The sequence below is a fragment of the Polaromonas sp. P1_F2 genome, assembly GCF_056405735.1.
The window spans coordinates 1-225,939 of record NZ_JBFUBN010000004.1 but is presented as its reverse complement, the minus strand read 5'-3'; the positions used below and the strand labels follow the sequence as shown (position 1 = coordinate 225,939).

Here is a 225,939-nt window from a genome sequence, read left to right as displayed (position 1 = left end):
AACTGCAACGCATTGCAGCGGCGCACGGCATCGTGGGCCCCAACAGCTCACTGATCGTGCTGGAGCTGGCATCCGACTATGCGCGCTACAGCCTGCCCGCCCCGCCCGAGCTGGCTGATGAAGTGGCACGGCTCGACCAGCAGCAACTCGCGCAGGCTACGCAAACGCGGCAGGCGCACATCGAAGCCATGGTGACCCAATTTGACGAAGCGCAGCGTTGGTGGGACAGAGACTTTCCAAAGGACACGCCCAAACGTGCCGAGCCCAAGGCAAAGATGCAGATCAGCCAGGGTGAGATCAGCCAGGGCGGGGTGAGAGCCTTGGGCAGCGTGGCCGGCTCGGCGCGCTTACGCGAGCAAGCCCCGGCTGCGCCGGCGGCAGCGGCCCGCGAGTTCTTGGTGCCCGCCGCTCCTGTGGCAGCGCCAGCGCAGGCCATGGCCGCCGAGGCGCGCTCCGACGCCATGGAAAAGCGCAGCGCCAAAGCCATGCCCGCGGCCGCGCCCGCTCCCACTATCGCGCTGCAAGCCTGGGTGCCGGACGCACCCTATATGAAGCGCCTGCAGAACGCGGGCAAAGACGAGCTCTACCGCGTCTACCTCGACGAACGCGCCGCCTACCTCGCCAGCAGCTCGTTCTACATGGATGCGGCCGGCGTGTTCTTTGACCGCGGCCTGCCCGAGCTGGGACTGCGCGTGCTCTCCAACCTGGCCGAGATGAACCTGGAAAACCGCCAGTTGCTGCGCCTTTACGCCTACCGCCTGGTGCAGGCGCGCCGCAACGACCTGGCCGTGCCGGTGTTTGAACGCATCAGCGAACTGGCGCCCAACGAGCCGCAATCCTGGCGCGACCTGGGCCTGGCGCTGGCCGAGAGCGGCCAGCCGCAGCGCGCGGTCAATGCCCTGTGGGAAGTCGTGTCGCAGCCCTGGAACGGCCGCTTTGCCGGCATCAACATGATCGCGCTGGCCGAGCTCAATGCGATTGCCGCCCAGGCGGCTTCCAGCGGCCAGCCGGCGCTGGACCTGGGCCGTGTGGACACACGCCTGCGTCGCAATCTGCCGCTGGCCCTGCGTGTGGTCATGGCCTGGGACAGCGACGACACCGACATCGACATGTGGGTGAGCGACCCCAACGGCGAAAGGGCCAGCTACGCCAACCGCCTGACCTACCAGGGCGGCGCCATGAGCCCAGACGCCAGGGGCGGCTACGGCCCCGAGACGTTTTCACTCAAGGCGGCCAAGCCCGGCAAGTACGGCGTAGAGGCGCAGTTCTACGGCCACCGCCAGCAGGTATTGTCGGCCGGCACTACGGTGATGGTGCGGGTGACCACCGGTTTCGGCACACCGCAGGCGCGCGATGAGTGGACCACCTTGCGGCTCGCGCGCGGCCAGGAGACCGTGCGCGTGGCCGAGGTCGAGGTGCGCTGACGTCTCGCCTCAAAAACAAGATGCCACTATGCGTATAAAGGCTATACCGCTTTGGCGGGTGCCGCCGGCATGAGAGGCGCATAGAATCAATCACCGGGCCCAAGCAATTGCGCCCGGTTTTTTGTTTCAGCCTTGCTTTATTGCAGGCGTCTGTACAAAACCGGTCCAGTCCAAGCGCCTTCTGTTCTTCAACAGTTTTTTCTAAGGCTTGGGAATCATGGAAATCTTCGACTACGACAACATCCTGCTGCTGCCGCGCAAATGCCGCGTGGAGAGCCGTTCAGAATGCGACGCCAGCGCCACGCTGGGCGGGCGCAGCTTCCGCATCCCGGTGGTGCCGGCCAACATGAAAACGGTGGTCAACGAGGAGATCTGCGCCTGGATGGCGAAGAACGGCTACTTCTACGTGATGCACCGCTTCGACCTGGACAACGTCCAGTTCGTCAAGGACATGAGGGCCCGCGGCGCCTACGCGTCCATCTCGCTGGGCGTGAAGAAACCCGACTACGACACGGTGGACCGCCTGGCGGCCGAGGGCCTGGTGCCCGAGTACATCACCATCGACATCGCGCACGGCCATGCCGACACGGTGCAGAAAATGATCGCCTACCTCAAGCAGAAGCTGCCGGCATCCTTCGTGATCGCCGGCAACGTGGGCACGCCTGAAGCAGTGATCGACCTCGAGAACTGGGGCGCCGACGCGACCAAGGTCGGCATAGGCCCGGGCAAGGTCTGCATCACCAAGATGAAAACCGGCTTCGGCACGGGCGGCTGGCAGCTGTCGGCGCTCAAGTGGTGCGCGCGCGTGGCGACCAAGCCCATCATTGCCGACGGCGGCATACGCGAGCACGGCGACATCGCGAAATCAGTGCGCTTCGGCGCAACCATGGTGATGATCGGCTCCATGCTCGCCGGCCTGGAAGAAAGCCCCGGCAAGACCGTCGAGGTCGACGGCAAGCTCTTCAAGGAGTACTACGGCAGCGCCTCGGACTTCAACAAGGGCGAGTACAAGCACGTCGAAGGCAAGCGCATCCTGGAGCCCGTCAAGGGCACGCTGGCCGACACGCTGCGCGAGATGGAGGAAGACATCCAGAGCTCCATCAGCTACGCCGGCGGTACCAAGCTGCTGGACATCCGCAAGGTCAACTATGTCACGCTCGGCGGCGATAACGCCGGTGAGCACTTATTGATGTAAGTCCCGCCTAGCTGCGGGCAGCGCCCAGTCCCAACAAATCCAGCGCCAGGCCGTGCAGCCGATGCCCGGTCTCGGCCAGCGCATCCAGCGCGCTGAAATGGTTTCGCCGCAAATGCGATTCGCAGACCGGCACGACACCCTCGCCCCAGGCCTGCTGGATCAACAGGTTCTGGCGCAGGAACTCCGCACTTTCATCGGCCCCCGCCACGCTGTAGAGCGTGCCGCGGCGCGGGGCCGGCAGCAGGGCCGGGCTGGCCTTGGCCACCTGCTCGGGCGTGAGCTTGAGCGAGTCCTTGACGAAGGGCGCATGGCGCATCGGCTCCAGGTCGTAAATGCCTGAAATCGACAGCGCATTCTTCACCAGGTCCATCGGCAAATCGCCTGCATAAGCTTTCCAGTCGCAGAGCAGCAGCATGGCCGCCAGGTGGCCGCCGGCCGAGTGCCCTGCCACCGTGATGCGGCTGGGGTCGCCACCGTAGCGCGCAATGTGGCGCCAGGTCCAGGCCAGCGCCTTGACCATCTGCATCGTGATGTCGGGAATCGTCACTGCGGGGCACAGGGCGTAATTGGGCACGACCACGCAGGCGCCAGCCTCAGTGAAAGGCGGCACGATGTAGGAGTGGTCGGACTTGTCGAGCGAGCGCCAATAGCCGCCGTGGATGAACACCAGCACCGGGGCGCCCTTGCCCAGCTTGGTGCCTTGCGTGCCGAAGTTGCCGGCCGGAAACACATCCAGCATTTCACCCGCATGGTTGCCGTAAGGCACGTCCACCTGGCAGGGCAGGCGTTTGCGGACAGCCTGTGAATCCTCGGCCCAGCGCGTGAAATAGGCCGGATGGTCGGGCACCAGCGCCCGGTTGTTGTACATGCGGTCCAGCCAGGCGGGATCAAATGGGTTCATTGTTGTTCTCCTGAGAAGTGGCAAATGGCAGTCAGCGGCCGCCATCTTGGCACAGCCGAGGCTGTCCGCCTTCGGGTGCGGGTAAACCCGGAATTTCTTATCCGCTTGATCGGCGTATTCTGTATACAGAGTACAGATATGACATCCCAACTGATCAAAATCGAATCCACCCCAGACCTGGTCGACCAGGTCTACCGCAGCCTGCTGGACGCCATCAGCGAGGGCTCGCTGGCGCCAGGCGCACGCATCACGCAGGAAGAAATTGCCGCGCAGCTCGCCGTGTCGCGCCAGCCGGTGCTGCAGGCCTTGCGCCTACTCAAGAAAGACGGCTTTGTGCTGGACGCGCCCGGCCGCGGCGTGCTGGTCGCACCGCTGGACGTGGCCTCGCTGGTGCAGATTTACCAGGTGCGCAGCGCGCTCGACGCGCTGGCCGCCCGGCTGGCGGCGCAGGCCAGCGCCCGGCTGGACCCGCAACTGATCAGCCTGGGCCGCAAGGCCGCGCGCGGCAGCGACGTCAAGGCCATGATGGCGGCCGACGCGCGCTTTCACGCGGCGATTTATGAAGCCTCGGGCAACCCGCTGATCGCCCAGAGCGCCCAATTGCACTGGCACCACATACGCCGCGCCATGGGCGCCGTGTTGCAGGTGTCGACCATGCGCGAATCGATCTGGGACGAGCACGAGGCGATCGCCGAAGCTATCGCTGCCGGCGACGCGGGCAAAGCCGAAACACTGATACGCGAGCACGACGAGGAAGCCGGCCACAACCTGGCGGCGCTGCTGTCCAGCGCCCTCGCCCGGCCCGCCGCTTCCACCGCCCCCTGAGGCACCGAACAAACACCGAAGGAGACATGCGATGAGACTCAGTCCAGAACAACTTGCGCAATTCGACCGCGACGGCTACCTGTTTTTCCCCGGCCTGTTCACGCCGGAAGAAACCCGCACGCTCAACGATGCCGTGCCCGAGCTCTACGAGCGGCGCGAGGACTACAACATCCGCGAAAAAGGCAAGGACGCGGTGCGCACCAACTTCGCGGCGCACATGTACAGCGAACCCTTTGCCAGGCTCGCGCGGCACCCGCGCATGATCGAGCCGGTACAGGACCTGCTGGGCGAGCAGCTCTACATGCACCAGTTCAAGATCAACGGCAAGATGGCCTTTGAAGGTGACGTCTGGCAGTGGCACCAGGACTACGGCACCTGGCTCAACGACGACATGATGCCGACCGAACGCGCGATGAACGTGGCCATCTTCCTGGACGAGGTGACCGAGCACAACGGCCCGCTGATGTTCATCCCCGGCAGCCACAAAAAAGGCGTGGTCGATGCCAAGCACGACCTCACCACCACCAGCTACCCGCTCTGGACAGTGGACAACGACCTGATACGCCAGCTGGTGCAGCGCGCCGGCGGCAAACAAGGCGGCATCGTCAGCCCCAAAGGCCCGGCCGGCTCGATGATCCTGTTCCATTCCTGCCTGATCCACGCCTCGGGCAGCAACCTCTCGCCCTTCAACCGGGTCAGCGTCTACCTGAGCCTGTGCGCCATCAGCAACCACATCCGCCGCCACAAGCGCCCCGAGTACATCGCCCACCGCGACTTCAGGCCCATCAGTTGCCTGCCCGACGACTGCCTGCTGAAAGACTACCCGGTGGACTTGCCGTGGAAGGACGGGGTGCCGGCTTCGGCGCTGCAAACTTCGATGGAAGAGATCGCGCCAGAACGCAAGGCAGCCTGATCCCATGAACCTCTACACAAAACTCCAGCAACGTGCGGCCGACGGAAAACCGGTTCGTATAGGTCTGATAGGCGCGGGAAAATTCGGCTCCATGTACCTCGCTCAGGTCCCGCGCACCCCGGGTGTGCACCTGGTCGCGATTGCCGACCTCTCGCCCGACGCGGCACGCAGCAACCTCGCGCGCGTGGGATGGAAACCCGAGATGGCCCAGGCCGCCTCGGCGCAGGCGGCGATCAAGGCCGGCACGACCTGGATCACCGACGACTGGCAGGCGGTGGTCACGCACCCGCAGATCGACATCGTCGTGGAATGCACCGGCAACCCGATCGCCGCGGTGGAGCATTGCCTGCAGGCCTTCGCGCACGGCAAGCACGTGGTCAACGTCACGGTGGAGGCCGACGCTTTTTGCGGCCCGCTGCTGGCGCACAAGGCAGCACAAGCCGGCGTAGTGTATTCACTGGCTTTTGGCGACCAGCCGGCGCTGATCTGCGACCTGGTGGACTGGGCACGCACCTGCGGTTTCCCGGTGGTGGCGGCAGGCCGCGGCCACAAATGGCTGCCGCATTTTTGCGAATCCACGCCAGAAACGGTCTGGGGCAACTACGGCCTCACACCCGAGCAGGCCGCGCGCGGCGGGTTGAACCCGAAGATGTTCAACAGCTTTCTGGACGGCTCCAAGCCCTCCATCGAATCGACCGCAGTCGCCAACGCCACGGGCCTCACGGTGCCCAGCAACGGCCTGCTCTACCCGCCCGCCAGCGTGGAAGACATTCCCTATGTCACACGCCCCATTAGCGAGGGCGGCGTGCTGGAACGCAAAGGCATGGTGGAGGTCATCTCCTCGCTGGAAGCCAACGGACGCAAGATTCCCTACGACATCCGCATGGGCGTCTGGGTCACGGTCGAGGCCGAGACCGACTACATCAAGAACTGCTTTGAGGAATACAACGCCCATACCGACCCCAGCGGGCGCTACTTCACGCTGTACAAACGCTGGCACCTGATAGGCCTGGAGGTCGGCGTCTCGGTCGCGAATGTCGCGCTGCGCGGTGAACCGACCGGCGTGGCGACCTGCTGGAACGCCGACGTGGTGGCCACGGCCAAGCGCGACCTGCAGCCCGGCGACATGCTGGACGGCGAAGGCGGCTACACCGTCTGGGGCAAGCTGCTGCCCGCCGATACCTCCATGAAGATGGGAGGCCTGCCGCTGGGCCTGGCGCACCAGGTCAAGGTGGTGCGCGCGGTCAAAAAAGGCCAGAGCCTGAGCTGGAACGACGTGGCCATGGACACCGCCACTCCCGCCTACACGGTGCGCCGGGAAATGGAAGCCATGTTCGCGCCGGCCCTGAAAAAAGCCGCGTAAAAAGCACCCGGAAACGCCGCCTAGAAAGCTCGCTGACAGCCTTCTCGCGCCGCCTGCTTCATGATGGCTGGAAGCCATTTTGAGGACACGAATGACCATCGCCAGCGACACGCCCCTTCCCCGCATTGCCTTTCTGGGCACGGGCATCATGGGGCTTCCCATGGCCAGGCGCCTCGGCGAAGCCGGCTATGCGCCGCAGGTGTGGAACCGCACGCAGGCCAAGGCCGGGCCGCTGGCCGCGCTGGGCGCGGTGGTCCATGCGCGGGCCGAGGCCGCGGTGGCCGGGGCCGACATCGTCATCAGTATGCTGGAAAGCGGCCCGGTGGTCGAAGCCGTGCTGTTCACGCAAGGCGTGGCCGCCGCGATGAAGCCCGGCGCGCTGTTTCTCGACATGGCGTCCATCCAGCCGCGCGAAGCACGTGACCATGCGGCGCGCCTGGGCGCGCTGGGCATTTCCCACCTCGACGCGCCTGTGTCGGGCGGCCCCGGCGGCGCGGAAAGCGGCACGCTGGCCATCATGGCCGGCGGTCGGGCGGAAGACTTCGCGAGAGCCCTGCCGGTGCTCAAACACTTCGGGCACGCGATCCACGTGGGCCCGCACGGCAGCGGCCAGCTCACCAAGCTGGCCAACCAGATGATTGTGGGCATCACCATAGGGGCGGTGGCCGAGGCGCTGCTCTTCACCTCGCGCGGCGGGGCCGACATGGCGAAGGTCAGGGAGGCCATCACCGGCGGCTTTGCCGACAGCCGCGTGCTGCAACTGCACGGCCAGCGCATGCTGGAGCGCGACTTCGCGCCGCGCGCCCGCATGGACATCCAGCTCAAGGACATGCGCAACGCGCTGGCGACCGCCCAGGAGATTGGTTTTGAGGCGCCTATCACCGAGCTGTTCGAGCGGCTTTACGCCGAGGGCGTGGAGAACGGCCTGACGGACCTGGACCAGTCCGCGCTATTTGTCGAACTGGCCAGCCGCAACGGCATGAGCTGAAGCGCTCAGCGCATCAACAAGGCGCGCAACAGGTAGCCCGCGATGCGCGGATTTTCCTTGATGCGCCGCATGCTGTAACCGTACCAGTCCTTGCCGCAGGGCACGTAGATGCGGACCGCATAGCCTTCGGCCAGCAGGCGATCCCGCAGGCCTTCGCACACGCCGAGCAGCATCTGGAACTCAAACGCGGTGGGGGCCACGCACCGGCCACGTGCCAGCGCGATCACCTGGTCCACGAGTTCCTCGTCGTGCGTCGCGACGCCGACAAAGGAACCGCTGTCAAAGCAACGAGCGACCTGGCGCAGGAAGTGCGGGTTGATCGCGCGCCGGTCGTGCCAGGCGCCTTCCACAAGATGCTCGCGCGCCTCGACATAGATGCCTTTGCAGATGCGCAGGTTTTCACCCGCGCCAAGCAGCGGGCCGATATCGTCGTCAGTTCGCTTGAGGTAGGCCTGCAGCACCAGGCCGACATTGGTATATCCGCGCTTTTTCAGGCGCAGCAACAAGTCAATCTCGCGCTGTGTGCAGCTCGCGTCCTCCATGTCGATGCGCACAAACGTTGAGCTCGCCTTCGCTGCGTCGAGCAGGCGTTCCAGGTTGCGCTCGCAATGGGCGGCGTCGAGCAGCAGGCCCAGCGCGGTCGGCTTCACCGAGATGTTCGCGCGCAGACCGTCACGCGCGATCGCTTCGAGCACCTTGAGGTATTCACGCGTTGTGTCGTCGGCTTGAGACAGTGATTCGACGGTTTCGCCCAGGACGTCGACAGTTGCGGAGAAACCCGCGGCATTGAGCGCTGCGATGCGGTTGATCGCATCGGCCACGGTGTCACCGGCGATATAACGACGCGAGACCTTGCGGATCAGCGCACGCGGCGCCAGCGGGATGGCCGAGGCCACCAGGGTATTGAACAGGGACATGACGGTTTCCAAAAAATGAGTTGAACGTGACCGTGCGAACGATGCGGGATCGTCGCGAATGAAAAAAGGCGGTCGGAATCAGGCACCCGGCCTGGGTCGGTCCGGCGGATGCGGGCAGTGCTTCAGCCTTGCGTCAGGACGGGTGTCCGGGCGCGCGGAAGCAAAAAATCAGTTTTTTGAAAGAGGAGGCCAGGCGGCTGCGTGCATGTCGATGTGTTTTTTTCGAGAGGCGCCGGACCGCCGGCGCCGCCATCGCATCATAGCTTCAGCGGCTGCGCTAGTGGCCGCGCTAGTGGCCGCGCTAGTGGCCGAGCATATTGGTGCGCACATGCACCAGGTGCGCTACGCAGAGTTCGCGCGCACGCTGCGCGTCTCGCTGCTGCAGCGCCTCCACCAGGCTGCGGTGCTCGCGCTGGTAATCCAGCCGGCGCTCTGGCGTGGCGCTGCGGCGCTTGAGCATGCCCCACTCGGCGTCGGAGCGCGCCTGGTTCATCATGCGAAAGACGCCGGAGATAAAGCTGTTGTGCGCGGAATCGGCGATGACCTCATGCAGCAGGCTGTCCCAGCGCTCGAAGTCTTCCAGCGTGGTGGCCGCTTCGGCCTTGGTGCAGCATTCGTGCATGCGCTCGAAGTCGGCTGAGTTGGCATTGCCTATGACCATCTCGATGATCGCCGGCTCAAGCGCCAACCGGGCGCTCATGAGTTCGGCCGGGCTGGCCGAGCGCGCCGGCCCGCCTTCAGCCATGGCGGCCAGCGATTCGGCGATGTGCGCGCTGACGTAGGTGCCGCTGCCTACCGTCTGGGTGATCAGGCCCCGCTCCTTCAAACCTGCCAGCACGCGGCGGACGGCCGCGCGGCTCAGGCCGCTTTGCTCGCTGAAGCTGCGCTCGGTCGGAATGCGGTGGCCCGCGCGCCATTTACGCGACTTCAGGTTGTCGAGGATGGCTTCCTGCAGGGCTGTTGCGCTGTTCATGGGCTGGGTCGAGGTGGTGTGAACAGGGAAATGGAGGATCGGTCCCGATGATAGTGGCCTGTGATTGAAGACCGCATGATTCGTCAAATTGGTTTCAATTGGTTTATCTACATTTTCTTGCAAATTACGCACGATTAATAGGAGTATTTTCTCGAAAAACCACGTTGAACTTGCACTGCGTGGTTGCACATTGGTAGCTCTTGGTTCTACGATGGCCCAGATGAAAAGGCCGCAAAGAGGCCTCACCAAAGGCCGACATGGCCCACAACAGGAGACAAGATTGCGCATCGCGACTTTCCAGTACCAGGGCCGGCGGCGCGTCGGCCTCGTGTCAAATGACGGCCAGGGCGTCACGCCGTTTGACCTGACGCCCGAGCAGGCGCGCACAGGCGCATTGCCGCTCATCACGGCCGGCGGCGACGTCTCGCAAGCCGCCTTGCAAGGCAGCGGAACCATCGCCATCAGCGCTGTCAGGCTGGAAGCACCTCTGCCGCTGCCGCGCCGCAATATCTTTTGCGTGGGCCGCAACTACCACGCCCATGCCAAGGAACTGTCGGCCTCGGTTTTCAAAGACAACAACGCCAACCCTGAATCCTGGCCCATCGTCTTCACCAAGGTGCCGGAATGCGTGGTCGGGCCGCATGACGACGTGGTGCTGCCGATCGGCGTATCGGAGCAGATCGACTATGAATCGGAGCTCGCCGTCGTCATCGGCAAGGGCGGCCGCAACATCTCTCGCGCGGAGGCCATGGAGCATGTGTTCGGCTATACCATCGTCAACGACGTGACCGCGCGCGACGTGCAGATGCGCCACCAGCAATGGGACCTCGGCAAGTCCTTCGACACCTTTTGCCCCATGGGCCCGTGGATCGTCACGGCCGACGAGCTCGACGGCACGCGCACCCGCGTGCGCGGCTGGGTCAACGGCGAACTGCGCCAGGACGGGCAGACCACGGACCTGATCTTCGACATTCCGACGCTGATCGAAACCTGCTCGCGCGGCATCACCCTTTACCCGGGTGACGTGATCGCCACCGGCACACCGGCCGGCGTGGGCATGGGCATGACACCGCCGCGCTACCTCAAGGCGGGCGACGTGGTGCGCGTCGAAATCGACGGCATTGGCGCGATTGAAAACCGTTTTGTGTGAATGGGGTTTTGAGCGCGCGCTGGTCGTGAAGGAGACAGGTACCAAGGGCGGATAAGCCCCAGGTCGCGACGCAGGCCATTGCCGCCCATAAAAAAAGCCGCTGCAGACTCGAAGTCTGCGGCGGCTTTTTGCTTCGCCGTTGCGGCGCGATGCTTATCTAAGCATCAATCGCGGAAGGGCTTGGAGAACTTGCCGGGTTTCTTGGCCGCGTCACGGGGCACAAACACCTTGCCTGCAGGCTTGGCGAAACCAGGCTTGCGGTTGGCGAAGTCGGGGCGCGGCGCGAAACCTTCATTGCGGGAAGCAAAGCCCTCGTTGCGGGGGGGGAAGTTGCGGTCGTCACGCTGGGCGAAGCCGGCGTTGTTGTTGCCGCCGCCGAAGCCGCGGTCATCCTGGCGGCGCGGGCCGCGGTCATTGAAGCCCGAACGGTCCGCGTAGTTGTTGCCGCCTTGCGGTGCGGGAGGACGGCCCTGGAAGGCGCCGCGGTCACCGCCGCGATCGCCACCACGGTCATCGCGGTTGTTGCCAAAACCGGCAAAGCCGCCGTTGCCGAAACCACCTGCTGGCTTGCGGCCGGCATAGCCGCCACGGTCACCACCGCCGCCGCCGAAGCTGCGGCCGCCGCGGTCACCGCCGAAATTGCCGCGTGGGCGATCGGACGTGGGGGCGAAACGCTGCTGCGGCTCCAGGCCGGCGATCACGCTGGGCTTGAGGTTTTGCTGCATGTAGTGCTCGATGTCCTGGATCTTGCGGCGGTCGCGGAACTCGGCGATCGTCACAGCCACGCCTTCGCGGCCGGCACGGCCGGTGCGGCCGATGCGGTGCACATAATCTTCGGCTTTCATGGGCAGGCCGTAGTTGATCACGTGGGTGATGGTGGGCACGTCGAGGCCGCGGGCGGCCACGTCGGTTGCCACCAGGACTTGCACGCGGCCGTCACGGAAAGCCATCAGGCGGCGGTTGCGCAGGCCTTGGCCCAGCGCGCCGTGCAGCGCCACGGCGCTGAAGCCTTCTTGCACCAGGTCGTTGGCCAGGCCGTCGCATTCAACCTGGGTGCTCGCAAACACGATGGCCTGGTTGATGGTGGTGTCGCGCAGCAGGTGATCCAGCAGCTTGCGCTTGTGGGTCATGTTGTCGGCCCACAGCAAAGACTGCGTAATGGACGCATGCTTTTCGTGCGGCGAGTCGATTTCGACGCGCTGCGGCGTGCGCATGACGCGGGTGGCCAGTTGCATGATGCGGGGCGCGAAGGTTGCGCTGAACATCATGGTCTGCTTGCGCTCGATCGTGAGCTGGTTGACTTCGGTCAGGTCGTCGGCAAAACCGAGGTCCAGCATGCGGTCGGCTTCGTCGACGACGAGGAACTGCACCTGGTCCAGCTTGATTTGCATGCTGCGCTGCAAATCGAGCAGGCGGCCGGGCGTTGCAACCACGAGGTTGGCGTTCTGCAGCTTGGCGATTTGCAATTGGTAAGGAATGCCGCCAACAACGTTGGCAACGCGCAGGCCGCGGCAATGGCGAACCAGGTCGATGGCGTCGGCGCAAACCTGCTGGGCCAGCTCGCGCGTGGGGCACAGGATCAGCGCGCCGGGCGTGGCGGCCTTGAAGTTGCGGGGGCTGGTCGGGTCTTTGCGCTTGGGCTTTTTCAGCGGGGTTTCGCCGCGGGCGACGGCTTCTGCGCTCAGGCGCTCAAACTCGGAGCGCTCAAAGCGCTCGGCTTCTTCCTGTTGCTTTAGCAGGGTGTGCAACACGGGCAACAGGAAAGCGGCGGTCTTGCCGCTACCGGTCTGGCTGGAAACCAGCAGGTCGGTGAACTTGGTGGCCTTGGGGTCAGCGTCCAAGGCTTGCATGGCCTTGGGGATGGTGGCCATCTGCACGGCGGTGGGCTTGGTGAAACCCATGTCGGCGACAGCCTGGAGCAGTTCCTTGGCCAGGCCAAGCGCTACAAAACCGTTGGGCTCGGCCACGATGGCGTCGAGCGAAGTTGGAGTTGCTTCAAGCGCATCGGAAAAATCCGGAGCGGCGTTGAAACCGGTGTCGATGTTGTCGGCGGCAATGGCTTCGGGCAAAAAGTCGCCACGTGCCTCAAAAGAGTCAGTCATGTGTTTCTCACTAATCACCTGTCCGCAGCGCTTTTGGCGAAGGAACAGGAAACTTCACCTCCCGCGATGCGGAAGGCTTCGTTCATGGTTAATAAAACATCAACCATCAAACGAATATGCAGCTTGGGTAGCGAGCGATCAACAAGGATGTTGGTGCTGTACCCGAAGCGGTGACTCCGTTGTGGAGTCCAAAAGTGTGAGGTAGATGTACAAATGCAGCGCACCCAGTGCAACTGCAAGCCCACGATTATAGCGCGCTTTACGGGTTTCTACCAGTCTCATCTTGTTTCTGTGGCATTTGCGCTTGCACGTGCTCTCGTTTCAGGAGCATCGCGGGCAATCCCAGCCTCAAGAAAACGCAAACCCCCGGGGAAATCACTTCAGGAAGTGTTCCCGATAATGCTCTAGTTCGTCGATGGATTCGTGCACGTCGGCCAGCGCCGTATGGCTTTGGCGCTTCTTGAAAGCGCTGTAGACCTCCGGCCGCCAGCGTTTGGCCAATTCCTTGAAGGTGCTGACGTCAACGTTGCGGTAATGCAGAAAGGCCTCCAGCTTGGGCATGTACTTGACCAGGAAGCGCCTGTCCTGGCTGATGGTGTTGCCGCACAGGGGCGAGACTCCCTTGGGCACATATTGCGCCAGAAAGGCCAGCAGTTGCGCCTCGGCATCCGCCTCGCTCACCGTGCTGGCCTTGACCTTGTCGATCAGGCCGCTGCGCCCGTGCGTGCCCTTGTTCCAGCTGTCCATCTGGTCCAGCAATTCGTCGGTCTGGTGGATCGCCAGGACCGGGCCCTCAATGCGCGGCGTGAGCTGCGGGCCGGTGACGATCACGGCGATTTCAATAATGCGTTCTTTTTCCGGGTCCAGCCCGGTCATTTCGCAGTCCAGCCAGACGAGGTTCTGGTCTGATTTTTTGAGTGTGGTTTCAATTTCGGGCATGCTCCGATTCTCGCTGATCGCCTAAACTGCCCGCTATGACCGACTATTCGCTTGTTTTCACCGGGGTGTTCTCGGCCGTGCTGGTGCTGGGCCTGCTGGCCAAGTTCTACCTGGCTTCGCGGCAGATCCGCCACGTGGCGCGCCACCGCGGCGCCGTGCCCGCGGCATTTGCCGGCACCATCTCGCTTGAAGCGCACCAGAAGGCAGCCGACTACACCATCGCCAAGGCCCGCTTCGGCATGCTGGAGATGGCGTTTGGCGCCGCCGTACTGCTGGGCTGGACCCTGTTGGGCGGTATAGACGCGCTGAACCAGGCGCTGGCGGGCTCCAGCCTGGGCGCTTACGGCACCCTGCTTCCCCAACTGGCCCTGCTGGGCGCCTTCGGCCTGATCAGCGGTGTGCTGGATTTGCCCTTCACGCTGTACAGCACCTTCCGCATCGAGGAGCGTTTCGGCTTCAACAAGATGACGTTCAAGCTCTGGCTGGCCGACCTCGTGAAATCCACGCTGGTGGGCCTGGTCATAGGCCTGCCCATCGTGGCGCTGATCCTGTGGCTGATGGGCAGCGCGGGCCGCCTCTGGTGGCTCTGGGCCTGGGGTGCCTGGATGGGCTTCAACCTGCTGGTGCTGGTGCTCTATCCCACCGTCATCGCGCCCATGTTCAACAAGTTCAAGCCGCTCGAAGATGAAGCGCTGAAGGCGCGCGTGACGGCCCTGATGCAGCGCTGCGGCTTCGCGGCCAAAGGACTGTTCGTCATGGACGGCAGCAAGCGCTCCGCGCATGCCAACGCTTACTTCACCGGTTTCGGCGCGGCCAAGCGCGTGGTGTTTTACGACACCCTGCTCAAGCAGCTGAACCCCGGCGAGGTCGATGCCGTATTGGCCCATGAGCTAGGGCACTTCAAGCACAAACACATCATCAAGCGCATCGTCTCCATGTTCGCCATGAGCCTGGCAGGCTTCGCGCTGCTGGGCTGGCTGTCGTCGCAGGTGTGGTTTTACACGGGCCTGGGCGTGCGGCCCAACCTGAATGGCGCCAACGACGCGCTGGCCCTGCTGCTGTTTTTGCTGGTGGTGCCGCTCTTCAGCTTTTTTATCTCGCCGCTATTCGCCCAGTTCTCGCGCAAGCACGAGTTCGAGGCCGACGCCTATGCCGTCGCCCAGACCGACGGCAAGGACTTGCAGAGCGCGCTGCTCAAGCTCTACCAGGACAATGCCAGCACATTGACGCCCGACCCGGTGTTCGTGAAGTTCTATTACTCACACCCGCCAGCTTCCGAGCGGCTGGGCCGCATGACCCCCTCCCTTGAAAGCGCCGCGACATGAGCAACCCCATTCACCAGAACCGCCGGGCCCTGAGCGCCACCGAAATCGTCACGCAGCTGAGCAAACTCAACGGCGAGCAAGCCCTGGGCTGGCGCCTGATCGACGGCTCCCTGGAAAAAACCTATAGCTTCAAAAACTATTACGAGACCATCGCCTTCGTGAACGCGCTGGCCTTCATCGCCAATGCCGAGGACCACCATCCAGACCTCGCGGTGAGCTACGGCAAATGCACGGTGCGCTTCAACACGCATGATGTGGACGGCGTTTCCGTCAGCGACTTCTTCTGCGCGTCGAAGGTAGACGCCCTGCTGGCTTGAGCAAACCGTCGCGCCCCGCCGCTGCCCCCATGGCGGGCACGCAGCCGGGGCTGGTGGTTGCCGGCTTCGGCCGTCACGTGCTGGTAGAAACCGAGGCCGGCGAGCGCCTGATCTGCCACCCGCGCGGCAAAAAAAGCCAGGCCGTGGTCGGCGACCGCATCTGCTGGCTGCCTTCGGAAGACGAGGGCACCATCGAAAAAATCGAGGAGCGCCGCAACCTGTTTTATCGGCAGGACGAGATGCGGACCAAGTCCTTCGCGGCCAACCTGGACCAGGTTCTCATCCTGATCGCCGCCGAGCCCGAATTCTCGGAAAGCCAGTTGACCCGCGCCCTGATCGCCGCCGAGGCCGAAGGCATCACGCCCGTCATCGCGCTGAACAAAAGCGACCTGGGTGAGCCCTTCACGCGCGCATGGGCCAAGCTGGCCCCCTACCGGACCATGGGCTACCGCATGCTCTCGCTCGCGATCAAGCCCAAAGCGGAAGGCTGCAGGCCGGCGAACACCCAGGCCGCGGAATTGCAGGAGCTGGTCGAACTGCTGCGCGGCAAAAAAACCCTGGTGCTGGGGCCCTCGGGCGCCGGCAAAAGCAGCCTGACCAACCTGCTGGTGCCCGGGGCACGCGTGCTGACCGCCGAAATCTCGCAGGCCCTCAACTCAGGCAAGCACACCACCACCAGCACCACGCTGTATTGGGTGGACACCGGCGACGGAAACACGCGGGCCACGGCACTGATCGATTCGCCGGGCTTCCAGGAATTCGGCCTGCACCACATCGAGCCCATGCGCCTGGCCGGCTACATGCCGGACCTGAAGATCCACGCCCAGGACTGCAAGTTCTACAACTGCACGCACCTGCATGAACCGGGCTGCGGCGTGATTGCCGAGGTCAATGCGACCGACCACATGAGCAGTATCAGCGCCAACCGCTATCGACTGTACAGCGAGCTGTTCGCGGAGCTCTCGCAGAGCCGTTATTGAGGGAAGCGTTGGGGCGGCGTGCCGCTCAACCGAGCAGGCGGGCCAAGGTGAGCAAGGCCAGCAGCACCATCCAGAGCACCACGGAGCGCCACACCAACCCCACGATGCTGCGCAGGTGCGCGACTTCAGGCTCGCGGCCCGGCGTGGCCTCAGTGGCGATGCCGTCTTCCGCATCAAGCCCGCCGGCCTGGAAGCCTTGGGAGCTGTCCGGTGAGAAGGTGGTCTTGAGCGCCTCACCGCCCAGGCGCACGTTGACGGCGCCGGAGGTGGCGGCCAGGATGATGCCGTCATTGCGGTTCTCGGAAGCCGAAGGCACATTCGCCGGGAGGCGCTGCGTATAGGTGCGCCAGGCGTCGATGGCGTCCTCAAAACTGCCGACGACCGCGAACCCCAACGAGGTCACACGCGCCGGCACATAGTCGATCACGCCCCAGGCGCGGCTGGCGGCCAGCTGCAGCGCCATGCTGGCGCCCTCGCCCGCCGCGGCGGCGGTTTTGCGTTTGTAGGCCCAGTAGCGCGAGACGAATTCGCTCATGCGATACAGCACCGCGCCCGCCGGCCCCAGGCCCAGCGCGGCCAGAACCGAGAACCAGCCCAACACGCCGAAGACGTGCCGATGCGCGGCCAGCACCGAATACTCGATAACGTGGCGAACGATTTCACTGCGTGGCAGTTCGCTGGCATCCACCTGGCGCCATTGGGCCAGCAGTTCGCGCGCCGTGGCCTCATCGCCGTCGTCCAGCGCGTCGCGGATGTCGGTGAAGTAGTGGCTGAACTGCCGAAAGCCCAGCGTGACGTACAGGATCGCCACGCTCCAGGCAAAAGCCAGCACGATGTTGATATTCCAGAGCAGCCAGTGGATCAGCATGGTGACCAGCGCCGGCACCATGACGGCGACCGTCCAGGCGATCCAGCCGTGGTGGGGTTTGCCGGCGTCCAGGCTGCGGTTGGTCCAGCGCGCCCAGCCGCGAAAGCCTGCATGGATCCAGTTGCCACGGGCCAGTGGCCGGGCCTGTTCGATGATGAGTGCAAACAAAACGGCAAAAAAGCTCATGCTGGAATCATAACTTGGCCCCCACGCTCCCCCACTGCGTGTGGGTCGCTGCCCCCCGAGGGGGCCGCTGCGCCTGCGGTCTGGCGAAGCCAGTCCCGCGGCCCCTGCTGGCCTAAAACCCGCCCCCAGCAACGCTCAAGCAATCAGAAAACGATACAGATTGCGCAGCATGCCGGCCGTCGCGCCCCAGATATAGCGCTCGCGGGCTTCGCTGATGTCGCTCTCGCCGGAAGGATCGGAGTAAGGCATGGACAGCCACTGCCGGATGACGCCGTCGAATTCGAACTCGTGGCGGCGATGGTGGGCGGGGTTCATCAGGTAGCCTAACGGCACCTCGAACACGTCGGCGACTTCACCCGGATTGGGTTGCAGCGCGAAGCCGGGTTTCACCAGTGCCACCACGGGCGTGATGATGAAGGCCGTGCCGGTGACGTAGGTGGGCAAGGTTCCCAGCACCTCCACGTGATCGCGCGGCAGGCCGATTTCCTCGTGGGCTTCGCGCAAGGCGGTGTCCACCGCGTCGCGGTCGGTGTCGTCGGTGCGGCCGCCCGGCAGGGCCACCTGGCCGGAATGCGTGGAGAGGTTGGTGGTGCGCTCGGTCAGCAACAGCGTCAACTCGTCGCGCATGACCAGCGGCACCAGCACGGCCGCCAGCGCCGGCGTGCGGTCGGTGAATTTTTTCTCAACGCTGTGTTCGGGCGTCCAGACCGGTGGATGCCGGAAGCGCTCGCGCAAGGCCTGCGCCGACAGCCGCTCCAGCGGCACGCCGGCCAGGTGGTCGTCAATGCCCAGCACCGGGATGCTGCGGGGGTCAAACTTGGGCAGCGGCTTGGAGGAGTTCATGAGAAGAGGAAGAGGAGCACAGCGTAACAGGCACAAAAAAGCCGCTCATTGAGAGCGGCTTTTTCAGGGGCCACGCTGCTTTTACGCAGCCTTGGCGCCCAGCTTTTCCTTGATACGTGCGGATTTGCCGCTGCGGCTGCGCAGGTAGTACAGCTTGGCACGGCGCACATCACCGCGGCGCTTGACTTCAATCTTGGCGATCAGCGGGCTGTACACCTGGAAGGTGCGTTCGACGCCTTCGCCATTGGAGATCTTGCGGACGATGAAGCTGGAATTGAGGCCGCGATTGCGCTTGGCAATCACCACGCCTTCAAAAGCCTGCACACGCTTGCGGGTGCCTTCAACCACGTTCACACTGACAATGACGGTGTCGCCAGGTGCGTAAGCGGGAATGGTTTTGTTGAGGCGGGAAATTTCTTCCTGCTCGAGGGTCTGGATCAGATTCATGATTTTTCCATCTAACTTTTTCGTTCATGCACGCGCTACGCTAAAGACCGCAAATCCATGGATTCATCCGAAGATGGTTCAGATGGTTGCAGTGGCCGCCAGAGGATCGAAAAGCCTTTGATTATAGCAAGCCAGGGCTTTGCTCAAGCGTCCTTGTCCGGGTTTTCGACCAGATCGGCCAGAAAAGCCTCGTCGCTTTCGCTCAAATGGCCACGTTCCCGCGCTTTTTGCACCAATTCGGGGCGTTCGTGTTGCGTCAAAGCCAGCCGCCGCTCGCGCCGCCAGCGCTCGATGTGGGCGTGGTTTCCGGACATCAGCGTGGCCGGCACCGGCTGGCCGCGCCAGCTTTCGGGCCGCGTGTAGTGCGGGCAATCCAGCAGTCCGTCGAGCGCCGGGTTGAAACTGTCGAACTGGTGGCTACCCTCATCGTTGAGTACGCCGGGCTGCAGCCGGGCCACCGCGTCCAGCAAGGCCATGGCGGCGATCTCGCCGCCCGACAGCACGAAGTCGCCCAGGCTGATCTGCAGGTCGACGTGGGTCTGGATGAAACGTTGGTCCAGCCCCTCGTAACGGCCGCAAACCAGCACCGCACCGGCGCCGGCCGACCAGCTTTCAACACTGGCATGGTCGAGCACCTTGCCTATGGGCGAAAACAGCACCGTGGGCACCTTGGGCGCACCGCCGGCGGCGCGGTCGGCGTGGATGGCTTGCAGGCACAGCGCGAGCGGCTCGGCCATCATCACCATGCCGGGGCCGCCGCCAAATGGCCGGTCGTCCACCCGGCGGTAATTGCCGTCGGCATATTCGCGGGGGTTCCAGAGCTTGACTTCGACCAGGCCCGATTCATAAGCACGGCGGGTGACGCCGCTGGCCAGGAAAGGCGCGAAGAGTTCGGGAAACAGGGTGATGACGTCAAAGCGCATGGAAAGGCTATTTTGCGCGAGCCGGGCGCTGAGGGGAAATGGGACGGGAAAGGCCCCGAAAGAGACCCCGGAAAGCGGCAGGCCTCAGTAGTCGGGCTGCCAGTCCACGGTGATGAGCTTCCCGGCGATGTCGACGGCGTCGACGTAGACCGAGACAAAGGGAATCATGCGTTCGGCGGTGGCGCTGCTGCCGTCTTCCTGCTGGGCGGTGTATTCCACGCAGAGCACGGAATGCGGGCCGGTGGCCATCAGATCGCGTACCAGCCCCAGGTCAACACCTTCGCGGTTAACCACTTTCAGGCCGATCAGGTCGACCCAGTAATACTCGTCCTTGGAGGCGGCGGGAAAGCTGCTGCGCGGCAAAAAGATGCGGGCGCCGCGCAAGGCCTCGGCGGCATTGCGGTCGTCCAGGCCGGTGAATTTGGCGACAACAGAATCGGAATGGACTTTGGCCTCGTCCACGCTGAGCGTGACGGTGCCGGAAAACAAGGTGAAACCCGGGCGGAATTTGGCGTCAGGCGCCTGCAAAAACCAGGATTTGGCCGCGAAAAGCGCTTCTGGATCGGTGCTGTGCGGCAGGATTTTCACCCAGCCCTTGACGCCCCAGGCATCCAGGATGCGCCCGACTTCGATGGCGTCGTCCGGCAGGCTTGAGGGTGTCAAGCCCGCGGACGGCGAGAGGCCGGGCTGCATCGAAACTTGAATAAGTTTCTGGAGATCAGGCGGCCTTGGCGGCGCCTTGCTTGACCAGGCGTTCCACGGTCGGGGACGGCTGTGCGCCGACACCGATCCAGTGGGTCAGGCGGTCTTGCGCAATGCGCAGGCTCTCTTCGCCACCTTTGGCGATCGGGTTGTAAAAACCGATGCGCTCGATGAAACGGCCGTCGCGGCGAACGCGTTTGTCAGCCACAACGATATTGAAAAAAGGACGGTGCTTGGAACCGCCGCGTGCAAGTCGAATGACGACCATGATTTATCCTTCGGGTGGTGGGGCTTACCGGTAAAGTAGATACCCCAATGTTCTGCAGCGCTTGAGACACACGACATGGCCACCCGGCCAGCGAATTGCTGCAAAGCCTGAGATTATAGCCTGCCGGACGGTTTTCCCGGAAATTCGCTCTTCTTCCCTGCCTTTCGCAGCCTCCAACCGCCCTGCGCGCCCTCCTCCATGCCCCTCATACGCCCCAGCCGCGACGAAGACATTCCCGCCATTACCGCCATTTACGGCCACCACGTGCTGCACGGCACGGGAACCTTTGAAACCGAACCGCCCAGCGTCGCCGATATGGCCACCCGCCGTGCCGACGTGCTGTCCAAAGGCCTGCCCTACCTGGTCGCCGAGCAGGACGGCCAGGTCGCCGGTTTCGCCTACGGCAACTGGTTCAAGCCGCGCCCGGCCTACCGGTTCTCGGTGGAAGACTCCATTTACCTGGCCCCCGACCAGCACCGCAAGGGCCTGGGCCGCGCCCTGCTGGCCGAACTACTGGCGCGCTTTGAAGCTGCGGGCATACGCAAGGCCATGGCGGTGATAGGCGACTCGGCCAATGCCGGCTCGGTCGGCGTACACCGCTCGCTCGGCTTCACCGAAGTCGGCACGGTCCGCTCCTGCGGCTGGAAATTCGGCGCCTGGCGCGACATCGTCATCATGGAAAAGACCCTGGGCGCAGGCGACACGCAGCCGCCGCCCGAGCAGCCCGCCGCATAATCGCCGCATGCAGACCGTCTCTTCCTCTCCCAAAGCCCCCAAAAACAAAACCCTGGCCGCCTGGCTGGCCTTCATCGCCGGCCAGCTCGGCGTGCACCGCCTTTACCTGTTCGGCCTGGGCGACGTCTGGGCCTGGTTGCACCCCATCGCCGCCGCGCTGGGCTGGTGGGGCGTGGAGCGCGTGCGGCAATACGGCCAGGACGACCACCTCGCCTGGGTGCTGATTCCCCTGCTGGGCTTCACCCTGGCCGGCACGGCCCTGACCGCGATTTACTACGGCCTGATGCCGACGGAAAAGTGGAATGCGCTGCACAACGCCGGCACACCGGCCACCCAGGCAGGCAACACCAACTGGCTGACCATAGGCGCGGTGGTGTTCGCACTGCTGTTCGGCACGATTTCACTGATGTCCAGCATCGTGTTCAGCTTCCAGCGCTACTTCGAATATCAAGTTGAAGAAGCGAAGAAAATATCCCAGTGATCAGAACACCTGCAGGCTGACCCAGTAGGCGATCGCCGCCACGAAGGCCGAGGCGGGGATGGTGAAAATCCAGGCCCAGACGATGTTGCCGGCCACGCCCCAGCGCACCGCCGAGGCGCGCTGCGTGGAGCCCACGCCGACGATGGCGCCGGTAATGGTGTGCGTGGTGGAAACGGGAATGCCCAGCGCGGTTGCCAGGAACAGCGTCAGCGCGCCGCCGGTTTCGGCGCAAAAGCCGCCAACGGGCTTGAGCTTGGTGATCTTCTGGCCCATGGTTTTCACGATGCGCCAGCCGCCGAACATGGTGCCGAAACCGATGGCGATGTAGCAGACGATGACCACCCAGATCGGCAGGTGCTCGGTGGTTGCCATCATCCAGACCGGCAAGCCCTGCACGTTGCTGGTGGTCGCGGCGATCAGCAGCAGCCAGATGATGCCGGCGGTTTTCTGCGCGTCATTGCCGCCATGGCCCAGGCTGTAGGCGCCCGCGGACACCAGTTGCAGCCGGCGGAACCAGCGGTCGGCCCGCGACGGCGTCGAGCGGCGGAACAGCCAGGCCACTGCCACCATCATCAGCGAACCCAGCAAAAAGCCCAGCAAGGGCGACACGAAAATAAAGGCCACCACTTTGAACACGCCCGATGCGATCAGCGCACTGGCACCTGCCTTGGCGATCACGGCCCCCACGATGCCGCCTATCAGCGCATGCGAGGAACTGCTGGGAATGCCGTAGAACCAGGTGACGATGTTCCAGGTGATGGCGCCCATCAGCGCGCCGAACACCACGTGGGTGTCGACCACGCCCGGCATCACGATGCCCTTGCCTATGGTCGCCGCCACGCTCAGGTGAAAGATGAAATACGCGAGGAAGTTGAAGAAGGCGGCGAACAGCACCGCCTGCCCCGGCTTGAGCACGCCCGTCGACACCACCGTGGCGATGGAATTGGCGGCATCATGAAAGCCGTTCATGAAGTCGAAGGCGATGGCCAGGAAGACCAGCAGGAACACCACCCACAGGGCGGCCTGTACGGTTTGCATGATTCAGGCGCCCGGGTTCAGGAGTTCTCGAGGACGATGCCCTCGATCAGGTTGGCCACGTCCTCGCACTTGTCGGTGATGGTTTCGAGCAGTTCGTACACCGCCTTGAGCTTGATGACTTCGCGCACGTCGGGCTCTTCGCGGAACAGCCGGCTCATGGCCGAGCGCATCACGCGGTCGGCGTCGGATTCGAGCTTGTCGATTTCCTCGCAGGTCTTGAGCGCGGCCTCGGCCGTCGCGGCGTCGCTGACTTTTTCGATCAGCGCCACGGCGTCCTGCAGGCGTTCGCAGCATTTGACGCTGAGGTCGGTCAGCCGCACGATGTCCTCTGTCATGTGGCGCACGTCATACAGCGCCATGGTTTCGGCCGAATCCTGGATCAGGTCGGCGACATCGTCCATGGTGTTGATGAGCTTGTGGATCTGCTCGCGGTCGATGGGCGTGATGAAAGTCTTGTGCAGTGCGCGGTTGACTTCATGCGTGATGCGGTCGGCGGCGCGTTCGGCGTGGTCGACTTCACGGTTGAAGGCTTCGCGCTTTTCCACGTCGCTGTAATTGGCGACCAGCTTCGAAAAAGCGTGGGCCGCCTCCACGATGCGTTCTGCATGCTGGTTGAACATCTCGAAAAAATTGCCTTCACGCGGCAGCAATTTGCCAAACAGCATGTTGTTTCCTCAGGAAATATGTCAAAAGTATGACGTTTTTGTGACTGCCGGGAGTTTAACCGTCTCGGATTTCGGGGCGGTTTGGGGGCTGGCGGTGGGTTTTCTGCTTGGGCTTGCTGGCCGGGGTTGCCCGGCGGCAAGTAACTTTCTTTTGCTTCGCCAAAAGAAAGTCACCAAAGAAAAGGCGACCCTGGTTGCTGCGTCCCTACGCTTCGCTACGGGCAACCTGCGGTGCTCGGTCCAGACGGGGTCTCGCTAAACTCGCCTTCGGCTCAAACAACGCGATCCCTGATCCGTCTGGACCTGCGCTCCTCGGCGCATCCACAAGGGGTAGGGACGGAATACCAAACAGCCGAAGACAAAACCGAATTTCAGGCGGAGCGGAAGATAAAGTAGACCGCACCCACCATGCACAGCGCCGCCCACAGGTAATCAAGCTTGAGCGGCTCGTTCAGGTAGAACACCGCGAAGGGCACGAACACGCTCAGCGTGATGACCTCCTGCATGATCTTGAGCTGGCCCACGCTGAACTGGGTGAAGCCTATGCGGTTGCCGGGCACCTGCAGCAGGTATTCAAACAAGGCGATGCCCCAGCTGATCAGCGCGGCGACGTACCAGGGCGAGGTCGCGAGGTTCTTCAGGTGGCCGTACCAGGCGAAGGTCATAAACACGTTGGACAGCAGCAGCAGGCCTATGGTCTGCGCCGACACCGGCAATGACTGGAGGAATTGCATCAAAAGGACTCCGGATTAGGCGTCAGCCGAAATGGCCGACCAGGATCAGCACCACGGTCAGCGTCACCAGGGCCAGCGCGGTGGAGACCACCACGCTGGCGGTGATCAGCTCTTCAGCGACCTTGTAGCGCTGGGAAAACAAAAACACGTTGGCGCCGATCGGCAGGGCCGAAGCCACCACCATCACCGCCATCGGCACGCCGCTCACGCCCAGCAGCCGGCAAAGGCCGAACACCAGCAGCGGGTGCAGCAAATTCTTCACCCCGGCCAGGGCCAGCGCCTGGCGCCAGTGCTCACCCACACGCGTGTTGGCCAGCGTCACGCCGACCAGCACCAGCGCCAGCGGGCCGAAGGCGGTGGCCAGCAGTTCCAGGGGTTTGTCGACGACGGCGGGAATCGTGAAACCGGTCTGCGCGAACAGCAGGCCGGCGATGATGGGCAGCGGCACCGGGTGCAGCAGCGCGTTTTTCACGGCCATCATCACGGTGGCCACCGGGTGCCGCGGCGCGCTCGTCACTTCATCGGTGGTGCCGAGTTTTTGTTCATGCGCCACCGCAAGCTCCAGCACCACGGTGGCGCTGGTCAGCAGCACCAGCGAATGCACCGAGACCAGCGTGAACAGCGTCACCAGGCCCTGGGGCCCGTACATCAAGCCTATCAGCGCGATGCCGATCATGACGGTGTTGGAAAAGGTGTTGGCTAGCGCCAGCACGGCGGCGCGGCGGTTGAAACCCTGCACCAGCAGGGTGCCGCCAAAGAGCACGATGACCGCCAGGAAGTAGGCCAGCACCGGCTTGAAATCAAGCTGCTCGATGCGCACCCGGCTCATGGTGCGAAACAGCAGGGCCGGCGTGAGTAGCAGGAAGATCAGGTTCGAAAGGTCCTTGATGGCATTCGCCCTGATCCACTGTGCCCGGCCGGCGAAAAAACCCGCGGCAATCAACAGCACAACCGGGAACAGGGACTCAAAGACAAGCTGGTTCATTGGCGCAATCTTAGCTTGCGAACCACTGCGCCATAGCTAGCCCCCTGCTCCCGGTGGCGGCCTAGAACGCCAGCTGCATTCCCACTTTCAGGCTGCGCCCCGGCAGCGGCGCCTTGGGGAATGCGGTGGTCGTCAGCACCGAGGCCGCGCTGTAGGCCAGCTGGTTGGTCAGGTTGTCCACCCTGGCGTACCAGAGGATGTTGCTGACGCCGGCTTTCATGCGGTAGGTGGCCGCCAGGTTCCACAGCGTATAAGCTGAAGTGGCGCGCTGGCCGGCGGCCACGCGGTTCTGCGCCATCGAATGGTCAAAGCCTAGGCTGCTGCCCCAGGGCCCGCTGGCCCAGATCAGGCTGGCGCCCAGGCGCGCCGGCGCGATGCGCGGCAGCGGCTGGCCGTTGCCGAGGTTGGTGGCGCGAACGACGTCGCCGCGCAGCGCCAGGTCCAGGCTGGACGCGCCTTCCACCAGGCGTATGTTGCCGCTGGCTTCCAGGCCCACGAATCGCGCGCGCACGCCGGTGTAGGCGAACTCCGGCAGCAGACCGTTGTCCGGGTTGCTGTCGTCCACGCCATCGCCATCCAGGTCGGCCGGGTTCAGCGCACCGTCTTCCTGGCCGTATTGGTTACCCGTGGCCAGCAGCCCGATGTAGTTCTTGAAGCGGTGCACATAGGCGTTGGCGCTAAAACTGTTGGCGCCCGACTTCCAGTTGGCGCCGAGGTCCAGGCTGGTCGACTTTTCCTTGCCCAGGGTCGGGTCGCCTGTTTCCCAGGCCTTGGTCGCCACGTGGGGGCCCTGGGCGAACAGCTCATAGTCCTTGGGCGCGCGTTCGGTGTACGCCAGGTTGCTGGTCAGTTGCCAGCCCGGCGCCGCATTCCACAGGGCGCCCAGCGCATAGCTGTGTGGCGTGAAGTCGCGCGTCAGCGGTGCGAAACGCGCCACCTGCGGATTGCCCAGCGACTCCACCTTGACCGACTCCAGCCGCCCGCCAAAACTGAGTTTGCCCCAGCCCGTGGCGTACTCTTCATAAGCGAACATGGCGTTCTGCGAAGTCTTGCTGTAGGGTGCGAAAGCCTCCGCGCCGTCGGCCGAGAAACGGTTGTTCTCGGCCTGGAAGCCGACCAGGCCCTCCAGGTTGCCGATGCGCGCATGCCGCGCCTCCAGCCGCACATCGCTGCCCTTGTTCTTGAACACGGTGCCGGGATTCGGGCCCTCAAACTCGGTGTGCTGGTAGTCGGTCTGGCTCAGCTGGCCCTTCACGCTGCGGATAAAGCCGCCCAAGTCGCGCACCTCGCCTTCCAGCGCCACGCGATTCGACTTCATGTCGATCGTCACGTCGTCTTCGGCCACCGTGCCGTAGTTGCTGCGATAGGTGCTGACCGACGCGCCCAGGTAGCCGTGGTCAAAAAACACCGAACCGCCGGCCGCGCCGCCGCGCACCTTGCTGTCCGAGTTGCAGATGCGGTTGGTGATGGTATTGATGCCGCCCTTGCCGCAGGCCAGGTCCGTCGGCACCTTCACGTCGCCGGTTTCGCGGTTGAACACGTCCACATGGAGGGCATAACGATTGTTGCCGCCTTCGAGCAGCACGCCGCTGCTTTTCTCGCGGTTGCCGCTGGCCAGGCCCAGGTCGACCTTGCCGCCCACGCCGCCCTTTTCATCGAACAGCGCCTCGCGCGGGATGCGGTTGTCGATGACGTTGACCACACCGCCCACAGCGCTGCCGCCGTAGAGCAAGGCGCCAGGGCCGCGCAGCACCTCGACGCGCTCGATGCTGATGGGATCGGCCGTCACCGCGTGGTCATAGCTCAGGCTGGAAGCATCCAGCGTCGCGCCGCCATTGCCCAGGATGCGGATGCGGTCGCCGTCCAGGCCGCGGATGATGGGGCGGCTCGCGTTGGGGCCGAAGTAGGTGCTGCTCACACCGGGCACCCCGTCCAGGGTTTCGCCCAGCGTGGTTTTGGCGCGCAACAGCAGCCCGGCACCCGAGTACTGCGCCGCGGGCACGATCAAATCGGTGGAACCGAGCGGGTTGCCGGTGACGGTGATTTCTTTCAGACTGGGCGCGGGCGCCGGCGAGGCGGTCTGGGCACTCGCCAGGCCGCAAGAGAGCGTTGCCGCGACGCAGAGCGCGTGGCTGATAAAAGGTGGTTTCATGATGACTCGCTGAATCGGGAAAAACAAAAAGAGCAAAGCTGCGCCTGGCCTGGCGGCCGGCACTAAACAAGCAGGGGAGAATTCAGCGAGTGAAAGGCGGGCCGCGCGCGTCGAACAGCGCCGCCCATCGGGCGAGTGCTTCGCCGCGGGAGATGTCAAAAGCCACGCTGGAAAGCACCAGCGGCAAACTCAGCAGGGGAAACGCAGGCGCCGCCTGGCCGTGGCTGGCCTGGTCGAACAGGCGGCAGTCCGAATCGCCGTCATGCGAGGAAAACAGCGAGGCCAGCCAGCCGCCCTCACCTTCTTCTTCGGCATGCGCAAGCGCGGAGTGTTCCTGCTGATGCTGATGGCCGTCGTGATGCACATTCGAATGCAAATGGATGTGCGCCTGCGGGCCATGCACCACCCCATGCATCACCCCCAGCAACTGCGCAAGCAGAAGCGCGGCGGCCAGCAACCAAACCAGGGTCCCGGCGCGACTCAACCCCCGGCGCTCACTTGACGCTGGTGGCATCAGTAATGCGGTAATAGAGGCCGTAGGAATCGTCATTGAGGACGAGGAAGCGCCCCTCCACAACCACCGGTTCCATGCTGTATTTCACCGGCGTCTTGGTCTTGACCTCGACCATGCTCTCCGGTCCGCCGGGCAGGCAGAAGGCGCAGGTCAGCGGCACCGACGACAACAGGAAATGTTTTTGTTTTTCGCCCGGGTCCAGCGGCATCATGAAACCCTGGATGCGCTGGGTCTTCTGGTTCAGCGCCATCTGGTCCAGGGTAAAAACCGGCAGGATGCGGTTCTTCTCGTTTTTGGTTTTCACCGCCGTCAGCACCGACCAGGGCACCACGTCGGTGCGGGCCGCCAGCGGCGGGAACGGGCTGTTGGCGCCATGCACGCCCGCACCTTGGCCCACCGGCAGGTCAAAACCCGGCGCCGCAGCAGCAGCCGGCTTGGCGCCGCCCGCTACCGGCGAAGACAAAGTCTGCGCCTGCAGGCCCGCAGCCGTGACGGACAGGCCGCAGGCCAGCGCAGCAGCGTGGCTCAGGCAATGGCGAAGGATGTGATGCATGCGGGACTCCTGGAGGTGTGGCGCCGGTTCAGGCCTGGATGATGCGCCAGGCTCAGTGAACGTGCTTCATGCCGCAGTATTTGCCGACGGCCAGCCCTTTGCAAGCGGCCTGCAGTTCTTTTTCGCAGACCTCGTCCTTTTTACCCGATTCCAGGCATTTGGCCGCGTTTTCATGCGCAGCGGCCATGGCGCGGTGGCGCTGGATGTCTTCCTTGGTTTCCTTGTCGCTGTGCTGCGCATGGGCCAGCGAAAAAGTGGCGCTCAGGGCCAGCGCGGCCACACCGCCCAGGACGGGCGAGAATTTGAGGAATTGCTGGGCGAAACGAAGGCTTGGCATAAAAGTTACCTTGATTGGAGAAGTTCAAACACACTGACCCGGTAGGCCTCCCAGGCGGGCAGCAGCGCGGACGCCAGCGCCACCCCCAGGGCCAATACCGGCACGCTTACCAGTTCGACCGGCCACGACATCGCGCCGATCAACACGGATTTTTCGAGCTGCAGCGCCCAGCCCAGCAGCGCCGTCAGGCCCTGCCCCGCCAGCACGCCCAGCAGGGTGGCGAGCAGCGCCAGCCACAGCGCCTCGCACAGCAGCAGGCCGGCCACCTTGCGCGGCGGCGCGCCCAGCATGCGCAGCAGCGCCAGGTCGGCCCGGCGCTCGCGCACCGCGCCCCACAGCGCAATGAACACGCTCAGGCCGGCCGTGAGCAGCAGCACGCCGGCCAGCGCGCGCAGCACGTCGGTGCCCACGCCCACCATGCTGAGCAGGCGCGTGATCTCCAGCGCCGGCGCGGCGGCCTGCATCTCGGTGCTGCTGTTGATGTAGCGCGGGAAGGTCACCGCCGCCAGCGGCGTTTTGTACTGGATCAGCGCCAGCGTGATTTCGCGGTCTTCTTCCAGCACCTTGCGGTCGTCGTCGTCCAGTGCGGTGTCCGTCTCGTGCACCTGCCAGACCGATTCGGTGGCCGTCAGCACCAGGCGGTCCAGCACCGTGCGGCTTGGCGCCAGCACGCCGGACACCACATAGGGGCTCAGCTTGTGCTCTTCACCGCCGCCGCCCAGGCCGTGCGTGCCGGTGAAGCTGTCGCCCACCTTGAGGCCGGTCTGCCGCGCGACCTGCGCGCCTATCACCGCCTGCATGGGCTTGGCCCACAGCGTGCCCTGCGTCAGTTGCGCCTCGTAGTGGCTGATGTAGTCGGGCGTGGTGCCCACGATGCGAAAGCCGCGAAAGCTGTCGCCCAGGCTGATCGGAATGATCTTGGCGACCTGCGGGTGTTTTTCGAGTTCTTTCACTGCGGCCAGGGGCACATTGCCGGTCGGCACGTCGAGGTGGAACACGCCCGAAAGGATCAGCTGCATGGGGCTGCCCTTGGCGCCCACCACCACGTCGATGCCGGCCAGGTCGCGGTCAAAGGCCTGGTTGATCTGGTGGCCCACCAGCAGCAAAAATGTGATGGACGCCAGGCCCAGTGTCAGCAGCAGCAGGTTGAGTGCCGCGGCCAGTGGACGCGACCACAGGTAGCGCCAGGCGAAAACAATCGTCTTCATGGCTGGCGGCGCCCCAGTTGCAAGGCCTTGAGGCCTTTTTCGTCCCTGAAAAACTCCGCCACGCGCGCATCGTGCGTGGCGATCACCAGCGTCGCGCCCTGCTGCCGCGCCGTGGCCCGCAGCAAGTCCAGCGAAGCCGCCGCGGCCTCGTCGTCCAGGCTGGCCGTGGGCTCGTCGGCCAGGATTACCCGCGGCTTGAGCAGCACCGCGCGCGCCAGCGCCACGCGCTGCGCCTGGCCGCCCGAGAGCTGCGCCGGCTTGCGCTGCGCCAGCGCCTGGACATCCAACGCGGCCAGCGCTTCGCTGATGCGGCTTTCATCGGCCGGCTGGCCCGCGGCCCACTGCGCCATGGCCAGGTTGCCATGCACGGTGAGCGCCGCGCTCAAATGCAATTTCTGCGGAAGAAAGCCGACAGTAGCAGCACGCCAGGCATCGCTGGCGGCCTTGCCCAAGGCTTTCAGGGATTGCCCCGCCACCGTGATGTCACCCTCAGTGGGCGCCAGCAAACCGGCGGCCAGCGCCAGCCAGGTCGACTTGCCCGAGCCCGAAGCGCCGCGCAGCAGCAGCACGCCGCCCTGGGCCACGTCCACGTCCTCGAAGCGCAGTTCGGGGCCACCGCCCGCGTAGCGGTAAACAAGCTGGCGCGTGCTGATCATGAAGAAGCCGTGGCCGGCGCCGCCGTCGCGCAGTCGGCACAGACGCCTCGCACCGCGAAGTCCATGCTCGTGCCCTGGTAACCCAGGGCCTTGAGCGCTTCCAGCGCGGTCTGCGCGGCCCGCTCCAGGTCATTGGCATTGGCTTTCAGGGCCCCCGAGAACGCGCCGTCCAGCGGGCTGTCGCGGTGGCAGCTCTGGCATTCAAAGTGCGGGATCGCGTGCACGCTGCTGGGCATGGCCTGGTAGCGTCGCACGCGTTTGGCATCGACGCGGCACAGCAAAAGCCCCACCTGCGTGAGCCGGTCTATCAAGCGGTACAGCGTGACGCGGTCCAGCGCCAGCTCGGCATCGTCCGCCAGCGCCGCCTGCAGCTGCGCATGGGTGTAGCTGGTGTCGGGGTGCGCCAGCAGCCAGCCCAGCACCAGCCGCGCCGCTGCCGTGCGGCGCAGTCCGTGGGCGGAAAGCAGGGTGTCTATCGGGTCGGCCGGGCGGTCAGTCATGGGAGGAAAGTTGGGCGCAGCGCTGAAGGGCTACGGATTTTCAATTAACGCAATCGAGTTGCATTATTACCGCAATTGCGCCTGTTTCCAGCCCGGCTTTGTAAAGTCAGTCCCGGTAGGGCTTGTCGCTCCGGGGGGCCTGCGGCAATTGTTCGTCGAGCGACTGGCGGTAGCGCAGGCAGCCCTGCAAAAATTGCGGCCAGTCGGGCACCACTGGAAGCGGGTCCGACTTCTCCGGCAGCAGCGACCACAGCGCGGGATGGTGCCAGCACAGCTCGTGCCCGGTGCTGTCGCGGTGTTCGCGAATGCCCTGCCGCAATCTTTTCACTTCAGCGATGAGCTGTTCGCGCGACAAGCTTTCAAGGTCAGCGTCCATGATGCCTCCGTCTTTGCAAGCGACGCATCCATCATAGGCAAGAAGGCCGAAACATGCCCTCAGGTTTCAGGGCGCGTGTCCGGCCATGCGGCAGGCCGTTTCGGCGCAGTCTTGCTGTTGCCGCTGACCGTGGCCAGCCCGCCAAACAGCAGGATCAGCGCCAGCCAGGCCAGCATCACATCCCAGAAATGCTTGACCAGGAAATAAGGCGCCAGCAGGGTGGTGAACCAGTAGCTAAGCGGACCGAAGCGTTCGCTGATGGCGCCACCACCGCCGTAGCCGCAGCGTATGGCCGGTGTGTCAAAGCCGGCCGATACACAGCCTACCCATTCCAGCACTTTGGCCGAGGTGAACATGCTCAGCACGGGTGTGCCGAAGGCAATGGCAAAAAGCACCAGGCTGATGAGCAGCGCCAGGAAAAGGGTTTTGCAGGCAGCGTGCATACGGGATTTTTGTTGGGAGGGGCTTGCGCTGGTCTTTGTGCCGCATCGCGGGCTTGACCACGATTGAGGCTAATGTATACCGTCGATCAGCGGCGCCAACCCGGCCCTGCGCTATAACGTCATATGAACGCGGCATGGCCCGGCATCAGGCCGGAAGATCCGCCCTCCTCATACTCATTTCACGGTAATACCCCATGTCCCCCAAACACCCCACCCACCTGCGCGCCCACACCTACCACGGCCTGGCCCCGGGCCCGCGCCTGCTGGTCACCGGCGCCGTGCACGGCAACGAGACCTGCGGCACGCGGGCCATCACGCAGCTGCTCGAAGAAATCGACGGCGGTGCGCTCAGCATTGAACGCGGGACCGTGACCTTTGTGCCGGTGACCAACCCGCTGGCCTACCGCCTCAAGCAGCGCATGGGCGAGCGCAACCTGAATCGCAACATGGCGCCCAGCGCGATCCCGCAGGATTTTGAAGACCGCATCGCCAACGTGCTGTGCCCGCTGCTCGATGCGCACGACGTGCTGCTGGATTTGCATTCCTTCCACACCGGCGGCGCGCCCTTCGTGATGATCGGCCCGCAGAACAACCAGGGCGCGCTCGAGCCATTTGCCCATGCGCCCGAAGAGATGCAGCTGGCCCTGCATACCGGCCCGCACCGCATCGTCGAAGGCTGGCTGGAGACTTATGCGCGCGGCGTGAAGCGGCGCACGGCGGTGGCCGAAGCCAGCGGCGGCACGCGCGCGCAAAGCCTGGTGACGGACCCGAACTACGGTGTGGGCACAACGGAATACATGCGTTCACGCGGCGGCTACGGCGTGACACTTGAATGCGGCCAGCATGAAGACCCGCAGGCGGTGCAGGTGGCGCGTTATGCGATCTTGCAGACGCTGGGTTTGCTGGGCCTTGTGGCGCAGCCCGCCGCGCCGGTCCCCATGGAGCGCGAAATCCTGCGCCTGGTCGACGTCATAGACCGCGAGCATGCGGGCGACAGCTTCACCCGCGAATGGCGCAGCTTTGACGCGGTCAAGGCCGGCGAAGCGATAGGCACGCGGCACGGCGGCGAAGCCATTACCGCGCCGGCCGACGGCTTTGTGGTGTTTCCCAACCCGCGCGGCGAGGTCGGCCAGGAGTGGTTTTACTTCGCTCAGCGGCGCGTGTGAACGCCGGACCGGCGCCCTGAGCGCCGGGTTGACAGCGCCGTGTAGCCGCCTTAATATAGCCAAACAGCTATATAACTAAGCAGGAACATGACACCCTCCGCCGACACCCTGAACAAGGCCTTCGCCGCGCTCGCCGACCCGACCCGCCGCGCCATCGTCGCGCGGCTTGCCGCGGGCGAGGCCACGGTCAATGAATTGGCCGCCCCCTTTGACATGAGCCAGCCTTCCATCTCCAAGCACCTGAAAGTGCTGGAACGCGCCGGCCTGATTTCACGCGGGCGCGCGGCCCAGACCCGGCCCTGCCGCCTGGAAGCCGCGCCGCTGCAGGAAGTCGCGAGCTGGATGGCGCTGTACCGCCATGTCTGGGAAGACAGCTTCGAACGGCTGGACGCGTTTTTGCAATCGACAGCCCCCACACCAGCCAGTGCACCCCATCCATCCAATCCATCGAAAGGAAAGAAAAATGCCTCCAAATGACGACACCAAGGCCGGTAGCCCGGCCTTCCTGATAGACCGCGTGTTCAAGGCGCCGCGCGAGCGCGTCTGGCAAGCCTGGAGCGAAGCTGCCCAGATCGGCCACTGGTGGGGCCCCAAGGGCTGCGCCATCGAGGTCTTTCGTTTTGAGTTCAGGCCGGGCGGCTTTTTCCACTACGCCATGAAGTTCCCGAATGCGCCCACGATGTGGGGGCGCTTCAACTACCGCGAAATCGCCGCGCAGGAACGCCTGGTCTGGCTCAACTCGTTCTCGAATGAAAACTGCGGCATGGCGCGGGCGCCCTTCAGCGAGGACTGCCCACTGGAAATCGAAAACTCGGTGAGCTTCACGGAGCGCGATGGCAGCACCATCGTGTCATTGCGCGCCCGGCCCTTCGGCGAAAGCGCCGCGGAACGCCGGTATTTTGAGGACTTGCATCCGTCCATGGCCCAGGGTTATGGCGGCACCTTTGACCAGTTGGCAGCCCATCTAGGCGCCTGAACCGGGCAGCCCCCATCCCAACCTTCCCCCAGCGGGGGAAGGAGCCAATCAGTCCTTCACGCGCGAGGCAAAGGTCTTGCGGAATTTCTCGACCTTGGGGCCGACCACAAAGGCACAGTAACCCTGGTTGGGGTTGTTCTCGAAGTAGTCCTGGTGATAGGCCTCGGCCGGCCAGTAATTCTCGACCGGCAGCACTTCGGTGACGATGGGCTTGCCGAAGGTTTTGTCCTGGCTGACTTCGCGGATGAAACCGTCGATCACTTCTTTTTGCTCAGGCGTTGAGTAATAGATTCCGCTGCGGTATTGCGTGCCGGCGTCATTGCCCTGGCGGTTCAGGCTGGTCGGGTCGTGGATCACAAAAAAGATCTCGAGGATTTCCTTGAGCGTGATCTCTGCCGGGTCGTAGGTGAGCTTGACCACCTCGTTGCTGCCGGTGCGGCCGGTGCAGACTTCTTCATAGCTGGGCCGCGCGGCCTGGCCGTTGCTGTAGCCGGACTCAACGTCGGTCACGCCGCGCACCTTGACGTACACCGCCTCGGTGCACCAGAAGCAGCCGCCGCCCAGGGTGATGGTTTGAAGGGATGAGGACATGGCAATCTCCGCTGAAAAACGTTGGTCGTGAAACGAGCGGAAATCTTACGCTGCGGGCCGCGCACCTGCCCTGCTCGCCCCGCTTGCCCTTGCCGGGCAGGGGCTCAATCGCGGCGGCGCGCGGCCTTGCTGCGCTGCATGGGGCCGACGGCGCGCTGCATCAGCCGCAGCAGGGCCAGTGCGACGAGAGCACCGCCGACAGCCAGGCCGAGTGAACCCATGCTGAACACCGTATCGTTGGTCTTGCCACGGCTGAGTATGGCGGCCACAAAGTCACCGCCTATGTAGGCGCCAAACACGCCGACACCGAGGTTTTCGAGGATGAGGATTTTTTCGCGGGTGCCTGCGAACAGGCAGGCGGCGCCGCCGAGGAGAGCACCCACCACACACCAGATATACGGGTTGATGCCGTTCTCCTGAAGACTGAAGACTATGAACTGCCCGATGGTGGCAGCTTTGAATCCCCAGTGGTGGACATACTTTTCCCAAGGTCTTTCGCCGGACGCCGGATGCGGGGGCTTCAGTCCTTTGCCGCCGGCGCCATCGCGCGCACTGCCTGCACAAACGCCGACAGCGCCGCATGGCCGCCACGCGCGGTCTTCCACAGGCAATGCGTGTCGTAAGGCGTGGTGGCCGCATCCAGCGGCACAAAGGCCGCGCCGGCCATGGCCGACTGCCGTAGCGCGGCCGGCACCAGCGCCACGCCCATGCCTTGCGACACCAGCGAGACCACGCTGAGCCAATGCCGCAGTTCATAACGCATCTCGGGGTAAAACCCGGCTTCGGTGCAGATCGCCAGGATGCGTTCGTGGTAGTCGGGTGAGACCGCGCGCGACACCACGGCAAAGGGATCACCCTGCAGGGCCGAAAGAGACAGCGAGCGCTTGCGGGCCAGCGCATGGCCGGCCGGCAGGCAGCAGATGAAGGCCTGGCTGGATACCAGGATTTGCGACAGCTCGGGCGGCACACGCGTGGTGTGCACAAAACCCAGGTCCAGCCTGTCGTGCGCCAGTTCTATGAGTTGTTCACTGGAGCTGAGCTCCTTCAGCGTCAGGCGCAGCAGCGGGTGTTCAGCCTGGAAACGTTCCAGGATACGGGGCAGGCCGCTGTACAGCATGGTGCCCGAGAAACCGATGGCCAGGCTGCCGGCCATGCCCTGGCCCACGTCGCGCGCATGGCCGGCCGCCTGCGCGGCCTGGTCCAGCAGGGCGCGCGCCGCCGGCACAAAGGCCTGGCCTGCGGCCGTCAGCTGCACGGACTTGCTGCTGCGCGTGAACAGCTTCGCGCCTATGGAGGCTTCCAACTGCTGGATGTTCAGCGACAGCGGCGGCTGCGAGATCGACAGGCGCCGGGCCGCGCGGCCGAAGTGCAGCTCTTCGGCCAGGACCAGGAAATAGCGGAGGTGGCGGAATTCCATGAATATGTTTTTTATATCGTTGAATCAATAATTGATATTAGACAACTATTCATGCTTGTCAAACAATCACCCATGGCCGCCGGCACCGCAGGCCGCGCCCCTACACTGCAAACCAAGCCCCCTTCCCTTTTCCGGAGACACAGACCATGAAAACCACCTTCAACTGGCAGGACCCGTTTTTCTTCATGGAGCAACTGAGCGACGACGAGCGCGCCATCGCCGACGCCGCCCACGCCTTTTGCCAGGAGAAGCTGCAGCCGCGCGTACTGATGGCGGCGCGCCACGAGAAGTTCGACCGCGAGATCATGAATGAGGCGGGCGCCATGGGCTTCCTGGGCTCGACGATTGAAGGCTACGGCTGCGCCGGCCTCAACTACGTGAGTTACGGCCTGGTGGCACGCGAAGTCGAGCGCGTGGACAGCGGCTACCGCAGCGCCATCAGCGTGCAGAGCTCGCTGGTCATGCACCCCATCAACGCCTACGGCAGCGAAGCGCAAAAACAGAAATACCTGCCCAAGCTGGCCACCGGCGAATGGGTGGGCTGCTTCGGCCTGACCGAACCCAACCACGGCTCCGACCCGGCCAGCATGCTGACGCGCGCCAAGCCCGTCGACGGCGGCTTCATCCTCAAGGGCGCCAAGATGTGGATCACCAACAGCCCCATCGCCGACGTCTTCGTCGTCTGGGCCAAGCTGGAAGATCCCGACGGCAAGGTCGGCGGCCAGGAAAGCATTCGCGGCTTTGTGCTCGAAAAAGGCATGAAGGGCCTCTCGGCACCCAAGATCGAAGGCAAGATGAGCTTGCGCGCCTCCATCACCGGCGAAATCGTGATGGACGACGTGTTCGTGCCCGAAGCCAACCTGCTACCCAACGTCAGCGGCCTCAAGGGCCCTTTCGGCTGCCTCAACAAGGCGCGCTACGGCATCGCCTGGGGTGCTTTGGGCGCGGCCGAAGATTGTTGGTTCCGCGCGCGCCAGTACACCCTGGACCGCCAGCAGTTCGGCCGCCCGCTGGCGCAGAACCAGCTGATCCAGAAAAAACTCGCCGACATGCAGACCGAGATCACGCTGGGCCTGCAGGCCTGCCTGCGTGTGGGCCGGCTGATGGATGAAGACAAGGCCGTGCCGGAAATGATTTCGCTGATCAAGCGCAACAGTTGCGGCAAGTCACTGGACATCGCCCGCATGGCGCGCGACATGCACGGCGGCAACGGCATCCATGACGAATACCATGTGATCCGCCACATGATCAACCTGGAAACCGTCAACACCTATGAAGGCACGCACGATGTGCATGCCTTGATCCTGGGCCGTGCACAGACCGGGCTGCAGGCCTTCTATTAAGAAGCGCTTTTTCTTTTTGTCGCCAGGCAGGCCTTGCGGGGGCTGTCCGGTGGCCACCGGGCGCCGCCGGCCTGCGTGAGCCTGCGCCCAGGGGCCCATGTAGCCGCAAAGTCGCACCCGCAACGGCTTTACCGCGGGTTTACTTTGAAGGGCGAGGTCCTCCAGCGACCCCGGTGTAGCCTAGGCGGTTTGGGTTGACGGTCGGAAAGTAAGCAGATATATTACTAACCAGTCAGTCAGTAACTATGTCACTTTCCAAACTCTTCAGCGACACCACGGCCGTCGCCGCCAAACGCGAGCGCCGCAAGGAAGCACGCCCAGGCGAGCTGCTGGAGGCCGCGCTGGACCTTTTTGTCGAAAAAGGCTTTGCCGCGACCCGCGCCGAGGAAGTCGCCGCCCGCGCTGGCGTCTCCAAGGGCACGCTGTTCCTCTACTTCCAGAGCAAGGAAGAGCTGTTCAAGGCCGTGGTGCGTGAAAACATCTCGGGCCGCTTCACCGAATGGCGCGCCGAGCTGGACGCCTTTGAAGGCACCACGCCCGAATTGCTGGCCTACTGCATGAACAGCTGGTGGGAGCGCGTGGGCCTGACACGCGCCTCGGGCCTGACCAAGCTCATGATGAGCGAAGCCAAGAACTTCCCCGACATCGCGGCCTTTTACCAGCAGGAAGTCATCATGCCCGGCCAGGCCTTGATTCGCGCCGTCCTGCAGCGCGGCATGGACCGCGGCGAGTTCCGTCCCATGGACCTGGACTACGCCGTCTACCTGGTGATCGCGCCCATGATTTTCCTGATCCTGTCCAGGCACTCCGCCGGCGTGTGTTTGAGCAGCGACACGGAGCTGGACCCCCAAAAATACATCGCCTTCCAGGTGGAAACCATCCTGAACGGCATCTCCGCACCGGCCGGCATCGCCGTCCGGGCCCACAGGAAAGCCGCAGCATGAAGCGCTGGCTCAAGTGGGCGATCGCCGGGCTCATCGTGCTGCTCATCGCGGGTGGGGTGCTGCGCGCGCTGGCCGCGCGCAAGGCCCAGCAGCAGGCGCTGGCCGTCAGCAGCACGACCAGGGACATGGGCCTGGTAGAACTCGCCGGCACCGATGTAGTCAAGGTCCAGGTGCGCGAAGTCGTGCAGGGCCTGCCCGTCTCGGGCTCGCTCAAGGCCGTCAACTCCGCCGTCATCAAGGCCAGGGTTGCCGGCGAGCTGCAGGGGCTGGCCGTGCGCGAGGGCGACGTGGTCAAGGCCGGCCAGGTGATCGCGCGCATCGACGCCGCCGAATACCAGTCGCGCGTGCGCCAGGCCCGTGAACAGGCCGAGTCCGCCAAGGCCCAGGTCGACGTGGTGCAGCGCCAGTACGACAACAACAAGGCGCTGGTCGACCAGGGTTTCATTTCCAAGACCGCGCTGGACACTTCGCTGGCCAACCTCAACGCCGCGCAATCCACCTACAAGGCCGCGCTGGCCGCCACCGACGTGGCCACTAAATCGCTGGACGACACGGTGCTGAAGGCGCCGATCGCCGGCCAGGTCTCGCAACGCCTGGCGCAGCCCGGTGAGCGCGTGGGCATTGACACCAAAATCGTGGAGATCGTGGACCTGAGCCGGCTCGAGCTTGAGGCCACGCTGAGCGCCACCGACTCCATGGAAGTACGCGTGGGCCAGAGCGCCCAGTTGCAGGTGGAAGGCAGCCGCCAGCCCGTGACGGCCGTGGTCGCGCGCATCAACCCCAGCGCGCAGGCCGGCAGCCGCAGCGTGCTGGCCTACCTGACCATAGACAATCCCGGCGCCTCCGGCGAAGGCAGCGCCCCGCCGCTGCGCCAGGGCCTGTTCGCCCAGGGCACCCTGGGCACGGCGCGCGCCTCGCTGCTGTCGCTGCCCGTCAGCGCCGTGCGCACCGACAAGCCCGCGCCCTATGCGCAGGCCGTTGAAAACGGCGTGGTGGTGCACAAGCCCGTCGAACTGGGCACACGCGGCGCCGCCGGCGGCGATGCCGTGGTGGCGGTGAAGGGCCTGGAAGACGGCGCGCTCGTCGTTCGCGGCGAGATAGGCGCGCTGCGCGAAGGCACCAAAGTGCGCTTCACGCAGCTGTCCGCGGCCGGCTCCGCGCAGCCTCCCGCCAGCACGCCCGCCAAACCGGCGCCCTGAGGCTTCACGCGCATGTGGTTCACGCAGGTCAGCCTCAAGAATCCCGTGTTCGCCACCATGGTCATGCTGGCCATCGTGGTGCTGGGCCTGTTCTCCTACCAGCGCATGCAGGTCGACCAGTTCCCCAACATCGACTTCCCGGTGGTCGTGATCACCGCCGAATACCCCGGCGCCTCGCCCGAAATCGTCGAGAGCGAAGTCACCAAAAAGATCGAGGAAGGCGTCAACTCGATCGCCGGCATCAATGCGCTGACCTCGCGCAGCTATGAAGGCCAGTCCGTCGTCATCATGGAGTTCCAGCTCTATATCGACGGACGCCGCGCGGCCGAAGACGTGCGCGAAAAAATCGCGGCCATCAGGCCCAACTTCCGCGATGAGGTCAAGGAACCGCGCGTGCTGCGCTTCGACCCGGCCAGCCGCGCGATCTGGTCTGTGGCCGTCCTGCCCCAGACCCAGGCAGGCAGCGGCAAGGCCATGGATGCGGTCGAACTGACCAACTGGGCTGACCAGGTCTTGAAAAAGCGCCTGGAAAACGTGCGCGGCGCCGGCTCCGTCACGCTGGTGGGCGGCACCAAACGCGAGATCAACGTCTACCTGAATCCGCAGGCCATGGAATCGCTGGGCATCAGCGCCGACCAGGTGGTCAACGCCGTGCGCAACGAGAACCAGGACCTGCCGGTAGGCGCCATCCGTTCGCTGCAGCAGGAGCGCGTCGTCAAGATCGACGCGCGCATGAAGCGGCCCGAAGACTTCGGCAAGATCATCGTGGCGCGCAAGGGTGCGGCCGGCGGCACGGCCGCGGCGGTCACCGTCGACCAGGTGGCCCGCATCGCCGACGGCGCGCAGGAACTCGACAGCATGGCGCTGTACAACGGCCAGCGCACCCTGCTGCTCACGGTGCAAAAAGCCCAGGACGAAAACACCATTGCCGTGGTCGACGGCCTGAACAAGGCCGTGGCCGAGCTGCAACCACTGCTGCCGCCCGGCGCGCGGCTGGAACTCATCGGCGACGGATCGCGCCCGATACGCGTGGCGGTCGAGAACGTGCGCCGCACGCTGATCGAAGGCGCGCTGCTCACCGTGCTCATCGTCTTCCTGTTCCTGAACTCCTGGCGCTCCACTGTGATCACCGGGCTGACGCTGCCGATCTCCATCATCGGCACCTTTTTATTCATGAACCTGTTCGGCTTCACCATCAACATGATCACGCTGATGGCGCTGTCGCTGTGCGTGGGCCTGCTGATCGACGACGCCATCGTGGTGCGCGAGAACATCGTGCGCCACGTGCAGATGGGCAAGGACCCCTACCGCGCCTCGATGGACGGAACCCAGGAAATCGGCCTGGCCGTGCTGGCCACCACCTTCTCCATCGTGGCCGTGTTCCTGCCCATCGGTTTCATGGGCGGCATCATCGGCAAGTTCTTCCACGAATTCGGCGTGACCATCGTGGCGGCGGTGCTGATCTCGATGTTCGTGAGCTTCACGCTGGACCCCATGCTCTCCAGCATCTGGCACGACCCGGCCATCGCGTCACACGGCCGGCGCGGCGCGCCCGTCACCTTCTACGACAAGACCATAGGCCGCGTCACCGGCTGGTTTGACCGCGCCACCGAATCCCTGAGCGGCAGCTACCAGGGCATCCTGCGCTGGTCGCTGGGCCACAAGCTGGCGACGCTGGTGATGGCCGTGGCGATCTTTGTCACCAGCATCTTCATGGTGCCGCTGCTGGGCACCGAGTTCGTGCCCAAGGCCGACTTCTCGGAAACCACCCTGAACTTCTACACGCCGGTCGGCTCATCGCTGGAAAACACCGAGGCCAAGGCGCGCCAGGTCGAGGCCATCGTGCGCGAGTTTCCGGAGGTGAAATTCACGCTGGCCACCCTCAACACCGGCAATGCCCAGGGCAAGATGTACGCCAGCCTCTATGTGCGCCTCATCGATCGCAAGGCGCGCACGCGCAGCGTCGACGAGATGTCGGGCGCGCTGCGCGAGCGGCTCAAGCAGGTGCCCGGCATCACGGTGACGCACGTCGGCCTGCTCGACTCGGTGGGCGGCAACAAGCAGGTGGAGTTTTCCCTGCAAGGCACCGACCTCAAGGAACTCGAACGGCTCACCCGCGCGGTCAGCGACAAAATCAGGGGCATCCCCGGCCTGGTCGACCTGGACTCCAGCGTCAAGGCCGACAAGCCGGTGATCGAGGTCGACGTGCGGCGCGACGCCGCTTCCGACCTGGGCCTGTCGGTCTCGCAGATCGCCGCCTCCCTGCGCACCCTGGTGGCCGGCCAGACGGTGGGCAACTGGCGCGCGCCCGACGACCAGACCTACGACGTCAACGTGCGCCTGGCGCCAGGCGCCCGCACCGCCCCGCAAGACCTGGAGCGTCTGCCCTTCATGAGCAGCGCCATGGGCAGCAATGCCGACGGCTCCTCTCGCGTCATACGGCTCAACCAGGTGGCGACCGTGAAGGAATCCACCGGGCCCAACCAGATCAACCGGCGCGACATGGCGCGCGAGGTCTCCATCAACGCCAACGTCTACCAGCGATCGGCCGGCGAGGTCTCCAACGACATCAAGGCCGTGCTCGACAACTTCAGCTTCCCGCCCGGCTACCGCTACCAGTTCAGCGGCTCCACCAAGAACATGGCCGAGTCCTTCGGCTACGCGGTGTCCGCCCTGGTGATGGCCATCCTGTTCATCTACATGATCCTGGCCAGCCAGTTCAAGAGCTTTCTGCAGCCCATGGCGCTGATGACCTCGCTGCCGCTGACCCTGATCGGCGTGGTGCTGGCGCTGCTGCTGTTCCGCTCCACGCTGTCGATGTTCTCCATCATCGGCGTGGTGATGCTGATGGGCCTGGTCACCAAGAACGCCATCCTGCTGGTCGATTTCGCCATCCGCATGCGTGCCGACCGGCTCGACGTGGACGGCCACCGCGTGCCCGGCATGGAGCGCGGCGAAGCCCTGCTGCATGCCGCCAAGGTCCGGCTGCGCCCCATCCTGATGACCACGCTGGCGATGATCTTCGGCATGGTGCCGCTGGCCTTTGCCCTGACCGAGGGTTCGGAGCAGCGCGCCCCCATGGGCCAGGCCGTCATCGGCGGCGTGATCACCTCCTCGCTGCTGACGCTGGTGGTGGTGCCCGTGACCTACTGCTACCTGGACGACCTGGGCCAATGGTTCAAGCGCAAGTTCGGCCGCAAAACCCGGGCCGCTGACCCCTCTGAAACACCGCCGGCCCCTCCCGTACCTGTCATGGCCGGCCGCTAAAATCAAAGGTTTATCTCGTGAACACCCGTTCTTCCCCTCTTTCCCCCCAAAATTCGCCAAACCACAGGCCCGCCATGAACTACGAACAAGCCCGATTCAACATGATTGAACAGCAGATCCGCCCCTGGGAAGTGCTGGACAACCAGATCCTCTCCCTGCTCGCCGTGGTCAAGCGCGAAGACTTCGTGCCGGCGGCCCACAAGGCGCTGGCCTTTGTCGATATGGAAATCCCGCTGCCGCCCCAGGCCAACCCCAGCCAGTGCATGCTGGCCCCCAAGGTCGAAGCCCGCATCCTGCAGGAGCTGGCCGTGCAGAAGCACGAAAAAGTGCTCGAGATCGGCGCCGGCTCCGGTTACATGGCCGCCCTGCTGGCGCACCGCGCCCAGCAGGTGATCACGCTTGAAATCGACCCCGTGCTGGCGCAAACCGCGCGCGACAACCTGCAGCGCGCCGGCCTCTACAACGCCGAAGTGCGCACCGGCGACGGCGCCGCCAAGCTGGCGCAGGCTGTCGCCGGCAACGACCCGCTGCGCGGCCCTTTTGACGTGATCGTGCTGAGCGGTTCCGTCGCCGAGGTGCCGGCTTCGCTGCTGTCCCTGCTCAAGGTCGGCGGCCGCCTGAGCGCCATCGTCGGTTTCGAACCCATGATGCGCGCCACCCTGGTCACGCGCGTGGCCGAAGACGCCTGGCGCACCACCCAGGCCTGGGACACCGTCGCGCCGCGCCTGCTGAACTTCCCCGAACCCTCGGTCTTCAGCTTCTGAAACAACGCCCGAAAGCACCGTTCATGATTCCCCAGCTCAACCCCGCCGATTTCAGTGCCTGGCGCGACAACGCCGGCGCCGGCGCGCCCGCCCTGCCCGTGGTGCTCGACGTGCGCGAGCCCTGGGAGCTGCAGACGGCCTCGGTCAAGGAAGACGGTTTCAGGCTGGTCCACATCCCGATGCGCGAAATACCGCAGCGCCTGGCCGAGCTGCAGGAAGCCGGCGCCGGCCAGCCGATTGCCTGCCTGTGCCACCACGGCATGCGCAGCCTGCAGGTGGCCAACTATCTGATGCAAAGCGGCTTCACCGAAGTCGTCAACCTGCAGGGCGGCATCAATGCCTGGTCGCAGCAGGTGGACCGCTCCGTGCCGCTTTACTGAGCCCCGCCGTTTTTTTCATCCGCCGATTCATCCATTTCTTCAGGACCCTTATGACCACGCCCAAGAAACCGCCGGCCCGCCCGGCGATGTTGCCCTTGTCGATTGCGGCCGCCGTGGCACTGCTGGCCATGGCGCCCCTGGCGCACGCCCAGAGTCTCGTCGAGCTGTATGAGTCGGCCCGCGCCTTCGACGCCTCTTACCAGTCGGCCAAGCTGCAATACGACGCCAACCTCGCCAGGGCCGACCAGGCCAAGGCCGGCATCCTGCCGACGGCGGGCATTTCGGCCGGCGCGTCGCGCACCTCGTTTGAAAACACCGCCCCGGTGATAGACCGCAGCTTCAACACGCAAAACGCCGCGCTCAACCTGTCCCAGCCGCTGTACCGCCCGGCCAACTGGGCCACCTACCAGCAGGCCTCCCGTCAGGTGGAACTGGCCCAGGCCCAGTTGCAGGGCGCCGACCAGGACCTGATCGTGCGCACCAGCCAGGCCTACTTCGACGTGCTGGCCGCGCAGGACACCCTGACCTTTGTGCGCGCCCAGAAAGCCGCGGTGGCCGAGCAGCTGGCGTCGGCCAAGCGCAACTTCGAGGTCGGCACCTCCACCATCACCGACACGCGTGAAGCGCAGGCCCGCTACGACCTGGTGATCGCCCAGGAGCTCGCCGCCGAGAACGACCTGCGCGTCAAAAAAATCGCGCTCGACACCCTGGTCGGCAAGACCGAAACCCAGCCCAAGCCCCTGGCCACCCCCGTCGGCCTGCCGGTCGTGACGCCCGCCGACGTCAACACCTGGGTCGAGCAATCCGAGCTGGTGCATCCCAGCATCCGCCAGGCGCAAAGCAATGTCGAGATCGCCGAACTGGAAGTGAACAAGGCCGAAGCCGGCCACAAGCCTACGCTGGACGCGCAGGCCAGCTACAACGTCACGCGCAACCCCTCGGGCACGGCGACCACCATCCCGCCTTTTGCCTTCCGCACCAACACCACTACCGTCGGCGTGGTGCTCAACGTGCCGCTGTTCGCCGGCTTCGCCACGCAAAACCGCGTGCGCGAAACCCTGTCGCTGCGCGACAAGGCCAAGAGCGACCTCGAAGGCGCGCGGCGCACCGTGGCCCAGGCCACGCGCACCGCCTACTTCGGCGTGCAGTCCGGCCAGGGCCAGGTCAAGGCACTGGAAGCGGCCGAGCTGTCCAGCCAGAGCGCGCTCGACGCCAACCGGCTGGGCTACCAGGTCGGCGTGCGCATCAACATCGACGTGCTCAATTCGCAAAGCCAGCTGTTCCAGACCAAACGCGACCTGGCCAAGGCGCGCTACGACGTGCTGCTCGGCGACCTGAAACTGCGCCAGGCCAACGGCACGCTGACACCCGACGACCTGCTCAAGATCAACGCGCTGCTCGCCCCCTGAATTCGCGGCCCGCTTCACAACACTCCAACAAAGGCCGGTCCGCCGGCCAGAATTTCCATGTTGATGCCCGCACACAATCCCCTGCCCCTGCCGATAGAGGCCGAACGCGTGACCGATGCGCCGGTACATGCTCTAAAAGGCCCCAGCTTCGAGCGGATCGAGGAAACCACCTGGGAAGAACTCAAGCGCGCTGGCCGCACGCAACCGTTCGACAAACCCGTGCTCGTCAAGGGCGGCATCCACCACTGGCCGGCCTGGAAAAAATGGTCGTTTGAATTCCTCGCCGACGTCTGCGCCGGCAAGGGCGCCGAGGTGCCGGTCAAGTTCACCGACGGCCTGGTCGAACAGGGCGTGACCAAGGGCCGCCCCTTTCTTCCGGTCGCGCCCTACCTGCGGGAACTCGGCAAGGCGGCGCAGCGCACGCCGGACCCCATGGCCGGCCTGCTGCCCAAACCGGTGCGGGACGGCTACAAACCCGGCGAGCGCTTTCACCTGAACTGGGCCCACATGCAGTCGTTCAAGCCGACGACCCTGTACCTGGCGCAGTGGGACATCCTCGAGAAATACCCCGAGTTGCGCGAAGACCTGCTCATCAAGAGCCTGTGGCCCGGCCGCATGACCTGGGAATACGTGTTCATGGGCCCGGCCAATACCGTGACCGGCCTGCACAATGATTTCCCGCACAACTGGTTTGTGCAGCTCCAGGGCGTCAAGGAATTCATCCTTTTTTCACCCGACCAGCGCCAGCACATGTGCCCGGCCGCCAAATACGACTGGGGCGCCACGCTCAGCGACATCAACGTCTCGCGCCTGCCCGAGCAAGTCCGCGAACTCGCGTCCTTCGAAAAAGCCCACGGCTACCATGCCCGCGTTGAAGCCGGCGATGCCCTGTTCATTCCCAGGCGCACCTGGCATTCCGTGGTGTCGGTGGAACCGTCGATCAGCCTGGGCATGTTCGGCCTCACGCCCTGGGAAGTCGCCACCGGCGGCGCCTGGGCCACACTGCGCGACTGGGCGCATCACCTGGGCCTCTACGCCCGGGACAACTGCACCTGCCATCAGAAGAGATAGCCCCCACGGTCGCTCACTTCGTGTAGCTTCCTGCCCCCCGAGGGGGCCGCTGCGCCTGCGGCCCGGCAAAGCCGGTTCCGCGGCCCCTGCTGGTGAAGACAAGAACCCCACGGTCGCTCACTTCGTGTAGCTTCCTGCCCCCCGAGGGGGCCGCTGCGCCTGCGGCCCGGCAAAGTCGGTTCCGCGGCCCCTGCTGGATTGGAGCTGCCACTTCAGAACCCGTGTCATGCGGACGCCACATTTGAACGTCCGCCACTTGCCAGGGGATGAAAAAACGGCCCCCCGGTGTTATTGTTGCTGTTGCCACCCAATCTGGCCGTATGCGCGCGGATGCTTCAAGCCGAAGCAGCCGCCGCCAGTTCAGGCGCCTAGCGCGCAGGAGTGCCGACATGACAATCCACTTGAGAGCGCTGTTCTTCTTTTTCGCCGCCGCCTTGCTTTGCGGTTCCCCGGCGAAGGCACAGACCGATTCCACGGAAGTTCCCCGGCACCTGGCTATCGCCCGCGAGCTGGTTGAGAACATAAAGCCCGAAGACAATCAATACGCGCTCAGGGAACGATCCATCAGCTTCCCGGGAGATTTCCTGTCGAACAGGTATGCGATGAGGGCCGACTGCTCCGGTTTCTTGCTGGCGGTTTTTGAGCGGGCCAAATACTCGACGCAATCGAAGATGTCGTTTCTGGAGTGGACACCCAACAGGAAAAAACACACGGCGGAAGATTTCGTTCTCTCCATCGAAAAAGAGGGGGCATTTACGCGCATCACAAAAGTCCAGGATTTAAAGCCCGGAGACGTTCTGGCGCACGCCATGCTGAATGTTGAAGACAAAAAGAAAACCGGGTCGACAGGCCATGTATTTTTAATCAACGGCCACCCGAAACAAGTCGCCCCCAGAAAACCTGTTGTTGAAGAAACCAGGCAATTCGAAGTTTCCATCATCGACTCGAATGAGGCGTATACCGGCGATGACGACAGCAGGTTGAGCGATCCGTCAAACAAGGTCAAAGGGCTGGGCAAAGGAACCATCCGTCTTTACGCCGATACCAATGGCGAACTCGTGGGATGGGCCACCACTTTCAAAACTTCGACCAGGTTCTTTTCTTACAACCCGAGGTTTCCGTCGGAGACCAAGGCCCGAAAAGCGGCCATGGGAAGACCGGTCACGGGAAGCTGACATTCCTGGAACGTCCACGCAAGCTCACTCGCCTGAGGCCTGCGTCGCGGCCCTATCTCGCAGGCGCCGCCAAAAAACCTTCCAGCGCATCCACCGTCTTCGCGGTAGCACCCCGGTTATGGTCGGCAAAAGCCAGCCCCGCCGCCACGGCCGCGGCGCGCGCGTCTGGCCTGTCCATCCACTTGCGAGCGGCGCGCACGCCCTGCTCCATGTCCACCACGCGCTTCGCCGCGCCGGCTTCCACAGCGAGTTCGGCGGCTTCGGTGAAATTGAAGGTGTGGGGGCCCATCACCACCGGGCAGCCGCAGGCGGCCGCCTCGATCAGGTTCTGCCCGCCCAGCGGCGCGAAGCTGCCGCCCAGCAAGGCGACGTCGCTCATCGAAAAATACAGCGCCATCTCGCCGAGCGAGTCACCGAGCCAGACATCGGCTTGCTGCGCAGCATCGGCCGCCGGGCCGCCGGCGGCATCGTCCCAGCCGGAGCGGCGCGATACGCGCAGGCCGTGCTGCAACACCAGTGCCTCGACCTCATTGAAGCGCTGCGGGTGGCGCGGCACCAGCAGCACCTTGAAACGGCTTCCTGTTCCTTCAACCTCCGCGTGCGGCGCCTCCGCCTGGACCTGTGCGCGTTCGGACTGGGCCACGGCACTTATTTCCTTCAAGAAAAGCGCCTCTTCGCCTTCACGCGAGCTGGCGAACATCAGCACCGGCTGCGCCAGCGCGCGGCGCCAGGTCTTGCCCTTTTCCTGTTGGGCATCGTCAGCGGCGGCATCGAACTTCAGGTTGCCAAACACGCCGGCCACCGCCGCGCCGGCCCGGCGAAAGCGGCGCGCGTCCTCGTCCGTCTGCGCATACACCGCCGAGAGAGCGGCATAGGCCGGCAGCGACAGCAGCGACATCCTCAGCGCTTTTTGCAGGGATTTTTCGGACAGCCTGCCGTTGGCCAGCACCAGGGGAATCGCACGCGCTTTCGCGGCCGCCACGAGATTGGGCCAGACCTCGGTTTCCATCAACAGCCCCAGCCGCGGCTTGAAGTGCTCAAGGAAGCGGGCCACCGCGCCCGGGCTGTCCCAGGGCTGCCAGACCTGCACGTCGCCCGGCTGCAGCAGGGCCACGCCCTCGGCGCGCCCGGTGGCGGTGCCGTGCGTGAGCAATATGCGCAGGCCTGGGTGGCGCGCGCGCAGCGCTTTGAGCAGCATGGCGGCGGTACGGGTTTCGCCCAGCGACACGGCATGCACCCAGATGAGCTCGGAGCTGGTTTCAGCCGGCTGAGCATAGCGGCCAAAGCGCTCTTCGATCCCCTCCAGGTAGCCGGGCTCCTGCTTGCCACGGCGTGCCAGCTTGCGGCGCAGCAGCGGCTGCCCGCACCACATCAGCAGCGAATAAAGCGTCAGGGCCAGGGCGCTCATGCGGCGGCCCCGGCCGCGCTGCAGGCCAGCCAGGCCTGCCAGACGTCCTCGACGCCGGGTGCCGGCTGCGCGAACACGCTGAGCTGCCGGCCGCCCCGGGTATCGGGCCCGGTGCGCCAGGCCGTGTCGAAGTTGTAGATCTGCACATGCGGCAGGTCCAGCGCGACGGCGATGTGGCTCACGCCACTGTCCACGCCGATCACGCCTGTGCAGTGCGCGAGCTCTTCGGTCAGTGCATCGAGCGGCAACAGACGCAGCACCACTGCCGAGTCCGGCGAGGTACTGTTGAGCGCCTCGGCAATCGCCAGGCTGGTGCCCTGCTCGGCGGCATTGCCGTGCGGCAATATGACCTGGTAACCCGCCGTGTTCAGGCGCTGGCCCAATGCGACCCAGTGGCTGAGCGGCCATTCCTTGTCGGCGCGCGAGGTGCCGTGGACAAAAGCGATGCGGCCCTTGGGAAATTCGTGGCTGGTTTTTGCGGGCGCCGCGGGCAGCTTCAGGCCAAAGTGCGTGGCGGCCGCAAAGCTGTAGCCCAAGGCGCGCGCCGCCAGTTCGCGCGAACGCCGCACCGCATGGATGTGCGGCTCGACGGCAACCGCCACATCGGCCACCCAGCGCGTGGGCGCCTCGTAACCCGAGCCGTCGGTCTGGTTAGCCAGCGCATAACGTTTGCCGCCGGGCGCCAGCCGGGCCAGCCGCGCCACCAGCGCGGACTTGGTCAGGCCCTGCAGGTCGATGACGGCGTCATACGCCTCCCGCTGCAGCTCGGCCCTGAAAGCGCGCCATTCCTGCCGCGTGGCGGCCGTCCAGAAGGATTTGCGCCAGCGCCGTATCTCGCAGGGAATCACGCGCTGCAGGCCCTCGCAACGCGCCAGCAAGGGGGCAAACGCCTTTTCCACCACCCAGTCAATCTGCGCTTCGGGGAATGCGGCGCGTATGTCCTGCACCACGGGCAGGGTGTGCACCACATCGCCCAGGGACGAGAGCTTGACCAGGAGAATTTTCATTAAAGCGGCGAAAGGCAAAAACGCTGATTTTCACCGCAGAACGCCCCTTGGACGGGGAAAGCCGAAAAAAGGCTAAATGACCGCCCTCAATCCCTCAATGCGCGGCTGCCGCGAGGCTGGCGTCCGGCTTCACGCTGCGCAATAAAGTCAGCATGTCGGCCTCGATGCGCTCCATCGCCGCCTGGGTGTGGCCTTCAAAGCGCAGCACCAGCACCGGCGTGGTGTTGGAGGCGCGTATAAGGCCAAAGCCGTCGGGCCAGTCAACGCGCACGCCATCAATCGTCGAGATTTTTGCGGGCGCCGGAAATTTCGCGAACTTGATCAAGGCTTCCACCACCGTATGCGGCTCGCCTTCCTTGCAGGCCACATTGAGTTCAGGCGTGCTGAAGCTGGTCGGCAAGGCGTTCAGCACAATGCCGGCATCCGGCACGCGGCTCAGGATTTCCAGCAGGCGCGCACCGGCATAGGTGCCGTCGTCAAAACCGTACCAGCGCTCCTTGAAGAAGATATGGCCGCTCATCTCGCCGCCCAGCGGCGAATCGACTTCTTTCATCCTGGCCTTGATCAGCGAATGGCCCGTCTTGTACATCATGGGCACGCCGCCGGCGGCCTCGATCTCGGGCGCCAGGCGCTGCGAGCATTTGACGTCGAACAAAATCGTCGCACCCGGCACGCGCGACAGCACGTCGCGCGCGAACAGCATCATCTGCCGGTCGGGGTAGATGTTCTGGCCGTCCTTGGTGACGATACCCAGGCGATCGCCGTCGCCGTCAAAGGCCAGGCCCAGTTCGGCGTCGCCGCTTTGCAAGGCCTTGATCAGGTCCTGTAGGTTTTCGGGCTTGCTCGGGTCGGGATGGTGGTTGGGAAAGTTGCCGTCCACTTCGCTGAACAGCTCGGTGACTTCGCAGCCCAGCGCGCGAAAGATGGCGGGCGCCGACGCGCCGGCAATGCCGTTGCCGGAATCGACGACGATCTTCATCGGGCGTTCCAGCTTGATGCCCGAGACGATGCGGTCGCGGTAGGCCGTGCCCACGTCGACCTGGCGGATGGTCCCGCCCTGCGCGGGCAGCACCCACTTGTCGCCCTCGATGACGCGGCGCAGCGCCTGAATCTCCTCGCCGTAGATCGCGCGCCCGGCCAGCACCATCTTGAAGCCGTTGTAGTCCTTGGGGTTGTGGCTGCCCGTGACCTGTATGCCGGATCCGGCCAGCGTGCTGGCTGCAAAGTACAGCATGGGCGTGGTCACCATGCCCACGTCGATCACCTCGATGCCCGTGGCGGCCAGGCCGCGCATCAGCGCCGCGCTGAGCGAAGGCCCGCTGAGCCGGCCGTCGCGGCCCACGGCCACGGCTTTTTCGCCCTCCGCCAGCGCCGCCATGCCAAAGGCCTTGCCCAGGGCCTCGGCCATCGCTTCATGGATGGTGGACGGCACGACGCCGCGTATGTCATAGGCCTTGAAGATGGACGGATTGATTTGCATCGGCTGCGGTTCCTGGTTCCTGGATGTACGGGAATGGGCTCAACGATGGATGACGATGGCCCGGAGAAGCGAGTTTCATTGTAGGTGGCGGCCCTGCCGCTTCCTGTAGGCGGCAGCCGTTTCCGGCCAGTCCGTTCAGACTATTGCGGACTTCCCTGGAAGCCGGAAACCCGCCAAAAAGAGGGTCCGCGGCGGGCTCAGGGACATGTCCGAAAACGGCCAGTCGAAACCGGCCAGCGGCGTATCATTTCTTCCATGGACCGCGAAAACACCCCTCTTGTCGACAACGACTGCTACCTCGCCCTGAAGGCGCGGGACGCGCGTTTCGACGGCAGCTTTTTCACCGGCGTGACCTCCACCGGCATCTACTGCCGCCCGGTCTGCAGCGTGAAAACGCCCAAGCGCGAGAACTGCCGTTTCTTCCATCATGCGGCGCAGGCCGAGAACGCCGGCTTCCGCCCCTGCCTGCGCTGCCGGCCCGAGCTGGCGCCGCACTCGGTGGTGTGGTCCATCCAGGACGCTTCCTACATCCTGGCGCACCAGGCGGCCCGGCTGCTCGACGAGCCCGAGGTCTGGGCCGGCGAAGCGCCCTCTGTCGAAAAACTCGCCGCCCGGCTGGGCGTGAGCGACCGCCATGTGCGGCGCATCTTCGAGGCGCAGTTCGGCGTCTCGCCCATGCAGTATTTGCAGACGCACAGGCTGCACACCGCCAAGCAGCTGCTGGCCGACACCAACCTGCCGATCACGCAGATCGCGCTGATCAGCGGCTTTGCCAGTGTGCGCCGCTTCAACGCCGCTTTTGTCGAGCATTACAAGCTCAACCCCACGCAGCTGCGGCGCCAGGGGGCCGCGCGCAGCGGCGAGGTCGGCGAAGGCGCGACCATACGGCTGGGCTACCGCCCGCCCTACGACGTGCAGGCCATGCTGGCCTTCTTCAGCAAGCGCTGCATCAGCGCCATCGAGTTCATCGATACCGAGGCGGACCTGCCCTGCCTGGGCCGGACCCTGGGCATTGAATCCGGCGGCAAGCTGTACACCGGCTGGTTGCTGGCTGGTTTTGAAGAGGATCGTTCGCGCCTGGTGCTGCGCGTGAGCGACTCGCTGCGCGAGGTGCTGCCGCTGGTGATACGCCGCGCGCGCACCACCTTCGATCTGGACGCCGACCCGACCGCCATCAACAGCGTGCTGCACGACGCCTTCCCCGAAGGCGACGGCCTGCGCGTGCCGGGCGCACTCGACGGCTACGAACTCGCGGTGCGCGCCGTGCTGGGCCAGCAGATTACCGTGGCCGCCGCGCGCACCCTGGCGCAGCGCATGGTGGATCGTTTCGGCGAGCCCATCGAAACGCCGTGGCCCAAGCTGACACGCCTCTTCCCCGCGCCGGCCGTGCTGGCCGCCGCCAGCGGCGACGCGCTGGGGCAACTGGGCATCGTCAAACAACGGCAAGCCGCGATCGTGGGCATCGCGCAGGCCGTGGCCGACAAGCGCCTGCAGCTGCACAGCGGCGCCGACGTCAGCGCCACGCTGGCCACGCTGAAAGAATTGCCCGGCATAGGCGACTGGACCGCGCAGTACATCGCCATGCGCGCGCTGCGCTGGCCCGACGCCTTTCCGGCGGGCGACGTGGCGTTGCACAAGGCCCTGGGCGTGCAGGGCCTGAAGAACCCGGCACGGGAAGCCGAACTCGCCTCGGCGGCCTGGAAACCCTGGCGCAGTTACGCGGTGATACGCGCCTGGAGCGGAACGCTGGAGCGCCCCGGCTGACGGCGCGACAGTCATTCATGCGCGGGCGGAATGAATGCGGCGCCTCGATTTCATTGGACGGTACAGCGCCCAGGCGCGAACATCGCCGCTGAATGATCGAGCCAGCCTTTGCCCGCGAAGAGACAAGGACAGCCAAAGCAGCCTGATCAGGACTGGAAAAGACCTGATAAGGCAGACACTCGAAACCATTCAAAAGGTGACCCAGATGAAATTCGACAACTCCATCGTTCAGACAACCTTCCACAGCCCCCTGGGCGAAATGATCATTGCCGCCACCGACAAGGGCCTGGCCGGCACCTGGTTCGCAGGCCAGCGCCACCTGCCGCCGCAGCTCGTGAAACCCTATGTGTGGCGCGAAGACCCGGAGCATCCGGTGCTTAAAAAAACCATCCAGCAACTCACCGAATACTATGCCGGCACGCGCACCGAGTTCGACCTGCCGCTGGACCTGGGCCATGGCACGGCCTTCCAGCAGTCGGTGTGGCAGGCCTTGCTGGCCATCCCGCAAGGCGGCACCCTGAGCTACGGCCAGGTCAGCCAGAACATCGGGAAACCCGCAGCGGTGCGCGCCGTCGGCGCGGCGGTCGGGCGCAACCCGGTCAGCGTCATCGTGCCCTGCCACCGCGTGCTGGGCTCCGATGGTTCGCTCACCGGCTACGCCGGCGGCCTGCACCGCAAGACCGCTTTGCTTAAACTCGAAGGCGCACTACAGGAGAGCATGCTGTGAGTTCCAGTCCTTCCGGTATCGCCGCGCCCCTGGGCGCGGCCGCCACTCAACCCAAAAGCTGGGCCGCCGATTTTGTGATGCTGGCCGCCATCTGGGGCTCGTCCTTTCTGTTCATGCGTATCAGCACGGTGGAGTTCGGCCCACTGCCGACCGCCGCCGTGCGCGTGGGCATCGCCGCGCTGTTCTTGCTGCCCATCGTGTGGCTGCGCGGGCTGCTGCCCGAACTGAAGAAAAGCTGGAAGAAAATTTTCCTCATCGGCATCCTCAACTCGGGCATTCCTTTTGCCTGCTTTTCCTTCGCGCTGCTGTCCATCACCACCGGCCTGTCGGCGATTCTCAACGCCACCGTGCCCATGTTCGGCGCGCTGATCGCCTGGCTGTGGCTCAAGGACAAACCCAATGCCTCGCGCATCCTGGGCCTCATCGTCGGTTTTGCCGGCGTCGCCATGCTGGCCTGGGACAAGGCCACCTTCAAGCCCGACGCCTCGGGCGTGGCGCCCGGCTGGGCCGTGCTGGCCTGCCTGTTTGCCTGCATCTGCTACGGCATCTCGGCCAGCTATACCAAACGCTACCTGACGGGCATGCCGCCGCTGGTGACGGCCGCCGGCAGCCAGATAGGCGCGACCCTGGGCCTGGCCCTGCCCGCCGCCTGGCTGTGGCCCGCGCAGATGCCGGGCGCGCATGCCTGGCTGGCGCTGCTGGCCGTCGGCGTGGTCTGCACCGGGCTGGCCTATATTTTGTTCTTCCGCCTGATCGAAAACGCCGGCCCGCCGCGCGCGCTGTCGGTCACCTTCCTGGTGCCCGTGTTTGCCGTGATCTACGGCGTGCTCTTCCTCGGAGAGCACGTGACGGCCTGGATGGTGATCTGCGCCGTGGTGATTGTGATCGGCACCGCGCTGTCGACCGGGCTGCTCAAGCTGGGCCGCAAAGCTGAACAGCAGAAGGCATGACCTCAGCCCGCAAGACCAAACTCAAGCTGACCGCGCCCAAGCCGCGCAACCCGCTGGTGGCGCCCGCGGCGCAGCGCAAGGCCGGCTCGCACCGCAAGTCTGAAGCGAGCCTGCGCAAGAAGGAAAAGATGGCGCTCAAGAAGCAGCTGGTTCAGCTGTAAATGCAGCGTGACGGCACTGCTGCATTGCAGTGCCGCTGCCGGTCCATTTCGGGGATATATTGGCGGGATTCGATACCCACACACCACGGAGGAAGGCATGAGCGACACCATCTGGGTCCGCAGAAAGTCCAGGGTCGGCACCGATGATTCAGGCGACGACTACGACCATTCGCTTTTTTGCAAGGCCTCTGAAGCACTCGATGAACTCGCCAAAAGCCTGGGCGTGCGTGTGCTGTCGGACTTCATCGACACCACCGACATGCAGTACAACTTTTCCGAGGAAAAGCTCCCCGAGTCGTGGATCGCCGAGAACGAAAAGTGGTTTGCACCTGCGGATGCCTTGCCTTCGCTCACAAAGATCGTCGAGCGTTTGAAATCGGGCGAAGTCAAAGGCATCAAGGAAAAGCTGCGCCCCGGGCTCATTGAGGAGCTTGAAGACTGCCTGGCCAAAGTATCCGAGGCAGAGAAAGAGGCGGACCAGTTCCACTTTTGTCTCGTGATGTGAGGCCTGCTCAGGAGAACCCATGTTTGACCACGTCAAATTCGGCGTCAGCGACTATGCAGTGAGCAAAGCCTTCTTCCTCAAGGCACTTGAGCCGCTTGGCGTGACTGTTGCCTCGGAGGGGACGCCGGCCTACGGCGTCGAGCTGAGTAGCCCAAAGGCCAAGGCTTCTTTATGCCTGTTCCAGACCGGGGAGAAGCCGGCGCATCTTCACCTGGCATTCATGGCCGAGAATCGCCGGCAAGTCGACGCTTTCTATCGCGCGGCCCTGGAGGCGGGCGGCAAAGACAATGGCGCGCCCGGCCTGCGCCCGCATTACCACGCGAACTACTATGCGGCTTTTGTCATTGGTCCGGACGGGCACAACATCGAGGTGGTCTGCCACGAACCTGAGGCCTGAACACCGGGCACATGCTACTTGCATATCCAACAAGCACTTGCGAGCACACGTAGAGAAACCAGAGCCCTAGAAATGCAGCGACAGCGATTACGAAGAGGCACCCGGTGGCCTCTGAAGCGGAAAAACTCTGCTTGTTGAGTTTCACGTCAAAGTGACCCGCTTTTTTCACAGCAGCCTGACCCTATCTCAACCCCGAAATGTGAATGTCCTGCCTTGTGCAAAGGGGCTTCACCAATGGCTCAGCGTTCGATGGAAAAACGGATCAAACAAGCGCGGAAATCCACAGCCTGCCCTGAAGCGTCTGTGATCTTGGTGAGCTCACCTGTCGCCGCCGGTATCGGGGTGGTGCCGCCGTCGTATTCAAAGACGCTGTCAGTGCCGGTGGCGTAGTGGGCGCGGGTCAGGCGGTCGATGTTGTCGTAGGTGTACTGGGTGAGCTTTCCCCTGGCATCGGTTTTGGTGAGGACGTTGCCTTTGGCGTCGTAGGTGTACTGGCTGGCGCCTGTGTCGGGGCTGGTCTGGGCGGCGACATCACCCAGGCCATTGGGGCTGTAAGTGGTATTGAGGTTGCGCGGGTCGGTGATCTGGGTCAGGCCGTCGGCGGCGTTGTAGGCAAAGCTGGTGGTCGTGGGCGTGGCACTGCCGGTGTTGGCCGGCTGCTGGGTCTGGATGGGCCGGCCCAGGCTGTCGTAGTAGGTGTAGCTGGCCAGGCCATTGGGATCCAGCACCGTGGTGGGCCTGCCCATGGCGTCGTAGCTCCAGCGGCACGCTGAGCGCAGGCACGCAGGAGGTCAATGCCAATAAGCGCCATCCCTACGCCGAAGCTGGCCACTTGGCTAATCGGAAACAATGACGCACTTTAAGGAAAACCGACACGACTACTCATCGAGACTTTTTGTTTCCCCATTAATTTCCGCATAGTAGCCTCTCTCGATATCAACCTGCGTCTTTCCGGCTTCATCAATTGAGACCCAAAGTCTCGCGTCTCCCACGCGCAGCCACCACTGCCGCTCTTCCATATGTTCTATGTGAAACCAATCATCTAAAACAAGTTCGTCAAAGACCCCCTTGTTTTCGATCTCGACTGCATCCGAACCACTGCTGGAAAGAATTCGCCAGCGTGTACCTGCGCCGTTATTGGAAGGGGATCTGATATCGCTCATCGACTTCTCCTATTTCAAAGCTTCAGCTAGTATGCGCGCAACGGATGTCGCGCTCGTGCCAACGCGTCCAGAAACGTTGATAGCGAGTTGACCAAATCCTTCCCCAATTTGCCGTCCGCGATCAGCGGTCAGAACTCGAGCGCCAACGCTTTCAGCAAACTGACGAATGACGGGGTCCTTAATTCCGCTTTGGCCGAATATTTCTACTACCGTTCTTACGTTGTAGCCTTGAGCGCGCAACGCTTCAGCCAACCCCTTTGCTGACAAGTTCTCGTCAAGGATGATTGGCACACCTTTACTGGCGAACCCTGCCTTCTGCAAAGAAAGTCGCGACAACGTGCTTGCTAGGTTGCTAGCAGCCGTTGTCTTTGCAACATTTACTTCGCATTGTTGCACTGCCATTCCTGTCGCACGACTCAATCCAAAGCTCATGGCGGTCACTACTTGCTCACCCAGCATGGTACCTAGACCCACGGCGGCCGCACCATAATTGCCATTTTCAATCGCAGTTATCGCGTTGTCGTAAGCAACTTGGCCGGGTACCACGGCCCTGAGTAACCAGTGACTTTCATAGAGACCACTTGGATCGCTTGCCCCCAACGGGTTACCCGAAACATAGCTGAAGGTATTGATGCCACCAGTCAATCCGATGGGATCGGACTGCATATACCGCCCAATGCGCGGGTTGTACTCGCGGTTCCAATTCTGGAACAGCCCGCTCTCGACATCAAACACCTGACCGGGCAGGCGCTGGTTAAAGCTAAAGATCCCCAGACCGCTTGGATTTTGGTCCGGCGCCGTGGCCCCAAAAGCTTCGGCCGAATCCCAGCGCCAGGCGACGGCTTCATCACTCTGGCGGGTAATGATGCGCGGCGCACCGAGCTGGTCCGTTGAGACGTTGTACAGGTTGATCGTGATGTCGCTCGCCGCTGCCGTTCCCGTCTGCTTGATCACCCCAACCGGAAGACCCATATAAATGGTTTCGTAAACAGGAACTCCGTTGGCGTCGTATTCACCAAGCAGCTTTCCCGATTCGTCATAGACGTAGTAGCTTGCGCCTGTTGACACCAAGACCGTTGGGCCAGTCTTGCTAACCCGCATCTCCAACGCGTTATAGCTGTAGGTAACCGTGCCTCCGGCATTCGTCATGGTTGCCAATCGGCCTCGATCGCTATAGGTATAGGTATTGGTCCCATCACTCGTGATATTGCCCGCCGCGTCATGCACCACCGTCGCCGTGCCCCCCACATCCTGGGTCTGGGTCAGCTTGTTGCTGGTGGCCGAGATGGTGTTGGGGTAGCTGGTTCCGCTAACGACCTTGGCCGTTCGGTTGCCCGTGGCGTCGTAGCTGTACTGGATCGCGGTGCTACCCAGGGTAGCGCTGATCAGGCGATTCAGGTTGTCGTAGCCAAAATTCTGGTCCAGCGCGGGAACGGCAACGCCGCTGCTCACATGCGTGTAGCCCGTGATACGCCCCGCGCTATCGCGAACGATAGTGCGGCGAACGCCGGTGCTCGTGGAGTCGCCCAGGTTGTAAGCGCTGATCTGGCCATTGGCGTCGTAGCTAATCGCCTGAGTCTTGGTACTGGCCCAGGTCCAGCCCGTGATTTTGCTTTCGGCATTGCGGGTGATGGTGCCCAGCATTGGCAGAGTACTGCCGGTGTTGGTACCCACGCCATTGGCGTTCGGCGGGTTGACGGTGATACCTGAAACATCGCCATAGACGTCATAGCTGTAATTAACCCGGGTTCCACTCGGATAGGTGATGGCCGTCAGCTTACCCAGCGCGCCCCCACTTCCGCTGCGACCCCAGGCATAGCCGACGGTGAAGGCTTTGCCGTTGGTGGTCTGGGTTTTGGAGATCCTGCGGCCCAGGCTGTCGTAGCTGTAAACGGCCTGCCCTGAAGCGTCTGTGATCTTGGTGAGCTCACCTGTCGCCGCCGGTATCGGGGTGGTGCCGCCGTCGTATTCAAAGACGCTGTCAGTGCCGGTGGCGTAGTGGGCGCGGGTCAGGCGGTCGATGTTGTCGTAGGTGTACTGGGTGAGCTTGCCCCTGGCATCGGTTTTGGTGAGGACGTTGCCTTTGGCGTCGTAGGTGTACTGGCTGGCCCCGGTGTCCGGGCTGGTCTGCGCGGTGACGTCGCCCAGGCCGTTGGGACTGTAAGTGGTATTGAGGTTGCGCGGGTCGGTGATCTGGGTCAGGCCGTCGGCGGCGTTGTAGGCAAAGCTGGTGGTCGTGGGCGTGGCACTGCCGGTGTTGGCCGGCTGCTGGGTCTGGATGGGCCGGCCCAGGCTGTCGTAGTAGGTGTAGCTGGCCAGGCCATTGGGATCCAGCACGGTGGTGGGCCTGCCCATGGCGTCGTAGCCGAATTGCCAGGTCATAGGGCCAGGCGAGGCGGCGTTGATGACGACGCTGATGCCGGTCGAGGTTGACGGGTCGTTGTTCGTGTCGCCTGCGTAGTCGGCGCTCAGGGTATGGCTGCCCAGGGCCAGGGCGCTGGTGCTCAGGCTGGCGACATCGGCTGTCACGGCGCTGCTGCCAATGGTGGCGCCGCCATCCTTGAAGGTGACGGTGCCGGTCGGGCTGGCGCCTGTGATGGTGGCCGTCAGCGTGATGCTCTGGCCGACCGGGGCTGTGCCGGCGCTGCTGCCCAGCGTTGTGGTGCTAGGCGTGGCCGCAATGGCCGTTGCCATGGTCGCCAGCAGGACCAGGCCGGCCAGCCAGGCGGTGAAGGTTTTGCTGGCGCGCTTTGTTTGGGGTGTTTTCAATTGCTCGCTCCCGTGACTTGTTGCACGCGGTTCAGGGCGTCGTAGACGCGCGTGATGTTTCTCTGCAGGTTGCCTGAGGGGTCCTTGACCTGCTCGCCGGTCTTGTTGCCGGTGTTGTCCAGGGTGTAGGTCACCGAGTTGCCCTTGGCGTCTGTCACGCTGGTCAAGCGGTGCGCGGCGTCATAGCCATAGCCCAGCGTTGTTCCGTCAGGCAGGCTCGCCGCGGTGAGCTGGCCTGCGCTGTCATAGGTGTAGCTTGTGGTGGTGCCTGTGTCATCGGGTGGCGTCACTGTCACGCTGCTGATCCAGCCGCGTGGGGTGTAGGCCGTGTCGGTGACCACGCCCTTGGGATCGACCATCTGGAGTACGCGCCCCATTGCGTCGTACTGGGTGAACTGGGTCACGTGGCCTGCTGCGTTAGTGATACTTTGCAGGTCGCCCGCGGTATGGCCGACCGAATTTGGGTCAATGATCAGACCGCTACCTGGAAATGCCTGTGCTGGCGGCGTGAAGTTGGCCGTGTAGCGGGCCACGCCTTTGGTGACGCGCACCTCATCGACGTAGCCGTTGAATCCCGTATCAGGCCCCGTGCCTTGGCCGCCAATCACATGTGTGTATCCGCCGTCATAAAGAGCCGTGGTGCCCAAGGCGCTTGTCATCACTGTCCCAATACCATCGGCATACAGGGTCACTGTGCCGCCCGACCTGACAACTGCCACGTGCGTCCACGCACCGACCGGTATGGGAATACCCGTAGAAAATGCCCAGGCATCCCAACTTGTGCCGGTTGACGTCCCGTAACTCCACAGGTTTCCATTTGCAGCAAGCCCAAGATGCACATCTGATATTTGATGGCCATCCGGATTCCAAAACCGCGATGTGTTGGGATTGCTTGAGAGTTTGTAAATCCACATCTCAATGGTGAAGTCTGCTGCCCCCATGGAAAGCGACGGGTGGGATGGCACGTACACATAGTCCCGCACGCCATCAAAGTGCAGCGAAGAGCCACCAAACCTGCTTTGTGCGACCGCAATGGTCGTATCACCTACAACCATCACCGGTTTTGAAAGAAAACTGCTATCTGCGACAGCTGTCGACCCATTGGCGCCATCTCCGTGCAGCAGCAAACTGACCTTGTCAAAACTCGGGTCCCCACTGAAGGTGAAATTGGTGCCGGGATAGTAGGCATAGCTGGTAGTGCGATTGTTCGCATCGGTGTTGCTGAGGATGCGGCCGGAGGCATCGTAGGTGAATGTTGTGGTATGTGCCGGGACCGCTGGGTCAATAGCTCCACTGCTTAAGGTAGCTTGCTCGACCTGCTTGCACACCAGAGGCATGGCCTTGCCATTAGGCAAGGCGGGTGCCGTCGTGCAGTTAGCCACGATGTTGCTGTTGAATGGATCGGGCTGGCCGTGGTAGACCCTGCTGGTACTCAACAGGGGTTGGCTCACTTTAATGGGCAGGCGCCAGTCCGGGTGCCAGGTCGTTTCAGTCTTGCGGCTTCCGGCCGGCAGCGTGGAGCCGCCGGGCAAGACACTGGCGCAGGTCACGGTGGTGGCCAAGCCCTCGACCCGCACGGTCTCCCGATTGCTGCCGTCATAGGCGTAGCAGCTGCGCTGGCCGCTGAAGTCGTCGGTAGAGGTCAAGTTGCCGCTGGCATCAAAGGTGGAGGCATTGTTGGAAGCCCCGTTACCGGAGCCTGCCGGTTGCGAGAAACCCGTCGGCAGCGGATAGCCCAGCACGTTGCTGCTGCTGGCGTTGATGGTTTCCCCATTCGGCCGGGTCAGTTGTACGCCCGCAGGAGCCTGCCATTCATGTGTTCGGGTGGTGAGCTGGGTCGCTGGATCGTAAGTTTGCGTCGCGATCACCTGCGGCGGTGTGCCATAGCTCACAGAGAATTTATCAACACCGCCGGCATGCTCGGTCGACAAGGCTCGGCCGGCAGCGTCATAGGTAAATGTTGAATAGCGTATGCCGCGCTCGTCAACCACACCGGTGAGCGCCCAAGGCAAGGAAGGATTTTCATAAACGAACTGCCGGACCTTGGTGTCCGGCCACGTCAGCTGCGCTAGGTTGCCGTTGCTGTCAAAGTCGGTTCGCGTCGTGCGTCCCGTGGAATCGATCACGCTGGAAATCACACCTTCGGTGGCGGCTACCCCGCCGGCAGGCAAGGCATAGGTAAAACTCAGACTGCGGCCATTGTTGTCGGTAACTTTCTGCAGATAGCCGGCCGCAGGTGCCGTTGTGCTCACTGCGCTGCTATAGCTGAAGCTCAGCGTGTTGCCGGTCGTATCCGTCCAACTGGTGAGCTGGCCCGCGGCGTTGTAGGTCTCAATAGTGCGCGACTTGGCATCGACATAACGATAGCCGCCGGAGATGGCCGTGAACGTTCCATTGACATCCGCATCGGCGACGTAGGCACCGCCTGAATAACGAAAGCTGACCGTATGGCCGTTTCCGCGGTACAAGATCGCTCCCATGCCGCCGGTTCCCAGCACCAGGTTGCGGTGCAGGCTGCTTTCCCACAGGCCACCAAGCGCTGGCATGTTGCCGAAAGTCTTGGCGGTCTTGCCCGCGGCGATCGCCGCCGCCTGCTTGGCGCTGTCATAGGTAAAGACCAGCGGCTGGCCTCCCACGCTCATGCCGGTGACGACGGGCTCCACCTTGCCGCCAACCAGGGGGTAGATGGGATTGCCTTCACACCAGGGGCAGCTTGAAGCTTTGGTAGCATGAAGAATGTCGACGGTCGTGCCGCCCACGCCTCCTGGAGTGCATCCATTGCCATAGGCGTTTTGCAGGTAATCGGCGTGGCAGGTGCAGGTAGAGCCGGTCAGCGTCGTATGGGCGGGATCTGGACAACTATAGACAGGAGCCGACGGAGCAACGCCGGTCTGTGTGCCAGCCCCGCGATGATTGGTCATAAAGAAGACACCTTGAGCGTCATAGCCGTCATCAAGACAGTCATCACCAACAAGACGCGGGTTACGCTGTGTATACCCCTGAACAAACGGCGAATGTGAATTACCGATGGTGTACATAGCGGCAGCGGCCACACACGCAGCTAGCCTCGTGGACTGTTCGCCTGTCGTCAAGAACGTATTGTCATAAGCGCTGTAGTCATACCTGTACGTAAAGCATGGAGCCACGGTGCAGACCTTGGGATCAGCCGTTGCCGGAAAAGAAGCAAAGGCATTTGTGCCGGACAGGCAACCGAACAGCACGATGGCACGGACAGCGGCCAGGCACAACAGCGCGAGAGGTTTCATGATTGCCTTTGTATTTTTTGACGCCTCGCATGGGAGGCATTGAAGAGACAGCCTGGCGCTGTCATCCATGGAGGGTGGCGGCTGAAGATTTGCCGCCGTGAACGAACGCAGTCGCCCCACCCGCGCCAAGTCCGGCGCAAGCCATTGAAACAAGCTCATAGATCCCTCGTTGATTCTTCTTGTTGCGCTTTATGCGTTTTCGCCAAGCGAATGTGCACGCAGTCTAGAGAGAGGGCCCAGGCTTGTCATCCTCCATCTGCAGTAAAAATCCCTAAGTGTGCGTATAGACAACAAAATCTCTGCTTCGAGATTTTCGTCTTAGTCATCTCACATACTTTTAGTAGAAGTCATCCAGCGCAAGATCGCGCGCGATGTAATCCAAATGGCGTACTTATCTGAACCCGAGATCCTTTGTGGATCACCTCGACGAATGGTCAACCGGGTTTACTGCAACGCCCCCGCCACCACATTGATGCTGAGCGCCAGGATCAGCATATTGAAGCCGAAGGACAGCACGCTGTGTACCAGCGTAAGCCGGCGCATCTCGCGCGAGGTGACCTGCACGTCGGAGACCTGCGAGGTCATGCCGACCACGTGGGCGTAGTACAGAAAGTCGAAATAGTCCGGGTCCAGCCCGCCGGGGAAACACAGGCCGGGGCCGTCGGGTTCGTTGAGTTTTTCTTCGTGGTAATAGCGGTGCGCGTACCGGAAGGCATAAATCGTCTGCATGAACAGCCAGGAGGCCGCCAGTGCCGCGACGGCGAGCACGATGTGCAGCGTGCGCTCCATGCCCGAGAGGTTTTTGGCCTGCTGCATCATCAGCGTGATGGCCGCGACGCAGGCCATGGTGGCCAGCAGCATCAGCAAAAACAGCACCACACTGGGTTCGTCCTGGGCCTGCGCGCGTTCGCGTGTGCGTTTGGCGTCAAAGCGCACGCACAGCCACCAGGCCAACCCGAGGTAAACGCCGACGCCGGCGCACCAGCCCAGCAGGCCGCAGAACTGCCAGCCCAGGGGCAGCGGCAAGGCGGCCACAATCAATCCCGTGACCAGGCCCAGGGTGAGCCGCTGCGGGCCTGTGGTTTCGGAGAAGTGTTTGCGCATGGCGCATTGTGGGGCCGGTGGCACCCCGGCTTCAAGCCCGCCTTTCTTTCAAGGCGGGCTTGAAGCACCCATGGTGCGCCGGTACCACTCGTGGAAATGCTGCATGCCGTCTTCCAGCGGCGACTGGTAGGGCCCGGTGTCTGAGGTGCCGCGCGCCAGCAGCGCGCGCCGGCCCGCGTCCATGCGTTCGCCGATCTCATCGTCTTCTCTGGCGGTTTCCATGTAGGCGGCGCGGTGCGCTTCAATGAACTCACGCTCGAAGGCGGCGATCTCTTCGGGGTAATAAAACTCCACCACGTTGACCGTGTCCTGTGGCCCTTTGGGGTAGAGCGTGGACAGCACCAGCACGTGCGGATAAAGCTCGATCATGTGGGTGGGAAAGTAGGTGACCCAGACCGCGCCGAAATCGGGCGGCGTGCCGGTGCGATATTGCAGCAGGCGGTCGTGCCAGGCGCTGTAGATGTCGGAGCCCGGCGCGTTGAGCGCTTCGTGCACACCGACGCGCTGCATGCTGTACCAGTCGGCGAAGTCCCAGCTCAGGTCGTCGCAGCTCACGAAGCTGCCCAGGCCAGGGTGGAAAGGCGCGACGTGGTAGTCCTCGAGGTAAACCTCGATGAAGGTCTTCCAGTTGTAGTTGCACTGGTGCACTTCCACGTGGTCTAGCACGTAGTCCGAAAAATCGAACTCCGGCCTTTCGAACAAGGGCGCCATGTCGCGCGCCGGGTCGCGCGGGCCTTCGAACAGCAAGCCGTGGCAGTTCTGTAGGGGGAAGCGCTGCAGGTTCTTGCAGGGCTTTTGCTCGAACTGCGGCGCGCCCAGCAGCTCGCCGCTGCTGTTGTAGGTCCAGCGGTGCAAGGGGCAGACGATGTTCCCACCGGCCGCCGCCAGGTTGCCCTTGGGGTTGGCCGGCCCGCTGACGTTGCCGGTCTCGCCGCCCAGGATCAGCGCCTGCCGGTGCCGGCAGACGTTGGACAGCAGCTCCACGCCCTGGGGGTTGCGCACCAGCACGCGCCCTCCCCCTTCCTGCGCGAGCCGGTGCCAGTCGCCGACCTGGGGCACGGCTTTTTCATGGCCGAGGTAGCGGGCGGACTGCTTGAAGATCAAGGCCTGTTCACGCGCGAACAAGGCCTCGTCGAAGTAGGCGCTGACGGGCAGTTGCGGGTCGGCCGGCATGAGATGCACCAGGCGTGCGATATCGTTCATGGAACTCTCCAGGGCGTGGCGAGGCACACCGGCCTTGACAAAGGCAGGTCCGCATCGCGGAATCAATGGCCCGGACTACGAAGGATCGGCCAGCAATCGGGCGATGCGCTTGTCGAGCGGGAGCTTGGGACAGGTGCTGCATTTTTCGCCGTCATGGCGGCGAAAGTAGTGGCAGCACACTTTGCGATCCAGGGCGAGCGCGGGCGTCCCGTCACGGGCCCGGTAGGCAAAGAAGCCGCAGCCGCCGGGGATGCCGAGCTGGGCCAGCCATTCCTCTCCCAGCGCGGGGACCTCGGCATCGGCCAGAAGGCCGGGCCTGCTGCGGTGCACCAGCAGCAGTGCACCCAGCACACACTCGGCCTGCAGCCGGTCGGCGGCACGGGCATGCAGGGCCACCATAGGCATGAGCGCCGCTCGCGTGGACTGGCACAAGCCGCGCAGCTCGCCGGCCGCATTGCGTAGGCGCGAAGCCAGCGCCGCGGCCTTGATGGGCGCATGCGACGGCAACTGAAAGCCGCTGGGAAATCCGTCCACCACGGGCTGCGCCAGGCCGGCGAGCCGCGGGACGTGGGTGTCCAGGTGCGCGGCGATCACGCAGAGGTAGACCGGTTGCCAGATTGCCAGCCCCCAGCAGCGCAGCGCCACATAAAGCGCGCCGGCTTCGGGATAGGCTTGTTCCCAGTGGCGGCACAGCGCCCGCAAGGGGACTGTTGCCGCGCCCTCCTCTTCGCCGTAGCGCAGCGCGGCAGGCAACGGCGCATCTCCCTGCTTTCCGCGCAGCGCGGGCGCGATGGAGGCGGCCAGTTGAAACACGCGGGCAAGGTCGGCGTCGGGCGCGCAGGCCCAGGCCGGCACCGGTGCGCTGTCGTGCACCGAATCCCCTGACCGCATGTCAAAGCTCATGCGACGCTTTCCACCGCGGTTTCCGCAGCGGGCCGCCTGGCCGCGCGGCGGCGCATGCCGGCAATCGGGTTCACCAGGTTGCCGGCCATTTTGAGGCTGGACGCGGGATCGGCCAGGTTGACCATCTGCACGTTGTTGCCGAGCTGCAGGCGGTTCAGGCAGGAATGCAGAAACTCGGGCACAAACATGTCGTAGTGCGCGAACTTCGCGGCCATCTCGGGATGGGCGTCCTGGTAGTCGGAGACGCAGTCGGCCACGGCGCGCCAGAAGTCGTCCTCGGTGCAGCAGGCGTTTTCGACCAAGACCTGGTTGATGTGGCGCAGCACGCCGTCAAACACGTCGATGAAGATGCCGAGCAGCTTGAAGTGGTCGGGCACGTCGACCGCCAGGCGGTCCACACGCTCGGGCAGCAGCGCCTTGGCCTCGATGTTGAGGATGGCGCACTCCTCGGCGATGTCCTTCATGATGGCGCGCACCGGCACATGCTTGTCGAGCACCAGGATCAGGTTCTCGCCGTGCGGCATGAAGCTCAGGTCGTGTTGATAGAAGCAGTGCAGCAGCGGCGTCAGGTAGGCCTTCAGGTAGCTCTGCAGCCAGGCCTTGGCACCCAGGCCGGAGCGGCGTATCAGCTCGGGCAGCAGTGCGTGGCCGTCCTTGTCGACGTGCAGCAGCGCGGCCATGGTCATCAGGCGCTCGCCGGGCTTGAGCAGCGGCAGCGGGCTCTCGCGCCAGAGCGCCGAGAACATTTTTTTGTACGGCGTGTCGGCGGGTATCGCGGCCTCGTAGTAGTGGTTGCGAAAGCCTATGGACGCGACCTCCTGCAGGATAGTGAAACCGTTAGCGCACAGGAAGGCGTCGCCGGACACCAGCTTCTTGATGAACTCGTTGATGGCCGGCGTGCCGGACATGTAATAGGGCGAGAGGCCGCGCATAAAGCCCATGTTGAGGATGGACAGCGAGGTCTTGACGTAGCGCTTGCTGCGGTCGCTGGTGTTGAAGAAGGTGCGTATCGACTGCTGGGCGATGTAGTTGTCGTGGCCGTAGGCCAGGCAGATGATCTTGCGCTGGGCCACGTAGCCGGCGAAAGCGATGGACAGCTTGTTGAACCACTGCCACGGGTGGGCCGGCATGAAGTTGTAGTCGGCCGGGTTCACGCCCAGCGCGGCCACTTCGCGGGTAAAGCCGTCCACGGTCTCCTGGCCGAGTTCCTCGGCCAGCAGCTGTTCGTAGCTGAGCGTGGAGATGCTGGAGAAAGCCGCATGGTCCTTGTGCACGGCCAGCCAGACCACACGGATCTCCGAACCTGCTTCAGGCGCGTAGGCCTGGTAGTCGGCCGCGGTAAAGCCCAGGCGCCCGTTGTTGGCGACAAAACCCGGATGGCCTTCGGTCATGGCGACTTCAATCGACTGGAAGTCGGTGGCGTCGGCCAGCTGGGCGCTGCTGGGTGCGTCGGCCTTCATGCGCTTGTAGGCGCTGCCGAAGAGCGTGCTGCTGATCTCGTCGAGGTAGATGGGCAGCAGCTCTTCGCGTATGCCGAGGCGCTGGCGGCATTCGATGATGAACTGCAGCGCGTCCAGCGGCTGTTCGGCGCCCTTCAGGTATTTGTGGATGGATTCGGGCTTGATGAACCAATGGCGCAGCGCCAGGCGCTGTGCCTCGAACTGGTAGCAGGCGGCGCCGTCGTCTGAAAACAGCTGGTACAGCGCAAAGCCGCCGTCGCGCGGGCGCAGCTGCTCGGGCTCGACGATGAGCTCATGGGCGTATTCGGCGATGGCCTTGCGCAGCAGCAGGCGGTTGGCCTGGGCCCAGGCCTCTGGCGTCAAGTGGGCGGCGAAGCGGGCCGGGTCGTGCGCGATCTGGTTGGCGATGGTGACGTTCATGAATGGACTTCCTCTAAGGTAGCGGCCGTAGCCTGTTCAAAATCCCGCCGTGTGCAAAAGGCGAGGCTGGCGATCTTCTCGGGGAAGACCACATCACGGTCGTAGGCGAAGCCCGCCGACCGGTTCAAGGCATGGACCTTGTGATTGCTGGCGTCGGGCTCGACGACGATGCGCTGCGCGCCCAGGTGTTCGAACATGAAGCGCATCAGCGCATGGAACACGGTGCGCGAATAGCCGGCGATGCGCCGCTCGGGCGGCGCTATAAAAATGTGCATGCCGAGGTCGCCGGGCCGCACTTCGTAAAAGGCCCGGATGCGGTCCTGAGCGGGGTCGTAGCATTCGGCGAGGAAGGCGGGCCGGCCTTCGTGCCAGACCATGTAGGGCGTGGCACCGCCGGAATCCAGCATGCGCTGGTAGGCCTCGCGGACCTCGGCCTCGGTCTTGTCCTGCATCAGCCAGAAGGCGGCCCGCTCCTGGGTGAACCAGCGGTGCAGCGTGGGGATGTCGGCGGGTATGCGCAGCGGTCGGAACACAAAACCGGCCTCGTCGCGGTAAGGCCTGAGTTCGGCATCGGCGCGGCGGTGGAGGGTGTCAATTGGCATGGGCGGGCTCCTTCAAGGTAGCGGCATTGGCGGGTTCATCCAGGTGCCCGGCGCTGGGCACCTTGAGGATCAGGCGGTCCAGCAGTGCGGTGAGCACAAAGCCGCCGGCCGCCAGCAGGAAGGGCACATGCAGCCCGTAGTGATTGACGATGGCGCCGGCCGCGAAGGAGGACAGCAGCACGCCCATGTTCTGGAAGAAGTTGGTGATGCTGTAGTCCTGCGCGTAGCGCTGGGGCGTGGACAGGCGGAACAGGTTGACCTCGAGCTTGACGATGATCTGGAAGAAGGCCCAGCCGTAGAGCACGCGCCCCAGCACGACCAGCAGCGGATCGGGCGCGGCATGCAGCAGCAGGCCGGCGGCGCCCAGCAGCAGGTTGCCCAGCGTGTGGTCGGGCAGGTGGCCGCCGCGCGCGCGTATCCAGGCGTGCAGGCGCAGCGCGATGATGGCCACCACACCGGGGATGGCGAAGGCCATGCCGGACAGCAGCTCGCTGTCGTTGCCGGTGATCTTCTGCCAGTACAGCGCGAAGAAGGGGCGTATCAGGTAGGCGCTGAAGTCGAACATCAGCATCACGAGAGCCAGCTTCAGGATGGGCAGGCGGGCCAGCAGGCCGACGCGCTTCGCTTCGGTGGCTTCGGCCAGCGCCTGCTCGCCGGTGTTGACGCGGATGATTTTTCCGCTGCGTATCAGGTAGAAGCAGACGGCCATCTGGAAATAGTCGCCGGCGGCCATGGCAAAAATACTGGCGTGCGGCCCCCAGGTCTGCAGCACGAAGCCGCCCACCACCGCGCCGAAGATGGCGCCGAAGTGCACCACCACCGACAGGATGCCTATGGTCGCCGCGTGCTCCTCCTTGGGGGTCAGGCGCATCATGTAGGGGTACATCAGCAGGTAGCTGCTCTTGCACATGAACATCAGCATGGACAGCACCCAGTAGGCCTCCACGGTGAGCGCCCGGTCGCTCAGCAGGCTGAAGGTGCCGGCGGCGAACTGGGTGTAGACCAGCAGGTGCAGCGGCTCGACGCGGCGCGCCACGCGCGCCCAGAAAGGCAGCGTGCACATCACGGCGATGGAAATCGCCGCCACGTAGGCGCCGACGTGCACGGGGCTGTCGATGCCGTAACGCGCGCTGAAGAACTGCGGGTAGAAGGGAATCAGGATGGCGTCGCTGATGACGGCGAGCACCGTCATGGTGATGATGTGGAATCTGAGGTTCATGCTATGCGCCTGACCTCAGAGCAGGACGAAGTCCGCGGTGGACGGAATGGTGAAATCCTGGATCGCGACGCGCCGCTCTATCTTGTAGTGCTCGACACCGGTGAGCTCGCGCAGAATGTAGGAGTTGCGGTAGCAGCTCATGCCCAGGTCCTGGTTGGTCATGCCGTGGGTGTGCTGGCCGGCGTTCTGCACGAAGATCTCGCCGCCGTTGAAGTCGGCGGCGTAGTTGCGCGCCAGCCGGTAGCGGCCCTGCTCGTCCCAGCGCAGGCGGTGGCGTATGCCGTCGACGAAGGCCGGGATGTTCTCGCGGTAGCCGGTGGCGAAGACCAGGCCCTCGCTGCGGTGCGCGTAGCGCGCCTCGTTGTCGAGCTGGCGGAACTCGATCTCGTAGCAGCCGTCCGCCGCGTCGTAGCGGCAACCCTGCAGTTCGCAGTTGGTGATCAGGTGGGTGCGCAGCGGCCCCTGCTTTCGCCTGTCGTCGAGCAGGTCGTAGATCTGGTTGATCAGGCTGGCGTTGACGCCCTTGTAAAGGCTGTCCTGCGCGCGCACGATGCGCTCCTTCTTGCCGTCGTCGAGGTTGTAGAAGTAGTCGATGTAGTCCGGGGAGAACATCTCCAGCGTGAGCTTGGTGGTCTCCATCTGGAAGAAGCGCGAGGAGCGGGTGATCCAGGTCAGGCTGTAATCGTGCGCCTCGGCCTCTTTCAGCAGGTCGTGGTAGACCTCGGCCGCGCTCTGGCCGCTGCCGACGATGGTGATGGAGCGCTTTTTCTGCAGCTCGGCCTTGCTGGTGATGTAGTCGGCGGTGTGCAGGTAGCGGTGGCCGCCGGGCGCGCAGCAGGCGGGGAACAGCGGCCGGGAGCCCACCCCCAGCACCAGCTTGCGGCAGCGCATGATGAAGGGCTCGCGCTGCGGCCCCTGCACGCCGGTCACCACGTAGCAGCCGGATTCGGCGTCGTGGACGATTTCCTGCACGTCGTACTCGAAGCGCGCCTTGGACAGCCGCGCCGCGGCCCAGCGGCAGTAGGCGTTGTACTCGGCGCGCGTCAGGTAAAAACTTTCGCGGAAGTAGTAGGAGTAGATCTTCCCCTCTTCCTTGCAGTAGTTCAGGAAGCTGAAGTAGCTCTTCGGGTCGGCCAGGCTGACCAGGTCGGCCAGGAAGGGGTTTTGCAGCGTGGTGTTGTCGATCAGCATCCCGGGATGCCAGTTGAACTCCGCGTTGCGCTCCAGGAAGACCGCGTTCAGCCCGGCGATGGGCTCCGCGAGGCAGGCCAGGCTCAGGTTGAAGGGCCCCAGCCCGATCGCCACGAAGTCATAAATATTCTTGTTCATTGCACTCAGCTCCCTGATGGAATGGCACGCCGGGTGGCGGCCATGATGGTGAAAAGAATGCACGCGGCCGGCGGCAAAGCCGGCCGCGCCGCTACCACTGGTAGGTCACGGTCGCGGCCATGCTGCGCGCATCGCCCCAGTAGCAGTACTGCTGGCTCAGGCACGAGGCCACGTAGCTTTTGTCGAAAAGGTTGTTGACGCTCAGGCGCAGGTTGGCGCCCTTGAACGAGGGGTTCAGCTGGGCCAGGTCGACGCGCAGCATCAGGTCCACCAGCGTGTAGGGCGGCACTTTCATGCTGTTGGCGTTGTCAACCCAGCTCGATCCCACGTAGCGCACGCCCGCGCCCATGGTGTAGCCCGGCGTGAAGTTCCAGTCGCCCCAGACAGAGGCCATGTGACGCGGCGCCTGGTAGGGCGTGTTGCCGGTGAAGCCGTCCGAGGACTCGGTGAACTTCATGTCGGTATAGGTGTAGCTGGCGATCACCGATACGCTGCGGCTCAGCTTGGAACGGGCCTCCAGCTCGAGGCCGCGCGAGCGCACCTTGCCGGTGGGCTCGTAGTAGAAAACGCCCACCGGGCGCGTGGCGACATTTTTCTGCGACAGCTCGTACACCGCCGCCGACAGCAAGGTGTTGGAGTCCTTGGGCTGGTAGCGAATACCGACCTCCACTTGTTTGGTCTCGGCGGGCTGCAGGTTGTTGCCCAGCCGGTCGTTGCGCAGGCTGGGGTTGAAACCGTCGGAGTAGCCCACATAGGGCGCGACGCCGTTGTCGAACAGGTAGACGACGCCGGCCCGCTTGGTGAACCTGGAGCCGCTCCACTGCGCCGGGTTGCCGGTGCCGTACTGGTTGGAGGCCTTGGCCCAGTCCATGCGTCCGCCCAGCGTGAAGCGCCAGCGGTCCAGCTCGGTCTGGTTTTGCAGGTAGAGGCCGGTCTGTTCCAGCTTGCGGTCAATCGGGTCGCTGGTCACGCCGCTCAGGCCCGGGGCGCCGTAGCTGGGGTTGAGCACATTGATAGGCAGCGCGCTGCCCGATTCCCAGCTGCCGCTGACGCGGCGCTTCTGGTAGTCGAGCCCGGCCAGCACGGTGTGCTTGAGCGAGCCGGTCTGGTAGCGGCCCTCGAGCTGGTTGTCTATGGTGTTGCCGCGCGTCGATTCGTTGGCGCCGGAATAAAAGCGGGTCAGCTCGTTGGCGCTGGCCCAGCCAAAGCCGTAGATCTGGCGCAGCGTGGTGTCTGCCCTCACGTGGCGGAAGTTCTGCCGGAATTTCCAGGCGTCGTTGAAGGCGTGCTCGAACTGGTAGCCGAGGAAGCGCTGGTTTCGCTGGTATTTCTCGACGCTGGGATCCCCATCAAAAAAGTAGCGTGAAATCAGGCGGCCGTTGTGGCCGGCGTTGAGGCTGGCATCCGCCGGAACGCCGCTGTGGTAGCTGCCCTCGGGGTCGTCCTGCAGGTAGGCCTGCAGCAGCAATCGTGTGTCCGTGGACGGGTTGATCGCCAGGGAGGCGGCCAGCGCCTGGCGCTCTTCCTTGACCGTGCTGAACTGCGAGTCGAGCGAGCGCGCCAGCGCCGTCACGCGGAACGCCATCACGCCGTCCTTGTCGATGGGGCCGGAAAGATCGACGGCGGCTTCGCGACGGTTGCGGTTGCCGACCGTGAGCTGCACTTCGCGGTAGGGCTGGTACTGCGGCGTCATGCTGGTCAGCGCCACCAGGCCGCCGGGCGATGCGCGGCCGTAGAGCACCGAGGCCGGGCCGCGCACCACGTCGATACGCTGCAGGAAATAAGGGTCGACCTGCATGGAGGTGTAGCTGCCCTGGTCGCTGAGCATGCGCAGGCCGTCGAGCAGGGTGCTGTCGACGCTGCTGTCCTTGAAGCCGCGCAGGGCCACGTAGTCGTAGCGGTTGGAGGAACCGACCAGCCCGGTGAAAACGCCGGGCGCGTAATTCAAGGCTTCGGGAACGCTGCGCGGCTTCTGGTCTTCGAGCTGCTGCTTGGTCACCACCGAGATCGACTGGGGCGTCTCGATGATGGGCGTGTCGGTCTTGGAGCCCGAAGCGCTGCGCCTGGCGATGTAGCCGTTGCCGCCGCTGGTGGCGGTTTCCTCCGCGCCGGCCGTCACGGTGACCACCGGCAGGGTCGATGCACCCGGCGCGGCCGAAGCCGCCTTCACGACAAACACATTGCCGTCAATGCTGGCCGCCAGCCCGCTGCCGGCCAGCAGCCGGTCCAGCGCCTGTTGCGGCGTCAACCGGCCGGAGACCGCGGGCGCCGTCTTGCCGGCCACCAGCGCGGGCTGCACCATCAATTCCAGCCCGGCCTGCTGCGCCAGGTTGTTGAGCGCCTGGGCTAGGGGCTGCGCCCCCATGCTGATCTGCACTGGGGTGGCGGCCCGCGCGCCGGCAGCCCCCTGGGAATAAACCACCGGGCTGCCGAGGGCCAAAAACAAGGCCAAAGGGGGCAGGTGGAAGCGGGAACGAGGCATGCGTGCAATCTCCGGAAGAAGGGTTAAATGAGGTTCAAATAAGAATCCTTCTCATGTAGACGCATGGGGTTTGGGAAACCCTAGGTCGGGTGCAAAAATTTTTCGCGCCGCGAATTGACGGGGTTTGATGGCCGGCGAGCGGCCAGCTGGTTGCCGGTCAGTGGCCGGCGGAGACGATCTCGGCTTCGCCGTCGCGTTCGCGCAGCCGCACGGGCAGGACCTGCGGCAGGATGCGCGAGAAGTTGTCCAGACGCCGCGGGTCGAAGGTGCCGGTCACGCGCAGCGCGGCGACGGCGGGCTCGCGCACCGTGAGATGCACCGGGCCGTAACGCTCGAACTCGGCCAGGGCCTGGTCCAGAGGCGTGTCGTCAAAACTGACGCGGCTTTCGCGCCAGGGCGCGATGCCTGCGGCGGGAACGGCGGACACGGCGCCCAGCAGGCCCGTCATGTCGCTGGCGATCTGCTGGCCGGCGAGGAGTTCAACGCCGGCATCGCCCGCCGAAGACCGTTCGGCGCGCGCCACGCGCACCCGCCCTTCTTCCACGGCAACCTGCACGCCGGCGCGGCCCGGCACGCCGGGTGTGTAGCGCACCGAAAAGCGCGTGCCGACGACCGTGATGCGCAGAGGGCCGGCCAGCACGTCGAAGGGATGCGCGGGATCGCCCTTGACCTGGAACATGGCCTGGCCCTGTGGCAGGCGGACCTCGCGGCGCCCGCGGTACAGCGCCACCTCGGCGCTGGTGAGGGTGTCCAGCCTCAGGCGGCTGCCTTCGGGTAGGGTCACCTCAAGCTGCTGGCCGCGCGCGGTGGCAAATGTCTGCGTGAACAAAGCTTGCTGCTGCCACAAGCCCCAGGCCAGGTAGCCGCCGCAGGAGACCATAAGCGCCACGGCGGCCAGTGCGCCTTGCGGCGCCCAGGTGGACAGTTCGCGCCACCAGGGCTGCCGGCGCGGTGCGGCGGCAGCCTTGTCGTCGGCGAGGTTTTGCCTCAGCGTGCGCAGGCCTTCCGCCGGCAGCGCATCAAGCGCGCGCCAGTCGTCCTGGTGGCGCGCGAAAGCCGCGAAGTGGGCGCTATCCGCTGCCAGCCAGGCCTGGAATGCGGCCTCGTCCGCCGCAGCCAGCAGCCCACCCGCGCGCCGCACGAACCAATCCAGCGCCGCTTCGTCGGGGTCAGTGGACGGTGCGGCTGGCGGGTGGGCTGGCGGCGGGATGGTCATGGTGTGCTTATCGGCTCTTGGATGTAGACGCACGAGCACAGCAAAACCCTAGGCCGGGAAAGTAAGAACGCATACAAAAAGTCATTCGCGGGCAGGTTTTCTTCTTCGAAGCTTGGGGGCGGGGGCGGCAAGGGGCGTTCCGGCTAGCCCATCCCTGCATTGCCTGCAGGCATCCATGGCCAGTTTGATGTGCTGCTCGACCATCTTGCGCGATATGCCCATGCGCTCGGCCACCTCCGAATGCGGCAGGCCGTCGAACTTGTGCAGGATAAAAGCTTCGCGGCAGCGCAAAGGCAAGGCATCGATGGCGGCCAGCAAGGCATTCACCCCCTGCGCTGACGACGCGGCGGCATCGGGCTCGAAGACCTCGGGCGCCGCGAGATTGTCGAGCTCGGCGGCCGAGGCCTCGGCGTCGGGGTGCAGGGCCTCGCCGCGCACTTCGCTGCGGCGGTGCTGGTCGATCTGCAGGTTGCGCGCCGTGCGGTAGAGCAGCGCGCGCGGCTCGGGCACCGCCTGGCCGGAATGCTGGACCGCCAGAACGCGCGCATAACTCTCCTGCACGACGTCAGCCGCGGCATCGCGGTTGCGCACCGTGCGGGAACAGAAGTTCAGCAGTTCTTGGTAATAACGCTCAAGCACAGGTCGGTCAATGCCATGGGAAGTGACGAACCCCTCCAAGCGGCAGACGAGATGTGGCGGTGGCTGACCAGGCGCGCGCGTCGTAGATGGGAATTATTCTCATTATGGCCGAAGCGCGTCAATGCGCTCCAGTTCGGGGCGCCTCGTTACCTTTGATACCAGCGCCCTGCCCTGCTGCCAAAATCAAAATCGCATGCGGGTCGCCGGAGTGGACGGGACCTGAACCCGCGCCCCTCGGCGTGACAGGCGGCTTTTGGCGATTCCCTGGATGTTTACTGCCGGATTCTTCCGTTCCCGCTGATGATGGTCATCTCCACGAAGCGCGAACCATTGCGCATTCCCGGCCGAAATCCGATGACGTATCCGCCGAGGTCATAGCTTTCCAGTCCATCCAGAGCGGAAGCAAAACCTTCACGGGTCACACGCGAGCCTTGCCGCCGGGCGGCTTCAACGATCACCTTTGCAGCGATGAAGCCTTCCATCATGGCGTAGCTGATCGGAACATCCTGCGCTCCGGCCGTTGCCGCGATGTCGTTGAATTCCTTGGAAAGCCGGTTTGTCATTTTGTAGGGGCTGGGCGTGACCTGGGCGATCGCGATGCCTTGCATCTGCTCTTCGGACAGCCGTTTCGACATCTGCTCAATGTCCGCGCCCGAATGCGCGAACAGTTGGGCCGTTCCCCCGGCTGAACGGTATTTCTCAACAAAGCTGGAAGCAGCGCCTCCACTGGCAATCATGATGATCGCCTGCGGTGCGGCCTGCAGCATGGCGTCGGCGGCGGCGCTCACGCGGCTGGTTCCAACGTCATAACCCGCCGTTTGCACGATCCTGGCCTTGGCATTCGCCGCGGCTTCCTGTGCGGCGGCGATGAGTGGCGCAGCGCCGGCGCCGTTTTCGTAAAACAAGCCAAGCCGGGTGATTCCGACCGTGGCCAGGTGCGCCGTGATTCTCGTAAGTTCGTCCCGCAATGTGGCACGCACGCCGTAAAGTTGGGGAGCGTCCAGATTCAATTCAGTCGCGCGGAAGCCGACCATCACGATGCGCTCGCGCTCAAAAACGCCCGCGCTGATCAGTTGAGCGATATTGCGGCTTCCAAAGTAACCGGCAAGCACCACCGGCTTGTCCTCAGCCAGCAGCGCGCGTGTCTGGGTGAGTGTTTCATCGGGTCGCCCGGCGTCGTCGCGGCGCGCCAGGGTGAAGGTGTTTCCGTTGACCCCACCCGCCTTGTTCACGGCGTTGAAATGCAACAGCATGCCGGCCGCGTAGGCGCGGCCTTGGCTCGCGTCGATACCGGTCAACGGCGCCACTTGGCCGACTACAAGCTGCGCGGCCAGCACGGACGGCGTTATGCCGCCCGCGATGACCAAGCCCGCCAGGCGGGCGATCCACTGACCAGTTCTCATTTCCAGTTTCCTTCACGAGGTCCAACCCGCACGTGCAACGCTTTCACCTGCCATGCCTGAGACCGTCGATGGCGAATCCGGTCCCGTGGGCAACAATCCCTGCCGGGGGCCACGCTCAATCGACCCGGATGTTGGAACGCAGAACGACCGCGCGCATGCGGGGGAGTTCGTTTTCAATGCGCGCCGCAACCGCGGAAGCGGGTTCCCAGGCTTGCTCGAGTCCGTTGGCGACGAGCTTGTCGCGGATCTCGGGATCCTTCATGGTGTCGGCCAGCGCCTTCTGCAGTTTGGCTTTTACGTCCGCCGGCAAGCCCTTGGGCGCGGCAATGGCGAGCCAGGAATCGGCCGAGAAGCCGGTGAAGCCGCTCTCCGCAACAGTCGCCACGGTGGGCATTTGTGTCGCGCGGCTGGCGCCCGTGACGGCGATAGCCTTGATCTTCGGCTTCGCCGCCTTCAGCTGCGGCAACGCCGCCGCGACGGTATCAATCGCGAACGGGATCTGGCCGGCCATCAAGTCGGTCATCGCCGGCGCGCTGCCCTTGTAAGCGATGTGCTGCAGCTTGATGCCGGCGGTGCTCCAGAGCAATTCGCCGGCGAAGTGTCCCGTGGTACCGTTGCCGAAGGAGCCGTACACGTACTTGTCCGGTGCGCGTTGCACCGCCGCGATCAACTGCTTCAGGTCGTTGATTGGGACATCGACGTTAGCCAGCAAAACCAGGGGAACGCGCGCCACCATCCCGACAGGCTCGAAACTCTTGATCGGGTCGTAAGGCAGCTTGGGCATGAGTGCCGGGTTGACCGTGAAGGTCGATCCCGAACTGATCAGCAGTGTGTAGCCGTCCGGCGCCGCCTTGGCGACGAATGCCGCACCGACGATGGTGCCGGCGCCCGGTCGGTTGTCGATGACCACAGGCTGCCCCAGGCGCTCGCCCAGCTTTTTGGCGACCAGGCGTCCGGCGATGTCGGTGGCGCCTCCCGGCGGAAAAGGGATGACCAGCTGGACCGGCTTGGACGGATAGCCCTGCGCGTGGACGCCGGCCCAAGGGGCCAGCAAGACCAGCGCCATGGCCAGGAAGAAGCGCTTCTCATACCTTGGTTTCATCATCGCATTGCTCCTCTTTGATACGGCATGGGCCGCGTTGAAAGAAAGTCTATCGCCGAGGCCGTATAACAGGGTTGCAATATGATCGACTTTTAAGATCAAATATTTAAATAATTCGATAAAAAGTTTTCGAAAATTGCCCGATTAAATAGTATGAAGAAATAAAAATGCGTTTACAGAATGAAACCATTACCCGGCGCCCGACCTGGACCGGGTTGATCGCGCGATCCTGCGCCTGCTCCAGCGCGATGCATCGATCTCCAATGTGGCCCTGCCGGCCAAGGTGCGCCTGAGCCCCGCTGCCTGCATGCGCCGCGAGGAACGCCTGAAATCAATGGGCTCGGTGCAGCGCATCGTCGCGCTGCTCAACCCTGCTTCGCTGAACCTTGGCATGCAGGTCGCGATCGGCGTGGTGTTGGACCGGTCCACGCCAGTCTTTCGCCGATTTCGAAAAAGCGTTGCAGAAGGTGCCGGGCTGCCTGGAGTGCGTGGTGGTGACGGGCGGGTTCGACCATTTCGTCACCGTCAGCACGCAGGACACGAAGGCCGAAAACGAAAAAAGGGCCTGCAAGAAATCTTGCAGGCCCTTTTCGGATTTGGCGGAGTGGACGGGACTCGAACCCGCGACCCCCGGCGTGACAGGCCGGTATTCTAACCAACTGAACTACCACTCCTGGTAGTGACAACATTCGCTCTTTCGAGCCAAGTCGCTGGCCCTTGCGGGACTGCGGTTGTCAACTTGCGCCTTGGGCATCACACGAGGTGATGAATGCTGGCGACCCTAAGGGGATTCGAACCCCTGTAGCCACCGTGAAAGGGTGGTGTCCTAGGCCTCTAGACGATAGGGTCAAAACCTTGGAATTTCCGGACGGGCTTTTGTGATGACACAAAGTCCCGGCTAACTTCAAATTCTTCGCGACAAACTTTGGTGGAGGTAAGCGGGATCGAACCGCTGACCTCTTGCATGCCATGCAAGCGCTCTCCCAGCTGAGCTATACCCCCTTCAAGCTATTGCAAGTTGCCCTGCAATGTGTCGAGCCTTGAATTATAGCCCGAAAATTTGATCTTTTTCAAATCCTCAGACAAGCTTGAGCCGGGAGACCACATCTTCGCGTTTCATGAGCTCCAGAATCGCATCCAGTGACGGGGTCTGAGGTGTGCCCATTACGAGCACGCGCACCGGCATCGCGAGCTGCGGCATCTTCAGGCCGGTGTCGGCCAGCACCTGCTTGATGGCCGCGGAAATCGCGGCCTTGTTCCACTCGGCCGCGCCAAGGGCATCGGCGAGTTTTACGAGCGCCGGGCGCACGGCATCGGTCACGTGCGTGGCCAGGTCTTCGGCGCCGGGCTGGCCGCCGGTGACCAGGCGCTGCAGCCAGCCGGCCAGTTCCACCAGCGTGCTGCAGCGGTCCTTGAACAGACCGCAGCCGCGCGCGATCCATGCCGTGTCCTGGCCCGTGACGCCTTGCGCCGCGAGGAAAGGTGCGACCGCCTCGGCGAGCTTGTCGTCGGCCATGGCCTTGAGGTGCTGGGCATTGACCCAGCGCAGCTTGGCTTCGTCGAACTGCGCGGCGCTCTTGCCGAGATGGTCGAGGTTGAACCAGCCGATGAACTGTTCGCGGCTGAAGATTTCGTCGTCGCCGTGGCTCCAGCCCAGGCGCGCCAGGTAGTTGACCATGGCGTCGGGCAGATAGCCTTCGGCGGCGTACTGCGTGACCGGCTTGGCGCCGTTGCGCTTGCTGAGTTTTTCGCCCTGCTCGTTGAGCACGGTGGGCAGGTGTGCGTACACCGGCGGTTCTTTGCCCAAGGCCCTGAAAATGTTGATCTGCCGCGGTGTGTTGTTGACGTGGTCGTCACCGCGTATCACGTGGGTCATGGCCATGTCGATGTCGTCGACGACCACGCAGAAATTGTAGGTCGGCGTGCCGTCGGGCCGCGCGATGACGAGGTCGTCGAGTTCGTCGTTGCTGATCTCGATGCGGCCCTTGACCTTGTCGTCCCACACCACGCTGCCGCCCTGCGGGTTCATGAAGCGCAGCACAGGCTGCACGCCTTCGGGCACCGGCGGCAGGGTCTTGCCGGGCGCGGGGCGCCAGGTGCCGTCATAGCGCGGTTTTTCCTTGGCGGCCATCTGCTTTTCGCGCAGGGCGTCGAGCTCGGCCACGCTCATGTAGCAGGGATAGACCAGGCCGTCGGCGCGCATCTGCGCGAGCACGGCCTTGTAGCGGTCCATGCGCTGCATCTGGAAGAACGGGCCTTCGTCGTGGTTCAGGCCCAGCCAGCGCATGCCTTCGATGATGACGTCGACGGCCTCCTGGCTGGAGCGCTCCACGTCGGTGTCTTCAATGCGCAGGATGAAGTCGCCGCCGGTGGCGCGGGCAAAGGCCCACGGGTAGAGCGCGGAGCGGATGTTGCCGAGGTGGATGAAACCTGTCGGTGAAGGGGCGAAGCGGGTGCGGGTCTTTTGAGTCATTACTGCAGTCATGCGATGAGGCTGAGGCCGCGGGAGAGGTCGGCCTTGATGTCGTCCACGTGGTCCAGCCCGACGGCTACGCGCACCAGGCCCTGGCCTATGCCGGCGGCCTGGCGCTGCTCTTCGCTGAGGCGCCCGTGCGAGGTGGTGGCCGAGTGGCTGATGATGGTCTTGGTGTCGCCCAGGTTGGTGGCGATGCTGAGCACCTGCGTGCTGTTGATGACCTGGAAGGCATTGGCGCGCGCCGTTTCCGGCGTGTCGCCGCGCACGTCGAAGGACAGCACCGCGCCGCCCAGCCCCGACTGCTGGCGCATGGCCAGTTCGTGCTGTGGATGCGATTCGAGGCCGGGGTAATAAACGCGCGATACGGCAGGCTGCGTTTCGAGCCACTTGGCCACGGCCAATGCATTGGCACTTTGCGCCTGCATGCGAATGCTCAGCGTTTCCAGGCCCTTGAGCACGACCCAGGCGTTGAAGGGCGCGAGCGTCATGCCGGCGGTGCGCACGATGGGGCCGAACACGTCGACGATCAATTTGGACGAGCCGCAGAGCGCGCCCGCCATCACACGGCCCTGGCCGTCCAGGTATTTGGTACCCGAATGCATGATGAGGTCGGCGCCGAATTCCACCGGGCGTTGCAGCGCCGGCGAGCAAAAGCAGTTGTCGACCGCCAGCAAGGCGCCCACGCTGTGCGCCAGGTCGGCCAGCGCCCGGATGTCGCAGACCTCGGTCAGCGGGTTGGTCGGCGTTTCAGCGAACAGCAGCTTGGTGCCGGGACGCAAGGCGGCCTTCCACTCGCTGAGGTCGGTCTGCGAGACGAAGGTGGTCTCAACGCCGAACTTGCCGAACTCGCGGCCTATCAGCGCGATCGTCGAGCCGAACATGGAGCGCGAGCAGATCACGTGGTCGCCGGCCTTGAGCAGGCCCATGCACATCATGAGGATGGCGCCCATGCCGGTGGATGCGCCTATGGCCGCTTCCGTGCCCTCGAGCGCGGCGAGGCGGCGCTCAAAGCTGGTGACCGTGGGGTTGGAGGTGCGGCCGTAGGTGTAGCCCTCCGTCGGGTCGGCAAAGCGCCGCGCCGAGGTCTCGGCATCGGGCTGCACGAAGCCGCTGGTCAGGTACAGCGCTTCGGAGTTTTCGCCGTGCTGGCTGGGCTCCAGCGCCACGCGCACGGCCAGCGTGTCGCGGTGCAGGTTGCGCGGCAATTCTCTTTTCTTGGTCATGCTCAGGCTTCCTGCGGATTGGGCAGCGCCAGGCGGGACACGTCGACGTCGCTGTCCTCGCCGATCTTCTCAGCGGTGTCGGCGCGCTGCGAGTTCATCGCGGCAATGGTTTCGGCCGTGACGTCGCCGGTGATGTAAACGCCGTCGAAACAGGAGGCGTCAAAGCCGTCGAGCTTGCCGTTGAGCGAGCCGATGGCGCGCTTCATGCCCTCGACGTCCTGGTAGATCAGCGCGTCGCAGCCTATGACCTCGCGGATCTCCTCGATGGTGCGGCCGTGCGCCACCAGTTCGCCCGGCGTGGGCATGTCGATGCCGTAGACGTTGGGAAAACGCACGGGCGGCGCGGCGCTGGCCAGGTAGACCTTTTTGGCGCCGGCGTCGCGCGCCATCTGCACGATCTCACGGCTGGTGGTGCCGCGCACAATGGAGTCGTCGACCAGCAGCACGTTGCGGCCCTTGAACTCGCTGGCGATCACGTTGAGCTTCTGGCGCACGGATTTCTTGCGCACGCCCTGCCCCGGCATGATGAAGGTCCGGCCCACGTAGCGGTTCTTGACGAAGCCTTCGCGGTAGGGAATGCCCAGCAGATGCGCCAATTGCGTGGCGCTGGGGCGGCTGGATTCGGGAATCGGGATGATGACGTCGATCTCGTTGGGCGGCACGGTGGAGACCACACGCTTGGCCAGCGTCTCGCCGAGGTTCAGGCGCGCCTGGTAGACCGAGATGCCGTCCAGCACCGAGTCGGGACGTGCCAGGTAGACGAACTCAAAGATGCAGGGATTGAGCTTGGCATTGGGCGCGCACTGCTCGGCGTGCACCACGCCTTCCATGTCCACGTACACGGCCTCGCCCGGTGCGATGTCGCGCTCGAACTGGTGCGAGGTGCCTTCCAGGGCCACCGATTCGCTGGCCACCATGACGGTGGCGCCGCCCTCGTTCTGGCCGCGGCCTATGCACAGCGGGCGGATGCCGAAGGGGTCGCGGAAGGCCAGCAGGCCGTGGCCGGCGATCAGCGCGACGACGGCGTAGGAACCCTTCACGCGCTTGTGCACGCCGCGCACCGCGGCGAACACGTCGACGGGCTTGAGCGGCAGGCCGCGCGTGGTTTTTTCGAGCTCATGCGCCAGCACGTTGAGCAGCACTTCGGAGTCGCTGTCGGTGTTGATGTGGCGGTGGTCGGTGTTGAAGAGCTCGGCCTTGAGTTCGGCCGCGTTGGTCAGGTTGCCGTTGTGCGAGAGCACCAGGCCGAAAGGCGCGTTGACGTAAAAAGGCTGGGCCTCGTCTTCGCTGTAGGCGTTGCCGGCCGTGGGGTAGCGCACCTGGCCCAGGCCCACCGTGCCCGGCAGCGCGCGCATGTTGCGGGTGCGGAACACGTCGCGCACCATGCCCTTGGCCTTGTGCATGTAGAACTTGCGCCCCTGCTGCGTGACGATGCCCGCCGCATCCTGGCCGCGGTGCTGCAGCAGCAGCAGGCCGTCATAGATGAGCTGGTTGACGGGGGCTTTGCTGACGACGCCGACTATCCCGCACATGGTGTTCCGATCATGATGAGTTGACTCTTCAAAGTTAGGTTAAATATTTCGCAAACTGTTCGGGCAACACCGGCTTCAGGGCTTTGAGCGTGGCCGCCAACACCGGCGCGCCCTTTGATTCCCGCCACCAGCTGCTGGTCTTCAGCGCCGTCATGTCGATCACGACGGTCGCGGCCAGCAACAAAATCACGCCGCGCAGCACGCCGAACGCGGCGCCCAACACACGGTCCACAGGCGCCAGGCCGACCGCGGCCACCAGCTTCTTCACCAAAAAGGCCAGCAGCCCCGCCGCGAACACCGAGGCGATAAAGATCAGCACAAAGGCCGCCGCATAGCGCACCGGGTCCGCCGCCGACTGCAGCGGCAACCGGGTGGCCAATTCAGGCGCAAACCATTGCGCCACAAAAAACGACACGACCCAGCCCAGCACCGACAACACCTCGTACACCAAGCCGCGCCATGCGCCCAGCAGCATGGAAAAAACCAGCACCCCCAGCAAAATCCAGTCAACAGCCGTCACGAGTCAAGCGGTTGAGTTACTTACAAGGTCAGGATGGCGGCGGGTAAATCAAGGCTCTTGATTTTTCCGGCCGCTTTTTCAGCCTCGGCCTTGGTGGCAAACGGCCCCACACGGACCCGTATGCGCTTGCCGTCCTTGGTTTCCGCGACCTGTGTATAGGTTTTCAGCCCGGCTTTTTCAAGCTTCAGGCGCGCCTCGCGCGCCTTGGCGACGTCGGCAAAGGCGCCCACCTGCACCACCAGCCGGCCTTCGGCCTCGGCGGCGGCCGGTTTGGCGGCGGGCGGCGTGCTGCCGTTGAGCAGCGCGCTGGCGCGAGCGGCATCGGCATTGGCCACGGGTTTGGGTTCAGGCTTGGCGGCCGGCTTGGGCTCAGGCTTGGGCGCCGGTTTTGCCTCGGGCTTGGCTTCGGGTTTGACGGCTGCCGGCGCAGACGCTGCAGCGGCGGGTTTGGACGGCAGGATTTCTTCCTTGGGCGCCAGGCTGGCGGCTGCGGCCACTTTGTCCGCGGGCGCGGGGGCAGGCGTTGCGGTTGCCGCCGGCGCGGGGGCCGTAGCGGTCGGCGCTGCCGGCGCGACCAGGGGCTTGACGGTGCCCTTGCCGGGGATTTCGATGGGGATGTCGACCGGGATGGGCCGGGGCTGGGTGTCGAACAGCAACGGAAAACCCACCACGCCGATGAGCACCAGCACGGCCGAACCGATCAGCCGGTGTTTGGCGCGCTTGCGCATCACTTCCACGCTTTCCGGTTGAGCGGCTGGCCCGGCATTGGAGGCAGCGGTGGAGCCGCCCCGGCGGAAGTTGAAAAACGGCATGGTGTGGCTTGAATCCGATAAGGGTGGCGTTAACGGTGACGTGGGCTCCAGGCCCTCCGGAACGCGAGGCCGGGCCGGTGCGTCCGGCTCAGTTGGCCAGGTGCGGGGCCGAAAGACGCGGCACGCCGTCCTTCAAAATACCGCCCACCGTGTAGAACGAGCCGAACACGACAATTCTATCAGCGGGGGTCGCGGCCTTGACCGCCGCCTGCAGCGCCGCTTCGGGGGACGGATGGGTGCTGGAGGTGGCGTCGGGCCGGGTGTTGGCCGCCGTCCAGCGCGCCTGCAAATCGGCGGCCGTAGCGGCCCGCGGCGTCGGCAGATCGGTGAAATACCACTTGTCGATGAGCGGCCCGACCCGCGCCAGCATGGGGGCGAGGTCTTTGTCCGCCATGGCGCCGAACACCGCATGGGTGCAGGGATAAAAGCCCATGGCATCGAGGTTTTCGGCCAGCGCGGCCACCGAATGCGGGTTGTGCGCCACGTCCAGCACCAGCGTGGGCTGGCCGGGCACGATCTGGAAACGCCCCGGCAATTCGACCATGGACAGGCCGTTGCGCACCGCCTGGGCCGTGACCGGCAGGCGGTCGCGCAGCGCCGTCAGCGCCGCCAGCACACCCGAGGCATTGACCAGCTGGTTGGCGCCGCGCAGCGCCGGGTAAGCCAGCCCTGCGTACCGGCGCCCGCGCCCGGCCCAGCCCCACTGCTGCTTGTCGCCCGAAAAATTGAAGTCCGTGCCAAAGCGCCACAAATCGGCGCCCACCGCCGCGGCATGGTCCACCACGCTTTGCGGCGGCACTGGGTCGCTCACGATGACCGGCTTGCCGGCGCGCATGATGCCGGCTTTTTCGCGGCCTATGCTTTCGCGGTCGGGGCCCAGGTATTCCATGTGGTCCAGGTCTATGCTGGTGATCACCGCGCAGTCGGCGTCCAGCATGTTGACGGCATCCAGCCGCCCGCCCAGGCCGACTTCGAGGATGACGACGTCCAGTTTGGCGTCGGCCAGCAGTTGCAGGATGGCCAGGGTGGTGAATTCGAAATAGGTCAGCGAGATCGCCTCGCCCTGCGTGCGGGCCGCCTCGACGCGCGCGAACTGTTTCACCAGGTCGGCGGCGCTGACGATATCGCCGCGCACACGGCAGCGCTCTTCAAAATGCACCAGGTGCGGCGAGGTGAAAACGCCGGTACGGTAGCCGGCCTCCAGCAGGATGGCTTCGAGCATCGCGCAGGTCGAGCCTTTGCCGTTGGTGCCGGCCACCGTGATGATGGGGCAGTCAAAGGCCAGGCCCATGCGTTTGGCGACGGCGCTGATGCGCGTGAGACCCATGTCTATGCCGACAGGGTGCAGGTGCTCGCAGTAGGCCAGCCAGTCGTCGAGTGTTTTGAGGTTTTGCATACAGGCCCGAATTGTCGCGCACGAGCCAAAACCCTGGACTCAGCGGGCGAAGCGGTCTGTGGCTGCTACCAGTTGGCGCTGGATGCCGGGCTCGCTGAAAGCATGGCCGGCATCGGCGACCAACTGGAAATCAGCCTCGGGCCAGGCGCGGTGCAGGTCCCAGGCAGTTTTGGCCGGCGTGGCCACGTCGTAGCGGCCCTGCACGATCACGCCGGGAATCCCGGCCAGCTTGTGTGCATCGCGGATCAGCTGGCCGTCTTCGAGCCAGCCGGCGTGCACGAAGTAGTGGTTTTCGATGCGCGCGAAGGCCAGCGCGAAATCGTCGTCGCCATGCAGCGCGGTGAAAGCCGGGTCCGGCAGCAGCGTGATGGTCTGGCCTTCCCAGAGGCTCCAGGCGCGGGCGGCCGCCAGTTGCGCCGCCCTGTCGCTGCCGACCAGGCGTTTGCGGTAGGCGGCCATCAGGTCGCCGCGCTCGGCCTCGGGAATCGGCGCGAGAAAGCCCTCCCACAGGTCGGGGAACAGCCAGGACGCCCCTTCCTGGTAGTACCACAGCACTTCGGCGCGCCGCAGCGCGAAGATGCCGCGCACGACCAGCTCGGACACCCGGGCCGGATGCGTCTGCGCATAGGCCAGCGCCAGTGTGCTGCCCCAGGAGCCGCCGAACACCAGCCAGCGCTCCACGCCCAGCTGGCTGCGCAGCCGTTCGATGTCGGCCACCAGGTGCCAGGTCGTGTTGTTGTCCAGCGAGGCGCTGGGACGCGAGCGGCCGCAGCCGCGCTGGTCGAACAGCAGCACGCAGTAGCGCTCGGGGTCGAACAGGCGGCGATGCTCGGGCGAGCAGCCAGCGCCCGGGCCACCGTGCAGGAAGACCGCCGGCTTGCCCTTGGGGTTGCCGCACAGTTCCCAGTAGACCGAGTGGCCGTCGCCGGTTTCCAGGACGCCGGTGCGAAAGGGCTCAATGGGCGGATAGAGAACAGTCTGGGAGGAATCGATGGGTGTGGCCGAAGCAGCGGTCATGAATGGGACATCCGTGAAATGTTGAAGCGAACAGGGGCGGCCGGATGGCCAGCATCGCTTGATTATTCCAGCCTCGCAGTCCGCAGGCGTAGCCGCTACATCTGCCAGAATCATCGCATGATCATTCTCTACGGCATCCCCAATTGCGACACGGTCAAAAAAGCCCGTGGCTGGCTCGCCGAGCACGGCGTCGAGCACCAGTTCCATGATTTCAAAAAACAAGGCGTGCCGCCCGAACAGCTGGCGCGCTGGGCTCAGGCCGCCGGCTGGGAAACGCTGCTCAACCGCAAGGGCACGACCTGGCGCAAGCTGGACGAGGCGACCCAGGCCGGTGCGCAGGACAGCGCGGGCGCCCAGGCCCTGATGCTGGCCAACCCCAGCGTCATCAAGCGTCCCGTGGTGGACTGGGGCAAGGGCATCACCGTCGGCTTTGATGCCGCGGCCTGGGCGGCGCGGGTTTGAACGCCGATGCGCATGCCGCGCACGTTCACACAAATAAGTGTTTTTTTCACGTTTTGGGCCGCTTTGGCAGCGCTTTACCCTTCCTGAAGAGCTTTACAGCCGATTTACCGAACTCCGCGCCCCAAAACGGCTCTGACTTACTAAAATCGCAATAGCCGCCAGCGCCGCCGCCCGCACCCCGGGCAGCACCCGCAGGCGGCGCAACTTCAGCCATTTGCTGAAAAGGGATTCGAACCATGAAAAAAGCACTCGTCCTTTCCACCCTCGCCGCGGCCGCAGGCCTTGCCGCCATGCCCGCCTCCGCCATGGACATCCTGGCGCGGGTGATTTCCAGCACGCCGGTGGTCCAACAGGTCGCCGTGCCGCGCCAGGTCTGCACCAACCAGCCGGTCATCACGCAATCTCCCAATTCAGGCGCCGGCGCACTCATGGGCGCCATCGCCGGCGGTGCAGCCGGCAACGCCATCGGCAATGGCGGCGGCCGTGCGGTGGCCACGGTCATAGGCCTGGTCGGCGGCGCGATGATTGGCGACCGTATCGAGGGCTCGAACAACCAGGTCCAGAACATGCAGCAGTGCACGACGCAGACCTATTATGAAAACCGCCCCAGCCACTACAACGTGGTCTATGAATACCAGGGCACGCAGTACAGCACGCAGATGGCCAACGATCCCGGCCAGTACGTGCGCCTGCAGGTCACGCCGGTCGGCGCCATGACACCCGCGCCCCAGACCTTCCAGTCCGCGCCGCAGCAGCCGCAGGCCTATGTGCAACCGGCGCCGGAGCCCGTTTACGTGCAGCCCGCCATGGTCGCGCCCGTGGTCTACCCGGCTTACTACGCACCGACCTACTACCGCCCCTACTACCCGCCCATCGGCCTGTCGCTGAACTTCGGCTACAGCCGGGGCTACGGCCACCACCACTGGCGCTAAGGCCCTAAGGCCGCCGCTTCCGGTTCCATCAAAAAAGGGCGCTACCAGCGCCCTTTTTGTTGCCTGCTTCCGATGATCCTTATTTAGGTGTCTCGATCAAGGCACCCTTAAACAGCACCGGCCCGGTAGGCCCGCTGCCCGGCGGCACACCGCCCTTGGGCTCCAGCGTGATGGCGAGCGTCGGCACCTGCCGCATGTCGGTGCCCGCGGCGGCCAGGCGCACCACCGGGTCCGCATTGAGCACCCCCAGCGACTTCGGCGCCGCGCCGGGCGGCAAGGCCCAAAGCTCCAGCGACTTGTCGGGCTGCTCGCGGAACCCGCCCACGCGCTTGAGCACCAGGGTTTTGTTCTTCGGGTCAAAGGTCACCAGCAGCGAGGCCGACGCCTTGTCATCCGTCAGCACGGCCACGTACTCGATCTCCGGCGTGGCCGTGAGTCTGGCCGACAGCTCGCTGACCTGCCCGCTCAGCCGCGAGTTCACATTCAGGCCGACAACGACGGCCACAGCCGCGGCCAGGGCACCCGCAGCACTGGCGCCACGCCACACTCCCAGGCTGGCCCACCAGCCGCCCGCCGTCGGTGCCGCACCGCGCGCGGCCTGCATGGCGCGTGCCTCCTTGTCGGCCTTGACGAGGTTTTCAATGCGCGTCCAGACCGCCGGGCTGGGCGCCGCCTGCGGCTGGAGCTCGGCGACGGAGGACAGCCGGCTTTGCCAGACCAGCGCCGCGGCGCGCAGGGTGGCGTCGTCGCGCGCCAGGGCTTCAAAACGGCGGCGCGCACCGCCGCGCAAGGTGCCCAGTGCATAGCTGGCCGCGAGCTGATCCATGAGGGAGGGGTTGTTGCGGATATTCATTACGCGAACCTCGCCATGCAGCCGCGCAGCTGCTCGAGCCCGCGGCGTATCCACGTCTTCACGGTCCCTAAAGGAAGTTTGAGCTGTTCCGCCAGTTCGCTGTGGCTCAGGTCCCGCAGGTAGGCCAGGCTCACGACCTCGCGCTGCTTCTGCTCCAGTTTGTCCAGGCACTGGTGCAGGGCCCAGGCCTGTTCGCTGGCCTGGGTGGTGTCCATGGGATTGGGCGAATCGCCCGCCACGGTATCCGACAGCACGTCGTCCAGTTCCTGCATCAGGTCGGCCCGGTCGGACGCTCGGCGGCGCAGAAAATCCAGGCCGCGGCTCCTGACGATCAGTCCCATCCAGGCCATGGGCGGCGAGAGGGTGGCCTTGTAGTCGCCGGCAACGCGCCAGATGTTCAGGAAAGCTTCCTGCAGCACGTCTTCGGCCCATTCGCGATTGCCCACCACCCGCACCGCGACCCCGTAAAGCTTGGACGAGCTCAGGTCGTACAGCTGCCGCAGGGCCGATTCATCGGCCTGGGCCACACGGTCGATCAGCGCGATCAATTGAAGGTCAGGGCTTTCTGATTTCATGAGGATCATTGTGAGGTATTGACAAGGGATACGCGACAGATGGCCCAACGGATTCACGGCGGCCCGCCCCCGGGGCGCGGCGTGACCTAAAATCAGGGGTTTTTGGCGCCCGTCCCAGCCCTTCCCCGCCCTTTCCTGCTTCTTTTCAGCCCCATTCCTCATGCCCACCGAAAAAATCGACAACGTCAGCGTCAGCACCCAGGCCAATGTGTACTTTGACGGCAAATGCGTAAGCCACGGCATCACCTTCGCCGACGGCAGCAAAAAATCGGTGGGCGTGATCCTGCCGGCCACCCTGACCTTCAACACCGGCGCGCCTGAGATCATGGAATGCGTGGCCGGCGCCTGCGAATACAAGCTGGCCGGCAGCGACAGCTGGGTGAAGTCCTCGGCCGGCGAAAAATTCAGCGTCCCCGGCAACGCCAAATTCGAGATCCGCGTTGCCACGGGCGAAGCGGCCTACCACTACATCTGCCACTTCGGTTAATCCTTCCCACGCCTTCACGCCTTCACGTTTCCACGCCTTTCAGGAACCCCTCATGGCCACCATCCTCCAGAACCTCCCCGCCGGCCAGAAAGTCGGCATCGCCTTTTCCGGCGGACTCGACACCAGCGCCGCCTTGCACTGGATGAAACTCAAGGGCGCAATCCCCTACGCCTACACCGCCAACCTGGGGCAGCCCGACGAGCCCGACTACGACGAAATCCCGCGCAAGGCCATGCAGTACGGCGCCGAAAAAGCCCGCCTGATCGACTGCCGCAGCCAGCTGGCCGCCGAAGGCATTGCCGCCCTGCAAAGCGGCGCCTTCCACATCACGACCGCGGGCGTGACCTACTTCAACACCACGCCCCTGGGCCGCGCCGTAACGGGCACCATGCTGGTGTCGGCCATGAAGGACGACGACGTCAACATCTGGGGCGACGGCAGCACCTTCAAGGGCAACGACATCGAGCGCTTCTACCGCTACGGCCTGCTGACCAACCCGGGCCTGAAGATCTACAAGCCCTGGCTGGACCAACTCTTCATCGACGAATTGGGCGGCCGCGCCGAAATGTCGGCCTTCATGACCAAGGCCGGGTTCGGCTACAAGATGTCGGCCGAAAAAGCCTATTCGACCGACTCCAACATGCTGGGCGCCACGCATGAGGCCAAAGACCTGGAAGAGCTCGCCACCGGCATGAAGATCGTGAACCCCATCATGGGCGTGGCCTTCTGGAAGGACGAAGTCGAAGTCAAGCGCGAGGAAGTCACGGTGCGCTTTGAAGAAGGCCGGCCCGTCGCGCTGAACGGCAAGACCTTCAGCAGCATGGTCGAGCTGATCCTCGAAGCCAACCGCATCGGCGGGCGCCACGGCCTGGGCATGAGCGACCAGATCGAAAACCGCATCATCGAAGCCAAAAGCCGCGGCATCTACGAAGCTCCGGGCCTGGCGCTGCTGTTCATCGCCTACGAGCGCCTGGTCACCGGCATCCACAACGAAGACACCATTGAGCAATACCGCGACAACGGCCGCAAGCTGGGCCGCCTGCTCTACCAGGGCCGCTGGTTCGACCCGCAGGCCATCATGCTGCGCGAGACCGCCCAGCGCTGGGTGGCCAGCGCCATCACCGGCGAAGTCACGGTGGAACTGCGCCGCGGCAACGACTATTCCATCCTGAACACGGTCTCCAGCAACCTGACCTACAAACCCGAGCGCCTGAGCATGGAAAAAGTCGAGGACGCGCCCTTCTCGCCGGCCGATCGCATCGGCCAGCTGACCATGCGCAACCTGGACATCGTCGACACGCGCGACAAGCTGGGCATCTACACGCGCTCAGGCCTGCTGTCGCTGGAGCCGGGCGCGGCCATCCCGCAACTGGGTAAAAAAACCGGCGAATAAGCCGGCGATCGCGCCGTTTCTTAGGAAAAAATAGCCGCAGCCTATACAAAACGTGGGCCAACAGCGCCTGAAAAGATAGCAATCCGTTGTCAAATCAAGCCGCCTCCGGGCGGCTTTTTCACGCCTGCGAGCAGCGTTGGGACTGCATCGCGCTGGGCTAAACTGCGGTGACACAGGGAGTGGAATCAATGGATCAAATGACAGCTGTCCGCTGGACGGCGCCCGATGCTGCCCGGTTTGCGCAAGGCATTGTGCAAAACATCGAAAAAGTGCTGGAGGGCAAACACCAGAGCGTTGAACTCGCGTTGGCCGCCGTCATGGCCGGTGGGCACCTGCTGATTGAAGACGTGCCGGGCCTCGGTAAAACCATGCTCGCCAGGGCCCTGGCAATTTCCATCGGCCTTGAATTTCGCCGCATCCAGTTCACCGCCGATCTGATGCCGTCGGACATCGTGGGCGGGCCGGTCTACAACCCCAAGGACGGCAGTTTCGCGCTACGGCCCGGGCCGGCATTTTCCAACGTCGTGCTCGCCGATGAGATCAACCGCGCCAATCCACGCGCGCAGTCGGCCCTGCTGGAATGCATGGAGGAAGGCCAGATTACCCTGGATGGCCAAACCCTGCGTCTGCCTGAGCCGTTTTTGGTCCTGGCCACACAAAACCCGATCGACATGGCCGGCACCTACCCCCTGCCTGAAGCGCAGCTGGACCGCTTCCTGATTCGCCTGTCGCTGGGTTATCCCAGCCATGAGGTGGAGGCCAGCCTGATCGATACGCAACAGTTCGCGCATCCCATCTCCCGTCTCACGGCGGTTTGCCAGGCGGCGGATTTCGCCCAACTGGTGGCCAGCGCAAAGAACACGCTGATCTCACCGGAGATCTCGCAGTACATCACCGCCATCGTGGCGGCGACGCGCAAGCACCCCGGCATCCGTTTTGGTGCCAGCCCGCGGGGAACGCTGGGGCTGGCCCGAATGGCGCGCGCACTCAGTTGCATCCGGGGCCTGGCCTATGTGGACCCCGCCATCGTGCGCGAACTGGCCATCCCGGTCCTGGCGCACCGCATCATCGTGCAAACGCAAGGCACGCAAGCCAAGCCGCCGGCCGCATTGATTCAGGACATTCTGGCCTCCTTGCGCTCGCCCCAATAAGGACCGGATGGAACGCTGGCTGAGCAAATCACGCGTGCTGCTGGCACTCAGCGGCGTCCTGCTGGTATCGGCGCTGAACCGGCACGACCCTATGGTGTTCGGCATGTTCCTGTTTCTTGCGACACTCAGCACCCTGGGCCTGCTCCTGCCCTGGTTGTCACTGAGGTCCATGCAAGTGCTGGCGAGCGGCTCGTCGGAAGTCGTCGAAGGCCAGCCCTCGGACGTGCAACTGGTGATCGAGCGCAGGGCATGGTGGCCGGCTTTCATGGTGGATGTGGAAACGCACTGGCAATGGGGCAGCAGAACCATCGTGCTGAGCCATACGCTGGCGCTCATACGCGCACGGCAGCGCTGCGCGCTCGGCCACCAGATCACCTTCCCGTGCCGCGGAGACTACCGCCTGGCGAAAGTGGTGCTGGCCAGCGGCTTCCCGCTCGGCTTGATCATGGCGCGCCGCACGATTGCGCAGCAGGGCATCGCCGTCCTGGTGCTGCCTCGGGCGCAGGAGGTGTTTTTGCCCGTCGATTTAAGCGTGGCCCACGACCCACTGGGCAATCAGGTAACGCGGCGCCTGGGGCAGTCGTTCGAACTCGGCAATTTACGTCACTACGTGGCCGGAGAGCCCTTGGGCCGCGTCAACTGGCGAGCTTCGGCCCGATCCGGTGAACTGGTGATCCAGCAATTTCAGCAAAGCGGTTCACCCTTGCTGCATGTGGTAACGGACATACCTTCCGCACAAGAACTGGCACGGCCCGATGCCCCCTCCGAACAGGCCTTGCGCGTGGTGGCCGGCCTTTGCGAAGCGGCCGAAAAAGTCGGCGCCCGCGTGCGCGCGTACCTGCCGCAACAGGCGGAACCGCTACGCGATATCTATGCCATCCGCCGCGCGCTTGCAGGCGTGATGCCCGGCAGCCTGCCCCTGCGCGAAGCGCTGGGACGGCTCGAGGGCCGCCTTTCAAATGGCTCCCAACTGCTGGTGGTGGTGAGCCCGCGTTGGACCGCCTCCTTGCTGCTGCGTGAGCTCTCAGCCGTCGAACTCAGGCATTGCCCGGTGACCGTCTACATCGCAAGCCATCCGTCGCAGGCCATCGAGGACCAGGCGTTCGTACCGGTTCTAGGCAACGCGCTGGCGCAAGCGGGTTTTCAGGTCATTTCACAGTACCCAGGGCAGCCCTGATGCATACGCCACCAGCCCCTACAACCGTCGGACCCACGCGTACCGCACAGGACGGGCTTTCCAGCCGCCTGATTTTTGTTTTCACCGGGCTTTGCTATCTGTGCGTGGCCGTCAGCTTTTCCTATCTGGACAGGTGGCGTGGCGGTTTCAGTGCTGTAAGCCTCTTCTGGGTCGCCCTGGCCACGCTGGGCTTTGCGGGCGGCTCCCTGATACCAGGCCGGGCCGCCCCCGCAGGCAAAAAACTCAGCAAGGTGATGACGATCATCGCCCTGATACTGGCCATTTTCCCCGGGTTTTTCATGTACACGCTGGTGCGCTGGGTATGCTTGGTCCTGCTGCTGATTACGGCCGCACGCGGGCCGGTCATGCACACCCGCCGCGACCTCTATCTGTGCCTGACAACCTGCTTCGCTGTGAGTTTCATGGTGGCGACCCATTTCTCGGCCAACTGGACCCTGTGGTTCTACCTGGGCCCGGCCTGGATATTTGCCGGACTCGCCTTGACTTGGGACTATGCGCCATCCAAAACGATTCGGCACGCGACGCGGCTGGGCATGAACCTGGGCTTCGTGGCGGCTACCGCGCTGATCGCCGGGCTGCTGTTTTTCTTCCTGCCGCGTCCGCCGGTGCTCGGGTTCGGCTTTATTCCCCCTGCGGCCGACGCCTCAGGCCTTTTGGGCCAGCCCGCTGGTCAGCCTCCAGGCGGAACCGGGACGGGGCAAAGAAAAGGGACCGGCAAGGCCGTAGGCCCGGGACACCTCCCGGGCGACATGGCAGACGCAGGCCCGGGTTGGCAACGCCGCTGGCAGGAGATGCTGGAAAAAATGCGCCCAGCCCTCAAAGACCCGGCCATACCGCGCTGGCAAAAAAAAATTCTCGGGAAACTGCTCGATCTGGCGGAGATGCTGGGAAATGGGCAAGTCCAGCCCGGCGATGGCGACAGGCGTCGGGAGGGCCGCCGTTCGGAGGACCGTCCTACGGAGGGCAGTCGTCTAGAGGACAGCCGTGCGGAGAGTGGTCGTCCGGACGACAGCCGTTTGAGCCTCAGCCCCTTGCAGCTCAAAAAAATGGCGGATGCCATCACTTCGCTGTTGACGCTGTTGCTGGCATTTGTACTGGTATTGGTTCTGGGCTGGTTGATCTACCACCGGCGTTACTGGCTCGGCATTGAGTTGCTGCATTTTGGCGCTTGGCTCACAGCCTCGGTCCGGCCCATACTGTCGATGCGCATGTCAGCGCAGGCCATGAAGTTCTGCCTGAGGGAGGCCGGCCACAAAAGCAAACCCGGTGAGTCGGTGCGGGAATATGTTGCGGCCGCACCCGGCCAGCCGTACCTGGTGCGGCGCTGGCTGGGCCATGCGGTGGAGCTGTATTGCGAGACCCGTTTTGGCGCGGTGCAGGCAACCCCCGCCAGGGCCAAAAGCATGCGCCGGGCGGTCAGCGCCGCCACCCAGGTGGTTAAAGGCTACGCGCCCGAACTCAGGAAGTCCTGAGGCGGGAGCACCAGGCAAACGCAGGCGCGCTCAATCGCCCCCGCCGCCGCAACCGGAGCCGCATCCGCTGCTGCCGTCGCCATCGCTGCTGCTGCCGGAACTGTCGCCGCTGCTGCTTGAAGACTCGCTGCCGCCAAATCCGTCGGCATCGCCGCTGTAGCTGCCGTCCGAAAAACTTTCACCGCAATAGGCATCCGCCTGCGTACCCTCACGGCGCACGCCTTTGCAGTCGGCCAGGTAGACAAACCCGCCGGGAATCGCGAACTTGGCGTCCAGCGCGAACAGCAGGGGCAGGCGGCTGGGCTGCTTGGGGTTGATGGATTCGTCGCGGCAAGCCCAGAACCAGGCGCGGCGCAGGCCGTCATTGGTCGAGGCTTTGCGGCCCAGCACTTCGGCCGGCACATGGTCGATGAAACGCCCAATCACCAGGTCACACCATTCGCGGTAGGCCGAGGTGTGCAGGATGAACTCATGCCACATGCTGTCGACGACCTGCGACGGCATGGCGACAAAGCGTTTGTTGCTGCGCTGGCAGGCGATGAAAAACTGGCGCAGCCCGCGCTCGACCAGTTCGGCATCCCTGAGGCTCAGGTTTGGGTAGCTGTCCATCAGCTTGCGCCGCAGGAACCTGGGCAGCGGCGCTTCGCGGACCAGCCGGCCGCGTTCGCGGGCGGCCCAGACGCCGGCGGCCAGCATGAAGGCGAACAGCACGGAAATCGTGGTCATCGTCCAGCCCGGCGGCCGCCAGCCCGCGAAGATGGCAACCAGCAACAGGCTGACCCAGGCGAACGCCAGCATGGCGGCGGTGGAACGCGAATAACGCAGCGCCAGCCGGCGCCAGGGTGATACCTCGGGGCCCCTGTAAACCTTGGCAAGCCGCACCATGCTCAGACCACCACCGGTTCAGGCTCGAGCAGGATGCCGAAGCGTTCATACACACTGGTCTGGATCGCCTTGGCCAGGGTCATGACCTCGCCGCCGGTGACCGGGTCGGCGGAGCCGCCGCGGTTGACCAGCACCAGCGCCTGCTTTTCGTAGACACCGGCGTTGCCGACGGATTTGCCTTTCCAGCCGCAGGCGTCTATCAGCCAGCCCGCGGCCAGCTTCACCGAGCCGTCGGCCAGGTGGTAATGAACGATTTTGGGCTCGCGCTGGATGATGTCGGCGCACTGTTCGGGCGACACCGTGGGATTCTTGAAAAAACTGCCGGCGTTGCCGATCACCTGCGGGTCGGGCAGCTTGGCCTTGCGGATCTCGCAGATCCATTCGTAGATCTGCTGGGCGCCGGGCGCCTGGATGCCGGACTGCTGCATTTTTTTCTCGATGTCGGCGTAGCCCAGCACCGCTTTCCAGGCCTTGGGCAGGGCCAGGCGCACGCGGGTGATGAGGGCCTTGTCCGCCAGGCCGAAGCCGTGGCCGCCCGGCCCCGGCGCCGAACTGCTGTGTTTGAACACCGAATCGCGGTAGCCGAAAGCACATTGCGCGGCTTCGAGGGTGAAGGGCTGGCCCGTCGTCAAGTCCACGGCGTCCAGCGACTCGAAGCGATCCTGGAGCTCAACGCCGTAAGCGCCTATGTTCTGCACCGGCGATGCGCCCACCGTGCCCGGGATCAGCGCCAGGTTTTCCAGGCCCGGGTAGCCGTTCTGCAGGGTCCAGGCGACGAGTTCGTGCCAGTTCTCGCCGGCGCCCGCCTCCACAATCCAGGCCTTGGCGGTTTCGCCCACCAGGCGCTTGCCCATGATTTCGACCTTGAGCACCAGCGGCTTGACGTCGCCGGTCAACACGATGTTGCTGCCCCCGCCCAGCACGAACTTGGGTGCGGCCTTCAGGGCCGGGTCTTGCAGCACGGCGGCGATATCGCCCTCGCCGGCCACCCGGACCAGGCTCAGGGCCTTGGCCACGATGCCAAAGCTGTTGGAATGCTGGAGCGGAACGTTTTTCTCGACTAACATCCGGGAGATTGTCTCACCCCAACACCCGTAACAAAGATTCGCATCATGCCCTCTTTCGACACCGTTCTTGAAGCCGATCTGGTCAAGGTCAAAAACGCCGTGGAAAACACCGGCAAGGAAATCGCCACGCGCTTCGACTTCAAGGGCACCTCCGCATCCATCGAGCTGAAGGAAAAAGACATCACGCTGATCGGCGACAGCGACTTCCAGCTCGACCAGATGAACGACATCCTGCGCAACAAGCTCACCAAGGCCGGCGTCGACATCCGCTTCCTCGATATCGGCAAGTCCGAAAAAATCGGCGGCGACAAGGTCAAGCAGGTGACCAAGGTGCGCAACGGCATCGAGGCCGAACAGGCCAAGAAGATCCAGCAGCTCATCAAGGGCAGCAAGGTCAAGGTGCAGGCCTCCATCCAGGGCGACGCGGTGCGCGTGACCGGCGCCAAGCGCGACGACCTGCAGGCCGCCATGGCCATGATCCGCGCCGAAATCAGCGACTTCCCGCTGAGCTTCAACAACTTCCGGGATTGAGATGAAATCCCCTGCGCGGGTATGGCAAGGCGCAGCCGCCGCCTTTCGCGGTGCCTGTCCACTGGCGGCTTTGCTGCTTGCGCTGGCCCTGCCCCACGCCGCCGCGCAGGCCCAGACCGTGGGCCTGGCCGGCATGCTGGGCAACAAGGCCCTGCTGATTGTGGACGGCGGCCCACCCAAGACCGTCGCCCCCGGGGAAACGCACCAGGGCGTCAAGGTCATTTCCACCTCCGGCGACCAGGCCGTGGTGGACCTCGGCGGCAAGCGCCATTCCCTGCGTATCGGTGATGCGCCCATGAGCGTGGGCGCGGGTGGAGGCCCAGGCACGCAGGCCGGGCAAGGCAGCCGCATCGTGCTGACAGCCGGCAGCGGCGGGCACTTCATGACCCAGGGCCAGATCAACGGCAAGATGGCCCAGTTCCTGGTGGACACCGGCGCCAGCGCCGTGTCGATGTCGCTGGCCGATGCCGAGCGAATGGGCGTCGACTACAAATCGGGCCGGCCCGTGCAGCTGACCACCGCCAACGGCACCATCCTCGGCTGGCAGACCATGCTTGCCTCGGTGCGCGTCGGTGATGTGGAAGTCTTCAACGTGCCGGCCGTGGTGGCCGCGCGCGAAATGCCGTTTATCCTGCTGGGCAACAGCTTCCTCACGCGATTCCAGATGAACCGCACGAACGAAGAAATGGTTTTGACTCGTCGTTTCTAACGCGTCGATCAAGAGCCACTCACAAAACCCAGCGAAGCGGTCCTGGCTAGGCGCGTCGCCGCAGACAGTACACCAGTACGGCAAGGCGGCGCAACAACGCCAGGAGGGTTTTTGAGGGGCTCAACCCTTCTTGCCGCTTCCCAGCTTGGACTCCGTCCCCTTGAGCAGCTTGCTGATGTTTTCACGGTGGCGATACACCAGCAGCGCGCTGATGGCAAACATCACCACCAGGATGGCCTTGTCGACATACCAGGCTTCCCGGTCGCCGAACAGGTAATAGAGGGGCGCAAAGGCCGCCGAGACCAGCGAGGCCAGCGAGGAATAGCGCGAGAAAAAAGCGATGATCACCCAGGTGGCCAGCGTCGCCAGGCCCAATATCCAGCTCACGCCCAGCAGCACACCCGCCGCCGTCGCCACGCCCTTGCCGCCCTTGAACTGGAAGAACACCGGGTACAAATGCCCGAGGAAGGCCGCAAAGCCGACAGCCGCCACCGTGCCGTCGCCCAGGCCGTAGTCGGCGCCGAACCATTTGACCAGCACCACCGGCAGCCAGCCCTTGAGGCCGTCCAGCAGCAGCGTCGCGATGGCGGCCGGCTTGCTGCCGGAGCGCAGCACATTGGTGGCGCCCGGGTTTTTGCTGCCGTAGCTGCGCGGGTCGCTCAGGCCCATGAGCTTGCTGACGATGACCGCGAAGGACAGCGAGCCGAGCAGGTAGGCCAGCAGCGTGGCGCCAATTGAGTATGCGTAAACCATGGGTCTCCCTCTTTATATATGTGGTGGCTGCGGGCCCTGGGGGCCGGGCTCAGCCGTAGCCGGCGGCATTGTCCAGGCTGAGCGCGCAGTTCACCGATTTTGCACCGAGCAATGTGACACAAACCTGCGGGTCTATCCCGACCAGGTAGCCGCGCCGCCCGCCGTTGATGGCGATTCTAGGCAAAGCCAGGATGCTGTCCTCGATATACACCGGCATGATTTTGCGCGTGCCGAAGGGCGAGGTGCCGCCCACCAGGTAGCCGCTGTGGCGGTTGGCGACTTCGGGCTTGCAGGGCTCGACCGACTTGGCGCCTATCTGCCGCGCCAGGTTTTTGGTCGAAACCTTGCGGTTGCCGTGCATCAGCACCAGCAGCGGCCTGGCGTCCTGGTCCTGCATCACCAAAGTCTTGACGACGGTGAAGGGGTCAAAACCCAGCACCTCGGCGCTGTGCTGGGCGCCGCCGTGTTCCAGGTACTCGTAGGGGTGCTCGGTGAAGTCGACTTTATTCGCCTTCAACAACTGCGTAGCCGGCGTTTCGCTGACGTGGTCTTTTTTGCCGTCTTTTTTGGCCATGGTGCAGCAGCGCGCGACAAACCTGGACTTACAGAGCCGGGTCGCGAGACTCCCACCTGATTTTGTCGATCTCGGCCAGGACTTCGGGTGACAGTTTTGTGCCCCAGGCGTCCAGGTCTTCGTCCAGCTGCGCGACAGACGTCACGCCGATGATGGTGCTGGCCACCTGCCACTTGGTGTAGCAAAAGGCCAAGGCCAGCTGCGTGGGCGTCAGGCCGTTGGCGCGCGCCAGTGCGTTGTAACGCCGCGCGGCGGCCAGCGCCTCGGGGCGGCCCCAACGCTGCTTGCGCGTCGATTCGAACTTGGCGATGCGCGCCTCTTTCGGTGCAGTCGGGCCTTCAAAGCCCGATTCGTCGTACTTGCCGGTCAGCAGGCCGAAGCCCAGCGGCGAATAGGCCAGCAGCGAAACGCCGAGGCGGTGCATGGTTTCGTCCAGGCCGTTTTCCACGGTGCGGTTGATCAGGCAGTACGGGTTTTGCACCGCGGCCACGCGCGGCAGGCTGTGCTGTTCGGCCAGGCGCACGAACTCGTGCACGCCGTAAGGCGTTTCGTTCGACAGGCCGATGGCGCGCACCTTGCCCGCCTTGACCAGGCCGGCCAGCGCCTGCAGCTGTTCATGGATGGGGGTGACGGAACGCTCCTGCGCGGGGTTGTAGTACAGCGCGCCGAAGGCCGGCACGTGGCGCTCGGGCCAGTGGATCTGGTAGAGGTCTATCACCTCGGTCTGCAGGCGCTTGAGGCTGGCGTCGCACGAAGCCACGATGTCTTTTGCCGTCATGCCGCTGCCGTCGCGCACCCAGGGCATGCCGCGCGAGGGGCCGGCCACCTTGGTGGCGAGCACCAACTTGTTGCGCGCCGACGGATTTTTGGCGAACCAGTTGCCGATGATGGTTTCGGTCGAGCCGCAGGTTTCAGCGCGCGCCGGCACCGAATACATCTCGGCCGTGTCGATGAAATTGACGCCGCGCGTCAGCGAACGGTCCAGGATGGCGTGCGAGGTTTTTTCATCCACCTGTTCACCGAAGGTCATGGTGCCCAGGCAAATAGGTGTCACCTGCAGGTCGCTGGAGCCGAGTTGGACTTTATTCATGGGATTTGGGATTGAGAGGAAAGGACGGACAAAGCGCTGTTGCGCCAATGGGAGGCCGCGTGACGGAATTCACGAAACGGCTAGTTTAAGGGCTTCGCACGCGAAGTGCTGGAAGGCCAATTCGGGCCTTTGTCTTACAACTGCTCACCAATTGCCTGCCTAGTATTCACACTCCAACGATTTAATCGCTCGTGGCTGAATCCTGAAACGTCAACACGGCTTCATAAACAGCTTCATAACGACATCGTCCAATTTTTCCCGAGGAGAACTTCCATGAACAAACTGACCACCACTTCCCTGAGCTGCGCCGTCCTGGCCGCCGCCATGCTTTCCGGCTGCGCCAACATGACGGAAACCCAGTCCGACACGGCCAAGGGCGCAGGCATAGGCGCTGTCGCGGGCGCGCTGCTGGGCGCGGCCACCGGCGGCTCCAAGGGTGCCGCCACCGGCGCGGTGCTGGGCGGTGCGGTCGGCGCGGGCGGCGGCTACATCTGGTCCAAGAAAATGCAGGACCAGAAAGCCGCGATGGAACGCGCCACCGCCGGCACCGGCGTGGCCGTGAGCCAGACCACCGACAACCGCCTGAAGCTGGACATCCCCAGCGACGTCTCGTTTGACGTGGGCCGCTCGGCCATCAAGCCCAACTTCGCACCCATCCTGAACCAGTTCGCGACCAGCCTGAACCAGAACCCGGTCACGACGGTCACCATCATCGGCCACACCGACAACACCGGCTCCGACGCCATCAACAACCCGCTGTCGGTGGACCGTGCCGATTCAGCCCGTGACTACCTGGTCAGCCGAGGCGTGGCCCGCACCCGCATCGTGACCGACGGCCGCGGTTCGCGCGAAYCGGTTGCCGACAACAGCACGCAGCAAGGCCGTGATAAAAACCGCCGCGTTGAAATCTACGTCGCCGAACATGTCGCAGCCCGCTGAGCATTAGCTAACCCATAAAAAAAGCACCTTCGGGTGCTTTTTTTATGTCTGCGTCAGGACTATGACTGCGCCCTGAAGCGTTCTTCCTCCTGCAATCGAAGCACGCGTCTTTGCACCTTGCCCGTCGTCGTCATCGGCAGCGCATCAATAAATTCAATCTCCTTGGGATACTCATAAGGCGCCAGCAGGTTCTTGACGTGGGCCTGCAGCTTCACGGTGAGCTCCTCGTCAAACCGCGCCGCGCCGCCCGGATGCGCCGCGCGGGCCGCGGCCTGGTCGGGCGCGATCACCACATAGGCCTTGACGACCGCACCGCGCTCGCGGTCGGGCTTGGGCACCACGGCCGCGTTGGCGACGGCCGCGTGCTTGACCAGGCAGTTCTCGATCTCGCCGGGGCCTATGCGGTAGCCGGCGGCCTTGAACACGTCGTCGGCACGGCCCTCGTACCAGAGGTAGCCCTCGGCGTCGCGGCGCGCCAGGTCGCCGGTGCGGCACCAGTCGCCGGTGAACTTGTTGCGGGTCGCGGCCTCTTTTTTCCAGTAGCCCAGAAAGAAGATCGGGTCGAGATCGCCGTGGACGTCATAGCGGTTCACCGACACATCGCCCGGCACGCCGACCGCGCATTCATTACCCTCGTCGTCGATCACCGCCACGCGGTGGCCCGGGTAGGCCTTGCCCATGCTGCCGGGGCGCGCGGGCCACAGGCGGCTGCAGTTGCCGACCACGTAATTCATCTCGGTCTGGCCGAACATCTCGTTGACGGTCACACCCAGTTGTTCGCGGCAGTAGGCGAACACGGCGTCGCCCACCGCTTCGCCGGCGCTCATCATGGCCTGTAGCGTCATCCTGAAATGCTGCTTCGGTTTGGGATAGGCCTTCATCATGGCCTTGAGGGCCGTGGGGAACAAAAAGGTGTGCGTCACGCCTTGCGCTGCCATCAGGCTGAAGGCCAGCTCGGGGCTGAAGCGGCCGTTGAAGGCGACAATGGGCCGGCCGAAATACAGGCTGGGCAATAGCGCATCCATCAGCCCCCCGGTCCAGGCCCAGTCGGCCGGGGACCAGAACACCGCGTCGGACTTTTTGTTGGCCTTGCCGTCAAAGCCAAACCAGTTGTGGCTGCAGACAAAACCCGGCAGGTTGCCGATGAGCGCCCGGTGTGGCAACAGCGCGCCCTTGGGCGGGCCTGTGGTGCCGCTGGTGTAGATCAGGATGGCGCCTTCTTCGGCCTTGGTCTTGACGGCCGCGAAGGCGCCCTTTTGTGCCGCAAGCGCGCTGCCGTAGTCGATATCGCCCTGGCCCTGGGCCGTGCCGGCGGCGATCACCGTGCGCAGCGCCGGGCAATTTCCGCGGATCGCCTTGAGGCTGGCCATCGAGCTTTCGTCGCAGATGGCCACCACGGCATCGCTGTCCTGCAGCCGGTATTCAAGCGCCTCGGGGCCGAACAGCATGGACAGCGGCATGGCCACCGCACCCATCTGGAACACCGCCATATAGGCCACCGCGGTTTCCAGGCGCTGCGGCATCACGATGGCAATGCGGTCGCCGCGCTGCACGCCCAGGCCGGCCAGCACCTGGCTCAGCGCATCGGCGGCTTTTTGCAGCTCCTGGTAGCTGTGCAGCACGGTTTTTGCGCCCGGCTTGTGTATGCGTATGGCGGTCCGGGGTTCGGCCCGCGCCCAGCGGCCGCAGCAGGCCTCGGCGATGTTGAAAAATTCATCCACCTGCCAGCGAAAGCCGGCGTGCAGCGCCGCGTAGTGGTCGGCTTGGGATGGGGGGACGGCCGGCTTGTCCCTGTGTTGACTGCGCTTGGCTTCGTGTCTCTTTATCATGGGGTCCAATGTACAAAGAAAAACGATCTTCCCGCAGCGAGTTTGTCCCTATACGTGACCTCCGTTATCACGTCCGCCTCTGGGAAAGCCCCTCGGGCGCCAACCCCGCCCTGCCGCCGCTGGTGCTCGTCCATGGTTGGATGGACGTCGCCGCCTCCTACCAGTTCATGGTCGACGCCCTGTCGGACGCCTTCGCGCAAGGCCGCACCATCATCGCGCCGGACTGGCGCGGCTTTGGGCTGACAGCCTCCGGCCCCGAGGGCAGCCCCGCCGACAACTACTGGTTCGCCGACTATCTGGCCGATCTGGATTTTTTGCTTGACCACTATGTTGGCGAGCAGCCCGTGGACCTGGTCGGCCACAGCATGGGCGGCAACGTCGCCATGCTGTATGCCGGCGTACGGCCCGCGCGCGTGCGCCGGCTGGTCAACCTCGAAGGCTTCGGCCTGCCGCCCAGCCAGCCCGAACAGGCGCCGGGCCGTTATGCCAAATGGATGGACGAGCTCAAAAGCCTGCGGCGCGGCGAGCTCGAACTCAAGGCTTATGACAACGTGGACGGCGTGGCGCGCCGCCTGATGAAGACCAACCCGCGCCTGTCGGCCGACAAGGCCGGCTGGCTGGCCGGCCACTGGGCACGCCCGGATGCCGCGGGGAAATGGCAGATCCTGGGCGAAGCCGCGCACAAGATCGGCAGCGCGCAGCTCTACCGGGTCGACGAAACCCTGGCGATCTACCGCCGCATCAGCGCTCCCACGCTGGCCGTCGAGGCCTCCGACGATTCCCTGGCCCGCTGGTGGCAGGGAAAATACAGCCTGGCGGAGTACCACGAACGGCTCAAACAGGTGGCCCAGGCCCGCGTCGCCGTGATCCAGGACGCCGGCCACATGCTGCACCACGACCAGCCGGAACAGCTGGCAACACTGATTGAGGGCTTTCTCGGCTAAACGCCTCTGTGTCATGAGAAAATAGCGGGTTCAGCCGCCTCTTGCGGCCACCACACTTTCAGGACAGAAGAACCATGGACGCAGAACGCATCAACCTCATCAGCAACCAGCTCGTCGACCTCAGCAACCGGGTCAATGAGCTTCGGGGGTATCTTTGACTACCCTGCCAAAGAACGAAAACTGAACGAAGTCAACGCCGCACTCGAAGACCCCAAGGTCTGGGACAACCCCAAGCGCGCGCAGGAACTCGGCAAGGAAAAGAAATCGCTCGAAGACGTGGTCCACGTCATCGACCGCCTGAGCTCCGAGCTCTCCGACAACACCGAGCTCTTCGAGATGTCCAAGGGCGAAGGCGACGAAGCCGGCATGCAGTCGATTGAAGGCGATGCCGCCAAGATCGCCGCCGAAGTCGAAAAAATGGAATTCCGCCGGATGTTCAACAACCCGGCCGACCCCCTCCCCTGCTTCCTGGACATCCAGGCCGGCGCCGGCGGCACCGAAGCCTGCGACTGGGCCAGCATGCTGCTGCGCCAGTACCTCAAGTACGCCGAGCGCAAGGGCTTCAAGACCACCGTCGAGGATGAATCCCCGGGCGACACCGCCGGCATCAAGGGCGCGACCATCAAGATCGAGGGCGAGTATGCCTTCGGCCTGCTGCGCACCGAAACCGGCGTGCACCGCCTGGTGCGCAAGTCGCCCTTCGACTCCTCGGGCGGGCGCCACACCTCGTTCGCCTCGGTCTTCGTCTACCCCGAGATCGACGACTCCATCGAGATCGAGATCAACCCGGCCGACGTGCGCACCGACACTTTCCGCGCCAGCGGCGCCGGCGGCCAGCACATCAACAAGACCGACTCGGCCGTGCGCCTGACACACATCCCGACCGGCATCGTCGTGCAGTGCCAGGACGGCCGCAGCCAGCACAGCAACCGCGACGTGGCCTGGAAGCGCTTGCGTTCGCGGCTCTACGACTTCGAGCTGCGCAAGCAGCAGGAAGCCCAGCAGAAGCTGGAAGACACCAAGACCGACGTGGGCTGGGGCCACCAGATCCGCAGCTATGTGCTGGACAACAGCCGCATCAAGGACCTGCGCACCAACGTCGAAGTCTCGGCCACGCAGAAAGTGCTGGACGGTGACCTGGACGTCTTCATCGAAGCCTCGCTGAAGCAGGGCGTCTGATACAGCCCGCTCGGGCGGCCGGCGTCGGCCGCCCAGGGTTTGTGGATGGATTTTTGAGTTTTTAGAATTGTTTTGATTTTGAGGAAGTAGCCATGTTGCAAATGCCCGATGACCGTGGATCAGGACAAGGACCCACGGTGGTCATCAACCGCGCCGACTACATCGCCCCCGCCTACTGGATTGACACCGTCGACCTGTGCTTCGACCTGGACCCGGCGAAGACCCGCGTGCTCAACAAGATGCGCCTGCGCCGCAACCCCGGTGTGCCGGCCCAGCCGCTCAAGCTCGACGGCGAGGAACTCAACCTCTCGCGCGTGCTGGTCAACGGCCAGGGCACTTCCTTCAAGATGGAAGGCAACCAGTTGGTGCTGGAAAACCTGCCCGAAGGCCACGAGCCCTTCGACCTCGAAATCTTCACCACCACCTGCCCCGCCAAGAACACCAAGCTGATGGGCCTCTACGTCAGCAACGGCTCCTTCTTCACGCAGTGCGAGGCCGAGGGCTTCCGCCGCATCACCTACTTCCTGGACCGCCCCGACGTGATGGCCAGCTACACCGTGACCCTGCGCGCCGACAAGGCCCAGTACCCGGTGCTGCTGTCCAACGGCAACCTGGTCGACCAGGGCCCGCTGGAGCCCGGCCCCAACGGCGCGCGGCATTTCGCCAAATGGGTGGACCCGCACAAAAAGCCCAGCTACCTGTTCGCCCTGGTGGCCGGCCAGCTGGTCAGCCGTGAGCAGCGCATCACCTCGCGCGCCGGCAAGCAGCACACGCTGCAGGTCTATGTGCGCCCCGGCGACCTCGACAAGACCGAGCACGCCATGACGTCACTGATGCATTCCGTCGCCTGGGACGAGGCCCGTTTCGGCCTGCCGCTGGACCTGGAGCGCTTCATGATCGTCGCCACCAGCGACTTCAACATGGGCGCCATGGAGAACAAGGGCCTGAACATCTTCAACACCAAGTACGTGCTGGCCAACCAGGCCACCGCCACCGACGTGGATTTTTCCAACATCGAGAGCGTGGTCGGCCACGAGTACTTCCACAACTGGACGGGCAATCGCGTCACCTGCCGCGACTGGTTCCAGCTGAGCCTGAAAGAAGGCCTCACGGTGTTCCGCGACCAGGAGTTCAGCCAGGACCTGGCCGGCGCGCCCTCGGCCCGCGCCGTCAAGCGCATCGAGGACGTGCGTGTGCTGCGCACCGCCCAGTTCCCCGAAGACGCCGGCCCCATGGCCCACCCGGTGCGGCCCGACAGCTATGTCGAGATCAGCAATTTCTACACCGTCACCATTTACGAAAAAGGCGCCGAGGTTGTGCGCATGATGCAGACCCTGGTCGGGCGCGACGGTTTTGCCCGCGGCATGACGCTGTACTTCGAGCGCCATGACGGCCAGGCCGTGACCTGCGACGATTTTGCGCAGGCGATTGCCGACGCCAACCCGATGTCCGACCTGGCGCGCCTGCTGCCCCAGTTCAAGCGCTGGTACAGCCAGGCCGGCACGCCGCGCGTGCGCGCGCAAGGCAGCTATGACGCTGGTGCCCGCACCTACACGCTGACGCTGGCGCAAAGCTGCGCGCCCACGGTGGGCCAGCCCGTCAAGCAGCCTTTTGTCATTCCGGTCGGCCTGGGCCTGCTGGGTGCGGATGGGCAAGATTTGCCGCTGCAGCTCGCCGGTGAAAGCCAGCCGCCCGCCAGCACACGCACCGTGGTGCTCACGCAGCCCAGCGAGACGCTGACCTTCACGAATATCGACGCTGAGCCCGTGCCCTCCATCCTGCGCGGCTTCACCGCCCCGGTGGTGCTCGAGTTCGACTACACCGATGCCCAGCTGCTGCACCTGCTGGCGCACGACAGCGACCCCTTTAACCGCTGGGAAGCCGGCCAGCGCCTGGCCGTCAACCGCGCCATCGCGGCCATCACCGCGGTTGCAACGCCTGCCGCCGTGCTCGACGAGGCCTACCTGGACGCCATGCGCCAGGTGCTGCGCCACCCCACGCTCGACTCGGCCTTCAAGGAACTGGTGCTCACGCTGCCGTCCGAAACCTACCTGGCCGAACAGCTCGAGGTGGTGGACCCGCAGCGCATCCACGCGGTGCGCGAGTCCATGCGCCTGCAGCTGGCCACGGCCCTGGCCGCCGACTGGGAGGCCACCTACCAGGCCAACCACGACACCGGCGCCTACACGCCCGACCCCATCTCCAGCGGCCGCCGCGCGCTCGCGGGCATGGCGCTGACCTATCTGTGCCTGGCCGCGCAAACCACGGGCGACACCGCCTGGCCCGGCAAGACCCTGCAGCGCTTCAAGGACGCCGGCAACATGACCGACCGCTTCAACGCGCTGGCCGCGCTGGTCTCCAGCGGCCATGCCCTGGCCGGCGAGGCGCTGCCGCTGTTCCACGCCATGTTCAAGGACGAAGCCCTGGTCATCGACAAATGGTTCGGCCTGCAGGCCGGCGCGCCTGACCGCAACGGCAACATCCTGCCGGCCGTCAAGCAGCTCATGAAGCACGCCGACTTCAGCCTGCGCAACCCGAACCGCGCGCGCAGCGTGGTCAGCACCTACTGCCAGGGCAACCCCGCCGCCTTCCACCGTGCCGACGCCGCCGGTTATGTGTTCTGGAGCGACCGCGTGATGGAACTCGACGCCATCAACCCGCAGGTCGCCGCCCGCCTGGCGCGCGCGCTGGACCGCTGGAGCAAGCTGGCCGAGCCCTACCGCAGCGCGGCGCGCGAGGCGATTGCCCGCGTTGCGGCCAAAACCGATTTGAGCAAAGACACCCACGAAGTGGTCTCGCGCGCATTGGCCGACTGAACGAGGACGACACCGCCATGGCATTCTTCTCATTCGGTACCCCCGCACAGCGGTTTGCGAAGAAGTTCAACCGGTTGCGCGACACCGTGTACGACGCCAGCGGCACGTTCAGCGGTTCACGCATGTCGGCCGACCTGGCCGCCCTGCAGCCCCTGGCCGAAACCGTGGGAGCCGACTCCGACGAAATGGCCGACCTGCTATGGCTGCAGTTCGCGGTGTTCCGCAAACGCCAACAGGACACCGAAGGCCTGCCTCTGGGCCTGCGCGCCCTGGCCATGCGCGCCGCCAAAGGCAAGCTGACCCCCACCGGGCGTTATGAACAACACTACGCCATCGGTGAGTCGGCCCTGGAGGCCAAGGAATACGACACCGCCATCGAACACCTTCAGCAGTCGGTCCACTGGGCCGCGCACGAAGGCGTCACGCTGAGCGTCGAGCAGAAGCTGGGTATGCGCGAAGAAATCGGCTACGCCCTGCACGAGGCCGGCCGCTTCGCCGAAGCGCTGGCGCACAACCGGCAACTGCTCACCGATGCGCAAGCCGCCTTCGGCTTCGGCACGGACAAGCGCCTGTCCGGCGTCATCAACAACCTGGCGCAAAATGCCTACGAGCTGGGCAAACATGCCGAGGCCAAAACCTGGCTGCAACAGCGCCTGGCGCTGGGCAAGGCCCTGGAGGACACCGACATCGTGCTCGACGCCTTGTTCCAGCTCGGGGTGCTCGCGCACGAAACACGTAAGACTGCCGAAGCACGCGCCTTCTTCCAGCAACGCGTGGACATTGCGCGCGCCAAGGACGACGAGTCCCTGCTGGAGAGCGCCGTGGCCACGCTGGCCGAATTTGAAGAGCGCAAACAGCAAGGCAAGCCCCGCTGATCACCTCACCCGGCCATACCCGACAACAACATCGCCGCCCAACCGATCCAACCTTTCATCGAACGGAGCCCCCCATGTCCCAAAAAATCTCCCTGACCCGCTACCTGGTCGAGCAGCAGCGCATGGACGGCCACATCCCCTCGCAGCTGCGCCTGCTGCTGGAAGTGGTCGCGCGCGCCTGCAAGAGCATCAGCCAGGCCGTCAACAAAGGCGCGCTGGGCGGCGTGCTCGGCACCGCCAGCAGTGAAAACGTGCAAGGCGAAATCCAGAAAAAACTCGACATCATCGCCAACGAGGTGTTGATCGAAGCCAACGAATGGGGCGGCCACCTGGCGGCCATGGCCTCGGAAGAAATGGACAGCATCTACGTGGTGCCCAACCGCTACCCCCAGGGTGAATACCTGCTGCTGTTCGACCCCCTCGACGGCTCCAGCAACATCGACGTCAACGTCAGCATCGGCACCATCTTCAGCGTGCTCAAAAAACCCGAAGGCCATGCCGGCGTCGAAGAAAAAGACTTCCTGCAGGCCGGCAACAAGCAGGTCGCGGCCGGCTACTGCATTTACGGCCCGCAGACCACCCTGGTGCTGACGGTCGGCGACGGCGTGGCCATGTTCACGCTGGACCGCGAGCAGGGCTCCTTTGTGCTGACCGAAGAAAACGTCAGGATCCCCGAGGACACCAAAGAGTTCGCCATCAACATGAGCAATATGCGGCACTGGGACGCGCCGGTGAAGCGCTACATCGACGAGTGCCTGCAGGGCAAGGACGGCCCGCGCGGCAAGGACTTCAACATGCGCTGGATCGCCTCCATGGTGGCCGACGTGCACCGCATCCTGACCCGCGGCGGCGTCTTCATGTACCCCTGGGACAAACGCGAGCCCGAAAAGGCCGGCAAGCTGCGCCTGATGTACGAAGCCAACCCCATGAGCTGGCTGATCGAGCAGGCCGGCGGCGCCTCCACCAACGGCAAACAGCGCATCCTCGACCTGCAGCCCGGCAAGCTGCACGAGCGAGTCAGCGTCATGCTCGGCTCCAAAAATGAGGTCGAACGGGTGACCTCCTACCACTCCGGGCTATAATCTCGGGCTGTATTCCATAAAACGCCGGTGTAGCTCAGTCGGTAGAGCAGCTCATTCGTAATGAGAAGGTCGGGTGTTCGATTCATCTCTCCGGCACCAATAAAAGCCCCTGTTTCGCAAGAAACAGGGGCTTTTTTCATGCCGTGAAGCTGTGCCAGCCTTAGTGCATTAGCCAGAGTCGGCTAAGTTGACGGCATCACTCTCCCATGCGGCCGACAGGCGGTTTCTCCCTCTCAGCATTGAGGAACCTCTCATGAGAATTTTTTTCGCCACTTCGTCGCAAAGCTACAACAAGCCAAATTACGAAAATAACAGCGAATATCGCGAACAAGATTATTCCAATGGGCACGCTCGTGTTCCTTTTGGGCCGCACAAAATAGCTGAATTCAAACGCCACATCGCCCCCGGGGCCGCTACATGAGCATATCGCCGAAGCTGACTGGCTCCCACTGCAACCGAGCAATGTTGGCTTGGCGCAAAATCCGTCGATGGACCAGACCATCAAAGCTCAAATGCAGAAGGAACTCACAACAAACGCTCTCCGCGTCCTAGCGGACACGAATAGCTTTGCGGGGAAGGTGCTTGGCGGGCCGCATGTGGGGCTAGATGATCAAGAGAAATTCCTTCTGGCTCACCGTTGGAGAATGTTGCGGTTCTCCCAAGCCATCGAGGTCTCTGTTCGCGCTAATCTATTGGATCCCTCCGGCGCTCTGCTTCGCGTTCTCATCGAACTTGGATACGTAATCCTAGCTGTAGCTGAAGACCCCACCAAAATTATCGATCTGTTCAAACAAGGGCAAGCGGAAGGCCGAAAGGCCCTTGAAGGTCTCAAGAAGGGTTTGACCCTGCATGAGCGTGCTGACCACTTAACAGATGCCTTTCTCGATGCTGAGATAGCGGATTTGGATCCAGGTTCAGGTTTCGTCGCCCATAACTGGGCAGGTCTTGCGAAATCGAAAGCAAGCTATGTCACGATCTATCGGCTTGTCAGCAGGCATTCCCATGGAGGAACAGCAGGGACGCTTGACTATTTCGAGGGCCTAGACGGAGACTCGCTACAACTGCGCCCGAACGTTCCTGCGAATTTGGCCTCCGAGTACTGCTTAGTTGCAGCTTCGCTGATGTTCGACGCGCTCACAGCACTTCCGTTGCAAACAATGACAGCCGACCGCGCCGCGGAACTTGAGCAGATGAAAGTGATGTGGGCTGCACTAATGGAATCCAATAACAAATTAAAAACATCTGATGCTTGTTGAAGCATTCAACGCAAAAGTTGATGGTTTAGCTTGAATCAGATTGACGTGCTCTAAATCCCGAAAGGCACTTATGGGTATTCAAGTCGGCCCCGTTCGCCAGCACTGGAATTACTTTCTCGCGCTTGATGACGACATAGTTCGAATGTCCAGATTTCTGGAACCTACAACTGCCAACTTTCAAGCCTTTTCGCTCGAACTAGCACGTATTCTTATTACAGCCGCATCCGAAGTTGATGTCGTGGCGAAGCTGTTTTGCAAGAAAATTGATCCCGCGAGTAAAGCCCGAGACATAAATGGCTATCGGAAGGCGATTGTTCCCGCATGCGACAAGCTCTCTGGTGCCATTGTTACCTTACCAAAGTTCGGCCTGACGCTCACCCCATGGGAGCAATGGGAGAAAGACCAAAATCCTTTTTGGTGGAAAGCGTACAACGATGTCAAGCATCATCGGGGCGAGCATTTCGCAAGTGCAAATCTTCACCACGCACTGAATGCCGTGGCTGGCCTGTATTTGCTGTTGCTGTTCCTATACAGAGAGGATGGAGTTAACGGTGCACTCTATCCTGACCCAGTTCTCTTTCATCCGGGACCGCCCTTTGAAGTTGACTACCCTGCTTTTGGAAAACAGGTAGCCCTCTACTTCTTTCAGGGGGAACAAATGGGCCCTCCCTGATGCGTTGAATGTTCAACAGTGCGCCGACCTAATTAGCCTCTCTACTTTTATGAAAAAACTAAAAATAACGGTGGCTATTTTGGCGGCCTTACTTATCTGGTTCTGTGCCGCACTTGTACGTGTGGAGAACGAGCGCTATGCCCTAGCAGTGGGGCTTTGCAAGTACGATGCAACGTCCCTGCAAATGTTCACTTGCCTTCAGCACATCAGCACGCGCACAGCCTGGTGGTGGCACTTGTACTACGCCCTTTTTCCTTAGGAAGGTAGGCAAGTCACCAGACGGACACCCTCAATTCACGGCATTGCGAATAGCAGAGGACCAAGCAACAAGAGTTTGCCAGGCTGGAGCAACATTTGGAATAGTTTGTACGACCGAAGCAAGTCCGCCAAGAAGAGCGCCTAGTTTCAGTTTATTTGGTGAGTCTAAATTCGCCTGCACCCTAATTTCGTTAACAACTTCGACCACTTCAGTCTTCTGAGACTGGGTCAATGTCTGTGACGCTTGAAGTGATTGAGTCAGCACCTGCAACGCCGATAGAACCTCACTTCTATCTGGCGATGTGACAGTTTGCGTGATGACGGACGTAGAGTTATCGCCCGTTTGGATAGCACCGACAGGAGCATTTACGTTAAAGGTATTTCCCATTGCTGACTGTCCCCGTTGCTGATTGGCAATCCCGGTAATTAAAAGTTGAATCTTCGCCCCATACTGAGCATGTAATCGGGTCAATGCTCGTGGAATTTCTGGCAACTCTATAGGCTGCAGAAGCCCTTTAGAAAGTGGCACAAGCCGGGCATCGCGCGCTTCAATCAATGTGTGCGCCAACTGCTCTAGGCGAATCGAGAACATTTGCTGCAATTGAACTATCCGAGCCCCAATGTCGACAACAGGCTCTGCTTTGTGCGCTTCCACTAAAGCCGAGTAAAGGGCGGCAGCAGAGGCCGTCATCTCGTCCCTAGCCAATTTATCCAACCCCAGTATATGAACTGAAGAATGATAGAGCCCGCGAGCATTAAGCTCTGAAGCCGTGGCCATGGCGGACGTTTGAAAGCGCTCTGAGGCCTCTTCCTCGACGATGCGCCCCAGAGTGTTGAAGCTAATTGCAGATTGAGAACTTAGCATTCCTAGAGCATATCCCACCTCTATTTGAGACGATTACTTCTACACTTCGGCCCTAAAGGGAAAAAAATGGAACCTCTTAAAGTTGGTGACGTAGTTCAGCTCAAGAGCGGCGGGCCAAGAATGACAATCCAAAGTATTGGTTCATTCCCTTCATTGGGCATGGACAACGCGGCTGAATGCGTTTGGTTTGATAGCACGACTATGAACAAGCAAGTCTTTGCACTTGACATACTCATACGTTACGTAGTGACCCCGATAACCATCAGAACAGGGCGACGATCCAGCTTTCCATAGACTCATGAAGCTTTTACTGAACGAGCCCAGGGAGGGCACGTGTGATGGAGCGCCTTCGTGGTAGATTCCCGTGGTAGCTGTCATCGGGTACCACACTGGTAGGCCCTTACAACAGCTTAGGGGCACCTGTTTGATGCATGAAGGCATCTCTCCGGCACCATTTACCGCGGTAACGCGATAGTGGTTACTAACCGAAAACAGCTGGTGTCAAATTTGATGACAGTTGGTTTTCACAAAAGCACAAGCCCTCGATTGAGGGCTTTTTGCTTTTCTGGACCCGAATGCGCATCCTTGATCACGGGGTTCATGGATCAGCCCAACGCAGACCCACTTGACGAGCTACCGCGTGCGGCCACGCTTCGGGCTGCGACGCATCAGGAGGCTCACGCCTTGAAAACCGGGATCGTGCCGCTGGCGTTTCGCCGGTCGCCGGCGGCCAGCAAGAGCTGCCGCAAGCGCTCAATGTTGGCCTCACCCTTGGCCAGTGCATCTGCGGAGGTGTGGACGGAGTAGCTCCCAAGATGCAAATCATGAGGATGGGGTGTTGCGGACCCAATCACGAAGATGGCATCGCCAGCTGGGTCGGCCTGCAACTTGATGGGCTGGACTGCCTGCTCAAAAATGACCAATTCGCCGGCTTCGGCTGGGGTCTCCCCGACCAAAAGACCGCTTGAGACCGCCAGCCAGGCGAGCGGCTCTGCCGAAGGGGGCGTGAACGTCCACTCGGTGCCGGCGGCCAGCCTCACCAGCAGGTAGGTCACACCCTCAGGGGCGCGTGCCGGGCTGAGGACGCCTTCGTAGCTGCCGAGAATCACGTGCGCGGGCCCGGCAGTCGGGACGTGCCCGGCTTCAAGGTACTGGCTGTCTACCTGCTCGTGCTCAAGGTCGGAGCGCAAGGCAATCCAGAGCTGAAACCCCTTGGCTCTCGGCGTCGTCCCGCCGGACAGCTCTTTGCCGTGCCACACGCCCTTGCCCGCGCGCATCCACTCGAAGCCGCCGAAACCGATGTGGCCGGTTCCGTCTGTGGGGTCGTCGAATCTCAGGTCTCCGTCGGTGATGACGGTGATCGTTGCAAGTCCCGAGTGCGGATGAATGGAGAAGCCCGCTCGAGGGTCGTGGAGGTCGACGTCAAAAAGATCGAGAAACACGTAGGGCTTGAGCATGTGGCCAAGGTCCGATGGGCTCATCAAGCGGGTGATCGGGCCGTGTGTAGTGCCGCGCGTCCTGAAGGTGACGCGGCGAACGCTTTCGCCGGCGGAAACCGGCAGGTCGTTGGTTGGGTTCATGGTTTCAGGCCTCATCGGGTTTGAGGGTAGCCGCCGAAGTGTTTGATCGGTGACCAGGCGGGCAGGATCTCGGGCAATGCCGGCGAAAGCGACTGGTAATCCTGCGCGCCGTACACCACCCGGCCATCCATGACGGTCAAGACCGAGGCGATGGACTTGATCTGGGATTCGGCCACCTCGAAGTAGTCCCTGTCGAGCAGCACGAAGTCGGCGAGGTGGCCGGGGGCGATCATGCCCAACTCGGTTTCGGCGTTCATGAACCACGCCGCACCGCGGGTGAAGAGCCTCAGCGCTTCGGCGCGTGACAGGCGGTTGTCCCTGGCCAGCACCTCGGTTCCGGAGACCGACTTCCCCGACACCATCCAGCTGATGCCGACCCACGGATTGAACGAGGCCGCCCGGAAGGCGTCAGTGGTCATGGCCAGGGGGATGCCGCTGTCAACGAGTTGGCGCAGGCGCGGGGTCAACAACGCCTTGTCGCGGCCGTGGGTCTTGATGAAGCCGTCGCCGTGCATCGCCATCTTGGCGTCCAGGGCGATACCGCCACCCAGTGCCTTCACTCTCGCAATGTTTGCCGGACTGATGGTCTCGGCGTGTTCAAGGCTCCACCGTAGACCGTCGAGCGGCATCTTCTCGTTCAGCTTCTCGAGTGCATCGAGGAAAGGCGTGATGTTCTCGTCGTAGCTGATGTGCTCGCGGAAAGGAATTCGCCGCTGGACCAGCTTTGAGACGTCCCGCTCCACCAGTTCCCGCATCTTGTCCGGCTCGATGACGACCGCCGGACGGTCGAAGTTCTCATGATCGTGGACATCCGCCGACAGCAACTCGCCGGCGCCGCGGTAGACGTGGCCGTGCGCCAGCTGCGGATGCAGGTTGTGCCCGGGACTGATAGGCGCCGTCTTGGTGATCGCCGTGAGTTGCGCGTCCACCACGCTGCCCTCTCCAAACTGGATGTCCACGAAGGGCATGCGGATGTTGAGACGGTTATCGCGGGCAAGGGCGTCCACGGTGGGCACTGCCTTGGGATACCCGCGGAAGCCCGTTCCCGCATCGACGATGGACGTGACCCCGAAGCGGTTGAGGCTGTGGACCGTCTGGACCAGCGAGCTCACTTCCTCGTCGAAAGAGAGCTGGGGGACCATGGTCTCCAAGGCGATGAACAGGAACGTGTAGCCATGGATCACACCGGTGTACTTGCCCTGCGCATCCTTCTCCAGCTCGGTGCCCGGCAGCTTGGGAAACTTGTCGGTGCCCACGCCGAGGGCATCCATCGCCTGCTGGTTCATGAAGGCGCGGTTGTAGGCGTACTGCACGATCAGCGGGCGATTGGGGACGGCCCGGCGGAGTTCGTCCAGGGTGGGGAAGCGCTTCTCCTCGAACTGGTAGGGAGACCACCCGCCAATCACCTTCACCCAATGGCCTTCCGGTGTCCGTCTGGCTTGCTCGCTCAGCATCGCCAGGGCCCGGCGCAGCGTCGGCACGCCGTCCCATCGCAGGGTGTAGTTGTATCCACCTTCGTTGAGCACATGGGTGTGCGCGTCGATGATGCCCGGGATGAGTCGCCGGCCGCCTGAATCGATGACCCGGGTGTTGGCGTTCTTCAAACCCAGCACATCGGCATCCGTGCCGACCGAGTAGATGCGGCCGTTTTTGACGGCCAGGGCGGACGCCGCGGGTTGCCCGGGATTGCCGGTGAAGATCCTGGCGTTGTGCACGATCAGGTCCGCGCCCGGCGCCTCTTGCCTGGCTTGTGCATGGGTGTTGGCCAAGCCGTTCACCACCATGAATCCGATCAGTAGTATCAACTTCACTGCTATTTCTCCATTCGAGGGATTTGAAAGACCGCCACCGTGCGGCGATCAGCGAACTGAGCTCCGCGGCGGTGTGTGCTGGATGTGGATATGGCCTGCCCGGCCCGGCACAGTCAGGGATCGTTTTTGCTGGCGGCAGGACGATTCACTGATGGCCTGAGGCGAATCTTTGCACCATTCTTTGTGGTACGGTAGACCTCAAATTTGCGCATCTGTGTCGCATAAACAGGAACACCGGATGGAGATTGAAGAACTGCGAACCTTTGTGGAAGTTGCCGACGGGGGAGGCATCACAGCGGCCTCCCTTCGTCTCGGCGTAGCCAAGTCCATCGTCAGCCGGCGGCTCATCAGGCTTGAGGCCGAGCTGGGCGTTCAGTTGCTGGCGCGCACCACGCGGGGCGCATCCCTTACGGAGGCGGGTGCGACATTTCGCGACTATGCGGCCAGGGTGTGTGCCGAGATAGAAATTGCCAAAGAGACGATCCTGCCCGCCGGCGAGCTTCGGGGCCGCTTACGCGTCGCGGCGCCGCTGTCCTTCGGCCCCACCCACTTCGCGCCCGTACTCGCCGAGATGGCGAGCCGGCATCCACTGCTTCACATCCAGACCTGCTACAGCGACCGCTTCGTCGACCTGGTTGCTGAAGGCTACGACTGCGCAATCCGCGTCGGCCATCTCGCGGACTCCAACCTGATGGCTCAATGTGTCGGGCCTGTGAACGGGAGCCTGGTCGCCAGCCCGGCCTACATCAAGGCGCACGGCGCACCTCAAACACTGGACGAACTCCTGGATCACGAAGCGCTGATGCAAGGCACGGAAACCTGGCAATTGATGAAGGAAGGCAAAGTCGTAACTGTCCGGCCCCAAGGCCGCTTCAAGGCAGACAACGGCATTGCGCTTGTCGCAGCGGCGGTAGCCGGTATAGGCATCGGCTACCTGCCCCTTGGACTCACCCGCCCTCATCTGGCTTCCGGCGCACTGGTGACGGTCATGCCGCAACACCCCACCAGGCCGGCAGGCGCCTACGTGGTGCGCCCACCTGGCCAGCATCCCGCGCGGAAGATCAGGGTCCTGACAGAAATGCTGATGGACTATTTCAGCAAGTTTCCCGACTTCGACTTTGGGGAGCCTCAAGCTTGAGCAGTGGCCTCTTCCGGCACGAATCTTCTTGATGTCTCTTAGTGTGCTGAATGGTCGCGCGGGTCAAGGTGACGCTGGTGACACAGTCCAGGTTGACAGAACCGAAGCAAATTACGACTGCCTAAGTATGGTCGTCGCGTTTCAGAAAATTTGAAGCGGGACAACTCCAAGGTCTCCAGCCGGATATAAACAAGACGACTTGTTCGTTTTCGGGCAAATGGCTTTGGCCTTCGTCAAGATTCTTTTTTATTCTGATGCGAGATGCTTGACGACGAACACCGTTGGCATCAACCAAAATAGGTGAATCTACCGAACCAAGCACCGATGACAATCGACCAAAAGACAACGCCCAGGCAGCAAACAGATTTGCAACTCCGGCGACAAGCATCAGCAGTGCTGTCAATCCAAAAAGAACAATTTGTCCATTGGTAGCATTACCGGATTGCTGGAGAAAAAAAGTCTTCTCTGCAGAGTAGAGAAACAAAGCGATCCCCGCAACACCAAGCAAAAATAGGAACGTTAATCTCATTACCTGCATAAGAGAGACTCCGGGGCGTTGTTCGTGTCGCTGTTGGATTTCACTTTAATCTGGCCCCATTTTTCGCAGCCGCTTGCCTATCAGAGTCCTGAAATATAGACCTCAAGTTCTGTGCAAAAGGACATCACCAATGGCTCAATGCTCGGTGGGAAAGTGGATGAAACAACCACGAAAGTCCACACAGCGGGCTTTGAAACCTGAGCGCCGCTCGCACGAAAGATTGTTTCCCAAGCTCCTGGGGAGGCTAGTCCCGACGGGTCCGTGAACATTAAGGGACTGCCCTCCACATACAGACAGTTGTTGGGTCGTCCGAGCCCCTCCGCTGGAATGAATCAGTGTCTCTTTCGAATTTTCACGATGATCATGGCAAAGAAAACGATCATCATGATCACGGCTGTTAGAAGTGAAACATCAAGAACTCGATCCTGCTGCTCTGTGATGTACCTGTTTACGCCGTGATTGTTCAGGATGACTGTGTGAGTCACATCCGGCGTCTGCATTCCCTGAGAAAAGTAATGCTTGAACAAGAAAACGTGAATAACAACAAACACCGGGCCTGAATAGCCCAGCAGGAACTTGATCAGTGTGCTTAAGAGTTTTCTCATCGACTAATTTACCTTGCAGGTGCAGTCTTGCGATTTCGTTGTAGGCAGCTGGTCGTCGTGGGCGTGGCGCTGCCGGTGTTGGCCGGCTGCTGAGTCTGGATGGGCCGGCCGAGTGGATCGTGGTTGCCGTCGCCTAGACTAAAGCCGGCCTCTTCTACGAATCAGATCAATTGCAGAAGCGATATCACGCCGGGTAAATGGCTTTGTGTTTACGACGAGGTGGCGGTCAACACCGTAATCGATAACCAGACGCGGAATCCGAATATCTCTGCCGGCAATGCTCCATTTCACCCAAGTGCTTCTGACGGCAGAAATTTCGTCGATCGGGACAAGCACAACCCGGTAGAAGCCATCCCGATAGACGATAGAACCACTGTAGACCGTAAGTTGAAACCCACGTAGCCAAAAGACCCATACCCCCCCTACAGCAAAGGAAACGAGCGCCCCTCCATTTCCAACCTGTCCGTGGGGGATGCCAGCTAGCACGTATAGAACGCCGAGTACGAACCAGATCCCCGCGAGTGCCGCGTACGCGCTTGAAGCGGCACGAATCGAGAGATCCGAATCATCGCTGACTTCTAAATCAGAACGTTCACTCATGCCCCCTCCTTCACCATCCAAAATACTCGCGGGCACGACCAAACATCGTGGATCCGACCGCACCAGTGGCAGCTCCCTGACCTGCGGCATATTCGTAAAATGCCCCTTTTCCCATCTTTATTGCAGTACTTGGGGTAACTGAGTTGATAGTGCCATTCTGCGCCTTCGTCAATATTTGCTTAAACACTTGGAGGTCACTCCCCCGACCGGAGTTTATGCCTGGGATGCGAGGGCGACCAGGAATGAACCCGGTCGCGGCGCCAAAGACCGTATCGAACGCAGCACTCGAAAGATCCACCTCACACTGATTGCCGGTCGCATAGTTGGCGAGCTGAGTGGTTAAATTGCCCGCGAGTCCTCCGGCCGCGCCAGCAAGAAACGGGTTTCCGGTATACAGCAGCGTCTCGCCGCCAACCGCCCCACCGACTGCGGACCCCAAATAGTCTCGCCAGTTGCTTCGGTTTCCCGTCACCACATCACCTATAAATCGTCCCCCTACCCCGACCAGAGCACCTCCTACAGCAAAGACAATGTCATCCCCTCCGAACCAAAGTCCTTGAGGATCCACTCTTCCCAAGGGATATCCTCCGACGTAGGAAAAGGTATTGATTCCGCCGCCTAGTCCAATCGGATCAGACTGCATATACCTCCCGATGCGCGGGCTGTACTCTCGGTTCCAGTTTTGGAACAAGCCGCTCTCGGCATCAAACACCTGGCCGGGTAAGCGTTGGTTAAAGCTGAAAGTACCCAGGCCATTGGGGTTCTGATCTGGTGTCGTGGCTCCAAAGGCCTCCGCCGAGTCCCAGCGCCAAGCAATCGCGTCATCGCTCTGTCGTGTGATGATGCGTGGCACTCCGATTTGGTCCGTAGAGACGTTATACAGACTGATCGCGATATCACCCGCCCCAGCTGTTCCCGTCAGTTTGACCACTCCAACCGGAACACCCATATAAATTGTTTCATAAACAGGAACTCCGTTGACATCATATTCACCAAGCAGCTTGCCCGACTCGTCATAGACATAGTAAATGGCGCCCGTCGGGACTAAGGCCGTCGGCCCAGTCTTCCCAACCCGTATCTCCAGCGCGTTGTAGCTATAAGTGACCGTGCCACCGCCATTGGTCATCGTCGCCAGCCGTCCCCGGTCGCTATATGTGAAGCTATTGGTTCCATCGCTCGTGATATTACCGGCCGCGTCATGCACGACAGTCGCCATACCACTCACATCCTGGATCTGGCTCAGCTTGTTGCTGGTGGCCGAGATGGTGTTGGGGTAGCTGGTGCCGCTGATGACCTTGGCCGTGCGGTTGCCCGTGGCGTCATAGCTGTACTGGATGGCTGTGCTGCCCAAGGTGGCGCTGACCAGGCGGTTCAGGTTGTCATAGCCAAAGCTCTGGTCCAGTGCGGGAACGGGCGTTCCGTTGCTGACATGCGTGTAGCCGGTAATGCGCCCTGCGCTGTCGCGGACGATGGTGCGGCGGATGCCAGTTCCTGTGGAGTCGCCGAGGTTGTAAGCACTGATCTGGCCGTTGGCGTCGTAGCTGATCGCCTGGGTCTTGGTGCTGGCCCAGGTCCAGCCCGTGAGCTTGCTTTCGGCATTGGTGGTGATACCCGAAAGCATAGGCAAGGTACTGCCGGTGTTGGTGCCCACACCGTTGGTATTCGGCGGATTGACCGTGATGCCCGAGACCACACCCTGCGCGTCATAGTTGTAGTTAACCCGGGTTCCGCTGGGGTAGGTGATGGCCGTTAGTTTGTCCAGCGCGCTTCCGCTATCCCCCCAGGTATACCCAACCGTAAAGGTCTTGCCGCCCGTGGTCTGGGTTTTTCCGGTCTTGCGGCTCATGCCGTCGTAGGTGTAGACAACCTGGCCGGATGCATCGGTGATCTTGGTGAGCTGGCCTATGGCGCCCGGGACAAGCGTGGTGCCGCCGTCGTATTCAAAGACGCTCCCGGTGCCCGTGGGGTAGCTGATGGTTTTGAGGCGATCGCCGTTGTCGTAGGTGTACTGGGTCAGCTTGCCCCTGGCATCGGTCTTGGTGAGCAGCTTGCCGAGGGCGTCGTAGGTGTACTGGCTGGCGCCCGTGTCGGGGCTGGTCTGGGCGGTGACATCACCCAGGCCGTTCGGGCTATAGGTCGTGGCCAGATTGCGCGGGTCGGTGACCTGGGTCAGGCCGTCGGCGGCGTTGTACGCAAAGCTGGTGGTCGTTGGCGTCGCGCTGCCGGTGTTGGCCGGCTGCTGGGTCTGGATGGGGCGGCCCAGGCTGTCGTAGTAGGTGTAGCTGGCGAGACCATTGGGGTCGAGCACCGTGGTGGGCCGGCCCATGGCGTCATAGCCGAATTGCCAGGTCATGGGGCCAGGCGAGGCGACGTTGATGACGACGCTGATGCCGGTGGAGGTGGATGGGTCGTTGTTGGTGTCGCCCGCATAGTCCGCGCTCAGGGTATGGCTGCCCAGGGCCAGGGCGCTGGTGCTTACGCTGGCGACACCGGCTGCCACGGTGCTGCTGCCTACGGTCGCGCCGCCGTCCTTGAAGGTCACGGTGCCCGTTGGGCTGGCGCCTGTGACGGTGGCCGTCAGCGTGATGCTTTGCCCGAGCGCGGCCGTGCCGGCGCTGCTTGAAAGCGCCGTGGTCGTCGGGGTGGCGGCGAGGACCATGGCCGGGGCCATGGCAATGAACATCACCAGGCGGCTTAGCCACGCGGTGAAAGCCCGGGTCGGGGCTCGGGTGGGGCTAGGGCGGCGCATGCTGACTCCTCCTGCTTGAGTGGCGGCGGTTGTTGTGATGGTTGTGCTCGTGTTCAATTGCTCGCTCCCGTGACTTGTTGCACGCGGTTCAGGGCGTCGTAGACACGCGTGATGTTTCTTTGCAGGTTGCCCGAGGGGTCCTTGACCTGCTCGCCTGTCTTGTTGCCTATGTTGTCGAGCGTGTAGGTGACCGAGTTGCCCTTGGCGTCGGTGACGCCGGTCAACCTGTGCGCGGCGTCATAGCTGTAGCTCATCGTGGTGGCATCGGGCATCACCACCCCGGTCAGTTGGCCCGCGTTGTCGTAGGTGTAAGTCGTGGTTCTGGCGGCGCCGCCCGGTGGTGTCACTACCACGCTGCTGGTCCAGCCTCTGGGGGTATAGGCTATGTCGGTCACGATTCCGTTGGGATCGACCATCTGGCGCACGCGCCCTGACCTGTCGTATTGGGTGAACTGGGTCACGTGACCCACGGCGTTGGTGACGCTCTGCAGGTCGCCCGCCATGTGGCCTATGTCGTTGGGGTTGATCACGGCGGCAGGAGGGGCGACATTGGGAAAAGCCTGCGCGGGCGGGGTGAAGTTCGCCGTGTAGCGGGCAAGGCCCTTGGTCACACGGACATCGTCCAGATGGCCATGGAACTCACGGTCGCCCCCCGTGTAAGCCCCCCCAATACGAAGAGGGCTGGATGGATCCGCCTTGGGCCATGTTGCGCGCGAGGCTTGCAGCAACCCGTTGATAAATAACCTTGCCGTAGTGCCGTCATCAGCTAGCGCCACATGGCTCCAGGCGCCTAGCTGCAACGCCGTCGTACTTGAGAGTCCGCTCGTAAACAGCCAACTCGCGTTATTGGACGAGCCGAGAATGTTGATGAGGCCGGTTGACGAAGCAATATCAATTCGCACTGGCGCTGGCGTCCCAATTTGATCGCTTTGCACATACAACCAGCTGGTGGTGGATTTGGAACTCGAAGGCCGGATCCAGAACTCAATGGTGTAGGCACCGGGGAAATGGAAGTCAGGACTGTCGGCCAGCGTGATCGCGGTATTGGACGCGTCAACACCATCAAAAAACAGCGAGGAGACGCCAAACTTGCTCTGTGCCGTTCCTATACTCGCCCCCCCTGCAACCGTTACGCTCTTGGGGTTTGGACTGCTATCGACAAGGGTCGTCGATCCGTTGGTGCCATCGCCATGCAGCAACAAACTCACCAATTGGATGTTCTGGTCAAAGGAGTCCGGCAGCTGAACTGGCGTGAAGCTACTTGTACCGTAATAGGTATAGCTGCGCGCCACTATGCCGTTCGGATCGGTCTCCGTGGTGACGAGGCTCTGGGGGTTGTAGGTCCAAGTGGTGACACGGCTGATGTTGCTGCCGATGTCCGTCGCGGTTTGGCTCAGCAGGTTGCTCGCGCTGTCATAGGTGTAAGTCGCCGTTCTGTTGGCTTCGGTCACAAGCACGGGCAACCGATAGGTGGCGTGCCACTGCGTGGTGGTTGTTTGTGTTTCCGGCAATCCCACCGCCTTGGTGGTCGTCAACGGCAAGCGCCGGTTGATGTCCCAGGTGTACATGGTGTTGACCCCCAGGAAGTCGGTCTCCTGGGTAATAAAACCGTTGGAGTCCTGCACCCGGCTGGCTGCCGAACTGTTGCCGCTCCCGCTAGGCTTGTCGGCGCCCAGCACAGCGAGCTTGCCTTTGTTGGTTCCATAGTTGTAGGTGCGCTGGGTGCCCAGCGGGTCCGTCACCGTAGCCGACCCGCCAGCGCCATAACTGATGCTATGCAGCCCTGCCCCGCCGGCGTACTGGGTACTGATGCCCCGGCCCTGGCTGTCGTAGGCGTAGGTGGCCAGGCGGTTGCCCTTCTCGTCAATGATTCCGGTCAGCAGTTGCGGATAGGTGGTGTTCTCGTAGAGGTAGGTCTTGCTCACCGTACCGCCTGTAAGGCCGGGGTAATTGACTGTGGTCAACCGGGCTGTGGCGGCGGTGCTGTCGTAGCCGTAGCTGATGGCCCGGCCCTCGGGTGCGGTGACGCTGCTCAGTTGGCCGGCGGCGTTGTATTTAAAGCTTAAGGTGCGGCCGAAGTGGTTGGTTACGGCGACAAGCAGGCCTACAGAGGGCGCAATGCTCGCTGGGGTGCCGACGGTACTGTAGGTATGCGTTCGTACCCACCCGTTCCTTTGCGTTACGGTCAGCAACCTGCCCGTCGCATCGAACTGCCACAAAGAGTCGTCGTCCACCTTCTTGTATTGCAAACCCGCAGCGTTGGATGTGAGAATGTCTGCGCTGTTGGCGGGTTTCCAGGCGTTGGTGGTTGTATCCCAATTGAAGCCCCGCACACTGCCATCGCCAAACAGCACGCGAGCCATGCTCCCGGCCATACCGCTGATCCCCTCCTGCTTGAGGAAAGTAGAGTGGTTATGCGACCAGGGTTTGCCCAAACCGGCGGCAATCGATCCGGTGGCCGGACCGACCACCCGGCTGCTGCCGTAGCGCCTGGCGAGGCTCAATGCATCGGGTCCTGAACCGGCGATGTCTTGCTCATCGAGAATCTTCTCGCCAGTCGCCGGGATGATCGGCTTGCCTACCTGGAGGCCATCATCTCGCGAGCAGGATTTTGCTTCCGACGTTGATCCTGTTTCGATTGCAGGAGGAAGCGGAATACATTCCCCGTTGTCATTCCGAAATTGGGTGTCACCGCAGTTATTAGGGCGGCTACAGGTCGCCCCACCGGCGTCAAGGCTAAATCCCTGTGGGCATACCGTCCAGCTTGTCCCACTTCCCGCCAGTCGATTGTCGCCGGTATAAATCACGCAGTTTGCTCGGCCTTGAAATGGTGAGTAACCCGGCTGCCCTCTGTTGAAGTGGCATTGTTCTGCAATAGGCGCACATCCAAATTCATCCTTGGTAACAAACTCATAGGTGGCGGCGGGACAAATTGGATTGTTCCAAGGCGAACCCCAACCTTTAGGCCAGCCCCACAACTTTTCCGCGGGAATCGTTTCACCCCATGTAGGTGAACTCAGGGCGAAAAACAAAACCGCCATGTACAGCAAGAAGGCCCGCTTCGTTTTTGCTGCAGGCACCGCACTCTCTACGCGACAGCTGCCGGGCCGTGTTTCAATCGCCGGCTCGATGTAGTTCATTGGCATTGTTTTCAATTGCCAGCTCCCGTAACTTGTTGCACCCGGTTCAGGGCGTCATAAACGCGCGTGATGTTTCTCTGCAGGTTGCCCGACGGGTCCTTGACCTGTTCGCCGGTCTTGTTGCCCATGTTGTCCAGGGTGTAGGTGACGGAGTTGCCTTTGGCGTCGGTGACGCTGGTCAGGCGGTGGGCGGCGTCGTAGCTGTAGCCCAGAGTTGTGCCGTCCGGCAGGGTTGCGCCCGTCAACTGGCCTGCGTTGTCATAGGTGTAAGTGGTGGCGCGTGCGGCGCCGCCGGGTGGGGTCACCGTCACGCTACTGGTCCAGCCTCTTGGCGTATATGCAATGTTGGTCACAACGCCGTTGGGGTCGGTCATCTGGCGCACGCGCCCTGCCCTGTCGTACTGCGTGAACTGAGTCACGCGGCCCAGCGTGCTGGTGACGGTCTGCAAGTCGCCCGCGCTGTGGCTCACCTCGTTGGGGTCAACGACGACGGAAGCGGCGTTGGGGAAGGCCTGCGTGGGCGGCGTGAAACTGGCTGTGTAGCGAGCCACGCCCTTGGTGATGCGCACATCGTCGATATAGCCCAGCCATGCTGCTCCGCCCGTGTGCGAGACGTAGGCTTGCGCAACTGACGTGATGTTGCTGCCGTCGGCCCAGGACGTCACGGCGCTACCCGAGAAGTTGTTGTTGCGCAAGGTCAGCAGGTCGCCGTCCAGGAAAGCCCGAGCCAACCCGCCGCTGCGCGTGAAGGCCACATGGTGCCAGGCACCGGCAAGGCTGGTTTGCGTGTGCTCCGAACTGTAGAGCGGGGCAAATGCCGTGGACTCGGACGCGAACTGAAGCCTCCCGCCAAACCCACCGTCCCCGAAGCGGATGCTCATATAGGTTGAGCCCCAGGGGATGACGACAAGATTGCGGTACCCACCGCCCGCCGAGGACAGGTAGAACCAGCCCTCGATCGTGAAATCACCGGTCCCAAAACTAAAGTTATTGCCGGGGCTGGCCGGCACGGAGAGATAGTCGTTATCGCCGTCAAAGGCCATGGCCGAGCCGCCGAATTTGCTTTGCGCCGTGCTGATCTTGGCGTTGCCGACCGCGGTAACCGTCTTGGGCGACGAAGCGTGGTCTGTCATGACCGTCGAGTTGTTGGCGCCGTCGCCATGCAAGAGCACGCTCACCGAAGCAAAAGACGGATCTGAACTGGCGTTGGGATCAGAAAAGCCCGCCGATGTGCTGTAGTAAACATAGGTGGTCACACGATTCAACGGGTCAGTGTTGGTAAGCATTCGTCCTTTGCCGTCATAGGTAAATCTGGAGCTACGCGGGGCGACACCGACATCGACAGTGGCGGCAAGCCCCATGGCACCATCGGCATCCGTGGTGACTTGCACCACCTGCTTGCACACTAGGGGTAAGGTTTTGCCATTGGACAGAGCGGGCGCAGTAGTGCAGTTGGCCACGACGTTGCCATTAAACGGATCGGGCTGGCCGTGATACACCGTGGTGGCGAGCAACAAAGGCTCGCTTACCTTGATGGGCAGTTGCCAGTCCGCATGCCAGTTGGTTTCAATCTTCCGGCTTCCGGCAGGCAGGGTTGACCCACCGGGAAGAACGCTGGCACAGGCCACGGTATTGGCCAGGCCCTCGACCCGCACGCTCTCCCGGCCGCTGCTGTCATAAGCGTAGCAACTGCGCTGGCCGGTGAAATCGTCCTGGCTGGCCAGGTTGCCGTTGGCGTCGTAGCTCAGGGCGTTGCTGGCCGCCGCGCAGCCCGAGCCGGCGGGCTGGCTCATGCCACTCAGGGCAGGCACGCCCTGCACGTTGGCGGCAGCGATGACGCTGGTCTGTCCGTTGGGCAAAGTCAGCACCACACCCGAGGGCACCACCAAGTCATGCACGCGGGTAGTGATCTGGGTGGCCGCATCATAGGTCTGCGTCATCACGGTTTGTGGCGGCGTGCCGTAGCTGGCCGCGTATTTGTTCACGCCGGCGCCGATTTCGGTGGAGATGGCACGGCCCTGGCTGTCATACGCAAAAGTGGCATAACGGGCGTTGTTCTCGTCCATCACGCCGGTCAGCGCCCAGGTCAAGCTGGTGTTCTCGTAAAGGAACTGGCGCGTCTTGCCGTCTTGCCAGGTCAGTGAGATCAGGTTACCACCCGTGTAAGCGGCGGTGATGTTGCGGCCCGTGGTGTCCACAATCTTTGACACCAGCCCATCGGTGGCAGCCACGCCGCCTGCCGGAAGCGTGTATTCGAACTTGATACTTCGCAGAGTGTTGTCCGTCACCTCCAGCAGATAGCCGGCCGCGGGAGCACGTGAGCCAGCGGCCTGGCTGTAGCGAAAGCTCAAGGTGTTTCCGGCGGCGTCAGCCATCAAGGCCAGCTGTCCGGCGGCGTTGTACTCTTCAAAAGTTCGCGAGGCTACCTGGGTGTAACGATAGCCGTTCGGGATGACCTGCAGCTTGTCGCGAACGTCGGCCGTTGCGTCAAACACATTGGTCTGGGGGTTGAAGTTGAAGTTCACCACCCGGCCGTTTCCGCGGAACAACTGGGCGCCAAAGCCACCGGTACCGAGCTTGATGTTGCGATGCAGGCTGCTTTCCCACAAACCACCCAGCGCGGGTGCGCTGCCCAAAGCCATCGGCGTCAGTCCGGCTGACGCCGCGGTAAACACCTTGCGGTTGTCGTAGGTCAGAACAAGAGGCTGGCCACCCAGCGACACGCCCGTTTCCAGGGTGTAGGTTTCCGCTCCCACCAGGGGTGAAATAGGTTTACCCACCTTGAGGTCGGCAGGGCACGCAAGAGGAGGTTTGGAGGTGTTGAAGACGTTCACCACCGTGCCGCCTACGCCGCCTGGGGTGCAGTCCTTTTTTGCGGCATTTTCCAGATAGCCGGTTTTGCAGGTGCAGGTGGAGCCGGACACTGTTGCCGTGACAGGGTCGGGACACCTATAGACAGGGGCCGACGGAGCGACGGCTGTTTGTGTGCCGGGCCCGCGATTGTTGATCAGTATGAAGACACCTTGAGCGTCATAGCCGTCATCAAAACAGTTATCACCAACAAGACGCGGGTTACGCTGTGTATACCCCTGAACAAACGGCGAATGTGAATTACTGATGGTGAACATAGCGGCAGCGGCCACACAGGCAGCTAGCCTCGTAGGGTGTTCGCCCGTCGTCAACGGCGTATTGTCATAAGCGACGTAGGTGTACCTGTAGGTAAAGCATGGCGCAACAGTGCAGACCGTCGGGTCAGCCGTTGCCGGGAAAGAAGCAATGGCATTCGTCCCGGACAGGCAACCTAACAGCACAACGGCGCGGGCAGCGGACAGGCACAACAGCGCGAGGGATTTCATGATTGCCTTTGATTTTTTTGACGCCTCGCGCGGGAGGCATTGAATAGACGGCCTGGCGCCTTCACCCATGGAAGGCGGCGGCTGAAGATTGGTAGCGTTGGACGACCACAACCGATTCACCCGCACCACGTCCGGCGAAAGCCATTCACACAATCCCATGGAATCCCTCGTTGATTTTTTCTTGTCGCTCTTGTCGCGCGCGAGCCGCGCAAATGAGCCCGCAGTCTAGTGACGGGTGTTGCACCTGTCACCCTCCATCTGCATGAGAAAAATCTTGAGTGTGCGTATGAGGCAACGAAATCTTTCGCTTCAAAAATCCCGCGCTTATCAATTTCACAGGCTTCTGGCAGAATCCGCCGGCCCATGTATTTGGCGCAGGCAATTTCAATTCGATTTCAGCTTGAGTTGAGTACCTTCTCAGTATCTATTTGCACCGAGCTGCACAGAGCTAAGAAGAAATAGAGCGCGTATCGCGCCAGGCAGAACTGCCATCAAAAAAATAATTTTTATGGCATTTGTTTAATGCGAGCAGTCGCACCACAAGCGCCAATACATTCCGGTGCCGGGCTTCGTTCTTGCCATTACCCAGTTCAGCGAAGTCCGACCCAAACTCGGATCAGGCTGCGGAGAAACGCAGAACCAAGCCCCTTCAATTTCCGCAAAGCTGCGGCAACACAGCAACAAACACCCCGCCTTTTACAAATGCACCACCCCCGAAAGTACACCTTTCGTTAACACTCTGTTACGATAAACGACGCCCTGAACAGAGCCCTTCGAGAGCTCAGTTTTCCAAGTCATTTGTTCAGCCCACCGCCCCCCGTGGATAAGAACAAATGAGACAAAGCCGCTTGATCAAACACCTGGCCCGTTGCGGCCTCACCGGCATGCTTGCAATGGCGGCCGCCTCAACGGCCCTCGCGGCCGATGAGCGTTTTGACATCACGCGTTTCCAGGTTGAAGGCAATACCCTGCTGCCCGCGGCGGAAGTGGATCGCCTGGTCGGCCCGCTGGCCGGGCCGCAGCGCGGTTTTGCCGACATCCAGCTGGCGATTGAAGCCTTGCAGCAGGCTTATCGCAAAGCCGGCTACAGCACGGTGCTGGTGTCGGTGCCCGAGCAGGAACTGGCCGGCGGCGCGGTGAAGCTGCTGGTGCGGGAAAGCGTGATCTCCTCGATCACCATCAGCGGCAACGAACATTTCGACGAGGCCAACATCCGCGCCAGCCTGGTGCGGCTGCAAGTGGGCGGCGCGCCCCGACTGGGCGCGATTTCCGAATCCATCCAGCTGGCCAATGAAAGCCCGGCCAAGCAGGTCGGCGTGACGCTGGCCGAGGGCGAGAAACCCGGCACCATAGACGCCAAGGTCCTGGTCACCGACCACAAGCCGCTGCGCCTGATCACCACGCTGGACAACACGGGCTCGCCGTCCAGCGGCCGCTGGCGCACCGGCGTCGCCGTACAGCATGCCAATCTCTTCAACCGCGACCACGTGGGCACGCTGGCCTACACCACCTCGCCCGACAGCCCTTCGGGCGTGAACCTGAATGTCTTTTCGGTGGGCTACCGTGTCCCGCTGTATGCCTTTGGCGACAGCGTCGACTTCATCTACGGCAAATCGAGCGTCAATTCGCCGGCCAGCTCCCCGGTGCTGGGCGGGCTGCTGGGCTTCACGGGCAAGGGCGACGTTTATGGCCTGCGCTGGAATCACTTCCTGGGCCGCAGCGGCGAAAGCACGGCCAAGCTGGTGCTGGGCCTGGACCACAAATTCGTCGATTCGCGCTGCGAGGTCGGTGGCGTGACGGTGAGCATTGCGCCGCCCACACCGCCGATTGCCTCCTGCGTGCCTTACAAGACCACGCCGCTGAGCATCACCTACAGCAGCCAGACTGAGGGGGTCGACCAGATATCCGGCTACAGCGTCGGCCTGTCGCGCAACATTGCCAGCGGCGAGCGCTACACCAATATTGACGGCCGCACCGACCGCTACTCTTACCTGACACCGGGCAACCGCGCCACGCGCGACGATTTCATGGCCGCGCGCGGTACGGCCTCCTGGTTCAAGGCCCTGGCCGGCGGCTGGCAGGCCAGGCTGGCCGGCAGCGCGCAGTTCACCGACACGCCCTTGCTGGCCGGCGAGCAATTCGGCCTGGCCGGATCGACGGCGGTGCGCGGCTTCCAGGAGCGGGCCGTGGCGGCCGACAGCGGCATTGTGGCCAATGCCGAGCTGTACACGCCGGAACTCGCCGGCAGCGTCGGCCTGCCGGGCCAGCTGCGCGGCGTGTTTTTTGTTGACGCGGGCCACGGCGCCAACAACAAGGTGGGCAGCAGCGGCGTGCCCGGCAGCGTCACGGTGTCCAGCCTGGGCGCCGGCCTGCGTTATGTCTTCAGCCGCGATTTCAGCCTGAACGTGGACCTGGCGCGCGTGAACAACGCCGGCACCTCCCTCACGGAAAAACGGGGCGACTGGAATGCCCACCTGAGCGCCTCGCTGGCGTTCTGAAGAAGACGAAGAAGAACACAAGGTCCATCACCATGATCACCATGCATTCGAACCTGCATTCCAGCCCCCTTCGCCTCTCGCTGCTGGCCAGCGCCCTGTGGGTGGCCTGCGCCACGCAGGCTTTTGCCCAGGGCTTGCCGGCCGGCACCCTGCCCACGGGCTGGAACGTCACGTCGGGCAACGCGGCGATCACGAAAAACGGCAACACGCTGACCATCAACCAGACCAGCCAGCAGGCGATCGCCAACTTCGCGACCTTCAGCGTCGGCTCCGGCGCGATGGTCGACATCCACCAGATCAACAGCTCCGCCGCGCTGCTGGCCCGCGTCACCGGCGGCGACCCGTCGCTGATCCAGGGGCAGGTCAGGGCCGACGGCGCGCTGTGGCTGATCAACCAGGCGGGCATCATGGTGGGGCCGGGCGCGCGCATCGACGTGGCGCGGTTTATCGCGAGTTCGCTGAACGTCAGCGACAGTGACTTCCTGGCCGGCCGCATGAACTTCAAGGGCACGGGCACGCCGGGCGAGGTGCGCAACGAGGGCACCATCAACGCGGCCAGCGGCGGCAGCATCTACCTGGTGGGCGCCAACGTCGCCAATACCGGCAGCCTGAACGCGCCCCAGGGCGAGGTGCTGCTGGCGGCGGGGCAAACCGTGCAGTTGGTAGACACGGCGACGCCGGGCGTTTCCGTCGCTATCACCGGCACGCCGGGCGAAGCCCGGAACATGGGCCAGATCACGGCGGAAGCCGGCCGCATAGGCCTGGCAGCGGGCCTGGTGAGCAACAGCGGCACGATCAGCGCCTCCAGCGCGGTGCGGGAAGGGGGCCGGATCTTTTTGCGCGCTTCGGGCGACGTCAGGACCTCGGCGACCTCCAGCATCAGCGCCAACGGCACGACCGGCGGCAATGTGGTGCTGATTGCCGAGAACGCGGCCTCCATTGACGGCCAGGTGTCGGCCACCGGCAGCGCGGGCCGCGGCGGCTACGTCGATACCTCGGGCAAAATTTCGCTGGACGTGGTCAACGTCCCGACGGTGGGCCAGGGCGGCGAATGGCACATAGACCCCTTCAACATCGAGATCGTGGCGGCCGGGCCGGATGCCGGCGTCGTGGGCACCAATGCCATCACCTCCAATGAGACAGGCGCCCGTATCAACGCGGCGACCATCGTTGCCCAGCTCGATGCCGGCACGAATGTGAGCATCACCACGGGCACGGGCAACCCTGCCATGGACATGGCGCACGGCGACATCACGGTATCGGCTGCCATCAACAAGACCGCCGGGGGCGATGCGGCACTGACGCTGAACGCCAACAACAACATCATCATCAACGCGCCCATCACCAGCACCTCGAACAAGCTGGCCCTGAACCTGAACAGCAACTACCTGAACAACTACCCGGCGGACAACCACGCGGTGCAGCTCAATGCCAACCTGGCCCTGAACGGCGGCGCGCTCACCGTGTCGCAAAGCGGGGGCAATGGCAACGGCACGCTCAACATCGCGGGCGGCACGACGACGCTGGCGGGCGGCTCGGCCATCAACGCCGCGGGCGTCAATGTGCAGGCCGGCGGCACGCTGGCCGGTGCCGGCACCCTGGCGCTGGGCGGTAGCGGGACGCTGCTGAACAACGGCGCCGTGTCACCAGGCACGGCAGGATCCGTCGGCACGCTGTCCATCCAGGGCAAGTACACGCAGGGCAGCACCGGGGTGCTCAACATCAAGCTGGCGGCCACCGATAGCTTTGACAGGCTCGCCATCAGCAACACTGCCAGCCTGAACGGCCGGCTCAACGTCCGCGCGCTCAACGGCTTTGTGCCGCTTGCCGCGTCGTTTTACAACGTTGTGACGGCAACGGGTTCGGGCAGCGGCAGTTTCAGTACGGTCGATGCACCCAACATCACCTCCGCCGCCGGCACGGCGAACCTGGCCGTCAGCTACCCCGGTACAGGCACTACCGTTGCCCGCATCACGACAACCGCTTCCTCAGCGAGCATCTGCTCGACCTCGCCCAATTCAATGCTCTGCCAGGTGCTGTCGGCCGCCATCCCTGTCGCGGTCGCGGTCCAGCCCGCCACCACGGCGGCCACCACGGCGTCGAACATCATCGTCAGACAGCTCAGTCCCGGCGGGGCGCTGTTTATTTTCGAAGGTGAATCCACCCCCGAACAGGTCGCCGCCATGCCGGTTTCCATCCCGGCGGCCGGCAGCTCGGGAACTTCGTCGGCGTCCGGCAATGACGAGAAAAAGAGCGACAAAAAAGACGATCAGATGATCATTAAAACCGTTACCAAAACGGCACCGCCACCGCCAAAAACCTTCTGCAACTGAGGTGCATGACATGAAGCTGCCAATACTTTTCACTCCCCTGCTTCCCGCATGTGCGATGGCGATCGCGCTGATGCTGCTGGCCCCGCTTGCACAGGCGCAGGTCGTGGGTACCGTCACCAAAGTATCCGGCCTGATGGTGGCCAAAAGCGCCGAGGGCCGCAGCCGGGTGCTGGCCGAAAACTCGCCGCTGCGCCAGGGCGATAGCGTCACCACCGGGCGCAACGCCTTCGCCCGCCTGGAGTTTGTGGACGGCGCGGCGATGGTGCTGCAGCCCGAGTCCCTGCTGGTGCTGACGCGCTACAGCTACGACGCCGGCAAGCCCGAGCTCGACAAGGTGGAACTGGCGCTGACGCAAGGCGGCTTCAGCAGCACCGCCGGCGCGCTGGGAAAACGCAGCCCCGGCGCCGCCGTGATCATCACGCCCGCGGGCAAGCTGCAGGGCAGCGCCAGCATGGAGGTTTCCCTCAGGCAGCCGTGAGCCGACTGAGCCGCCTCCACAACCCCAACACAGCAGGAAATCCCATGAAAAAATTCATTTCAAGTTGCCTGGCCTTGCTGGCCGCACTGGTCTCCACCGCAGCCCTGGCGCAGCCCGCGCCACTGGGCATCCCCCGGTCCTCCCCCTCTCCCGCGCTGGCACCGGGGTTGTATGTGCACGTGATAGACGGCCTGGTCAACCTGAGCAACCAAGGCGGCACCACCAGTTTCGCGCCCGGCCAGTTTGGTTTCACGCCCACGATAACGCAGCCGCCAGCCCTCTTACCCAGAACGCCGCCTCTTATGCTCCCGCTGCCTGTGAGCTTCCAGAGCCCAAGCACCGGCAGCGGCGCGACCGGCGGCAACAAGGCGGCCGCCATCGACTGCGTGGTGCGCTGAACCACGGGCGCTGCGCAGCCCGGCCCCTTCAAAGCCCCTGTTTCGCAAGGAACAGGGGCTTTTTTCATGCCCGCGGGAAGCGCCGGCCGCCCACAATGAGTACCTTGGTCGTACCGGGGAAGCCCTGCCCTGGCGGCGTTGCGTATTGAGGGTTTTTCACTAAGAATCAGCTGGACAGGTCCGAACAACGGGGGGTTTTTATGAAGACAGTATTTCTGCTTCGCTCCAGTTCCAGCGCCAGATCAATCCAAGGCCGCTTGTTGCCGGCCGCCCTGGCCCTGCTGGCCGTCGCGATGCCGCAATGGGCCCAGGCCCAGGCCACGCTGGAAAAAATCAAGAGCCGCGGCCAGATCAATGTGGGCTACCGCGCGCTGGCGGCGCCCTTCTCCTATCACCAGACGCCGGAAAAACCGCTGGGCTACAGCATCGAGTTCTGCAAACCGATGATCGAGCGCCTGCGCCAGGCCGCCGGCAACAAGAACCTGCCGGTGCGCTACATCGCCACCGAAGTGGACGCCCGCGTCCGCCTGCTGTCCGAGGGCAGCGTGGACCTGCTCTGCGAGAACGTGACCGACACACCGGATCGCCGCGCGCGCATGGAATTTTCGACGCCGATTTTTGTCGACGCCATCCAGGTGGCCGTGCGCAACAAGGACATGATCAGCACGCTGGAGCAGTTGAAGGGCAAGAGCATCGTCGGCATCGACGGCAGCACGGTCGTGCCGGCCCTTGACCGCTATGCGCAGTCGCACTCGCTGCAGTGGCAACACGCCAAGGCCGTCAACCCCGACGCCGCGCTGGGGCAGTTGCAACTGGGATGGGCGGCCGGTTATGCGCGCGACGGCGTGATGCTGGCGGCGCAGCTCGCCAGCCAGCCCGACGCCGGCAACTACACCATCCTGCCGGAGCGCCTGTCGGTGGAAACCATCGCCATCGGCTACCGCAAGGGCGATGCCGCCATGGGGGCGCTGGTCAATGCCGCCATCAAGGAGTCCATGCGCAGCGGCGCGGCGCAAGGCTGGTACGAGCAATGGTTTTTAAAACCCGCCAAACCCGGCGGCAAGCCGTTGTTCGCGGCCATGCCCCCGGAAATGAAAACGCTTTTTGACACCGCCAAGGCCAACTGACAGAAAGAAGCAGAAGCCGGGCAGACGCCCCGGCGGCTCAAAACGCTACGGGTTTCCAGGCTGCCGGTGTCGCCGAAACAATGATGTAATGCGCTCAAAACACGCCGCCCCCCTTCAGCAGGGTGCCGGCGGCTATCAATTAAAAAAACAGGCCAGGAACGCCGATGCAAACGTCCCTCCGGATTCATCCCAGCGCCGCGTACTAGGCCCGCGAATCCATGCCGCTTTCAGCCACCCCTGATTCCGATGCCCTGGCCTTGTTGCGCCAGGACCCCTTGTTTGCCGACCTGTCGGGCAGCCAGCTGGCGCGCCTTCTGGCCAGCCTGCACTGGGTGGAGTTCGCCACGGGCGAGACGCTGTATGAACACGGCACGCCGGCCCGGTGCCTGTATGTGCTCCAGGCCGGTGCGCTGCAGCTGAGCACGCCGGGCGGGCGCACGCTGGCCCTGGCCGGCATGCGCTGCGGCGAAGAAGCTGCCGGCGACACGGCGAACTACCTGTGCAGCGTGAGCGCCACCGCGCCGGTCAAGGCCTTGCAGCTCACGCGCGAAGCCCTGGCGGAACTCGCCGAAAAGTCGCCGTCGCTGCGCAGCCGCGCCCTGCTCGCGCTGATGGGCTATGTGGGCGGTGAAAACTTCCTCAAACCGGCCAAGCCCGCCGCGCCCAAAACACCGAAGCCGATCTCGACGCGCGAACTGGTCGGCTGGCTGGCCGTCATCGGTGTTCCGCCCGCGATCTATTTCCTCTCCGGCATGGGCGGGCTGGTGGTGGAGGCCTCGCTGTTCCTGGCCATCCTGTCGGCCACGGTGCTGATGTGGCTGTTCAACCTGGCCGATGAATTTGTGCCGCCGCTGGTGGCCATCACCGCGGTGCTGATCGTGGGCCTGGTGCCTTCCGAGGTCGCGCTGGCCGGGTTTTCCTCGCGCACGCTCACGACGCTGGTCGGGGTGTATGCGCTGGCGGCGGTGATCTCGGCCTCGGGCCTGAGCTACCGCTTCATGCTGTGGCTGCTGATCAAGCTTCCCGACACGCCCTTCTGGCACCAGGCGGCGCTGCTGCTGTCGGGCTACCTGCTTTCGCCCATCATGCCCTCGGGCAACGCCCGCCTGTCGCTGGTGCTGCCGTTCTACCGCGACATGATCGACGGCCTGAACTTGCCGGCGCAGGGCAAGTCGGCGACGGCGCTGATGGCCGCGACCTTCTCGGGCGCCATGCTGTTTTCGCCCATGCTGCTGACCAGCAAGTCCTCCAACCTGACGGCCTTCGGCATGCTGCCCCTGCAACTGCAGGACCAGTTCCAGGGCCTGTTCTGGCTGGTGGCGGCCGGCGTGGCCGCGTTGACGGTCACCGCCGCGCACCTGCTGGTGATGCGCCTGTGCTTCGGCCGCACGGCGCAGGCCGCGCTGCCCAAGGAAAGGCTCAAGCGCCAGCTGGATTTGCTGGGCCCCATCAGCCGGCCCGAAAAAGCGGCCTTGACCGGCTTTCTGTTCTTCCTGATCGGGGCCGGCAGCGCCGGCTGGCACCAGATCTCACCGGCCTGGCTGGCCGCGTTTTTGCTGGCCGGCTTGCTGCTGATGGGTTTGCTCAGCAAGAAGGATTTCCAGCAGAAGATCGACTGGCCCATGATTTTTTTCCTGCTCAGCCTCGACGGCCTGAGCCGCGCCATCAGCTACCTGGGCCTGGACACGGCGCTGGCGCATTCGGCCGGCGGCCTGTTCGATTTTGTCGGCGGCAGGATGGCCTGGTTCATCCCCGTGGCGCTGGTGGTCACGCTGCTGCTGCGCCTGGTGCTGCCGATCACCGCGGGCATGATCGTGGCCGCGGTCATCCTGATTCCCATCGGGCAGGCGCAGTTCATCAACCCCTGGGTGGTGGTCTTCCTGACCGCCATGTTCAGCGACATCTGGTTCCTGCCCTACCAGAGCTCGCAGTACCTCCAGGTGCAGGGCAGCGGGCTGGACCGCTATTACAAACACTCGGATTTCCTGCGCTATAACCACTGGATGAACCTCGCGCGCCTGCTGGCGGCCTATCTTTCGATTCCCTACTGGGAATGGCTGGGACTGGTATGAAGAGCGGAACGCTGGCCGCCCTCACAGCCGCGGCGCTGCTGGCCGCGCTGCTGCTGCTGGGCCTGTTCAACCTGTCCAAGCCGCGCATCCTGGTGCTGCACAGCTCGGACCGCAACTCCACCACCGTCGGCAAGATGGACGAAGGCATACGCCAGGCCCTGGACAGGAACCGGCAGCCGATGACGGTGCGCTGGCACTACCTGGGCATAGACGCCCTGCCCGACGAAGACCACCGCCAGGACGCGGCGAAGGAAGGCCTGCGCACCATCGCGCAGTTCGACCCCGACGTCGTGATCGCGGTGGACGACGAGGCCCAGGAATACGTGATGCGCCGCTTCGCCGGCAAGGCCCGCCCCAAGGTGGTGTTCGCCGCCATAGACCATGAACCCGCGGAATACGGCTACGTGGGCGCCGCCAACGTCACCGGCGTGGCCGAAAGCCTGCCGCTGGCGGCCATCCGCGACCTGCTGCAATACGTCAAGAAAGGCCAGCCCGTGCGGCTGGCGGTGCTGAGCGACGCGAGCCCCACCGGCAAGGGGCGGGTCAAACAGCTTGAAGCCTTCGACTGGGGCCCGCACAGCGTGGCGAGCGTGCACACACCGGCCGACTTCGCCGCCTGGCAGGCGGCCGTCAAGGGCATGGACGGCAAGGCCGACGTGGTGCTGATGCTGTCCCACGGCAAGCTGCCGGCCGGGCCCGGCGCGGCCGGCGCCGTGCCGGAAGCCGAACTCATACGCTGGATGGAAGCCCACGCGGCGCCGCTGCCGCTGGGCACCGACATCGAGTACGTGCAGCAAGGCGGCGGGCTCAGCGTGGCGCCGTCGGCCAAATCCATGGGAGAAACCGCCGCGGCAGACGCGCTTGGCTGGCTAAAAGCAAAACCCGCCAGCCAGGCGCCGCCGGCCAGCCAGGACACACGCTACAGCGTGGCCGCGCGCGCCGCCGCGCTGCGCGCCCGCAACATCAGCCTGCCGTCGATCTACCTGGAAGCAGCACGGCTGGAGCAGCTCTACTACCCCTGACCCGCGGCAGGCGCCTAAGACTGGGCGCCGTCTTGCGGTTGATCGTCAGGCGTGATGAAGGAGTCTTCCCAGGGGACCGCGAACTGGTTGTCGGCCTCGTCGTGCACGATGCCGGAGCCGGTGCTGAGCGGGTCGAAGTTGGTGAAGCGGATCTTGCGGTTGCGCTCGAGCTTGGCCCGCAGGCTGCTGCGGGCCGCGGCCATGGCGGTCATGTCGACATGTTCCGCCTGCTGCGCCTGCTGCTCATCGGCGACCAGGGCGCCGCCGTCGGCCGCGCGCATGGTGTCGGGCACGGTGGCCAGGGCGTCGGCTTCCGCGTCCCCCGGCAAGGCCAAGGGCGGCTCGCCGAGCACGGCCGGGAAGGACGGCTCATCGTCCGACAGGTCGATTTCACCGAGGAAGGCGGCACGCACATCCTCCAGCGTCGGCAGGTTGCTGGCGCGCACCACGGCGTAGGCGATGCCGCATTCGGCGAACAGTTTGCGCTTGAGGTCGCGGTTGCTGGCCCTCAGGCCCTGCGGGCCGGGCACGTCGAGGCAGCCGATGACGGTGCCGTCGGCGGCGCAGACCGTGAAGCTGCAATACACGTTCTTGAGCAGTTCGTAGGAGCGCTGGCCTTCGGCTTCGTTGCGCGGCGAGACAAAACGGATGACGGGGACCTTGACCACCACGTGGTGGTCGAAAAACGCGCGCTGCAGCCAGTGCCAGACTTCCTGCTCGGCCTCGAGCAGCAGCGGCCGTACCTGCAGGTGCCATTGCGCGGGAATGCGGCGCTTCTTGCGCGCGGCGCGCGCCAGCCAGCCATGGTGGCAGGCCGCTCCCGTCGCCATCCCTGACACGGCCGTGGCCGTCAGGGCCAACACAAAAACATCAAACATGGGTGCCTTAAACTTTTTTTCAGTTTAAAACACAGGACCTTCAAGTTACAACCATTTACGTATAACGGTGTTGTTGCAGCGTCTCATCTGTAAATCGAAGGCCTTAAAACACGACTTAATTCACATAACGGTCCGTAAAAGTCTCGAAATCGCCACAGGATAAAGAACGAGACATTACGACTCGACAGATGCAGGCGCCGGGCTGGCCAGCACCTTGTCGATGCGCTTGCCGTCCAGGTCCAGCACCTCAAAACGCCAGCCCGCGCATTCGACGGCCTCCGCGGTTTTGAGCAGCCGGCCCGAGACGCTCTGCAGCAGGCCGGCAACCGTGTTGTAGCGGCCCTTGCCTTCTTCGGGCAGTTCCTTGATGTCCAGCCGGGCCTTGAGTTCGGCGACGGGCATGACGCCGTCGATCAGCCAGCTGCCGTCCTCGCGTTCGGTGGCCCAGGCGTCCACCTGGGCGCCAGGCTGCAACTCGCCGGTAATGGCCTCCAGCATATCCATGGGCGTCATCAGGCCCTGCACCACACCGTACTCGTCGACCACAAACACGATGCGGGTGGAGCGCGCGCGGAACTGCTCGAGCAGCTCCATGCCGGTCAACGTTTCCGGCACGAACACCGCCGGCACCGCGTAAGCGCCTATGCGGTCGGCCACCGACGGCACGGCGCCCGGGCTCTGGCCCGGGCCTGGCGCGACAGGCTGGATCTGGCCGCGCAGCGCGAGCAGTTTGGCCACGTTGACCACACCCACCACGTCGTCGAGGCCGCCACGGCACACCGGGTACCAGGAATGCCCGGTGGCGCCGGCCTTGTCGATGGCCTGGGCCACGGTGTCGGAGGCGTCCAGCCATTCGATGTCGGAGCGCGGCAGCATCAGCGAGGTGAGCAGCCGGTCGTCGAGCAGAAACACGTTCTGCACCATCTGGTGCTCGTGCTCTTCAATCAGGCCGGCGTCCACGCCCTCTTCCAGGCTGGCGGCGATTTCCTCTTCGGTCACGGCCCGGCCGGCCGTGTTGTCGATGCGCAGCAGCTTGAGCACCGCCTGCGTGCTGATGGACAGCAGCCGCACAAAGGGCTTGAAGCCGGTGGCCACCCACATCATGGGCCGCGACACCAGGCGCGCGACGGTTTCGGGGTAGAGCTGGCCTATGCGCTTGGGCACCAGCTCGCCGAAGACGATGGTGATGAAGGTGATGATGGTCACCACCAGCGCGGTGGCGGTGATCTCGGAGACGCGCGGCCGCACGCCGAAGGTCTGGATCCAGCCCGCCAGGCCGCTGCTGAAAGCCGCCTCGCCAATGATGCCGTTGAGCATGCCGATGGAGGTGATGCCCACCTGCACCGACGAGAGAAACTGCGTGGGGTTGTCCAGCAGGCCCAGTGCGGACTGCGCGCCCTTGTCGCCGGACTCCCCCATGGCCGTGAGCCTGGCCTTGCGGCTCGAGGCGAGGGCCATTTCCGACATGGCAAACACGCCGTTGAGCAGCGTCAAAAAAGCAATCAGCAAAAAGTCCATGGGGCCTGGCGCAAAATAAACACATGTCACTTTACTTGATTGGCGACCTTCAGGGTTGCGACGCACCTCTGGGGCGGCTGCTGGACAAGATGGATTTCTCGCCCAGCCGCGACACGCTCTATGTCCTCGGCGACCTCGTCAACCGCGGTCCCGACTCGCTCAAGGTGCTACGCCGCCTGTCGGCCCTGGGCGATGCGGCGCAGTGCCTGCTGGGCAACCACGACCTGCACCTGCTGGCCCTGTGGCAGGGCGCGCGCGCCCCGGGCCGCAAGGACACCGTGCAGGACATCCTGCAGGCGCCGGACAGCGAAGCGCTGCTGGACTGGCTGCGCCACCGCGCCATGGCCTTGCACCGCCACGGCTGGCTGATGGTGCACGCCGGTGTGCTGCCGCAGTGGACGGTGGCGCAAACCATGGCGCTGGCGTCCGAAGTCGAACAGGTGCTGCGCGGCGGCGACCTCAAGGGCTTCTTCAGCGCCATGTACGGCAATACGCCGGACAACTGGAGCGACGGCCTGCAGGGCGCCGACCGGCTGCGCGTGGTGGTGAACGCGCTCACGCGCCTGCGCTTTTGCACCCCCGAAGGGGTGATGGAGTTCGGCAGCACCGAAGGCGCCGACGACGCGCCCGCCGGCTACCTGCCGTGGTTCGAGGTGCCGGGGCGCCGGACCGCCGGCACGCCGCTGGCCTTCGGCCATTGGTCCACGCTGGCCAAGGACGGCGCCACGCCGCGCTTGCATAAGAACACCCTGCCGCTGGACACCGGCTGCGTCTGGGGCGGTTGCCTCACGGCAGCCAAGCTGGGGGCGCAGGCCGGAAGCTTTGAACTGGTCGCCGTGCCCTGCGAGCAGGCGCAAAAACCCGGCAAGTCAGGCTGAAACCGGCTGCGGCTCACGCGCTTCGTCGGCCCAGGCGCGCGCCACGCTGGCGGACAGCAGCAGCACGGCCGACGAGAAGTAAATCCACATCAGGATCACCACCAGCGAGCCCGCCGCGCCATAAGCCGATACCACGGCCGCGGTCGAGAGGTAAAAAGCCATCAGGTGCTTGCCGACCGCAAACAGGATGGCCCCCGCGGCGGCACCCGTCACCAGATAGCGCAAGGAAGGCTTTGGCCCCACGCTGATTCTCATGAGCGCCACAAACAGCAGCACACAAAAACCGAACGATACGACCTCATTGAGGACCCAGGCGACTTTTTCGATCGGCAGGTAGCTGCCGGCCCAGCCCGAGAGAAGGCCCAGGAAGGTCGAGATCGCCAGCGAGACCAGCAACAGGAAACCGAAAGCCAGGATGTAAGCCACCCCGCGCAGGCGCACCGAAGCACCGTGCCACCACTTTTGCTGCGGCACTTCGCCGCTGCCTTGCCGCCACAGCCGCTCAAACGCGTCCTGCAGTTCCGCGAAGACGCCGGTGGCGCCGAACAGCAGCAGCGCAAACGCCAGCAGCGAGGCCGTGATGCCCTCCGACGGCGCTTGCGCACTGGACAGCGCCTGCTGCACCACCTGGGCGCCCTGCGCGCCGATAACGCTGCGGATCTGGTCGACGAGGCTGGTTTCGAGGTAGGCGCGGTCCAGCCACCAGCCCAGCACGGCGACCAGCAGGACCAGCAGCGGCGCCAGGCTCAGGATGCCGTAGAAAGACATGGCCGCGCTCATGCGCATGCCGCCGGCGTCAATCCAGTGGTCGACGGCGCGCCTCAAGGGACGAAAGATTCTCAGGAGCGAGTGAAAAGGCGCGGGAAGCCCGAAGGCCGCTGAACGTGGAGGCTGGGGTAGCGGCTTCAGGTTCGGGTCGGATTTCGCCATCATGGAGACAGCGTAGAAGCCGGGGTGCGCGCCCCGCACCGGACAGCCCCGCTACCAGCCGTAGGCGTGAACCGACGGCGGGTTTTTAACCGGCGGTTTAGACCGTGGACTGGTTCTTGAACAGCGCCGCGACCTTTTTCTTGGGCTTGATGTTGGCCGACACGCTGCTGCGCGCGGGAGCGGCCTTGGAAGCGGCTTCCCAGGCGGGCTGGGCTTCGGGCGCGGCTGTGGATTCGTAAGGCTGGTCGAAGAAGGGGTCGCGCTGCGCGGCCGGCTGGCGGTGCGGCGTGTATTCGCGGCGCTCGCGCGGCTGGCGTGCCTCGCGCGGGCTGCCGCCGTCTTCAGCTTCGCGGTACATGCGGCGGCCGTCGTTGATGCGGCCCTGCTCGCTGATGCGCGGGCGGTCTTCCTCGAACTCGATGGGCTCGAGCTCGATCTTGGTCTTGATCAGTTTCTCGATGTCGGCGACCAGGCGCTGGTCGCTGGCGGCCACGAAGCTCACGGCCAGGCCGGATGCGCCGGCGCGGCCGGTGCGGCCGATGCGGTGCACATAGTCTTCCGCATTGAAGGGCACGTCGAAGTTGAACACCGCAGGCACGTCCTTGATGTCGAGGCCGCGCGCGGCCACGTCGGTGCAGACCAGCAAATCCACTTCGCCCTTCTTGAAGGCTTCCAGCGCCTTGAGGCGCTCGTCCTGGCTCTTGTCGCCGTGCAGCGCGGTGGTTTTGAGGCCCTCACGCTCCAGCGAGCGGGCCAGGCGCGCGCAGCCCAGTTTGCTGTTGACGAACACGAAGGCCTGCTTCATGCCGCGTTCTTTGAGGATCTGGTGCAGCGCGCGGCGCTTGTCGTCGGCGCCCACGCTGTAGAAGTGCTGCTCGACGGTGGAGGCCGTGGCGTTGGAACGCGCCACTTCGATGGTCACCGGGTCCTGCAGGTAGCTGGAGGCCAGGCGCTTGATTTCAGGCGAGAAGGTGGCCGAGAACAGCAAGGTGATGCGCTGCTTGGGCAGGTAGCTCAGGATGCGCTGCAGGTCGGGCAGGAAGCCGATGTCCAGCATGCGGTCGGCCTCGTCGAGCACCACGTATTCGACCTGGTTGAGCACCGCGTTCTTGGCTTCGATGTGGTCCAGCAGGCGGCCGGGGGTGGCCACCAGCACTTCCACGCCTTTTTTGAGCTCGGCCGTCTGCGGCTTCATGTCCATGCCGCCGAACACCACGGTGCTGCGCAGGTTGGTGTATTTGGCGTACAGCTCGACCTGCTGGGCGACCTGCACGGCGAGTTCGCGCGTGGGCAGCAGCACCAGCGCGCGCACCGGGTGGCGGGCGGGCGAGGTCGAGGCGTTTTCGTGCTTCATCATGCGCTGCAGCAGCGGCAAGGCGAAAGCGGCGGTCTTACCGGTGCCGGTCTGCGCGGCGCCCATGACGTCTTTGCCTTGCAGGACGACCGGGATGGCCTGTTCCTGGATGGGGGTCATGGTCTCGTAGCCCATTTCGGCGACGGCGCGGGCCAGCGGTTCGGCCAGCGAAAGATTGGAAAAAGAGGATGTCATAAGAAAGCTCTGCCTAACACTAGCGGGTAACTGTTGCGGTAGTAGCGCGCGGTCGGGGATGGGATTGCCAAGGCGCGTATTGCAGCCAACAGCACAGCCATTGGCGGGAAAGGTAACGCCGCAGACCGCCCGGGTCCCGTGCGGTCTGGACCGCGGGGCAAGGCTTTGTGCAGAGCTTCCTCAGCCCTCTATTGTCGCACTTTGGGCGAATTGGCCGGTTTTGCCGGCCCTTCAGGGCGCCAGGGCTATTCCGGCCCGGCCGCCCAGGCCGGTTCCGGCGGCAGTCCGCTATGAATTTTATAGCTCACAATCCGCACCAATAAAGGATCAATGCCGTTCAGCCTACAAACTCCGGGCGCTGAAGGTGTCGCAGGCCTTGACGCTGCCGGTCTTGAAGCCGGTGTCGAACCAGCGCTGGCGCTGGGCGCTGGTGCCGTGGGTGAAGCTTTCGGGCACCACCGCGCCGCCGCCGGCGCGCTGCAGGGCGTCGTCGCCGATTTTGGCGGCCGCGTTCATGGCTTCCTCAACGTCGCCCTGCTCCAGGATCTGGCGGGCGTTCTGCGCGTTGTGGGCCCAGACGCCGGCAAAGCAGTCGGCCTGCAACTCCAGCCGCACGCTCAGGGCGTTGTATTCGGCCTTGCTGACGCGGCCACGCATCTGGTCCATCTTGGCGCTGATGCCCAGCAGGTTCTGCACGTGGTGGCCGACCTCGTGCGCGATCACGTAGGCCTGGGCGAAGTCGCCGGGCGCGCCCAGACGGCTGCGCAGAGTCTCGTAAAAACCGAGGTCGATGTACACCTTCTGGTCGCCCGGGCAGTAAAACGGCCCCATGGCGGCCTGGCCCTGGCCGCAGGCGGTCTGCGTGGCGCCGCGGAACAGCACCAGCCGGGGTTTCTGGTACGTGCCGCCGCCCTTGGCGAAGACATCGGTCCAGACGTCCTCGGTATCGGCCAGCACGGTGGAGACAAATTTGGCCATGCGGTCGTCGGCCGGCGGTTTGTGGGCCGGGCCCTGCTGTTGCACCTGGGCCGGCGGCGCGCCGCCGCTGAGCAGCCCCAGGATGGTCAGCGGGTTGATGCCGAAAATCCAGCCGCCGACCAGCGCCACCACGATGGTGCCTATGCCGATGCTGCGGCCGCCGAAGCCAAAGCCGCCGCCGCCCCCGCCGCCGTCATCGCGCCTGTCTTCGACGTTGTCGGATTCGCGATTGCCTTCCCATTTCATGCTGTCCCCCTTGTGCCGTGCAATACTTGCCTGAGCTCGCCCGCCGCGGCCCCATCCCGGGCCCCGGGCGCGTGTCAGCGCATGCGCCGACTTTACTTGAGCGGCGTTCCGCGGCGGAACAAAATTGAACCCTGGTGTATCCATCCCCCATGAACGCTTTGACCCACCCCTCGCCCGCAGGCCACGGCCCGCGGCGCAGTGCCGGCGCCGTGTTGTCCGTGTTGTTCCGCTCGCCGCGCCTGGCCCTGACGCTGCTGCTGGCCATGCTGCTCACGGCTTGCGCCAGCCCCATCACCACCCGCGTGACCAGCTTCAACCAGTGGCCCGCCGACGCGGCGGGCAGCACCTTCAGCTACATCACGCCGGTGGACATCACGCGGCAGCTGGAACAGGCCACCTACGAAAATTATGTGCAGGCCGAACTCGAAAAACGCGGCCTCAAACGCGCCGCTGAAGGCCAGGTCGGGCGGCTCCAGGTCGACGTGGCGGCCAGCAGCCGCAGCGAGGAAAAAACCTGGATGCAGCCGATTTACCAGGACAACATGGTGTTCCTGCCGCCCTACCGCGACGCCGCGGGCCGCCTCTACGGCGGCGGCTGGGTGCCCGACCCCTTCGGGCCGCGCTACGTGGGCGACCGGCCGGTCAGCATGACGGTGTACACCAACAGCCTGCGCCTGCGGCTGCTCGACACCAAAGGCACGCCGCCCGGCAAGCCGCCGCGCACAGTGTTTGAATCGCGCGCCGTCTACGAAGGCGGCAGCGGCGACCTGCCGCTGGTGGTTCCCTACCTGGTGCGCGCGGTGTTCGACGACTTTCCCGGCCAGAACGGCCAGGTGCGCGTCGTGAAGTTCGACAGCGAAACCGGCGCCGTGATCAAAAAATAGCGGACTGATTATTCGAACCGGACCGCCAGCCCCCTGAGCGCGCCGGCCACCGGCCCGGACGCTTCGATTTCGGTATGCCAGGTCTGCCCTGCCTGCACCGGCCAGGCGTCGGTCAGCGTGCCGGTGGTGATGATGTCGCCGGCCCGCAAAGCCGGTGCGCCCGGCGTGGCGCGCAGCTCCCGCACAAAATGCAGCAGTGCCTGCACCGGGCCGTCCAGCACATTGGCGCCCACACCCTCGTCCTTGAGCACGCCGTCGCCATACAACTTGAGCTTCAGGCCGGCGAGCGATGCGATCAGCGCCTCGGGCGCCGTTCCGGCCGGCAGCTTCACGGCATGGCCCACCAACAGCCGGCCGTGCAAGCCGCCATCGGCCACGGCCTGCGCGGCGCTGAACTTCCAGCCCGGGAAATGCGTGTGCACGATTTCATAACCGTGCGCCACCCAGTCAATGGCCGCCACCAGTTGCTCAGCCGAACAATCGGGTGGCGGCGCCTCGCGCAGGCCGAACACCACCTCGGGTTCTATGCGCGGCTCGCACATGCCCTTGAGCGAGAGCACCCCCTCGTTAGGCCCAGCGGCATCGACACGCGCCAGGCTGCTGTGCCACACCGTGCCCCAGATCGGGCCATAGACCTCATAACGCGGCCAGATGGTCCGGTTGGTAAAGCCGACCTTGTAGCCCACCGGGCTGTCGCCCTCAGCGCTTCGGGCGGCGCGCACGGCCAGCGCGGTGGCATAGGCCAGCGGCACATCGGCCGGCACGGCAGCGGGCCAGGGCAGCGGCCGGGCTTCAAGGCGGGCACGGGTCAGGTCGGCGACCAGCGTGGAAAGGTCCGGATCGGGTGCGGGGGTATTCATGGGGGCATGGTAGCCAAAACGGCGCCGCCTTCACAATGGCGCATGCCCGCAGCCCCCACCTCCTCTGCATCCTCTTCACTCCCCCGCGTCCTGCTGACCGGCTTCGATCCCTTTGGCGATACCGGGCACAGCAGCCTGCCCCTCAATCCCAGCTGGATGGCGGTGAAGGCGCTGGGCGGCAAGCGCATAGGCGGACACCTCGTGGTGGCGGCGCAACTTCCCACCGTGTTCCAGGCCTCCATGGATGAACTCACGCGGCTGCTTCAGCTGCACAAACCCACGCTGGTGATCTGCGTCGGCCAGGCCGGCGGGCGCCGCGCGATCTCGCTGGAGCGCGTCGCCATCAACGTCAACGACGCCCGCATCCCCGACAACGCCGGCGGACAGCCCGTCGACACGCCGGTGGTAGCGGGCGGGCCGGCGGCCTACTTCAGCAGCCTTCCCATCAAGGCCATGCTGCAGGCGCTGCAAGCGTCGGGTGTGGCGGCCGAGGTGTCGCAGACCGCCGGCACCTTTGTCTGCAACCACGTGTTTTATGCGCTCATGCATGCGCTAGCCACCAGGCGCGGCTTCAAGCGCACGCGCGGCGGCTTCATCCATGTGCCCTACCTGCCCGAACAGGGCGCGCCCAGTTTGCCGCTCGACGAGACGGTGCGCGGGCTGCGGCTGGCCGTGGCAACGGCCTTGTCAACGACGCATGACATCGCCAGAGGCGCGGGCGCCGTCAGCTAAGGTCCGGGCCGGTTTTATCGTCCCGCACGGGCGCGGCAGGTTCATCGCGCAGCAGGCGCCACAGCAAAAAAGTGCCGAGGATGGCATTGCCCACGGCGAAGCCGGTGAGCAGCAGTGTGGCCCAGGCGTTCAGCGGACGGTTGTGCACCACCCAGGCCAGCAGCGGCGACAGGCTGTTGAGCGTGAGCATCAGCCAAAACAGCGGGTTGCGCGGCTGATAAAGCCGTGAAAGAGGGCGTGACAAAGGGCGTGACGGTTGCATCGTGAGTGAATGCTAACCGCGGCGGCCCTACGCGGGCCTGACAACCGGCAAGCCTAACGGACGGCGAAGGACGCGGCCATAAAGCCCCGCGGCGGACGTACCGGGCGGGCCGGCATCACGCTGGCCGCGGAACCGGAGGCCTCGGCAAAAGCCGCTTCCCTGGGCACGCTGTCCGCGGCGGGCGGCGTCGAAGCGCCGGCGACGACGCGGGCCTGCTGGATGCAGTTGTGGCGCGCGGCGCCCGCGCTGGTTTCCATGCAATGCGCGATCGCCGCGAGTTCCGCCTGCCGCTGCTCGTCGCGCAGCTTCGCCTTGGCGACCTGCGAATCGGCCACAAAGGCCATGGCGGCCAGCTGGCAAAGAATGACAAGACCCGCCGCTACCAGCAGCATCGTCTTGTAAGGCATTTCATCGAATTTCCTCAGATGCTCAGAGAACATGGCAACCTCCCTTGGGTTACACCATGCTAGGCCGGCATTGCAATAGTCCATTCGGCGCCTTGCCCGTCGCGCTGTAGGATAAAAACCTTTCGTGACATTCGGCCGGGGCGCCGGGCCACCCACCACTTTCCGGGCCATCCCGCTTACCATCGCAGGCATGACGCTCCACCCGTATCCCACCTCGCTGGACGCCGGACAGACCGCCGCGCGGCTGCCCTACCCGCTGCTGGTCACCGAACTCATACGGCTGCTCAAGGACGAGTCGGTGCAGGTGCCGCAGCGGGTGGTGCAAGCCCTGCCCGGCGGCGGCAGCCTCTTCGTGATGCCGGCGCTGGACGCCCGCACCGCGATCGCCAAGCTCATCACCCTGACCCCCGCCAATGCCGGCACCGGCCTGCCCGCCATCCAGGGCGACGTGGTGGTGTTCGACGTGGCCAGCGGCCGGCGCCGGCTGATGCTGGACGGCCCCACCGTTACCGCCAGGCGTACCGCCGCCGTTTCGCTGCTGGCCGCCCAGCGGCTGGCGCCCAACACCCGCGGCCCCATGCTCATCGTCGGCGCCGGCGTGCAGGGCGTGGCCCACCTCGAAGCTTTTGCCCAGGGCCTGGGCGTGCGCGATTTCCGCATCAGTTCGCGCAGCCACGCCAGCGCCCAGGCCCTGGCGCAGCATGCGCAGTCGCTGGGCCTGAACGGCCGCGTCGTGCCCGACGCCGACACCGCGCTGGCCGACTGCCCGCTGGCCGCCACCTGCACGCCCGCCGGCGGCGTGGTCCTCAGCGCCCTGCCGCGCGACGACGGCTTCATCAGCGCCGTCGGCGCCTACACGCCGACCATGGTGGAGCTCAGCGCCGCGCTGTGCCAGTACGTCGCGGCGCAGGGCAGCGTGCTGGTCGACACCTCCGACGCCGTGCATGAAGCCGGTGACCTGCTGCAGGCCGGCCTGGACGTGGCCCGCTTCGCCAGCCTGGGCGAGGTGATACGCCAGGACATGAAAAAACCCGACGGGCCGGTGCTCTTCAAAAGCTGCGGCTGGGCGGGCTGGGACCTGGCTGCCGCGCGCACGGCGCTGGCCTGAGCGGGCCAGGCAAGCAGGCGCTCACCTACAGCAATATGGCGGCGCCGGTGTTACGCTGGCCCGTCCAAACCGGAGATAAAACCATGAAGATTCTGTTCGCTGCCGACGGCAGCAAGTACACCAAAAAAGCCCTGGCCTTCCTGGTCAACCATGAAGACCTCGCCGGCGCCGAAGGCGAAGTGACGGTGATCAATGTGCAGGCGCCTGTCCCGGGCCGCGTCAAGAGCATGCTGGGCGCCGCCAACGTCGCCGCCTACCACGCCGAAGAATCGCAAAAGGTGCTGGCGCCCATAGAGCGCTTCCTCAAGCGCCACAAGATGGCGTTCAAAACCGTCGCCGTGGTCGGCTCGCCCACCGCCGAAATCCTGCGCGCCGCCAAGCGCGAGAAAGCGCACCTGATCGTCATGGGCACGCACGGCCAGGGTTTGCTGAGCCGCGCATTGATCGGCAGCGTGGCCCAGCGGGTGGTCGCGGAGAGCGAGACGCCCGTGTTGCTGGTCAAGTAGCAAGCCTCCCTGCGGCACGTGCCGCCCCCGCGTCCCCTGGAGCGTGTCCGCAAGGATCGGCGATTTGCCGGATACTCGCCTTCACACCACAAGGAGACCAGGATGGAGACAGGCATGGGATTCAAGTCGATTCGAAAACTGCTGGGCTGGCTGTTGCTGGCGCTGGCTGCGGCCGCTGCGCCACTGGCGCTTGCGAGCGAGGTCACCACCAGGTCCTTCAGCTCAAAGGCCCTGAACGCAGACTACCGCTACACCCTCTACCTGCCGGACGGCTATGAAAACGGCCGGTTGCGCTACCCGGTGATTTTTTTGCTGCACGGCAACGCCGGCGACCAGAACGACTGGCTGGTCAAGGGCCAGGTCCAGGCGACCATGGACACGCTGGTCCGGGAAGGCCGCGTCCAGCCGGCCATCATCGTGATGCCGGGCGGCGGCACCAGCTGGTGGGTGGACGGCAACAAGGACAAGGCCGAGACCGCGCTCATCAAGGAGCTCATTCCCCACATCGACAGCAACTTCAGGACCATCAACGCGCGCGAAGGCCGCATGATCGGCGGGCTCTCCGCCGGCGGTTTCGGCACGGTGAATGCCGTTTTCAAATACCCTGAGCTGTTTGTTTCCGCCGCGGCATTGAGCCCCGCCATCTATTCACCGACACCGCCGGCCCATTCTTCGGCCATGCAGGTCGCGCCGTTCCAGCTCAACGGCAAGTTTGACCAGGCCTCGTGGGACCGCCTGAACTACACCGCCAGCTGGGAAGCCTACAAAAGCAAAAAAGTCGTGGTACCGATGTACATCAACAGCGGCGACCACGACACTTTTTCCATCGCCTACCACTCGGCCGGCCTGTTCCAGAAATTGTTTGAGTACCAGCCCAAGCTGGTGGAATACCGCGTCGTCGACGGCGACCATGAATGGGCGGTCTGGCGCGACACCATAGGCGATGCCCTCAAATACATGAGCGGCTTTGCCAGCCGCCCCCAGGTCGCCAAGCCCTAAGCTCTCCGAGAGCCGTCAGGCCTTGGGCAGCGTCACCCCAACCTGCCCCTGGTACTTTCCGCCGCGGTCTTTGTAGCTGACTTCGCAGACGTCGTCCTTGTCGCTCTCGAAGAACAGCACCTGCGCGCAGCCTTCACCCGCGTAGATCTTGGCGGGCAGCGGCGTGGTGTTGGAGAACTCCAGCGTCACGTAGCCTTCCCATTCGGGCTCAAACGGTGTGACGTTGACGATGATGCCGCAGCGCGCGTAAGTGCTTTTGCCCAGGCAGATGGTCAGCACGTTGCGCGGGATGCGGAAGTATTCGACGGTGCGGGCCAGCGCGAAGCTGTTGGGCGGGATGATGCAGCTGTCGCCGTGGAAATCGACAAAACTTTTCTCGTCAAAGTTCTTCGGGTCGACCACGGTGCTGTGGATGTTGGTGAAGACCTTGAACTCGGGCGCGCAGCGGATGTCGTAGCCGTAGCTGCTGGTGCCGTAGCTGATGATCTTCTGGCCGCCGGCCGCGGCGCGTATCTGGCCGGGCTCGAAGGGCTCGATCATGCCGGTGGTTTCCGCCATGCGGCGTATCCATTTGTCGCTCTTGATGCTCATTCGGGGGAACTCCTCACTGTTCCCTGATTGTAGGCAAGCTGGGGGCCTGGCTTGAAGGGGGGCGATTTGATCCCCTCTCCCCCTGGGAAAGAGGGCTACAAAGCCTGCGAAATAACAGTGCGTTCTATCACCCGGTCATCCCCCAGCACGATCAGCGCGAACAGCAACTCGCCCAGATTGGCCGCCAGCGCGGTCTTGCGCGCCAGCAGCGGCGTGGCCTGCGGGTTGAGCACCACGAAGTCGGCTTCGCAGCCGGGCTGCAGGTTGCCCACCACGCCTTCCAGGCCCAGCGCGCGCGCCGCGCCCGCGGTGTGCTGCCACCAAAGCTGCTGCGGCGTGAGCGACAGGCCGGGCTTGGTCTGCCCTTCTCGGCCCACATAGTAGGCAGCCAGCATGGTGTGGAAGGGGCTGAAGGAGGTGCCGCCACCCACGTCGCTGGCCAGGCCGTAGGGAAAGCCCACGCGCTCGGCGCCTTCGTAGTCAAAAAATCCGCTGCCCAGAAAGAGGTTGCTGGTCGGGCTGACCGCCGCGGCCGTGCCGGTGCTGCGCATCAGTGCGCGGTCTTCGTCGTCGATGTGGATGCAGTGCGCATACACCGCGCGCGGGCGCAGCAGGCCGAACTGTTCATAGACGCTCAGGTAGCTGCGGGCCTCCGGGTACAGCCGGCGCACCCAGGCGATTTCGTCCTTGTTCTCGGCGACGTGGGATTGAATCCAGACGTCGGGGTATTTGGCCGCCAGCTCGCCGGCGCCGCGCAGCTGGGCTTCGCTGCAACTGGGCACAAAACGCGGCGTGATGGCATAACCGAGCCGGTCCACGCCATGCCAACGCTGGATCAGGGCCTCGGTGTCGGCCAGGCTTTGCGCGGTGCTGTCACGCACGCCTTCGGGCGCGTTCTGGTCCATCAGGCATTTGCCCGTCATCAGGCGCAGGCTGCGTTTTTGCGCTTCGGTGAACAGCGCGTTGACGGATTCGGGATGCGAGGTGGCAAAGGCCAGCGCGGTGGTGACGCCGTTGCGCAGCAGCTCGTCCAGGAAAAAACCGGCGGCCTCCGTGCCGTGCCCGGCGTCCGAGAAGCGGCTTTCTTCGGGGAAGGTGTAATTCTCAAGCCAGGGCAGCAGTCCGTCGGCCGGCGAGCCGATCACGTCGAGCTGCGGGTAGTGGATGTGCATGTCCACAAAACCCGGCGCGATGAGGCGGCCCGGCAGGTGTTCGGTGGGCACGTCGGCAAAGCGCGGCGTCAGCACCTGGTAGCTTCCCGCGGCTTGCACAAGCTGGCGGCCCTGCGCGTCAGGGCCCACCACCAGCAGGCCGTCGGCCTCGTAGGCGGCCTGGGCGGGGCCGGTGAAATACAGCAGGGCGGCGCGGTAGGCTTTCATGGGGGCTAGGTTACTCCAGGCTTCGGCCGCTGCGATATGTAGAAACCGATAAGGGTTATCGCCTGCCGCCGGCCCTCGCCCTAACCCTCTCCCAGAGGGAGAGGGAATAAGTCGGGGAGTAGACAGGATAAAGATTTCTTACTCCTTCTCCCTCTGGGAGAGGGCAGGGGTGAGGGCCAGCGGCCTACGAGATCCCACCGCGTCATGCCTGGGCCACGGCCCCTCAACGACTGACGCGGCAACCATCACCCAGCGAAGCGCGCCAGACGCGCACCGAGGTCAGCCCCGGCAGGCGCGCGTCGAGCTTGCGGAAGATGAACTGGCAGAGGTTTTCGAGTGTGGGCGGTCCCAGGTCTTTGACATCGTCGAGCAGGTGGTGGTCCAGCTCCTCGCGCAGCACGGCGATCTCGCGCCGCACCAGGCCCAGGTCCATGACCATGCCGGTGGCCGCGTCGGGCTCGCCGGCGACAAACACCTCGGCGTTGTAGGTGTGGCCGTGCACACGTTTGCTGCTGTCGGCCTCGATGGCGCGCTTGAGCGTGTGGGCCGCGTCAAAGTAAAAGGTCTGGCTGATCTCGCAGCGCATGGAACGCATGGGTTGGGGCATGGGAAGCTTTTTCATCGGATGCCCGTGATCTTGTGGGTCTGCAGGCTGAGCCGCCAGGCCGGGCGCGCCATGCACAGCTGTATGCACGTTTCGGTGTTCTGCTGGCGCTGGGGGTTGTCCATGGGCTGCAGGTAGCGGTGCGTGAAGTCGGCGGCTTCGAGCTCGGCCAGGTCAAAGCTTGGCTGGGGCCACACCACCTTGAGTTCCTGGCCCGCGCGCTGCACCCAGGGGGCGCCGGCCTTGGGGCTCACGCAAATCCAGTCTATGCCTTCGGGCGCGGCAATCGTGCCGTTGGTTTCGACCGCGATCTGGAAACCGCGCGCATGCAGGGCCGCGATCAGTTCCGCATCCACTTGCAGTAGCGGCTCGCCGCCGGTCATCACCACAAAGCGGTGCGCGCTGTCACCGGCAGGCCACTGCGCGGCAATGCGGTCGGCCAGCGCGTCGGCATCACGGAACTTGCCGCCCAGCGTGCCGTCGGTGCCCACAAAGTCGGTGTCGCAGAACTGGCAGACGGCCGTCGCGCGGTCCTGCTCGCGGCCGGACCAGAGGTTGCAGCCGGCAAAGCGGCAGAACACCGCGGGCCGCCCGGCATTGGCGCCCTCGCCCTGCAGCGTGTAGAAAATTTCCTTGACCTGGTAGCTCATGGCGCGACTTTCGCGCGGCCACGGCCCATCGCATACGGCAACCGGTGCGAAACAGGAAGTTGGGAGGGAGAAATAAAACAGGCGCCCACACAAGCCGAAAGACCGGGGGTCGCGAGGTTTTTATACATGGTAGTCCTCTACATGGCCCCGGAGATAAGCGGATGCGGACGCGCCGGGACAGCACGCCGAAGGTCTTGATTTTAGCGGTTCAGGGCTGATGGCGGGTTTTCAGGGGATTTACGGGCGGATTTGGGCCTCAAGGCACAGGCATCTCGCGCGCCTGCTTTTGCAGCCAATCGCAAAAGCTGTCCAGCCGCGCATGCGCTCCGGCCCGGCGCAGGGCCACGTATTGGTAGGCGCTTTCCTCAAAGCCCAGCGGCGCCACCAGGCGGCCGGCCCGCAGGTCGTCCATCACCAGGTGCCAGGGCGCGATGCAGACGCCCAGCCCGCCCACCGCGGCCTCCAGCGTGAAGTAATAGTGTTCGAAGGCCGGGCCGCCCTGCGCGGGAAAGGCAGCGCCGCGTGATTCGCACCAGGTCTGCCACGCGTCGGGCCGTGTGCGGGTGTGCAGCAGCGGCAGGCCGGCCAGGTCCTGGGGCTTGCGCACATCCGCCCTGGCCGCCAGCGCGGGCGCCATGACGGGCCCCAGGCGCTCCACAAACAGCGGCAGCAAGGTGGCCGAGGCTTGGGCGCCGCGCTCGGCGACCGTGATGGCGAGGTCGTAGCGGCCGCGGTCCAGGTCCGCCGCCTGTTCGGCCGCGCTGAGGCGGATCTCGGTCTCCGGGTGCAGCGCGTTGAAACCGTACAGCCGTGGAATCAGCCATTTGACGGTGAAGGTGCTGAAGCAGGACACGTCCAGCGTGCCGGCCTCGCCGCTGCGTACCTCGCGCACGGCGGCTTCCATCTGGTCCAGCGCGGCGGAAAGCGCCGGCCGCAGCGAGGCGCCGGCGGCCGTCAGCTGCGGCTTGTTTTTGGCGCCTTCGAACAGCGGCACGCCCAGCGCCTGCTCGAGTTGCCGCACCTGCCGGCTGATCGCGCCGGGCGTGACCGAGAGCTCCTCGGCGGCGGCCGTCATGCGGCCCAGCCGGGCCGCGGCTTCAAAGGCGCGCAAGGCGTTCAGGGGTGGGAGGCGGCGCGTCATGATTGTGAGTTTATGGCACATACAGCGTACCAACAAATCGTTTGATCAGATCACGTCTGCTTGGGAGAATTCGCGCCAGCTGTTTACTTTATTGAGGAAAAATCACATGCCCTTTATCCGCACCAGCGTCCACCAAAGCACCAGCCTCGAACACCGGCAAGGCATCGTCGACGGCATACACCAGGCCCTGGTCGAGAGCATTGGCATGCCGGAAGATGAGCTCTTCAACCTGGTAAACGACTACGATGCGCAGCAGTTTTTCTTCAGCCGGACCTTCAACGGCATGGCGCGCTCGGATCGGCCGGTGGTCGTCGAGATCACGCTGCGGCGCGGCCGCAGCGATGCGATGAAACGCTCGCTCTATGCGGCCATCGCGCGCAATTTAAAAGCCAATGCCGGTGTCGCGCCCGACGACGTTTTTATCTTCATGCACGAGAACGACTACTCGGACTGGTCGGTGGGCGGCGGCAAGTTCGCCATGGCGCTGGTGCAGCAGCCCGGCCCGGGCTGAAAGAGAGCGCCTTGCTTATTTGCCGACCGCGGCACGGCCGGCCGGCAATGCCGGCAGCACCGGATAGGCCCTGGCCATCCACAGGTACATCACGGCGCCCACCAGCAGCGAAGCGGCGGCTATCTCCAGCGACAAGGTGAAACCCGCCCCCGCGTTGGGTGTGCGCTTGAGCAGCACCGCGACCAGCGGCGGGCCGAGGATTTGCCCCACGCCGTAGGTGGCGGTCAGCAGGCCCATGAAACTCGCGGCCGTGGCGGACTTGAGGCGGCGCACTTCCTGCATCGCAAAAAAGGTGATGGCGGTGAATGGCATGCCCAGCATCAGGCTGCCCAATGCAAAGCCCGCGAGGCTGGGGCTCCAGAGGCTGGCCGCAATGCCCAGGGCCTGCAGGAAGTAGCAGCCCGCCAGCAGCAGGCGGAAATCCTTGCCTGGCGGCATCCGCGTGGCCAGCAGCGCGCCCAGCATCACGCCCAGGCCGAAGATGGGCCAGAACATGTCCAGCCAGGCCGAGCCCGGCAGGGCCGCGCGCGCGATCACCGGCAGAAAAGTGGCGGTGATGATGTAGCCGAAACCGGCTAGGCCGTAGGCCAGCGTCAGCAGCGTCATCTCGGCATGGCCGTGGTGCTGGGGGGCCGCGCCGGACAAGGCGGCGGCGCGCGGCGCCAGCGCGACCAGGCGCTCGTCGCCGCCGCGCAGGATGTGCCACACCAGGGCCGCCAACACAAACGACAGCACGCCGAACAGCATCCAGCCCGTGGCGGCTGTCCAGTGCCAGGCCACCATGCCGGTGGCGAACAGCCCGCTGACCACAATGCCGGCGCCCGGGCCGACGTAGATGATGCCGCCCATCGCGGGCACACCGCGTTTGGCCAGTTGCGAGAGGCACCAGCCCGAAGTAAACACAAACACCACCGCGCTGGTCACGCCTGCCGCGAAGCGCAGCAGCGGCCACGCGGCGGGAAAGTGCCAGCCCATGGCCAGCGTGAGCACGCCGGTCGCGACCAGCCCGGCGCGGACCAGCGAGGAGTAGGCCAGCGAGGGCAGCCCCTTGAAGCGCGCCCACAGCCAGGGCTGCAACGTGCACAGAATCGCGCCCAGCATGTAACCGAAGTAGTTGGCGCTGGCCAGCCAGCTGGCCGTGGGCAGGTCGACCACGCCGTCGCTGAGCATCATGGGCAAGAGCGGCGTGAAGGCAAAGCGGCCTATGCCCATGGCGACGGCCAATGCCACTAGCCCGGCGAGGGCGATGGGCCAGGCGCCGTGCGGCGCGGGGGAAGACTCTTGATGCGGCTGCGATGTGGAGGCCATGCCCGGGGGTCCTTGCTTGCTTCAGGGTTCTACCCGGATCATACGTTTGGGTCGCCGCCCAGGCAGGCGCCGGCGGAAATAACCCCGCGCGTTCAGCTGAAGCGCTCGAAGCTCTCGTTGAGGCGGTCCACATAACGCGCCTTGGCCGGGGCCTCGATAAAGCTGGCCTCGAAGCTGTTGCGCGCCAGCATGTAGGCGTGGCGGGCATCCATGCCGGTGGCCGCGAAGGTCTGCGTGAAGTTCTCGTTCATGTAGCCGCCGAAGTAGGCCGGGTCGTCCGAATTGACGGTGGCCGCCAGGCCGGCGCCCAGCAACTCGCGCAGGTTGTGGCTGGCCAGGTCGGGGAACACGCAGAGCTTGAGGTTGGACAGCGGGCACACCGTCAGCGCGATGCGGTCCTGGGCCAGGCGCCGCATCAGCAGCGGGTCGCGGCTGGAACGCACGCCGTGGTCCACACGCTCGACCTTCAGCACATCCAGCGCCGTCCAGACATATTCGGGCGGGCCTTCTTCACCGGCATGGGCCACCAGGTGGAAGCCCAGCTCGCGGCAGCGCGCGAACACGCGCGCGAACTTTTCGGGCGGGTTGCCGACCTCGCCCGAATCCAGGCCTATGCCGATGAACTTGTCGCGAAAAGGCAAGGCCTGCTCCAGCGTCTCAAACGCGTCCTCCTCGCTCAGGTGGCGCAGGAAACACAGGATCAGCGAGGCGCTGACACCGAGCTCGGCCTGCGCATCCACGCAGGCGCGGTGCAGGCCGGTGATGACGGTTTCCATGCTCACGCCGCGCGCGGTATGCGTCTGCGGGTCGAAGAACATCTCGGTGTGCACCACGTTGTCGGCCGCGGCCTTGCGCAGGTAGGCCTGCGCCATGTCGTAAAAGTCCTGCTCGGTAATCAGCACGCTGGCGCCGGCGTAGTAGATGTCGAGAAAGCTCTGCAGGTTGGTGAAGGCGTAAGCGCTGCGCAGTTCCTCGACGCTGGCGTACGGGATAGCAACGCCGTTGCGGCTTGCCAGCGCGAAGATCAGCTCGGGCTCCAGCGAGCCCTCGATGTGCATGTGCAGCTCGGCCTTGGGCATGCGCCTGAGCAGTTCGGGCAGGCGGCCGGCGGCCACGGGTTTGACGGAAAAAGTCATGTCGGCTCCCTAAACAAAAAAGCTGCCCGAAGGCAGCGCTTTCCTCTTCCCCCAGAGGGAGAGGGAGCCATGCTCCACACTCCCAAGGAAAGGCATTTCATCAGTTACCTGGAACCTTGCCTTCGACGCCTTTGACATAAGTCTTCAGGCCGCCCAGGAATTTGTCGTCGGCCACCACGTCTTTCGCCAGCAGTTCCTTGCCGGTGTTGTCGGTGATCGGGCCCTTCCAGATCGAGAAGCTGCCGTCCTTCAGGCCGGCCTTGACTTCGTCGATGCGTTTTTTGGTGTCATCGGGCACATCGGCGGCAATCGACACGATGTCGATCGCGCCTTCCTTGACGCCCCACCAGGCGGCGGTGTTGCCTTTCCATTTGCCTTCCAGCGCCTCACCCACGGCCTTGACGTAGTACGGGCCCCAGTTGATCACGGCCGAGGCCAGGTGGGCCTTGGGACCGTAAGCCGTCATGTCGGAGTCCCAGCCGAAGGCGCGCTTGCCCATTTTTTCGGCGGTCTGCAGCACGGCGGAGGAGTCGGTGTTCTGGAACAGCACGTCGGCGCCGCCGTTGATCAGGGCGGTGGCGGCCTCGGTTTCCTTGGGCGGGTTAAACCATTCGTTGACCCACACCACCTTGGTCTTGACCTTGGGGTTGACCGATTGCGCGCCCAGCGTGAAGCTGTTGATGTTGCGCACGACTTCGGGAATCGGCACCGAGCCGACCACGCCCAGCGTGCCGGTCTTGCTCATCTTGCCGGCGATCACGCCGGCCATGTAGGCGCCTTCGTAGGTGCGGCTGTCATAGGTGCGCATGTTGTCGGCCTGCTTGTAGCCGGTGGCGTGCTCGAACTTCACGTCCTTGGTGTCGCCGGCGACCTTGAGCATGGGTTCCATGTAGCCGAAGGTGGTGCCGAAGATCAGCTTGTTGCCCTGGGCCGCCATGTCGCGGATCACACGTTCGGCGTCGGCCGACTCGGGCACTTTTTCAACAAAACTCGTGATGACCTTGTCGCCGTAGGCCTGCTGCACCGCCTTGCGGCCGTTGTCGTGCGCATAGGTCCAGCCGCCGTCACCCACCGGGCCGACATAGGCGAAGGCGATCTTCAGGGGCTCGGCCTTGGCGGCGGGCGCCGAAGCCGCGGGCGCGGCGGCGGGAGCTGCCGGGGCGGCCTCTTCCTTTTTGCCGCAGCCCGCCAGGGCCGCCGCAGCCACCGCGGACAGGGCCGCCAGCTTGAGCAGGGAACGTTTTTGCAGGTCAGTCATGTCATCTCGCTTTCGTGGAAGGAAGGTGAAGAAAGTCAAAAGCTAAAAAGGCGCGTCGAAAAAAAAGCAATTATGCGGCGGAACTCAGCACAGGTTCTCATGCACCGGGGTAAAACGGCTTGCCGATGGAACTGGGCATGTTGACGCGAATCCACAGCGGGTTGCGCGAGATCAGCACCAGCACCACGATGGTGGCCAGGTAGGGCAGCATGCTCAGGAACTGCGTGGGCACGTTCACGCCCAGGCTTTGCAGGTGGAACTGCAGCATGGTCACCCCGCCGAACAGGTAAGCACCAAGCAACACCCGTGCCGGGCGCCAGGTGGCGAACGTGGTGAGCGCCAACGCGATCCAGCCCTTGCCGGCGATCATGCCCTCCACCCACAGCGGGGTGTAGGCCACCGACACATAGGCGCCGGCCAGGCCGCACAGCGCGCCGCCGGCCACCACCGCCGCCAGCCGTATGCGCCGCACCGGGTAGCCCAGCGCATGCGCCGATTCAGGGCTTTCACCGACCGAGCGCAGCACCAGGCCGGCGCGTGTGCGGTACAAAAACCAGACCAGCCCGGCCGTCAGCGCCATCGCGATATAGACCATGGGGTGCTGGCGGAACAGCGCCGGGCCCAGCAACGGGACGTCGGCCAGGAAAGGAATCGGGTAGTGCGCCTGCTCGGGCAGCTTCTCCTGCACGTACTTGATGCCGGCAAAGGCCGAAAAACCGCCGCCGAACAGGCTCAGCGCCAGGCCGGTCGCGTACTGGTTGGTGTTGAGCCAGATCACCAGCACGCCGAAGATCGCCGCAAGGAAGGCCCCCGCCGCCATGCCGGCCGCAAAGCCCAGCCAGCTGTTGCCGGTGTGCACCACCGTGGCAAAGCCGGCGATGGCGGCGCACAGCATCATGCCCTCGGCGCCCAGGTTGACGATGCCGGCTTTTTCATTGATCAGCAGGCCCAGGGCCGCGATGGCCAGCACGGTGCCGGCGCTCAGCGTCGCGGCGATCAGCAGCGCGGTCGAATCCATCACGCGCCTCCTTTCAGGACTTCGGCAGACGGCGGCGTGGCCACCGGCATGGTGATGGGTTTGGCCAGCTTCAGGCGGTAGGCGATCAGGGTGTCGCAGGCCAGCAGGCTGAACAGCAGCAGGCCCTGGAACACGCCGGTGATGGACTTGGGCAGGCCCAGGCGCGACTGCGCGAGTTCGCCGCCGATGTAGAACATGCTCATCAGGAGGGCCGAGAACACCACGCCCACCGGATGCAGCCGCCCGACAAAGGCCACGATGATGGCCGCAAAACCATAGCCCGCCGGCACATAGGGCGTGAGCTGCCCTATGGGGCCGGCGACTTCCAGCGCGCCGGCCAGGCCTGCCGCGCCGCCGGATGTGAGCAGCGCCAGCCACAGCGCGCGGCGCGACGAGAAGCCGGCGTAGCGCGCGGCCGCCGGCGCCAGGCCGCTGACCTCATGCCGGAAGCCCGCATAGGTGCGGAACAGGAACAGCCACAGCCCCGCCACGCCCAGCAGCGCCAGGATGATGCCGATGTTCACGCGCGAACCCTGCATCAGGCGCGGGATCTGCGTCACGGCCTCGAAGGTCTTGGTCTGCGGAAAGTTGTAGCCGTTCGGGTCTTTCCAGGGGCCGAAGACCAGGAAGTTGAGCACCATGTCGGCCACGTAGACCAGCATCAGGCTGACCAGGATTTCATTGGCGTTGAAGCGGTCGCGCAGCAGGGCCGTGAGGCCGGCCCAGGCCATGCCGCCCAGGATGCCGGCCAGCAGCACCGCGGGAATGATCCAGGGGCCGGTGGTTTTTTCCGCCAGCAGCGCGATGCCGCCGGCCGCGACCGCGCCCATGACGAACTGGCCTTCGGCGCCGATGTTCCAGACATTGGAGCGAAAGCACACGGCCAGCCCCAGCGCGATGATGAGCAGCGGCGTGGCCTTGACCAGCAGTTCGCCGATGGCATACGGCGACTTGATCGGTTCCCAGAAAAACACCTGCAGGCCCTTGGCCGGGTCCTTGCCCAGCGCCACGAACAGCGCCACGCCTATCAGCACCGTGATCAGCAAGGCCAGCAGGGGCGAGGCGTAGCTCCAGAAGGAGGACGGCTGCGGGCGGACTTCAAGCTGCGGCATGCGACGCCTCCGTCTGCGTCCACAGGCCGCTCATCCACTGGCCCACGCGTTCCACCGTGGCCTCGGCGCGCGGCAGCGAGGGCGAGAGCTGGCCCTTGGCCATCACATAGAGCCGGTCGCAGATGTCAAACAGCTCCTCAAGTTCTTCGCTGACCACCAGCACGGCGCAGCCGGCGTCGCGCAGCTTGAGCAGCTCGCCGCGTATCTGCGTGGCCGCGCCCACGTCGACGCCCCAGGTCGGCTGCGAAACGATGAGCAGCGCGGGCTTCGCGTCGATCTCGCGGCCCATGATGAATTTCTGCAGGTTGCCGCCCGAGAGCGACTTGGCCACCGCCTGCGGCCCGCCCGACTTGACCTTGTAGGCGGCGATGATGCGCTCGGCCTGCGCCTGCAGCGCCGTGCCGTTCAGCCAGCCGTTGCCGGCGACGGACTCCTTGCGCGTGAGCAGCAGGTTGCGCGCCAGCGAGAGCGAGGGCACGGCGCCCCGGCCCAGGCGCTCCTCGGGCACACAATGCAGGCCCAGCGCGCGCCGCCTGCCCGGCCCCAGCTTGCCCACGGGCTGGCCCTTGACCACGATCGCATCGGCGGCGGCGCGGGTGTCTTCGCCCGACAGCGCGTAGAGCAACTCCTTCTGGCCGTTGCCCGAGACGCCGGCAATGCCGACCACCTCGCCGGCGCGCACCTGCAGGGCCACCTGGTGCAGGTCCACGCCGAACTGTTCTTCCTTGGGCAAATCGAGCTGCCTGACGTCCAGCACCACGGCGCCGGCATGCAGCTCGCGATGCTCCAGCGCTGGCGGCTCGGCGCCAATCATGAGGCGGCTCAGCGAGGCATTGGACTCCTGGCGCGGATCACATTCGCCCGACACCTTGCCGCCGCGCAGCACCGTGCAGGCGGTGCACAGCGCGCGGATTTCATGCAGCTTGTGGCTGATGTACAAAATGCTGCAGCCCTGCGCGGCCAGCTGGCGCAGGGTGACAAACAGGTTTTCGACCGCCTGCGGCGTCAGCACCGAGGTCGGTTCGTCCAGGATCAGCAGCCGGGGATGCGTGAGCAGCGCGCGCACGATCTCCACGCGCTGGCGTTCGCCCACGCTGAGCGTGTGCACCGGCCGCGTCGGGTCCAGCTGCAGGCCGTAGGCTTGCGTGGTCTCGGTGATGCGTTTGGAGACTTCGACCAGGCTCAGGTGTTTGTCCAGCCCCAGCCAGACGTTTTCGGCCACCGTGAGCGTGTCGAACAGGCTGAAATGCTGGAACACCATGCTGATGCCCAGCGCGCGCGCCTCGTGCGGGTTGCGCACCGTCACGGGCTGGCCGTCCATTTCCACGGTGCCGGCGTCGGGCCTGACGGCGCCGTAGATGATTTTCATCAGGGTGGACTTGCCCGCCCCGTTCTCGCCAAGCACGGCGTGGATTTCGCCCGGCCGCACGGCCAGCGAGACATGGCTATTGGCCACCACGCCGGGATAACTTTTGCTGATGCCCTCAAGCCGCAGGCGCGGGGGCGGCCCGGCAGGGCTGTCGGTCTGGGGCGGTGTTGCGGTCATTGTCTCGTGGTGTCCCGTTTTTCGTCTTTTATCTTCTGGTCTTCTATTGTCTTATGGCTCGCATCGCCGGCCCGGCTGGTGACCGCTATTCCTTGCGCAGCATGGACGCCACCGACTTGACCCGGTCGCGCAGCCATTTGGCGGCGTTGGAGGCATGCGTGCGTTCATGCCAGAGCTGGTAATACATCATGCGGGGGAAGGCGATCGGGCTGGGCAGTATTGTGACCGGCAGGATGCCGGCAAAACGTTCGCAGTACTGGCGGCCGGTGGTCATCACCAGCAAGCTTGATGCCACCATGGACGGCATCAGGCCGAAATGCGGGCAGCGCACCGTGATGTTGCGCGACAAGCCCAGCGTGTCCAGGTGTTCATCGATCACGCCCTTGGCGCCTGGGTGCAGTGCCGAGGGCGCGATGTGCTCGGCCTCCAGCCAGCTCGCGCTGTCCCAGCCGCGGCGCACCGCCGGGTGGTCCTTGGCCACCAGGCAGACCACCTCGTCGCCGAACAGGCGCGCCATGTGCAGGTCGTCGGGCGGCGCGGCCCAGTTGCCGATCACGATGTCGGCCTGGCCCTGGGCCAGCTGCGCGCTGTAATTGGAATCGGCCGACAGCGGCTGGATCTCGATGCGGCAGCGCGGCGCCTGCGCCTTGACCTGCGCGACCAGCTGCGGCAGGAACAAGGGGTCGAGGTAGTCGCTGGCCGCCAGGCGGAAGGTGGTGTCGGCCGTGGCCGGGTCAAAGCCCCGGGCGTCGCTGAACAGCATGCCGGCCGCGCGCAGGATGCTGGCCGAGGGTTCTATCATGCGCAGCCCGGCGTCGGTGGGCACCATGCCCGCGCCCGAGCGCACCAGGATGGGGTCGCCGGCCAGCGCGCGCAGGCGCTTGAGCGCCGCGCTGACGGCGGGCTGGTACATACCCAGGCGGATGGCGGCGCGTGATACGCTGCGTTCAGTAAGCACGGTGTTCAAGACCCTGATGAGATGGAGGTCTATCTTGTCGAAAAGCGCCTGGTCTTTCATACCCTTTCACCCATGCGCCTGATATGGGCTTTGATATGCCGGGCACGGCGCGAGTGTTTAACCTGAAGCATGGCTGTCCCACTTTTTTCCAGACCTATCCGCTTCATCCGGCGGGGCGAGGTTGTTTCCGTCAGCAATGTACCACCCAGCCGCACCCTGCTGGAGCTGCTGCGCGAGGACCTGGCCTGCACCGGCACCAAGGAAGGCTGCGGCGAGGGTGACTGCGGCGCCTGCACCGTGGTACTGGGCGAGGCGGACGGCGGGAAGGTCCGCTACCGCGCCATCAACAGTTGCATACGGCTGGCGCATTCGATTGACGGCATGGCCTTGTGGACAGTTGAGGATATTGCGGCGCAAGACGGCGCTTTGCACCCCGCACAACAGGCCATGGTCGACAAGCATGGCTCCCAGTGCGGCTTCTGCACCCCGGGTTTTGTCATGAGCCTGTTCGGCATGTACCAGAACCACGTGTGCCAGGGCCAGCCCATCACCCGTGAACTCGCACAGGAAGAACTCTCGGGCAACCTCTGCCGCTGCACCGGCTACCGGCCCATCCTGGATGCCGCGCAGGCCATGGCGGCGTTGCCGCCCGTGAAGGTCGATGAAAGCGCCCTGCTGCGCCAGCTCAAGTCGGTCCACACCGAGCCGGGAGTCACCGAAGCCGAGTACCTGGCTCCGCGCACGCTGGCCGGCCTGCTGCGGGCCCGCGCCGACCAGCCCGAAGCCCAACTGGTGGCCGGCTGCACCGACGTGGGCCTGTGGGTCACAAAGATGCACAGGGAATTCGGCCAGGTGCTGGACGTCACCCAGGTCGAAGAACTGCGGCGCGTGGAGCACTACCCGCATCACATCGCCATAGGCGCGGCCGTGACGCTGGCCGACGCCTATGCCGCGCTGGTGCAAGACCGGCCGCAGTTGCACAACTTCGCGGCTCGTTTTGCCGGCTTGCCGGTGCGCAACTCGGGCACGCTGGGCGGCAATGTCGCGAATGGTTCGCCGATCGGCGATTCCATGCCGCTCTTGATCGCGCTGGGGGTGAGCGTGGTGCTCATGAGTGTGCGCGGGCACCGGGAGATGCCACTGGAAAAACTCTATACCGGTTATCGCACGAATGTGATGGCGGCGGATGAGGTGCTAGCTTGGGTGAAAGTGCCGAGGCCGAGTGGCCCCCATCCCAGCCTTCCCCCAGAGGGGGAAGGAGCAAACAGCCAGAAGAGGGGAAGTGGTATTTCTCCCTCGCCCCTCTGGGGAGAGGGCTGGGGTGAGGGGCCGGAACGGCTACGGGTCTACAAAATCTCCAAGCGCTATGACGACGACATCTCCGCCGTATGCCTGGCCATCAACCTGCAGGTGGAAGACGGCAAGGTCACCGCCGCCTCGATAGGCGCGGGCGGCGTCGCCGCCACCCCCGTGCGCGCCGCCCAGACCGAGGCGGCGCTAAGGGGCCAGCCCTGGACCCAGGCCACCGTCCGCCAGGCCATGGCCGCCTTGCGCGCCGAGTTCTCGCCGATCTCCGACATGCGCGCCTCGGCCGCCTACCGCAGCGAAGTGCTGGGCAACCTGCTGCAGCGCTACTGGCTTGAAAGCCAGGGCCTGCAACAGATCAACCTGGCGACCTTCCGGTTAGAGGAGACGGCATGAACGCCAAGGACATTCCCGTCAGCCGCGACGCCGTGGCCGACCCGGAACTGCGCACAGCCAATGCCCGCGCCGACAGCATGCCGCCCGCCGACCCGGCCGAAAAACGTTCGCTGGCCCGCCAGCCCGCCGCCACGCGCGCGGCCGGACGCTCCACGCCGCATGAAAGCGCCCGCGCGCAAGTGGCCGGCGCCGCCACCTATGTCGATGACATTCCCGAACTGCGCGGCACGCTGCATGCCGCGCCGATTCTGTCCACGGTGGCGCATGGAAAGCTGTTGGGCGTTGACACCACCGCAGCCCTGGCCATGCCGGGCGTGCGCGACGTGATCCTGGCACGCGACATTCCCGGCGACCCGGTGCTCGGCAATTTTTCGCATGACGAGCCGGTGTTCGCAAGGGACTCGGTACAGCACATAGGCCAGGTCATAGGCGTGGTGGTGGCCGACACCGTTATGCAGGCACGCCGCGCCGCACGCAAGGTGGTGTGCAATATCGAGACCCTGCCCGCCCTGCTCAAAGTGCGGGACGCGCTCAAGGCCGAAAGTTATGTCCTGCCGCCGGTCTTCGTCAAACGCGGCGATGCCACAGCAGCACTCAAGAAAGCGGCCCACACACTGCACGGCACACTCGAAGTCGGCGGCCAGGAGCATTTCTACCTCGAAGGCCAGGTCGCCTACGTCGTGCCGCAGGAGCAGCAGCAATGGCTGGTGTATTCCAGCACCCAGCACCCGGGCGAGATCCAGCACTGGGTCTCCCACGCGCTGGGCATTGCCAACCATGCGGTGCGCGTGGAATGCCGGCGCATGGGCGGCGGCTTCGGCGGCAAAGAGACTCAGTCGGGCCAGATGGCCGTCTGGGCCGCGATTGCCGCGCACAAGCTGCACTGCCCCATCAAGCTGCGGCTGGACCGCGACGACGACTTCCTGGTCACCGGCAAGCGTCACCCCTTTGCCTACGAATACGACGTGGGTTTTGAGACCACCGGCCGCCTCACCGGCCTCAAGCTCACGATGGCGGTGAACTGCGGCTTCAGTGCCGACCTCTCGGGCCCGGTCGCCGACCGCGCGGTCTTCCACGCCGACAACGCCTACTTCCTCGAAGACGTGGAGATCGCCTCCTACCGCTGCAAAACCAACACCCAGAGCAACACTGCCTTCCGCGGTTTCGGCGGCCCGCAGGGCATGATCGTGATCGAGGCCATCATGGGCGACATCGCGCGCGCGCTGGGCCTGGACCCGCTGGACGTGCGCAGGCGCAACCTCTACGGCATAGGCGAGCGCGACGTCACGCATTACCAGATGAAGGTCGAGGACAACATCCTTGAACCGCTGCTCGACAGGCTGGAACATTCGTCCAGCTATCGGCAGCGGCGTGCATCCATCGCCGCCTGGAACAAGACCAGCCCCGTCATCCAGCGCGGCATCGCCATCACGCCCGTCAAGTTCGGCATCTCCTTCACCGCCACGCTGTTCAACCAGGCCGGTGCGCTGGTGCATGTCTACACCGACGGCAGCGTGCAGGTGAACCACGGCGGCACCGAGATGGGCCAGGGCCTGAACACCAAGGTTGCGCAAATCGTGGCCGACGAACTCGGCGTGCCGCTGACCCAGGTGCTGGCCACCGCCAGCGACACCAGCAAGATTCCCAACGCCTCGGCCACCGCCGCCTCGGCCGGTACCGACCTCAATGCGCGCGCCGCGCAGTACGCGGCCCGCAATGTGCGCGACAACCTCGCGCAGTTCGTCGCCGGCCTGGACCGTTGCGGCGCGGGCGCCGTGCAGTTTGAAGGCGGCGAGGTCATCACGCCGGCAGGCGCGCGGCCCTTCACCGAAGTCGTGAAGCTGGCCTATGCCAACCGCATCCAGCTGTGGAGCGACGGTTTTTACCGCACGCCCAAAATCCACTACGACAAAGCCACGCTGACCGGCCGTCCGTTTTATTACTTCGCCTACGGTGCGGCCTGCACCGAAGTCGCCATCGACACGCTGACCGGCGAAAGCCGCGTGCTCAAAGTCGACATCCTGCACGACGTGGGCACCAGCATCAACCCGGCCATAGACATAGGCCAGATCGAAGGCGGCTTTGTGCAGGGTATGGGCTGGCTCACCACCGAGCAACTGGTGTGGAACGACAAGGGCCTGCTGAGCACGCACGCGCCCAGCACCTACAAAATCCCCGCGACCGGCGACGTGCCCGAACATTTCAAGATCGATTTGTGGCCCGAACCGAACCGCGAAGACAACGTCTTCGGCAGCAAGGCCGTGGGCGAGCCGCCGCTGATGCTGGCGATCAGCGTGTATGAGGCCTTGCGCGATGCGATCTCGTCGGCGCGTCACGGCCGGGCTGTCCTGCTGGAGGCGCCGGCAACTCCCGAGCATGTGCTCAAGGCCCTGGGCAGGCCCTGAACAACGCAGCGCTCAAGCCTCCCGGTACATTCCCGAATCCCCACGCACACCCAGCTTCTTGCGGAAGGCCTGGATGTCAAAGCCTTCGCTGGCGAGCTGCTTTTGCATGACGGCCTGGGCGGCCGCCACGGCGTCGGCGCTGGCCCACTCGACCACGGTCACCACATCGAACTCGCTGCTGTCGCCGGTCTGGGTCAGCACGTGCTTCTGCAGGCAGCCCGGCAGCTCGCCCAGCATGCGCTGGACATGGTGGATGCGCTCGACAAACGCGGAGATCGACTGCGAGGGCACCACAAATTTGTCGATGCGGAACACGGACGTGGATGCGGGGATTGAAGATTCACCTGGCATGGGACAACTCCTTTGGATAGACAAGCCGGAATGGCTTGCGAAACCCCAAGTCTGGAACCTCAAGTAAAGTTGAGGTCAAGCACTATTTGCAAAAGGATTCCCATGGGCACGAAACTGGAACAGGCCGGCATCTTCCCCACACTTTCGGTCGGCGACATGGCGCGTCGCAGCGGCGTGGCGGTTTCAACACTGCATTTCTACGAAACCAAGGGCTTGATCAACAGCACCCGCACCGAGGGCAACCAGCGCCGCTACGCGCGTGAAATGCTGCGGCGCGTGGCCTTTGTGCGCGTCGCGCAGCGCGTAGGCATCGCACTGGCCGACATCGAAGCCGCCCTCGCCACCCTGCCCGCGAAGGCCGCGCCCAGCCGCGCCGACTGGGAACGCCTGTCGGCCGCCTGGCGTGCCGACCTCGATGAACGCATGGCACAGCTCAAGAAACTGCGCGACACGCTGGACGACTGCATAGGCTGCGGCTGCCTGTCGATCGACAAGTGCCGGCTGCGCAATCCCTATGACAAGCTGGGCGACAAGGGCGCGGGGCCGCAGCGGCTGTGGATCGCGCGCCGGGATGGCGCCTAGGCTTCCTCTTTCTCCCTCTCCCTCTGGGAGAGGGCGGGGGTGAGGGCTAGCGGCCTGTGCATGAAGCAGTCGGGTTTTGCCCGCCGCTGGCCCTCACCCTCTCCCTGAGGGAGAGGGGATAAAACATCAGTCGCCTTAGAACAGAGGCCGGAACAGGTCCAGCAACATCATCAGCACCGCAAACCCCATCACCACCACCCCGCCCCAGCCAAACCAGGTGGTCTTGAAACCCGAGGTGAAATTGCCCATCACCGATTTTCGGCCGGCCAGCAGCATCAGGCCGGCCATGATGGGCACGGCCACCACGCCGTTGATCACCGCACTCCAATAGAGCGCCTTCATCGGGTCAATGCTGGTGAAGTCCATGCCGGTGCCCACCACGGTGGCGATGACGATGATGGCGTAAAAACGCTTGGCCTCGTACCAGTGGCGCTCCAGGCCCTCGGGCCAGCCGAAGGCTTCGGCCACGGCGTAGGCGGCCGACGAGGCCAGCACCGGCACGGCCAGCAGGCCGGTAGCGATGATGCCGCCGGCGAACAGCGCGAAGGCAAAGTCGCCGGCCAGCGGCCGCAGCGCCTGCGCCGCCTGCGCGGCCGAGGTCACGTCGTGGATGCCGGCCGCATACAGGACCGCGCCGCCCAGCACCATGATGAAGAAGGCAATGGTGTTGGAGAAAAACATGCCGATATAGGTGTCGCGCTTGACGCGGCGCAGGTCGCGGCGGATTTTCTTTTCGGCGCCGAGCACGCCGCCCTTCAAGCGCAGTTCTTCCACTTCCTGCGAGGCCTGCCAGAAAAACAGGTAGGGCGAGATCGTGGTGCCCAGCAGCGCGACGATCATCATCCAGTAGCCCGAGGTCCACTGCAGCTTCGGAATCACCAGGTCGTGCAGCACCTGGGCCCACTGCACCTGCACCAGGAACACGGCGATCACGTAGGCAAACAGGAACAGGGTCAGCCACTTGAGGATGGGCGCCAGCTTGCGGTAGGGCACAAAGACCTGCAGCAGCACGGTGATGACACCAAAGGCCACCGCATGGAAATGATTGCCGCCGCCCACGGCCAGCTGCAGCGCCTCGCCCATGGCGGCGATGTCGGCCGCGATGTTGATGGTGTTGGCGATGACCAGCAAAAATACCATGCTCATCAGGAAGGCGCGCGGCGTGTGCTCGCGCAGGTTGGCCGCCACGCCCTTGCCGGTCACGCGCCCGATGCGGGCGCTGACTAACTGGATCGCGATCATGAAGGGCAAGGACAGAAATACCGTCCACAGCAGCCCGGTGCCGAACTGCGCCCCGGCCTGCGTGTAGGTGGCGATGCCGGAAGGGTCGTCATCGGCGGCGCCGGTGACAACGCCCGGGCCGACATGGCGCAGGAAGGAGGGGATGCGGTTCAACATGCGCGCGAGGCTAACACGGCTCGATGAGGCCAAACTTAATTCGTACAAAAATCCCAGACGCACGCCCATGCCCGCGTCAACGAGCACGAAAAGCTACAAAATTCATAGCAGGTCGCGCGCTCCCGGTCAGCGGGCTGGCCTGCACAGGGCCAAAGGCGTAGGATGGGTGCTCTGCACCAGGCGCTCATCGGCCGCGCGACTCAGGATGCCAGTGGAAATCTCGCGCCAGCGGGTTTTCCCTTCAATACCGGAGGATTCATGACAGTTTCACCACCCGCTAGCGGCCGGGCCGCACAGCCTCTCGCGCGCCTGGCGCCCCAGGCATCGCTTGAAGGAGCCGTGTAATGGACAGCGCCGTCATCAGCCTGCTGGGCGCCTTCCTGCTGTCCATCATCGGCCTGTTCGTGTTCATCTGGTCCCTGCGCAAGGGGCTGCTGGTGGAAAACCCGACGGCCGCCTCGGTGATCTTCGCGCGCGGCGAAGTCGGCCAGGTGGACGACCCGGCGCTGCAGGACACCGCGCAGGCGTCCATGCAGAAGGCGGTGAAGGAAGGCGGCATCCAGACGCACGTGGCCGATGCGGCCGAGCTGCTGGACCGCATCAGCTCCGACCGATCCACCGCGTTTCCGGTCTTCATGTTCATCACCTTTGCCTGCCTGTGGCTGGTGGTGGGCTCGGCGGCCGGCCTGGTCTCGTCCATCAAGCTGCATGAGCCCGACTGGCTGACCGACTATGCCTGGCTGACCTTCGGCCGCATACGCACGGTACACCTGACCGGCGTGCTCTACGGCTGGATCACCAACGCCGCGCTGGGCATGGTGGTATGGCTGCTGCCGCGCCTGCTGCGCACGCGGCTCTACGGCGCCATCTGGGTCATGCTGGGCGGCGCGCTGATCAACATGGGCATCGCCGGCGGCATAGGCGCCATCGCCACCGGCTGGAACGACGGCATGGAATACCTGAAGATTCCGTGGCAGATCGCGATCTTCATGTTCGCCGGCTTTGCGCTCGTCATCCTGCCGGTGCTGTTCACGCTGGTCAACCGCAAGGTTTCGCACCTGTACGTCAGCGTCTGGTACATGACGGCGGCGCTGCTGTGGATCGCCCTGCTCTTCCTGGTCGGCAAGATGCCCGGCGTGCACACCGGCGTGCAGCAGGCCACCACCAACTGGTGGTACGGCCACAACGTTCTGGGCCTTTGGTTCACGCCGGTCAGCGTGGGCGCCATCTATTACTTCCTGCCCAAGGTCATAGGCCGGCCGATACGTTCCTACAACCTCTCGCTGCTGGGCTTCTGGACGCTGGCTTTTTTCTACGGGCAGGTCGGCGGCCACCATCTCATAGGCGGCCCGGTGCCGGGCTGGCTGGTCACGCTGTCCATCGTGCAGAGCATCATGATGGTGATTCCCGTGATCGCCTTCAGCATCAACATGGGCGCCACCCTGCGGGGGCGCATGCACCTGGCGCTGTATTCGCCCACGCTGCGCTTCATGATGTTCGGCGGGCTGATGTACCTGGCGTCTTCGCTGCAGGGCTCGCTGGAGGCGCTGCGCAGCGTCAACCAGATCACCCACTTCACGCATTTCACGGTGGCCCATGCGCACCTGGGCGCCTATGCCTTCGTCACCATGGTGCTGTTCGGCGCCATCTATTTCATGATGCCGCGCGTGCTGAACTGGGAATGGCCCTACCCGAAACTGATCACCCTGCACTTCTGGCTGGCGGCCGTCGGGGCGACCATCTATTTCGTCGGGCTCACGATTGGCGGCTGGCTCCAGGGCGTGGCCATGCTGGACGCAGCGCAGCCCTTCATGGCTTCGGTTGAAGTCACGCTGCCCTACCTCAAATGGCGATCCATAGGTGGCAGCCTGATGGTGCTCAGCCACCTGGTGTTCGTCGGCCACTTCCTGGCCATGGCTCTGCGATTCGGGCCGGGCCGCGCGGGCGCCGCGCTGTTCTGGCCCAACGACACGCGAAGCACGGAACTGGGGGCCGCACATGGAAAATGAAGTCAAGCTGGCGTCGGGCGCCATGGTGGCACTGGGCGTTGCCACGGCGGCGCTGGTGGTCATGCCCTATATGCAGGTGCGCGACATCAAGCCGCCGCCGCAGCTCAAGGGCTACACCAGCGCCCAGTTGCGCGGGCGCGAGGTCTACATCGCCAATGGCTGCGTCTACTGCCACAGCCAGCAGCCGCGCGACCGCAATTTCGGCCCCGACGCGGAACGCGGCTGGGGCCGGGCCTCGGTGCCGGCCGACTATTTCTACGACAAGCCCCACCTGCTGGGCAGCATGCGCACCGGGCCTGACCTCTTCAACATCGGCGTGCGCCAGCCCAGCAAGGACTGGCACCTGGGCCACCTGTACCAGCCGCGCGCCTACGTGCCCGGCTCCATCATGCCGTCCTACCCCTACCTCTTCACGGTCAAGGACGCGAAGGACGCCGAAAGCGAAGGCGAGCAGCCGCTGGCCCTGCCGCCCGCCTACGGGCCCAACGTAGGCCAGGTGGTGGTGCCCACGCCCCAGGCGCTGGACCTGGTCAAGTACCTGCAAGGCCTGAACCACACCTACCCGGTGCTGCCGCCCGCCCCCAAGCCCTGAGCTCCACAAGGTAACCCCATGCTGAACGACAACACATCCGAGAGCCGGGCCCAGGAGCGCGAACAGGCCGAGCCCTCCGAAAAGGGCCAGCCCATCCCGATGCTCTTCCTGATCGGGGCGGCAGCACTGGTGCTGTGGGGCGCGGGCTACATCGCGCTGTCCGGCTCCTTTGGCCGCGCCGACCTCGGGGACCGGCGCACGCTGGCCGACCTGTCGGGCCCGGCCCCGGGCGCAAGCACGGCGGCCAACGGCAAACAGCTGTTCACCGCCAATTGCGCGGCCTGCCACCAGGCTAGCGGCAAAGGGTTGCCGGGCGTGTTCCCGCCGCTGGACGGCTCCGAATGGGTGGCCGGCGACGAACGCACCGTGGCCAACATCCTGCTGCACGGCGTCACCGGGGAGATCACGGTCATGGGCAGCACCTTCAAGGGCGCCATGCCGGCCTTCGCGCAACTTAGCGACGCCGAACTGGCCGCGGTGGCGAGTTACGTCCGCTCCGAATGGTCCAACAAGGCCGGTGCCATCAAGCCCGAGCTGTTCGAAACCGAACGCAAGGCCGGCACGCGCACCGCCCCCTTCAACGGCGGCGCCGAGCTGAAGGCGCTGACGGCCAAAGCCTCCTGAGCCCTTCGATGTTTCGCACCGCCTTGCTGAGCATCATGCTGGCCCTGGCGGGCTATGCCGCCGCCGCGTGGCTGACGCATGATTTCCAGGTCTGGACCGCTGAGGGCGCGCGCCGGCTTGAAGTTGCCCTGCAGCCGGTGCCGGCTCCGGCCGTCGCCATCGACGGACCCGGCATCGCCCCGCAGACGCTGTCGCAACACCTGGCCGACGGGCAGTCCGTCACGCTGGTGGATTTTGTCTATACGCGTTGCCAGAGCGTCTGCCTGGCGATGGGCAGCAGTTTCCAGCAGATGCAGCAAGTTCTGCAGCACCGGGGCGGCAAGGTCAAGCTGTTGTCAATCAGCTTCGATGGCGTGCACGACACGCCCGCCGTGCTGCAAGCCTATGCGTCGAAATTAAGCGCCGACCCGGCACTGTGGCGCTTTGTGCGCGTGCAGGATCCGCGGGAAACACAGCGCCTGCTGGCCGATTTCCAGGTCGTGGTAGTCCCCGACGGCCGCGGCGATTTTCAGCACAACGCGGCCTTTCTCGTCATCGACCAGAAAGGCCGGCTGGTCCGCATCTTTGATTACGCGGAGCAGCAGCTCGCGCTCGACTATGCGCAGCACCTGGCGGGTGCCGCCGCGCCATCACCATGAAGATGCCGGCGCGTCCTTCACGCGGCATCCTGGCCGGTATGACCGTGGCATTGCTGCTCCTGTTGGCTTTGCCCGGCGCACGGCAGGCACTGGAAGCCAGCATGACACGTCACATGCTGGTGCAATACCCTTTGCTGGCGCTGGCCGGCTGGCTGCTCGCCGCGTCGCTGCCGGGCCGCTGGCTGGCGCGCCTGAACCTGTGGAACGCGCATGGCATCAGCGGCCTGTTCGCCACCGCGTTGATGCTCGCGATCCTGATGATTCCCCGTGTGCTGGACCTGGCGCTGGTGGACGGCCGCATCGAAATCCTCAAATGCCTGGCCCTGCTCATTTGCGGCGCGGCCCTCCGCCTGTCATGGCGGCCTGCGGGCCTGCTGGTGCAGGGATTCTTCCTGGGTAATGTGCTGCCGATGATGGCGGTCGTGGGAAACCTGTATGAAACTTCACCGGTGCGCGTCTGCAACGCCTACCTGCTGGACGACCAGGCGCGGCTGGGGCAGACGCTGGTGTGGATCGCGGCGGCGATTGCGGCTGTTTGGTTCGCCTGGCTGGTGCGTGTCTTGATGCGAAGAGACGCCGCCATGCTGCTGGACGATGCAGCGACGAAATCCGCGGCACGCTGAATCCAGCCTGCCGCGGGGTCGTCCCACCAGTCAGGTGGACACCGAAATCACGGTGCCGCCCTCCAGCGCATTGCAAGAGAACTTTACCGGCAGGAAGGCCTCAATGGTCCGGGCGTTCGTACGGGTATGTTCCGTCAGCTCCGTCGCCCAATAGCGGCCCATCCTTCCCTGCAGCGCCGCCAGGGCCAGCGGGATCATCAGCTGGTCCGCCAGGTGCGGGCCCACCGGCGCCGGGTGGGCCAGGTAGTCCTTGACCTCCTGCAGCAAACGGCGGGCGACCTGTTCGGCGCTGACGGTCTTTTCGCCATAGGCCGCGAACACCTCGGTGATGTGTTCATAGCGCAGGACGGCCAGCAGCGCATTGCCCGGGCCCTCGTTGTTGCGCAGCCCACGGTTTCGCAAGCAGCTTTCATCCCAGCCCAGCCCCTGCTGCAGCACGGCAAGCTCGCGCTCGGCCACGCCTCCCGGAAGACCTGCATGAAGGCATTCGGCATAGGCCTCCAGCAGCGCACCGCGCTGCATGATGTCAATCACGGCAAAACCCTGGGCCGGTGGATGCAGGCGAACGCGCGCCTCCCCGCCGCCGGCGGGGTAAAAACCGTGGCGGCGCAGCTCAATCTCAAACAGCGCATCGCCGCCGCCCGAGAAAAAAGGCGCCAGCAGGGTCAGGAAAGAGATCGAAGGCGCCATCGGGTTGTGCGTCCCGCCGCTGAGCAGCAGCGTGGAGGCCTCTTTGGCCTGCAGCAGCGGCCACAGCACGGTCTGCAGCACCAGCATGCAGCTGCCGGCCGAGCCGACCGCAAATTCGTAATCGCCCGCGCGTACCTCGCCCGGCGTGAAGACCAGCGTGGTTTCGCCAATCTGCACGGCCTGGCCGGCGGCATTGAGGGCCGTGCTGTGGCCCAGGCCACCGCCCACAGCCACGGCCGCGTTCACGCAGGCCAGGTGCTGGCGCATCAGGCCGGGCTTGGGCCGTTTGGCGCGGATGTTGTCCATGCGAAAGGGCTTGCCCGTTACCAGGCTCAGCGCCAGCGCGGTGCGCAGGATCTGCCCGCCGCCTTCGCCTTGCGAGCCATCGAGTTCAATCATTTTTTTCTTCTTTCTGTCTTCTTGTTTCTTGTTTTCAAATGCCCGGGCCAGGCGCCCTCCTCCCTCGAAGCGGCGCGCCCTATCCCTTCACGCACACCACCTGCTTGAGGGTGTAAACCACCTCCACCAGGTCGCTTTGCGCCAGCATCACGGCGTCGATGTCCTTGTAGGCCATAGGGATCTCATCGATCACATCGGCGTCCTTGCGGCATTCCACGCCTTCCGTGGCCTTGACCTGGTCGTCGACCGTGAACAGCTTCTTGGCCTGGGTACGGCTCATGGTTCGGCCGGCCCCGTGACTGCAGCTCATGAAGCTGTCCGGGTTGCCCTTGCCGCGCACGATGAAACTCTTGGCGCCCATGCTGCCGGGAATGATCCCGAGCTCCCCCGCCCTGGCGCTCACGGCGCCCTTGCGGGTCACAAACACTTCCTGTCCAAAGTGCGTTTCCTTCTGCACATAGTTGTGGTGGCAGTTCACCGCCTCCAGGTGCGTCTCAAACGGCTTGCTGATCACCTTGCGCAGCGCGCCTATGGCGGCCTGCATCATGACCTCGCGGTTAAGCCGCGCGAACTTCTGCGCCCACCCCACGCCCCGCACATAGTCGCCGAAGTACTGCGAACCTTCTTCAAGGTAAGCCAGGTCCTTGTCAGGCAGGTTGCGCTGGTGCAGTTCCGCGTCCTTCTTGGCGAGTTCGATGAAGTGGGTGCCAATGGCATTGCCCACCCCGCGCGAACCGCTGTGCAGCATGATCCACACCCCGCCGCTTTCATCGAGGCAGACCTCGACAAAGTGGTTGCCGCCGCCCAGGGTTCCCATGTGGCGGTGGTTGTTGGTGTTCTTCAGGCGCGGGTAGTCCAGGCATAGCGCCTCGAACTCATCGACCAGCTGGCTCCAGGCCGCATCAGCCGCGCTGGGCGGATTCGTCCAGGCGCCGACTTCGCGCACCGAGCCGTTGCGGCGATAGGTCTTGGGCGCGGAACCGTGCGGCACGGCTTTTTCGATCTCCGTACGCAGCGGCCCGAGGTTGTCGGGCAGGTCTTCGGCACGCAGCGTGGTCTTGCAGGCCATCATGCCGCAGCCGATGTCCACACCGACGGCAGCCGGAATGATGGCCTTGAAGGTCGGGATCACGCTGCCGATGGTGGCGCCCAGGCCGTAGTGCACGTCGGGCATCACGGCCACGTGCTTGAACACGATGGGCAGGCGCGCCGAGTTCTCGAGCTGCTTGAGGGCCTGCGCTTCCACGGGCACGCCCTTGGTCCACATCTTTACCGGCACACCGCCGGTGACTTCGTGTTGTTGGTAGTTCTGTTCCATTTTCTTTTTCTCTCTTTTCTGTTTGTCTTCTAATCGTAGGAAGCCCAGGGCTACTTCTTGAATGCCGCGGTGAGCTGTTCGTACGCGCGGAGCGGAAAATCGTGCTCCACCCAGAGCTCGCGGTACTTCGCAGGGCCCAGTTCCACATAGATGCGTTCCAGGATCGTAAGGATGTTACGCACCAGCTCCACGCGCCGGATGCGCCCGCTTGCCAGCACCTTGTAGTCCGCAACGGCTGTCATTCCCCAGCTCGCCCAGTCGGCATAACTGCGCAGCTCGAAGCCCAAGTCATCCTTGTCGCCCGTCACCATCAGTTGGACTTCGCCCGGCTCGTCCATGAAGACCGCCGTGGCGCTCCGTGCGCCCTTCACCAGATCGACCCCCATGCGCGCGAGGTCATCCAGCGAATCGTGCAGGTAGGACACGGCGAACGCCATGGGTCCAGCGCCGGCACGAAAGCTGAATGTGGCCCAGCCGGTGCCGCTCAGCACATAGCCGATCCGTTCCTGGGTGCGATCTTTTTCCAACATGATTTTCTTTCTATTCAACTGGTGGACGCGGCGGGATTCGAACCCGCATCAATACGGCGACCACGGTGTTTGACGCCTGTGGCCCAGCTGACGGTTGGAAACGCGCGCCAGTGGCAGACCCGTCATCGGAGCCAGCACCTGCATCCTCAACCTTGCCCGTCAACCGGCTTTCGCGCCGCACCCGGTGTTACCCGGCCTGCCGGCAATCAACATTTTTGGCAGTGGCGCTCCCTTCTGTGCCAGCGCGCCCTTTTTTTCTTCAATAACTCAACGCAGCTTCACCAGCCCGTTGAGCACCTGGTCCAAACCTCCGAACACGGAGATCTTGTCGATACGCTCGGCCACACGCTCCAGCGTTTCCAGCTCCTTCATGCGCAGGACAATCGGGTTGTCCTCCATGATCTTGGCCGTGTTCAGCAGGGACCGCGTTGCGGCGGTTTCCTCGCGGCGGCGGATCGCGTTGGCCTGGGCCGATTTCTCGGCTTCCACCACCTGCGCCAGGATGGCCTTCATCTCGCCGGGCAGGATGATGTCTTTCACGCCCAGGCTTTCCAGCTTCATGCCGGCGCCCGCCAGGCGCTCACGGGTGTGGCCGGCAATGATGTCGTCCAGCGCGGCCTTGTTCTCCAGCAGCTCGTCGAGCGTGCGGGTTCCCACGGCCGCGCGCAGGCCCAGCTGCAGTTCGCGGTAGATCTGCTCCGAAGGCTTGCCCCATTGGGCAAAGGCCTTGAGCACATCCTCATAACGCCAGGTGGCGGTCAGGTTCAGGCGCAGGCTCACCTTATCACGCGTGAGGATTTCCTGCCCGCTCACTTCGAGCGCCTGGGAACGCAGGTCAATGCATTCCACCTCCACCTTGCGGCCGTAGCGCCAGAAGCCATAAGCCCCGGCGCCCAGCAGCCCGGCCACCTTGCCGTCCAGCGTCAACACACCGGCATGGAAATCAGGCACCTGCACCAGCAGCACGCCCTCCAGGCCCTTCACCGCGCGCTGGCGCAGCTGGCTCTGGCCCAGCGCGGCCACAAGGCCGGCCGGCAGCTTTTCGCTGTCCGCCACGCCCTGGTCGATCTCGACCACGTCGATGCGGATGTCGTTCAGGCCTTTCCAGTAAAGCTTGCGGGTGGCGGGCGCCAGCACTTCCACCAGCGAGCCGTTCTCGTAGCGCAGGCCTGCCTGCGAATCCGTCAACGCGGCCAGCACAAATTCCTGGGCCACGACAGCGGGCTCCTTGGCCATCAAGTAATCGGCCAGGCCGTGCGTGAAAGCCGCCTGCTCCATCGCGAAGGTTTCCACGCGGACATGGTCGGCGCCGGCATACACCCAATGTTTACCGGGCTGCAGCACGCGCTCGAAATCACCGTTGCGCAGCAACAGGCCGCGCTCGTTTTTCTTGACCTTGTATTGTTTCAATCCGAACATTTTTCTTCTTCCTTATTCTTTTGCGTTACTTTTTCAATTCAACAAACCAATAGTCCGCATCGGCAACAGTTGCGGACTTGGGGTGCGGGCACTTTCAGGTGAGGGGCCTGGACGTGAATCCTTCGATGTCACGCCCGGCGTCTTCACTGTCCGGTGTCGCAGTACCTTCGCACTGGCAACTGTTGCCGGTGGGTACAGGCCCCGCAAGCCGCTGCGGTTTCCCGTCGCGTCCTGCATCCACTTTTCCCACTCGCGGCACGTTTTACTTCCAATAAAGCTGATTTTTTACGTCAGCGTTCGGCGGGAATCGAACCCGCGACAGTCGCGTTAAAAACACGGTGCTCTAACCATCTGAGCTACAGAACAATGGCATCAGGAATCGAACCTGACGGGGCGCCCCTCTATCCGGGCCGCCCTTGACCACATGCCTTGGCGCCAGCGCATCGGTTGCCGCGGCATACGGGAAACATCAAGGACCAGCCCCGGACCTCCCGCACCAGCGGGGCCCGGTTTCCCGGAAACCCCTGCTTGTGAGCGAACAACTTTCTCATCTGACATCCTCTTTATTGCAGGCGTCGTGCCAGCCTGCCCAGAAGCTCTCCACCAATTCAGAAGATCGTTGATTTGATTCGTTATTTTTCTTTGTCACTCAAAAATCCCTCCGAATTTCAGGCGTCAACATTCCGACTTTTCTATCTTTAAAGCTAGTACATTAGAAAGATGAAGAAAAAAGTCGTGATGGGTTTCCTGGGCACCCAGCTTGATTCGGGCCTGGGTTCGGGGCGCTGGGAAAAATGGCGGCCGACGGTGTCGATCGCGCAGCATGAAGACCTGGTCGTCGACCGGCTGGAGCTGATGCACGACGCGCGCAACAAGGCATTGGCCGAGCGGGTGCGCGACGACGTGGTCCAGCTCTCGCCCGGCACCGAGGTCCGCCTGGTCGAGATGAACCTGGCCAACCCCTGGGATTTCGGCGAGGTCTACGGCGCGCTGTATGACTGGATGGGCGCCTACGCCTTCGACACCGAGCGCGAGGAGTACTGGGCCCACATCACCACCGGCACGCACGTGGCGCAGATCTGCCTGTTTTTGCTGGTCGAGGCGCGCTTCATTCCCGGCGTGCTGCTGCAGACGGCGCCGCCCCGGGGCCGGCAAGGCCAGGGCACCGGCAGTTATGAACTGATAGACCTGGACCTGTCGCGCTACGACGCGATCAACGCGCGGCTGGCGGTTGCGCAGGAAGATGCCGTCTCCTTCCTCAAGAGCGGCATCGCCACACGCAACCCGCGCTTCAACACCATGATCGAGGAAATTGAGCGCATTGCCGTGCAGAGCAAGGCGCCCATCCTGCTGACCGGGCCGACGGGCGCGGGCAAGTCCATGCTGGCGCGGCGCATCTTCGAACTCAAAAAATCACGCCACCAGGTCGGCGGCGGTTTTGTCGACGTGAACTGCGCGACCTTGCACGGCGACGGCGCGGCTTCCGCACTGTTCGGCCACAAAAAAGGCGCTTTCACCGGCGCGGCCGGCGACCGCCCCGGCCTGCTGCGCACCGCCGACAAGGGCGTGCTGTTTCTCGATGAAATCGGCGAGCTGGGCCTGGACGAGCAGGCCATGCTGCTCAAGGCCGTCGAGGAAAAACGCTTCCTGCCCGTGGGCGCCGACAAGGAAGTTGAAAGCAGCTTCCAGCTGATAGCCGGCACCAACAAGGACCTGCGCGCGGAAGTCGCGCGCGGCCGCTTTCGCGAAGACCTGTTCGCGCGCATCAACCTCTGGACTTACACCTTGCCGGGCCTCTCCCAGCGCCGGGAAGACATCGAGCCCAATATGGACCACCAGCTCACGCTGGCCTCCGAAGACCTGGGCCGCAAGACCCGCATGACCACCGAAGCGCGCACCGCTTACCTGCGCTTCGCACAGTCGGGTGAGGCCGTCTGGACCGGCAACTTCCGCGATCTCAGCGCCTCCATCACGCGCCTTGCCACGCTGGGCGACAACGGCCGCATAGGCCTGGGCCTGGTGGAAGCGGAGATCGCGCGGCTGCGCTGGCAGTGGCAGGCGACGGAGCCGGAAACGGGCGGCAGCGCCGCATCGCTCGCCGGCCTGCTGGGCGGCGCCGCGGACACGCTGGATTATTTTGACCGGCTGCAGCTTCAGGCCGTGATCGAGGTGTGCCGCAAAAGCGACTCCCTCAGTGATGCCGGGCGGGCGCTGTTCAATGTCTCGCGCACGCAGCGCAGCGTGGTGAACGACGCGGACAGGCTGCGCAAGTACTTGCTGAAGTTTGACCTGAGTTGGGGAAAAATCTCAGCCTGACCAGCACTGGATCGACACTGGATCGACACTGGATCGGCACTAGATCGGCAATTGGGTGGTCGAGAGCACCTGCTTGAGCACCATGAAGGTACGGACCTGCCGTACACCCGGCAAATACAACAGCTGCTCCGCATGGAGGCGATTGAAACTGTCGTTGTCCCGGGTTCGCACCAGCATGAAGTAATCGAACTCGCCGGTCACGACGTGGCATTCCATGCAGCCCGACACCGTCTGCGCCGCCTTTTCAAAGTTGGCGAAGGACTCGGGCGTTGACCGGTCCAGCACGACGCCGATCATGACCAGCATGCCGAGGTCCAGCAGGTGCGGGTTGAGCAGCGCCACCACGCCCTTGATCAAGCCAAGCTCTTTAAGCCGCTCCACGCGCCTCAGGCATGCGGGCGCGCTCAGGTTCACCTTGCCCGCCAGCGCCACGTTGGACACCGAGGCGTCGCGCTGGAGCGCCTTGAGGATCGCCCGGTCCGTGCGGTCCAGCGCGTCCCTGAGGGAAGCCGGTGCGCTGCTTTTTTCGAGAAATTTTGTTGTGCTCATATGAACCTATACAGAATAAAAATCAAAAAACCCGGCAAAGAAACCATATTCGTTTTGAATTTTAGAAGAATTTCGCAACCACCATTTTGTCATTTGTTTTTAATATTGGCCTCAACGGAGCATCAATGCAGCAATTGAAGAAAGGGTGGGTATGCCGTCTTTATTCGCAAGTCTTGATGCCTGGAGACCCGTCTTAACCCCAGGAGCCATTCGCATGAACCTCAAGAAATTCCCCCGCCACTCTTTGACCTTCGGCCCCACGCCGATCCAGCCGCTCAAGCGGCTCAGCGCCCACCTGGGCGGCAAGGTCGATCTTTTCGCGAAACGCGAGGACTGCAACAGCGGCCTGGCTTTCGGCGGCAACAAGACGCGCAAACTGGAGTACCTGATTCCCGAAGCCCTGGAAGGCGGTTATGACACCCTGGTGTCCATAGGCGGCATCCAGTCCAACCAGACGCGCCAGGTGGCCGCCGTTGCCGCGCACCTGGGCATGAAGTGCGTGCTGGTCCAGGAGAACTGGGTGAATTACTCCGACGCGGTGTATGACCGGGTCGGCAATATCGAAATGTCGCGCATCATGGGCGCCGACGTGCGCCTGGACGCGGCCGGTTTTGATATCGGCATACGCCCCAGCTGGGAACAGGCCATGGACGACGTGCGCAAGGCCGGCGGCAAGCCCTTCCCGATCCCCGCCGGCTGTTCGGAACACCCGCGCGGCGGCCTGGGATTCGTCAGCTTCGCCGAAGAAGTGCGGCAGCAGGAGGCCGAACTGGGCTTCAAGTTCGACTACATCGTGACCTGCTCGGTCACCGGCAGCACGCAGGCCGGCATGGTGGTGGGTTTTGCGGCGGATGGGCGCGCCGACAAGGTCATCGGCATCGACGCCTCGGCCAAGCCCAAACAGACCTTTGACCAGATCCTGCGCATCGCGAAGGGCACGGCCGAACTGGTCGAACTGGGCCGCGACATCACGGCCAAGGACGTGGTGCTGGACGACCGCTTCGGCGGCCCGGAATACGGCCTGCCCAACGAAGGGACGCTGGAAGCCATCCGCCTGTGCGCCCGCATGGAAGGCATGCTGACCGACCCGGTCTACGAAGGCAAGTCCATGCACGGAATGATCGAGAAGACCCGCCTGGGCGAATTCCCGGCGGGCTCCAAGGTGCTGTATGCCCACCTCGGCGGCGTCCCGGCGCTCAACGCCTACAGCTTCCTCTTTCGCAACGGTTGAAGCCCGCCCGCCCAACGCCTGTTGCCAGCGCATTTTTCCCCTGATGAAAGCAAGCCATGAAGCCAGCCCCCAAGTCCCTTCGTATCCTCTCCATACTGCTACTGGCCATGCTGGCGGCGACGGGGGCGCAGGCGCAGGCCTATCCGGTCAAGCCCATCCAGCTGGTCGTGCCTTTCCCTGCGGGCGGCGCGACCGACATCGTGGGCAGGCTGGTGGGGCAGAAGCTCGGCGAACGGCTGGGCCAGCCCGTCGTCATTGAAAACCGCGCGGGCGGCGGCACCATCGTGGGCGCCGGCTACGTGGCCAAGGCTGCCGCGGACGGCTATACCCTGCTCATCAGTTCGGGGTCGACCTTCACGGTCAACCCGGCCATCAACTCCCGGCTGCCCTACGACCCCGTCAAGAGCTTTGAGCCCATCGCGCTGACGGCGCGTGTGCCGCTGATCCTGGTGGCCAATCCGCAGGTTCCCGTCGGCAGCATCAAGCAGCTCATCACGGCCGTGCAGGCATCGCCGGGCAAGTACATGTACGGCTCCTTCGGCACCGGCACCACGGGCCACTTCGCGGGTGAACTCATCCTGAACGCCACGGGATTGAAGATGGAGCATGTGCCTTACAAAGGCAGCGCCCCCGCCATCACGGACCTGGTCGGCGGCCAGATCCCGTTTTCCGTTGACACAGTGGCGGCCACGCTCCCGCAGATCAAGGCCGGCAAGATCAAGCCGATTGCCGTGACCGCCGCCAGGCGCTCCACTTTGCTGCCGAATGTGCCGACGGTCGCGGAGTCCGGCTACCCGGGCTTCGACGCGGACTCCTGGCTCGCCATCGTGGCGCCGCGGGGCATCCCGCGCGAAGTGAGGGTACGCCTTGAACTGGCGCTCGCCAACACCATGGCCGACCCGGAGGTCAGGGACAAGCTGCTGGCCAACGGCCTGGAGCCCGCTTACGCCCCGGCCGCCGCGGTTGCGGCCTTGATAGACCACGACCTTCCCATCATGCGCGCCACCGCGCAACGTGCCAACATACGTTCGGAATAAATCGCGCCATCCCGCACACGACTTTTACCTCCTCCCCCATCATGAGCAGAGACGACGCACTGGCCAGGGCGGCCGCCTATTTCGATGACGGCAGCTTCCTCGAAACGCTGTCGCGCCGTGTCGCCGTGCGCAGCGAAAGCCAGAACCCGGCGGGTGGGCCGCAGCTTCACGCCTACCTGGCGAAGCACATCGCGCCCCAGCTCACGCAGCTCGGCTTCACGCACCGCATCCTTGACAACCCGCATGCCGGAGGCGGGCCCTTCCTGCTGGCCACGCGCACTGAAGCCGACGCGGCTTTCAGCGTGCTGACCTACGGGCATGGCGACGTGGTGCGCGGCCAGGAAGGTCTGTGGCGCGAGGGCCTGGACCCCTGGCGCGTCACGGTGCAAGGGGACCGCTGGTACGGCCGCGGCACCGCGGACAACAAGGGGCAGCACACCATCAACCTTGCCGCGCTGGCCCAGGTGCTGGCGGTGCGCGGGGGAAAGCTCGGCTACAACCTCAAGATCGTCCTGGAGACCGGGGAAGAAACCGGCTCGCCGGGCCTGCGCGAGTTCTGCGCCCTGCACCAAGAGGAACTCGCCGCCGACGTGTTCATCGCTTCCGACGGCCCCCGCGTGGCGGCCTCCAGCCCCACCCTGTTCCTGGGCTCGCGCGGCTTTTTCAATTTCAGCCTGCGGGCCCACCTGCGGGACGGCGGCCACCATTCCGGCAACTGGGGCGGCCTGCTGCGCAACGCCGGCACCCGGCTGGCCCACGCCATCGCCAGCCTGGTGGACGCCAAAGGACGCGTGCTGGTCAAGGGGCTGCTGCCCGACTCGCTGCCGGCCAACGTCCGGGAGGCCCTGCAGACCATCAGCGTCGGGGGCGACCCGGGCGACCCCGCCATCGACAGCGACTGGGGCGAGCCCGGGCTCACACCCACCGAGCGCGTTTACGGCTGGAACACCGTGGAAGTCCTGGCCTACAAGACCGGCAACCCCGACGCGCCGGTCGGCGCCATTCCCGGCCACGCTTTTGCGCTGTGCCAGATACGCTTCGTCGTGGGCAGCGACAGCGCCAATTTTGTGGCGCATATCCGGGAACACCTTCAGGCCCATGGCTTCGATGACATCGACGTGCAACCCGATGGCGAGCCCATGGCCGCCACCCGGCTGGACCCCGATGACGCCTGGGTGCGCTGGGGCCTGGATTCCATCCGGCGCAGCACCGGAAAAGCCCCGTCCCTGCTGCCGAACTTTGGCGGCTCGCTGCCCAACGACGTCTTCGCCGAGCTGCTGGGCATGCCGACGCTGTGGTTCCCGCACTCCTACCCGGCCTGCAGCCAGCACGCCCCCAATGAACATCTGCTGGGCAGCGTGGCGCGTGAAGGCCTGCAGCTCATGGCGGGGATTTTCTGGGACCTGGCCGAGAGCGGCCATGACGTCGTCCGGCATCGCGCCGGCTTGCGATAACCAATGTACGGACGCCGCGGCTACTCGCTCATCACCACCAGAACCTGCGCATCCGCGCGCCCCAGCGAGACGTAGATGTGGCCGACGCCGCTGTCGAAATAAGCCGACTCATGGCGGCCCACCTCGATGATTTCACCAGTTTCGAATTCGATGCGCACCCGGCCCGACAGCACCGTCAGGAACTCCTGCCCCGGGTGGCGGACGAAATCGGAGAACTGGTCGCGCGCCCGGGCCAGGATGCGGCCGTGCATCGGCGTCATGCGCTTGCCGGGGAAACCGGCGGCCAGCGCGCGGTAGTCGTAGTTGCCCGACCTGTAGGCCGGTGCGTCGCCGGCATCGGACCAGACCACCACGGGCGTGGCCGCGCCGGGCTGCGGCGCTGCGGCCCGCGCGTCCAGCAACTGCCCCACGTCCAGCGACAGCGCCCGGGCCACGGCGGCCAGCTTTTCATAGCTGACCGAGATCTGGCCCAGCTCCATCTTGGACAGGGTGGACAGCGCCACGCCGGAACGCCCGGACAGGTCCTTGAGCGTCAGCCGCCGCGCCTTGCGGTGCGCGCGCAGGCTCAGGCCCAGTTGCACCCTGTCCGCTTCAGGGGCGGCGGCGGGCGGGCGGGCGGGGCGTGGGGCCATGGTGTTTTCCCTTTGTTTGGCTCAAATCGGGCGCAAATCAGGCGTAATCCCGGTAAATCGGCTGGACAGGCATGATTCTCGCATGTGAGAATTCTCAAATGAGAGAATTTGAGCGAAAGATTGAATGAAAGAATATGACATCCTGATCGTCGGCGCCGGCATTGCGGGCGCCTCCCTGGCCTGGCGCCTGGCCGGGCAGCGCAGCGTCGCGCTGCTTGAGCGCGAGTCCCAGCCGGGCTACCACTCCACGGGCCGCTCCGCCGCCATGTTCATGGAAAGCTACGGCCCGCCCATGGTGCGGGCGCTGACGCGCGCCAGCCGCGCCTTCTATGAACAGCCACCGGAAGGCTTCGCGCCCGACCTGATGCAGCCGCGCGGCGTGATCTACCTCGCCACGCACGGGCAGGAAAAAGAACTGGCCGACACCCGCAAGGAACTGTCGCCAAGCTGCCCCGGCCTGGCGACCCTGGACGCCGGCACCACGCTGGCCCACGTGCCCTGCCTGCGGCCCGATCTGGTGCACGGCGCGCTGTACGACGCCGGCGCACAGGACCTGGACGTGCATGCCCTGCACCAGGGTTTCCTGCGCGGCTTTCGCCGCAAGGCGGATGGGGATGGCGAACTGCGCACCAGCGCAGGCGTGACCCGGGCCGCGCACGACGGCCGCTGCTGGACCGTGGAACTGGCCGACGGCCAGGTGCTGCGCGCCCACACCGTGGTGAATGCTGCGGGCGCCTGGGCCGACGAGCTGGGCGCCGTGTTCGGCGCGCGGCCCATCGGCCTGGTGCCGCACCGGCGCAGCGCCTTCACCTTCAAGGGGCCCGAGGGTGTGGACGCTTCGCACTGGCCTGCCGTGGTGGGCGTCGACGAAAGCTATTACTTCAAGCCCGACGCGGGCCAGATGCTGGGCTCACCCGCCAATGCCGACGCCACGGTGCCGCACGACGTGGTGCCCGAGGAACTCGACATCGCCATGGGCATACACCAGATTGAAAGCGTCTCGACCCTGACCATACGCCGGCCGGCGAGCACCTGGGCCGGCCTGCGCTCTTTTGTGCCCGACGGCGAAATGGTGATAGGCCAGGACGACACCTGCCCCGGCTTCTTCTGGCTCGCGGCGCAAGGCGGCTACGGCATCCAGAGCGCGGCGGGCGCGAGCGCGCTGGCCGATGCCCTGCTGCGCCAGGCCGCGCTGCCCGAAGAATTGCTGCGGCAGGGCCTGGACGCCCGCGCGCTGTCGCCGGCCCGCCTGCGATGACGCTGCCGCCTACCCCCGTCCCACCATCGACCGACACTTCAAAGAGGCCTACCATGCAACACATGTCATTCAACGCACTGCGCCGCACGCTGATCGCCGGCGGCATGATCTTCTGCGGGCTGGCAGCCGTGGGCGGGCCTGCCCGCGCCGCTGATTTTCCGGAGCGGCCCGTGACGCTGGTCGCGCCCTTCCCGGCCGGCGGCGCGGCCGACGTGCTGGCGCGCATCCTGGGCAAGGCCCTGGGCGACCAGTTGGGCCAACCCGTGGTGGTCGAAAACAAACCAGGCGCCGGCACCGCCATAGGCGCGGCCGCGGTCGCCAGCGCCAAGCCCGACGGCTACACCCTGCTCGTGAGCTCGAACTCCACTTTCACGCTGAACCCGGCGCTGCAGCCCAAGCTGTCCTACGACCCGGCCAAGGGTTTTGAGGCGATCGGCCTGGTGGGCTCTGTCGCGCTCGCGATGCTGGTGAACCCGTCGGTCACCGCCACCGACGTGCACCAGTTTGTGGCCGCCGCCAAGGCCAACCCCGACAAATACCTCTACGGCAGCTTCGGCAACGGCACCAGTTCCAATTTCGCCGGCGCGATGTTCAACACGGCCACCGGCCTGAAGATGACACATGTGCCCTACAAGGGCTCAGGCCCGCTGATGACCGACCTGATGGGCGGGCAGATCCCGGTGTCCTTCGATACCGTGGTCGCCGCGTCGCAGCAGCTCAAGTCCGGCAAGATCCGCGTGCTGGCCGTGGCCATGAACAAGCGCTCCGCCCTGCTGCCGAATGTGCCGACCATGGCCGAGGCCGGCTACCCGGCCGTCGACATGAACGCCTGGCTGGCCGTGGTGGTGCCCAAGGGCGTGCCGGCGCCCGTCAAGGCACGGCTTGAAAAAGCATTGATGACTGTCATGGCGAATCCCGAAACACTGGACAAGCTCAAGGCCGCCGGCTTCGAGCCCGGCTACACCGCGGTTCCCGACTGGTCCGGCATGGTCACGGCCGAGATCACGCGCATGAAAGCCCTGGCAGAGCGTTCCCAGATCAAGACAGATTGAACAAAACAGACTGAACGAGACAGATATGCCCTCCACCCTGCCAGACATCTCCGCCGTCGAACTGCGCCGCCTGATCGGCAGCCGCCAGGTTTCGCCGGTGGAATTGATGGACGCCTGCATAGGCCGCATCGAAAGCCTCAACCCCGCCATCAACGCCATCTGCGCGACCGACTTCACGCGGGCACGCGAGGCCGCGCGCGAAGCCGAGGTGCAGGTGATGCGCGGCGGCCCGCTGGGGCCGCTGCACGGGCTGCCGCTGGGCGTGAAGGACCTGCAGGACACGGCGGGCCTCTTGACCACCTACGGCAACGTGGGACTGCGCGGCAACGTGCCGGCCAAGGACAACGCGCTGGTGGCCAAGCTGCGCGCGGCGGGCGCCATCGTCACGGCCAAGACCAATGTGCCCGACATGGGCGCGGGCGCCAACACCCGCAACCCGGTCTGGGGCGCGACGGGCAATCCCTTCAACCCCGCGCTCAATGCGGGCGGTTCCTCGGGCGGCTCGGCCGCGGCACTGGCGGCCGGCATGCTGCCGATCTGCACCGGCTCCGACACCGGCGGCTCGCTGCGCATCCCGGCTGCGCTGTGCGGCGTGGTCGGCCTGCGGCCTTCGCCCGGCCTGGTGGCCAACGACGCGCGGCCGCTGGGCTGGTCGGTCATCTCGGTGCTCGGGCCCATGGGCCGCAATGTGGACGACACGGCACTGCTGCTGTCCGCCAGCGTGGGCGCGGATGCGCGCGACCCGCTGTCCTACCCGGTGGACGGCGCCGGCTTCTGGCCGCTCAAGCCCGCGGACCTGTCCACGCTGCGCGTCGGCACCACCGAAGACTTCGGCCTGTGCATCGTCGACCCGGAGATACGCCGCGTGTTCCGCCAGCGCGTGGAGGCCATCCGGCCGCTGGTGGCCAGTTGCGAACCGGTGGACCTGCAACTGGGCGACGCCGACCGCGCCTTCGACACGCTGCGCGCCGAGAGTTTTGTCGCGGCCTTTGCCGACACCTACCGCAAGGCGCCCGAAACACTGGGCCCCAATGTGCGCGCCAACATGGAAATCGCCGCCGCCATCACCTTGGCCGACCGCGCCTGGGCACACCTGGAGCAGACCCGCATCTCGCGCCGCTTTGCAAAAGCCTTCGAACAGTACGACCTGATCCTGGCACCGGTCACACCGGTCACGCCCTTCCCCTGGACGGAGCTGTTCGCCGGCAACATCGACGGCCAGGCCATGCGCAACTACTACCACTGGCTGGGCCTGACCTACGTGGTCACGCTGGCCACCAACCCGGCGCTGGCCCTGCCCTGCGGCAAGGACGAACACGGCATGCCCTTCGGCCTGCAGGTGATCGGGCGGCTGCATGGTGATGCGCAACTGCTGGCCGCGAGCCGGGCGCTGGAACAGGTGTTCGAAGGCAGCGACAGCCTGCGCCGGCCGGTGCCCGACCTCAAGCCCCTGCCGGCGGCCAGGCCGGAACTCAAGTCCATCGTCACGCACCCGCCCGAGATGGCGGGCAGCCAGGGTTCCGGCGGCTTGAACGCCGTCTGAGCCGCGCTTGCGGGCCTAGGAGTCTGGGCGGCAGAAGGCGTCGAAGCGAAAAGCGAGCCCAGCGAGGACAGTTTTTGCCGGGTTTGCAGACTCATAGCCATAGCTATGGGGCAAAAAGCCGGTGAAAAATGGACCGCTGCGCTCGCTTTGCAGCCGATGCTCCTTCTGCCGCCCAGACTCCTAGAGGATCAGCAGCGCGCGGAAGTCGTTGACGTTGGTGTGCGTGGGCCCGGTGATGACCAGGCCGCCCAGCGGCTCAAAATAGCCATAGGCATCGTTGCGGTCCAGGTATTGGTCGATCTTCATGCCCTGGGCCAGCGCACGCTGCAAGGTATCGGGCGCCACAAAGGCGCCGGCATTGTCTTCGACGCCGTCTATGCCGTCGGTGTCGGCCGCCAGCGCGTACACGCCGGGCTGGCCCTGCAGCGCGAGCGCCAGGCCCAGGCAGAACTCGCCGGCGCGGCCGCCCCGGCCACGCGGCGTGCCTTCGGGTTGCTTGCGGACGGTGACCGTGGTCTCGCCGCCGCTCAGGATCACGCAAGGCCTGCTGAAAGGCTGGCCCTTGAGCGCCACGGCACGGGCCAGCGCCGCATGCACCTTTCCGACCTCGCGCGATTCACCTTCCATCTCGTCGCTCAGGATCCAGGCCTGCAAGCCGGCCGCGCGCGCCACGGCGGCGGCGGCTTCCAGGCTTTGCTGGGGCGTGGCGATCATGTGGACCTCATGGCCGGTGAAGACCGCGTCGCCTGGCTTGGGGGTTTCGAGTGCGCTCTGCTCCAGCAGGCTCATGATGGCGCCCGGCACTTCAATGCCGTAGCGCTGCAGAATCGCCACCGCCTCGGCGCAGCTGGTCGCGTCGGGCACCGTGGGGCCGCTGGCGATGATGGACGGGTCATCGCCCGGCACGTCGCTGATGGTGAGCGTCACCACGCGCGCCGGCGCGCAGGCCGCGGCCAGGCGCCCACCCTTGATGCGCGAGAGATGCTTGCGCACGCAGTTCATCTCGGAAATGTTCGCGCCGCTGTTGAGCAGCGCCTTGTTGATGCGCTGCTTGTCTTCCAGCGTCAGGCCTTCGGCCGGCAAGGTCAGCAGGGCCGAGCCGCCGCCCGAGATCAGGCACAGCACCAGGTCGTTTTCGGTCAGGCCCTGCACCATGGCCAGGATGCGCTGCGCGGCCGCCAGCCCGGCGGCGTCAGGCACCGGGTGCGCGGCCTCGACGATTTCGATGCGTTGCTTGAGGCCATCGGGCCGGGGCGGAATGTGGTGGTAGCGCGTGACGACCAGGCCTTCGAGCGGCGCATCGGCCGGCCACAAGGCCTCGACCGCCTGCGCCATGGAGCCGCCGGCCTTGCCCGCGCCAATCACGATGGTGCGGCCGCCGCTGGCTTTTGTGGGCGGCTCGGGCAGGTAGCGGGCGGTGTTTTCGAGCGGCAGCGCGCGCGTGACGGCGGCACGGTACAGGTGCTCGAGGAACTCGCGCGGCTGGATGGTGGCGTCGGGGGTGGTGTTGCTGGGCATGCTGGGAGTGCTGGAAATGGGTGTCTTGGCGGCGGTCATTGAAATGTCTCCACCCCGGATTGTGCCGTGGTAACCGGGCAGTAACCCGGCAGGCCCCGGGGGTTTGGGGGATACGGCAAAAACAGGCGCTGCCTAGAATGATCTTTCACCCCGCGCAACCCATTCCACCACCGAAGAAGAAAGCCCGCATCGCATGAATGCTTACCTCGCCCTTGGCATTGCCATCGTTGCCGAAGTCATCGCCACCACGGCGCTCAAGTCCAGCGAGAGCTTCACGCGTCTGGTGCCCTCGCTAATCAGCATCGCCGGCTACGGCACGGCGCTTTACCTGCTCACGGTGACCATGAAATCGATTCCCACCGGCGTGACCTATGCGATCTGGTCGGGCCTGGGCATTGTGCTGATCAGCATCACCAGCTTCTTCGTCCACCAGCAGAAGATAGACCTCTGGGGCATGGTGGGCATGGCGCTGATCATCGCGGGTGTGGTGGTGCTGAACCTCTTTTCGAACACCACCAGCATTCACTAAGGACCAAGACACCAAGGACCATGGCCGGTTCCAGGAAGAATGAGCGGCTTGCGCGGCGTCACTTCTTCCCCAGCCCCAGCCGCCGCGCGCCTTCGGTGTAGAGCGCTATGCGCTCTTTCATGAAGGCGTCCATCTGGTCCGTGCCCACGCTGATCAGTTCAAAGCCGTTCCTGGCGGCGAGCTCCTTCATCTCCGGCTCGCTGTTGAGCGCGGCCCACAGGTCCGACAGGCGCTTGCGCGCTTCCGGCGGCGTGGATTTGGGCACGCCGATGCCGCGGTAGGCGCCGTCCACCCAGTCCACGCCCAGCTCGCGGAAGGTGGGCACGTCGGGCATCAGCGGGTGGCGCTTTTCCATGGCCACCGCGAGCGGCCGCACCCTGCCCTTGTTGCTGATGGCAAAGGGCGTGTAGGTCACCGCGCCGTCGACCTGCGCGCCGATCACGGCGATGGACATGTCGCCCGTGCCTTTGTAAGGCACGTAGGTGCTTTTGATGCCGAAGGCCGCATTGAGCCGCTCATGCGCCGCATGGTTGGCCGAGTTCAAGCCCGAGCCGCCCAGGTTGAGCTTGCCGGGGTTCTTTTTGGCCGCCGCGATGAAGTCCGCGAAGGTCTTGATCGGGCTTTTCTCGGGCACCACCAGCACGTCGGGCGTGTAGTGGAACCAGAACACCGGCACGATGTCGGCCGTCTTGTACTGCACCTCGCCCTCAATGGGCTGGAACACGATGTGCGGCAGGTTGATGCCCACGACGTTGAGGCCATCCCCGGGCAGGTTGTTCATCTGGCCCCACATCAGGCCGCCGCCCGCGCCCGCCTTGTACTGGATGATGGTGTCGACCACCGGGCATTTTTTCTTGAGCACGACCTGCTGGTGGCGCGCCGACAGGTCGGACTCGCCGCCCGGCGGAAAGGCCTGCCAGTACTGCAAATTTTTGTCGGGGCAGGCGGGAGCGGCTGGCGAAGGCTGTGCCATGGCGGCGGGCGCTGCCGCGATGCAGAAAATGCCCATCCACTTTTTGAGCTCGGTGTTCATGCTTTGTCTCCGGGTGTTTTGGGGAGCGGGAACCGGCCGGCATTCAAAAGTGCACTGCGCACCGGCGGCGCGTTGAAAGGCTCAGGCGGCCTGCAACAGGCGGCTGCCGACCTCCGCGCAGACGGCCTCGGTGACCTGCGCGGTGGTGGCCTGGCCGCCCAGGTCGCGGGTGTGCAGCGCGGCATTGGCGGTGGTTTTTTCAATCGCCGCCATCAGCACCGCGGCGGCTTCGGCCTCGCCCAGGTGTTCCAGCAGCATGACGCAGCTCCAGAAGGTGCCGACCGGGTTGGCCAGGCCTTTGCCCATGATGTCGAAGGCCGAGCCGTGGATGGGCTCGAACATGCTGGGATAGCGGCGTTCGGGGTCTATGTTGCCGGTGGGCGCGATGCCCAGGCTGCCGGCCAGCGCGGCGGCCAGGTCGCTCAGGATGTCGGCATGCAGGTTGGTGGCGACCACGGTGTCCAGCGAGGCGGGCCGGTTCACCATGCGGGCGGTGCAGGCGTCGACCAGTTCCTTGTCCCAGCTGACGTCGGGGAACTCCCGGCTGATCTGCAGCGCGATCTCGTCCCACATCACCATGGCGTGGCGCTGGGCATTGGACTTGGTGACCACGGTCAGCAGCTTGCGCGGGCGCGACTGCGCCAGGCGGAAAGCGTAGCGCATGATGCGCTCGACGCCGGCGCGCGTCATCATCGAAACGTCGGTTGCCACTTCAATCGGGTGGCCCTGGTGCGCACGCCCGCCCACGCCGGAATACTCGCCCTCGGAGTTCTCGCGCACGATGACCCAGTTGAGCTGCTCCGGCGCGCAGCGCTTGAGCGGCGCGTCTATGCCGGGCAGGATGCGCGTGGGCCGCACGTTGGCGTACTGGTCGAAGCCCTGGCAGATCTTCAGGCGCAGGCCCCACAGCGTGACGTGGTCGGGGATGTGCGGGTCGCCGGCCGAACCGAACAGGATGGCGTCCTGGCCGCGCAATTCGTCCAGGCCCTTGTCGGGCATCATGACGCCGTGCTTGCGGTACCAGTCGCCGCCCCAGCCGTAGGACGTGAACTCGAAACGGAAATTCTTTTGCGTGGCGGCAAGCGCTTGCAACACTTGCTGGCCGGCCGGGACGACCTCCTTGCCGATGCCGTCGCCGGGGATGCAGGCGATTTTGTAAGTCTTCATGGGTTTCCTCAGTGGTGATGCCTCCAATGTAGCGATTGGCGGGAACAACAAAAGCCTTTAAAGTGAGACCATTGTTAACTTCAGGTTACGAATGAATCCGGCAAACCCCGCTCCCTCGGAGATGGCTTTTTTCAGCCTGCTGGCGCGCTACGGCAGCCTTTCGGCCACGGCGCGCGAGCTCGGCATCAGCACCGCGGCCGTCAGCAAGCGGCTGGCACAGATGGAGGCCAGGCTAGGCGTGCAGTTGCTCAACCGCACGACGCGGCGCGCCAGCCTCACGCAGGAAGGCGAGATCTACCTGACGCATGCGCGCCGCATCCTGGCCGATATCGACGACATGGAGCAGCAGGTCTCCAGCGCCGTGGCTGCCCCCAAGGGCCTGCTGCGCGTGAACGCCACCCTGGGTTTCGGCCGCAGCCATGTGGCGCCGCTGGTCTCGCGTTTCGTGAAAGCCCATCCCGAGGTCGAAGTGCAGCTGCAGCTCACCGTCAACCCGCCGCCGCTGACCGAGGACGCCTTCGATGTCTGCATACGCTTCGGCGAGCCGCCCGACGCCCGTGTGGTGGCGCGCCTGATCGCGCCGAATCGCCGCCTGCTCTGCGCCGCGCCGGCCTACCTGGCCCGCCACGGCACACCCCGGGTGCCGCACGACCTGGCGCGGCACAACTGCATAGGCATACGCCAGGGCGACGAGGCCTACGGCATGTGGCGCCTGTCCTCCGGCAAGCAGACGCAGGCCGTCAAGGTGCACGGCAACCTGAGCACCAGCGACGGCGAGATCGCGGTGAACTGGGCGCTGGACGGCCACGGCATCCTGATGCGCGCCGAATGGGACATCGCCAAATACCTGCGCAGCGGCCGGCTGGTGCAGGTTCTGGAGAACTACCGCACGCCGCCGGCCGACATCCATGCGGTCTACCCGGCCCGCCACCAGCATTCAGCCCGCGTCAAGGCCTTTGTAGATTTCCTCGCGCGGCATTTTGAGAAACCGTCGACGCGTGCTGCCGGGCTGGCCAGCAGCTGGTAATCGCTACTCAGTTCGCGCGCCCGCATCGAACCACTGCTTGATGGCCAGTCGCTCATCCTCGGTGATGCCGGTCGCGTTGTTCATCGGCATCAGCCGCGTGACCACGGCCTGCTGGTAGACCTGGGTTGCGTGCTGCCTGACGGCCCCGGGTGAATCGAGGCGGACATTCTTCATCTGCAGTTGCGCGCCGTGGCACTGGTAGCAACGCTGGGCCAGGATGGCCTGCACCTTGTCATAACCGGAGCCCGATGAGACGGCGGCCGGCATTGCCGCAGCGATGGGCGCCGGCTTCATCCAGACGATCACGCCGATGATCACCACCACACCCGCCAGCGCATACGGCAGCGGGTGCCGGTTGCGGCCAAGCTTGTAGCCGTGGCGCAGCACGAAGAACTGGCGTATCGCCGCGCCCGCCAGCATCATGAGGATCAGCACCAGCCAGTTTTGCGGATGGCTCCAGGTGAAGCTGTAGTGGTTGCTGAGCATGGCGAACAGCACAGGCAGCGTGAAGTAGGTGTTGTGCACGCTGCGCTGCTTGCCGCGCTGGCCGTGCACAGGGTCCACCGGCTCACCGGCTTTGATCGCGGCCACGACCTTGCGCTGGCCGGGGATGATCCAGAAAAACACATTGGCGCTCATGGCCGTCGCCATCATCGCGCCTACCAGCAAAAAGGCCGCGCGCCCGGCAAACCAGTGGCAGGCCAGCCAGGACGCGATGCAGACCAGCACGGCGACCAATGCGCCCACGATGGCGTCGCCGTTCTTGCCCTTGCCGAACAGCTGGCAGATGCCGTCGTAGAGCATCCAGAACACCACAAAGAAAGACAGCGCCACGCCGGCCGCGGCGCCGGGCGACCAGTTCATCAGCGATTTGTCGACCAGGTAGGTGCCGGCGTTCCAGAGGTAGGACACCGTGAACAGCGCAAAACCCGACAGCCAGGTGCTGTAGCTTTCCCAGTAAAACCAGTGCAGGTGGGCCGGCAGCTGCGGCGGCTTGACGGCGAATTTGACCGGGTGGTAAAAACCGCCGCCATGCACGGCCCAGAGCTCGCCGCTGACGCCCTGCTTCTTCAAGTCTTCATCCACCGGCGGCGTGAGGCTGCTGTCGAGGAAGACGAAGTAAAACGAGGAGCCGACCCAGGCGATGGCGGTGATGACGTGGACCCAGCGCAGCAGCAGGTTGGCCCAGTCCAGGAGGTAGCTTTCCATATTCCCTCAACCCTTGCGGCACCCATGCGGGCTCCGCGATTTCAGCCTGCTCACCACTGCGGGCGCTGTAAGCAGAAAACGGGTCACGAACAAGAGAACGAGTGGTTGACTATCTCGTTCCCGGCTCCGCTGCGACCTGGTGACGCGAGTTTATAGCCTTTGCCGTCAGCCGCAAAGCCAGACGGCACAGGCTCAATCCGCATCGATGCTTTGCAACAACTGCGCCGCGACAGCAACGGCAATGACTTCCGGCTCCTTGCCTGTGATGCCGGGCACGCCTATCGGACAAGTCACATGCGCGAGTTCAGCCGCCGTGAAGCCCCTGGCCTCCAGCCGATGCCTGAAGGTCGCCCATTTGGTCTGGCTGCCGATCAGGCCGATGTAGGGCAGGTCGCCCTGCTCGCGCTGGCGCTTGAGGCAGGCGGCCACGATGTCCAGGTCTTCCGCATGGCTGAAGCTCATGACCAGCACGCGCGATTGCGGCGCCAGGCTGGGCACGGCGTCCTGCACCGGCTCGGAATGCTCGCACACCACACGCGGCGGCACGCTGTCCGGGAACACGCCGTCGCGGCTGTCTATCCAGCTCAGCGCGAACGGCAGGGGTGCGAGCACCTGGACGAGCGCATGGCCGACATGGCCGCCGCCAAACAACGCCACAGGCGTGAGCCGCGGCGCATCCAGCCGCAGCGCCGCCGCATCGCCGGCCTCCACCCGCTCGAAGCGCAGCTGCACCACACCGCCGCAGCATTGGCCCAGCGACGGGCCCAGCGCCACGCGCTGCGGCTCAACTTCGTGCGGAGCATCGCCTTTTTCCAGTAGCGCGCGGGCTTTGGTGATGGCCTCGTATTCGAGGTGGCCGCCGCCTATGGTGCCCACAATGGCATCGGCGAACACGGCCATCCAGGTGCCCGCCTCGCGCGGGACCGAACCCTGTGTTTCGGCCACCCGCACCAGCACCGCCGGCGCTGTGGCCAGGCGGGCCAGCAGGGTGTCAAGTAACAAATCGGTGTTGCGGGAAACCATTGGTGACGTGTTGAAGAGCGTAAGCGAATGAAATCGTGGGCAAAATGAGACCTTAGCACCACCCGGCCGGCGCGCGGTCTCCGCGCATGATGGCGGGTATACGCAAAACCCCATGAGCCGGCCCCAAGAGGCCTAGAGAGGCAAACCATGACAAGACCAGAGATGCCTTCCTCCCCTTCTACTTCAACTTCTTCTTCCGCCCCGCGGCGCTTCTGGCTGATGGCCCTGCTGTCCGCGGCCGGGGCCGCCATCGTGAGCGCCTGCAAGACCGCACCCGACGCCACGCCCGCGCCCGGACCCGCCAAGGCGCCGGACACCCCGGTGATCGGCCCCATCGCCGGCCCCCAGGGCTCGGCCCGGAGCTCCAGTGCGGCCACGCCGCGCGCCTACCGCGAAGACGGCGCCACGCACATCTACGGCCTTAATTCAGACCGTGTCTACAAGGGCCGCATGCCGCCGCTGCTGTATGCCGTCGGCGTGCTGAACGTGGAGATCGACAGGGTCGGGCGCGTAACCCGCCTGGACTGGATGCGCGCGCCGCGCCACGCGCCCGAAGTGATGGCCGAAATCGAAAGCACCGTCCAGAAGGCCTCGCCTTTCCCGGCGCCCACCCGCATGGGCAAGGTGGTCTACACCGACACCTGGCTGTGGCACAAGAGCGGGAAATTTCAGCTAGACACGCTCACAGAGGGTCAGGATTAAGGCCCCCACGCTTTTCACTTCGAGTCTGCGGCGCGCTTGCCCCTGCTGGCTGAGCGGCTCGCTGCGCATCGCGCTTGCGCGACCCTCTCCCATCCGTTCGGGCTGAGCCTTAGGCTGTTTGGTATTTCTTGTCCCCACCCCTTGTGGATGCGCCGAGGAGCGGAGGTCCAGACGGATCAGGGATCGCGTTGTTTGAGCCGAAGGCGAGTTTAGCGAGACCCCGTCTGGACCGAGCACCGCAGGTTGCCCGTAGCGAAGCGCAGGGACGCAGCAACCAGGGTCGCTTTTTCTTTTGCTTACTTTTCTTTTGGCGAAGCAAAAGAAAAGTGAGTTGCCGCCGGCAACCCCGGCCCCGGAACCAAAAACAACTCAGCTTCCAAAACGACCAGGTGCTTCGATACCTCAGCACGAACGGTAAAAAAATATCTCAAGGAAGCAGGATGTGGTGCTTTGACGCGAACGGAAAACCACCGTTCGCCCCGAGGTATCGAAGGGTGGTAACCGCAGACCCCCTCCTGCGCCCCTCAATCAATCTTCAAGTTCTGCGTCTTGACGACGTTAACCCAGGCGCGGTAATCGGCTTCGATGAACTGGCCCAGTTGCGCCGGGGTGCCGGGCGCGGGGTCAACAGCGTCGGCCTTGAAACGGGCCAGCACATCGGGCATGGCCACGATCTTGTTGATGGCGGCATTCAAGGTGTTGACGACGGCCGGCGGCGTGCCGGCAGGCGCGGCCAGCGCGAAGTAGTTCAGCACGTCAAAACCCTTCAGGCCGGACTCGCCCATGCTGGGCACGTCGGGCAAGGCGCTGGACCGTTTGGCGCTGGTGACGGCCAGGGCCTTGACGCTGCCGTTCTTGATAAAAGGCAGCAGCGCCGGAATGGTGCCGGTCACAAGCTGGATCTGCCCGCCGATCATGTCCATGGTGGCCGGCGCCACGCCGCGATACGGGATGTGCGTGATGAAGGTGCCGGTGCGGGCTTTGAGCGATTCCAGCACCAGGTGGTTGACACCGCCCGCGCCGGCGGAGCCGTAGTTGAGCGCGCCGGGTTTCTGTTTGGCCAGCGCGATCAGCTCTTTCATGTTGTTGGCCGGCAGCTGCTTGTTGGCGGCCCAGACCAGCGGGCCGCTGGCGATCATGCCGACCGGCGTGAACTGGCGCAGCGGGTCATAGTTGGCGCTGGGCACCGAGGCCGCCACCGTGGTGAAAGGCGATGCCACCAGCAGCAGCGTGTAGCCGTCGGCCGGCGCTTGCGCCACAAACTGCGTGCCGATGGCGCCCGAGGCGCCGGCGCGGTTGTCGACCACAAACGTGCCGCCCAGGACTTCCCCGAGCTTTTGCGCGATCAATCGCCCCATCGCGTCGGTGCCGGCGCCGGGCGCAAACGGCACGACGATCTTGACGGGACGTTCAGGATAAGCGGCGGTGTTGGAAGAAGGGCCTTGCGCCAGCGCGGTGCAAGCCATCAGGCTGGCGGCGGTGCCTGCAGACAACAACAGGGCTTGGCGGCGGCTCAGCGCGCCCATCGGCTTGACATTCATGGGGGAAGAGGCTCAGTAGTAAAAAGGGCTGATTGTTAACCTCCCAGATGACGCCCGCATGACACGGGCCTCATGGAAGGGCTCAGCTGCCGCGGTAGGTCGAATAGCTCCAGGGGCTCACCAGCAAAGGCACGTGGTAATGCGCGGTGATGTCGGCCACGCCGAAGTCCAGGCTGACCTGGTCCAGGAAGGCCGGCTCGGGCAGCGCCACGCCGCGCGCCTTGAAGTAATCCGCGACGTCAAACACCAAGCGGTAAGTACCCGCTTTCAAATTGCTGCTGTCGTAGAGGGGTCCGTCGGGGCTGCGGCCGTCATCGTTGAGAACAAAGGATTTCACTAGCGTGGCCTGCCCAACTTGCGTGGCGAATAGCGAGACTTTCATCCCACCAGCGGGCACGCCGTGCATCGTATCCAGTACATGTGTGCTCAAGCCCATGGGATTCCTTCGAGATGGTGAGTAGCGGAAATGGAGATGGTCACATTCCCGATTCGGTTTACCAAAAGTGTATACAGTTTTTTGATTTGCGGCTATCATGCGCCGATGGAATCATCGACCACTCACGCCATTGTCGAGGCGCTGACCAAGGCCATTGTGGAGCACAGGCTGCACCCGGGCACCAAGCTGGCGGAACAAAAACTTGCCGACCATTTCGGCGTCTCGCGCACGCTGGTGCGGCAGGCGCTGTTCCAGCTTTCACAAAACCGGCTGATACGCCTGGAGCCCGCGCGCGGCGCTTTTGTGGCTGCCCCCTCGGTGATGGAAGCGCGCCAGGTGTTCGCAGTGCGCCGCATGCTGGAAACCGAAATGACGCGCGCCTTCGTGCGCGAGGTCACGCCCGCGAAGATCAAGGCGCTGAAAGAACACGTGGCCCAGGAAAAAGCCGCGCTTGACATTGGCGATGTGCCCGGCCGCAACGAGCTGCTGGGCGATTTCCATGTGCGCATGGCCGAGCTCATGGGCAATGAAGTGCTGGCGCAAATGCTGGGCGAGCTGATCTCGCGCTGCGCGCTGATCACCCTGATGTACCAAACGGCCAGCGCCGCCGAACACTCCAACGACGAGCACGCCGAAATCGTCAAAGCCCTGGCCGCCAAGGATGAGGCCCTGGCCGTGCGCCTGATGACCGAGCACCTGCTGCATGTCGAGGAAAACCTGGCCTTCAACCGCAAGGTGCCGACCAACGACATTTCGATGGCCTTGTCATGATGAACAACAGCTACCCCAGAGACTTGGTCGGCCACGGCCGGAATCCGCCGCATGCGCAGTGGCCCGGCCAGGCCCGCATCGCCGTGCAGTTCGTGCTCAATTACGAAGAAGGCGGCGAGAACTCGGTGCTGCACGGCGACGCCGGCTCCGAGCAGTTTTTGTCCGAGATGGCCAACCCGCCCAGCTTTGCCGACCGCCACCTGAGCATGGAAGGCATTTACGAATACGGCTCGCGCGTGGGCGTGTGGCGCATCCTGCGCGAGTTTGAAAAGCGCGGGCTGCCGCTGACCGTCTTCGGCGTCGGCATGGCCTTGCAGCGCCACCCCGAGGTGGCCGCAGCCTTCACCGAGCTCGGCCACGAAATCGCCTGCCACGGCTGGCGCTGGATCAACTACCAGCAGGTCGACGAAGCCACCGAGCGCGAACACATGCGCCTGGGCCTGGACGCGATCGAAAAACTCACCGGCACGCGCCCGCTGGGCTGGTACACCGGCCGCGACAGCCCCAACACACGCCGATTAGTAGCCGACGACGGCCGGCTCGAATACGACAGCGACTACTACGGCGACGAGCTGCCCTTCTGGACCGAGGTCAAACGAACCGACGGCGCCGTGGTGCCCCGGCTGGTCGTGCCCTACACGCTGGACACCAACGACATGCGCTTCGCCCTGCCCCAGGGCTTCGCGCAGGCCGAGGACTTTTTTATCTACCTGCGCGACAGCTTCGACGCGCTGTATGCCGAAGGCGACGCGTCGCCCAAGATGCTCAGCATAGGCATGCACTGCCGCCTGCTGGGCCGGCCCGGCCGCATCGTGGCATTGCAGCGTTTCCTCGACCATGTGCAGAAGCACGACCGCGTCTGGGTCTGCCGCCGCATCGACATCGCCCGCCACTGGCAGGCCACCCACCCCCACACGCCCCGGCAGGAAAGCTGAACATGGCCATCACCCTTGAACAGGTCAACACCGCGCCGCGCGACCAGGCGCTGCAGCTGCTGGACGGGCTTTACGAGCACTCGCCCTGGGTCGCTGAAAAAGCACTCGACGCCCGCCCCTTCCGTTCGCTGGCGCAGCTCAAGCACGCGATGGCCCAGGTACTGCGCGCAGCCGGCAGGGACGCGCAGGTCAAGCTCATCCAGGCCCACCCGGAACTCGCCGGCAAGGCCATGGTGAGCAAAAGCCTCACGGCGGAATCCACGAATGAACAGGGCAAGGCCGGGCTGGCGGATTGCACGCCCGAAGAGTTCGCCACGCTGCAAAAGCTGAACACCGACTACAACGCGAAGTTCGGTTTCCCCTTCATCCTCGCGGTGCGCGGCCCGCGCGGTACCGGCCTGGGGCGGCAACAGATCATCGACACCTTCGCGCGCCGCCTGCAGAACCATCCCGACTTCGAGCTGCAGGAGAACCTGCGCAACATCCACCGTGTCGTGGAACTCAGGCTTAACGACAAGTTCGCCGCCACGCCCGCGCTGGGCAACGACGTCTGGGACTGGCACGAAACAATGTCGCGGTACAGCGACCCGGGCTACCTTGAAAAAGGCCAGCTCACGGTGACCTACCTGACCGATGCGCACCGCGCCTGCGCGGTCTATATCAGCAGCACCATGCGCGATTGCGGCTTTGACGAGGTGGGCATTGATGCGGTGGGCAATGTGGTGGGCATTTACCGTGCGGGCCCCCACCCCAACCCTCCCCCAGGGGGGGAGGGAGTGAAAACACTGTTGACCGGTTCGCACTACGACACCGTACGCAACGGCGGCAAGTACGACGGCCGGCTCGGCATCTTCGCGCCCATGGCCTGTGTGCGCGAGCTGCACCGCCAGGGCAAGCGCCTGCCTTTCAACATCGAGGTCGTGGGCTTTGCCGAAGAGGAAGGCCAGCGCTACAAGGCGACCTTCCTGGGTTCCGGCGCGCTGATCGGCGACTTCAAGCCCGAGTGGCTGGACCAGAAAGATGCCGACGGCATCACCATGCGCGAGGCCATGCTGAACGCCGGCCTGAAGCCTGAAGACATCGGCAAGATCAAACGCGAGGCCGGCAACTACCTCGGTTTTGTCGAAGTCCACATCGAGCAAGGCCCGGTGCTCAACGAGCTCGATTTGCCGCTGGGCATCGTGACCTCGATCAACGGCAATGTGCGCTACCTCTGCGAAATCACCGGCATGGCCAGCCACGCCGGCACCACGCCCATGAACCGCCGCCGCGACGCGGCCGCCGCGGCCGCCGAACTGCTGCTCTATGTGGAACGCCGCGCGGCGCAGGACGGCGACTCCGTCGGCACCGTCGGCATGCTGCAGGTGCCCAGCGGCTCCATCAACGTGGTGCCGGGGCGCTGCCTGTTCTCGCTGGACCTGCGCGCGCCCGTCGACGCGCAGCGCGACGCGCTGGTGGCCGACGTGCTGGCCGAGCTCAAAACCATTTGCGAACGCCGCGGCGTGCACTACACGACCGAGCTGACCGAACGCGCCGCCGCCGCGCCCAGCGCGCCGGCCTGGCAGCAGCGCTGGGAGCGCGCGGTCGATTCGCTGGGCGTGCCTGTGCATGCCATGCCCAGCGGCGCCGGCCACGACGCCATGAAATTGCACAAGGTGATGCCCCAGGCCATGCTTTTTGTGCGAGGCCAGAACTCCGGCATCAGCCACAACCCGCTGGAAAGCAGCACCAGCGACGACATCGAGCTTGCGATCCAGGCTTTCACCCATCTGCTTACCCATCTCGCGCCCTGACCACCATGACCTTTTCCACCGATTACGCCCGGCTCGACAGCTGGATAGACGCCCATTTCGACGAGGAAACCGCCTTCCTCCAGCAGCTCATACGCGTGCCCACCGATACGCCGCCCGGCAACAACGCGCCGCATGCCGAACGCACCGCCGAACTGATCAAGGCCTTCGGCTTCGAGGCCGAGAAACACCCGGTGCCCGAGGCTGATGTGCGTGCCTATGGCATGGAATCCATCACCAACCTGATCGTGCGCCGCCAGTACGGCAACAAGGGCGAAGGCAAAACCATCGCCCTCAACGCCCACGGCGACGTGGTGCCGCCCGGCGAAGGCTGGACCCACGACCCCTATGGCGGCGAAATTGTGGACGGCAAGATCTACGGCCGTGCCTCGGCTGTCAGCAAATGCGATTTCGCGAGCTTCACCTTCGCGCTGCGCGCGCTCGAAGCGCTGGGTGCGCCGCTCAAGGGCGCGGTCGAGCTGCACTTCACCTATGACGAGGAATTCGGCGGCGAGATGGGCCCGGGCTGGCTGCTCAAACAGGGCCTCACCAAACCCGACCTGCTGATCGCTGCCGGTTTTTCGTACGAAGTCGTCACCGCCCACAACGGCTGCCTGCAGATGGAAGTCACGGTGCACGGCAAGATGGCCCATGCCGCGATTCCCGACACCGGCGTCGACGCCTTGCAGGGCGCGGTACACATCCTCAACGCACTTTATGCGCAGAACGCGCTGTACCAGCAGGTCACCTCCCAGGTCGAGGGCATCAAACACCCCTACCTCAACGTGGGCCGCATCGAAGGCGGCACCAACACCAACGTGGTGCCCGGCAAGGTGATGTTCAAGCTGGACCGCCGCATGATCCCCGAGGAGAACCCAGCCGAGGTCGAAGCCAATATCCGCAAAGTGATTGCAGATGCCGCGGCCGAACGCAAAGGCATCACCATCGACATCAAGCGCCTGCTGCTGGCCAATTCGATGCGGCCGCTGCCCGGCAACCAGCCGCTGGTCGAGGCCATCCAGAAGCACGGCGAGGTGCTGTTCGGCCGGAAGATCCCGGCCATGGGCACGCCGCTGTACACCGACGTGCGCCTCTATGCCGAGGCCGGCATCCCCGGCGTGATCTACGGCGCCGGCCCGCGCACCGTGCTCGAATCGCACGCCAAGCGCGCCGACGAGCGCCTGGAACTCGAAGACCTGCGCCGCGCCACCAAGGTGATCGCGCGCACGCTGCGCGACCTGCTGGCCTGAGCTGCCTGCACGATGCCCCCCCGCTTCGGGGGTAATCACGGACGGAAAAATCCGCAAAAGCGCCGGGCCCGGCGCGACTTTCGCCGAAAATAGGCCGCACGCCGTGCCGGCGAGGGTGGCTCGCCCCTTCGCCCCCTCGCCCCCTTTACCCATTTTTCCCGCAAAGCACGGCATTGTTTTTGCTAATCCTTCCGTAGCTCCCGCTGCCGCTTCTTCGAGGCGGCCAGTGCTCATTTTTTGGCCCAGGACCACCCCATGACCTACCGCATGCCTTTGTTTTCCGCCGCGCAACTCGCCAGGGCCGCCAGCCTGCTCGCCGCCACCGCGGCCTTCAGCCTCGCCCATGCGCAGAACACCCCCATCAAGTTCCAGCTCGACTGGCGTTTTGAAGGCCCGGCTGCCCTGTTCCTCACGCCGGTGGCCAAGGGCTATTTCAAGGCCAACAAGCTTGACGTGACGGTGGACGCCGGCAACGGCTCGGGTGGCGCGGTCACGCGTGTGGCTTCGGGCACCTACGACATGGGTTTCGCCGACCTGGCTTCGGTCATGGAATTCCATGCCAACAACCCTGACGCACCCAACAAGCCCGTGGCCGTGATGATGGTCTACAACAACACGCCGGCCTCGGTGATGGCGCTCAAAAAATCGGGCATCAAGACGCCCGCCGACCTCAACGGCAAAAAAATGGGCGCCCCGGTGTTCGACGCCGGCCGCCGCGCCTTCCCGGTCTTTGCCAAGGCCAACAAGGTCACCGGCTTCCAGTGGGTCACCATGGACCCGCCGCTGCGCGAGACCATGCTGGCGCGCGGCGACGTCGACGCCATCACCGGCTTCACCTTCACCTCGCTGCTCAACCTCGAGGCGCGCGGCGTCAAGGCCGAGGACGTGGTGGTGCTGCCCTATGCCGACTTCGGCGTGAAGCACTACGGCAACGTCGTCATCGCCTCGCCCAAGCTCATCAAGGAGAACCCGGCCGCCGTCAAGGCCTTCCTGCAGGCTTTCACCAAGGGCGTGAAAGATGTGGTGGCCGACCCGGCCGCCGCGATTGAATTCGTCAAGGCACGCGACGGCATCATCAACGTGCCGCTCGAAGTGCGCCGCCTGCGCCTGGCCATAGACACCGTGGTCAACAGCCCCGACGCACGCGCCGAGGGCTTCGGCCAGGTCAAAGCCCCTCGCCTCACGCTGATGGCCTCGCAGGTGTCCGACGCCTTCGGCACCAAGACCCGCGTCGACCCCGCGCTGGTGTGGAACGGCTCTTTCCTGCCCACGGCGGCTGAACTCAACGTGCTGCCAGCTCCCAAGAAATAAGCATGTCCCTGGCCACTGCTGACAGCCCACATTTCGTTGATTTCCGCGACGTCTGGCTCGCCTACAACGACGAGCTGCTCGCGCGCAAACAGTTTTCCGTCGAGGCCATAGACCTGCAGGTGCGGCAAGGCGAGTTCATCGCCATCGTCGGGCCTTCGGGCTGCGGCAAGTCCACCTTCATGAAGTTGGCCACCGGCCTGAAGATGCCCTCGGCGGGCAGCATCCTGATTGACGGCCGGCCCGTGACCGGGCCGCTCAAGATCTCCGGCATGGCCTTCCAGGCGCCGTCGCTGCTGCCCTGGCGCACCACGGTCGGCAATGTGCTGTTGCCGCTGGAAATCGTCGAGCCCTACCGCAGCCAGTTCAAGGCAAAGCGCAAGGAGTTTGAAGAACGCGCGCGGCGCCTGCTGCAAAAGGTGGGCCTGGCCGGTTATGAAGACAAATTCCCCTGGCAGCTCTCGGGCGGCATGCAGCAGCGCGTGAGCATCTGCCGCGCGCTGATCCACGAACCCAAGATGCTGCTGCTCGACGAGCCCTTCGGCGCGCTCGACGCTTTCACGCGCGAAGAACTCTGGTGCATCCTGCGCGACCTCTGGACCGAGCAGCGCTTCAACGTGATCCTGGTCACGCATGATTTGCGCGAGTCGGTGTTCCTGGCCGACACGGTGTACGTGATGAGCAAAAGCCCGGGCCGTTTTGTCGTCAGGCGCGAAATCGACCTGCCGCGCCCGCGCGACCTCGAAGTCACCTACACCCGCGAATTCAGCGACATCGTGCACGAGCTGCGCGGCCACATAGGCGCGATGCGCGGCGGAGCGCAGCCATGAACATGAACAACAAACAGCTCGAGCGTTGGGCGCCGTGGCTGCTGCTGGCGCTGGTGGTGGCGCTGTGGCAGGCCGTGTGCGCGGGTTTTTCGGTGCCCGAGTTCATCTTCCCGGCTCCGCTGGCGATTGCCCAGGCCATGGCCGAATTCGCCGGCCCGATTGCCGAAGCCGCCTGGAAAACCTTCTGGGTCACGATGGTGGGCTTCGGCCTGTCCATCGTCGTCGGTGTGCTGCTGGGTTTCCTGGTCGGCTCGTCGCGCCTGGCCTATGCGGCGGTCTACCCGCTGCTGGTGGCTTTCAACGCCGTGCCCAAGGCCGCGATTGTCCCCATCCTGATCGTCTGGTTCGGCATAGGCATAGGCCCCGGCATCCTGACCGCTTTCCTGATCTCGTTTTTCCCCATCACCGTCAACATGGCCACCGGCCTGGCCACGCTCGAGCCCGAACTCGAAGACGTGCTGCGGGTGCTCGGTGCCAAACGCCGCGACGTGCTCATCAAGGTCGGCCTGCCGCGTTCCATGCCTTATTTTTTCGCCTCGCTCAAGGTGTCGATTACGCTGGCTTTTGTCGGCACCGTGCTGGCCGAGATGACAGCCGGGGATTCGGGGATTGGCTATCTCATGCAGAGTGCCGGGTCGCAACAACGGCTGGCGTTGGCGTTTGCCGGGTTGGTGGTGATTGGGGCTATGGCGATGGTGATGTATGAGTTGTTTAGTTATGTTGAGAAGCACACTACTGGGTGGGCGCATCGGGGGTCGCAGGCCGGCTAGCGCTTTTTATTCACGCCGATAGCCCGTTCCAGGCCGGATAATCCGCCAGTATGCCTCCATGCCTCCGCCCATGAAAATCACCTTCGTCGATGACAGCCCGCTGATGCGCCAGACGATTGGCCAGGTCCTGGCGCAGGGCTTCCCGGACGCAAAGATCACGTCATTTGAGACCTTGGGCGCCGCAATGGCATTTGCCCGCGAAGAAGAACAAGACCACTGGTTGATCGACCTGGGCTTGCCGGATGGAAGCGGCATCGACCTGATCCGCCAGGTACGCGAAACCTTCCCCTTGACGCATATCCTGGTCATCACCGTATTCGCGGATGCCGACAACATCGTCAACAGCATTCAAGCCGGCGCAAACGGCTACCTGCTCAAAGAAGACATGCAAAGAGCCCAGTCGCTGACCTCCTCGATTGAGGCTATTCGCCAGGGCGGCACGCCGCTTTCGCCCGTGATTGCAAGCCGTCTGCTGGCGCGCATGCAAATGCTCGACGCGCCGGCTCCTGTGAAGAACGAAGCATCCCGGCAACGCCAGACGTCTGCGCAACCAGCACCGCCCGACACGCCGGCACATGGGCTGGCGCCGCGTGAAATTGAATTGCTGCTTCTGCTGTCGCGTGGCTACACCTACCAGGAGGCGGCCAACTTGATGGCGGTGGAACTGGGGACCGTGCAAACCTACGTGAAACGCATCTACACCAAGCTCGCCGTGAATTCGCGAACCCAGGCGATTTTTGAGGCCCGCGCACTGGGTATCTCGTTGTGAGGTTTCTGGCCTGGCTGTCTCTGGCCTGGGGCCTGCTGGCAAGCGCGGCCTTCGCGCAACCTTTGCCCATCACGCTGGAGGAAGCCAGGCTCTCCGTGACGATTTCCCCATCCCACCGAGAGCAAGGCGAGTTGCGCGAACTGGGACGGCAGCCCCTGCCCTGGAAGTGGGACCAGAATTTTCCGCGGCGGCAGGGGGTGATGCATTTCACGCTGGATGTACCGATAGAACAAGCCCTGCTGACGCAACTGAAAGCCGACGGCCGCCAGGGCCTGGGTTTTTCATCGCTCCAGATGGGCAACCGTTATCGCTACCGCATCAACGGCAAGGCTTGGCACCACGTGGGCTGGAACCAGCCGAACACGCAATTCCGGACCGGACCGCGCTGGCAATTGCTGGCAGCCCAGGACCTGCAGGCAGGTACGAATATCCTGGAAATCGACATCCGCGCGGAACCCGCCAGCAACGCCGGGCTGGCCCGCATTGAGCTGGGGGATGAGTTCACTTCGCTGGCTGAGCATGAGAGCGAGGTCAATCACCGCAAGGGACTGGCATTGATGTCCGGGACCCTGTCGGCACTCATAGGCCTGATGGCTCTTGCGCTGTGGTGGCAAAGCCGCGACAAGGCTTACCTGGTCACCGGCCTTGGGCAAGCTTGCTTCGTCCTTTGGCAGGTCGATTTTTTTGTCGACTATCCGCCGGTCCCCACCTGGGTCTTCAACGCGGCCAGGTCGGCGACGTATGCCTATTACGCCGGGCTGATGTGCTGGGTCAGCGTGCTGCTGGTCAGGAAGCCCGCGCCGTGGCTGAACAGGCTTCTCCAGATTTACCTTTGGACGGCACTCCCTACCCTGGCGGCAGGTGCTGCTTTGCAGGACTACCGGGTTTACGAGCTGTTCTGGGTGCCCGCCAGCCTGCTGTTGGGCGCCGTGAGCTTCACTCGTTATACCGTTGTGACGTGGAAGAAGTCGGACGGCACGGTACGCCTCAACGCATTGATGGCGGGCGTCGCGGTCGCCTTCGGTCTTTATGACCTTGTGCTCACGTTATCGCCCTCGGGTTTTGGCAAAGCCAATCTGTTGAACTATGCATTCCTGTTCTATAACTTTGCCGTCGGCATGATGATGGTGCGCAATTACTGGAGCATGCAAAACAGGCTGCTAAGGCTGCGCTACGAAAAGGGCCTGGAGGTCAAGCAAGCGGCCATGCTCGAACGGCAACGCTTGATGCAAGACATCCACGACTCGGTCGGCTCCCAACTGGTCGCGCTGCTCAGTTTGGTCAAGAGCAGCGCACCGCAAGAAGTATTGCAAACGCACACCTCCGAGGTTCTTGACGAGCTGCGGATTGCAGTGGACGCCATCGAGAACGTCAATGGCGACCTGGCTGTAGTCCTGGCCACCATGCGGCATCGGCTGCAACCCCGGCTGGATTCCGCGAACGTGTCCCTGGTCTGGGAGGTAGACGCGCTACCGCGATTCGAACTGCTGACACCCAAGCATATTCAGCATATCCAGCGCATCCTGCTGGAGGTGTTTACCAACATCATCCAGCACGCCAAGGCGACACGCGTGGTATTTGCGGCCCACTGCGAGCAGCCAGATAGCGCAGAGGGTTCTCCACCAAAGGTTGCGCAAGGACACAGCCGCATGATCCGCGTCAGCATCAGCGACGACGGGATCGGCATCGGCAGCACCACCACAAGGGGGCGCGGTCTTGCCAACATGCAAAGCCGCGCCGGGATGCTGGGGGCGACGCTTGCGGTGACCACCGGAGAGGTTCGCGGTACTACTGTTAGTTTGGCAATTCCACTGCACTAGAAACTGGGCCCGGGTCTTGCGCCGGCCTTCCGCGCTCCCCGTGTCCTTTGCATGGACCTGCTGGCCGGGGGTAGCCCGGCGGCTACTCACTTTTCTTTTGCTTCGCCAAAAGAAAAGTAAGCAAAAGAAAAGGCGACCCTGGTTGCTGCGTCCCTCCGCTTCGCTGCGGGCAACCTGCGGTGCTCGGTCCAGACGGGGTCTCGCTAAACTCGCCTTCGGCTCAAACAACGCGATCCCTGATCCGTCTGGACCTCCGCTCCTCGGCGCATCCACAAGGGGTGGGGATAGGAATACCCAATACTTGAAGAAACAAGGACTCGCCGTGGCGAGTCCTTGTTTGTCTTGGTTTGTTCTTTGGTATTTTTTTCTTCTGTTCCCGCTCCCGATTGCCCCGTCCTGGCTGGGCCGAGGAGCGCAGAGACAAGCGGATCAGGGCCGGCGTTGTCTGAGCGAAGCGAGTTTAGCCGGACCCCGCTTGGCTCGAGCACCGCAGGTTGCCCGTAGCGAAGCGTAGGGACCCAGACTGCGGGTCGCCTTTCTTTTGCTTACTTTTCTTTGGCGAAGCAAAGAAAAGTGAGTTGCTGCCGGCAACCCCGGCCAGCAAGATCAAGAGAAGGGCACACCGCCGGGAAACCACAAGCCTAGAGAAACCTCTCAAGCAACCTGCGCGACGCCCGATCCAACGCAGTCATATCCCTCACACTGTACTGAACCCCTTGACTACCAGCGATCAACAGGCCAGTGCGTGCCAAGCGCCGAATGTCCTCCTCCCCCTTGAGGATGAAAGACGTTTCACCGCGGTCGGTCTCAACGGTCCACACACTGGGCGTACCAAAACTCGAGACACTTTTAAGCCGCGTAATCTCAGGCACAAAATCCCGCAACGCAAGTTCTTCCTCAAGCAGCGCGCGCGCAGCAGGCGCGACGGCTTGCAGGCTGTCAACCCAGGCGACTTCATGCCCTTCGGTGTTGACCAGCGAAATTCCTTCGTCAGGGGCAGCGATGGGAAAGGCCCGCACCAGCACCACGCCGGCATGCGCCTGGCCTCCCGAATCGGTGAACACCAGGCGGCCCGAGGCGTCGCGCACCAGCTGGAGAGCGGAGGAGATGGAAGTGAAATCAGTCATAACAGGTCCCGGGCTCATGCGTTGTCGACGTGATGCGCGGCGTGGGCGATCTGCGAGGTGGCCAGCGCGATGCGGCCTTCCTCGGCCTCCTCTCCGCCCTCTTCGTTGTCCACCTGGCGCGCCTGGGCTTCGTAGAGCCGCCAGTAGTGGCCCTGCCTGGCCATCAGCTCGTCATGCGGGCCGACTTCGACCACCTGGCCGCGGTCCATCACCACCAGGCGGTCGGCCTTGCGCAGCGTCGACAGGCGGTGGGCGATGGCGATGGTGGTGCGGCCCTGCACCAGGTTGTCCAGCGCGCGCTGGATTTCTTTTTCGGTCTCGGTGTCCACCGAGGACGTCGCCTCGTCGAGGATCAGGATGCGCGGGTCGATGAGCAACGCGCGCGCGATCGAGATGCGCTGGCGTTCGCCGCCGGACAGGCCCTGGCCGCGCTCACCCACCAGCGAGTCGTAGCCCTGTGGCAGGCGCAGGATGAACTCATGCGCATGGGCGGCGCGCGCGGCGGCCACGATCTCGGCGCGCGTGGCGCCGGGCTTGCCGTAGGCGATGTTCTCGGCAATCGTGCCGAAGAAGAGGAAGGGCTCCTGCAGCACCAGGCCGATGTGGCGGCGGTAGTCGGCCACGCCGAAGCGGCGTATGTCGGTGCCGTCCACGCTGATGGCACCGTCGCTCACGTCGTAGAAGCGGCAGATCAAATTGACCAGCGTGCTTTTGCCCGAGCCGCTGTGGCCCACCAGGCCAATCATCTCGCCGGGCCGTATTTGCAGGTCCAGCCCGCGTATCACCGAGCGGTTGCCATAACGAAAACCCAGGTTCTTCATGTCGATGCGGCCTTCGAGCTTGCCGATCTTCACCGGGTTGGCGGTTTCCGGCACGTTGGAAACATGGTCCAGGATGTCGAAGATGCGCTTGGCGCCGGCCGCGGCTTTTTGTGTGACCGAGACGATGCGGCTCATGGAATCAAGCCGGCCGTAAAAGCGGCCTATGTAGGCGATAAAGGCGGTCAGCACACCGACGGTGATCTGCTGCCTGGACACCAGCCAGATGCCGAAAGCCCAGACCACCAGCAGGCCCACTTCGGTGAGCAGCGAGACGGTGGGCGTGAACAGCGACCAAGTCTTGTTGAGCTTGTCGTTGACGGCCAGGTTGTGCTGGTTGACCTCGCGAAAGCGCTGGGCCTCGCGCTTTTCCTGGGCAAAGGCTTTCACCACGCGGATACCGGGAATCGTGTCGGCCAGCACGTTGGTCACGTCCGACCAGACGCGGTCGATTTTTTCAAAGCCGGTGCGCAGCTTGTCCCGCACCACGTGGATCATCCAGCCGATAAAAGGCAGCGGCAGCAGCGTCACCACCGCCAGCCAGGGGTTGATGGAAAACAGGATCACCGCGGTCATCACGATCATCAGCACGTCGGTCGCGAAATCCAGTGCGTGCAGCGACAAAAACACGCAGATGCGGTCGGTTTCCGAGCCGATGCGCGACATCAGGTCGCCGGTGCGCTTGCCGCCGAAGTAGTCCAGCGACAGCTCCAGCAGGTGGTCGAAGGTGGCGGTGCGCAGGTCGGCGCCTATGCGCTCGGACACCAGCGCCAGCAGGTAGGTGCGCGCCCAGTTCAGCGCCCAGCCCAGCACGGCCGCGCCCAGCAGGCCGCCCAGCAGCGCGCCGACCTTCCAGGGCTCAATCCGCTGGCCGTTCTGGAAAGGGATCAGGATGTCGTCCATCAGCGGGATGGTCAGGTAGGGCGGCACCAGCGTCGCGGCGGTGGAGGCCAATGTCAGTAGAAACCCGGCCAGCAGCTGGTGGCGGTAAGGGTGGGCAAAACGCCAGAGGCGCAGCAGCACCCAGGTCGAGGGCGGCGTGTGCAGTTCGCGGGCGCAGGCCGGGCATTCCTCGCTGTCCGGCGGCAGCGGCAGGTCGCATTCGGGGCACAGGGCCGTCTCGTCGGCCGGGGGCGCCTCGGCCAGGCCCTGGGCCGCCTGCTGCTGGGCAAACAGCCGCACCAGGCGCAGCGCCTGCACATTGGCGCCCAGCGTGAAGCGCCAGCCGGCCAGGCGAATGCCTGCCTGGTGCAGCTCCAGCGTGCCCACGCCGGCATGGTCGAAATGGCGCAGCGACAGGCCCGGCACCCCCTTGCCGGCCGCGTCCACCGTGGGCCAGGCGGCCCATTCCCCGCCAGGGGCGCGGGCCAGCAGGCGGCGGTCGGTCAGGGCCAGCAGGCCCTGGGCAAAACGAAGTTGGCTGTCCAGGTCAACCGTAAGCGTACACAGAACGTTTTCCTGGGTTGCAAGTTGTGAGCGAAGCCCCGCCAAAGCGGGGTCGGTAAGGCTGGAGTCGTCTGCCGGGTGTTTGTGTTGCATTGTGTTGGTGAATTCTTGGCGTCCCGCATCTGGCGCGGCTGGGTTTTCGCAGGTCTTGGTCTTCGCGCGTGGGGAACCCGAACAGGGGATTTTCGCCGAATGCAGCCCGGAACGACAAAATTGACCCTCAATCCCCGAAAATGGCGAAACCGTCTACCGATCCCGGGCGACGGCCCTGTTCGCGATAAGAACAAATACATAACGAGACACACGGGGATTCACCGGAGCCTTCACAGGCCCCACACTGAAATTCATCGGCCGGGACCAGGCCTCGCACCGACGGGTGCGGCGCCTGCCTGCCGACCATGTTGAGAACAATGAGCCCTCAGGACGACATCAAGCTGCTGCGCATCAACTACCTGCGCGGACCCAACATCTGGACTTACCGGGCCGTGCTTGAGGTCTGGCTGGACCTCGGCACCCTCGAAGACTTCCCCTCCAACGACCTCCCCGGCTTCAACGACCGCCTGGTCGCCCTGTTGCCGGCCCTGCTCGAGCACCACTGCGGCGTGGGCGAGCGCGGCGGCTTCATCCAGCGCCTGCGCGAAGGCACCTGGTCCGGCCATGTGCTGGAGCACGTGGTGATCGAGCTGCTCAACCTGGCCGACATGCCCACCGGCTTCGGCCAGACGCGCAGCACCTCGCAGCGCGGCGTCTACCGCATGGTGTTCCGCGCGCGCGACGAGCAGGTCGCCCGCACCGCGCTGGCCGAGGGCCACCGCCTGCTGATGGCCGCCATCAACGGCACGCCCTACGGCCCCGCCGACGTGCAGGCCGCCGTCGAGAAAATCCGCGCCAAGGTCGACGACTGCTACCTCGGGCCCAGCACCGCCTCCATCGTGGCCGCCGCCACCGACCGCCGCATCCCCCACATCCGCCTGAACGACGGCAACCTGGTGCAGTTGGGCTACGGCGCCAGTCAGCGCCGCATCTGGACGGCCGAGACCGACCTCACCAGCGCCATCGCCGAAGGCATCGCCCACGACAAGGACCTCACCAAAAGCCTGCTCGCCACCTGCGGCGTGCCGGTGCCCGAAGGCCAGATCGTCGCCACGCCCGAAGAAGCCTGGGAAGCCGCCGAAGACATCGGCCTGCCGGTGGTCGTCAAGCCCTCCGACGGCAACCACGGCCGCGGCGTGGCGCTGGACCTTAAAACCCGCGCCGAAGTCGAGGCCGCCTTCACGGTGGCCGCCCGGCACGGCAGCGAAGTCATGGTCGAGCGTTTTGTGCGCGGCCATGAGCACCGCCTGCTGGTGGTCGGCGGCCGCGTGGTCGCCGCCGCGCGCGGTGAAGCCGCCTGGGTGACCGGCGACGGCAGCGCCACCGTCGCCCAGCTGGTCGACGCGCAACTCAACACCGACCCGCGCCGTGGCGTTGGCGAGGACTTCCCGCTGGGCCGCATCAACGCCGCCGAAGACGGCGCCGTCATCCTCGATTTGCAGCGCCAGGGCCTGGCGCCCGACAGCGTGCCCGCCGCCGGCCGCGAAGTGCTGATCCAGCGCAACGGCAACGTCGCCATCGACTGCACCGACGCCGTGCACCCCGAAGTCGATCACGTCGTCTCGCTGGCCGCGCGTGTGGTCGGCCTCGACATCGCCGGCGTCGACGTGGTCGCGCAGGACATCTCGCGCCCCCTGCATGAGCAGGGCGGCGCCATCGTGGAAGTCAACGCCGGCCCCGGCCTCTTGATGCACCTCAAGCCCGCCGAGGGCGCGCCGCGACCCGTGGGCCGCGCCATCTGCGACCACCTGTTTCCGCATAACGCCGATGCCGACGCCGGCACCGACGGCCGCATCCCCATCGTCGGCATCGCCGGCTCCGGCGGCAACTACCGCGTCGCCCGGCTGGTGGCCTGGCTGCTGCACCTGTCGGGCCGGCACWCCGGCCTGGCCTGCCAGGCCGGCCTCTTCCTCGACCAGCGCTGCGTCGACGCCTCCGACTGCGCCAACTGGGAAGCCGGCCAGCGCCTGCTGATCAACCGCGCGGTGCAGGCCGCCGTCTTTGAGAACGGCGCCGACACCATCCTGCGCACCGGTTTGCCTTACGACAAATGCCAGGTCGGCGTGGTCACCGACCTGGGCGGCGCGCAAGGCCTGGCCGAGTTCGACATCACCGAAGACGATCAGATGTTCAAGGTCATGCGCTCGCAGGTCGACGTGGTGCTGCCCGGCGGCGCTGCCGTGCTCAATGCCGCCGACCCACGCATCGCCGGGATGGCCGAGCTCTGCGACGGCGAGGTGATCTTCTACAGCGTCGACCCCAAGGCCCCGGCCCTGGCGGCGCATTGCGCCCAGGGCGGCCGCGCCCTCTTTATCCGGCAGGACCAGGTGGTGCTGGCCACCGGCGCCAGCGAGGCCTTCTTGCCCGGCCTCGGCAAGCTCGGCGCCTGGCGCGAACGCCGCGGCCTCACCGAAGACGCCCTGCTGGCCGCCATAGGCGCGGCCTGGGCGCTCGGCATTTCGCTCAACCTCATAGGCGCCGGCATGGAAGCCTTCGAAACCACCCCTAAAACCGCCGGGAGTGCCGAATAATGGAAGTGTCCCGCATCCGCGCCCTGCGCGGGCCCAACCTCTGGAGCCGCCACACCGCGCTCGAAGCCATCGTCGCCTGCACTGCCGTCGAATGCAACATCGCCGGCCTGCCCGGCTTCGAAGCCCGTGCGCGCGCGCTGTTCCCCGGCATGGGCGCGCTGCGCCAGACCGGCCACGCCGGCGCACTGTCGCTGGCCCATGTGCTTGAAGCCGCCGCGCTCGAGCTGCAGGCCGCCGCCGGCTGCCCCATCACCTTCAGCCACACCGCCGCCACCGTCGAGGCCGGCACCTACCAGGTCGTCGTCGAGTACAGCGAAGAAGCCGTCGGCCGCCTGGCCTTTGAACTGGCCCAGGCCCTGATCCACGCGGCCCTGCGCGACACCGCCTTCGACCTTGACGCCGCCATCGCCCAGCTGCGCGACCTCGACGAGGACGAGCGCCTGGGCCCCAGCACCGGCGCCATCGTTGACGCCGCCGTCGCGCGCGGCATCCCTTATCGCCGCCTCACCAAAGGCAGCATGGTGCAGTTCGGCTGGGGCGCCAAACAGCGCCGCATCCAGGCCGCCGAAGTCGACTCCACCAGCGCCGTCGCCGAATCCATCGCCCAGGACAAAGACCTCACCAAAAAGCTGCTGCGCGCCGCCGGCGTGCCGGTGCCGCTGGGACGGCCCGTCACCGACCCCGACGACGCCTGGGCCGCCGCCCGCCAGGTCGGCCTGCCCGTGGTCGTCAAGCCGCAGGACGGCAACCAGGGCAAGGGCGTCACCGTCAACATCAGCACGCGTGAGCACCTGGACATCGCCTACAAGACCGCCGCCGAACACGGCGAGGTCATGGTCGAGAAATTTTTGCCCGGCAGCGACTTCCGCCTGCTGGTGGTCGGCAACAAGCTGGTCGCCGCCTCGCGCCGCGAGCCGCCGCAGGTCGTGGGCGACGGCCTGCACACCGTGCGCGAACTGGTCGACATCGTCAACCAGGACCCGCGGCGCGGCGAAGGCCACGCCACCTCGCTCACCAAGATCCGCTTTGACGACATCGCCGTCGCGCGCCTCGAAGTGCAGGAGCTCACGCCCGAATCGATTCCCGCCAAGGGCCGGCGCGTCATCCTGCGCAACAACGCCAACCTCAGCACCGGCGGCACCGCCACCGACGTCACCGACGACGTGCACCCCTCGGTCGCCGCGCGCGCCGTGGCCGCCGCCCAGATGGTCGGCCTGCACATCTGCGGCGTCGACGTGGTCTGCGAAAGCATGCTGCGCCCGCTCGAGTCGCAAAACGGCGGCGTCGTCGAAGTCAACGCCGCGCCCGGCCTGCGCATGCACCTGTCGCCCTCCTACGGCAAGGGCCGCGCCGTCGGCGCCGCCATGATCGACGAGCTCTTCCCCGCCGGTGACAACGGCCGCGTGCCCGTCATCGCCGTCACCGGCACCAACGGCAAGACCACCACCACCCGCCTGATCGCCCACCTGATGGCCGCCGAAGGCCTGCGCACCGGCATGACGAATACCGACGGCGTCTACATCAACGGCCGGCAGACCGACAGCGGCGACTGCAGCGGCCCCAAGAGCGCGCGCAACGTGCTCATGCACCCCGACGTCGACGCAGCCGTGTTTGAGATCGCCCGCGGCGGCGTGCTGCGCGAAGGCCTGGGCTTCGACCGCTGCGAAGTCGCCGTCGTCACCAACATCGGCAGCGGCGACCACCTCGGCCTGAACTACATCACCACCGTCGAAGACCTGGCCGTGCTCAAGCGCGTCATCGTGCAGAACGTGTCCAACACCGGCTACGCCGTGCTCAATGCCGCCGACCCCATCGTCGCCGACATGGCCGCCACCTGCCCCGGCAAGATCATCTTCTTCGCCGCCGACCGGCATCATCCGCTCATGGCCACGCACCGCGCCCAGGGCAAACGCACCGTCTACGTCGACGGCCCCATGCTGGTGGCCGCCGAAGGCGCCTGGGTCGAGCGCATCCCGCTGCAGGGCGTGCCCGTCACCCGCGGCGGCAGCATCAGCTTCCAGGTCGAGAACGTCATGGCCGCCGTCGCCGCCGCCTGGGGCGCCGGCCTGAACTGGGACACCATCAGGCGCGGCCTCGCCAGCTTCGTCAACGACGCCCACAACGCGCCCGGCCGCTTCAACGTCATGGACTACAAGGGCGCCACCGTCATCGCCGACTACGGCCACAACCCCGACGCCATGCGCGCCCTGGTGGCAGCCGTCGACGCCATGCCCGCCACGCCCGGCCAGCGCCGCAGCGTCGTCATCAGCGGCGCCGGCGACCGCCGCGACAGCGACATCCGCGACCAGACCATCATCCTCGGCGGCGCGTTTGACGACGTCATCCTCTACCAGGACGCCGCCCAGCGCGGCCGCGCCGACGGCGAGGTCATGGGCTTGCTGCGGCAGGGGCTGGAAGGCGAGCACAAAGCCCTTCGCACCCAACGCATCGACGAGATACGTGGTGAGTTTTTGGCGATTGATACTGCGCTTGAGCGGCTGTCGCCGGGGGATCTTTGCCTGGTGCTGGTGGACCAGGTGCAGGAGGCGCTTGAGCATTTGGCTGCTCGGGTGAAGGATGCGAAAGAGAAAGTTACGCAATAGGGTTGAGGCCGGTCTTGTCCCCGGCCTTTGCGCTTTTTGCTGAGAGTTGCTGGCCGGGGTTGCCGGCAGCAAGTAACTTTCTTTTGCTTCGCCAAAAGAAAGTCACCAAAGAAAAGGCGACCCGCAGTCTGGGTCCCTACGCTTCGCTTCGGGCAACCTGCGGTGCTCGACTACGGCGGGGTCTCGCGCAAACTCGCTTCGCTCAAACAAGCGCGATCCCTGATCCGCCTACGTCTGCGCTCCTCGGCCCAGCCAGGACGGGGCAATCGGGAGCGGGAGCGGGAACCGGAGTAGACGGTGATTACAGCTCGGCGGTGCGCTCAATGGATGACCCGGGTTTTCTTCGCCGGGGTGCGGGACCAAACTCCGCGTCCGTGGCGCTGTACATGGGCGCGGCTGGCGCCCTGTGCGGTGACGGCTGCGGTGTGTTCACGACGATGGTGCCGGCAATGAGGTCGGCCATTGATTGCCGCCACGGCGTATGCATGACAAGTGCAAGCTCCACGACAAAAGGCAGCACCAGAAGCCACGGTTGCTCGATCGCGGCGCAGATAAAAAAAGCCAGGACCAGGGCAAGCACACGCACGAGCGGCCTCACCAACGCTTGCATATATGTGACTTCGCCGTTGCCCCGTATGGACACGACCGAAATACCGGCGACAGTGCGGCCGAAGCTCAGGTGCGGGGCGAACAAACCCGCGGAGTTGTACGCGACATAAGCGACGGGGATGACCGCTGCGATCCACTCCGATGAAAAACCCAGCATCTCGCCAAAGGCAAAGAGAATCAGCAGCGCCACGAACAGCGCCATGGCATCGAGCACCGACGCGAGCAAGCGGTGGCCCCAGGATGCGAGATTTGGTTTGGCGGCCGGCATGTGTGAAACCTGAGGTGGGCTCAAGAAAATTGCGGCAGCTGGCGAAGCTGGACGGAAAAAGCCAGCTTGTAGCAAGAGATACGGCGCCTGCACCCAAGAAAAGCGACGGCCTTACTTTCACCTGGCCTACCCGGCAAATTGAGGTCAAGCCTCATGGAGCGATTTCATGAGTTTGTCCATATCCGTGAAGTCAATGGATTGCCAGACACTCTCCTCAACGCGACGCCGGGGCGGAAATGCGCGCAATGTCCAGCTAATGAAGCCCACAACAAGCCGTGTTCGCTTGCCGTTCAGCAGTACGTCCGCCTGATAAAAAATACCGCCGAGCTTGACTTCATAGCGCCCGCAATAGTGGAGCACTTGGCCGGAAGCTGCATGCAGACGTTGACCCTCTATGGTTTTGAAAGACATGTAGTGAGATCTCTCGTGTCGCCCGGGCTCATGCCTTGAATTCTCGAACCACCTCAATCAACCCCACAATGTTCTCATTGAGCGCCTCGAGTTCCTCTGCGGGAACCCACCATTCCGTGTGGTGCGCACCGCCCACTTTCTCGACCTTGTAGCGCGCCATGAATTCGCTACGCACCTCGAACCGGGTCACGCAGCCGTAGCCGCTGGCGGGGACATTCCAGTCCCTGGCGATCTCAACCGCGTACTGCTCGTTTGTCACAGGATAGAAGATGGGCTGTTCCGGCAGTCGCGGCGGCCACTTCCTGTAGCCGCTCTGCTTCACAAGCTCTAGTTCCTCAGGGCCGGTCGGGCGATACAGGGTGGTCGTTTCTTTCATCGGGAAGATTGTGACAGCCTTGGGCCGGGTATTGCTCCGGCCTTTCGCGCTCCTCTCTTGGTCCTGCTGGCCGGGGGTAGCCCGGCGGCTACTCACTTTTAGCGAAACCCGCAAAGCGGGTTTTCTTTTGTTCGCCAAAAGGCGCGCTACGCGCGCGGGGTTTGCTCACTTCGCGAAGCGAAGTTACGCAAACACCAAAAGTAAGCAAAAGAAAAGGCGACCCTGGTTGCTGCGTCCCTTCGCTTCGCTACGGGCAACCTGCGGTGCTCGGTCCAGACGGGGTCTCGCTAAACTCGCCTTCGGCTCAAACAACGCGATCCCTGATCCGCCTGAACCTGCGCTCCTCGGCGCATCCACAAGGGGTGGGGAGGAATACCAAATCCAAATACCGAATACATGAAGAGACAAGGACTCGCCACGGCGAGTCCTTGTTTGTATTTGTCTTCTTTGTGTTTTCGTTTTCTGTCTTCTGTCCCCGCTCCCGCTTGCCCCGTCCTGGCTGGGCCGAGGAGCGCAGACGTAGGCGGATCAGGGATCGCGCTTGTCTGAGCGAAGCGAGTTTGCGCGAGACCCCGCCGTAGTCGAGCACCGCAGGTTGCCCGAAGCGAAGCGTAGGGACCCAGACTGCGGGTCGCCTTTTCTTTGGTGACTTTCTTTTGGCGAAGCAAAAGAAAGTTACTTGCCGCCGGGCAACCCCCGGCCAGCAGAACCAAGAAGAGAGAACAGAGGAAGCGCACTAGCCGGAGCAAGACCCGGCCAAAGAACCTTAGCTCTCGTTATGCTCAAGACTAACCCTCCGCCGAGTCCCAGCCGAAACATCGTAGGTGTTAAAGCTGCTCATCATCCGGCCATAAAGATGCAAACTCACCGCCCGCGGCCGCTCCGGCGGCACCCCCGTCACATGGATGTGGTCGGGATTCGGCACAAAGCTGGTCACCGCGCCGCGCCCGAGCAGGATGACGCCGCCGCGCACAAGGTTGATGCCCTCATCGGTGTTGCGGTCCACTGACAGGCGCACATAACTGCGTTCCTCCAGCACCCCTTCGAGCACACCGACCACGCCCCAGCTTCCGTGGTCGTGCACCGGCGTCCACTGGCCGGGCGACCAGACCAGGGTGTAGAGGGACAGGCTGGCATCGGGGGCGCTGTAGACCAGGTTGCGGGCGTAATGGTCCGGGTCGCTGCGGTAGTGTTGCGGCTCCAGGAAAGTCGCCGCCTGGTCTATCAGCTCCAGCATCCGCGGCGCGAGCGCCAGCACACAGTCGGCGGGATCCAAGCGGCGCTGCGTCTGCTCGACGGCGCTGGAGATGAAGTGATCGAGGGCGGAGGTGGCCATATTGTTTGTGTTTCTTGTCAGGCGTATCAACGAATGGGCGATGGCCGGACCGGAACCAGCTTGCGCACCACCCTTGGGGGAAGCACGAAATATACCAGCGGCCTCTGCCCACGTTAACTGTCCACGTTAAACTTCGCCCATGACCTGGAACGCGACGCTCGCACTCGACTACACGCACCAGGCCGGCAAGACAATCGCCCACTTCCGCCACAGCGGGCCGCTGCGCATACTGCAAAGCCTCTACCCCGAAGGCGACGCGATCTGCCACAACGTCATCGTGCACCCGCCCGGCGGCCTGGTCGGCGGCGACACGCTGGAGCTGGCCTTCAGCGCCGCGCCCGGCACGCACGGCCTCATCACCACCCCCGGCGCCACACGTTTTTACCGCTCCACCGGCGAGCCCGCGCTGCAGAACACCCGGCTCACGCTGGCAGCCAACTCGCGCATGGAATGGCTGCCGCTGGAAGCCATCTGCTACAGCGGCTGCCTCGCCGAGAACCGCCTCACCATCGCGCTCGCGCCCGGCGCAGAACTCATGGGCTGGGACGTCACCGCGCTGGGCCTGCCCGCGGCCGGCCAGCCCTTTGAAAGCGGCAGTTTCCGCCAGCACATCGAACTGCCCGGCGTCTGGCTGGAGCGCGCGCGCCTGGACGCGAACGACAAGCTGCGGATGGACAGCCCCGTGGGCCTGGCCGGCCGGCGCTGCATGGCCACGCTGTTTTTTGTGGCCGGCAGCAAGCTCGAGCGCAAGCGCCGCGAGCTCGCGCTGGACTGCGCGCGCGAGATCCTGCAAAGCCATGCCCTGTCTCCCACCGCCGGCGCCACCAGCCCCGACGCGCAGGTCATCGTCGTGCGCGTGCTCTCGCCGGTGGTCGAACCCGCCATGGCTTTGCTCAGGCAGGTGTGGCAGGCCTGGCGCAAGGAGCTGTGGCAGCTGGCGCCCTCGACACCAAGGCTCTGGTCGACCTGAAGCGCCGCGCCCGTCGAAGGTTGAAGAAGCCGGGCTGTATATAAAAACATCAATCCGCGCGCCCGGCGCGGAGGCCCGGCCCATGAGAGACCCGTCCTACATGGGAATGGGCATAGGGCACGGACGGCCCGGAGCTTTTCCTTTCACGGCCCCGGCCGGGCCCGGCCCAGACTCCATTTATCGACATCCGTCGAGTTCGATCAAGGAGTTTGACCATGATTTCATCCCGGAATTTCCGCTTGGCCCAAAGCGCCGCCATCTTTGGTGTCGCCGCCCTGCTCTCCCTGGGCGCCACGGCACAAATCGCCTCCGGCACCACCGGCATCGACGCCACCGGCGATGCCAGGAGCGAGATGAATGCCTGCCTGACCGGCCGCACGCAACAGGACCGTGAAACCTGCATGACCGAAGTCCGTAACGCCAACGCTGCCAAACGCGCCGGCAAGGTTGACAACGCCAACGGCCAGTTCTCCGCCAACGCGCTCAAACGCTGCGACGTCTTCAAGGGCGAAGACCTGATCGCCTGCCAGGCCCGCATCGTCGGCTACGGCAAGGCGGACGGCAGCGTCGCCAGCGGCGGTGTGGTCCGCCAGGTAGAGACCGTCGTCGTCCCGGCCGGCGCCACCAACGTGCGCGTACAGCCGCAGACCTCAACCGACAACATTGTGGTGATCCCGGCGCCAGCCGCCGCGCCATCGCAATAAAAGTTGCCACTCGCTCCGCCGGGGTTTGATGAAAACCCCGGATGAAGCAGAAGCAAAGGTGGGCCGCATTGCGGCCCACTTCTTTTGTGTGCCGCAATGCCGTTGGGGAGTGGGTCTTTAGGCCGGGTCTTGTCCCGGCTTTGCGCTTTTTGCAGAGGGTTGCTGGCCGGGGGTAGCCCGGCAGCTACTCACTTTTCTTTTGCTTCGCCAAAAGAAAAGTAAGCAAAAGAAAAGGCGACCCTGGTTGCTGCGTCCCTCCGCTGCGCTACGGGCAACCTGCGGTGCTCGGTTCAGGCGGGGTCTCGCTAAACTCGCCTTCGGCTCAAACAACGCGATCCCTGATCC

The 225,939-nt window shown here is 64.4% G+C and carries 206 protein-coding genes, 5 tRNA genes and 1 pseudogene (1 of these 212 only partly in view); 97 read left to right on the top strand and 115 right to left on the bottom strand.

Going from position 1 to position 225,939, the window contains the following annotated elements; genetic code table 11:
- Nucleotides 1-1,424 carry the 3' end of a VIT domain-containing protein gene (locus tag AC1D0O_RS10725; RefSeq protein ID WP_477653507.1) on the top strand. 1,606 nt of this gene lie to the left of the window's left edge, so 1,424 of the gene's 3,030 nt are visible here — the last part of the coding sequence; its start codon lies beyond the left edge, outside the window; it ends in the stop codon at nt 1,422-1,424.
- A 217-nt stretch (nt 1,425-1,641) separates the two neighbouring features.
- Complete coding sequence (locus AC1D0O_RS10720; protein WP_477653506.1) at nt 1,642-2,619, top strand: GMP reductase; 978 nt, start codon at nt 1,642-1,644, stop codon at nt 2,617-2,619.
- Between the two features lie 7 nt (nt 2,620-2,626).
- Here AC1D0O_RS10720 and AC1D0O_RS10715 read toward each other — a convergent pair whose 3' ends face one another.
- Complete coding sequence (locus AC1D0O_RS10715; RefSeq protein WP_477653505.1) at nt 2,627-3,520, bottom strand: alpha/beta hydrolase; 894 nt, start codon at nt 3,518-3,520, stop codon at nt 2,627-2,629.
- A gap of 138 nt (nt 3,521-3,658) precedes the next feature.
- Between AC1D0O_RS10715 and AC1D0O_RS10710 the strand changes: the two genes are divergently transcribed.
- The 4 genes from AC1D0O_RS10710 (at nt 3,659) to AC1D0O_RS10695 (ending at nt 7,609) form a co-directional block, all read left to right on the top strand.
- A complete protein-coding gene (locus AC1D0O_RS10710; RefSeq protein WP_477653504.1) occupies nt 3,659-4,345 on the top strand; it encodes a GntR family transcriptional regulator in 687 nt (228 codons plus the stop codon).
- A gap of 31 nt (nt 4,346-4,376) precedes the next feature.
- Nucleotides 4,377-5,258: a phytanoyl-CoA dioxygenase family protein gene (locus AC1D0O_RS10705; RefSeq protein WP_477653503.1), complete on the top strand. Its 882-nt coding sequence runs from the start codon at nt 4,377-4,379 to the stop codon at nt 5,256-5,258.
- A 4-nt stretch (nt 5,259-5,262) separates the two neighbouring features.
- Entirely contained in the window at nt 5,263-6,621 is a 1,359-nt protein-coding gene (locus tag AC1D0O_RS10700; protein WP_477653502.1) for an NAD(P)H-dependent oxidoreductase, read from the top strand.
- Between the two features lie 91 nt (nt 6,622-6,712).
- A complete protein-coding gene (locus AC1D0O_RS10695; protein ID WP_477653501.1) occupies nt 6,713-7,609 on the top strand; it encodes an NAD(P)-dependent oxidoreductase in 897 nt (298 codons plus the stop codon).
- Nucleotides 7,610-7,614: 5 nt separating this feature from the next.
- Here AC1D0O_RS10695 and AC1D0O_RS10690 read toward each other — a convergent pair whose 3' ends face one another.
- Both AC1D0O_RS10690 and AC1D0O_RS10685 read right to left on the bottom strand, forming a co-directional pair.
- On the bottom strand, nt 7,615-8,526 hold the full coding sequence (locus AC1D0O_RS10690; protein ID WP_477653500.1) for a proline dehydrogenase family protein: 912 nt from the start codon (nt 8,524-8,526) through the stop codon (nt 7,615-7,617).
- A gap of 301 nt (nt 8,527-8,827) precedes the next feature.
- Entirely contained in the window at nt 8,828-9,499 is a 672-nt protein-coding gene (locus AC1D0O_RS10685; RefSeq protein ID WP_477653499.1) for a FadR/GntR family transcriptional regulator, read from the bottom strand.
- A gap of 280 nt (nt 9,500-9,779) precedes the next feature.
- Between AC1D0O_RS10685 and AC1D0O_RS10680 the strand changes: the two genes are divergently transcribed.
- Nucleotides 9,780-10,649 (top strand): fumarylacetoacetate hydrolase family protein, encoded by an 870-nt coding sequence (locus AC1D0O_RS10680; RefSeq protein WP_477653498.1) that lies wholly within the window; start codon nt 9,780-9,782, stop codon nt 10,647-10,649.
- 164 nt (nt 10,650-10,813) lie between these two features.
- On the opposite strand, the gene AC1D0O_RS10675 is transcribed toward AC1D0O_RS10680, so the two are convergent.
- Together AC1D0O_RS10675 and orn are read right to left on the bottom strand one after the other, a co-directional pair.
- Nucleotides 10,814-12,751, bottom strand: coding sequence for a DEAD/DEAH box helicase (locus AC1D0O_RS10675; protein ID WP_477653497.1), 1,938 nt, complete (start codon nt 12,749-12,751; stop codon nt 10,814-10,816).
- A 375-nt stretch (nt 12,752-13,126) separates the two neighbouring features.
- Nucleotides 13,127-13,690: an oligoribonuclease gene (gene orn / locus AC1D0O_RS10670; protein ID WP_477653496.1), complete on the bottom strand. Its 564-nt coding sequence runs from the start codon at nt 13,688-13,690 to the stop codon at nt 13,127-13,129.
- A gap of 35 nt (nt 13,691-13,725) precedes the next feature.
- Here orn and AC1D0O_RS10665 point away from each other — a divergent pair, with 35 nt between their 5' ends.
- Genes AC1D0O_RS10665 through rsgA form a run of 3 tightly spaced genes read left to right on the top strand, consistent with a single transcriptional unit; the run spans nt 13,726 to nt 16,312 of the window.
- Nucleotides 13,726-15,015 carry a M48 family metallopeptidase gene (locus AC1D0O_RS10665; protein WP_477653495.1) on the top strand — a complete coding sequence of 430 codons (1,290 nt, stop codon included), beginning with the start codon at nt 13,726-13,728 and terminating at the stop codon, nt 15,013-15,015.
- Nucleotides 15,012-15,332, top strand: coding sequence for a 4a-hydroxytetrahydrobiopterin dehydratase (locus AC1D0O_RS10660; RefSeq protein ID WP_436157846.1), 321 nt, complete (start codon nt 15,012-15,014; stop codon nt 15,330-15,332). Before AC1D0O_RS10665 ends, AC1D0O_RS10660 begins: the two co-directional genes overlap by 4 nt.
- A complete protein-coding gene (rsgA, locus tag AC1D0O_RS10655; protein WP_477653494.1) occupies nt 15,329-16,312 on the top strand; it encodes a ribosome small subunit-dependent GTPase A in 984 nt (327 codons plus the stop codon). Before AC1D0O_RS10660 ends, rsgA begins: the two co-directional genes overlap by 4 nt.
- 25 nt (nt 16,313-16,337) lie before the next feature.
- Here rsgA and AC1D0O_RS10650 read toward each other — a convergent pair whose 3' ends face one another.
- The 6 genes from AC1D0O_RS10650 to rpsP all read right to left on the bottom strand — a co-directional run bounded on the left by AC1D0O_RS10650 (nt 16,338) and on the right by rpsP (nt 20,549).
- Nucleotides 16,338-17,366 carry a CobD/CbiB family protein gene (locus tag AC1D0O_RS10650; protein WP_477653493.1) on the bottom strand — a complete coding sequence of 343 codons (1,029 nt, stop codon included), beginning with the start codon at nt 17,364-17,366 and terminating at the stop codon, nt 16,338-16,340.
- A 135-nt stretch (nt 17,367-17,501) separates the two neighbouring features.
- Nucleotides 17,502-18,209, bottom strand: a complete 708-nt coding sequence (locus AC1D0O_RS10645) for a CoA pyrophosphatase (protein WP_477653492.1) — start codon at nt 18,207-18,209, stop codon at nt 17,502-17,504.
- An 81-nt stretch (nt 18,210-18,290) separates the two neighbouring features.
- Nucleotides 18,291-18,656, bottom strand: a complete 366-nt coding sequence (rplS, locus tag AC1D0O_RS10640) for a 50S ribosomal protein L19 (RefSeq protein ID WP_436157850.1) — start codon at nt 18,654-18,656, stop codon at nt 18,291-18,293.
- Between the two features lie 143 nt (nt 18,657-18,799).
- Complete coding sequence (trmD, locus tag AC1D0O_RS10635) at nt 18,800-19,579, bottom strand: tRNA (guanosine(37)-N1)-methyltransferase TrmD (protein WP_477653491.1); 780 nt, start codon at nt 19,577-19,579, stop codon at nt 18,800-18,802.
- An 84-nt stretch (nt 19,580-19,663) separates the two neighbouring features.
- Nucleotides 19,664-20,272: a ribosome maturation factor RimM gene (rimM, locus tag AC1D0O_RS10630; protein ID WP_477653490.1), complete on the bottom strand. Its 609-nt coding sequence runs from the start codon at nt 20,270-20,272 to the stop codon at nt 19,664-19,666.
- Nucleotides 20,273-20,297: 25 nt separating this feature from the next.
- Nucleotides 20,298-20,549, bottom strand: coding sequence for a 30S ribosomal protein S16 (gene rpsP, locus AC1D0O_RS10625; RefSeq protein ID WP_436157853.1), 252 nt, complete (start codon nt 20,547-20,549; stop codon nt 20,298-20,300).
- Between the two features lie 198 nt (nt 20,550-20,747).
- Here rpsP and AC1D0O_RS10620 point away from each other — a divergent pair, with 198 nt between their 5' ends.
- Both AC1D0O_RS10620 and AC1D0O_RS10615 read left to right on the top strand, forming a co-directional pair.
- Entirely contained in the window at nt 20,748-21,284 is a 537-nt protein-coding gene (locus tag AC1D0O_RS10620) for an N-acetyltransferase family protein (RefSeq protein WP_477653489.1), read from the top strand.
- A gap of 7 nt (nt 21,285-21,291) precedes the next feature.
- Complete coding sequence (locus AC1D0O_RS10615) at nt 21,292-21,765, top strand: hypothetical protein (protein WP_477653488.1); 474 nt, start codon at nt 21,292-21,294, stop codon at nt 21,763-21,765.
- On the opposite strand, the gene AC1D0O_RS10610 is transcribed toward AC1D0O_RS10615, so the two are convergent.
- From AC1D0O_RS10610 to AC1D0O_RS10550, 13 genes are all read right to left on the bottom strand, one after another.
- Nucleotides 21,766-22,803: an inorganic phosphate transporter gene (locus AC1D0O_RS10610; RefSeq protein ID WP_477653487.1), complete on the bottom strand. Its 1,038-nt coding sequence runs from the start codon at nt 22,801-22,803 to the stop codon at nt 21,766-21,768.
- A gap of 17 nt (nt 22,804-22,820) precedes the next feature.
- Nucleotides 22,821-23,468, bottom strand: coding sequence for a DUF47 domain-containing protein (locus AC1D0O_RS10605; protein ID WP_413327724.1), 648 nt, complete (start codon nt 23,466-23,468; stop codon nt 22,821-22,823).
- A gap of 371 nt (nt 23,469-23,839) precedes the next feature.
- On the bottom strand, nt 23,840-24,202 hold the full coding sequence (locus AC1D0O_RS10600) for a DMT family protein (RefSeq protein ID WP_436157857.1): 363 nt from the start codon (nt 24,200-24,202) through the stop codon (nt 23,840-23,842).
- 22 nt (nt 24,203-24,224) lie between these two features.
- Nucleotides 24,225-25,187 (bottom strand): AEC family transporter, encoded by a 963-nt coding sequence (locus AC1D0O_RS10595; RefSeq protein ID WP_477653486.1) that lies wholly within the window; start codon nt 25,185-25,187, stop codon nt 24,225-24,227.
- A 61-nt stretch (nt 25,188-25,248) separates the two neighbouring features.
- Complete coding sequence (locus tag AC1D0O_RS10590; protein WP_477653485.1) at nt 25,249-27,339, bottom strand: TonB-dependent receptor; 2,091 nt, start codon at nt 27,337-27,339, stop codon at nt 25,249-25,251.
- A gap of 82 nt (nt 27,340-27,421) precedes the next feature.
- Nucleotides 27,422-27,796 (bottom strand): hypothetical protein, encoded by a 375-nt coding sequence (locus AC1D0O_RS10585; RefSeq protein ID WP_477653484.1) that lies wholly within the window; start codon nt 27,794-27,796, stop codon nt 27,422-27,424.
- Between the two features lie 37 nt (nt 27,797-27,833).
- Nucleotides 27,834-28,406: a DUF3299 domain-containing protein gene (locus AC1D0O_RS10580; protein WP_477653483.1), complete on the bottom strand. Its 573-nt coding sequence runs from the start codon at nt 28,404-28,406 to the stop codon at nt 27,834-27,836.
- Between the two features lie 52 nt (nt 28,407-28,458).
- Complete coding sequence (locus AC1D0O_RS10575) at nt 28,459-28,743, bottom strand: hypothetical protein (protein ID WP_477653482.1); 285 nt, start codon at nt 28,741-28,743, stop codon at nt 28,459-28,461.
- A 5-nt stretch (nt 28,744-28,748) separates the two neighbouring features.
- Nucleotides 28,749-29,951: an ABC transporter permease gene (locus AC1D0O_RS10570; protein WP_477653481.1), complete on the bottom strand. Its 1,203-nt coding sequence runs from the start codon at nt 29,949-29,951 to the stop codon at nt 28,749-28,751.
- On the bottom strand, nt 29,948-30,607 hold the full coding sequence (locus tag AC1D0O_RS10565; RefSeq protein WP_477653480.1) for an ABC transporter ATP-binding protein: 660 nt from the start codon (nt 30,605-30,607) through the stop codon (nt 29,948-29,950). Before AC1D0O_RS10565 ends, AC1D0O_RS10570 begins: the two co-directional genes overlap by 4 nt.
- On the bottom strand, nt 30,604-31,107 hold the full coding sequence (locus tag AC1D0O_RS10560) for a Fur family transcriptional regulator (RefSeq protein ID WP_477653479.1): 504 nt from the start codon (nt 31,105-31,107) through the stop codon (nt 30,604-30,606). Before AC1D0O_RS10560 ends, AC1D0O_RS10565 begins: the two co-directional genes overlap by 4 nt.
- Before the next feature lie 106 nt (nt 31,108-31,213).
- Entirely contained in the window at nt 31,214-31,483 is a 270-nt protein-coding gene (locus AC1D0O_RS10555) for a hypothetical protein (RefSeq protein ID WP_477653478.1), read from the bottom strand.
- A gap of 59 nt (nt 31,484-31,542) precedes the next feature.
- Nucleotides 31,543-31,926 carry a hypothetical protein gene (locus tag AC1D0O_RS10550; protein ID WP_477653477.1) on the bottom strand — a complete coding sequence of 128 codons (384 nt, stop codon included), beginning with the start codon at nt 31,924-31,926 and terminating at the stop codon, nt 31,543-31,545.
- A gap of 194 nt (nt 31,927-32,120) precedes the next feature.
- Here AC1D0O_RS10550 and AC1D0O_RS10545 point away from each other — a divergent pair, with 194 nt between their 5' ends.
- From AC1D0O_RS10545 to AC1D0O_RS10535, 3 genes are all read left to right on the top strand, one after another.
- On the top strand, nt 32,121-33,092 hold the full coding sequence (locus AC1D0O_RS10545) for a M14 family metallopeptidase (protein ID WP_477653476.1): 972 nt from the start codon (nt 32,121-32,123) through the stop codon (nt 33,090-33,092).
- 87 nt (nt 33,093-33,179) lie between these two features.
- A complete protein-coding gene (locus tag AC1D0O_RS10540) occupies nt 33,180-33,569 on the top strand; it encodes an ArsR/SmtB family transcription factor (protein ID WP_477653475.1) in 390 nt (129 codons plus the stop codon).
- A complete protein-coding gene (locus AC1D0O_RS10535; RefSeq protein ID WP_477653474.1) occupies nt 33,556-34,068 on the top strand; it encodes an SRPBCC family protein in 513 nt (170 codons plus the stop codon). The genes AC1D0O_RS10540 and AC1D0O_RS10535 overlap by 14 nt, the downstream gene beginning before the upstream one ends.
- A 48-nt stretch (nt 34,069-34,116) precedes the next feature.
- On the opposite strand, the gene msrA is transcribed toward AC1D0O_RS10535, so the two are convergent.
- The 3 genes from msrA to AC1D0O_RS10520 form a co-directional block, all read right to left on the bottom strand.
- Nucleotides 34,117-34,659: a peptide-methionine (S)-S-oxide reductase MsrA gene (gene msrA / locus AC1D0O_RS10530; RefSeq protein ID WP_477653473.1), complete on the bottom strand. Its 543-nt coding sequence runs from the start codon at nt 34,657-34,659 to the stop codon at nt 34,117-34,119.
- Between the two features lie 104 nt (nt 34,660-34,763).
- Nucleotides 34,764-35,042, bottom strand: a complete 279-nt coding sequence (locus AC1D0O_RS10525; protein ID WP_477653472.1) for a hypothetical protein — start codon at nt 35,040-35,042, stop codon at nt 34,764-34,766.
- A 137-nt stretch (nt 35,043-35,179) separates the two neighbouring features.
- Nucleotides 35,180-36,076 carry a LysR family transcriptional regulator gene (locus tag AC1D0O_RS10520; protein ID WP_477653471.1) on the bottom strand — a complete coding sequence of 299 codons (897 nt, stop codon included), beginning with the start codon at nt 36,074-36,076 and terminating at the stop codon, nt 35,180-35,182.
- A gap of 146 nt (nt 36,077-36,222) precedes the next feature.
- Between AC1D0O_RS10520 and AC1D0O_RS10515 the strand changes: the two genes are divergently transcribed.
- From AC1D0O_RS10515 to AC1D0O_RS10475, 9 genes are all read left to right on the top strand, one after another.
- The gene (locus AC1D0O_RS10515) at nt 36,223-37,419 is read left to right on the top strand and encodes an acyl-CoA dehydrogenase (protein WP_477653470.1); all 1,197 of its coding nucleotides are present in this window, start codon (nt 36,223-36,225) and stop codon (nt 37,417-37,419) included.
- 245 nt (nt 37,420-37,664) lie between these two features.
- Nucleotides 37,665-38,363 (top strand): TetR/AcrR family transcriptional regulator, encoded by a 699-nt coding sequence (locus AC1D0O_RS10510; protein WP_477653469.1) that lies wholly within the window; start codon nt 37,665-37,667, stop codon nt 38,361-38,363.
- On the top strand, nt 38,360-39,562 hold the full coding sequence (locus AC1D0O_RS10505; protein WP_477653468.1) for an efflux RND transporter periplasmic adaptor subunit: 1,203 nt from the start codon (nt 38,360-38,362) through the stop codon (nt 39,560-39,562). Before AC1D0O_RS10510 ends, AC1D0O_RS10505 begins: the two co-directional genes overlap by 4 nt.
- A gap of 12 nt (nt 39,563-39,574) precedes the next feature.
- A complete protein-coding gene (locus tag AC1D0O_RS10500; protein ID WP_477653467.1) occupies nt 39,575-42,829 on the top strand; it encodes an efflux RND transporter permease subunit in 3,255 nt (1,084 codons plus the stop codon).
- Nucleotides 42,830-42,903: 74 nt separating this feature from the next.
- Nucleotides 42,904-43,593 carry a protein-L-isoaspartate O-methyltransferase family protein gene (locus AC1D0O_RS10495; RefSeq protein ID WP_477653466.1) on the top strand — a complete coding sequence of 230 codons (690 nt, stop codon included), beginning with the start codon at nt 42,904-42,906 and terminating at the stop codon, nt 43,591-43,593.
- Nucleotides 43,594-43,616: 23 nt separating this feature from the next.
- Nucleotides 43,617-43,973, top strand: a complete 357-nt coding sequence (locus AC1D0O_RS10490) for a rhodanese-like domain-containing protein (protein ID WP_477653465.1) — start codon at nt 43,617-43,619, stop codon at nt 43,971-43,973.
- Between the two features lie 50 nt (nt 43,974-44,023).
- The gene (locus tag AC1D0O_RS10485) at nt 44,024-45,382 is read left to right on the top strand and encodes a TolC family outer membrane protein (RefSeq protein WP_477653464.1); all 1,359 of its coding nucleotides are present in this window, start codon (nt 44,024-44,026) and stop codon (nt 45,380-45,382) included.
- Nucleotides 45,383-45,439: 57 nt separating this feature from the next.
- Nucleotides 45,440-46,453, top strand: coding sequence for a cupin-like domain-containing protein (locus AC1D0O_RS10480; RefSeq protein ID WP_477653463.1), 1,014 nt, complete (start codon nt 45,440-45,442; stop codon nt 46,451-46,453).
- A gap of 389 nt (nt 46,454-46,842) precedes the next feature.
- Complete coding sequence (locus AC1D0O_RS10475) at nt 46,843-47,628, top strand: hypothetical protein (protein WP_477653462.1); 786 nt, start codon at nt 46,843-46,845, stop codon at nt 47,626-47,628.
- Nucleotides 47,629-47,680: 52 nt separating this feature from the next.
- Here the strand turns inward: AC1D0O_RS10475 and AC1D0O_RS10470 are convergent, their stop codons facing one another.
- From AC1D0O_RS10470 to AC1D0O_RS10460, 3 genes are all read right to left on the bottom strand, one after another.
- Entirely contained in the window at nt 47,681-49,036 is a 1,356-nt protein-coding gene (locus AC1D0O_RS10470; protein WP_477653461.1) for a 3-deoxy-D-manno-octulosonic acid transferase, read from the bottom strand.
- Nucleotides 49,033-50,043: a lipopolysaccharide heptosyltransferase I gene (gene waaC, locus AC1D0O_RS10465; protein WP_477653460.1), complete on the bottom strand. Its 1,011-nt coding sequence runs from the start codon at nt 50,041-50,043 to the stop codon at nt 49,033-49,035. The genes AC1D0O_RS10470 and waaC overlap by 4 nt, the downstream gene beginning before the upstream one ends.
- A gap of 94 nt (nt 50,044-50,137) precedes the next feature.
- Entirely contained in the window at nt 50,138-51,523 is a 1,386-nt protein-coding gene (locus AC1D0O_RS10460) for a phosphomannomutase/phosphoglucomutase (RefSeq protein ID WP_477653459.1), read from the bottom strand.
- 255 nt (nt 51,524-51,778) lie between these two features.
- Between AC1D0O_RS10460 and AC1D0O_RS10455 the strand changes: the two genes are divergently transcribed.
- The 6 genes from AC1D0O_RS10455 to AC1D0O_RS10430 all read left to right on the top strand — a co-directional run bounded on the left by AC1D0O_RS10455 (nt 51,779) and on the right by AC1D0O_RS10430 (nt 56,027).
- Nucleotides 51,779-53,287 (top strand): DNA-3-methyladenine glycosylase 2 family protein, encoded by a 1,509-nt coding sequence (locus AC1D0O_RS10455; RefSeq protein ID WP_477653458.1) that lies wholly within the window; start codon nt 51,779-51,781, stop codon nt 53,285-53,287.
- A gap of 205 nt (nt 53,288-53,492) precedes the next feature.
- Nucleotides 53,493-54,014 (top strand): methylated-DNA--[protein]-cysteine S-methyltransferase, encoded by a 522-nt coding sequence (locus AC1D0O_RS10450; protein ID WP_477653457.1) that lies wholly within the window; start codon nt 53,493-53,495, stop codon nt 54,012-54,014.
- On the top strand, nt 54,011-54,964 hold the full coding sequence (locus tag AC1D0O_RS10445; RefSeq protein WP_477653456.1) for a DMT family transporter: 954 nt from the start codon (nt 54,011-54,013) through the stop codon (nt 54,962-54,964). Before AC1D0O_RS10450 ends, AC1D0O_RS10445 begins: the two co-directional genes overlap by 4 nt.
- Nucleotides 54,961-55,125: a hypothetical protein gene (locus AC1D0O_RS10440; RefSeq protein ID WP_477653455.1), complete on the top strand. Its 165-nt coding sequence runs from the start codon at nt 54,961-54,963 to the stop codon at nt 55,123-55,125. The genes AC1D0O_RS10445 and AC1D0O_RS10440 overlap by 4 nt, the downstream gene beginning before the upstream one ends.
- A 97-nt stretch (nt 55,126-55,222) precedes the next feature.
- A complete protein-coding gene (locus AC1D0O_RS10435) occupies nt 55,223-55,630 on the top strand; it encodes a hypothetical protein (RefSeq protein ID WP_477653454.1) in 408 nt (135 codons plus the stop codon).
- A 19-nt stretch (nt 55,631-55,649) separates the two neighbouring features.
- Entirely contained in the window at nt 55,650-56,027 is a 378-nt protein-coding gene (locus AC1D0O_RS10430; protein WP_477653453.1) for a VOC family protein, read from the top strand.
- Between the two features lie 239 nt (nt 56,028-56,266).
- Here AC1D0O_RS10430 and AC1D0O_RS10425 read toward each other — a convergent pair whose 3' ends face one another.
- The 16 genes from AC1D0O_RS10425 to AC1D0O_RS10350 form a co-directional block, all read right to left on the bottom strand.
- Nucleotides 56,267-56,773, bottom strand: a complete 507-nt coding sequence (locus tag AC1D0O_RS10425; RefSeq protein WP_477653452.1) for a hypothetical protein — start codon at nt 56,771-56,773, stop codon at nt 56,267-56,269.
- A gap of 132 nt (nt 56,774-56,905) precedes the next feature.
- Nucleotides 56,906-57,190 carry a hypothetical protein gene (locus tag AC1D0O_RS10420; protein WP_477653451.1) on the bottom strand — a complete coding sequence of 95 codons (285 nt, stop codon included), beginning with the start codon at nt 57,188-57,190 and terminating at the stop codon, nt 56,906-56,908.
- A 9-nt stretch (nt 57,191-57,199) separates the two neighbouring features.
- Nucleotides 57,200-59,959 carry a DUF5615 family PIN-like protein gene (locus AC1D0O_RS10415; protein ID WP_477653450.1) on the bottom strand — a complete coding sequence of 920 codons (2,760 nt, stop codon included), beginning with the start codon at nt 59,957-59,959 and terminating at the stop codon, nt 57,200-57,202.
- Nucleotides 59,956-63,225, bottom strand: coding sequence for a LamG-like jellyroll fold domain-containing protein (locus tag AC1D0O_RS10410; RefSeq protein ID WP_477653449.1), 3,270 nt, complete (start codon nt 63,223-63,225; stop codon nt 59,956-59,958). The genes AC1D0O_RS10415 and AC1D0O_RS10410 overlap by 4 nt, the downstream gene beginning before the upstream one ends.
- Nucleotides 63,226-63,669: 444 nt before the next feature.
- Nucleotides 63,670-64,329 carry a DUF1345 domain-containing protein gene (locus AC1D0O_RS10405; protein WP_477653448.1) on the bottom strand — a complete coding sequence of 220 codons (660 nt, stop codon included), beginning with the start codon at nt 64,327-64,329 and terminating at the stop codon, nt 63,670-63,672.
- A 48-nt stretch (nt 64,330-64,377) separates the two neighbouring features.
- On the bottom strand, nt 64,378-65,532 hold the full coding sequence (locus AC1D0O_RS10400) for an aromatic ring-hydroxylating oxygenase subunit alpha (RefSeq protein WP_477653447.1): 1,155 nt from the start codon (nt 65,530-65,532) through the stop codon (nt 64,378-64,380).
- A 75-nt stretch (nt 65,533-65,607) separates the two neighbouring features.
- Complete coding sequence (locus AC1D0O_RS10395) at nt 65,608-66,435, bottom strand: siderophore ferric iron reductase (protein ID WP_477653446.1); 828 nt, start codon at nt 66,433-66,435, stop codon at nt 65,608-65,610.
- Nucleotides 66,432-68,315 carry an IucA/IucC family protein gene (locus AC1D0O_RS10390; RefSeq protein WP_477653445.1) on the bottom strand — a complete coding sequence of 628 codons (1,884 nt, stop codon included), beginning with the start codon at nt 68,313-68,315 and terminating at the stop codon, nt 66,432-66,434. Before AC1D0O_RS10390 ends, AC1D0O_RS10395 begins: the two co-directional genes overlap by 4 nt.
- Entirely contained in the window at nt 68,312-68,917 is a 606-nt protein-coding gene (locus AC1D0O_RS10385) for a GNAT family N-acetyltransferase (protein WP_477653444.1), read from the bottom strand. Before AC1D0O_RS10385 ends, AC1D0O_RS10390 begins: the two co-directional genes overlap by 4 nt.
- On the bottom strand, nt 68,907-70,136 hold the full coding sequence (locus AC1D0O_RS10380) for an MFS transporter (RefSeq protein WP_477653443.1): 1,230 nt from the start codon (nt 70,134-70,136) through the stop codon (nt 68,907-68,909). The genes AC1D0O_RS10385 and AC1D0O_RS10380 overlap by 11 nt, the downstream gene beginning before the upstream one ends.
- Nucleotides 70,137-70,151: 15 nt before the next feature.
- Nucleotides 70,152-71,465: a lysine N(6)-hydroxylase/L-ornithine N(5)-oxygenase family protein gene (locus AC1D0O_RS10375; RefSeq protein WP_477653442.1), complete on the bottom strand. Its 1,314-nt coding sequence runs from the start codon at nt 71,463-71,465 to the stop codon at nt 70,152-70,154.
- Between the two features lie 91 nt (nt 71,466-71,556).
- Nucleotides 71,557-73,947, bottom strand: coding sequence for a TonB-dependent siderophore receptor (locus tag AC1D0O_RS10370; protein ID WP_477653441.1), 2,391 nt, complete (start codon nt 73,945-73,947; stop codon nt 71,557-71,559).
- Between the two features lie 157 nt (nt 73,948-74,104).
- Nucleotides 74,105-75,163, bottom strand: a complete 1,059-nt coding sequence (locus AC1D0O_RS10365) for a FecR family protein (protein ID WP_477653440.1) — start codon at nt 75,161-75,163, stop codon at nt 74,105-74,107.
- Between the two features lie 81 nt (nt 75,164-75,244).
- Nucleotides 75,245-75,802 carry a sigma-70 family RNA polymerase sigma factor gene (locus tag AC1D0O_RS10360; protein WP_477653439.1) on the bottom strand — a complete coding sequence of 186 codons (558 nt, stop codon included), beginning with the start codon at nt 75,800-75,802 and terminating at the stop codon, nt 75,245-75,247.
- 272 nt (nt 75,803-76,074) lie between these two features.
- On the bottom strand, nt 76,075-77,205 hold the full coding sequence (locus AC1D0O_RS10355; protein WP_477653438.1) for an ABC transporter substrate-binding protein: 1,131 nt from the start codon (nt 77,203-77,205) through the stop codon (nt 76,075-76,077).
- A gap of 115 nt (nt 77,206-77,320) precedes the next feature.
- Nucleotides 77,321-78,307 carry a Bug family tripartite tricarboxylate transporter substrate binding protein gene (locus AC1D0O_RS10350; RefSeq protein ID WP_477653675.1) on the bottom strand — a complete coding sequence of 329 codons (987 nt, stop codon included), beginning with the start codon at nt 78,305-78,307 and terminating at the stop codon, nt 77,321-77,323.
- Between the two features lie 205 nt (nt 78,308-78,512).
- Between AC1D0O_RS10350 and AC1D0O_RS10345 the strand changes: the two are divergent.
- Nucleotides 78,513-78,873: pseudogene (locus AC1D0O_RS10345) on the top strand (Lrp/AsnC family transcriptional regulator); the annotation flags it as partial.
- Between the two features lie 31 nt (nt 78,874-78,904).
- Here the strand turns inward: AC1D0O_RS10345 and AC1D0O_RS10340 are convergent.
- The 10 genes from AC1D0O_RS10340 to pip form a co-directional block, all read right to left on the bottom strand.
- Nucleotides 78,905-78,981, bottom strand: a tRNA-Asp gene (locus tag AC1D0O_RS10340).
- A 99-nt stretch (nt 78,982-79,080) separates the two neighbouring features.
- Nucleotides 79,081-79,156 (bottom strand) — tRNA-Glu (locus AC1D0O_RS10335).
- Between the two features lie 77 nt (nt 79,157-79,233).
- Nucleotides 79,234-79,309, bottom strand: a tRNA-Ala gene (locus AC1D0O_RS10330).
- A gap of 76 nt (nt 79,310-79,385) precedes the next feature.
- A complete protein-coding gene (gene gltX, locus AC1D0O_RS10325) occupies nt 79,386-80,780 on the bottom strand; it encodes a glutamate--tRNA ligase (RefSeq protein WP_477653437.1) in 1,395 nt (464 codons plus the stop codon).
- A gap of 8 nt (nt 80,781-80,788) precedes the next feature.
- Nucleotides 80,789-82,006, bottom strand: a complete 1,218-nt coding sequence (locus AC1D0O_RS10320) for an O-succinylhomoserine sulfhydrylase (protein WP_477653436.1) — start codon at nt 82,004-82,006, stop codon at nt 80,789-80,791.
- A gap of 2 nt (nt 82,007-82,008) precedes the next feature.
- Nucleotides 82,009-83,538, bottom strand: a complete 1,530-nt coding sequence (gene purF / locus AC1D0O_RS10315) for an amidophosphoribosyltransferase (RefSeq protein WP_436157901.1) — start codon at nt 83,536-83,538, stop codon at nt 82,009-82,011.
- Nucleotides 83,539-83,572: 34 nt separating this feature from the next.
- Nucleotides 83,573-84,058, bottom strand: coding sequence for a CvpA family protein (locus tag AC1D0O_RS10310; protein ID WP_477653435.1), 486 nt, complete (start codon nt 84,056-84,058; stop codon nt 83,573-83,575).
- 20 nt (nt 84,059-84,078) lie between these two features.
- Nucleotides 84,079-84,870 (bottom strand): SPOR domain-containing protein, encoded by a 792-nt coding sequence (locus AC1D0O_RS10305; protein ID WP_477653434.1) that lies wholly within the window; start codon nt 84,868-84,870, stop codon nt 84,079-84,081.
- A gap of 88 nt (nt 84,871-84,958) precedes the next feature.
- Nucleotides 84,959-86,266, bottom strand: a complete 1,308-nt coding sequence (folC, locus tag AC1D0O_RS10300; protein ID WP_477653433.1) for a bifunctional tetrahydrofolate synthase/dihydrofolate synthase — start codon at nt 86,264-86,266, stop codon at nt 84,959-84,961.
- Between the two features lie 39 nt (nt 86,267-86,305).
- The gene (gene pip, locus AC1D0O_RS10295; RefSeq protein ID WP_477653432.1) at nt 86,306-87,283 is read right to left on the bottom strand and encodes a prolyl aminopeptidase; all 978 of its coding nucleotides are present in this window, start codon (nt 87,281-87,283) and stop codon (nt 86,306-86,308) included.
- 117 nt (nt 87,284-87,400) lie between these two features.
- Here pip and AC1D0O_RS10290 point away from each other — a divergent pair, with 117 nt between their 5' ends.
- Nucleotides 87,401-87,745: an ArsC family reductase gene (locus AC1D0O_RS10290; protein ID WP_477653431.1), complete on the top strand. Its 345-nt coding sequence runs from the start codon at nt 87,401-87,403 to the stop codon at nt 87,743-87,745.
- 236 nt (nt 87,746-87,981) lie between these two features.
- A complete protein-coding gene (locus tag AC1D0O_RS10285; RefSeq protein WP_477653430.1) occupies nt 87,982-88,677 on the top strand; it encodes a glycine zipper 2TM domain-containing protein in 696 nt (231 codons plus the stop codon).
- Nucleotides 88,678-88,756: 79 nt separating this feature from the next.
- On the opposite strand, the gene AC1D0O_RS10280 is transcribed toward AC1D0O_RS10285, so the two are convergent.
- The gene (locus AC1D0O_RS10280) at nt 88,757-89,530 is read right to left on the bottom strand and encodes an anti-sigma factor (RefSeq protein WP_477653429.1); all 774 of its coding nucleotides are present in this window, start codon (nt 89,528-89,530) and stop codon (nt 88,757-88,759) included.
- Nucleotides 89,530-90,105 carry an RNA polymerase sigma factor gene (locus tag AC1D0O_RS10275; RefSeq protein ID WP_477653428.1) on the bottom strand — a complete coding sequence of 192 codons (576 nt, stop codon included), beginning with the start codon at nt 90,103-90,105 and terminating at the stop codon, nt 89,530-89,532. Before AC1D0O_RS10275 ends, AC1D0O_RS10280 begins: the two co-directional genes overlap by 1 nt.
- Nucleotides 90,106-90,265: 160 nt before the next feature.
- On the opposite strand from AC1D0O_RS10275, the gene ppnP reads away from it, so the two are divergent.
- The 5 genes from ppnP (at nt 90,266) to AC1D0O_RS10250 (ending at nt 95,806) form a co-directional block, all read left to right on the top strand.
- Nucleotides 90,266-90,592, top strand: a complete 327-nt coding sequence (gene ppnP, locus AC1D0O_RS10270) for a pyrimidine/purine nucleoside phosphorylase (RefSeq protein ID WP_477653427.1) — start codon at nt 90,266-90,268, stop codon at nt 90,590-90,592.
- Nucleotides 90,593-90,644: 52 nt separating this feature from the next.
- A complete protein-coding gene (argG, locus tag AC1D0O_RS10265) occupies nt 90,645-91,985 on the top strand; it encodes an argininosuccinate synthase (protein ID WP_477653426.1) in 1,341 nt (446 codons plus the stop codon).
- Between the two features lie 188 nt (nt 91,986-92,173).
- Nucleotides 92,174-93,136 (top strand): AAA family ATPase, encoded by a 963-nt coding sequence (locus tag AC1D0O_RS10260; RefSeq protein WP_477653425.1) that lies wholly within the window; start codon nt 92,174-92,176, stop codon nt 93,134-93,136.
- A 7-nt stretch (nt 93,137-93,143) separates the two neighbouring features.
- Nucleotides 93,144-94,313, top strand: a complete 1,170-nt coding sequence (locus AC1D0O_RS10255; protein WP_477653424.1) for a DUF58 domain-containing protein — start codon at nt 93,144-93,146, stop codon at nt 94,311-94,313.
- Nucleotides 94,313-95,806, top strand: a complete 1,494-nt coding sequence (locus tag AC1D0O_RS10250; RefSeq protein ID WP_477653423.1) for a hypothetical protein — start codon at nt 94,313-94,315, stop codon at nt 95,804-95,806. The genes AC1D0O_RS10255 and AC1D0O_RS10250 overlap by 1 nt, the downstream gene beginning before the upstream one ends.
- A 30-nt stretch (nt 95,807-95,836) precedes the next feature.
- On the opposite strand, the gene AC1D0O_RS10245 is transcribed toward AC1D0O_RS10250, so the two are convergent.
- On the bottom strand, nt 95,837-96,691 hold the full coding sequence (locus AC1D0O_RS10245) for a glycine-rich domain-containing protein (RefSeq protein WP_477653422.1): 855 nt from the start codon (nt 96,689-96,691) through the stop codon (nt 95,837-95,839).
- A 2-nt stretch (nt 96,692-96,693) separates the two neighbouring features.
- Nucleotides 96,694-97,758, bottom strand: a complete 1,065-nt coding sequence (murB, locus tag AC1D0O_RS10240; RefSeq protein WP_477653421.1) for a UDP-N-acetylmuramate dehydrogenase — start codon at nt 97,756-97,758, stop codon at nt 96,694-96,696.
- 45 nt (nt 97,759-97,803) lie between these two features.
- On the opposite strand from murB, the gene AC1D0O_RS10235 reads away from it, so the two are divergent.
- Complete coding sequence (locus tag AC1D0O_RS10235) at nt 97,804-98,289, top strand: YajQ family cyclic di-GMP-binding protein (RefSeq protein ID WP_477653420.1); 486 nt, start codon at nt 97,804-97,806, stop codon at nt 98,287-98,289.
- A gap of 1 nt (nt 98,290) precedes the next feature.
- Nucleotides 98,291-98,998, top strand: coding sequence for a retropepsin-like aspartic protease family protein (locus AC1D0O_RS10230; RefSeq protein WP_477653419.1), 708 nt, complete (start codon nt 98,291-98,293; stop codon nt 98,996-98,998).
- A 120-nt stretch (nt 98,999-99,118) separates the two neighbouring features.
- Here AC1D0O_RS10230 and plsY read toward each other — a convergent pair whose 3' ends face one another.
- The 3 genes from plsY to AC1D0O_RS10215 are packed head-to-tail and all read right to left on the bottom strand — an operon-like array spanning nt 99,119 to nt 101,415.
- The gene (gene plsY, locus AC1D0O_RS10225) at nt 99,119-99,751 is read right to left on the bottom strand and encodes a glycerol-3-phosphate 1-O-acyltransferase PlsY (RefSeq protein WP_436157922.1); all 633 of its coding nucleotides are present in this window, start codon (nt 99,749-99,751) and stop codon (nt 99,119-99,121) included.
- Between the two features lie 49 nt (nt 99,752-99,800).
- Nucleotides 99,801-100,325 (bottom strand): aminoacyl-tRNA deacylase, encoded by a 525-nt coding sequence (locus AC1D0O_RS10220; RefSeq protein WP_477653418.1) that lies wholly within the window; start codon nt 100,323-100,325, stop codon nt 99,801-99,803.
- A 28-nt stretch (nt 100,326-100,353) separates the two neighbouring features.
- Entirely contained in the window at nt 100,354-101,415 is a 1,062-nt protein-coding gene (locus tag AC1D0O_RS10215; protein WP_477653417.1) for an aldo/keto reductase, read from the bottom strand.
- 273 nt (nt 101,416-101,688) lie between these two features.
- Here AC1D0O_RS10215 and AC1D0O_RS10210 point away from each other — a divergent pair, with 273 nt between their 5' ends.
- Nucleotides 101,689-102,354, top strand: coding sequence for a YiaD family glycine zipper/OmpA-like lipoprotein (locus AC1D0O_RS10210; protein ID WP_477653416.1), 666 nt, complete (start codon nt 101,689-101,691; stop codon nt 102,352-102,354).
- 59 nt (nt 102,355-102,413) lie between these two features.
- Here the strand turns inward: AC1D0O_RS10210 and AC1D0O_RS10205 are convergent, their stop codons facing one another.
- Nucleotides 102,414-104,183: an acetate--CoA ligase gene (locus AC1D0O_RS10205; RefSeq protein ID WP_477653415.1), complete on the bottom strand. Its 1,770-nt coding sequence runs from the start codon at nt 104,181-104,183 to the stop codon at nt 102,414-102,416.
- Nucleotides 104,184-104,191: 8 nt separating this feature from the next.
- Between AC1D0O_RS10205 and AC1D0O_RS10200 the strand changes: the two genes are divergently transcribed.
- From AC1D0O_RS10200 to AC1D0O_RS10160, 9 genes are all read left to right on the top strand, one after another.
- Nucleotides 104,192-105,127, top strand: coding sequence for an alpha/beta fold hydrolase (locus AC1D0O_RS10200; RefSeq protein WP_477653414.1), 936 nt, complete (start codon nt 104,192-104,194; stop codon nt 105,125-105,127).
- 74 nt (nt 105,128-105,201) lie between these two features.
- Nucleotides 105,202-106,306, top strand: a protein-coding gene (gene prfB, locus AC1D0O_RS10195) for a peptide chain release factor 2 (RefSeq protein WP_436157927.1) whose coding sequence is annotated in 2 segments (ribosomal slippage) — nt 105,202-105,282 and nt 105,284-106,306 — 1,104 coding nt in all. Because the reading frame shifts where the segments join, the coding sequence is not laid out codon by codon here.
- A 92-nt stretch (nt 106,307-106,398) separates the two neighbouring features.
- Entirely contained in the window at nt 106,399-109,122 is a 2,724-nt protein-coding gene (pepN, locus tag AC1D0O_RS10190) for an aminopeptidase N (protein ID WP_477653413.1), read from the top strand.
- A 17-nt stretch (nt 109,123-109,139) separates the two neighbouring features.
- The gene (locus AC1D0O_RS10185; RefSeq protein ID WP_477653412.1) at nt 109,140-109,997 is read left to right on the top strand and encodes a tetratricopeptide repeat protein; all 858 of its coding nucleotides are present in this window, start codon (nt 109,140-109,142) and stop codon (nt 109,995-109,997) included.
- 74 nt (nt 109,998-110,071) lie between these two features.
- Nucleotides 110,072-111,079, top strand: a complete 1,008-nt coding sequence (locus tag AC1D0O_RS10180; protein ID WP_477653411.1) for a class 1 fructose-bisphosphatase — start codon at nt 110,072-110,074, stop codon at nt 111,077-111,079.
- A gap of 23 nt (nt 111,080-111,102) precedes the next feature.
- A tRNA-Thr gene (locus tag AC1D0O_RS10175) sits at nt 111,103-111,178 on the top strand.
- Between the two features lie 154 nt (nt 111,179-111,332).
- Nucleotides 111,333-111,500, top strand: a complete 168-nt coding sequence (locus tag AC1D0O_RS10170) for a hypothetical protein (RefSeq protein ID WP_477653410.1) — start codon at nt 111,333-111,335, stop codon at nt 111,498-111,500.
- A gap of 67 nt (nt 111,501-111,567) precedes the next feature.
- Entirely contained in the window at nt 111,568-112,335 is a 768-nt protein-coding gene (locus AC1D0O_RS10165; protein WP_477653409.1) for a DUF5677 domain-containing protein, read from the top strand.
- Between the two features lie 70 nt (nt 112,336-112,405).
- The gene (locus AC1D0O_RS10160) at nt 112,406-113,008 is read left to right on the top strand and encodes a hypothetical protein (protein WP_477653408.1); all 603 of its coding nucleotides are present in this window, start codon (nt 112,406-112,408) and stop codon (nt 113,006-113,008) included.
- Between the two features lie 289 nt (nt 113,009-113,297).
- On the opposite strand, the gene AC1D0O_RS10155 is transcribed toward AC1D0O_RS10160, so the two are convergent.
- Complete coding sequence (locus AC1D0O_RS10155) at nt 113,298-114,044, bottom strand: hypothetical protein (RefSeq protein ID WP_477653407.1); 747 nt, start codon at nt 114,042-114,044, stop codon at nt 113,298-113,300.
- Between the two features lie 153 nt (nt 114,045-114,197).
- Between AC1D0O_RS10155 and AC1D0O_RS10150 the strand changes: the two genes are divergently transcribed.
- A complete protein-coding gene (locus AC1D0O_RS10150) occupies nt 114,198-114,425 on the top strand; it encodes a YodC family protein (RefSeq protein ID WP_477653406.1) in 228 nt (75 codons plus the stop codon).
- 383 nt (nt 114,426-114,808) lie between these two features.
- Here AC1D0O_RS10150 and AC1D0O_RS10145 read toward each other — a convergent pair whose 3' ends face one another.
- Together AC1D0O_RS10145 and AC1D0O_RS10140 are read right to left on the bottom strand one after the other, a co-directional pair.
- Nucleotides 114,809-115,711 carry a pirin family protein gene (locus tag AC1D0O_RS10145; RefSeq protein WP_477653405.1) on the bottom strand — a complete coding sequence of 301 codons (903 nt, stop codon included), beginning with the start codon at nt 115,709-115,711 and terminating at the stop codon, nt 114,809-114,811.
- An 11-nt stretch (nt 115,712-115,722) separates the two neighbouring features.
- A complete protein-coding gene (locus AC1D0O_RS10140; RefSeq protein WP_477653404.1) occupies nt 115,723-117,522 on the bottom strand; it encodes an amidohydrolase in 1,800 nt (599 codons plus the stop codon).
- 238 nt (nt 117,523-117,760) lie between these two features.
- Here AC1D0O_RS10140 and AC1D0O_RS10135 point away from each other — a divergent pair, with 238 nt between their 5' ends.
- Nucleotides 117,761-118,660 (top strand): LysR family transcriptional regulator, encoded by a 900-nt coding sequence (locus AC1D0O_RS10135; protein WP_477653403.1) that lies wholly within the window; start codon nt 117,761-117,763, stop codon nt 118,658-118,660.
- A gap of 121 nt (nt 118,661-118,781) precedes the next feature.
- Here the strand turns inward: AC1D0O_RS10135 and AC1D0O_RS10130 are convergent, their stop codons facing one another.
- The 6 genes from AC1D0O_RS10130 to AC1D0O_RS10105 form a co-directional block, all read right to left on the bottom strand.
- Nucleotides 118,782-119,198, bottom strand: a complete 417-nt coding sequence (locus AC1D0O_RS10130; RefSeq protein ID WP_477653402.1) for a hypothetical protein — start codon at nt 119,196-119,198, stop codon at nt 118,782-118,784.
- A 332-nt stretch (nt 119,199-119,530) separates the two neighbouring features.
- Nucleotides 119,531-119,803, bottom strand: coding sequence for a hypothetical protein (locus tag AC1D0O_RS10125; RefSeq protein ID WP_477653401.1), 273 nt, complete (start codon nt 119,801-119,803; stop codon nt 119,531-119,533).
- Between the two features lie 138 nt (nt 119,804-119,941).
- Nucleotides 119,942-120,403, bottom strand: coding sequence for a hypothetical protein (locus AC1D0O_RS10120; protein WP_477653400.1), 462 nt, complete (start codon nt 120,401-120,403; stop codon nt 119,942-119,944).
- A gap of 10 nt (nt 120,404-120,413) precedes the next feature.
- The gene (locus AC1D0O_RS10115; RefSeq protein WP_477653399.1) at nt 120,414-123,086 is read right to left on the bottom strand and encodes an Ig-like domain repeat protein; all 2,673 of its coding nucleotides are present in this window, start codon (nt 123,084-123,086) and stop codon (nt 120,414-120,416) included.
- 119 nt (nt 123,087-123,205) lie between these two features.
- A complete protein-coding gene (locus AC1D0O_RS10110) occupies nt 123,206-126,292 on the bottom strand; it encodes a LamG-like jellyroll fold domain-containing protein (protein WP_477653398.1) in 3,087 nt (1,028 codons plus the stop codon).
- An 11-nt stretch (nt 126,293-126,303) separates the two neighbouring features.
- Complete coding sequence (locus AC1D0O_RS10105) at nt 126,304-129,216, bottom strand: LamG-like jellyroll fold domain-containing protein (protein ID WP_477653397.1); 2,913 nt, start codon at nt 129,214-129,216, stop codon at nt 126,304-126,306.
- Between the two features lie 1,265 nt (nt 129,217-130,481).
- On the opposite strand from AC1D0O_RS10105, the gene AC1D0O_RS10100 reads away from it, so the two are divergent.
- The 7 genes from AC1D0O_RS10100 to AC1D0O_RS10070 all read left to right on the top strand — a co-directional run bounded on the left by AC1D0O_RS10100 (nt 130,482) and on the right by AC1D0O_RS10070 (nt 139,576).
- Complete coding sequence (locus AC1D0O_RS10100; protein WP_477653396.1) at nt 130,482-132,146, top strand: ShlB/FhaC/HecB family hemolysin secretion/activation protein; 1,665 nt, start codon at nt 130,482-130,484, stop codon at nt 132,144-132,146.
- A 32-nt stretch (nt 132,147-132,178) separates the two neighbouring features.
- Entirely contained in the window at nt 132,179-134,479 is a 2,301-nt protein-coding gene (locus AC1D0O_RS10095; RefSeq protein ID WP_477653395.1) for a two-partner secretion domain-containing protein, read from the top strand.
- A 10-nt stretch (nt 134,480-134,489) separates the two neighbouring features.
- Nucleotides 134,490-134,957, top strand: a complete 468-nt coding sequence (locus AC1D0O_RS10090) for a FecR family protein (RefSeq protein WP_477653394.1) — start codon at nt 134,490-134,492, stop codon at nt 134,955-134,957.
- 44 nt (nt 134,958-135,001) lie between these two features.
- A complete protein-coding gene (locus AC1D0O_RS10085; protein ID WP_477653393.1) occupies nt 135,002-135,355 on the top strand; it encodes a hypothetical protein in 354 nt (117 codons plus the stop codon).
- Between the two features lie 200 nt (nt 135,356-135,555).
- A complete protein-coding gene (locus tag AC1D0O_RS10080) occupies nt 135,556-136,482 on the top strand; it encodes a transporter substrate-binding domain-containing protein (RefSeq protein ID WP_477653392.1) in 927 nt (308 codons plus the stop codon).
- Nucleotides 136,483-136,700: 218 nt separating this feature from the next.
- Nucleotides 136,701-138,554, top strand: coding sequence for an SLC13 family permease (locus AC1D0O_RS10075; RefSeq protein WP_477653391.1), 1,854 nt, complete (start codon nt 136,701-136,703; stop codon nt 138,552-138,554).
- Nucleotides 138,551-139,576, top strand: a complete 1,026-nt coding sequence (locus tag AC1D0O_RS10070; RefSeq protein WP_477653390.1) for an ABC transporter substrate-binding protein — start codon at nt 138,551-138,553, stop codon at nt 139,574-139,576. The genes AC1D0O_RS10075 and AC1D0O_RS10070 overlap by 4 nt, the downstream gene beginning before the upstream one ends.
- Before the next feature lie 14 nt (nt 139,577-139,590).
- On the opposite strand, the gene AC1D0O_RS10065 is transcribed toward AC1D0O_RS10070, so the two are convergent.
- Nucleotides 139,591-140,454 carry a DUF2726 domain-containing protein gene (locus AC1D0O_RS10065; RefSeq protein ID WP_477653389.1) on the bottom strand — a complete coding sequence of 288 codons (864 nt, stop codon included), beginning with the start codon at nt 140,452-140,454 and terminating at the stop codon, nt 139,591-139,593.
- Nucleotides 140,455-140,628: 174 nt separating this feature from the next.
- On the bottom strand, nt 140,629-141,972 hold the full coding sequence (locus AC1D0O_RS10060; protein WP_477653388.1) for a hemolysin family protein: 1,344 nt from the start codon (nt 141,970-141,972) through the stop codon (nt 140,629-140,631).
- 23 nt (nt 141,973-141,995) lie between these two features.
- Between AC1D0O_RS10060 and AC1D0O_RS10055 the strand changes: the two genes are divergently transcribed.
- Entirely contained in the window at nt 141,996-142,850 is an 855-nt protein-coding gene (locus AC1D0O_RS10055; RefSeq protein WP_477653387.1) for a symmetrical bis(5'-nucleosyl)-tetraphosphatase, read from the top strand.
- Here the strand turns inward: AC1D0O_RS10055 and AC1D0O_RS10050 are convergent.
- The 3 genes from AC1D0O_RS10050 to ypfJ form a co-directional block, all read right to left on the bottom strand.
- A complete protein-coding gene (locus AC1D0O_RS10050) occupies nt 142,842-143,780 on the bottom strand; it encodes a YihY/virulence factor BrkB family protein (protein ID WP_477653674.1) in 939 nt (312 codons plus the stop codon). The genes AC1D0O_RS10055 and AC1D0O_RS10050 overlap by 9 nt on opposite strands.
- A gap of 97 nt (nt 143,781-143,877) precedes the next feature.
- Nucleotides 143,878-145,329 (bottom strand): DEAD/DEAH box helicase, encoded by a 1,452-nt coding sequence (locus AC1D0O_RS10045; protein WP_477653386.1) that lies wholly within the window; start codon nt 145,327-145,329, stop codon nt 143,878-143,880.
- Nucleotides 145,330-145,671: 342 nt separating this feature from the next.
- Nucleotides 145,672-146,553, bottom strand: a complete 882-nt coding sequence (ypfJ, locus tag AC1D0O_RS10040; RefSeq protein ID WP_477653385.1) for a KPN_02809 family neutral zinc metallopeptidase — start codon at nt 146,551-146,553, stop codon at nt 145,672-145,674.
- A 149-nt stretch (nt 146,554-146,702) separates the two neighbouring features.
- On the opposite strand from ypfJ, the gene AC1D0O_RS10035 reads away from it, so the two are divergent.
- Nucleotides 146,703-147,437, top strand: coding sequence for a DUF4136 domain-containing protein (locus tag AC1D0O_RS10035; RefSeq protein WP_477653384.1), 735 nt, complete (start codon nt 146,703-146,705; stop codon nt 147,435-147,437).
- An 8-nt stretch (nt 147,438-147,445) separates the two neighbouring features.
- On the opposite strand, the gene AC1D0O_RS10030 is transcribed toward AC1D0O_RS10035, so the two are convergent.
- Nucleotides 147,446-148,297 carry a 2-keto-4-pentenoate hydratase gene (locus tag AC1D0O_RS10030; RefSeq protein ID WP_477653383.1) on the bottom strand — a complete coding sequence of 284 codons (852 nt, stop codon included), beginning with the start codon at nt 148,295-148,297 and terminating at the stop codon, nt 147,446-147,448.
- Nucleotides 148,298-148,339: 42 nt separating this feature from the next.
- Here AC1D0O_RS10030 and pcp point away from each other — a divergent pair, with 42 nt between their 5' ends.
- A complete protein-coding gene (gene pcp, locus AC1D0O_RS10025; protein WP_477653382.1) occupies nt 148,340-149,029 on the top strand; it encodes a pyroglutamyl-peptidase I in 690 nt (229 codons plus the stop codon).
- Here pcp and AC1D0O_RS10020 read toward each other — a convergent pair.
- Together AC1D0O_RS10020 and AC1D0O_RS10015 are read right to left on the bottom strand one after the other, a co-directional pair.
- A complete protein-coding gene (locus AC1D0O_RS10020; protein ID WP_477653381.1) occupies nt 149,022-149,219 on the bottom strand; it encodes a hypothetical protein in 198 nt (65 codons plus the stop codon). The genes pcp and AC1D0O_RS10020 overlap by 8 nt on opposite strands.
- 125 nt (nt 149,220-149,344) lie before the next feature.
- A complete protein-coding gene (locus AC1D0O_RS10015; RefSeq protein WP_477653380.1) occupies nt 149,345-149,731 on the bottom strand; it encodes a hypothetical protein in 387 nt (128 codons plus the stop codon).
- 157 nt (nt 149,732-149,888) lie between these two features.
- Between AC1D0O_RS10015 and AC1D0O_RS10010 the strand changes: the two genes are divergently transcribed.
- From AC1D0O_RS10010 to AC1D0O_RS10000, 3 genes are all read left to right on the top strand, one after another.
- Nucleotides 149,889-150,806, top strand: a complete 918-nt coding sequence (locus AC1D0O_RS10010) for a delta(1)-pyrroline-2-carboxylate reductase family protein (RefSeq protein ID WP_477653379.1) — start codon at nt 149,889-149,891, stop codon at nt 150,804-150,806.
- 83 nt (nt 150,807-150,889) lie between these two features.
- Nucleotides 150,890-151,312 carry a universal stress protein gene (locus AC1D0O_RS10005; RefSeq protein ID WP_477653378.1) on the top strand — a complete coding sequence of 141 codons (423 nt, stop codon included), beginning with the start codon at nt 150,890-150,892 and terminating at the stop codon, nt 151,310-151,312.
- 114 nt (nt 151,313-151,426) lie between these two features.
- Nucleotides 151,427-152,311: an alpha/beta hydrolase gene (locus AC1D0O_RS10000; RefSeq protein ID WP_477653377.1), complete on the top strand. Its 885-nt coding sequence runs from the start codon at nt 151,427-151,429 to the stop codon at nt 152,309-152,311.
- Between the two features lie 15 nt (nt 152,312-152,326).
- On the opposite strand, the gene dcd is transcribed toward AC1D0O_RS10000, so the two are convergent.
- The 5 genes from dcd to AC1D0O_RS09975 form a co-directional block, all read right to left on the bottom strand.
- A complete protein-coding gene (gene dcd / locus AC1D0O_RS09995; RefSeq protein ID WP_436158004.1) occupies nt 152,327-152,902 on the bottom strand; it encodes a dCTP deaminase in 576 nt (191 codons plus the stop codon).
- A 95-nt stretch (nt 152,903-152,997) separates the two neighbouring features.
- The gene (gene guaD / locus AC1D0O_RS09990; RefSeq protein ID WP_477653376.1) at nt 152,998-154,281 is read right to left on the bottom strand and encodes a guanine deaminase; all 1,284 of its coding nucleotides are present in this window, start codon (nt 154,279-154,281) and stop codon (nt 152,998-153,000) included.
- Nucleotides 154,282-154,504: 223 nt separating this feature from the next.
- Nucleotides 154,505-154,867, bottom strand: a complete 363-nt coding sequence (locus tag AC1D0O_RS09985; protein ID WP_477653673.1) for a 6-pyruvoyl trahydropterin synthase family protein — start codon at nt 154,865-154,867, stop codon at nt 154,505-154,507.
- Nucleotides 154,868-154,899: 32 nt separating this feature from the next.
- A complete protein-coding gene (gene queE, locus AC1D0O_RS09980; protein ID WP_477653375.1) occupies nt 154,900-155,535 on the bottom strand; it encodes a 7-carboxy-7-deazaguanine synthase in 636 nt (211 codons plus the stop codon).
- A 256-nt stretch (nt 155,536-155,791) separates the two neighbouring features.
- Nucleotides 155,792-156,676, bottom strand: coding sequence for a LysR substrate-binding domain-containing protein (locus AC1D0O_RS09975; protein WP_477653374.1), 885 nt, complete (start codon nt 156,674-156,676; stop codon nt 155,792-155,794).
- Between the two features lie 106 nt (nt 156,677-156,782).
- Here AC1D0O_RS09975 and AC1D0O_RS09970 point away from each other — a divergent pair, with 106 nt between their 5' ends.
- Nucleotides 156,783-157,187, top strand: coding sequence for a tautomerase family protein (locus tag AC1D0O_RS09970; RefSeq protein ID WP_477653373.1), 405 nt, complete (start codon nt 156,783-156,785; stop codon nt 157,185-157,187).
- Nucleotides 157,188-157,202: 15 nt separating this feature from the next.
- Here the strand turns inward: AC1D0O_RS09970 and AC1D0O_RS09965 are convergent, their stop codons facing one another.
- The 7 genes from AC1D0O_RS09965 to AC1D0O_RS09935 form a co-directional block, all read right to left on the bottom strand.
- On the bottom strand, nt 157,203-158,495 hold the full coding sequence (locus AC1D0O_RS09965) for a YbfB/YjiJ family MFS transporter (RefSeq protein ID WP_477653372.1): 1,293 nt from the start codon (nt 158,493-158,495) through the stop codon (nt 157,203-157,205).
- A 92-nt stretch (nt 158,496-158,587) separates the two neighbouring features.
- A complete protein-coding gene (locus AC1D0O_RS09960; RefSeq protein WP_477653371.1) occupies nt 158,588-159,631 on the bottom strand; it encodes an adenosine deaminase in 1,044 nt (347 codons plus the stop codon).
- A 100-nt stretch (nt 159,632-159,731) separates the two neighbouring features.
- Entirely contained in the window at nt 159,732-160,889 is a 1,158-nt protein-coding gene (locus tag AC1D0O_RS09955) for a BMP family ABC transporter substrate-binding protein (protein ID WP_477653370.1), read from the bottom strand.
- Between the two features lie 97 nt (nt 160,890-160,986).
- Nucleotides 160,987-161,907, bottom strand: a complete 921-nt coding sequence (locus tag AC1D0O_RS09950; protein WP_477653369.1) for an ABC transporter permease — start codon at nt 161,905-161,907, stop codon at nt 160,987-160,989.
- Entirely contained in the window at nt 161,907-163,019 is a 1,113-nt protein-coding gene (locus AC1D0O_RS09945) for an ABC transporter permease (protein ID WP_477653368.1), read from the bottom strand. Before AC1D0O_RS09945 ends, AC1D0O_RS09950 begins: the two co-directional genes overlap by 1 nt.
- The gene (locus AC1D0O_RS09940; protein WP_477653367.1) at nt 163,006-164,565 is read right to left on the bottom strand and encodes an ABC transporter ATP-binding protein; all 1,560 of its coding nucleotides are present in this window, start codon (nt 164,563-164,565) and stop codon (nt 163,006-163,008) included. Before AC1D0O_RS09940 ends, AC1D0O_RS09945 begins: the two co-directional genes overlap by 14 nt.
- 85 nt (nt 164,566-164,650) lie before the next feature.
- Entirely contained in the window at nt 164,651-165,583 is a 933-nt protein-coding gene (locus AC1D0O_RS09935; RefSeq protein WP_477653366.1) for a LysR family transcriptional regulator, read from the bottom strand.
- A 69-nt stretch (nt 165,584-165,652) separates the two neighbouring features.
- Between AC1D0O_RS09935 and AC1D0O_RS09930 the strand changes: the two genes are divergently transcribed.
- Nucleotides 165,653-167,224: a xanthine dehydrogenase small subunit gene (locus AC1D0O_RS09930; protein ID WP_477653365.1), complete on the top strand. Its 1,572-nt coding sequence runs from the start codon at nt 165,653-165,655 to the stop codon at nt 167,222-167,224.
- A 77-nt stretch (nt 167,225-167,301) separates the two neighbouring features.
- A complete protein-coding gene (gene xdhB, locus AC1D0O_RS09925) occupies nt 167,302-169,629 on the top strand; it encodes a xanthine dehydrogenase molybdopterin binding subunit (protein WP_477653672.1) in 2,328 nt (775 codons plus the stop codon).
- A 12-nt stretch (nt 169,630-169,641) separates the two neighbouring features.
- Here the strand turns inward: xdhB and AC1D0O_RS09920 are convergent, their stop codons facing one another.
- Nucleotides 169,642-169,980 carry an antibiotic biosynthesis monooxygenase gene (locus AC1D0O_RS09920; RefSeq protein WP_477653364.1) on the bottom strand — a complete coding sequence of 113 codons (339 nt, stop codon included), beginning with the start codon at nt 169,978-169,980 and terminating at the stop codon, nt 169,642-169,644.
- A 102-nt stretch (nt 169,981-170,082) separates the two neighbouring features.
- On the opposite strand from AC1D0O_RS09920, the gene soxR reads away from it, so the two are divergent.
- On the top strand, nt 170,083-170,562 hold the full coding sequence (gene soxR / locus AC1D0O_RS09915; RefSeq protein WP_477653363.1) for a redox-sensitive transcriptional activator SoxR: 480 nt from the start codon (nt 170,083-170,085) through the stop codon (nt 170,560-170,562).
- Nucleotides 170,563-170,697: 135 nt separating this feature from the next.
- Here soxR and AC1D0O_RS09910 read toward each other — a convergent pair whose 3' ends face one another.
- Nucleotides 170,698-171,960: an Nramp family divalent metal transporter gene (locus tag AC1D0O_RS09910; RefSeq protein WP_477653362.1), complete on the bottom strand. Its 1,263-nt coding sequence runs from the start codon at nt 171,958-171,960 to the stop codon at nt 170,698-170,700.
- Between the two features lie 344 nt (nt 171,961-172,304).
- On the opposite strand from AC1D0O_RS09910, the gene AC1D0O_RS09905 reads away from it, so the two are divergent.
- The 5 genes from AC1D0O_RS09905 to AC1D0O_RS09885 are packed head-to-tail and all read left to right on the top strand — an operon-like array spanning nt 172,305 to nt 176,446.
- Nucleotides 172,305-173,969 (top strand): cbb3-type cytochrome c oxidase subunit I, encoded by a 1,665-nt coding sequence (locus AC1D0O_RS09905; RefSeq protein ID WP_477653361.1) that lies wholly within the window; start codon nt 172,305-172,307, stop codon nt 173,967-173,969.
- Entirely contained in the window at nt 173,959-174,561 is a 603-nt protein-coding gene (locus AC1D0O_RS09900; protein ID WP_477653360.1) for a cbb3-type cytochrome c oxidase subunit II, read from the top strand. Before AC1D0O_RS09905 ends, AC1D0O_RS09900 begins: the two co-directional genes overlap by 11 nt.
- Nucleotides 174,562-174,579: 18 nt before the next feature.
- Nucleotides 174,580-175,185, top strand: a complete 606-nt coding sequence (locus AC1D0O_RS09895) for a c-type cytochrome (RefSeq protein ID WP_477653359.1) — start codon at nt 174,580-174,582, stop codon at nt 175,183-175,185.
- A gap of 8 nt (nt 175,186-175,193) precedes the next feature.
- Nucleotides 175,194-175,823, top strand: coding sequence for an SCO family protein (locus AC1D0O_RS09890; RefSeq protein ID WP_477653358.1), 630 nt, complete (start codon nt 175,194-175,196; stop codon nt 175,821-175,823).
- Nucleotides 175,820-176,446, top strand: coding sequence for a hypothetical protein (locus AC1D0O_RS09885; protein ID WP_477653357.1), 627 nt, complete (start codon nt 175,820-175,822; stop codon nt 176,444-176,446). Before AC1D0O_RS09890 ends, AC1D0O_RS09885 begins: the two co-directional genes overlap by 4 nt.
- A gap of 30 nt (nt 176,447-176,476) precedes the next feature.
- Here AC1D0O_RS09885 and rtcA read toward each other — a convergent pair whose 3' ends face one another.
- The 5 genes from rtcA to AC1D0O_RS09860 all read right to left on the bottom strand — a co-directional run bounded on the left by rtcA (nt 176,477) and on the right by AC1D0O_RS09860 (nt 181,167).
- Entirely contained in the window at nt 176,477-177,535 is a 1,059-nt protein-coding gene (gene rtcA / locus AC1D0O_RS09880) for an RNA 3'-terminal phosphate cyclase (protein ID WP_477653356.1), read from the bottom strand.
- 79 nt (nt 177,536-177,614) lie between these two features.
- Nucleotides 177,615-178,853: an RtcB family protein gene (locus tag AC1D0O_RS09875; RefSeq protein ID WP_477653355.1), complete on the bottom strand. Its 1,239-nt coding sequence runs from the start codon at nt 178,851-178,853 to the stop codon at nt 177,615-177,617.
- Nucleotides 178,854-178,903: 50 nt separating this feature from the next.
- Nucleotides 178,904-179,383: a hypothetical protein gene (locus AC1D0O_RS09870; RefSeq protein WP_477653354.1), complete on the bottom strand. Its 480-nt coding sequence runs from the start codon at nt 179,381-179,383 to the stop codon at nt 178,904-178,906.
- A gap of 267 nt (nt 179,384-179,650) precedes the next feature.
- The gene (locus AC1D0O_RS09865; protein ID WP_477653353.1) at nt 179,651-180,802 is read right to left on the bottom strand and encodes a slipin family protein; all 1,152 of its coding nucleotides are present in this window, start codon (nt 180,800-180,802) and stop codon (nt 179,651-179,653) included.
- 292 nt (nt 180,803-181,094) lie between these two features.
- Nucleotides 181,095-181,167: transfer RNA gene (locus AC1D0O_RS09860), tRNA-Lys, on the bottom strand.
- 355 nt (nt 181,168-181,522) lie between these two features.
- Here AC1D0O_RS09860 and rtcR point away from each other — a divergent pair.
- The gene (gene rtcR / locus AC1D0O_RS09855) at nt 181,523-183,118 is read left to right on the top strand and encodes an RNA repair transcriptional activator RtcR (protein WP_477653352.1); all 1,596 of its coding nucleotides are present in this window, start codon (nt 181,523-181,525) and stop codon (nt 183,116-183,118) included.
- A gap of 39 nt (nt 183,119-183,157) precedes the next feature.
- On the opposite strand, the gene AC1D0O_RS09850 is transcribed toward rtcR, so the two are convergent.
- The gene (locus AC1D0O_RS09850) at nt 183,158-183,667 is read right to left on the bottom strand and encodes an Lrp/AsnC family transcriptional regulator (protein WP_477653351.1); all 510 of its coding nucleotides are present in this window, start codon (nt 183,665-183,667) and stop codon (nt 183,158-183,160) included.
- 214 nt (nt 183,668-183,881) lie between these two features.
- Between AC1D0O_RS09850 and AC1D0O_RS09845 the strand changes: the two genes are divergently transcribed.
- Genes AC1D0O_RS09845 through AC1D0O_RS09835 form a run of 3 tightly spaced genes read left to right on the top strand, consistent with a single transcriptional unit; the run spans nt 183,882 to nt 187,389 of the window.
- Nucleotides 183,882-184,898: a 1-aminocyclopropane-1-carboxylate deaminase gene (locus tag AC1D0O_RS09845; RefSeq protein ID WP_436157967.1), complete on the top strand. Its 1,017-nt coding sequence runs from the start codon at nt 183,882-183,884 to the stop codon at nt 184,896-184,898.
- Nucleotides 184,899-184,954: 56 nt separating this feature from the next.
- Complete coding sequence (locus AC1D0O_RS09840) at nt 184,955-185,935, top strand: Bug family tripartite tricarboxylate transporter substrate binding protein (protein WP_477653350.1); 981 nt, start codon at nt 184,955-184,957, stop codon at nt 185,933-185,935.
- Nucleotides 185,936-185,976: 41 nt separating this feature from the next.
- Entirely contained in the window at nt 185,977-187,389 is a 1,413-nt protein-coding gene (locus AC1D0O_RS09835; RefSeq protein ID WP_477653349.1) for a M20 family metallopeptidase, read from the top strand.
- A gap of 20 nt (nt 187,390-187,409) precedes the next feature.
- Here AC1D0O_RS09835 and AC1D0O_RS09830 read toward each other — a convergent pair whose 3' ends face one another.
- On the bottom strand, nt 187,410-188,021 hold the full coding sequence (locus AC1D0O_RS09830) for a helix-turn-helix domain-containing protein (protein WP_477653348.1): 612 nt from the start codon (nt 188,019-188,021) through the stop codon (nt 187,410-187,412).
- A 124-nt stretch (nt 188,022-188,145) separates the two neighbouring features.
- Between AC1D0O_RS09830 and AC1D0O_RS09825 the strand changes: the two genes are divergently transcribed.
- The 3 genes from AC1D0O_RS09825 to AC1D0O_RS09815 are packed head-to-tail and all read left to right on the top strand — an operon-like array spanning nt 188,146 to nt 191,874.
- A complete protein-coding gene (locus tag AC1D0O_RS09825; RefSeq protein WP_477653347.1) occupies nt 188,146-189,279 on the top strand; it encodes an NAD(P)/FAD-dependent oxidoreductase in 1,134 nt (377 codons plus the stop codon).
- A gap of 53 nt (nt 189,280-189,332) precedes the next feature.
- On the top strand, nt 189,333-190,331 hold the full coding sequence (locus AC1D0O_RS09820; RefSeq protein WP_477653346.1) for a Bug family tripartite tricarboxylate transporter substrate binding protein: 999 nt from the start codon (nt 189,333-189,335) through the stop codon (nt 190,329-190,331).
- Between the two features lie 25 nt (nt 190,332-190,356).
- Entirely contained in the window at nt 190,357-191,874 is a 1,518-nt protein-coding gene (locus AC1D0O_RS09815) for an amidase (RefSeq protein ID WP_477653345.1), read from the top strand.
- Nucleotides 191,875-192,054: 180 nt separating this feature from the next.
- Here the strand turns inward: AC1D0O_RS09815 and AC1D0O_RS09810 are convergent, their stop codons facing one another.
- Nucleotides 192,055-193,392: a glycerate kinase type-2 family protein gene (locus AC1D0O_RS09810; RefSeq protein ID WP_477653671.1), complete on the bottom strand. Its 1,338-nt coding sequence runs from the start codon at nt 193,390-193,392 to the stop codon at nt 192,055-192,057.
- 193 nt (nt 193,393-193,585) lie between these two features.
- On the opposite strand from AC1D0O_RS09810, the gene AC1D0O_RS09805 reads away from it, so the two are divergent.
- Complete coding sequence (locus tag AC1D0O_RS09805; RefSeq protein ID WP_477653344.1) at nt 193,586-193,921, top strand: DMT family transporter; 336 nt, start codon at nt 193,586-193,588, stop codon at nt 193,919-193,921.
- Between the two features lie 58 nt (nt 193,922-193,979).
- Here the strand turns inward: AC1D0O_RS09805 and AC1D0O_RS09800 are convergent, their stop codons facing one another.
- Nucleotides 193,980-194,954: a tripartite tricarboxylate transporter substrate binding protein gene (locus tag AC1D0O_RS09800; protein ID WP_477653343.1), complete on the bottom strand. Its 975-nt coding sequence runs from the start codon at nt 194,952-194,954 to the stop codon at nt 193,980-193,982.
- An 81-nt stretch (nt 194,955-195,035) separates the two neighbouring features.
- Nucleotides 195,036-196,121, bottom strand: coding sequence for a tartrate dehydrogenase (locus tag AC1D0O_RS09795; protein WP_477653342.1), 1,086 nt, complete (start codon nt 196,119-196,121; stop codon nt 195,036-195,038).
- Between the two features lie 91 nt (nt 196,122-196,212).
- Between AC1D0O_RS09795 and AC1D0O_RS09790 the strand changes: the two genes are divergently transcribed.
- Nucleotides 196,213-197,148, top strand: a complete 936-nt coding sequence (locus AC1D0O_RS09790) for a LysR family transcriptional regulator (RefSeq protein ID WP_477653341.1) — start codon at nt 196,213-196,215, stop codon at nt 197,146-197,148.
- A 3-nt stretch (nt 197,149-197,151) separates the two neighbouring features.
- Here the strand turns inward: AC1D0O_RS09790 and AC1D0O_RS09785 are convergent, their stop codons facing one another.
- A complete protein-coding gene (locus AC1D0O_RS09785) occupies nt 197,152-198,357 on the bottom strand; it encodes a urate hydroxylase PuuD (protein ID WP_477653340.1) in 1,206 nt (401 codons plus the stop codon).
- A 192-nt stretch (nt 198,358-198,549) separates the two neighbouring features.
- Complete coding sequence (gene xdhC, locus AC1D0O_RS09780) at nt 198,550-199,380, bottom strand: xanthine dehydrogenase accessory protein XdhC (protein ID WP_477653339.1); 831 nt, start codon at nt 199,378-199,380, stop codon at nt 198,550-198,552.
- A 147-nt stretch (nt 199,381-199,527) separates the two neighbouring features.
- Here xdhC and AC1D0O_RS09775 point away from each other — a divergent pair, with 147 nt between their 5' ends.
- A complete protein-coding gene (locus AC1D0O_RS09775; RefSeq protein WP_477653338.1) occupies nt 199,528-200,082 on the top strand; it encodes a hypothetical protein in 555 nt (184 codons plus the stop codon).
- A gap of 524 nt (nt 200,083-200,606) precedes the next feature.
- Here AC1D0O_RS09775 and AC1D0O_RS09770 read toward each other — a convergent pair.
- The gene (locus AC1D0O_RS09770; protein ID WP_477653337.1) at nt 200,607-201,623 is read right to left on the bottom strand and encodes a tripartite tricarboxylate transporter substrate binding protein; all 1,017 of its coding nucleotides are present in this window, start codon (nt 201,621-201,623) and stop codon (nt 200,607-200,609) included.
- An 82-nt stretch (nt 201,624-201,705) separates the two neighbouring features.
- Nucleotides 201,706-202,059, bottom strand: coding sequence for a hydroxyisourate hydrolase (gene uraH / locus AC1D0O_RS09765; protein WP_477653336.1), 354 nt, complete (start codon nt 202,057-202,059; stop codon nt 201,706-201,708).
- A gap of 105 nt (nt 202,060-202,164) precedes the next feature.
- On the opposite strand from uraH, the gene AC1D0O_RS09760 reads away from it, so the two are divergent.
- From AC1D0O_RS09760 to AC1D0O_RS09720, 9 genes are all read left to right on the top strand, one after another.
- Nucleotides 202,165-202,830, top strand: coding sequence for a GntR family transcriptional regulator (locus AC1D0O_RS09760; RefSeq protein WP_477653335.1), 666 nt, complete (start codon nt 202,165-202,167; stop codon nt 202,828-202,830).
- Entirely contained in the window at nt 202,830-203,765 is a 936-nt protein-coding gene (puuE, locus tag AC1D0O_RS09755; RefSeq protein WP_477653670.1) for an allantoinase PuuE, read from the top strand. The genes AC1D0O_RS09760 and puuE overlap by 1 nt, the downstream gene beginning before the upstream one ends.
- Before the next feature lie 2 nt (nt 203,766-203,767).
- On the top strand, nt 203,768-205,558 hold the full coding sequence (uraD, locus tag AC1D0O_RS09750) for a 2-oxo-4-hydroxy-4-carboxy-5-ureidoimidazoline decarboxylase (RefSeq protein WP_477653334.1): 1,791 nt from the start codon (nt 203,768-203,770) through the stop codon (nt 205,556-205,558).
- Nucleotides 205,559-205,563: 5 nt separating this feature from the next.
- Nucleotides 205,564-206,805 (top strand): M20 family metallopeptidase, encoded by a 1,242-nt coding sequence (locus AC1D0O_RS09745; protein WP_477653333.1) that lies wholly within the window; start codon nt 205,564-205,566, stop codon nt 206,803-206,805.
- Nucleotides 206,806-207,060: 255 nt separating this feature from the next.
- Nucleotides 207,061-208,116 carry an ABC transporter substrate-binding protein gene (locus AC1D0O_RS09740; protein WP_477653332.1) on the top strand — a complete coding sequence of 352 codons (1,056 nt, stop codon included), beginning with the start codon at nt 207,061-207,063 and terminating at the stop codon, nt 208,114-208,116.
- 2 nt (nt 208,117-208,118) lie between these two features.
- Nucleotides 208,119-208,943 (top strand): ABC transporter ATP-binding protein, encoded by an 825-nt coding sequence (locus tag AC1D0O_RS09735; RefSeq protein ID WP_477653331.1) that lies wholly within the window; start codon nt 208,119-208,121, stop codon nt 208,941-208,943.
- 2 nt (nt 208,944-208,945) lie between these two features.
- Nucleotides 208,946-209,713 carry an ABC transporter permease gene (locus AC1D0O_RS09730; RefSeq protein ID WP_477653669.1) on the top strand — a complete coding sequence of 256 codons (768 nt, stop codon included), beginning with the start codon at nt 208,946-208,948 and terminating at the stop codon, nt 209,711-209,713.
- A gap of 70 nt (nt 209,714-209,783) precedes the next feature.
- On the top strand, nt 209,784-210,482 hold the full coding sequence (locus AC1D0O_RS09725) for a response regulator (protein WP_477653330.1): 699 nt from the start codon (nt 209,784-209,786) through the stop codon (nt 210,480-210,482).
- Nucleotides 210,479-212,302 carry a sensor histidine kinase gene (locus AC1D0O_RS09720; protein WP_477653329.1) on the top strand — a complete coding sequence of 608 codons (1,824 nt, stop codon included), beginning with the start codon at nt 210,479-210,481 and terminating at the stop codon, nt 212,300-212,302. The genes AC1D0O_RS09725 and AC1D0O_RS09720 overlap by 4 nt, the downstream gene beginning before the upstream one ends.
- 641 nt (nt 212,303-212,943) lie before the next feature.
- On the opposite strand, the gene AC1D0O_RS09715 is transcribed toward AC1D0O_RS09720, so the two are convergent.
- Both AC1D0O_RS09715 and AC1D0O_RS09710 read right to left on the bottom strand, forming a co-directional pair.
- Nucleotides 212,944-213,429 carry a cyanophycin metabolism-associated DUF1854 family protein gene (locus AC1D0O_RS09715; protein WP_477653328.1) on the bottom strand — a complete coding sequence of 162 codons (486 nt, stop codon included), beginning with the start codon at nt 213,427-213,429 and terminating at the stop codon, nt 212,944-212,946.
- A 14-nt stretch (nt 213,430-213,443) separates the two neighbouring features.
- Complete coding sequence (locus AC1D0O_RS09710) at nt 213,444-215,786, bottom strand: cyanophycin metabolism-associated ABC transporter (RefSeq protein WP_477653327.1); 2,343 nt, start codon at nt 215,784-215,786, stop codon at nt 213,444-213,446.
- 317 nt (nt 215,787-216,103) lie between these two features.
- Between AC1D0O_RS09710 and AC1D0O_RS09705 the strand changes: the two genes are divergently transcribed.
- Nucleotides 216,104-218,317 carry a cyanophycin synthetase gene (locus AC1D0O_RS09705; protein WP_477653326.1) on the top strand — a complete coding sequence of 738 codons (2,214 nt, stop codon included), beginning with the start codon at nt 216,104-216,106 and terminating at the stop codon, nt 218,315-218,317.
- Nucleotides 218,317-220,920, top strand: a complete 2,604-nt coding sequence (cphA, locus tag AC1D0O_RS09700; protein WP_477653325.1) for a cyanophycin synthetase — start codon at nt 218,317-218,319, stop codon at nt 220,918-220,920. The genes AC1D0O_RS09705 and cphA overlap by 1 nt, the downstream gene beginning before the upstream one ends.
- A gap of 301 nt (nt 220,921-221,221) precedes the next feature.
- Here cphA and AC1D0O_RS09695 read toward each other — a convergent pair whose 3' ends face one another.
- The 4 genes from AC1D0O_RS09695 to AC1D0O_RS09680 all read right to left on the bottom strand — a co-directional run bounded on the left by AC1D0O_RS09695 (nt 221,222) and on the right by AC1D0O_RS09680 (nt 223,920).
- Nucleotides 221,222-221,797, bottom strand: a complete 576-nt coding sequence (locus AC1D0O_RS09695) for an RDD family protein (protein WP_477653324.1) — start codon at nt 221,795-221,797, stop codon at nt 221,222-221,224.
- Nucleotides 221,798-221,941: 144 nt separating this feature from the next.
- Complete coding sequence (locus AC1D0O_RS09690; protein ID WP_477653323.1) at nt 221,942-222,208, bottom strand: hypothetical protein; 267 nt, start codon at nt 222,206-222,208, stop codon at nt 221,942-221,944.
- Between the two features lie 28 nt (nt 222,209-222,236).
- The gene (locus AC1D0O_RS09685) at nt 222,237-222,584 is read right to left on the bottom strand and encodes a hypothetical protein (protein WP_477653322.1); all 348 of its coding nucleotides are present in this window, start codon (nt 222,582-222,584) and stop codon (nt 222,237-222,239) included.
- A gap of 766 nt (nt 222,585-223,350) precedes the next feature.
- The gene (locus AC1D0O_RS09680) at nt 223,351-223,920 is read right to left on the bottom strand and encodes a cysteine dioxygenase family protein (RefSeq protein WP_477653321.1); all 570 of its coding nucleotides are present in this window, start codon (nt 223,918-223,920) and stop codon (nt 223,351-223,353) included.
- Between the two features lie 139 nt (nt 223,921-224,059).
- Here AC1D0O_RS09680 and AC1D0O_RS09675 point away from each other — a divergent pair, with 139 nt between their 5' ends.
- Together AC1D0O_RS09675 and AC1D0O_RS09670 are read left to right on the top strand one after the other, a co-directional pair.
- Complete coding sequence (locus AC1D0O_RS09675) at nt 224,060-224,890, top strand: urease accessory protein UreD (protein ID WP_477653320.1); 831 nt, start codon at nt 224,060-224,062, stop codon at nt 224,888-224,890.
- Nucleotides 224,891-225,105: 215 nt separating this feature from the next.
- Nucleotides 225,106-225,594 (top strand): hypothetical protein, encoded by a 489-nt coding sequence (locus AC1D0O_RS09670; RefSeq protein WP_477653319.1) that lies wholly within the window; start codon nt 225,106-225,108, stop codon nt 225,592-225,594.
- Nucleotides 225,595-225,939: the final 345 nt, after the last annotated feature.

Bases quoted from the DNA above. Each gene is read 5' to 3' on its own strand.
- argG (WP_477653426.1), top strand. From the start codon at position 90,645: ATGGCCACCATCCTCCAGAACCTCCCCGCCGGCCAGAAAGTCGGCATC.
- AC1D0O_RS10045 (WP_477653386.1), bottom strand. From the start codon at position 145,329: ATGACATCCTCTTTTTCCAATCTTTCGCTGGCCGAACCGCTGGCCCGC.
- AC1D0O_RS09870 (WP_477653354.1), bottom strand. From the start codon at position 179,383: ATGTTGGAAAAAGATCGCACCCAGGAACGGATCGGCTATGTGCTGAGC.
- AC1D0O_RS10610 (WP_477653487.1), bottom strand. From the start codon at position 22,803: ATGCAAACCGTACAGGCCGCCCTGTGGGTGGTGTTCCTGCTGGTCTTC.
- AC1D0O_RS09885 (WP_477653357.1), top strand. From the start codon at position 175,820: ATGAAGATGCCGGCGCGTCCTTCACGCGGCATCCTGGCCGGTATGACC.
- AC1D0O_RS10425 (WP_477653452.1), bottom strand. From the start codon at position 56,773: ATGGGCAGGCCCACCACGGTGCTGGATCCCAATGGCCTGGCCAGCTAC.
- AC1D0O_RS10645 (WP_477653492.1), bottom strand. From the start codon at position 18,209: ATGAACTCCTCCAAGCCGCTGCCCAAGTTTGACCCCCGCAGCATCCCG.
- AC1D0O_RS10505 (WP_477653468.1), top strand. From the start codon at position 38,360: ATGAAGCGCTGGCTCAAGTGGGCGATCGCCGGGCTCATCGTGCTGCTC.
- AC1D0O_RS09725 (WP_477653330.1), top strand. From the start codon at position 209,784: ATGAAAATCACCTTCGTCGATGACAGCCCGCTGATGCGCCAGACGATT.
- AC1D0O_RS09685 (WP_477653322.1), bottom strand. From the start codon at position 222,584: ATGAAAGAAACGACCACCCTGTATCGCCCGACCGGCCCTGAGGAACTA.
- AC1D0O_RS10170 (WP_477653410.1), top strand. From the start codon at position 111,333: ATGAGAATTTTTTTCGCCACTTCGTCGCAAAGCTACAACAAGCCAAAT.
- AC1D0O_RS10145 (WP_477653405.1), bottom strand. From the start codon at position 115,711: ATGAACCCAACCAACGACCTGCCGGTTTCCGCCGGCGAAAGCGTTCGC.
- AC1D0O_RS10230 (WP_477653419.1), top strand. From the start codon at position 98,291: ATGAAATCCCCTGCGCGGGTATGGCAAGGCGCAGCCGCCGCCTTTCGC.
- plsY (WP_436157922.1), bottom strand. From the start codon at position 99,751: ATGGTTTACGCATACTCAATTGGCGCCACGCTGCTGGCCTACCTGCTC.
- AC1D0O_RS09850 (WP_477653351.1), bottom strand. From the start codon at position 183,667: ATGAGCACAACAAAATTTCTCGAAAAAAGCAGCGCACCGGCTTCCCTC.
- AC1D0O_RS10480 (WP_477653463.1), top strand. From the start codon at position 45,440: ATGTTGATGCCCGCACACAATCCCCTGCCCCTGCCGATAGAGGCCGAA.
- AC1D0O_RS09820 (WP_477653346.1), top strand. From the start codon at position 189,333: ATGCAACACATGTCATTCAACGCACTGCGCCGCACGCTGATCGCCGGC.
- AC1D0O_RS10245 (WP_477653422.1), bottom strand. From the start codon at position 96,691: ATGGTGCGGCTTGCCAAGGTTTACAGGGGCCCCGAGGTATCACCCTGG.
- AC1D0O_RS10545 (WP_477653476.1), top strand. From the start codon at position 32,121: ATGTCCCCCAAACACCCCACCCACCTGCGCGCCCACACCTACCACGGC.
- AC1D0O_RS10450 (WP_477653457.1), top strand. From the start codon at position 53,493: ATGAAATTCGACAACTCCATCGTTCAGACAACCTTCCACAGCCCCCTG.
- AC1D0O_RS10125 (WP_477653401.1), bottom strand. From the start codon at position 119,803: ATGAGAAAACTCTTAAGCACACTGATCAAGTTCCTGCTGGGCTATTCA.
- dcd (WP_436158004.1), bottom strand. From the start codon at position 152,902: ATGAGCATCAAGAGCGACAAATGGATACGCCGCATGGCGGAAACCACC.
- AC1D0O_RS10690 (WP_477653500.1), bottom strand. From the start codon at position 8,526: ATGTCCCTGTTCAATACCCTGGTGGCCTCGGCCATCCCGCTGGCGCCG.
- AC1D0O_RS10235 (WP_477653420.1), top strand. From the start codon at position 97,804: ATGCCCTCTTTCGACACCGTTCTTGAAGCCGATCTGGTCAAGGTCAAA.
- cphA (WP_477653325.1), top strand. From the start codon at position 218,317: ATGGAAGTGTCCCGCATCCGCGCCCTGCGCGGGCCCAACCTCTGGAGC.
- AC1D0O_RS09695 (WP_477653324.1), bottom strand. From the start codon at position 221,797: ATGCCGGCCGCCAAACCAAATCTCGCATCCTGGGGCCACCGCTTGCTC.
- AC1D0O_RS10650 (WP_477653493.1), bottom strand. From the start codon at position 17,366: ATGAGCTTTTTTGCCGTTTTGTTTGCACTCATCATCGAACAGGCCCGG.
- AC1D0O_RS10015 (WP_477653380.1), bottom strand. From the start codon at position 149,731: ATGTTCTCTGAGCATCTGAGGAAATTCGATGAAATGCCTTACAAGACG.
- AC1D0O_RS09975 (WP_477653374.1), bottom strand. From the start codon at position 156,676: ATGACGCGCCGCCTCCCACCCCTGAACGCCTTGCGCGCCTTTGAAGCC.
- AC1D0O_RS10055 (WP_477653387.1), top strand. From the start codon at position 141,996: ATGTCACTTTACTTGATTGGCGACCTTCAGGGTTGCGACGCACCTCTG.
- xdhC (WP_477653339.1), bottom strand. From the start codon at position 199,380: ATGGTTTCCCGCAACACCGATTTGTTACTTGACACCCTGCTGGCCCGC.
- AC1D0O_RS10700 (WP_477653502.1), top strand. From the start codon at position 5,263: ATGAACCTCTACACAAAACTCCAGCAACGTGCGGCCGACGGAAAACCG.
- AC1D0O_RS10570 (WP_477653481.1), bottom strand. From the start codon at position 29,951: ATGAAGACGATTGTTTTCGCCTGGCGCTACCTGTGGTCGCGTCCACTG.
- AC1D0O_RS10660 (WP_436157846.1), top strand. From the start codon at position 15,012: ATGAGCAACCCCATTCACCAGAACCGCCGGGCCCTGAGCGCCACCGAA.
- rimM (WP_477653490.1), bottom strand. From the start codon at position 20,272: ATGCAGCCCGGCCTCTCGCCGTCCGCGGGCTTGACACCCTCAAGCCTG.
- AC1D0O_RS10380 (WP_477653443.1), bottom strand. From the start codon at position 70,136: ATGAACCTCAGATTCCACATCATCACCATGACGGTGCTCGCCGTCATC.
- ypfJ (WP_477653385.1), bottom strand. From the start codon at position 146,553: ATGAAATGGGAAGGCAATCGCGAATCCGACAACGTCGAAGACAGGCGC.
- AC1D0O_RS10705 (WP_477653503.1), top strand. From the start codon at position 4,377: ATGAGACTCAGTCCAGAACAACTTGCGCAATTCGACCGCGACGGCTAC.
- AC1D0O_RS09690 (WP_477653323.1), bottom strand. From the start codon at position 222,208: ATGTCTTTCAAAACCATAGAGGGTCAACGTCTGCATGCAGCTTCCGGC.
- AC1D0O_RS10370 (WP_477653441.1), bottom strand. From the start codon at position 73,947: ATGCCTCGTTCCCGCTTCCACCTGCCCCCTTTGGCCTTGTTTTTGGCC.
- AC1D0O_RS09840 (WP_477653350.1), top strand. From the start codon at position 184,955: ATGAAGCCAGCCCCCAAGTCCCTTCGTATCCTCTCCATACTGCTACTG.
- AC1D0O_RS09735 (WP_477653331.1), top strand. From the start codon at position 208,119: ATGTCCCTGGCCACTGCTGACAGCCCACATTTCGTTGATTTCCGCGAC.
- AC1D0O_RS10555 (WP_477653478.1), bottom strand. From the start codon at position 31,483: ATGGACGCTGACCTTGAAAGCTTGTCGCGCGAACAGCTCATCGCTGAA.
- AC1D0O_RS09905 (WP_477653361.1), top strand. From the start codon at position 172,305: ATGGACAGCGCCGTCATCAGCCTGCTGGGCGCCTTCCTGCTGTCCATC.
- AC1D0O_RS10030 (WP_477653383.1), bottom strand. From the start codon at position 148,297: ATGAATACCCCCGCACCCGATCCGGACCTTTCCACGCTGGTCGCCGAC.
- AC1D0O_RS10485 (WP_477653464.1), top strand. From the start codon at position 44,024: ATGACCACGCCCAAGAAACCGCCGGCCCGCCCGGCGATGTTGCCCTTG.
- AC1D0O_RS10595 (WP_477653486.1), bottom strand. From the start codon at position 25,187: ATGAACCAGCTTGTCTTTGAGTCCCTGTTCCCGGTTGTGCTGTTGATT.
- pepN (WP_477653413.1), top strand. From the start codon at position 106,399: ATGTTGCAAATGCCCGATGACCGTGGATCAGGACAAGGACCCACGGTG.
- gltX (WP_477653437.1), bottom strand. From the start codon at position 80,780: ATGACTCAAAAGACCCGCACCCGCTTCGCCCCTTCACCGACAGGTTTC.
- AC1D0O_RS10515 (WP_477653470.1), top strand. From the start codon at position 36,223: ATGAAAACCACCTTCAACTGGCAGGACCCGTTTTTCTTCATGGAGCAA.
- AC1D0O_RS10605 (WP_413327724.1), bottom strand. From the start codon at position 23,468: ATGCTGTTTGGCAAATTGCTGCCGCGTGAAGGCAATTTTTTCGAGATG.
- AC1D0O_RS09900 (WP_477653360.1), top strand. From the start codon at position 173,959: ATGGAAAATGAAGTCAAGCTGGCGTCGGGCGCCATGGTGGCACTGGGC.
- AC1D0O_RS10285 (WP_477653430.1), top strand. From the start codon at position 87,982: ATGAAAAAAGCACTCGTCCTTTCCACCCTCGCCGCGGCCGCAGGCCTT.
- AC1D0O_RS09795 (WP_477653342.1), bottom strand. From the start codon at position 196,121: ATGAAGACTTACAAAATCGCCTGCATCCCCGGCGACGGCATCGGCAAG.
- AC1D0O_RS09680 (WP_477653321.1), bottom strand. From the start codon at position 223,920: ATGGCCACCTCCGCCCTCGATCACTTCATCTCCAGCGCCGTCGAGCAG.
- AC1D0O_RS09745 (WP_477653333.1), top strand. From the start codon at position 205,564: ATGACCTTTTCCACCGATTACGCCCGGCTCGACAGCTGGATAGACGCC.
- AC1D0O_RS09825 (WP_477653347.1), top strand. From the start codon at position 188,146: ATGAAAGAATATGACATCCTGATCGTCGGCGCCGGCATTGCGGGCGCC.
- waaC (WP_477653460.1), bottom strand. From the start codon at position 50,043: ATGAAAATTCTCCTGGTCAAGCTCTCGTCCCTGGGCGATGTGGTGCAC.
- rpsP (WP_436157853.1), bottom strand. From the start codon at position 20,549: ATGGTCGTCATTCGACTTGCACGCGGCGGTTCCAAGCACCGTCCTTTT.
- folC (WP_477653433.1), bottom strand. From the start codon at position 86,266: ATGCAAAACCTCAAAACACTCGACGACTGGCTGGCCTACTGCGAGCAC.
- AC1D0O_RS10470 (WP_477653461.1), bottom strand. From the start codon at position 49,036: ATGAGCGCCCTGGCCCTGACGCTTTATTCGCTGCTGATGTGGTGCGGG.
- AC1D0O_RS10130 (WP_477653402.1), bottom strand. From the start codon at position 119,198: ATGCAGGTAATGAGATTAACGTTCCTATTTTTGCTTGGTGTTGCGGGG.
- AC1D0O_RS10520 (WP_477653471.1), bottom strand. From the start codon at position 36,076: ATGGAATTCCGCCACCTCCGCTATTTCCTGGTCCTGGCCGAAGAGCTG.
- AC1D0O_RS09945 (WP_477653368.1), bottom strand. From the start codon at position 163,019: ATGCCGCAGCTTGAAGTCCGCCCGCAGCCGTCCTCCTTCTGGAGCTAC.
- AC1D0O_RS10720 (WP_477653506.1), top strand. From the start codon at position 1,642: ATGGAAATCTTCGACTACGACAACATCCTGCTGCTGCCGCGCAAATGC.
- AC1D0O_RS09800 (WP_477653343.1), bottom strand. From the start codon at position 194,954: ATGAACACCGAGCTCAAAAAGTGGATGGGCATTTTCTGCATCGCGGCA.
- AC1D0O_RS10395 (WP_477653446.1), bottom strand. From the start codon at position 66,435: ATGAGCTTTGACATGCGGTCAGGGGATTCGGTGCACGACAGCGCACCG.
- AC1D0O_RS09985 (WP_477653673.1), bottom strand. From the start codon at position 154,867: ATGCGCTGCGAGATCAGCCAGACCTTTTACTTTGACGCGGCCCACACG.
- AC1D0O_RS10255 (WP_477653424.1), top strand. From the start codon at position 93,144: ATGGAACGCTGGCTGAGCAAATCACGCGTGCTGCTGGCACTCAGCGGC.
- AC1D0O_RS09895 (WP_477653359.1), top strand. From the start codon at position 174,580: ATGCTGAACGACAACACATCCGAGAGCCGGGCCCAGGAGCGCGAACAG.
- AC1D0O_RS10320 (WP_477653436.1), bottom strand. From the start codon at position 82,006: ATGACCAAGAAAAGAGAATTGCCGCGCAACCTGCACCGCGACACGCTG.
- AC1D0O_RS09815 (WP_477653345.1), top strand. From the start codon at position 190,357: ATGCCCTCCACCCTGCCAGACATCTCCGCCGTCGAACTGCGCCGCCTG.
- soxR (WP_477653363.1), top strand. From the start codon at position 170,083: ATGGGCACGAAACTGGAACAGGCCGGCATCTTCCCCACACTTTCGGTC.
- orn (WP_477653496.1), bottom strand. From the start codon at position 13,690: ATGCCCGAAATTGAAACCACACTCAAAAAATCAGACCAGAACCTCGTC.
- AC1D0O_RS10405 (WP_477653448.1), bottom strand. From the start codon at position 64,329: ATGCGCAAACACTTCTCCGAAACCACAGGCCCGCAGCGGCTCACCCTG.
- AC1D0O_RS09940 (WP_477653367.1), bottom strand. From the start codon at position 164,565: ATGACCGCAACACCGCCCCAGACCGACAGCCCTGCCGGGCCGCCCCCG.
- AC1D0O_RS09910 (WP_477653362.1), bottom strand. From the start codon at position 171,960: ATGTTGAACCGCATCCCCTCCTTCCTGCGCCATGTCGGCCCGGGCGTT.
- ppnP (WP_477653427.1), top strand. From the start codon at position 90,266: ATGCCCACCGAAAAAATCGACAACGTCAGCGTCAGCACCCAGGCCAAT.
- AC1D0O_RS10385 (WP_477653444.1), bottom strand. From the start codon at position 68,917: ATGCCAATTGACACCCTCCACCGCCGCGCCGATGCCGAACTCAGGCCT.
- AC1D0O_RS10120 (WP_477653400.1), bottom strand. From the start codon at position 120,403: ATGAGTGAACGTTCTGATTTAGAAGTCAGCGATGATTCGGATCTCTCG.
- purF (WP_436157901.1), bottom strand. From the start codon at position 83,538: ATGTGCGGGATAGTCGGCGTCGTCAGCAAAGCCCCCGTCAACCAGCTC.
- AC1D0O_RS10350 (WP_477653675.1), bottom strand. From the start codon at position 78,307: ATGAAACCAAGGTATGAGAAGCGCTTCTTCCTGGCCATGGCGCTGGTC.
- uraH (WP_477653336.1), bottom strand. From the start codon at position 202,059: ATGGGCTTGAGCACACATGTACTGGATACGATGCACGGCGTGCCCGCT.
- murB (WP_477653421.1), bottom strand. From the start codon at position 97,758: ATGTTAGTCGAGAAAAACGTTCCGCTCCAGCATTCCAACAGCTTTGGC.
- AC1D0O_RS09670 (WP_477653319.1), top strand. From the start codon at position 225,106: ATGATTTCATCCCGGAATTTCCGCTTGGCCCAAAGCGCCGCCATCTTT.
- AC1D0O_RS10070 (WP_477653390.1), top strand. From the start codon at position 138,551: ATGAAGAGCGGAACGCTGGCCGCCCTCACAGCCGCGGCGCTGCTGGCC.
- AC1D0O_RS10580 (WP_477653483.1), bottom strand. From the start codon at position 28,406: ATGCATCACATCCTTCGCCATTGCCTGAGCCACGCTGCTGCGCTGGCC.
- AC1D0O_RS10600 (WP_436157857.1), bottom strand. From the start codon at position 24,202: ATGCAATTCCTCCAGTCATTGCCGGTGTCGGCGCAGACCATAGGCCTG.
- rtcA (WP_477653356.1), bottom strand. From the start codon at position 177,535: ATGATTGAACTCGATGGCTCGCAAGGCGAAGGCGGCGGGCAGATCCTG.
- AC1D0O_RS10620 (WP_477653489.1), top strand. From the start codon at position 20,748: ATGCCCCTCATACGCCCCAGCCGCGACGAAGACATTCCCGCCATTACC.
- AC1D0O_RS09890 (WP_477653358.1), top strand. From the start codon at position 175,194: ATGTTTCGCACCGCCTTGCTGAGCATCATGCTGGCCCTGGCGGGCTAT.
- AC1D0O_RS10560 (WP_477653479.1), bottom strand. From the start codon at position 31,107: ATGACTGACCGCCCGGCCGACCCGATAGACACCCTGCTTTCCGCCCAC.
- AC1D0O_RS10550 (WP_477653477.1), bottom strand. From the start codon at position 31,926: ATGCACGCTGCCTGCAAAACCCTTTTCCTGGCGCTGCTCATCAGCCTG.
- AC1D0O_RS09775 (WP_477653338.1), top strand. From the start codon at position 199,528: ATGACAAGACCAGAGATGCCTTCCTCCCCTTCTACTTCAACTTCTTCT.
- AC1D0O_RS10020 (WP_477653381.1), bottom strand. From the start codon at position 149,219: ATGCTCACGCTCAACAGCCTGTCGCCGCTGCTGGCCTGGGTGGTGCAC.
- AC1D0O_RS09835 (WP_477653349.1), top strand. From the start codon at position 185,977: ATGAGCAGAGACGACGCACTGGCCAGGGCGGCCGCCTATTTCGATGAC.
- AC1D0O_RS10685 (WP_477653499.1), bottom strand. From the start codon at position 9,499: ATGAACAGCGCAACAGCCCTGCAGGAAGCCATCCTCGACAACCTGAAG.
- AC1D0O_RS10665 (WP_477653495.1), top strand. From the start codon at position 13,726: ATGACCGACTATTCGCTTGTTTTCACCGGGGTGTTCTCGGCCGTGCTG.
- trmD (WP_477653491.1), bottom strand. From the start codon at position 19,579: ATGCGCTTTGACGTCATCACCCTGTTTCCCGAACTCTTCGCGCCTTTC.
- AC1D0O_RS10085 (WP_477653393.1), top strand. From the start codon at position 135,002: ATGAAAAAATTCATTTCAAGTTGCCTGGCCTTGCTGGCCGCACTGGTC.
- AC1D0O_RS10090 (WP_477653394.1), top strand. From the start codon at position 134,490: ATGAAGCTGCCAATACTTTTCACTCCCCTGCTTCCCGCATGTGCGATG.
- AC1D0O_RS10275 (WP_477653428.1), bottom strand. From the start codon at position 90,105: ATGAAATCAGAAAGCCCTGACCTTCAATTGATCGCGCTGATCGACCGT.
- AC1D0O_RS10000 (WP_477653377.1), top strand. From the start codon at position 151,427: ATGGGATTCAAGTCGATTCGAAAACTGCTGGGCTGGCTGTTGCTGGCG.
- AC1D0O_RS10110 (WP_477653398.1), bottom strand. From the start codon at position 126,292: ATGAACTACATCGAGCCGGCGATTGAAACACGGCCCGGCAGCTGTCGC.
- AC1D0O_RS10060 (WP_477653388.1), bottom strand. From the start codon at position 141,972: ATGGACTTTTTGCTGATTGCTTTTTTGACGCTGCTCAACGGCGTGTTT.
- AC1D0O_RS10035 (WP_477653384.1), top strand. From the start codon at position 146,703: ATGAACGCTTTGACCCACCCCTCGCCCGCAGGCCACGGCCCGCGGCGC.
- AC1D0O_RS10510 (WP_477653469.1), top strand. From the start codon at position 37,665: ATGTCACTTTCCAAACTCTTCAGCGACACCACGGCCGTCGCCGCCAAA.
- AC1D0O_RS10075 (WP_477653391.1), top strand. From the start codon at position 136,701: ATGCCGCTTTCAGCCACCCCTGATTCCGATGCCCTGGCCTTGTTGCGC.
- AC1D0O_RS09965 (WP_477653372.1), bottom strand. From the start codon at position 158,495: ATGGCCTCCACATCGCAGCCGCATCAAGAGTCTTCCCCCGCGCCGCAC.
- AC1D0O_RS09675 (WP_477653320.1), top strand. From the start codon at position 224,060: ATGACCTGGAACGCGACGCTCGCACTCGACTACACGCACCAGGCCGGC.
- AC1D0O_RS10355 (WP_477653438.1), bottom strand. From the start codon at position 77,205: ATGAGAACTGGTCAGTGGATCGCCCGCCTGGCGGGCTTGGTCATCGCG.
- AC1D0O_RS10400 (WP_477653447.1), bottom strand. From the start codon at position 65,532: ATGAACGATATCGCACGCCTGGTGCATCTCATGCCGGCCGACCCGCAA.
- AC1D0O_RS10365 (WP_477653440.1), bottom strand. From the start codon at position 75,163: ATGACCATCCCGCCGCCAGCCCACCCGCCAGCCGCACCGTCCACTGAC.
- pip (WP_477653432.1), bottom strand. From the start codon at position 87,283: ATGACCGCTGCTTCGGCCACACCCATCGATTCCTCCCAGACTGTTCTC.
- AC1D0O_RS10155 (WP_477653407.1), bottom strand. From the start codon at position 114,044: ATGGCCACGGCTTCAGAGCTTAATGCTCGCGGGCTCTATCATTCTTCA.
- AC1D0O_RS10565 (WP_477653480.1), bottom strand. From the start codon at position 30,607: ATGATCAGCACGCGCCAGCTTGTTTACCGCTACGCGGGCGGTGGCCCC.
- AC1D0O_RS10390 (WP_477653445.1), bottom strand. From the start codon at position 68,315: ATGAACGTCACCATCGCCAACCAGATCGCGCACGACCCGGCCCGCTTC.
- AC1D0O_RS09770 (WP_477653337.1), bottom strand. From the start codon at position 201,623: ATGAATGTCAAGCCGATGGGCGCGCTGAGCCGCCGCCAAGCCCTGTTG.
- AC1D0O_RS10710 (WP_477653504.1), top strand. From the start codon at position 3,659: ATGACATCCCAACTGATCAAAATCGAATCCACCCCAGACCTGGTCGAC.
- AC1D0O_RS10005 (WP_477653378.1), top strand. From the start codon at position 150,890: ATGAAGATTCTGTTCGCTGCCGACGGCAGCAAGTACACCAAAAAAGCC.
- AC1D0O_RS10375 (WP_477653442.1), bottom strand. From the start codon at position 71,465: ATGAACAAGAATATTTATGACTTCGTGGCGATCGGGCTGGGGCCCTTC.
- AC1D0O_RS09950 (WP_477653369.1), bottom strand. From the start codon at position 161,907: ATGGATTCGACCGCGCTGCTGATCGCCGCGACGCTGAGCGCCGGCACC.
- guaD (WP_477653376.1), bottom strand. From the start codon at position 154,281: ATGAAAGCCTACCGCGCCGCCCTGCTGTATTTCACCGGCCCCGCCCAG.
- AC1D0O_RS10305 (WP_477653434.1), bottom strand. From the start codon at position 84,870: ATGCCGTTTTTCAACTTCCGCCGGGGCGGCTCCACCGCTGCCTCCAAT.
- AC1D0O_RS10500 (WP_477653467.1), top strand. From the start codon at position 39,575: ATGTGGTTCACGCAGGTCAGCCTCAAGAATCCCGTGTTCGCCACCATG.
- AC1D0O_RS09715 (WP_477653328.1), bottom strand. From the start codon at position 213,429: ATGACTGATTTCACTTCCATCTCCTCCGCTCTCCAGCTGGTGCGCGAC.
- AC1D0O_RS09845 (WP_436157967.1), top strand. From the start codon at position 183,882: ATGAACCTCAAGAAATTCCCCCGCCACTCTTTGACCTTCGGCCCCACG.
- AC1D0O_RS09930 (WP_477653365.1), top strand. From the start codon at position 165,653: ATGGCTGTCCCACTTTTTTCCAGACCTATCCGCTTCATCCGGCGGGGC.
- AC1D0O_RS10675 (WP_477653497.1), bottom strand. From the start codon at position 12,751: ATGACTGACTCTTTTGAGGCACGTGGCGACTTTTTGCCCGAAGCCATT.
- rplS (WP_436157850.1), bottom strand. From the start codon at position 18,656: ATGAATCTGATCCAGACCCTCGAGCAGGAAGAAATTTCCCGCCTCAAC.
- xdhB (WP_477653672.1), top strand. From the start codon at position 167,302: ATGCCGCCCGCCGACCCGGCCGAAAAACGTTCGCTGGCCCGCCAGCCC.
- AC1D0O_RS09960 (WP_477653371.1), bottom strand. From the start codon at position 159,631: ATGACTTTTTCCGTCAAACCCGTGGCCGCCGGCCGCCTGCCCGAACTG.
- AC1D0O_RS10290 (WP_477653431.1), top strand. From the start codon at position 87,401: ATGATCATTCTCTACGGCATCCCCAATTGCGACACGGTCAAAAAAGCC.
- AC1D0O_RS10440 (WP_477653455.1), top strand. From the start codon at position 54,961: ATGACCTCAGCCCGCAAGACCAAACTCAAGCTGACCGCGCCCAAGCCG.
- AC1D0O_RS09830 (WP_477653348.1), bottom strand. From the start codon at position 188,021: ATGGCCCCACGCCCCGCCCGCCCGCCCGCCGCCGCCCCTGAAGCGGAC.
- rtcR (WP_477653352.1), top strand. From the start codon at position 181,523: ATGAAGAAAAAAGTCGTGATGGGTTTCCTGGGCACCCAGCTTGATTCG.
- AC1D0O_RS09740 (WP_477653332.1), top strand. From the start codon at position 207,061: ATGACCTACCGCATGCCTTTGTTTTCCGCCGCGCAACTCGCCAGGGCC.
- AC1D0O_RS10490 (WP_477653465.1), top strand. From the start codon at position 43,617: ATGATTCCCCAGCTCAACCCCGCCGATTTCAGTGCCTGGCGCGACAAC.
- AC1D0O_RS10420 (WP_477653451.1), bottom strand. From the start codon at position 57,190: ATGAGCGATATCAGATCCCCTTCCAATAACGGCGCAGGTACACGCTGG.
- AC1D0O_RS10185 (WP_477653412.1), top strand. From the start codon at position 109,140: ATGGCATTCTTCTCATTCGGTACCCCCGCACAGCGGTTTGCGAAGAAG.
- AC1D0O_RS10215 (WP_477653417.1), bottom strand. From the start codon at position 101,415: ATGAATAAAGTCCAACTCGGCTCCAGCGACCTGCAGGTGACACCTATT.
- AC1D0O_RS10495 (WP_477653466.1), top strand. From the start codon at position 42,904: ATGAACTACGAACAAGCCCGATTCAACATGATTGAACAGCAGATCCGC.
- AC1D0O_RS10050 (WP_477653674.1), bottom strand. From the start codon at position 143,780: ATGGCGAAATCCGACCCGAACCTGAAGCCGCTACCCCAGCCTCCACGT.
- AC1D0O_RS10410 (WP_477653449.1), bottom strand. From the start codon at position 63,225: ATGAAACCTCTCGCGCTGTTGTGCCTGGCCGCTGTCCGTGCCATCGTG.
- AC1D0O_RS09805 (WP_477653344.1), top strand. From the start codon at position 193,586: ATGAATGCTTACCTCGCCCTTGGCATTGCCATCGTTGCCGAAGTCATC.
- AC1D0O_RS10535 (WP_477653474.1), top strand. From the start codon at position 33,556: ATGCCTCCAAATGACGACACCAAGGCCGGTAGCCCGGCCTTCCTGATA.
- AC1D0O_RS09970 (WP_477653373.1), top strand. From the start codon at position 156,783: ATGCCCTTTATCCGCACCAGCGTCCACCAAAGCACCAGCCTCGAACAC.
- AC1D0O_RS09875 (WP_477653355.1), bottom strand. From the start codon at position 178,853: ATGGAACAGAACTACCAACAACACGAAGTCACCGGCGGTGTGCCGGTA.
- AC1D0O_RS10540 (WP_477653475.1), top strand. From the start codon at position 33,180: ATGACACCCTCCGCCGACACCCTGAACAAGGCCTTCGCCGCGCTCGCC.
- AC1D0O_RS10095 (WP_477653395.1), top strand. From the start codon at position 132,179: ATGATCACCATGCATTCGAACCTGCATTCCAGCCCCCTTCGCCTCTCG.
- AC1D0O_RS09790 (WP_477653341.1), top strand. From the start codon at position 196,213: ATGAATCCGGCAAACCCCGCTCCCTCGGAGATGGCTTTTTTCAGCCTG.
- AC1D0O_RS10200 (WP_477653414.1), top strand. From the start codon at position 104,192: ATGTACAAAGAAAAACGATCTTCCCGCAGCGAGTTTGTCCCTATACGT.
- queE (WP_477653375.1), bottom strand. From the start codon at position 155,535: ATGAGCTACCAGGTCAAGGAAATTTTCTACACGCTGCAGGGCGAGGGC.
- AC1D0O_RS10455 (WP_477653458.1), top strand. From the start codon at position 51,779: ATGGACCGCGAAAACACCCCTCTTGTCGACAACGACTGCTACCTCGCC.
- AC1D0O_RS09920 (WP_477653364.1), bottom strand. From the start codon at position 169,980: ATGCCAGGTGAATCTTCAATCCCCGCATCCACGTCCGTGTTCCGCATC.
- puuE (WP_477653670.1), top strand. From the start codon at position 202,830: ATGAACAACAGCTACCCCAGAGACTTGGTCGGCCACGGCCGGAATCCG.
- AC1D0O_RS10280 (WP_477653429.1), bottom strand. From the start codon at position 89,530: ATGAATATCCGCAACAACCCCTCCCTCATGGATCAGCTCGCGGCCAGC.
- AC1D0O_RS09955 (WP_477653370.1), bottom strand. From the start codon at position 160,889: ATGACTGACCTGCAAAAACGTTCCCTGCTCAAGCTGGCGGCCCTGTCC.
- AC1D0O_RS09935 (WP_477653366.1), bottom strand. From the start codon at position 165,583: ATGAAAGACCAGGCGCTTTTCGACAAGATAGACCTCCATCTCATCAGG.
- AC1D0O_RS10460 (WP_477653459.1), bottom strand. From the start codon at position 51,523: ATGCAAATCAATCCGTCCATCTTCAAGGCCTATGACATACGCGGCGTC.
- AC1D0O_RS09730 (WP_477653669.1), top strand. From the start codon at position 208,946: ATGAACAACAAACAGCTCGAGCGTTGGGCGCCGTGGCTGCTGCTGGCG.
- pcp (WP_477653382.1), top strand. From the start codon at position 148,340: ATGCCCGCAGCCCCCACCTCCTCTGCATCCTCTTCACTCCCCCGCGTC.
- uraD (WP_477653334.1), top strand. From the start codon at position 203,768: ATGGCCATCACCCTTGAACAGGTCAACACCGCGCCGCGCGACCAGGCG.
- AC1D0O_RS10615 (WP_477653488.1), top strand. From the start codon at position 21,292: ATGCAGACCGTCTCTTCCTCTCCCAAAGCCCCCAAAAACAAAACCCTG.
- AC1D0O_RS10430 (WP_477653453.1), top strand. From the start codon at position 55,650: ATGTTTGACCACGTCAAATTCGGCGTCAGCGACTATGCAGTGAGCAAA.
- AC1D0O_RS10475 (WP_477653462.1), top strand. From the start codon at position 46,843: ATGACAATCCACTTGAGAGCGCTGTTCTTCTTTTTCGCCGCCGCCTTG.
- AC1D0O_RS10250 (WP_477653423.1), top strand. From the start codon at position 94,313: ATGCATACGCCACCAGCCCCTACAACCGTCGGACCCACGCGTACCGCA.
- AC1D0O_RS10135 (WP_477653403.1), top strand. From the start codon at position 117,761: ATGGAGATTGAAGAACTGCGAACCTTTGTGGAAGTTGCCGACGGGGGA.
- AC1D0O_RS10590 (WP_477653485.1), bottom strand. From the start codon at position 27,339: ATGAAACCACCTTTTATCAGCCACGCGCTCTGCGTCGCGGCAACGCTC.
- AC1D0O_RS10150 (WP_477653406.1), top strand. From the start codon at position 114,198: ATGGAACCTCTTAAAGTTGGTGACGTAGTTCAGCTCAAGAGCGGCGGG.
- AC1D0O_RS09810 (WP_477653671.1), bottom strand. From the start codon at position 193,392: ATGCCCAGCAACACCACCCCCGACGCCACCATCCAGCCGCGCGAGTTC.
- AC1D0O_RS10180 (WP_477653411.1), top strand. From the start codon at position 110,072: ATGTCCCAAAAAATCTCCCTGACCCGCTACCTGGTCGAGCAGCAGCGC.
- AC1D0O_RS10010 (WP_477653379.1), top strand. From the start codon at position 149,889: ATGACGCTCCACCCGTATCCCACCTCGCTGGACGCCGGACAGACCGCC.
- AC1D0O_RS10080 (WP_477653392.1), top strand. From the start codon at position 135,556: ATGAAGACAGTATTTCTGCTTCGCTCCAGTTCCAGCGCCAGATCAATC.
- AC1D0O_RS09865 (WP_477653353.1), bottom strand. From the start codon at position 180,802: ATGTTCGGATTGAAACAATACAAGGTCAAGAAAAACGAGCGCGGCCTG.
- AC1D0O_RS09785 (WP_477653340.1), bottom strand. From the start codon at position 198,357: ATGGAAAGCTACCTCCTGGACTGGGCCAACCTGCTGCTGCGCTGGGTC.
- AC1D0O_RS10575 (WP_477653482.1), bottom strand. From the start codon at position 28,743: ATGCCAAGCCTTCGTTTCGCCCAGCAATTCCTCAAATTCTCGCCCGTC.
- AC1D0O_RS10100 (WP_477653396.1), top strand. From the start codon at position 130,482: ATGAGACAAAGCCGCTTGATCAAACACCTGGCCCGTTGCGGCCTCACC.
- AC1D0O_RS10435 (WP_477653454.1), top strand. From the start codon at position 55,223: ATGAGCGACACCATCTGGGTCCGCAGAAAGTCCAGGGTCGGCACCGAT.
- AC1D0O_RS10695 (WP_477653501.1), top strand. From the start codon at position 6,713: ATGACCATCGCCAGCGACACGCCCCTTCCCCGCATTGCCTTTCTGGGC.
- AC1D0O_RS10115 (WP_477653399.1), bottom strand. From the start codon at position 123,086: ATGTTCATTGCCATGGCCCCGGCCATGGTCCTCGCCGCCACCCCGACG.
- AC1D0O_RS10715 (WP_477653505.1), bottom strand. From the start codon at position 3,520: ATGAACCCATTTGATCCCGCCTGGCTGGACCGCATGTACAACAACCGG.
- AC1D0O_RS09710 (WP_477653327.1), bottom strand. From the start codon at position 215,786: ATGCAACACAAACACCCGGCAGACGACTCCAGCCTTACCGACCCCGCT.
- AC1D0O_RS10165 (WP_477653409.1), top strand. From the start codon at position 111,568: ATGGACCAGACCATCAAAGCTCAAATGCAGAAGGAACTCACAACAAAC.
- AC1D0O_RS10220 (WP_477653418.1), bottom strand. From the start codon at position 100,325: ATGGCCAAAAAAGACGGCAAAAAAGACCACGTCAGCGAAACGCCGGCT.
- msrA (WP_477653473.1), bottom strand. From the start codon at position 34,659: ATGTCCTCATCCCTTCAAACCATCACCCTGGGCGGCGGCTGCTTCTGG.
- AC1D0O_RS10160 (WP_477653408.1), top strand. From the start codon at position 112,406: ATGGGTATTCAAGTCGGCCCCGTTCGCCAGCACTGGAATTACTTTCTC.
- AC1D0O_RS10260 (WP_477653425.1), top strand. From the start codon at position 92,174: ATGGATCAAATGACAGCTGTCCGCTGGACGGCGCCCGATGCTGCCCGG.
- AC1D0O_RS10205 (WP_477653415.1), bottom strand. From the start codon at position 104,183: ATGATAAAGAGACACGAAGCCAAGCGCAGTCAACACAGGGACAAGCCG.
- AC1D0O_RS10065 (WP_477653389.1), bottom strand. From the start codon at position 140,454: ATGTTTGATGTTTTTGTGTTGGCCCTGACGGCCACGGCCGTGTCAGGG.
- AC1D0O_RS09760 (WP_477653335.1), top strand. From the start codon at position 202,165: ATGGAATCATCGACCACTCACGCCATTGTCGAGGCGCTGACCAAGGCC.